At 68.0% G+C, this 220,502-nt stretch carries 220 protein-coding genes, 2 tRNA genes and 2 pseudogenes (1 of these 224 running past the window's edge); 102 read left to right on the top strand and 122 right to left on the bottom strand.

Going from position 1 to position 220,502, the window contains the following annotated elements; all coding sequences use genetic code 11:
* Positions 1-17, bottom strand: partial view of a MarR family winged helix-turn-helix transcriptional regulator gene (locus AACL56_RS23570; RefSeq protein ID WP_339092215.1) — the beginning only. 535 nt of this gene lie to the left of the window's left edge; the window shows 17 of its 552 coding nt (coding positions 1-17); it begins with the start codon at positions 15-17; its stop codon lies beyond the left edge, outside the window.
* A gap of 216 nt (positions 18-233) precedes the next feature.
* Between AACL56_RS23570 and AACL56_RS23565 the strand changes: the two genes are divergently transcribed.
* Entirely contained in the window at positions 234-1,223 is a 990-nt protein-coding gene (locus AACL56_RS23565; protein WP_339092214.1) for a tripartite tricarboxylate transporter substrate-binding protein, read from the top strand.
* Positions 1,224-1,443: 220 nt separating this feature from the next.
* Here the strand turns inward: AACL56_RS23565 and AACL56_RS23560 are convergent, their stop codons facing one another.
* Positions 1,444-2,610: a mandelate racemase/muconate lactonizing enzyme family protein gene (locus tag AACL56_RS23560; protein WP_339092213.1), complete on the bottom strand. Its 1,167-nt coding sequence runs from the start codon at positions 2,608-2,610 to the stop codon at positions 1,444-1,446.
* Positions 2,611-2,763: 153 nt separating this feature from the next.
* Here AACL56_RS23560 and AACL56_RS23555 point away from each other — a divergent pair, with 153 nt between their 5' ends.
* A complete protein-coding gene (locus AACL56_RS23555) occupies positions 2,764-3,717 on the top strand; it encodes a LysR family transcriptional regulator (protein WP_339092212.1) in 954 nt (317 codons plus the stop codon).
* Here the strand turns inward: AACL56_RS23555 and AACL56_RS23550 are convergent.
* The 4 genes from AACL56_RS23550 to AACL56_RS23535 are packed head-to-tail and all read right to left on the bottom strand — an operon-like array spanning position 3,708 to position 8,683.
* Entirely contained in the window at positions 3,708-6,074 is a 2,367-nt protein-coding gene (locus tag AACL56_RS23550) for an LPS-assembly protein LptD (RefSeq protein ID WP_339092211.1), read from the bottom strand. The genes AACL56_RS23555 and AACL56_RS23550 overlap by 10 nt on opposite strands.
* Positions 6,075-6,108: 34 nt before the next feature.
* Complete coding sequence (locus AACL56_RS23545; protein ID WP_339092210.1) at positions 6,109-6,801, bottom strand: response regulator transcription factor; 693 nt, start codon at positions 6,799-6,801, stop codon at positions 6,109-6,111.
* Positions 6,802-6,805: 4 nt separating this feature from the next.
* On the bottom strand, positions 6,806-7,594 hold the full coding sequence (locus AACL56_RS23540; RefSeq protein WP_339092209.1) for a nuclease-related domain-containing protein: 789 nt from the start codon (positions 7,592-7,594) through the stop codon (positions 6,806-6,808).
* An 18-nt stretch (positions 7,595-7,612) separates the two neighbouring features.
* Complete coding sequence (locus AACL56_RS23535) at positions 7,613-8,683, bottom strand: hypothetical protein (protein WP_339092208.1); 1,071 nt, start codon at positions 8,681-8,683, stop codon at positions 7,613-7,615.
* Between the two features lie 230 nt (positions 8,684-8,913).
* Between AACL56_RS23535 and AACL56_RS23530 the strand changes: the two genes are divergently transcribed.
* A complete protein-coding gene (locus AACL56_RS23530; protein ID WP_339092207.1) occupies positions 8,914-10,071 on the top strand; it encodes a porin in 1,158 nt (385 codons plus the stop codon).
* 179 nt (positions 10,072-10,250) lie between these two features.
* Positions 10,251-10,484: pseudogene (locus AACL56_RS23525) on the top strand (type IV pilus secretin PilQ); the annotation flags it as partial.
* A 94-nt stretch (positions 10,485-10,578) separates the two neighbouring features.
* On the opposite strand, the gene AACL56_RS23520 reads toward AACL56_RS23525, so the two are convergent.
* The 14 genes from AACL56_RS23520 to AACL56_RS23455 form a co-directional block, all read right to left on the bottom strand.
* A complete protein-coding gene (locus AACL56_RS23520) occupies positions 10,579-10,902 on the bottom strand; it encodes a hypothetical protein (protein ID WP_339092206.1) in 324 nt (107 codons plus the stop codon).
* 165 nt (positions 10,903-11,067) lie between these two features.
* Positions 11,068-11,208: a hypothetical protein gene (locus AACL56_RS23515; RefSeq protein WP_339092205.1), complete on the bottom strand. Its 141-nt coding sequence runs from the start codon at positions 11,206-11,208 to the stop codon at positions 11,068-11,070.
* 280 nt (positions 11,209-11,488) lie between these two features.
* Positions 11,489-13,687 carry a TonB-dependent siderophore receptor gene (locus tag AACL56_RS23510; protein WP_425337040.1) on the bottom strand — a complete coding sequence of 733 codons (2,199 nt, stop codon included), beginning with the start codon at positions 13,685-13,687 and terminating at the stop codon, positions 11,489-11,491.
* 112 nt (positions 13,688-13,799) lie between these two features.
* Positions 13,800-14,072 (bottom strand): hypothetical protein, encoded by a 273-nt coding sequence (locus AACL56_RS23505; protein WP_339092204.1) that lies wholly within the window; start codon positions 14,070-14,072, stop codon positions 13,800-13,802.
* A 116-nt stretch (positions 14,073-14,188) separates the two neighbouring features.
* On the bottom strand, positions 14,189-15,619 hold the full coding sequence (locus AACL56_RS23500) for an amidase (RefSeq protein ID WP_339092203.1): 1,431 nt from the start codon (positions 15,617-15,619) through the stop codon (positions 14,189-14,191).
* A gap of 23 nt (positions 15,620-15,642) precedes the next feature.
* Positions 15,643-16,629: a tripartite tricarboxylate transporter substrate-binding protein gene (locus AACL56_RS23495; RefSeq protein WP_339092202.1), complete on the bottom strand. Its 987-nt coding sequence runs from the start codon at positions 16,627-16,629 to the stop codon at positions 15,643-15,645.
* Between the two features lie 33 nt (positions 16,630-16,662).
* Positions 16,663-18,039, bottom strand: a complete 1,377-nt coding sequence (locus AACL56_RS23490; RefSeq protein ID WP_339092201.1) for an amidase — start codon at positions 18,037-18,039, stop codon at positions 16,663-16,665.
* A 22-nt stretch (positions 18,040-18,061) separates the two neighbouring features.
* A complete protein-coding gene (locus tag AACL56_RS23485) occupies positions 18,062-18,814 on the bottom strand; it encodes an SDR family NAD(P)-dependent oxidoreductase (protein WP_339092200.1) in 753 nt (250 codons plus the stop codon).
* Positions 18,815-18,828: 14 nt separating this feature from the next.
* Positions 18,829-19,590: an SDR family NAD(P)-dependent oxidoreductase gene (locus AACL56_RS23480; RefSeq protein ID WP_339092199.1), complete on the bottom strand. Its 762-nt coding sequence runs from the start codon at positions 19,588-19,590 to the stop codon at positions 18,829-18,831.
* Positions 19,587-20,420 carry a polysaccharide deacetylase family protein gene (locus AACL56_RS23475; protein ID WP_339092198.1) on the bottom strand — a complete coding sequence of 278 codons (834 nt, stop codon included), beginning with the start codon at positions 20,418-20,420 and terminating at the stop codon, positions 19,587-19,589. Before AACL56_RS23475 ends, AACL56_RS23480 begins: the two co-directional genes overlap by 4 nt.
* A 40-nt stretch (positions 20,421-20,460) precedes the next feature.
* Positions 20,461-21,252 carry an ABC transporter permease gene (locus AACL56_RS23470; RefSeq protein WP_339092197.1) on the bottom strand — a complete coding sequence of 264 codons (792 nt, stop codon included), beginning with the start codon at positions 21,250-21,252 and terminating at the stop codon, positions 20,461-20,463.
* On the bottom strand, positions 21,249-22,085 hold the full coding sequence (locus AACL56_RS23465; protein ID WP_339092196.1) for an ABC transporter permease: 837 nt from the start codon (positions 22,083-22,085) through the stop codon (positions 21,249-21,251). The genes AACL56_RS23470 and AACL56_RS23465 overlap by 4 nt, the downstream gene beginning before the upstream one ends.
* 11 nt (positions 22,086-22,096) lie before the next feature.
* Positions 22,097-23,185, bottom strand: a complete 1,089-nt coding sequence (locus tag AACL56_RS23460; protein WP_339092195.1) for an ABC transporter ATP-binding protein — start codon at positions 23,183-23,185, stop codon at positions 22,097-22,099.
* A 27-nt stretch (positions 23,186-23,212) separates the two neighbouring features.
* Positions 23,213-24,247, bottom strand: a complete 1,035-nt coding sequence (locus AACL56_RS23455) for an ABC transporter substrate-binding protein (RefSeq protein WP_339092194.1) — start codon at positions 24,245-24,247, stop codon at positions 23,213-23,215.
* A gap of 160 nt (positions 24,248-24,407) precedes the next feature.
* Between AACL56_RS23455 and AACL56_RS23450 the strand changes: the two genes are divergently transcribed.
* From AACL56_RS23450 to AACL56_RS23435, 4 genes are all read left to right on the top strand, one after another.
* Positions 24,408-25,034 (top strand): MarR family winged helix-turn-helix transcriptional regulator, encoded by a 627-nt coding sequence (locus AACL56_RS23450; RefSeq protein WP_339092193.1) that lies wholly within the window; start codon positions 24,408-24,410, stop codon positions 25,032-25,034.
* A gap of 195 nt (positions 25,035-25,229) precedes the next feature.
* Entirely contained in the window at positions 25,230-25,757 is a 528-nt protein-coding gene (locus tag AACL56_RS23445; protein WP_339092191.1) for a sigma-70 family RNA polymerase sigma factor, read from the top strand.
* A gap of 2 nt (positions 25,758-25,759) precedes the next feature.
* A complete protein-coding gene (locus AACL56_RS23440; RefSeq protein ID WP_339092190.1) occupies positions 25,760-26,767 on the top strand; it encodes a FecR domain-containing protein in 1,008 nt (335 codons plus the stop codon).
* Positions 26,768-26,889: 122 nt separating this feature from the next.
* Positions 26,890-29,364 carry a TonB-dependent siderophore receptor gene (locus AACL56_RS23435; protein ID WP_339092189.1) on the top strand — a complete coding sequence of 825 codons (2,475 nt, stop codon included), beginning with the start codon at positions 26,890-26,892 and terminating at the stop codon, positions 29,362-29,364.
* On the opposite strand, the gene AACL56_RS23430 is transcribed toward AACL56_RS23435, so the two are convergent.
* On the bottom strand, positions 29,310-30,014 hold the full coding sequence (locus tag AACL56_RS23430) for a hypothetical protein (protein ID WP_339092188.1): 705 nt from the start codon (positions 30,012-30,014) through the stop codon (positions 29,310-29,312). The genes AACL56_RS23435 and AACL56_RS23430 overlap by 55 nt on opposite strands.
* 45 nt (positions 30,015-30,059) lie before the next feature.
* On the opposite strand from AACL56_RS23430, the gene AACL56_RS23425 reads away from it, so the two are divergent.
* The 4 genes from AACL56_RS23425 to AACL56_RS23410 are packed head-to-tail and all read left to right on the top strand — an operon-like array spanning position 30,060 to position 33,034.
* The gene (locus AACL56_RS23425) at positions 30,060-30,356 is read left to right on the top strand and encodes a hypothetical protein (RefSeq protein ID WP_339092187.1); all 297 of its coding nucleotides are present in this window, start codon (positions 30,060-30,062) and stop codon (positions 30,354-30,356) included.
* Between the two features lie 2 nt (positions 30,357-30,358).
* Positions 30,359-31,981, top strand: coding sequence for a PepSY-associated TM helix domain-containing protein (locus AACL56_RS23420; protein ID WP_339092186.1), 1,623 nt, complete (start codon positions 30,359-30,361; stop codon positions 31,979-31,981).
* Positions 31,978-32,340, top strand: coding sequence for a DUF3325 domain-containing protein (locus AACL56_RS23415; protein WP_339092185.1), 363 nt, complete (start codon positions 31,978-31,980; stop codon positions 32,338-32,340). The genes AACL56_RS23420 and AACL56_RS23415 overlap by 4 nt, the downstream gene beginning before the upstream one ends.
* A gap of 52 nt (positions 32,341-32,392) precedes the next feature.
* Positions 32,393-33,034: a hypothetical protein gene (locus tag AACL56_RS23410; RefSeq protein ID WP_339092184.1), complete on the top strand. Its 642-nt coding sequence runs from the start codon at positions 32,393-32,395 to the stop codon at positions 33,032-33,034.
* Positions 33,035-33,055: 21 nt separating this feature from the next.
* Here AACL56_RS23410 and AACL56_RS23405 read toward each other — a convergent pair whose 3' ends face one another.
* From AACL56_RS23405 to yccS, 4 genes are all read right to left on the bottom strand, one after another.
* The gene (locus AACL56_RS23405; protein ID WP_339092183.1) at positions 33,056-33,592 is read right to left on the bottom strand and encodes an Rrf2 family transcriptional regulator; all 537 of its coding nucleotides are present in this window, start codon (positions 33,590-33,592) and stop codon (positions 33,056-33,058) included.
* Between the two features lie 21 nt (positions 33,593-33,613).
* Positions 33,614-34,312 (bottom strand): Bax inhibitor-1/YccA family protein, encoded by a 699-nt coding sequence (locus AACL56_RS23400; protein WP_339092182.1) that lies wholly within the window; start codon positions 34,310-34,312, stop codon positions 33,614-33,616.
* 190 nt (positions 34,313-34,502) lie between these two features.
* Positions 34,503-34,907: a hypothetical protein gene (locus AACL56_RS23395; protein WP_339092181.1), complete on the bottom strand. Its 405-nt coding sequence runs from the start codon at positions 34,905-34,907 to the stop codon at positions 34,503-34,505.
* Between the two features lie 104 nt (positions 34,908-35,011).
* Positions 35,012-37,240: a YccS family putative transporter gene (yccS, locus tag AACL56_RS23390; RefSeq protein WP_339092180.1), complete on the bottom strand. Its 2,229-nt coding sequence runs from the start codon at positions 37,238-37,240 to the stop codon at positions 35,012-35,014.
* Between the two features lie 141 nt (positions 37,241-37,381).
* On the opposite strand from yccS, the gene AACL56_RS23385 reads away from it, so the two are divergent.
* Positions 37,382-38,599 carry an acyl-CoA dehydrogenase family protein gene (locus AACL56_RS23385; RefSeq protein ID WP_339092179.1) on the top strand — a complete coding sequence of 406 codons (1,218 nt, stop codon included), beginning with the start codon at positions 37,382-37,384 and terminating at the stop codon, positions 38,597-38,599.
* A 31-nt stretch (positions 38,600-38,630) separates the two neighbouring features.
* On the opposite strand, the gene AACL56_RS23380 is transcribed toward AACL56_RS23385, so the two are convergent.
* Positions 38,631-39,338 (bottom strand): response regulator, encoded by a 708-nt coding sequence (locus tag AACL56_RS23380; RefSeq protein WP_339092178.1) that lies wholly within the window; start codon positions 39,336-39,338, stop codon positions 38,631-38,633.
* A complete protein-coding gene (locus AACL56_RS23375; protein ID WP_339092177.1) occupies positions 39,335-40,924 on the bottom strand; it encodes an ATP-binding protein in 1,590 nt (529 codons plus the stop codon). The genes AACL56_RS23380 and AACL56_RS23375 overlap by 4 nt, the downstream gene beginning before the upstream one ends.
* A gap of 338 nt (positions 40,925-41,262) precedes the next feature.
* Here AACL56_RS23375 and AACL56_RS23370 point away from each other — a divergent pair, with 338 nt between their 5' ends.
* Both AACL56_RS23370 and AACL56_RS23365 read left to right on the top strand, forming a co-directional pair.
* Positions 41,263-41,385, top strand: coding sequence for a hypothetical protein (locus tag AACL56_RS23370; RefSeq protein WP_339092176.1), 123 nt, complete (start codon positions 41,263-41,265; stop codon positions 41,383-41,385).
* A 43-nt stretch (positions 41,386-41,428) separates the two neighbouring features.
* Positions 41,429-42,133 carry an intradiol ring-cleavage dioxygenase gene (locus tag AACL56_RS23365; RefSeq protein ID WP_339092175.1) on the top strand — a complete coding sequence of 235 codons (705 nt, stop codon included), beginning with the start codon at positions 41,429-41,431 and terminating at the stop codon, positions 42,131-42,133.
* 13 nt (positions 42,134-42,146) lie between these two features.
* Here AACL56_RS23365 and AACL56_RS23360 read toward each other — a convergent pair whose 3' ends face one another.
* The 3 genes from AACL56_RS23360 to AACL56_RS23350 all read right to left on the bottom strand — a co-directional run bounded on the left by AACL56_RS23360 (position 42,147) and on the right by AACL56_RS23350 (position 46,043).
* A complete protein-coding gene (locus AACL56_RS23360; protein WP_339092174.1) occupies positions 42,147-42,869 on the bottom strand; it encodes a winged helix-turn-helix domain-containing protein in 723 nt (240 codons plus the stop codon).
* A gap of 17 nt (positions 42,870-42,886) precedes the next feature.
* Positions 42,887-45,289 (bottom strand): outer membrane protein assembly factor BamA, encoded by a 2,403-nt coding sequence (gene bamA / locus AACL56_RS23355; protein WP_339092173.1) that lies wholly within the window; start codon positions 45,287-45,289, stop codon positions 42,887-42,889.
* 76 nt (positions 45,290-45,365) lie between these two features.
* Positions 45,366-46,043 carry a nuclease-related domain-containing protein gene (locus AACL56_RS23350; RefSeq protein ID WP_339092172.1) on the bottom strand — a complete coding sequence of 226 codons (678 nt, stop codon included), beginning with the start codon at positions 46,041-46,043 and terminating at the stop codon, positions 45,366-45,368.
* A 231-nt stretch (positions 46,044-46,274) separates the two neighbouring features.
* Here AACL56_RS23350 and AACL56_RS23345 point away from each other — a divergent pair, with 231 nt between their 5' ends.
* The 8 genes from AACL56_RS23345 (at position 46,275) to AACL56_RS23310 (ending at position 53,472) form a co-directional block, all read left to right on the top strand.
* Positions 46,275-47,432, top strand: a complete 1,158-nt coding sequence (locus AACL56_RS23345; protein WP_339092171.1) for a porin — start codon at positions 46,275-46,277, stop codon at positions 47,430-47,432.
* Between the two features lie 111 nt (positions 47,433-47,543).
* A complete protein-coding gene (locus tag AACL56_RS23340; protein ID WP_339092170.1) occupies positions 47,544-47,774 on the top strand; it encodes a hypothetical protein in 231 nt (76 codons plus the stop codon).
* Entirely contained in the window at positions 47,774-48,394 is a 621-nt protein-coding gene (locus AACL56_RS23335; RefSeq protein WP_339092169.1) for an ATP-binding protein, read from the top strand. Before AACL56_RS23340 ends, AACL56_RS23335 begins: the two co-directional genes overlap by 1 nt.
* Before the next feature lie 234 nt (positions 48,395-48,628).
* Positions 48,629-49,312, top strand: a complete 684-nt coding sequence (locus tag AACL56_RS23330) for a response regulator transcription factor (RefSeq protein ID WP_339092930.1) — start codon at positions 48,629-48,631, stop codon at positions 49,310-49,312.
* Positions 49,309-50,697, top strand: coding sequence for a sensor histidine kinase (locus AACL56_RS23325; protein ID WP_339092168.1), 1,389 nt, complete (start codon positions 49,309-49,311; stop codon positions 50,695-50,697). The genes AACL56_RS23330 and AACL56_RS23325 overlap by 4 nt, the downstream gene beginning before the upstream one ends.
* A 128-nt stretch (positions 50,698-50,825) precedes the next feature.
* Positions 50,826-51,314, top strand: coding sequence for a tripartite tricarboxylate transporter TctB family protein (locus tag AACL56_RS23320; RefSeq protein WP_339092167.1), 489 nt, complete (start codon positions 50,826-50,828; stop codon positions 51,312-51,314).
* A 25-nt stretch (positions 51,315-51,339) separates the two neighbouring features.
* A complete protein-coding gene (locus AACL56_RS23315; RefSeq protein ID WP_339092166.1) occupies positions 51,340-52,851 on the top strand; it encodes a tripartite tricarboxylate transporter permease in 1,512 nt (503 codons plus the stop codon).
* A gap of 69 nt (positions 52,852-52,920) precedes the next feature.
* The gene (locus tag AACL56_RS23310) at positions 52,921-53,472 is read left to right on the top strand and encodes a hypothetical protein (protein ID WP_339092165.1); all 552 of its coding nucleotides are present in this window, start codon (positions 52,921-52,923) and stop codon (positions 53,470-53,472) included.
* Between the two features lie 74 nt (positions 53,473-53,546).
* Here AACL56_RS23310 and AACL56_RS23305 read toward each other — a convergent pair whose 3' ends face one another.
* Together AACL56_RS23305 and AACL56_RS23300 are read right to left on the bottom strand one after the other, a co-directional pair.
* On the bottom strand, positions 53,547-55,112 hold the full coding sequence (locus tag AACL56_RS23305; RefSeq protein ID WP_339092164.1) for a hybrid sensor histidine kinase/response regulator: 1,566 nt from the start codon (positions 55,110-55,112) through the stop codon (positions 53,547-53,549).
* Positions 55,109-56,590 carry an ATPase domain-containing protein gene (locus AACL56_RS23300; RefSeq protein ID WP_339092163.1) on the bottom strand — a complete coding sequence of 494 codons (1,482 nt, stop codon included), beginning with the start codon at positions 56,588-56,590 and terminating at the stop codon, positions 55,109-55,111. Before AACL56_RS23300 ends, AACL56_RS23305 begins: the two co-directional genes overlap by 4 nt.
* A gap of 215 nt (positions 56,591-56,805) precedes the next feature.
* On the opposite strand from AACL56_RS23300, the gene AACL56_RS23295 reads away from it, so the two are divergent.
* The gene (locus AACL56_RS23295) at positions 56,806-57,003 is read left to right on the top strand and encodes a DUF3606 domain-containing protein (protein ID WP_339092162.1); all 198 of its coding nucleotides are present in this window, start codon (positions 56,806-56,808) and stop codon (positions 57,001-57,003) included.
* Positions 57,004-57,035: 32 nt separating this feature from the next.
* Here AACL56_RS23295 and ureG read toward each other — a convergent pair whose 3' ends face one another.
* The 3 genes from ureG to ureE are packed head-to-tail and all read right to left on the bottom strand — an operon-like array spanning position 57,036 to position 59,032.
* Positions 57,036-57,686 (bottom strand): urease accessory protein UreG, encoded by a 651-nt coding sequence (ureG, locus tag AACL56_RS23290; RefSeq protein WP_339092161.1) that lies wholly within the window; start codon positions 57,684-57,686, stop codon positions 57,036-57,038.
* Between the two features lie 15 nt (positions 57,687-57,701).
* Positions 57,702-58,382: an urease accessory protein UreF gene (locus tag AACL56_RS23285; protein ID WP_339092160.1), complete on the bottom strand. Its 681-nt coding sequence runs from the start codon at positions 58,380-58,382 to the stop codon at positions 57,702-57,704.
* A 29-nt stretch (positions 58,383-58,411) separates the two neighbouring features.
* On the bottom strand, positions 58,412-59,032 hold the full coding sequence (gene ureE, locus AACL56_RS23280) for an urease accessory protein UreE (protein WP_339092159.1): 621 nt from the start codon (positions 59,030-59,032) through the stop codon (positions 58,412-58,414).
* Positions 59,033-59,103: 71 nt separating this feature from the next.
* Here ureE and AACL56_RS23275 point away from each other — a divergent pair, with 71 nt between their 5' ends.
* Together AACL56_RS23275 and AACL56_RS23270 are read left to right on the top strand one after the other, a co-directional pair.
* On the top strand, positions 59,104-59,331 hold the full coding sequence (locus AACL56_RS23275; RefSeq protein ID WP_339092158.1) for an AbrB/MazE/SpoVT family DNA-binding domain-containing protein: 228 nt from the start codon (positions 59,104-59,106) through the stop codon (positions 59,329-59,331).
* Positions 59,328-59,732 (top strand): type II toxin-antitoxin system death-on-curing family toxin, encoded by a 405-nt coding sequence (locus tag AACL56_RS23270; protein WP_339092157.1) that lies wholly within the window; start codon positions 59,328-59,330, stop codon positions 59,730-59,732. The genes AACL56_RS23275 and AACL56_RS23270 overlap by 4 nt, the downstream gene beginning before the upstream one ends.
* A 3-nt stretch (positions 59,733-59,735) precedes the next feature.
* Here the strand turns inward: AACL56_RS23270 and ureC are convergent, their stop codons facing one another.
* From ureC to AACL56_RS23250, 4 genes are read right to left on the bottom strand one after another with little or no spacing between them, the layout of a single operon-like run.
* A complete protein-coding gene (ureC, locus tag AACL56_RS23265) occupies positions 59,736-61,454 on the bottom strand; it encodes an urease subunit alpha (protein WP_339092156.1) in 1,719 nt (572 codons plus the stop codon).
* A gap of 3 nt (positions 61,455-61,457) precedes the next feature.
* Positions 61,458-61,763 (bottom strand): urease subunit beta, encoded by a 306-nt coding sequence (locus tag AACL56_RS23260; protein WP_339092155.1) that lies wholly within the window; start codon positions 61,761-61,763, stop codon positions 61,458-61,460.
* An 11-nt stretch (positions 61,764-61,774) separates the two neighbouring features.
* Positions 61,775-62,371, bottom strand: coding sequence for a HupE/UreJ family protein (locus AACL56_RS23255; RefSeq protein WP_339092154.1), 597 nt, complete (start codon positions 62,369-62,371; stop codon positions 61,775-61,777).
* Between the two features lie 33 nt (positions 62,372-62,404).
* Positions 62,405-62,707 (bottom strand): urease subunit gamma, encoded by a 303-nt coding sequence (locus AACL56_RS23250; protein ID WP_339092153.1) that lies wholly within the window; start codon positions 62,705-62,707, stop codon positions 62,405-62,407.
* A gap of 193 nt (positions 62,708-62,900) precedes the next feature.
* Between AACL56_RS23250 and AACL56_RS23245 the strand changes: the two genes are divergently transcribed.
* The 3 genes from AACL56_RS23245 to AACL56_RS23235 all read left to right on the top strand — a co-directional run bounded on the left by AACL56_RS23245 (position 62,901) and on the right by AACL56_RS23235 (position 68,346).
* Positions 62,901-66,518 carry a hybrid sensor histidine kinase/response regulator gene (locus AACL56_RS23245; RefSeq protein ID WP_339092152.1) on the top strand — a complete coding sequence of 1,206 codons (3,618 nt, stop codon included), beginning with the start codon at positions 62,901-62,903 and terminating at the stop codon, positions 66,516-66,518.
* Positions 66,515-67,525: a response regulator transcription factor gene (locus tag AACL56_RS23240; protein WP_339092151.1), complete on the top strand. Its 1,011-nt coding sequence runs from the start codon at positions 66,515-66,517 to the stop codon at positions 67,523-67,525. Before AACL56_RS23245 ends, AACL56_RS23240 begins: the two co-directional genes overlap by 4 nt.
* A gap of 95 nt (positions 67,526-67,620) precedes the next feature.
* Positions 67,621-68,346 carry a hypothetical protein gene (locus AACL56_RS23235; protein ID WP_339092150.1) on the top strand — a complete coding sequence of 242 codons (726 nt, stop codon included), beginning with the start codon at positions 67,621-67,623 and terminating at the stop codon, positions 68,344-68,346.
* 21 nt (positions 68,347-68,367) lie between these two features.
* Here AACL56_RS23235 and AACL56_RS23230 read toward each other — a convergent pair whose 3' ends face one another.
* The gene (locus AACL56_RS23230; protein WP_339092149.1) at positions 68,368-69,288 is read right to left on the bottom strand and encodes a LysR substrate-binding domain-containing protein; all 921 of its coding nucleotides are present in this window, start codon (positions 69,286-69,288) and stop codon (positions 68,368-68,370) included.
* 94 nt (positions 69,289-69,382) lie between these two features.
* Here AACL56_RS23230 and AACL56_RS23225 point away from each other — a divergent pair, with 94 nt between their 5' ends.
* The gene (locus AACL56_RS23225; protein ID WP_339092148.1) at positions 69,383-70,609 is read left to right on the top strand and encodes a pyridoxal-phosphate dependent enzyme; all 1,227 of its coding nucleotides are present in this window, start codon (positions 69,383-69,385) and stop codon (positions 70,607-70,609) included.
* A 46-nt stretch (positions 70,610-70,655) separates the two neighbouring features.
* Here the strand turns inward: AACL56_RS23225 and AACL56_RS23220 are convergent, their stop codons facing one another.
* Positions 70,656-71,282, bottom strand: a complete 627-nt coding sequence (locus tag AACL56_RS23220; RefSeq protein WP_339092147.1) for a helix-turn-helix transcriptional regulator — start codon at positions 71,280-71,282, stop codon at positions 70,656-70,658.
* Between the two features lie 120 nt (positions 71,283-71,402).
* Between AACL56_RS23220 and AACL56_RS23215 the strand changes: the two genes are divergently transcribed.
* Complete coding sequence (locus tag AACL56_RS23215; RefSeq protein ID WP_339092146.1) at positions 71,403-72,551, top strand: threonine synthase; 1,149 nt, start codon at positions 71,403-71,405, stop codon at positions 72,549-72,551.
* Between the two features lie 6 nt (positions 72,552-72,557).
* On the opposite strand, the gene AACL56_RS23210 is transcribed toward AACL56_RS23215, so the two are convergent.
* Both AACL56_RS23210 and AACL56_RS23205 read right to left on the bottom strand, forming a co-directional pair.
* A complete protein-coding gene (locus tag AACL56_RS23210) occupies positions 72,558-73,544 on the bottom strand; it encodes an ornithine cyclodeaminase family protein (RefSeq protein ID WP_339092145.1) in 987 nt (328 codons plus the stop codon).
* Positions 73,545-73,603: 59 nt separating this feature from the next.
* Entirely contained in the window at positions 73,604-73,912 is a 309-nt protein-coding gene (locus AACL56_RS23205; protein ID WP_339092144.1) for a hypothetical protein, read from the bottom strand.
* Positions 73,913-74,092: 180 nt separating this feature from the next.
* Here AACL56_RS23205 and secA point away from each other — a divergent pair, with 180 nt between their 5' ends.
* From secA to AACL56_RS23175, 6 genes are all read left to right on the top strand, one after another.
* Positions 74,093-76,879: a preprotein translocase subunit SecA gene (gene secA / locus AACL56_RS23200; RefSeq protein WP_339092143.1), complete on the top strand. Its 2,787-nt coding sequence runs from the start codon at positions 74,093-74,095 to the stop codon at positions 76,877-76,879.
* Positions 76,880-77,041: 162 nt separating this feature from the next.
* Positions 77,042-78,271 (top strand): bifunctional glutamate N-acetyltransferase/amino-acid acetyltransferase ArgJ, encoded by a 1,230-nt coding sequence (argJ, locus tag AACL56_RS23195; RefSeq protein ID WP_339092142.1) that lies wholly within the window; start codon positions 77,042-77,044, stop codon positions 78,269-78,271.
* Positions 78,268-79,155, top strand: a complete 888-nt coding sequence (locus AACL56_RS23190) for an ATP-binding protein (protein WP_339092141.1) — start codon at positions 78,268-78,270, stop codon at positions 79,153-79,155. The genes argJ and AACL56_RS23190 overlap by 4 nt, the downstream gene beginning before the upstream one ends.
* Positions 79,152-79,598, top strand: coding sequence for an NUDIX domain-containing protein (locus AACL56_RS23185; protein ID WP_339092140.1), 447 nt, complete (start codon positions 79,152-79,154; stop codon positions 79,596-79,598). Before AACL56_RS23190 ends, AACL56_RS23185 begins: the two co-directional genes overlap by 4 nt.
* A 7-nt stretch (positions 79,599-79,605) precedes the next feature.
* Entirely contained in the window at positions 79,606-81,573 is a 1,968-nt protein-coding gene (locus tag AACL56_RS23180; protein WP_339092139.1) for an acyltransferase family protein, read from the top strand.
* Between the two features lie 15 nt (positions 81,574-81,588).
* On the top strand, positions 81,589-83,556 hold the full coding sequence (locus AACL56_RS23175) for an acyltransferase family protein (protein ID WP_339092138.1): 1,968 nt from the start codon (positions 81,589-81,591) through the stop codon (positions 83,554-83,556).
* A gap of 37 nt (positions 83,557-83,593) precedes the next feature.
* On the opposite strand, the gene AACL56_RS23170 is transcribed toward AACL56_RS23175, so the two are convergent.
* The 10 genes from AACL56_RS23170 to AACL56_RS23125 all read right to left on the bottom strand — a co-directional run bounded on the left by AACL56_RS23170 (position 83,594) and on the right by AACL56_RS23125 (position 93,165).
* Entirely contained in the window at positions 83,594-83,806 is a 213-nt protein-coding gene (locus AACL56_RS23170; protein WP_339092137.1) for a DNA gyrase inhibitor YacG, read from the bottom strand.
* Positions 83,803-84,558 carry a cell division protein ZapD gene (zapD, locus tag AACL56_RS23165; RefSeq protein ID WP_339092136.1) on the bottom strand — a complete coding sequence of 252 codons (756 nt, stop codon included), beginning with the start codon at positions 84,556-84,558 and terminating at the stop codon, positions 83,803-83,805. Before zapD ends, AACL56_RS23170 begins: the two co-directional genes overlap by 4 nt.
* A gap of 39 nt (positions 84,559-84,597) precedes the next feature.
* Positions 84,598-85,632, bottom strand: a complete 1,035-nt coding sequence (locus tag AACL56_RS23160; protein WP_339092135.1) for a hypothetical protein — start codon at positions 85,630-85,632, stop codon at positions 84,598-84,600.
* Between the two features lie 161 nt (positions 85,633-85,793).
* The gene (locus tag AACL56_RS23155; protein ID WP_339092134.1) at positions 85,794-87,287 is read right to left on the bottom strand and encodes an MBOAT family O-acyltransferase; all 1,494 of its coding nucleotides are present in this window, start codon (positions 87,285-87,287) and stop codon (positions 85,794-85,796) included.
* A gap of 69 nt (positions 87,288-87,356) precedes the next feature.
* Positions 87,357-87,965 (bottom strand): dephospho-CoA kinase, encoded by a 609-nt coding sequence (gene coaE / locus AACL56_RS23150; protein WP_339092929.1) that lies wholly within the window; start codon positions 87,963-87,965, stop codon positions 87,357-87,359.
* A gap of 8 nt (positions 87,966-87,973) precedes the next feature.
* Positions 87,974-88,939 carry a prepilin peptidase gene (locus AACL56_RS23145; RefSeq protein ID WP_339092133.1) on the bottom strand — a complete coding sequence of 322 codons (966 nt, stop codon included), beginning with the start codon at positions 88,937-88,939 and terminating at the stop codon, positions 87,974-87,976.
* Positions 88,939-90,168: a type II secretion system F family protein gene (locus AACL56_RS23140; protein WP_339092132.1), complete on the bottom strand. Its 1,230-nt coding sequence runs from the start codon at positions 90,166-90,168 to the stop codon at positions 88,939-88,941. The genes AACL56_RS23145 and AACL56_RS23140 overlap by 1 nt, the downstream gene beginning before the upstream one ends.
* 27 nt (positions 90,169-90,195) lie before the next feature.
* Complete coding sequence (gene pilB / locus AACL56_RS23135) at positions 90,196-91,929, bottom strand: type IV-A pilus assembly ATPase PilB (RefSeq protein WP_339092131.1); 1,734 nt, start codon at positions 91,927-91,929, stop codon at positions 90,196-90,198.
* A gap of 114 nt (positions 91,930-92,043) precedes the next feature.
* Positions 92,044-92,120 (bottom strand) — tRNA-Pro (locus AACL56_RS23130).
* 52 nt (positions 92,121-92,172) lie between these two features.
* Complete coding sequence (locus tag AACL56_RS23125; protein ID WP_339092130.1) at positions 92,173-93,165, bottom strand: polyprenyl synthetase family protein; 993 nt, start codon at positions 93,163-93,165, stop codon at positions 92,173-92,175.
* Positions 93,166-93,356: 191 nt separating this feature from the next.
* Here AACL56_RS23125 and rplU point away from each other — a divergent pair, with 191 nt between their 5' ends.
* The 4 genes from rplU (at position 93,357) to proB (ending at position 96,318) form a co-directional block, all read left to right on the top strand.
* A complete protein-coding gene (gene rplU / locus AACL56_RS23120) occupies positions 93,357-93,668 on the top strand; it encodes a 50S ribosomal protein L21 (protein WP_057592097.1) in 312 nt (103 codons plus the stop codon).
* Between the two features lie 12 nt (positions 93,669-93,680).
* Positions 93,681-93,941, top strand: coding sequence for a 50S ribosomal protein L27 (rpmA, locus tag AACL56_RS23115; RefSeq protein WP_081267930.1), 261 nt, complete (start codon positions 93,681-93,683; stop codon positions 93,939-93,941).
* 71 nt (positions 93,942-94,012) lie between these two features.
* A complete protein-coding gene (gene cgtA / locus AACL56_RS23110) occupies positions 94,013-95,089 on the top strand; it encodes an Obg family GTPase CgtA (RefSeq protein ID WP_339092128.1) in 1,077 nt (358 codons plus the stop codon).
* Between the two features lie 89 nt (positions 95,090-95,178).
* Positions 95,179-96,318, top strand: coding sequence for a glutamate 5-kinase (gene proB / locus AACL56_RS23105; protein ID WP_339092127.1), 1,140 nt, complete (start codon positions 95,179-95,181; stop codon positions 96,316-96,318).
* Between the two features lie 50 nt (positions 96,319-96,368).
* Here proB and AACL56_RS23100 read toward each other — a convergent pair whose 3' ends face one another.
* Entirely contained in the window at positions 96,369-96,962 is a 594-nt protein-coding gene (locus AACL56_RS23100) for a CNP1-like family protein (protein WP_339092126.1), read from the bottom strand.
* Positions 96,910-97,578 (bottom strand): RNA pyrophosphohydrolase, encoded by a 669-nt coding sequence (locus AACL56_RS23095; protein ID WP_339092928.1) that lies wholly within the window; start codon positions 97,576-97,578, stop codon positions 96,910-96,912. Before AACL56_RS23095 ends, AACL56_RS23100 begins: the two co-directional genes overlap by 53 nt.
* A 147-nt stretch (positions 97,579-97,725) precedes the next feature.
* Between AACL56_RS23095 and AACL56_RS23090 the strand changes: the two genes are divergently transcribed.
* A complete protein-coding gene (locus AACL56_RS23090) occupies positions 97,726-99,471 on the top strand; it encodes a proline--tRNA ligase (protein WP_339092125.1) in 1,746 nt (581 codons plus the stop codon).
* Positions 99,468-100,154, top strand: coding sequence for a lytic transglycosylase domain-containing protein (locus AACL56_RS23085; RefSeq protein WP_339092124.1), 687 nt, complete (start codon positions 99,468-99,470; stop codon positions 100,152-100,154). Before AACL56_RS23090 ends, AACL56_RS23085 begins: the two co-directional genes overlap by 4 nt.
* Before the next feature lie 13 nt (positions 100,155-100,167).
* Here the strand turns inward: AACL56_RS23085 and AACL56_RS23080 are convergent, their stop codons facing one another.
* From AACL56_RS23080 to hemA, 6 genes are all read right to left on the bottom strand, one after another.
* Positions 100,168-101,478, bottom strand: coding sequence for a hemolysin family protein (locus AACL56_RS23080; RefSeq protein ID WP_339092123.1), 1,311 nt, complete (start codon positions 101,476-101,478; stop codon positions 100,168-100,170).
* 140 nt (positions 101,479-101,618) lie between these two features.
* Positions 101,619-102,146, bottom strand: a complete 528-nt coding sequence (locus AACL56_RS23075) for a cupin domain-containing protein (protein WP_339092122.1) — start codon at positions 102,144-102,146, stop codon at positions 101,619-101,621.
* Positions 102,147-102,162: 16 nt separating this feature from the next.
* Entirely contained in the window at positions 102,163-102,492 is a 330-nt protein-coding gene (gene grxD / locus AACL56_RS23070; RefSeq protein WP_339092121.1) for a Grx4 family monothiol glutaredoxin, read from the bottom strand.
* A gap of 29 nt (positions 102,493-102,521) precedes the next feature.
* Positions 102,522-103,379, bottom strand: coding sequence for a N5-glutamine methyltransferase family protein (gene prmC / locus AACL56_RS23065; protein WP_425337039.1), 858 nt, complete (start codon positions 103,377-103,379; stop codon positions 102,522-102,524).
* The gene (gene prfA / locus AACL56_RS23060; RefSeq protein ID WP_339092120.1) at positions 103,376-104,464 is read right to left on the bottom strand and encodes a peptide chain release factor 1; all 1,089 of its coding nucleotides are present in this window, start codon (positions 104,462-104,464) and stop codon (positions 103,376-103,378) included. The genes prmC and prfA overlap by 4 nt, the downstream gene beginning before the upstream one ends.
* A gap of 100 nt (positions 104,465-104,564) precedes the next feature.
* Entirely contained in the window at positions 104,565-105,836 is a 1,272-nt protein-coding gene (hemA, locus tag AACL56_RS23055; RefSeq protein ID WP_339092119.1) for a glutamyl-tRNA reductase, read from the bottom strand.
* A gap of 112 nt (positions 105,837-105,948) precedes the next feature.
* Here hemA and AACL56_RS23050 point away from each other — a divergent pair, with 112 nt between their 5' ends.
* Positions 105,949-106,218: a hypothetical protein gene (locus AACL56_RS23050; protein ID WP_339092118.1), complete on the top strand. Its 270-nt coding sequence runs from the start codon at positions 105,949-105,951 to the stop codon at positions 106,216-106,218.
* A gap of 16 nt (positions 106,219-106,234) precedes the next feature.
* On the opposite strand, the gene AACL56_RS23045 is transcribed toward AACL56_RS23050, so the two are convergent.
* From AACL56_RS23045 to AACL56_RS23030, 4 genes are all read right to left on the bottom strand, one after another.
* Entirely contained in the window at positions 106,235-106,750 is a 516-nt protein-coding gene (locus AACL56_RS23045; protein WP_339092117.1) for a GNAT family N-acetyltransferase, read from the bottom strand.
* Positions 106,750-107,544 carry an ABC transporter ATP-binding protein gene (locus AACL56_RS23040; RefSeq protein ID WP_339092116.1) on the bottom strand — a complete coding sequence of 265 codons (795 nt, stop codon included), beginning with the start codon at positions 107,542-107,544 and terminating at the stop codon, positions 106,750-106,752. Before AACL56_RS23040 ends, AACL56_RS23045 begins: the two co-directional genes overlap by 1 nt.
* Positions 107,544-108,440, bottom strand: coding sequence for an ABC transporter permease (locus tag AACL56_RS23035; protein WP_339092115.1), 897 nt, complete (start codon positions 108,438-108,440; stop codon positions 107,544-107,546). The genes AACL56_RS23040 and AACL56_RS23035 overlap by 1 nt, the downstream gene beginning before the upstream one ends.
* 76 nt (positions 108,441-108,516) lie before the next feature.
* Positions 108,517-109,443, bottom strand: a complete 927-nt coding sequence (locus tag AACL56_RS23030; RefSeq protein ID WP_339092926.1) for an ABC transporter substrate-binding protein — start codon at positions 109,441-109,443, stop codon at positions 108,517-108,519.
* Between the two features lie 267 nt (positions 109,444-109,710).
* Between AACL56_RS23030 and AACL56_RS23025 the strand changes: the two genes are divergently transcribed.
* Positions 109,711-110,181: an Lrp/AsnC family transcriptional regulator gene (locus AACL56_RS23025; protein ID WP_339092114.1), complete on the top strand. Its 471-nt coding sequence runs from the start codon at positions 109,711-109,713 to the stop codon at positions 110,179-110,181.
* Between the two features lie 15 nt (positions 110,182-110,196).
* On the opposite strand, the gene AACL56_RS23020 is transcribed toward AACL56_RS23025, so the two are convergent.
* The 6 genes from AACL56_RS23020 to ugpB form a co-directional block, all read right to left on the bottom strand.
* Positions 110,197-112,674 carry a DUF3772 domain-containing protein gene (locus AACL56_RS23020; protein WP_339092113.1) on the bottom strand — a complete coding sequence of 826 codons (2,478 nt, stop codon included), beginning with the start codon at positions 112,672-112,674 and terminating at the stop codon, positions 110,197-110,199.
* 75 nt (positions 112,675-112,749) lie between these two features.
* Positions 112,750-113,493, bottom strand: coding sequence for a glycerophosphodiester phosphodiesterase (ugpQ, locus tag AACL56_RS23015; protein ID WP_339092112.1), 744 nt, complete (start codon positions 113,491-113,493; stop codon positions 112,750-112,752).
* Positions 113,494-113,617: 124 nt separating this feature from the next.
* Entirely contained in the window at positions 113,618-114,625 is a 1,008-nt protein-coding gene (gene ugpC / locus AACL56_RS23010) for a sn-glycerol-3-phosphate ABC transporter ATP-binding protein UgpC (protein ID WP_339092111.1), read from the bottom strand.
* A gap of 15 nt (positions 114,626-114,640) precedes the next feature.
* A complete protein-coding gene (ugpE, locus tag AACL56_RS23005; protein WP_339092110.1) occupies positions 114,641-115,489 on the bottom strand; it encodes a sn-glycerol-3-phosphate ABC transporter permease UgpE in 849 nt (282 codons plus the stop codon).
* Between the two features lie 54 nt (positions 115,490-115,543).
* Positions 115,544-116,425 carry a sn-glycerol-3-phosphate ABC transporter permease UgpA gene (gene ugpA / locus AACL56_RS23000; protein ID WP_339092109.1) on the bottom strand — a complete coding sequence of 294 codons (882 nt, stop codon included), beginning with the start codon at positions 116,423-116,425 and terminating at the stop codon, positions 115,544-115,546.
* 129 nt (positions 116,426-116,554) lie between these two features.
* Positions 116,555-117,868, bottom strand: coding sequence for a sn-glycerol-3-phosphate ABC transporter substrate-binding protein UgpB (gene ugpB, locus AACL56_RS22995; protein WP_339092108.1), 1,314 nt, complete (start codon positions 117,866-117,868; stop codon positions 116,555-116,557).
* A 226-nt stretch (positions 117,869-118,094) separates the two neighbouring features.
* Here ugpB and serA point away from each other — a divergent pair, with 226 nt between their 5' ends.
* The 20 genes from serA to AACL56_RS22895 all read left to right on the top strand — a co-directional run bounded on the left by serA (position 118,095) and on the right by AACL56_RS22895 (position 137,949).
* Complete coding sequence (gene serA / locus AACL56_RS22990) at positions 118,095-119,327, top strand: phosphoglycerate dehydrogenase (RefSeq protein WP_339092107.1); 1,233 nt, start codon at positions 118,095-118,097, stop codon at positions 119,325-119,327.
* Between the two features lie 142 nt (positions 119,328-119,469).
* Complete coding sequence (locus AACL56_RS22985) at positions 119,470-123,348, top strand: FAD/FMN-binding oxidoreductase (protein WP_339092106.1); 3,879 nt, start codon at positions 119,470-119,472, stop codon at positions 123,346-123,348.
* The gene (locus tag AACL56_RS22980) at positions 123,345-123,785 is read left to right on the top strand and encodes an HIT family protein (RefSeq protein ID WP_339092105.1); all 441 of its coding nucleotides are present in this window, start codon (positions 123,345-123,347) and stop codon (positions 123,783-123,785) included. Before AACL56_RS22985 ends, AACL56_RS22980 begins: the two co-directional genes overlap by 4 nt.
* On the top strand, positions 123,785-124,198 hold the full coding sequence (locus AACL56_RS22975; protein ID WP_339092104.1) for a DUF971 domain-containing protein: 414 nt from the start codon (positions 123,785-123,787) through the stop codon (positions 124,196-124,198). Before AACL56_RS22980 ends, AACL56_RS22975 begins: the two co-directional genes overlap by 1 nt.
* A gap of 149 nt (positions 124,199-124,347) precedes the next feature.
* Positions 124,348-125,079, top strand: coding sequence for a bifunctional demethylmenaquinone methyltransferase/2-methoxy-6-polyprenyl-1,4-benzoquinol methylase UbiE (gene ubiE, locus AACL56_RS22970; RefSeq protein WP_339092103.1), 732 nt, complete (start codon positions 124,348-124,350; stop codon positions 125,077-125,079).
* Positions 125,080-125,111: 32 nt separating this feature from the next.
* On the top strand, positions 125,112-126,137 hold the full coding sequence (locus AACL56_RS22965) for a Tim44 domain-containing protein (protein ID WP_339092102.1): 1,026 nt from the start codon (positions 125,112-125,114) through the stop codon (positions 126,135-126,137).
* Between the two features lie 53 nt (positions 126,138-126,190).
* A complete protein-coding gene (locus tag AACL56_RS22960; protein WP_339092101.1) occupies positions 126,191-126,751 on the top strand; it encodes a ubiquinone biosynthesis accessory factor UbiJ in 561 nt (186 codons plus the stop codon).
* The gene (gene ubiB, locus AACL56_RS22955; protein WP_339092100.1) at positions 126,748-128,313 is read left to right on the top strand and encodes a ubiquinone biosynthesis regulatory protein kinase UbiB; all 1,566 of its coding nucleotides are present in this window, start codon (positions 126,748-126,750) and stop codon (positions 128,311-128,313) included. Before AACL56_RS22960 ends, ubiB begins: the two co-directional genes overlap by 4 nt.
* 13 nt (positions 128,314-128,326) lie before the next feature.
* Positions 128,327-129,775 (top strand): sodium:solute symporter family protein, encoded by a 1,449-nt coding sequence (locus AACL56_RS22950; protein ID WP_339092099.1) that lies wholly within the window; start codon positions 128,327-128,329, stop codon positions 129,773-129,775.
* Positions 129,776-129,878: 103 nt separating this feature from the next.
* On the top strand, positions 129,879-130,214 hold the full coding sequence (locus AACL56_RS22945; protein WP_339092098.1) for an FmdB family zinc ribbon protein: 336 nt from the start codon (positions 129,879-129,881) through the stop codon (positions 130,212-130,214).
* Between the two features lie 12 nt (positions 130,215-130,226).
* Positions 130,227-130,859, top strand: coding sequence for a DUF502 domain-containing protein (locus AACL56_RS22940; RefSeq protein ID WP_339092097.1), 633 nt, complete (start codon positions 130,227-130,229; stop codon positions 130,857-130,859).
* 39 nt (positions 130,860-130,898) lie between these two features.
* On the top strand, positions 130,899-132,704 hold the full coding sequence (gene aspS, locus AACL56_RS22935) for an aspartate--tRNA ligase (protein WP_339092096.1): 1,806 nt from the start codon (positions 130,899-130,901) through the stop codon (positions 132,702-132,704).
* Positions 132,705-132,711: 7 nt separating this feature from the next.
* Entirely contained in the window at positions 132,712-133,188 is a 477-nt protein-coding gene (nudB, locus tag AACL56_RS22930) for a dihydroneopterin triphosphate diphosphatase (RefSeq protein WP_339092095.1), read from the top strand.
* A complete protein-coding gene (locus AACL56_RS22925; RefSeq protein ID WP_339092094.1) occupies positions 133,185-133,964 on the top strand; it encodes an endonuclease/exonuclease/phosphatase family protein in 780 nt (259 codons plus the stop codon). Before nudB ends, AACL56_RS22925 begins: the two co-directional genes overlap by 4 nt.
* Positions 133,965-134,037: 73 nt before the next feature.
* Positions 134,038-134,769, top strand: coding sequence for a GTP cyclohydrolase I (folE, locus tag AACL56_RS22920; protein WP_339092093.1), 732 nt, complete (start codon positions 134,038-134,040; stop codon positions 134,767-134,769).
* Between the two features lie 3 nt (positions 134,770-134,772).
* Positions 134,773-135,195: a BLUF domain-containing protein gene (locus AACL56_RS22915; RefSeq protein WP_339092092.1), complete on the top strand. Its 423-nt coding sequence runs from the start codon at positions 134,773-134,775 to the stop codon at positions 135,193-135,195.
* A gap of 102 nt (positions 135,196-135,297) precedes the next feature.
* Complete coding sequence (locus AACL56_RS22910) at positions 135,298-136,179, top strand: DMT family transporter (protein ID WP_339092091.1); 882 nt, start codon at positions 135,298-135,300, stop codon at positions 136,177-136,179.
* A 3-nt stretch (positions 136,180-136,182) separates the two neighbouring features.
* Positions 136,183-137,007 (top strand): DUF429 domain-containing protein, encoded by an 825-nt coding sequence (locus AACL56_RS22905; RefSeq protein WP_339092090.1) that lies wholly within the window; start codon positions 136,183-136,185, stop codon positions 137,005-137,007.
* Positions 137,008-137,128: 121 nt separating this feature from the next.
* A complete protein-coding gene (locus AACL56_RS22900; protein WP_339092089.1) occupies positions 137,129-137,326 on the top strand; it encodes a CsbD family protein in 198 nt (65 codons plus the stop codon).
* A 92-nt stretch (positions 137,327-137,418) separates the two neighbouring features.
* Positions 137,419-137,949 (top strand): BON domain-containing protein, encoded by a 531-nt coding sequence (locus tag AACL56_RS22895; RefSeq protein ID WP_339092088.1) that lies wholly within the window; start codon positions 137,419-137,421, stop codon positions 137,947-137,949.
* Positions 137,950-138,044: 95 nt separating this feature from the next.
* Here AACL56_RS22895 and AACL56_RS22890 read toward each other — a convergent pair whose 3' ends face one another.
* The 6 genes from AACL56_RS22890 to AACL56_RS22865 all read right to left on the bottom strand — a co-directional run bounded on the left by AACL56_RS22890 (position 138,045) and on the right by AACL56_RS22865 (position 141,666).
* Positions 138,045-138,602 (bottom strand): ferritin-like domain-containing protein, encoded by a 558-nt coding sequence (locus AACL56_RS22890; RefSeq protein ID WP_339092087.1) that lies wholly within the window; start codon positions 138,600-138,602, stop codon positions 138,045-138,047.
* Positions 138,599-139,117 (bottom strand): hypothetical protein, encoded by a 519-nt coding sequence (locus AACL56_RS22885; protein WP_339092086.1) that lies wholly within the window; start codon positions 139,115-139,117, stop codon positions 138,599-138,601. Before AACL56_RS22885 ends, AACL56_RS22890 begins: the two co-directional genes overlap by 4 nt.
* The gene (locus tag AACL56_RS22880) at positions 139,107-139,487 is read right to left on the bottom strand and encodes a phage holin family protein (RefSeq protein ID WP_339092085.1); all 381 of its coding nucleotides are present in this window, start codon (positions 139,485-139,487) and stop codon (positions 139,107-139,109) included. The genes AACL56_RS22885 and AACL56_RS22880 overlap by 11 nt, the downstream gene beginning before the upstream one ends.
* Positions 139,488-139,525: 38 nt before the next feature.
* Positions 139,526-139,900, bottom strand: a complete 375-nt coding sequence (locus tag AACL56_RS22875; protein ID WP_339092084.1) for a hypothetical protein — start codon at positions 139,898-139,900, stop codon at positions 139,526-139,528.
* Between the two features lie 54 nt (positions 139,901-139,954).
* Entirely contained in the window at positions 139,955-140,119 is a 165-nt protein-coding gene (locus AACL56_RS22870; RefSeq protein ID WP_093133218.1) for a DUF1328 domain-containing protein, read from the bottom strand.
* A gap of 224 nt (positions 140,120-140,343) precedes the next feature.
* On the bottom strand, positions 140,344-141,666 hold the full coding sequence (locus AACL56_RS22865; protein ID WP_339092925.1) for a CHASE3 domain-containing protein: 1,323 nt from the start codon (positions 141,664-141,666) through the stop codon (positions 140,344-140,346).
* Between the two features lie 131 nt (positions 141,667-141,797).
* On the opposite strand from AACL56_RS22865, the gene AACL56_RS22860 reads away from it, so the two are divergent.
* Positions 141,798-142,430 (top strand): response regulator, encoded by a 633-nt coding sequence (locus AACL56_RS22860; RefSeq protein WP_007837167.1) that lies wholly within the window; start codon positions 141,798-141,800, stop codon positions 142,428-142,430.
* Positions 142,431-142,470: 40 nt separating this feature from the next.
* On the opposite strand, the gene AACL56_RS22855 is transcribed toward AACL56_RS22860, so the two are convergent.
* Positions 142,471-142,875 carry a response regulator gene (locus AACL56_RS22855; RefSeq protein ID WP_339092083.1) on the bottom strand — a complete coding sequence of 135 codons (405 nt, stop codon included), beginning with the start codon at positions 142,873-142,875 and terminating at the stop codon, positions 142,471-142,473.
* 237 nt (positions 142,876-143,112) lie between these two features.
* Between AACL56_RS22855 and AACL56_RS22850 the strand changes: the two genes are divergently transcribed.
* The gene (locus tag AACL56_RS22850) at positions 143,113-145,134 is read left to right on the top strand and encodes an AsmA family protein (protein WP_339092082.1); all 2,022 of its coding nucleotides are present in this window, start codon (positions 143,113-143,115) and stop codon (positions 145,132-145,134) included.
* Between the two features lie 5 nt (positions 145,135-145,139).
* Here the strand turns inward: AACL56_RS22850 and AACL56_RS22845 are convergent, their stop codons facing one another.
* The 3 genes from AACL56_RS22845 to gpmA form a co-directional block, all read right to left on the bottom strand.
* A complete protein-coding gene (locus AACL56_RS22845) occupies positions 145,140-145,919 on the bottom strand; it encodes a HesA/MoeB/ThiF family protein (RefSeq protein WP_339092081.1) in 780 nt (259 codons plus the stop codon).
* A gap of 11 nt (positions 145,920-145,930) precedes the next feature.
* A complete protein-coding gene (locus AACL56_RS22840) occupies positions 145,931-147,373 on the bottom strand; it encodes a S41 family peptidase (protein WP_339092924.1) in 1,443 nt (480 codons plus the stop codon).
* Positions 147,374-147,476: 103 nt separating this feature from the next.
* A complete protein-coding gene (gene gpmA / locus AACL56_RS22835) occupies positions 147,477-148,220 on the bottom strand; it encodes a 2,3-diphosphoglycerate-dependent phosphoglycerate mutase (protein WP_339092080.1) in 744 nt (247 codons plus the stop codon).
* Between the two features lie 106 nt (positions 148,221-148,326).
* Here gpmA and AACL56_RS22830 point away from each other — a divergent pair, with 106 nt between their 5' ends.
* The 4 genes from AACL56_RS22830 (at position 148,327) to AACL56_RS22815 (ending at position 150,649) form a co-directional block, all read left to right on the top strand.
* Positions 148,327-148,710 carry a rhodanese-like domain-containing protein gene (locus AACL56_RS22830; protein ID WP_425337075.1) on the top strand — a complete coding sequence of 128 codons (384 nt, stop codon included), beginning with the start codon at positions 148,327-148,329 and terminating at the stop codon, positions 148,708-148,710.
* Positions 148,711-148,731: 21 nt separating this feature from the next.
* Positions 148,732-148,992 carry a glutaredoxin 3 gene (grxC, locus tag AACL56_RS22825; protein WP_339092079.1) on the top strand — a complete coding sequence of 87 codons (261 nt, stop codon included), beginning with the start codon at positions 148,732-148,734 and terminating at the stop codon, positions 148,990-148,992.
* 127 nt (positions 148,993-149,119) lie between these two features.
* Complete coding sequence (secB, locus tag AACL56_RS22820; protein ID WP_339092078.1) at positions 149,120-149,584, top strand: protein-export chaperone SecB; 465 nt, start codon at positions 149,120-149,122, stop codon at positions 149,582-149,584.
* A gap of 24 nt (positions 149,585-149,608) precedes the next feature.
* Positions 149,609-150,649, top strand: a complete 1,041-nt coding sequence (locus AACL56_RS22815) for an NAD(P)H-dependent glycerol-3-phosphate dehydrogenase (RefSeq protein ID WP_339092077.1) — start codon at positions 149,609-149,611, stop codon at positions 150,647-150,649.
* A 61-nt stretch (positions 150,650-150,710) separates the two neighbouring features.
* On the opposite strand, the gene AACL56_RS22810 is transcribed toward AACL56_RS22815, so the two are convergent.
* From AACL56_RS22810 to AACL56_RS22795, 4 genes are all read right to left on the bottom strand, one after another.
* On the bottom strand, positions 150,711-151,073 hold the full coding sequence (locus AACL56_RS22810; protein ID WP_339092076.1) for a 6-carboxytetrahydropterin synthase: 363 nt from the start codon (positions 151,071-151,073) through the stop codon (positions 150,711-150,713).
* Positions 151,074-151,104: 31 nt separating this feature from the next.
* Positions 151,105-151,752 (bottom strand): 7-carboxy-7-deazaguanine synthase, encoded by a 648-nt coding sequence (gene queE, locus AACL56_RS22805; protein ID WP_339092075.1) that lies wholly within the window; start codon positions 151,750-151,752, stop codon positions 151,105-151,107.
* 220 nt (positions 151,753-151,972) lie between these two features.
* A complete protein-coding gene (locus AACL56_RS22800; protein WP_339092074.1) occupies positions 151,973-152,809 on the bottom strand; it encodes a segregation and condensation protein A in 837 nt (278 codons plus the stop codon).
* 77 nt (positions 152,810-152,886) lie between these two features.
* The gene (locus AACL56_RS22795) at positions 152,887-153,093 is read right to left on the bottom strand and encodes a DUF3460 family protein (RefSeq protein WP_339092073.1); all 207 of its coding nucleotides are present in this window, start codon (positions 153,091-153,093) and stop codon (positions 152,887-152,889) included.
* Positions 153,094-153,162: 69 nt separating this feature from the next.
* On the opposite strand from AACL56_RS22795, the gene AACL56_RS22790 reads away from it, so the two are divergent.
* A complete protein-coding gene (locus AACL56_RS22790; RefSeq protein ID WP_339092072.1) occupies positions 153,163-153,639 on the top strand; it encodes an outer membrane protein assembly factor BamE in 477 nt (158 codons plus the stop codon).
* Between the two features lie 18 nt (positions 153,640-153,657).
* Here the strand turns inward: AACL56_RS22790 and AACL56_RS22785 are convergent, their stop codons facing one another.
* Both AACL56_RS22785 and metG read right to left on the bottom strand, forming a co-directional pair.
* Positions 153,658-153,867, bottom strand: a complete 210-nt coding sequence (locus tag AACL56_RS22785) for a hypothetical protein (RefSeq protein WP_339092071.1) — start codon at positions 153,865-153,867, stop codon at positions 153,658-153,660.
* 17 nt (positions 153,868-153,884) lie between these two features.
* A complete protein-coding gene (gene metG / locus AACL56_RS22780; RefSeq protein ID WP_339092069.1) occupies positions 153,885-155,981 on the bottom strand; it encodes a methionine--tRNA ligase in 2,097 nt (698 codons plus the stop codon).
* Between the two features lie 89 nt (positions 155,982-156,070).
* Between metG and AACL56_RS22775 the strand changes: the two genes are divergently transcribed.
* The 5 genes from AACL56_RS22775 to AACL56_RS22755 all read left to right on the top strand — a co-directional run bounded on the left by AACL56_RS22775 (position 156,071) and on the right by AACL56_RS22755 (position 159,674).
* Entirely contained in the window at positions 156,071-156,709 is a 639-nt protein-coding gene (locus AACL56_RS22775) for an LpxA family transferase (RefSeq protein ID WP_339092068.1), read from the top strand.
* A 96-nt stretch (positions 156,710-156,805) separates the two neighbouring features.
* On the top strand, positions 156,806-157,837 hold the full coding sequence (locus tag AACL56_RS22770; RefSeq protein WP_339092067.1) for an isocitrate/isopropylmalate dehydrogenase family protein: 1,032 nt from the start codon (positions 156,806-156,808) through the stop codon (positions 157,835-157,837).
* 101 nt (positions 157,838-157,938) lie between these two features.
* Positions 157,939-158,628, top strand: coding sequence for a YceH family protein (locus AACL56_RS22765; protein ID WP_339092066.1), 690 nt, complete (start codon positions 157,939-157,941; stop codon positions 158,626-158,628).
* 56 nt (positions 158,629-158,684) lie between these two features.
* Complete coding sequence (locus AACL56_RS22760) at positions 158,685-159,044, top strand: hypothetical protein (protein WP_339092065.1); 360 nt, start codon at positions 158,685-158,687, stop codon at positions 159,042-159,044.
* Between the two features lie 123 nt (positions 159,045-159,167).
* Positions 159,168-159,674: a hypothetical protein gene (locus AACL56_RS22755; RefSeq protein ID WP_339092064.1), complete on the top strand. Its 507-nt coding sequence runs from the start codon at positions 159,168-159,170 to the stop codon at positions 159,672-159,674.
* Here the strand turns inward: AACL56_RS22755 and AACL56_RS22750 are convergent.
* Positions 159,643-160,113: an Lrp/AsnC family transcriptional regulator gene (locus AACL56_RS22750; RefSeq protein ID WP_339092063.1), complete on the bottom strand. Its 471-nt coding sequence runs from the start codon at positions 160,111-160,113 to the stop codon at positions 159,643-159,645. The two genes, AACL56_RS22755 and AACL56_RS22750, sit on opposite strands and share 32 nt — an antisense overlap.
* Before the next feature lie 100 nt (positions 160,114-160,213).
* Between AACL56_RS22750 and AACL56_RS22745 the strand changes: the two genes are divergently transcribed.
* From AACL56_RS22745 to AACL56_RS22730, 4 genes and pseudogenes are all read left to right on the top strand, one after another.
* Entirely contained in the window at positions 160,214-161,401 is a 1,188-nt protein-coding gene (locus tag AACL56_RS22745) for a M20 aminoacylase family protein (RefSeq protein WP_339092062.1), read from the top strand.
* Positions 161,402-161,406: 5 nt separating this feature from the next.
* A pseudogene (locus AACL56_RS22740) lies at positions 161,407-162,639 on the top strand (diaminopropionate ammonia-lyase); the annotation flags it as partial.
* Entirely contained in the window at positions 162,613-163,857 is a 1,245-nt protein-coding gene (locus tag AACL56_RS22735) for a M20 family metallo-hydrolase (protein ID WP_339092922.1), read from the top strand. The pseudogene AACL56_RS22740 and the gene AACL56_RS22735, both read left to right, overlap by 27 nt.
* A 44-nt stretch (positions 163,858-163,901) precedes the next feature.
* The gene (locus AACL56_RS22730; protein WP_339092061.1) at positions 163,902-165,701 is read left to right on the top strand and encodes an ATP-binding response regulator; all 1,800 of its coding nucleotides are present in this window, start codon (positions 163,902-163,904) and stop codon (positions 165,699-165,701) included.
* Between the two features lie 7 nt (positions 165,702-165,708).
* On the opposite strand, the gene AACL56_RS22725 is transcribed toward AACL56_RS22730, so the two are convergent.
* The gene (locus tag AACL56_RS22725) at positions 165,709-166,905 is read right to left on the bottom strand and encodes a patatin-like phospholipase family protein (protein ID WP_339092060.1); all 1,197 of its coding nucleotides are present in this window, start codon (positions 166,903-166,905) and stop codon (positions 165,709-165,711) included.
* Positions 166,906-167,006: 101 nt separating this feature from the next.
* Here AACL56_RS22725 and apbC point away from each other — a divergent pair, with 101 nt between their 5' ends.
* The 3 genes from apbC to AACL56_RS22710 all read left to right on the top strand — a co-directional run bounded on the left by apbC (position 167,007) and on the right by AACL56_RS22710 (position 170,893).
* Entirely contained in the window at positions 167,007-168,098 is a 1,092-nt protein-coding gene (apbC, locus tag AACL56_RS22720) for an iron-sulfur cluster carrier protein ApbC (RefSeq protein WP_339092059.1), read from the top strand.
* A gap of 12 nt (positions 168,099-168,110) precedes the next feature.
* Positions 168,111-169,055, top strand: a complete 945-nt coding sequence (locus tag AACL56_RS22715) for a LysR substrate-binding domain-containing protein (RefSeq protein ID WP_339092058.1) — start codon at positions 168,111-168,113, stop codon at positions 169,053-169,055.
* 140 nt (positions 169,056-169,195) lie between these two features.
* Positions 169,196-170,893 carry an OFA family MFS transporter gene (locus AACL56_RS22710; protein ID WP_339092057.1) on the top strand — a complete coding sequence of 566 codons (1,698 nt, stop codon included), beginning with the start codon at positions 169,196-169,198 and terminating at the stop codon, positions 170,891-170,893.
* 27 nt (positions 170,894-170,920) lie between these two features.
* Here AACL56_RS22710 and AACL56_RS22705 read toward each other — a convergent pair whose 3' ends face one another.
* Positions 170,921-171,490: a molybdopterin-dependent oxidoreductase gene (locus AACL56_RS22705; RefSeq protein WP_339092056.1), complete on the bottom strand. Its 570-nt coding sequence runs from the start codon at positions 171,488-171,490 to the stop codon at positions 170,921-170,923.
* Positions 171,491-171,602: 112 nt separating this feature from the next.
* On the opposite strand from AACL56_RS22705, the gene AACL56_RS22700 reads away from it, so the two are divergent.
* Together AACL56_RS22700 and tsaA are read left to right on the top strand one after the other, a co-directional pair.
* Positions 171,603-171,950, top strand: coding sequence for a winged helix-turn-helix domain-containing protein (locus AACL56_RS22700; protein WP_339092055.1), 348 nt, complete (start codon positions 171,603-171,605; stop codon positions 171,948-171,950).
* Positions 171,947-172,462, top strand: a complete 516-nt coding sequence (gene tsaA / locus AACL56_RS22695; protein ID WP_339092054.1) for a tRNA (N6-threonylcarbamoyladenosine(37)-N6)-methyltransferase TrmO — start codon at positions 171,947-171,949, stop codon at positions 172,460-172,462. The genes AACL56_RS22700 and tsaA overlap by 4 nt, the downstream gene beginning before the upstream one ends.
* On the opposite strand, the gene AACL56_RS22690 is transcribed toward tsaA, so the two are convergent.
* Together AACL56_RS22690 and AACL56_RS22685 are read right to left on the bottom strand one after the other, a co-directional pair.
* A complete protein-coding gene (locus AACL56_RS22690; protein WP_339092053.1) occupies positions 172,423-173,085 on the bottom strand; it encodes a nitroreductase family protein in 663 nt (220 codons plus the stop codon). The genes tsaA and AACL56_RS22690 overlap by 40 nt on opposite strands.
* 5 nt (positions 173,086-173,090) lie before the next feature.
* Positions 173,091-173,330, bottom strand: coding sequence for a hypothetical protein (locus AACL56_RS22685; protein ID WP_339092052.1), 240 nt, complete (start codon positions 173,328-173,330; stop codon positions 173,091-173,093).
* A gap of 108 nt (positions 173,331-173,438) precedes the next feature.
* On the opposite strand from AACL56_RS22685, the gene modB reads away from it, so the two are divergent.
* The 3 genes from modB to AACL56_RS22670 all read left to right on the top strand — a co-directional run bounded on the left by modB (position 173,439) and on the right by AACL56_RS22670 (position 175,825).
* The gene (modB, locus tag AACL56_RS22680; RefSeq protein WP_339092051.1) at positions 173,439-174,122 is read left to right on the top strand and encodes a molybdate ABC transporter permease subunit; all 684 of its coding nucleotides are present in this window, start codon (positions 173,439-173,441) and stop codon (positions 174,120-174,122) included.
* A 156-nt stretch (positions 174,123-174,278) separates the two neighbouring features.
* Complete coding sequence (modA, locus tag AACL56_RS22675; RefSeq protein WP_339092050.1) at positions 174,279-175,037, top strand: molybdate ABC transporter substrate-binding protein; 759 nt, start codon at positions 174,279-174,281, stop codon at positions 175,035-175,037.
* A complete protein-coding gene (locus AACL56_RS22670) occupies positions 175,034-175,825 on the top strand; it encodes an ABC transporter ATP-binding protein (protein ID WP_339092049.1) in 792 nt (263 codons plus the stop codon). Before modA ends, AACL56_RS22670 begins: the two co-directional genes overlap by 4 nt.
* Positions 175,826-175,835: 10 nt before the next feature.
* On the opposite strand, the gene AACL56_RS22665 is transcribed toward AACL56_RS22670, so the two are convergent.
* Positions 175,836-176,426 carry a sugar O-acetyltransferase gene (locus tag AACL56_RS22665; protein WP_339092048.1) on the bottom strand — a complete coding sequence of 197 codons (591 nt, stop codon included), beginning with the start codon at positions 176,424-176,426 and terminating at the stop codon, positions 175,836-175,838.
* Between the two features lie 126 nt (positions 176,427-176,552).
* On the opposite strand from AACL56_RS22665, the gene AACL56_RS22660 reads away from it, so the two are divergent.
* The 3 genes from AACL56_RS22660 to fdhD are packed head-to-tail and all read left to right on the top strand — an operon-like array spanning position 176,553 to position 180,128.
* Positions 176,553-178,901 (top strand): FdhF/YdeP family oxidoreductase, encoded by a 2,349-nt coding sequence (locus tag AACL56_RS22660; RefSeq protein ID WP_339092047.1) that lies wholly within the window; start codon positions 176,553-176,555, stop codon positions 178,899-178,901.
* Positions 178,898-179,188, top strand: coding sequence for a hypothetical protein (locus tag AACL56_RS22655; protein WP_339092046.1), 291 nt, complete (start codon positions 178,898-178,900; stop codon positions 179,186-179,188). Before AACL56_RS22660 ends, AACL56_RS22655 begins: the two co-directional genes overlap by 4 nt.
* A 19-nt stretch (positions 179,189-179,207) precedes the next feature.
* Positions 179,208-180,128, top strand: coding sequence for a formate dehydrogenase accessory sulfurtransferase FdhD (gene fdhD, locus AACL56_RS22650; protein ID WP_339092044.1), 921 nt, complete (start codon positions 179,208-179,210; stop codon positions 180,126-180,128).
* Here fdhD and mnmH read toward each other — a convergent pair.
* From mnmH to AACL56_RS22625, 5 genes are all read right to left on the bottom strand, one after another.
* Positions 180,062-181,132, bottom strand: coding sequence for a tRNA 2-selenouridine(34) synthase MnmH (gene mnmH, locus AACL56_RS22645; protein ID WP_339092043.1), 1,071 nt, complete (start codon positions 181,130-181,132; stop codon positions 180,062-180,064). The two genes, fdhD and mnmH, sit on opposite strands and share 67 nt — an antisense overlap.
* Positions 181,133-181,165: 33 nt before the next feature.
* Complete coding sequence (gene phnE / locus AACL56_RS22640) at positions 181,166-181,975, bottom strand: phosphonate ABC transporter, permease protein PhnE (RefSeq protein WP_339092042.1); 810 nt, start codon at positions 181,973-181,975, stop codon at positions 181,166-181,168.
* Positions 181,972-182,802 (bottom strand): ABC transporter permease, encoded by an 831-nt coding sequence (locus AACL56_RS22635; protein WP_339092041.1) that lies wholly within the window; start codon positions 182,800-182,802, stop codon positions 181,972-181,974. Before AACL56_RS22635 ends, phnE begins: the two co-directional genes overlap by 4 nt.
* A complete protein-coding gene (locus AACL56_RS22630; RefSeq protein WP_339092040.1) occupies positions 182,799-183,611 on the bottom strand; it encodes a phosphonate ABC transporter ATP-binding protein in 813 nt (270 codons plus the stop codon). Before AACL56_RS22630 ends, AACL56_RS22635 begins: the two co-directional genes overlap by 4 nt.
* Positions 183,612-183,765: 154 nt before the next feature.
* Positions 183,766-184,623, bottom strand: coding sequence for a putative selenate ABC transporter substrate-binding protein (locus tag AACL56_RS22625; RefSeq protein WP_339092039.1), 858 nt, complete (start codon positions 184,621-184,623; stop codon positions 183,766-183,768).
* Positions 184,624-184,698: 75 nt separating this feature from the next.
* Here AACL56_RS22625 and selD point away from each other — a divergent pair, with 75 nt between their 5' ends.
* On the top strand, positions 184,699-185,763 hold the full coding sequence (gene selD, locus AACL56_RS22620) for a selenide, water dikinase SelD (protein ID WP_339092038.1): 1,065 nt from the start codon (positions 184,699-184,701) through the stop codon (positions 185,761-185,763).
* 150 nt (positions 185,764-185,913) lie between these two features.
* On the opposite strand, the gene AACL56_RS22615 is transcribed toward selD, so the two are convergent.
* From AACL56_RS22615 to AACL56_RS22580, 8 genes are all read right to left on the bottom strand, one after another.
* A tRNA-Sec gene (locus tag AACL56_RS22615) sits at positions 185,914-186,009 on the bottom strand.
* Between the two features lie 17 nt (positions 186,010-186,026).
* Positions 186,027-187,934, bottom strand: coding sequence for a selenocysteine-specific translation elongation factor (gene selB / locus AACL56_RS22610; RefSeq protein WP_339092037.1), 1,908 nt, complete (start codon positions 187,932-187,934; stop codon positions 186,027-186,029).
* Between the two features lie 147 nt (positions 187,935-188,081).
* Positions 188,082-189,530 carry an L-seryl-tRNA(Sec) selenium transferase gene (selA, locus tag AACL56_RS22605; protein WP_339092921.1) on the bottom strand — a complete coding sequence of 483 codons (1,449 nt, stop codon included), beginning with the start codon at positions 189,528-189,530 and terminating at the stop codon, positions 188,082-188,084.
* A 322-nt stretch (positions 189,531-189,852) separates the two neighbouring features.
* Positions 189,853-190,851: a formate dehydrogenase accessory protein FdhE gene (gene fdhE, locus AACL56_RS22600; RefSeq protein WP_339092036.1), complete on the bottom strand. Its 999-nt coding sequence runs from the start codon at positions 190,849-190,851 to the stop codon at positions 189,853-189,855.
* Positions 190,852-191,012: 161 nt separating this feature from the next.
* The gene (locus AACL56_RS22595; protein ID WP_339092035.1) at positions 191,013-191,636 is read right to left on the bottom strand and encodes a formate dehydrogenase subunit gamma; all 624 of its coding nucleotides are present in this window, start codon (positions 191,634-191,636) and stop codon (positions 191,013-191,015) included.
* Between the two features lie 10 nt (positions 191,637-191,646).
* Positions 191,647-192,609 (bottom strand): formate dehydrogenase subunit beta, encoded by a 963-nt coding sequence (fdxH, locus tag AACL56_RS22590; RefSeq protein WP_339092034.1) that lies wholly within the window; start codon positions 192,607-192,609, stop codon positions 191,647-191,649.
* 174 nt (positions 192,610-192,783) lie between these two features.
* On the bottom strand, positions 192,784-195,861 hold the full coding sequence (gene fdnG, locus AACL56_RS22585; protein ID WP_339092033.1) for a formate dehydrogenase-N subunit alpha: 3,078 nt from the start codon (positions 195,859-195,861) through the stop codon (positions 192,784-192,786).
* Between the two features lie 82 nt (positions 195,862-195,943).
* A complete protein-coding gene (locus tag AACL56_RS22580; protein ID WP_339092032.1) occupies positions 195,944-196,249 on the bottom strand; it encodes a hypothetical protein in 306 nt (101 codons plus the stop codon).
* Between the two features lie 200 nt (positions 196,250-196,449).
* Between AACL56_RS22580 and AACL56_RS22575 the strand changes: the two genes are divergently transcribed.
* Together AACL56_RS22575 and AACL56_RS22570 are read left to right on the top strand one after the other, a co-directional pair.
* Positions 196,450-198,966: an ABC transporter permease gene (locus AACL56_RS22575; protein WP_339092031.1), complete on the top strand. Its 2,517-nt coding sequence runs from the start codon at positions 196,450-196,452 to the stop codon at positions 198,964-198,966.
* Positions 198,967-199,053: 87 nt separating this feature from the next.
* On the top strand, positions 199,054-200,568 hold the full coding sequence (locus AACL56_RS22570; protein ID WP_339092030.1) for an ATP-dependent nuclease: 1,515 nt from the start codon (positions 199,054-199,056) through the stop codon (positions 200,566-200,568).
* A 42-nt stretch (positions 200,569-200,610) separates the two neighbouring features.
* On the opposite strand, the gene AACL56_RS22565 is transcribed toward AACL56_RS22570, so the two are convergent.
* From AACL56_RS22565 to AACL56_RS22555, 3 genes are all read right to left on the bottom strand, one after another.
* Positions 200,611-200,925 carry a type II toxin-antitoxin system RelE/ParE family toxin gene (locus tag AACL56_RS22565; RefSeq protein ID WP_339092920.1) on the bottom strand — a complete coding sequence of 105 codons (315 nt, stop codon included), beginning with the start codon at positions 200,923-200,925 and terminating at the stop codon, positions 200,611-200,613.
* Between the two features lie 5 nt (positions 200,926-200,930).
* On the bottom strand, positions 200,931-201,203 hold the full coding sequence (locus AACL56_RS22560; protein ID WP_339092919.1) for a type II toxin-antitoxin system Phd/YefM family antitoxin: 273 nt from the start codon (positions 201,201-201,203) through the stop codon (positions 200,931-200,933).
* A 65-nt stretch (positions 201,204-201,268) separates the two neighbouring features.
* On the bottom strand, positions 201,269-202,162 hold the full coding sequence (locus tag AACL56_RS22555) for a LysR family transcriptional regulator (protein ID WP_339092029.1): 894 nt from the start codon (positions 202,160-202,162) through the stop codon (positions 201,269-201,271).
* Positions 202,163-202,273: 111 nt separating this feature from the next.
* Between AACL56_RS22555 and AACL56_RS22550 the strand changes: the two genes are divergently transcribed.
* A complete protein-coding gene (locus AACL56_RS22550) occupies positions 202,274-203,788 on the top strand; it encodes an MFS transporter (RefSeq protein ID WP_339092028.1) in 1,515 nt (504 codons plus the stop codon).
* Between the two features lie 24 nt (positions 203,789-203,812).
* Here the strand turns inward: AACL56_RS22550 and AACL56_RS22545 are convergent, their stop codons facing one another.
* Positions 203,813-204,706, bottom strand: a complete 894-nt coding sequence (locus tag AACL56_RS22545) for a LysR family transcriptional regulator (RefSeq protein WP_339092027.1) — start codon at positions 204,704-204,706, stop codon at positions 203,813-203,815.
* 130 nt (positions 204,707-204,836) lie between these two features.
* Between AACL56_RS22545 and AACL56_RS22540 the strand changes: the two genes are divergently transcribed.
* The 3 genes from AACL56_RS22540 to AACL56_RS22530 are packed head-to-tail and all read left to right on the top strand — an operon-like array spanning position 204,837 to position 206,790.
* A complete protein-coding gene (locus AACL56_RS22540) occupies positions 204,837-205,580 on the top strand; it encodes an SDR family oxidoreductase (protein ID WP_339092026.1) in 744 nt (247 codons plus the stop codon).
* 38 nt (positions 205,581-205,618) lie between these two features.
* Complete coding sequence (locus AACL56_RS22535) at positions 205,619-206,515, top strand: SDR family NAD(P)-dependent oxidoreductase (protein WP_339092025.1); 897 nt, start codon at positions 205,619-205,621, stop codon at positions 206,513-206,515.
* A 47-nt stretch (positions 206,516-206,562) separates the two neighbouring features.
* The gene (locus AACL56_RS22530; protein ID WP_339092024.1) at positions 206,563-206,790 is read left to right on the top strand and encodes a SlyX family protein; all 228 of its coding nucleotides are present in this window, start codon (positions 206,563-206,565) and stop codon (positions 206,788-206,790) included.
* A 274-nt stretch (positions 206,791-207,064) separates the two neighbouring features.
* On the opposite strand, the gene trhA is transcribed toward AACL56_RS22530, so the two are convergent.
* The 8 genes from trhA to cyoA all read right to left on the bottom strand — a co-directional run bounded on the left by trhA (position 207,065) and on the right by cyoA (position 214,627).
* On the bottom strand, positions 207,065-207,751 hold the full coding sequence (trhA, locus tag AACL56_RS22525) for a PAQR family membrane homeostasis protein TrhA (protein WP_339092023.1): 687 nt from the start codon (positions 207,749-207,751) through the stop codon (positions 207,065-207,067).
* Between the two features lie 69 nt (positions 207,752-207,820).
* Positions 207,821-208,366 (bottom strand): response regulator transcription factor, encoded by a 546-nt coding sequence (locus AACL56_RS22520; RefSeq protein ID WP_339092022.1) that lies wholly within the window; start codon positions 208,364-208,366, stop codon positions 207,821-207,823.
* Complete coding sequence (locus AACL56_RS22515) at positions 208,347-209,771, bottom strand: ATP-binding protein (protein WP_339092918.1); 1,425 nt, start codon at positions 209,769-209,771, stop codon at positions 208,347-208,349. Before AACL56_RS22515 ends, AACL56_RS22520 begins: the two co-directional genes overlap by 20 nt.
* Positions 209,755-210,546, bottom strand: coding sequence for an SURF1 family protein (locus AACL56_RS22510; protein ID WP_339092021.1), 792 nt, complete (start codon positions 210,544-210,546; stop codon positions 209,755-209,757). The genes AACL56_RS22515 and AACL56_RS22510 overlap by 17 nt, the downstream gene beginning before the upstream one ends.
* Positions 210,546-210,947 carry a cytochrome o ubiquinol oxidase subunit IV gene (gene cyoD, locus AACL56_RS22505; protein WP_339092020.1) on the bottom strand — a complete coding sequence of 134 codons (402 nt, stop codon included), beginning with the start codon at positions 210,945-210,947 and terminating at the stop codon, positions 210,546-210,548. Before cyoD ends, AACL56_RS22510 begins: the two co-directional genes overlap by 1 nt.
* Complete coding sequence (gene cyoC / locus AACL56_RS22500; protein ID WP_339092019.1) at positions 210,944-211,603, bottom strand: cytochrome o ubiquinol oxidase subunit III; 660 nt, start codon at positions 211,601-211,603, stop codon at positions 210,944-210,946. The genes cyoD and cyoC overlap by 4 nt, the downstream gene beginning before the upstream one ends.
* The gene (gene cyoB, locus AACL56_RS22495) at positions 211,596-213,599 is read right to left on the bottom strand and encodes a cytochrome o ubiquinol oxidase subunit I (RefSeq protein ID WP_339092018.1); all 2,004 of its coding nucleotides are present in this window, start codon (positions 213,597-213,599) and stop codon (positions 211,596-211,598) included. The genes cyoC and cyoB overlap by 8 nt, the downstream gene beginning before the upstream one ends.
* Before the next feature lie 2 nt (positions 213,600-213,601).
* Positions 213,602-214,627, bottom strand: a complete 1,026-nt coding sequence (gene cyoA, locus AACL56_RS22490; RefSeq protein WP_339092017.1) for a ubiquinol oxidase subunit II — start codon at positions 214,625-214,627, stop codon at positions 213,602-213,604.
* A gap of 180 nt (positions 214,628-214,807) precedes the next feature.
* On the opposite strand from cyoA, the gene AACL56_RS22485 reads away from it, so the two are divergent.
* From AACL56_RS22485 to AACL56_RS22475, 3 genes are all read left to right on the top strand, one after another.
* Entirely contained in the window at positions 214,808-216,145 is a 1,338-nt protein-coding gene (locus tag AACL56_RS22485) for an MFS transporter (RefSeq protein WP_339092016.1), read from the top strand.
* A gap of 73 nt (positions 216,146-216,218) precedes the next feature.
* Positions 216,219-216,908, top strand: coding sequence for an HAD family hydrolase (locus tag AACL56_RS22480; protein ID WP_339092015.1), 690 nt, complete (start codon positions 216,219-216,221; stop codon positions 216,906-216,908).
* A complete protein-coding gene (locus AACL56_RS22475) occupies positions 216,905-217,243 on the top strand; it encodes a hypothetical protein (RefSeq protein ID WP_339092014.1) in 339 nt (112 codons plus the stop codon). The genes AACL56_RS22480 and AACL56_RS22475 overlap by 4 nt, the downstream gene beginning before the upstream one ends.
* Here the strand turns inward: AACL56_RS22475 and AACL56_RS22470 are convergent.
* The 4 genes from AACL56_RS22470 to AACL56_RS22455 form a co-directional block, all read right to left on the bottom strand.
* On the bottom strand, positions 217,186-218,187 hold the full coding sequence (locus AACL56_RS22470) for an isopenicillin N synthase family dioxygenase (protein WP_339092013.1): 1,002 nt from the start codon (positions 218,185-218,187) through the stop codon (positions 217,186-217,188). The two genes, AACL56_RS22475 and AACL56_RS22470, sit on opposite strands and share 58 nt — an antisense overlap.
* Complete coding sequence (locus AACL56_RS22465) at positions 218,184-218,927, bottom strand: amino acid ABC transporter ATP-binding protein (RefSeq protein ID WP_339092012.1); 744 nt, start codon at positions 218,925-218,927, stop codon at positions 218,184-218,186. Before AACL56_RS22465 ends, AACL56_RS22470 begins: the two co-directional genes overlap by 4 nt.
* Positions 218,924-219,634 (bottom strand): amino acid ABC transporter permease, encoded by a 711-nt coding sequence (locus tag AACL56_RS22460; RefSeq protein ID WP_339092011.1) that lies wholly within the window; start codon positions 219,632-219,634, stop codon positions 218,924-218,926. Before AACL56_RS22460 ends, AACL56_RS22465 begins: the two co-directional genes overlap by 4 nt.
* Before the next feature lie 157 nt (positions 219,635-219,791).
* Complete coding sequence (locus tag AACL56_RS22455; protein ID WP_339092010.1) at positions 219,792-220,487, bottom strand: amino acid ABC transporter permease; 696 nt, start codon at positions 220,485-220,487, stop codon at positions 219,792-219,794.
* Positions 220,488-220,502: the final 15 nt, after the last annotated feature.

Here is a 220,502-nt window from a genome sequence, read left to right as displayed (position 1 = left end):
GCTTGCGGGGCTTGCATACGGATGGCTTAAGAGGTGCGGCGAATGTGGCTCGTTCGCCTCGGCGCACAGGTGATGGATTAGATCAACTGTTTGCCCGGTACGTATAACTCGGTCACAAATTTGAACGAACAGCAACAACTGGTGGCTGCTGATTTTCGCTGCCCGCGAGCCGCGACTTTGCACGACCTCGCGCGCCTCGTCGCCACCGCCCATCACTGTCCGCAGGAGACTCCATGTCCGCATTCTTTTCAAGGCGCAAGCTCATGGCATGGGGCATTGCCCTGGCCGCCGGCGCCCCGCTCATGCACGGCACCGCGCACGCGCAGTCGCCCGCACTCGACGGGCCGCTGGCGCTCGTGGTCGGCTACGCGCCCGGCGGCAGCACGGACCGCATGGCGCGCCTGATCGCCGAACGGCTCGCGCCGAAGCTCGGCGTGAAGGTCACGGTGGAGAACCGTCCCGGCGAGGGCGGCCGGCTCGCGGCGAAGGAGGTCAAGCGCACGCCTGCGGGCCAGAACGCGCTGATGCTCGGCAACCCCGCCGTGATGGTGGTGGCGCCGCTGGTGTTCAAGGACGCGGGCTACGACCCCGACAAGGACTTCGTGCCCGTCTCGCAGGTCAGCAGCTACGACTTCGCGCTGGCCGTGGGCAACAAGCTGCAGCTCGACCGTGCGATGTTCCTGGTGGGGCGGCTCTGGGCGCATCCCGAGGAGGCCGTGTTCGGTGTGCCCGCCACCGGCAGCCTGCCTCACTTCTTCGGCCTGATGGTGGGCGATGCACTGAGCGTGCAGCCGCAGATCAAAAGCTACGGCGGTTCCGCACCGTTGTCGGCCGACCTGATCGGCGGCAGCCTGCCGATCGCCATCGACACGCTCGACTCGGTCTATCCGCAGCACGTGGCGGGCAAGATCCGCATCCTGGCCGTGTCGGGCAAGAAGCGCGCGAGCTTCGCGCCGAACATCCCGACCTTCCGCGAGGCCGGCATGAAGATCGATGCCGATGGCTGGAACACCTTCTTCGCGCCCAGCACCATGGCACCGGCCAAGGTGCAGCTGCTGTCCGGCGCGATCCACGACGTGATGAAAGACCCGGGCCTGCAGAAGGCGGCCGACGCGCTTTACATCACGCCGGTGGTGAGCACCGCGGCGGAGACCGCGCAGATGCTCAAGACCTATCGCCAGCAGTGGGAGCCGGTGGTGCGCCGCTCCGGCTTCCAGCCTTGACTCGCCCCCAGGCTTCGCGCACTTCGTGTCGCTTCTCCTTCCCCCTGCCGGGGGCGACACCTGCGGCCCGGCGGAGCCGGTTCCGCGGTGTCCTTGACTCGCTCCCAGGCTCGCGCACTTCGTGTCGCTTCTCCAACCCCCTACCGGGGGCGACACCAGCGGCCCGGCGAAGCCGGTTCCGCGGTGTCCCGCTAAGGGGGCGTGACAGTGCGTGGCGGCCTCAGGCGGCCAGCGCACGCATCTCGGCGATGAGGTCGGCCTTGCCCTCGAAGCCGATGCCGGGCAGCGGCGGCAGGGTGACGTAGCCGTTGTCGACCTTCACGCCGTCGGGGAAGCCGCCGTAGGGCTGGAACAGGTCGGGGTAGCTCTCGTTGCCGCCCAGGCCCAGGCCCGCCGCGATGGCCAGCGACATCTGGTGGCCGCCGTGCGGAATGCAGCGCGAGGGCGACCAGCCGTGGGCCTTGAGCATGTCGAGCGTGCGCAGGTACTCGACGAGGCCGTAGCTCAGTGCGCAGTCGAACTGCAGCCAGTCGCGGTCGGGCCGCATGCCGCCGTGTCGGATGAGGTTGCGTGCGTCCTGCATCGAGAACAGGTTCTCGCCCGTGGCCATGGGGCCGGTGTACACCTCGCCGAGCCTGGCCTGCAGTTCGTAGTCCAGCGGGTCGCCGGCTTCCTCGTACCAGAAGAGCGGGTACTGCGACAGCGCGCGGCCGTAGTCGACGGCGGTCTGCAGGTCGAAGCGGCCGTTGGCGTCCACCGCCAGCTGCTGGCCGGGGCCGAGGATCTTCAGCACCGACTCGATGCGCTCGCAGTCCTCGGCCAGCGTGGCGCCGCCGATCTTCATCTTCACCACCGAGTAGCCGCGCTCCAGGTAGCTGGTCATCTCGCGCTGCAGGCCTTCCACGCCCTTGCCGGGGTAGTAGTAGCCGCCCGCGGCGTACACGAACACGCGCGGGTCGGGCGTGCCGGTGCCGTAGCGCTCGGCCAGCAGCTGGTAGAGGGGCTTGCCGGCGATCTTGGCGGTGGCGTCCCACACGGCCATGTCGATGGTGCCCACGGCCACCGAGCGCTCGCCATGGCCGCCGGGCTTCTCGTTGATCATCATGCGCGCCCAGATCCTGTGCGGGTCGAGGTTCTCGCCGGTCTCGTCGAGCAGCGACGCGGCTTCGGCCTCGAGCAGGCGCGGCAGGAAGCGCTCGCGGATCAGGCCGCCCTGGCCGTAGCGCCCGTTGGAGTTGAAGCCGTAGCCGATCACCGGTTTGCCGTCGCGGATCACGTCGGTGACCACGGCCACCAGGCTCAGGGTCATCTTCGAGAAGTCGATGTAGGCGTTGCGGATGTCCGACTTGATGGGACGCGTGGACTCGAGGATGTTGACGATTTTCATGGCCGGTTTCGGGTTGGGTTCGGGTGACAAGGCCTTGCGGGAGCGGTCTCGCGATAATTTCCCGCACAGGACGTGGCCGGATCTTCTGCCGGCAGGGCCGGCACCGTCCAATACTCGAATCGCATACAACTATTCAAGGCAAAGGCGCAGCACATGGGCCCCGGCAACCGACCCCTGGACCTCGAGTGGCTGGAAGACTTCCAGGCCCTGGCCGACACCGGCAACTTTTCGCGTGCCGCCAAAGCCCGCGCGATCGCGCAGCCGGCCTTCAGCCGCCACATCCGTTCGCTCGAGGAGTGGGTGGGCGTCGACCTGTTCGACCGCAGCGCGCATCCCACCACGCTCACGGCCGCGGGCAAGCGCTTCCAGCCGCTGCTGCAGGACGTGCTCGCGGGACTTCAGAACGCACGCGCCGAGGCCCGCGCCGCGCACGACCTCGACGCCGCCAGCCTGAGCTTCGCCGCCACGCATGCGCTGTCGCTGACTTTCTTTCCGCGCTGGCTGGGCAGCGTGGAGTCGCGCCTGAGCACCGGGCCGATCCAGACCGTTTCCGACAGCTCCCACGCCTGCGAAGACCTGCTGCTGCAGCGCCGCGTGCAGTTCGTGCTGTGCCACGGCCACGTGGGAGCGCCGGGCCGGCTCGACGAGGCGCAGTACCCCGTGCAGCGCCTGAGCGAGGACGTGCTGGTGCCGGTGTCCGCGCCCGGTGCCAGGGGCGTGCCGCTTCATGCGCTCGGCACGGCCGCGGCGCCCGCCGTGCTGGCTTACAGCGAGGCCTCGGGGCTGGGACGCATCATGCGGGCCATGCAGGACAAGGACCGCCAGTTCGGCAAGGACTTCGCCACGTCGCTGTCGGTCGTCTTCACGGCCCACCATGCGGCGCTGCTGCGCACCATGGCCATCGAAGGCCGAGGCCTCGCCTGGCTGCCGATGAGCCTCGTGGCCGACGACCTGCGCAGCGGCGCGCTGGTGGATGCCGGTGCGGGCGGCTGGCGCGTGCCGGTGGACATCCGTCTCTATCGCCAGCAGGCCCCGATGGCAACGGTGGCCGAGGCGCTGTGGGCGCTGGTCACCGAAGGCACCGCCGGCGCCGATGCTCAGTCGTAGTTGGTGAACCGGCTCGGCGAGGCCGCCGGCTGGTTCAGCGGCTGGTAGCCCTGGATGTTCTGCAGCAGGGTGCTGGTCGGGTTCGAGCCGATGTTCTGGAACATCAGCCGCGTGTCGGGCGTGGCACGACCCGACACCAGCCGCTCGAGCACCACGCGGCCGACCCAGCAGCAGGCGTTGTATTCCGCGCCGATCAGGCTGTCGGACATCGCGCGGTCGTGCAGGCTGTAGCTCAGCCGGCCCACCGCATACCAGCGTCCCGGATCGGTGGGCGACCTGCCGCCGAACACCCCGCGCGTGAGTTCGCTCAGCGGCCACTGCCAGTTGAAGTCGACCGTCTTCGTGCCGTCGTTCGCCGTGGTGGTGCTGTCGGCCTGGTAGCGGAATGCGGCGGTGAGCGTGTGGTAGCGCTCGGGCGTGTAGCGCAACGTGAGCGCGTCGCGCGTGGTCTTGCCGCTGTCCATGTTGTATTGCGCCAGTCCGTCGATGCTCCACTTCGGGCTCCAGTGCACCTGCCCGCCGAAGATGAAGTCGCCCGAGCGGTCGGTCACGGCGGTGCCACCCGGCAGCGTCACGTTCTGGTCGCTGAAGCGAAAGCGCTGCGCGATGCCGAAGCGTGCCGATTCCGCGCCGGTCAGGGGGTCGATCAGCCGCGTGGTCACGCCGGTGGTCAGCGTGTCGGTGTCCGACACGCGGTCGTTGCCCGAGAACGCGTTCTCGGTATAGAGCGTGGCAAAGCTCACGTCGTTCGCAGCCGTGTCGTACACCGGCAGCCGGCTCTGGTCGCGGTACGGCGTGTGCACGTAGAAGGCGCGCGGTTCCAGCGTCTGGCGCCAGGCGCGGCCGAACAGGCTGGCATCGCGCTCGAACACCAGGCCGCTGTCCAGGCTCACGGTCGGCACCGCGCTGGTGATGCCGGTGCGCCCGTCGGCCAGCGGCGACGCCAGCTGGTAGGAGGCCGTGTGCAGCAGCAGCTTCGGGATGAAGAAGCCGCCCGGCGACACCCAGGGACGGCTGATCTGCAGGTTGCCCACCAGCCGTTCGCCATCGGGCTGGGCGATGCCGTTGAGCGTGGGCGCGTAGGCCGGGTCGACCTGGAAGCGCGTGTAGTCCAGCGTGCCCGACACGTCGAAGCCGTGCCAGTCGTAGGTGTTGTAGTTGGCCGTGACCTGCGGCACGCGGTTGTACGACGGCGTGATCGGCGACGCGGCGTACTGCAGCGTCTGGTAGGAGAGCGTGCGCGCCTGCCCGCTCCAGTCGCCCCGGGTCCAGTTGAGGTCGGCCTCGTTGGTGAGCTGGCGGGAGGTCAGCGTCGGGGTGTGCGAGAAGTCGCGCCAGTAGTCGTCGTCGCTCACGCGGTTGATGTTGAACGCTGTGCTCAGCGAATCGAGCCCGAAGGGCTTCGCGTCGAGCTGCTGCGTGTGCGAGGCCCACAGGCCCCAGCGGCTGCGGTCGCGCAGCGAATCGCTGGGCATGGTGTCGATGCGCACCTGGCCGCTGTAGCCCTTCTCGAGGTAGCGGAACTCGGTGCCCAGGTTCACGCCGCGGTTGCTCATGATCTCCGGGTACAGCGTGGCGTCCCTGTTCGGCGCGATGTTCCAGTAGTACGGCTGCAGGTACTCGAAGCCGTTGGTGCTGTCGAAGCCGATCACCGGCGGCAGCAGCCCGCTCAGCCGCGCGTTGCTGAGCGGGAAGCTCACCGACGGAAGCGCCGGCGTGGTCGCGCCCAGGAAGCTGATGCGCGCATCGGTCGCGGTGGCCAGGTTGGCCCCGGTGTCGGTGGTCATGGTCGCGGCGCTCAGCATCCACGCCGGCACCCAGCCTGCGTAGTTCTCGCGCAAGCAGGTGGTGTAGGTGACGTGGCGCGCCACAGACACCTGGGGATCGACGAAGTCGATGCGCTCGGCCTCGCCATGCGCGCCCGTCGCCAGCAGGGTGTAGCGCACGTGCTCGAAGAAGCCTTCGAAGCTCTCCACCTTCAGTTGCACCTCGGGCCCTTCGTACACGTTGCCGGCCTGGTTCAGGTGCACGTTGCCGGTGGCCGTGGCAAGGTCGCCGGGCGACTGGTATTCGAGCCGGTCGGCGTTGATGCGGGTGTCGCCGCGCCGCAGCGACGCGTCGCCTTGCACCACCACCTCCAGATCGGGCCGGCCCGAGAGCCGGTTGCCGTCGACCAGGCTGGGCCGCGCACCGCGCTCGCCGGGCGCGATCGTCTCGGCCAGCTGCGGCGTGCGCCGCAGCACCATCGGCGCTTCGGTCCATGCGTCCTGCGCCGGCGCGATGCCTGCGCGCAGCAGCAACAGCCACAGGAAGAACGCCGCCGGCGGCAACGGCCGGCCGCGCCGGCGTGATGTCATGGGCAAAGGGAAATTCCTGGCAGCCGGGAGCGGGTCAGGCGTCGCGCCCGGTCCGCGACTCCCACGCAAAACCCACGCCGTAGACCGAACGGATCCAGTCGTGCGCCGCCGGGACGGCAGCGAGCTTCCTGCGCAGGTTCTTGATGTGCGTGTCGACCGCGCGCTCGTTCACGTCGAGTGCTTCCGGAAACGCCGCCTCCAGCAGCTTCGAGCGCGTGAGCACGCGCCCCGGCTCCTGCGACAGTGCGCGAAGCAGCAGCGACTCGCGCCGTGTCAGCGGCAGGTGGTGCCCGTCGAGCGTCGCGCAGCCGCGCACCGCACCGAAGGTGATCGGCGTTTGCGGCCACGTTGCGCGCGTGCGATGTGCACAGCGGCGCAGCACCACGTGGATGCGTACGGCCACCTCCCTCGGCGAGCAGGGCTTGCCCACGTAGTCGTCCGCGCCCAGTTCGAAACCGCGCAGCCGGTCGGCCTCGCCGTCGCGTGCGGTCAGCATGATGATCGGGTGATCGCTGCGCGCGCGGACCTTCTCCAGGATCTGCAGCCCGCTCACGTGCGGCAGCGCGACGTCGAGCAGCGTGAGCGCCGGCGGTGCGGTGAGGATGCGGTGCAGCGCGACCGCGCCGTCGTCGATGTGCTCGATCTCGTGGCCGGCGCGCTGCAGTTCGTCCTGCAGCGCCGGCGCAGCAGCGTCGCGCGCGTCCTCCACCCACAGGATCCGGCTCATCGCTTCATTGCAGCTTCAGTACGCCGCGGTGCACGGGGCCGCGGGGTGCATGGCCCTTCGCTGCGTTGCGTTCGCTCATGCCGCGGCTGTTGCGCAGGTGGTCGTCGATCGTCAGGTCGCCCTGCAGGTCGGCAAGCAGCTGCAGCGTGCGGTCGATCGCGGCATCGTCCAGCAGCGGATAGCCGTGCTCGCTGCGGCCGTTGCTGCGCGCCACGCGCGCGATGTAGGGCAGGTCCTGCGGCGTGATCACCGCGGTCGGCATCACGCCCTGGAGCTCGACGCCTTCGAACGGCAGCAGCACGAAGTACTGCACGCGCAGGTCCGGCGGCAGCAGGCTGCGCAGGTGCGTGGTCTTGCGCCCGCACTGCCATGCGGGGTCCTTCACCTCGCGCGCCAACGAATGGTCGCGCTGCCGCAGGAACCAGCGCGGCAGTGCCTGCGACGTCTTCCGGTACACCACCGCATTGCGCCAGCCCTTCACCTCGAACAGGTACACGCCGGCTTCGCACACCAGCGCCACGTCGAAGCGGGCGGTGGGCACGGCGCTGCCTTCGTACATCGGAATGATCAGGTTCTGCAGCACGTGCAGGCGACCGAACGCAGGCTTGAATGCCTGCTCGAGCTGGCGGATGCCGACCGTCGTGGCGGTGGTGGTGGCCTGCTCGCCGTCGAGCGGGAACGGATGCCGCGCGAGCGATGCAGCGGCGTCGGGCTGGGCGTGCGGGTGTGCCTGTGTGAGGCCGCGCAGCGAGAGCACGGGGCGGCCGGAAACTTTGTGCAGGGCAGTGGTCATGGAAGGCTCCTTCGAGCTTCAAGGATTGCGCAACTTTCGGGAGACTTTGTGCAGAAAGGGCATCGGCGTGGCCGATGAATCCGCCACCGCATCGATCGGGGTGCCGTTGCCGATGCTTCCCATGAAGACGACCCACGCGAGCGCGAGTTCGCCGTTCGCGGCGGCCAGCACGTGGAGGTCGAGCAGCAGCCCCTGGAAGTCCTCCATGAGCTGCACTTCGGAGATCTCCGCGCGGTCGCGGCGGGCCTTCGACTGTTCGAAGCCGGCGCGTGCGCTCACCACGCGCGCGTAGGCGGCCTGCGCGATGTCGCTGTGCATCTGCAGCCGCTGAAGTGCAGCGGCAACCTGGTCGCGCGCCTGTGCGACTGCCTGCGCATAGAGAGGAGAGCCGGGCATGTCGATGGCCTGCGCTTCCCCGCTGGCGTCGATCGCGCCGGCGGGCCATGCATCGGCATCCGGAGTGGCATCCACGCCGTAGAGCGCGGCGGCCAGGTGGATGTCGGTGCGGTTCGAGAGCACCGACATCGGCAGTTCGCGCGGCACCTCGGCCGCGAAGCGTGGCAGCGACTTGTCCTGCAGCGCGTCGGCCAGCAACGCATTCATTGCCGCCTCGCTCATGTGGCATTGCGTTGCGAGGTAGCCGATGTAGCTGGCGCGTTGCGCACGCAGCTTCTCGATGCTGGCACTTGCGGCGGCTTTTCGCACGTCGAGCTGCTTCGCGAAGTCATCGCGTGGCGGCGCGCTGCCGCGAAGGAGCGAAGACTGCCGCTGCACCGCATCGCGCGTGTTCTCGAGGTAGACCAGCTCGAGCGTCTTCACCTTCAGCGCGATGCAGGCCGCGGCCACGCCGGAGTCGGCACGGCCTTGCGATGCAGCCATCAGCCGGCTCATTGCCGGGTCCTCGAAGCCGCTCCACCACGGCTGCGCATTCAACTGTGCCTTTGCCTGTGCCGGTACGCGCACCTTGTGGCCGGCGAACATGCCCGCGGCCTCCATCGACGTGGCGTGGACCATCGCGATGCTCGTGCCTGCACACGCGATGGCCAGTGCCCCGCACAGCCCCATCAGGAGTGTTCTCGATCGCTTCACCTTGGAGTTCCGTGCTTCGTCATGCATGGATCTTTTCAGGTGAATTGGGAGAAATTTGAAGGAGCGTCGAAGAGGCCTTCATGCAATGCACGAAGGTGTGTGACGCGCGCACACAACAGTCGATGACGCAGAAAACGGATCTACCAAATTCCTCCAGATTTGGACGAAACCATGCGTACAGCCGGTCGATACCGAGCGGCCGCATCAGACCTGAAACTGGAGAAACCTGAATGAAGAAAACCCTCACGGCATTCGCTGCCCTGGCCGTCTGCGGGCTGGCCTCTGCCCAATCGTCCGTCACGCTGTTCGGTGTCGTCGACGCCGGCGTAACCTACCAGTCGGCCACCGCACGCGACGCGATCACGGGCGCGTCGGTCAAGCAAAGCAAGACAAGCCTGGGCAACTCCGGCTACAACTCCAGCCGCCTGGGCTTCCGCGGCACCGAGGACCTCGGAGGCGGCCTGGCCGCGAGCTTCTGGCTCGAAGCGCCCATCACCAACGACGACGGCGCCACCGGCGTGAGCACCTTCAACCGGCGCTCCACCGTGAGCCTGTCGGGCGGCTTCGGCGAGCTGCGCCTGGGCCGCGACTACACCGCCACGTTCTGGAACGACACCGTGTTCGACCCGTTCGGCACCAACGGCTCGGGCACCAACCTGATCAGCACCGTCAGCGGCAACACCACCATCAACAACGCCAACTACGTGCGCGCGAGCAACATGGTGGGCTACTTCCTGCCGCCGAACCTGGGCGGCTTCTACGGGCAGCTGCAGTACAGCTTCCACGAGAACACCAGCACGGACGCGACCACCACCACCGCGGCCACGAGCAGCAGCGCCGGGCGCTACGTCGGCGGACGCTTCGGCTACGCCAACGGCCCGCTGGACGTCGCGCTGGCCGTGGGCCAGAACGTCGCGGTGGACACCGCCGCGCTGGAGCGCAAGGTGCAGACCGTCAACCTCGGCGCGTCGTACGACTTCGGTCCGGTGAAGCTGTTCGGTGAGCTCTCGAACGTGAAGAACAAGTTCGACACGGCGCTGGCGAACACGCACGACAGCTACAACGGCTACCTGATCGGTGCGACCGTGCCGGTGGGTGCGGGCCTGATCCGCGCGTCGTACTCGGTGGTGCGCTACAACGAAGGCGCGGCAGGCATCACGGGCGAGGACCCGCGCGCGCAGAAGCTGGCCATCGGCTACGTGCACAACCTGTCCAGGCGCACGGCGTTGTACGCGACGGTGGCGCGGGTGAACAACCGCAACGACGCCAACTACACGGGCAGCCTGGTGTCGGCCAGCACGGCGGGCTACGGCAGCGCGGTGGTGGGCTTCAGCGGCGTGCCGCGCTCCTCCACCGGCTACGACTTCGGCATCCGCCACGCGTTCTGACGACCCGACGCAGCAGCGCGGCTGAGGGGCTGCGCTGCGCGTAACGGCCCCGGCACCGTGCCTTGCGCGGTGCCGGGGTTCGCGCTGCGCTCATGAGGGGGCTCGAAGCAGCGAGGAGGTGAAGCCGCAGTTTCAAGGCAGGTGAAATGAACAGACAGATATTCGCGGTCCCGCGCTATGCCATCAACACCAAGCACATCCAGACCGAGGTGCTGGTGGAGAACGGCGGCACCGTGGTGATCGGCGGCGTGTTCGACCTGAAGGACACCAGCTCGGAATCGCGCGTGCCGGTGCTGAGCGAACTGCCGGTGGTCGGCGCGGGGTTCCGCACGCGCAGCCGGGTCAACAGCAAGACCGAGATGCTGATCTTCATCAGCCCGAAGATGATCGGCGACCGCAACGCAGCGCGTTGAAGCGCGGGCCGGGCGGTTCGGTATCGACGGCCTCGGAGAGGAAAGACGGCGGGCCTCGCCGTCCTCTCTTTCTCCTGCTCCTTCGACGGCGCTGTCAGGGCGCCGCTCCTGCATGCGCGATTCGGCTTGCCTTGCGCTTGTGCCTGCAGCCGCCGGCACGCCGTGCGGCAGGCGCCGCGCCGGTGCTCGCGTCGATGTTCGCGTCGGTGAGGGCCGAGAGCGTCGACAGGTCGTAGTTGCCCGCGCTGGCGCTTTCGTGCGCGTCGCAGGTGTCGCTGACGGCCGTGAAGACGCCGAGCGCCAGCGTGCAGAAGGCCAGCACGCCCGCGAAGCGCTGCAGCCGCGAGCTTCCTCCGGGCCTGCGCGTTTGCGCGCGGGCAGGGGCTGCGGCCAGCGAGGAGTTCCATCGCGCCTGCATGGTCGGCCCTGGCCCTGGCCGTGGGCGCTGTGCGCTGGCGGAGGTGAGCAGGCCGTTGAAGCGGAGCGCTTGCGAGGCGCCGTGTGTGTGGCGATGCCATGGGCTTTTCATGACCACGATGGTGAACCTCAATACGGGAGGAAATTCGGACGAAGACCGTTGTGTTCAACGGTTGATGCGGCGTGCGTCGCGCGGCCAGCCGTCGCCCAGCAGCAGGCCCAGTCCGCTGGCGCGCAAGGCGGCCGATACGGGGTCGACGAAGAAGCCGCCGACATAGGTTCGCGAGGCGGGAAACGCATCCCGCATGCGCATCCCGCGCCTTCGGCTCAGGCATGGGTGGCGGTGCGCTCGCGGCATCGGGCACCGCGATCCATGCACCCGGCGGCGCCATCGACAGCGCCATGCACTCGGCGCCGTCGAGTTCGTAGACCAGGACGTACTTGCCGCCGGGCAGCCAGGTGCTCGACACCACGCGCGCGTGTGCAGCATCGCTTGCATCGGCATGCGCGGCGACACATGAGAGGCACAGGCACAAGGTGCTTGCGGCCGATGCGATCCGGCGGTGCATGAAGGCCATGGCGTCCGGCTAGAAGTCGATCTTCGCGCTCAGGCTGAAGGTACGCGGGTCGCCGGGCTTGATGTAGCTGTCGTACTGGTATTCCCAGTAGCGGCGGTTCGCCACGTTGTTGATGGCTGCGCGGAAGGTGGTGTTGTGCCCGCCGAGGCGCGTGGCGTAGCTCGCACCGATGTTCGCGACCGTGTAGCCCGGCAGGCTCAGCTGGTTCGATGCATCGAGCATGGTGCCGCCGGTGTACTTCATGTCGGCCGACAGCTTCAGACCCGGCACCTGCGCCACGTCGTACGACACCTGCGCGGTGGCCACCATCTTCGGCGCACCTGCCACGCGGTTGCCCACGTAATTGCTGCCGCGCCGGTAGCCGGCATCGAGCAGCATCAGGTTGCCGCCCACCTGCCACTGCGAGCCCAGCCGCGTGGACGCGCCGAGCTCCAGGCCCTGGTAGATCGACTGGCCGTCCTGCACCAGCACGTTGGCGCTGTTGGCGTACTCGGCGCCGCGCTCGATGCGGAACAGCGCCGCCGTGGCGCTCCAGCGGTCGCGCTCGGTCTTCAGGCCCAGTTCGTACTGGCGGCTCTTCAGCGGGTTCAGCAAGGCCCCGTCGTTCGCGTAGAGGCTGCTCACGGTGCTGCCGGGCTCCAGCGATTCGACGTAGCTGGTGTACAGCGTGGTGTCGGGCGCGGGCTTGAACATCAGCGCCAGCGTCGGCGTGATCACGCCGTTCTTGCGGTAGCTGGAACTCTGCACGCCGGTGGTGCCGTAGGCGTTCTGCTCGTAGTCGGTGCTGCGCAGGCCGGCCAGCACCGACCACCGGTCGGACAGCTTCAGTGTGTCGCTCGCGAACACCGCGCGCTGCGTGATGTCGCTCGGGCGGTAGCGCGCGAAGGCGGTGGTGCTTTCGTAGCCGTTGCCGTTCTGCGCGAAGAGGCTGCCCGTGCCGATGAACTGGTAGATGCTGTTGGCGCTGTAGTCGTTCACCTGCTTCTGCCACGAGGCGCCCAGCGTCACCTGGTGCTCGAAGGCGCCGGTGCGCAGCTTGCCCGTGGCCATGGCCTGCCACTGGTTGAAGCGGTGGCCCTCGGCGCCGTCGTACCGGTAGTCGTCGTAGCTGCCGCCCGCGTCCTGCAGGTAGGCGATGCTTTCGTTGCGGCTGCGCGAGGCGCTGCTGTGGCTGTAGGTGGTGGCGAGCGTCCAGTCGGGCGACAGCTGGTATTGCAGCCCGGTCGAGAACAGCCTGAAATCGGTGGCCAGGTGCTGGCCCGGGCCGACGAGGTTCGCGTTGTCGGCGGCGATGGTCGATGGCAGCACGGTGCCCGTGTAGCTGCCGGTGTAGATCGACGGCGTCTGGCCGGTGGCGGTGCGCTTCTGGTAGAGCGAATCGAAGGTCCAGGTGAGCCTGTCGGTGAGCTTCGCATCGAGTGCGAGCGAGACCGAATCGCGCCGCACGTTGCCGTCGTTGTAGGTCTTGCCTTCCTCGTGCGTGGCGTTGAGCCGGTAGCCGAAGCGGTCGTCCGCGCCGAAGCGCCCGCCCAGGTCGACGTGCTCGCTCCAGATGCCGGCCGTCTTGTAGCCGAACTCGATGCTGCGCACCGGGGTGTCGGCCGGCTTCTTCGTCACGTAGTTGACGATGCCGCCCGGCGTGCCGAAGCCGTACATGAACCCCGACGAGCCCTTGAGCAACTCGATCTGCTCGAACTGTTCGTAGGGCAGCGTGATGGCGTAGCTGAGGAAGGGCTGGCCGTTGATGCGGTAGCCGTTCTGCCAGTCCAGCGGCAGGCCGCGCACCGAGACATAGCTGGCCCAGCTGTTGTAGGCGCCGCTGTTGTCGGACACCGAGGCGTCGAGCGCGAACACGTCGCCGAGCTTGGAGACCTGGCGCTCGGCCATGTCCTCCGAGCGCACCACGGTGGTGGAGAAGGGCGTGTCGAGCTGCGAGCGCGCACCGAGCGCGCCGCTGCTCACCCTGGCGTCGAGGTGTTGCGGCGTGTCGTCGGGCGTGTCGGCGGTGACCGTGACGGTCGGCAGCACGCTGCCGCCGGGCGCGGTGTCCTGCGCCTGGGCGCGGGCACCCTGGGCACAGGCCCAGAGCAGCAGGAGCGTGGCGCGGGCGGGCGGGCCGAATGCGCTGCGGCGGAACGAAGCGGGAGAGGTCGGGGCGGAGGAGGTGGCCGTATCGGCAACCAGGCGGATGGAGCGGCTTGGATTCAACGCAGACTCGTGCAGTGGATAAGAACGGCTCTCATCCTCAAGTCGCATTTCGGAGGAATTTGGGAAGCCGGCCCTCCTGCCCGCGGCGTCTTTCGGGCGGCCCCCTGCGCCCTCAGTGGCCCGCGCCCGGCGACGGCGCCAGGCCGCGCTGCTTCAGGAAGTCGTAGAGGCTGACGGCGAGCACCTGCGCGATGGGAATCGGCAGGACCACCCGCAACGCCGCGACGCGATTGACGGGGCAGTGCTCGGCGCTGTGATCGACGCGGCTCGCATCCAGCGTGATGTGGACGCAGCCCGCGCTGACCCAGTAACCCGAGACGTCGTCCGCGAAGACCTGCGGGGCGTGCAGGTCGTCGACATAGGTGGCTTTTTGCGGTGGGGACATGGGGCTCCGGGTGGCTCTGGAAGTGCAGGAGCCCCGATGATCGGAACCAATCTGGTAGAAAAATCCAGGAAACCGGGCAGGACGCCCGATGCGCCGGCGCGTCGCACCGGTGCCGCTCAGAGGGCCGGCGGACGCCGCGCGGTGAAGTTCGCCGCCGCTTCGAACTGGCTGGCCACCTGCAGCAGCGCGGCATCGCCGTGGAAGCGGCCGACCAGCTGCAGTCCGAGCGGCATCGCGTCGCGGCCGAAGCCCGAGGGCACGCTGACGGCAGGATGACCGGTCATGTTGAACAGCATGGTCCACGGATACCAGTGCGCGCGCACGTTCTCGAAATGCTGGCCGTCGATGTCGATGGTGCCGAACAGGTCCTGCCCGAGCGCGACGGCCGAACGCGTGAGCGTGGGCATCGCCAGCACGTCGGCCTTCTCCAGCAGCCCCTGCACGCGCCTGAAGAGCGCGGAACGCGCGAACATGGCTTCCTGGTACTCGACGCCGCTTACATGCGCGGCCGACGCGACCTGGCGCCTGAAGGTCTCGCTGAAGCTCTCGGGATGCTTCTCGACCAGCGGCGCGAAGCGCGCGCGCCAGACAGTGTGGTTGATGGCGCGCCAGATGGGTTCCACGTCGAAGCCGCTGCCGTCGAAAGGCTCGAGCGTCGCGCCCAGCGCCGCGAGGGTCTGCAGCGCCGAAGCGAAGCTCTCGGACACGTCCCTCGACACCGGCCGGCCCGACGGCGTGAGGCAGTACAGCACATGCTTGCCGCGCAGGTCGCCCTGCGGCCTGGCTGCCTCGATGTAGTCGTGCGCGCGCAGGCCGAGCGACCACGGGTCGACCGGCGATGGCCCGGCCATCGCCTGCAGCATCAGCGCGGTGTCGGCCACGGTGCGCGTCATCGGCGTCACGTAGGTCTGGTTGCCGAACAGGTCTTGCGCCTGGCTGTGCGGGATCACGCCGTTCGACTGCTTCAGGCCCACCACGCCGTTGCAGGCGGCCGGTATGCGCGTGGAGCCGCCACCGTCGGTGGCGATGGCCAGCGGCGCGATGCCCGCCGCAGTCGCTGCCGCGGCGCCGCCGCTCGAGCCGCCGCTGGTGCGCTCCAGGTTCCACGGGTTGCGCGTGCTGCCGAAGAGCGGCGAGTTCGTCATCGGGCCGGAGCCGAACTCGGGCGTGGTCGTCTTGCCGATCAGGATGGCACCTTCGGCACGCAGCCGCGCCACGCTCACGGCGTCTTCTGTGGGCACGTTGTCGCGGTGCACGACCGCGCCGAAGGTCGTTGCCACGCCTTCGGTATTGACGAGGTCCTTCACGGTGAACGGAATGCCGTGCAGCCTGCCGAGGGGGCGGCCCGCGGCGATGTCGGCTTCGGCGCGGTGCGCCTCGGCCAGCGCACGCTCGGGCGTGAGCGTGATGAAGCAATTCAGCGTCGGCTGCAGGCGCTCGGCGCGCGCGAGCACCGCCGTCACCAGTTCGACCGGGGAGAGCCGGCGCGAGCGCACGAGGCCGATGAGTTCGGTCGCGGGCGTGAAGAAGAGCGAGTCGTCGGTCATGGCAAGTTGTGTTGCTCGGTGGTTCATTCGTCGACCACGATGCCGGCCGCCTTGACGATCGGCTCCCAGTTCCTGCGCTCGCGTTGGGCGCGCTGCGCCAGCTCCGCGCGGCCTTCGGCGTGGGCCACGAGGCCGGCGGCCTCGAGGCTGCGTGCGAGTTCGGGCTTGGCTGCCGCCGCGAGGAAGCTGCGCTCCAGCGCGGCCAATGCGGCCGGTGGCGTGGCGGCAGGCGCATACACGGCGTACCAGCTGGTCGCCGCGACGAACTCCGAAAAGCCCTGCTCCTTCGCCGTCGGCACATCGGGCAATGCCGGCAGCCGCTTGTCGCCGCTCAGGCCGAGGAACTTGATCTTTCCGCCCTTGTAGAGCGGCATCATGCTCGCGGCCGCATCCCAGCCCATCGACAGTTCGCCGCCGACCACGTCGACCAGCATCGGCGATGCGCCGCGGTACGCCACCGGCGTCACGTCGAAGCCCTGCGCCTTGGCCAGTGCGAACGCGCCGAGGTGCCCCGAGCTGCCGATGGTCGCGAGGCCCAGCGTGGCCCTGGACGGGTTCTTCTTCGCCCATTCGACGTATTGCTTCATCGAGCTGTAAGGCTGCGATGCGCCGGTGACCACGGCGGTCGGGATCTCCACCAGCAGCGCGACCGGCACGAGGTCCTTCTCGGCGTCGTAGCCGGGTGTCTTGTAGGTCAGCGGCAGGATGGTGAGCAGCGGCGAAGGCGCCAGGTACAGCGTGAGGCCGTCGGCCTTCGACTTCTTCACCACGTCCCATGCGAGCCGCGCCGATGCGCCGGGCTTGTTGTCGACCAGGACGCTGCCGAAGCCGGCATCCTTCAGCTGCTCGGCATACAGGCGCGCGACGGTGTCGGCCGCGCCGCCCGCCGCATAGCCGACGACGATCTTCAGGTTGCCGCCTGCGAGGCCGGGCGGCAGTTCGGCATGGGCGGCCTGGAGCGCGGCCAGCGAGAAGGCTGCGGCAAGGATGTGACGGGCGATCGCATGCATGGGGAACCTCTGGATGAAGGGGAAAGGAAGGGATCAGCCGAGCGCGCGCTCGACCAGTGACGCGATGCCCAGCAGGCGGTCGTCGTCGTACCAACGCCCTGCCAGCTGCAGCCCGATGGGCAGGCCGTTCGCGCTCCTGCCGCAAGGCATCGAGAGCGCGGGGTGGCCGGTGAGGTTCATCGGATAGGTGTACGGATACCAGGCGCCGCGGATCGTGCCTGCGTGCCTGCCGCCGATCTCGATCTCGCCGCTCACGTCCATGTCGATGGGCAGCGGCGGCGCCGAGACGGTGGGCGACACCAGCACGTCGAAGCGCTCGAACAGCGCCTGCAGCTCGGCGAAGCAGCGCGTCTTGGCGAAGGTGGCCTCGTGCAAGTCCACCGCGCTGTGGGCCCGGCCCTTGCGCACCGCGTCGATCAGCGACGGGTCGAGCCGATCGCCGAAGCGCTCGAGGTTGGCGCCCACGCGGGCGGCCAGCATCGACTGCAGCACCACGAGGAAGTGACGTTCGAGCGAGACGAAGTCGAGCTGCACCGTCTCCACGACGGCGCCCTCGCGTTCCATCGCGCGCACGGCGGCGGTGGTCACAGTCTCGACTTCGGGGTCGACCGGGTTGCCGGCCGAGGGCAGCCAAGCCACGCGCAGGCCGCGCAGCGAAGCGGGCGCCGCGCGCTGCGGCAAGGCGGTGCCCAGGCCGTACGGGTCGCGCGCGTCGAAGCCCTTGATGGCGTCGAACAGCAGCTGCGTGTCGCCCACGTCGCGCGCCATCGGCCCGGTGAAGGAGTTGGCCGAGTAGAGGTCGGGCGCCTGCAGGTTGGGCACCACGCCCAGCGTGGCTTTGAGCCCGACGATGCCGCAGCACGACGCCGGGATGCGGATGGAGCCGCCGCCGTCGGTGCCGAGCGCGAGCGAACCCAGGCCCGCCGCCACCGCCACGGCCGCGCCGCTGCTTGACGCGCCGGGCGTGTAGCGCGCATCGATCGGGTTCAGCGTGCGCCCGAAGATCGGCGCGGTCGCGACCTGCTTGTGGCCGAACTCGGGGGTGGTCGTCTTGCCGATGAGGATGGCGCCCGCTGCCTTGGCGCGTGCCACGGCCACCGCGTCGTCCTTCGGCACGAAGTGCTCGTAGATGGCCGAGCCCATGGTGGTGCGCACGCCGGCCGTCAGCGTGAGGTCCTTCACCGAGTACGGCACGCCGTGCAGCGGGCCGAGCGCCTCGCCGGCCATCACGGCGGCCTCGGCGTGGCGCGCGGCTTCCAGCGCCTGTTCGCCCGTGACCGTGATGAAGGCATTGAGTTCGCGCCGCGCCTCGATGCGCGCGAGCGCCGCGCGCACCGCTTCCACCGGCGAGGCTTCCTTGTTGCGGATCAGCGCGGCGAGCGCGCGCGCGCTGTGGTCCATCAGGTCCATGGTCGTGTCCTTGGGAGAAGGGTCAGAGCATCCAGCGGCCGCCATCGATCAGCAGCGTCTGGCCGGTGATGAAGCGCGCCTCGTCGCTGGCGAGAAAGCGCACGGTGGCGGCCACGTCTTCCGGCGTGCCGATGAAGCCGGCGGGGGTGTCGGCGACGATCTTCCGGAGCACCTCGGGGTGCAGCCTGTCGTGCGCGCGCGTGCGGATGGCGCCGGGGCATACCGCATTCACCGTGACGCCGTGCGGTGCGAGTTCGCGTGCGAGCGAACGCGTGAAGCCGACCACGCCCATCTTGGCGGCGGCGTAGTCTGCCAGCCCTACATCGCCGGCGAAGGCCGCGTCGGTGCTCATGTTGACGATGCGACCGAAGCCGCGCGCCTTCATGCCGGGTGCGATGCGGCGCGACGCGCGCATGGCGGTCAGCAGCGAGACCTCGATCACGAAGCGCCACACGGCCTCGTCGGATTCGGTGAAGAGGCTGCCGCGTTCGCGCGCGCTCTGGCCCACGTTGTTGAACAGGATGTCGACGGCGCCCATGTCCTTCTCGACACAGTCGAAGAAGGATGCGACCACAGTGGCATCGGTGCAGTCGCCGGCGATGCACAGGCAGCGTGCCGCCGCGTCCGGGTTGCCTGCGAGCTGCTGGAAGAGCGGCGTGCAGTCGAGGTCGAGCACGGCCACACGCGCGCCCTGTTCGAGGAAGTCGAGCGCGGTGGCGGCGCCGATGCCCTGGCCGCCGCCGGTGACGACGGCGATGCGTTGCTCGAAGCCCATGGCCTGTGCGTCCCTCAGTGGAAGGTGCGCCCGCCGTCGACGGCGAGCGCGGTGCCGGTGATGTAGCTGGCGCCGGGGCCGCTCAGGTAGAGCACGGCCTCGGCCACCTCCTCGGGTGCGGCGACGCGGCCGAGCGCGTAGCGCTGGCGGATCTCGTCGAGCGTGCGCTCCGGGTCGTCGCTGTGCTCGTAGCTGGTGCGGAACAGCGGCGTGTCGATCGCGCCGGGGCAGACCGCGTTGACGCGGATGTTGTCGGCCGCCGCCTCGATCGACAGCGCCTTGCCGAACATGATCACCGCGGCCTTGGTGGCGCAGTACGCGGTGCGGTGGGGCAGGGGGCGCAGGCCCGCGCCCGACGCGATGTTGACGATGCTGCCGCCGCCGGCCGAGCGCAGGTGCGGCATCGCGGCGCGGCACGTCAGCATCGGGCCGGTGAGGTTGACGGCGAGCGTGTGCGCCCATTCGTCGTCGCCGGTCTCCTCGAGCGGCTTGAGCGAATCGACGCCCGCCGAATTGACCAGCGCGTCGAGGCCGCCGAGCCACTCGGCGGCGTGGTTCACCGCCGCCTTCACCGACGGGGCGTCGGTGACGTCGCACACCAGCGGCAGCGCAGCGTCGCCGAGCACGCCCGCGCCGTACTGAAGGCGCTTCGCGTCGCGGTCGAGCAGCACCACGCGCGCGCCGCGCTCCACCGCCATGCGCGCCACCGCGAAGCCGATGCCGCTGGCGCCGCCGCTCACGATGAAGCGAAGGGGGGCGGAAGATACGGGCGTCATGCCGCCGCGGCCATGGTGGCCGCCTTCAGGCGCGGGCGCATGTCGTCGGAGATGCGGTCGCAGCGGTCGATCCACACCCCGGAGTGCGCCAGCGCATGTTCGATGAGGCCCTCGAGCACCTTGAGCCGCGAGGGCTGCCCGATGATCTGCGGGTGCATGCCGACCATCATCATGCGGTCTTCGGCACGCAGCATGTCGAACTCGCTGGTCCATGCCTCGAGCACGGCCGAAGGCGCCTGCAGCGTGCGGCCGGGCAGGGTGATCGAGTACTGGAAGAAGGGTGCGTCGTCGAGCACCCAGCGGAACGGCAGCTCGACGATGTCGGTGCGCTCGCCGCCGATCTCGAGCAGGTACGGCGAGTCGTCGTCGAAGAAGTTCGAGGAGTAGTCGAAGCCGTATTCCTTGAGCAGGTCGAGCGTGATGCTGCTGAACTCCGCCGCCGGCGAACGCCAGCCGCGCGGGCGGGTGCCGGCCAGGCGCGTGAGGCTTTCCATGCCGCGCGCCATTTCGTCGCGCTCCTCGGCGGGGCTGAGGTTCACGATCCAGCGGTGGCTGTAGCTGTGGTGCGCCACCTCGTGGCCCTTGTCGACCACCTCGCGGACCAGGTCGGGGTGCTTGTCGGCCACCTCGCCGGGAATGAAGAAGGTGGCGCTGATGCCATAGCGCGCCAGCAGCGCGAGGATGCGCGGCATGCCCACCTTCCAGCCGTAGGCGCCCTGCGACATGAGGATGGGACGCTGCGCGTTGGCGGGGTCGCGCCCGGTCCACATGGTCTCCGCGTCGAGATCGAAGGTCAGCATGAGCGGAAAGCCTTTGCTCGTGGTCGGCATCGGGGAACTCCTTGGCGAATGGGGTGGGAAAGAGGAGGGCTCAGACGTGCTTGTGGAAGCCCGTCCATCGCTCGGCCAGCAGCAGCACGACGCCGGTGGTCACGATCAGCAGGGTGGAGACCGCGGCCACGCTCGGGTCCACGCCCTGCTCGACCGAGGTGAAGATCTTCACGGGCAGCGTGGTCTGGCTGGCCGACAGCAGGAACACCGACACCGGCACGTTGTCCAGCGAGGTGATGAAGGCGAAGAGGCCGCCTGCCACGAGGCCGGGCTTCACCAGCGGCAGCGTGACCAGGCGGAAGCTGGTGAAGCCGTCGGCGCCCAGCACGCGCGCCGCGTCCTCCAGCGATTCGTCCACCGCCGACAGGCTGCCCAGGCTCGCGCGCACCACGTAGGGCACGGTGATGACCACGTGCGCAAGCCACAGGCCCAGCGAGTTGCCGCGCAGCCCGGTCATGGTGTAGTACTGCAGCAGCGCCACGCCGAGCACCACCGAAGGCAGGATCAGCGGCGCCATGAAGAGCGAGGTGAGCGCGCCCGCGGCGGGCACCATGCGGCGATGGATCGCGTAGGCCGCGACCAGGCCCAGCACCAGCGCGGCGGCGGTCGATGCGGCGGCGAGCCACAGGCTGGTCCAAGCGGCGCCGAGGTACTCGGGATCGCGCAGCACCACCTCGAACCAGTGGAGGGTCAGGCCCTTCGGCGGGATCGTGAGGTAGGCCGTCTTGCTGAAGGCCGCCAGCACCACCACCAGCACCGGGATCTGAAGGAACACCACCACCGCGATGGCGGTGGCCGCGAGCAGCGGCGTCTTCCTGCCTTCGGTGCTCATGCGTGGCCTCCCCAGCGTCTGAGCACGCGGCTCGAAAGGCCGATGACCAGCAGCGTGAGCGCGGTGAGCGCGAAGGACATGGCCGCACCCGCGGGCCAGTCGAGCGTCTGCAGGAAGTCGTCGTAGATCAGCGTGGCCATCACCTTGTAGGTGGGCCCGCCCAGCATGCGCGGCGTGACCAGCGCGCTGATGGTCAGCACGAACACCAGGATGGAGCCCGACAGGATGCCCGGCGCGCTCATCGGCAGCGTGATCGACCAGAACACGCGCAGCCGGCTCGCGGCCAGCGTGTATGCGGCGGCCTGCACGTCCTTCGAGATCGCCTGGATGGCCGGCACCAGCATCAGGACCATGAACGGCAGGAAGATGTGCGACATGCCCACCAGCAGGCCGAACAGGTTGAACATCATCTTGATGGGCCGCTCGATCAGTCCGACGTCCATCAGAAGGTTGTTCACCAGGCCGCGGTTGGCGAGCAGCGCGATCCACCCGAAGGAACGCACCACCAGGTTCAGCAGCATCGGGAAGATGACCAGCATGGTGAGCGCCAGCCGCATCTTCGGCCCCGCGTTGGCGATGTAGTACGCCAGCGGGTAGCCCATCAGCAGGCAGATGGCGGTCACGCCGAAGCCCAGCACCAGCGTGCGAACCACGACCTCGCGGTAGTACTCGTCGGTGAAGATGCTGGTGTAGTTGGCCAGCGTCCAGCCGGCCGAGATGCCGGTGCCCGGCTCGTACGGATGCAGGCTCAGCGGCACCATCAGCAGCACCGGTGCCACGAAGGCCAGCAGCAGGAGCAGCAGCAGCGGGGACGCCAGCAGCGCGCCTGTCATCCGGCGCGGCGTCATGCAGCCGCCCGGTGTGCTGCCGGCGTCACGTAGACATGCTGCGGCTCGACCGCCACGCGCACCGGTGCGTCGACCTCCAGGCCCGCGTGCGGGCCGTTGGTGAGGGCTTCGGCAATCAGTTCGGTGCCGCCGAAAGCCAGGAGGTATTGCACGCGCGAACCCACGAAGGAGCGCATGGCGACCCGGCCCGCGAGCGTGGCGGCGTGGGGCGTCGACGCGTCGGCGAAGCGGATGTCTTCCTGGCGCACCACCACGTCGACCGCCGCGCCCTGCGCCATGCCTTCGGCGCCGCTGGCCGTCAGTACCGGGCCGTTGTCCAGGTGAACCGCCGCCGCGCCTTCGGGCGAGCGCACCACACGGCCCGCAAGCCGGTTAGGCCTGCCGATGAAGCTCGCGACGAAGCCGGTGGCGGGGCGGTGGTAGATGGCCTCGGGCGTGTCGAATTGCTGCACCACGCCGTGCGCGAGCACGCACACGCGGTCGGACATCGACATCGCCTCGCCCTGGTCGTGCGTGACGAACAGCGTGGTGATGCCGACCTCGCGCTGAAGGCGCTTGAGCTCGATCTGCATCTCGTCACGCAGCGATGCGTCCAGGTTGGAAAGAGGTTCGTCGAACAGCAGGATGCTGGGACGCGGCGCGATCGAGCGCGCCACCGCCACGCGCTGCTGCTGGCCGCCCGAGAGCTGCCGCGGCATGCGTTCGCCGAGCGCCGACAGCCGCACGCTGGCCAGCGCCTGGTCGACGCGCTGCTTCAGGTCGGTGCCCTGCACGCCCTGGCGGCGCAGCCCGAAGGCGACGTTCTCGAACACGTTCATGTGCGGAAACAGCGCGTACGACTGGAATACCAGGCCGATGTTGCGCCTGTTGGTGGGCAGCGCCGTGACGTCGCGGCCGTCGACCAGGATGCGCCCGCTCGTGGGCTCGATCAGGCCGGCCACCATGCGCAGCACCGTGGTCTTGCCGCAGCCCGAGGGGCCGAGAAGCGAGATGAACTCGCCGTCGCGCACCGACAGCGAGACCGACGATGCGGCCGTGTGGCCGGGGTAGCGTTTCTCGAGGCGGTCGAGCGTGAGTGCCGGCATGTCGGTCTGTCCTGTCGGCGGTGCGGGTCAGCGGGCCACTTCGCGCTGCCAGCGCCTGGTCCAGTCGGGCAGCGCCTTCGCGACGGCCTCGGGCTCCGGCAGCCAGAGGTTGTCGAAGGTCTCCTTGTAGGGAACGATCTTCGCGGCCTTGTCGCTGAGCTTGACCTGCGTGTTGACCGGGCCCGCGTACTTGCGCTCGGCGAAGCAGGTCTGGCCTTCCTTGGACAGTACCTCGTCGATGTACTTGAGCGCGAGCGCCGGCGACTTCGCGCCCTTCGGGATCACCAGCGCCGGCAGGATGCCGACCGCGCCTTCCTTCGGATAGACGATGGCCAGCGGCAGGCCCTTGTCGATGGCGGAGCCCGCGCGGTCGGGATACCAGACGGCGGCGGCGATCTCCTGCCGCTCGAACAGCGAGACGATCTGGTCGGCCTGCGTGTAGAGCGTGACGGACGACTTGGCGATCGGCTTGATGGCCGCGAAGCCCGCGTCCATGTTGGCGAGCGTGCCGCCCTTCATGCGATTGAGCGCCATCAGGAACTGCGAGCCCGAGGTGCCGCTGATGTCGCCGATGGCGAGCTTGCCGTCGTACTCGGGCCTGGCGAGATCGGCCCATGAGGTGGGCGGCGTCTTGACCTGCCTGGTGTCGTACACGATGACGGTGGCGCCGGTCATGAACACCACGTACTGGCCGTCCTTGTCGAGCGCGCGGGGCGATATCTCCGACGCGTTCGCGAGCTTGGCCTTGTCGATGGTCTCGAGCAGTTTCTCGTTCTTGAGCTGCGCGGCGAGCGAGTTGTCGATGTAGACCACGTCGAAGTCCGACTTGCCGCCGGTCGCGCGGATCGACGCAGCGAACTGCGAGGAACTGCCGAGCTTGAGCGCCACCTTGGCACCGGTCTTCTTCTCGAACGACGCGATGTGGCAGGTCTTGGAGTCGTCGGCGAACGATCCGCCGAAGATGCCGACCACCAGCTCCTCGGCCTGCGCGGCGCCTGCCAGCAGCATGGCCAACGCGGCAATGGAGCCGGAAACGAGACTGCGCGGGAACATGGTTTTCATGACGAACTCCTGTGTGGCGAAGGGCCGGGTGGCTGCGTTGCAATTCACTTTATCTTTCGAAAAAGATAAATGCAAGGCATTTAAGATAGGGACCAACCCGCGCCGCCGCGCTGCACCACAATGGCGGCACTAAGGCATCCCCTTTGATGGAAAGCACGTCATGCCGCACAGGAAAGAAGCATCGAATCGACGTCCGCCCCAAGGCGATGCGCCCGAACCCGTCGCGCCGGCGGACGGCGCGCCCACCGCATGCGGTGCCGACCTGGTCGAACGCGGCATCCAGCAATGGAAGTGCGAGCGGTCCGACATCGACAGCAGCGGCAAGGCCGTGGTCGGGCGCCTGTTGCGGCTCGAGGAAGTGGTGCTGCGCACGCTGAACCAGGTGCTGGAGCCCTTCGGCATGAAGTACCAGGAGTACGCCGTGCTCGCCACCCTGCGCGTGGCAGGCGCGCCCTACCGGCTTTCGCCTTCGCGTCTCCAGAGCACGCTGCTCTTCACTTCGGGTGGCCTGTCGAACCTGTTGAAGCGGCTCGAGAAGGGGGGCTGGATCAAGCGGTCGATCGACCCGAACGACGGCCGCGGCGTGCTGGTGAAGCTCACCGCCAAGGGCGTCCGCCTGGCCGACGAAGCAATGCCGAGGCACGCGGCCGCCGAACTGCATCTGCTTCGCATGTTCGACGCGTCGCAGCGCGATGTGCTCGCCGGCCTGCTGAGCCAGATGATGACCGCCAACGCGCCCGAAACCGGTCCCGAGCCCGGCGACGCGCTGCGCAAGCCGCGCGACTGACTGCCGCTGTCGACGCACGGGCTGCCACGCTGGAAGCTCTGCGCTCACCGCCCGCGCAGACGACGCCATGCTGATGCGCGCTCGCGATGGGCGCGGCAGCGACCGGTTCCCGGCCTGCGCGGCGGTCCGGTGCAGCAGTTGTAAAATGAGAACAATTCTTATTAAGGCGGCTGCAGCCGTCGCGCAATGCCCGCCATGGCCGCCGAATCCGTTCTTCACCATCCGCATGTCCAGGCCCTCTACAGCGACCATCACGGCTGGCTGCAGGGCTGGCTGCGCAAGAAGCTCGGCAATGCCTTCGACGCGGCCGACCTCGCGCAGGACACCTTCGTGCGCATCCTGGCCGCGCCCGACGACATGCCAGAAAAGCAGGGCGACTGGCAATTGCGCGAGCCGCGCGCATACCTCACGGTCGTCGCGAGGCGGCTGCTGGCCAACCTCTACCGCCGGCGCTCGCTCGAGCAGGCATACCTCGACGCGCTGAGCACGGTGCCCGAGCCGCATGCGCCATCGCCCGAGCAGCAGTCCATCATTCTCGAGACGCTGCAGGAGATCGACGCCATGCTCGACGGGTTGGCCGCCCCGGTGCGCCAGGCCTTCCTGATGGCACAGCTCGAAGGGCTCGGGTACGCCGAGATCGCATCCAGGCTGTCGGTCAGTGAGCGCACCGTCAAGCGCTACATGGCTGACGCAATGGCGCGCTGCATCCTGCTGGTTGCCTGAGCTTGAGCGCGCAGCAGCAGCCATCCGCCGGCGTGGACGAGCGTGTCGCCACGCAGGCCGCGCAGTGGTTCTTCCTGATCCAGTCGGGCGAGGCCACGCCGGCCGAGCGCAAACGCTGGACGCGCTGGCGCGAGTCCGATCCTTCGCACGAGGCCGCGTGGCAGCGCGCCGAACTGGTGAGCCGCAAGTTCGGCATGCTGCCGGGCGGCCTCGCGATGCCGGTGCTGGGCCGCGCCGTTCGTGCCGATCGCCGCGCCGCCGTCAAGGCGCTCGCCGTGCTGTTGACCGCCGCGCCCGCGGCTTGGCTCGCCTGGCGTGCGTCGCCCGCGCGCGAATGGCTGGCCGATCACCGCACCGCGACCGGCGAGCGCCGCGAGGTGCGGCTGCCGGACGGCACGCGCATCCAGCTCAACACGGCGACGGCCATCGACGTGGCCTACGGTTCCACGCAGCGCCTGGTGCGCCTGCGTGCGGGCGAGATCCTCATCGACACCGCGCCCGACAGCGTGGCTTCCGCCGACCCGGCCTACCGGCCTTTCATCGTCGAGACCGGTCAGGGGCTGCTGCGCGCGCTGGGCACGCGCTTCGTGGTGCGGCAGCATGAAGACCGGCGCAGCCACGTCGCGGTGCTCGAAGGCGCGGTGGAGGTTCGCCCCGGCGGCGGCGGCGGCGGCGCGCAAGGCCAGGCCGTGGTGTTGCGTGCGGGCGAGCAGGCCGGCTTCTCGGCGTCGTCGGTCGGCGAGGTCTCGGCCGTGGGTCCCGAAGCCGACGACTGGTCGCGCGGCGTGCTGCGCGCGAAGAACATGCGGCTGCACGACTTCCTGGCCGAACTGGGTCGCTACCGGCCCGGCGTGCTGCGTTGCGACCCGGCGGTGGCCGACCTGCGCGTGTCGGGCGTGTTCCAGCTTGCCGATACCGGCCCGGTGCTCGACAGCCTGCCGAAGGCCCTGCCGGTCGACGTGCTCTTGCGCACCCGCTACTGGGTGACCGTCGTGCCGCCCGGCGGTTGAGGTCTTCGGCCGGGCCGGCGATGGCTGCCGAAAAATTCCTGCCGTGTCGTGTCCCTTTCCGTTTTCTCGCGTGTGAAGCCTTGAGGAACAGCAACTTCACACCCTTTTCGAGAGAACACTCCATGGCACGTCGCCAACCGCTTCCCTTCGACTCCCAGATCGCGCGCGCAGTGCATGGCGCACTCCTGGCCATGGCCTGCGCCGCCGGTGCGGCGCAGGCCCAGGCGCCTGCCGCCGACACAACGGCTGCGCAGATCGGTGCGCGCAAGGCCTACAGCATCGCGCCGGGCCCGCTGGACGAGACGCTGTCGAGCTTCGCCGCCGCCGCGGGTGTGAGCATCACGATGCCGCCGGCGCTGGTGCAGGGCCGCCGGTCGCCGGGGCTGCAGGGCAGCCACGCGGTGCGCGACGGCTTCGCTCGCCTGCTGGCCGGCTCGGGGCTCGAGGCGGCCGGTGGCGCGGGCGGCGCCTATGCATTGCGTCCGTCCACGGTCGGCGGCGAGAGCGTTGCCGACAGCACCGTGCTCGCGCCCGTCACGGTGATGGCCGATGCCGAGCGCAGCGCCACCACCGAAGGCTCGCGCTCGTACACCGCACAGGCGGTCACCCTCGGCAAGGGCGAGCAGGCGTTGAAGGACATTCCGCAATCCGTCAGCGTGCTCACGCGCCAGCGCCTCGACGACCAGGGCCTGGTCGACCTGCGCGACGCGGCCAACATCGTCACAGGCCTGGTGGGTGTGAAGGGCGTGGGGCCCGGCACTGTGCTGTCGTCGCGCGGCTTCCAGATCGACGCCTGGCAGTACGACGGCGTGCCGGTGCCGCGCAACTGGTATTCGCTCGGCAACTGGGCCACCGAGAACCTGGTGATCTACGACCGGCTCGAAGTGCTGCGCGGCGCCGCGGGCTTGCTGCAAGGGTCGGGCAGCCCCGGCGGCGCGGTCAACCTGGTGCGCAAGCGCGGCCAGGCGGAGAAGACGCTCACGCTGACCGGCAAGGCCGGCTCATGGGACCACTACGGGGTGCAGCTCGATGCAGGCGGTCCGCTCAACGCCGAAGGCACGCTGCGCGGCCGCGTGGTGATCGACGAAGACCGCAGCCATTCGTTCACCGACTTCGTGTGGGGCAGGACGCGCACGCTGTACGGCGCGATCGACTACGACATCTCGCCCGACACGACAGTCGGCTTCGGCGTGAGCCGCGTGGAAGGGCGCGGACGGCCCATGCTGCGCGGCTTCCCGCGCTTTCCGGACGGCACCGACATCGGCCTGCCGCGCTCGGTGTACACGGGTGCATGGTGGAACCGCCACGAGAGCGACCAGACCACGGTGTATGCCGACCTGGAGCACCGCTTCAACGAAAGCTGGAAGCTCAAGGCCTCGGTGCTGGGCATGAACGAGAAGAACACCTCGCAGCACCAGCGCATGCACGGCGACGTGCAGCCCGACGGCAGCGGCCTGAGCTTCGCCGACTGGGACAACCTGTTCGATTCGAAGAAGGCGGGGCTCGACGTGTACCTGAACGGGCGCTTCGAGGCGCTGTCGATGACGCACGACGTGACCGTGGGCGCCAACTACTCGAAGTACACCTCGACCGACCGCTTCGGTCGCCGCTTCACCGGCGGCGGGAACATCTTCGCGATCGACCACTACCGTCCGGCGCAGAGCTACGAGACCATCCTTGCGGCCGGGGGCACCAGCAGCCACACCGCCTACGACATCAGCCAGTCGGGCCTGTACGGCAGCTGGCGCGCCAGGCTCGCGGAGCCGCTGACGGCCATCGTCGGCGCGCGCGCGAGCTGGTACGACTACCTCTACGCGGACCGCACGAACGACACCCGCAGCACCGTGACCACCAACGGCAAGATCACGCCCTATGTCGGCCTGGTGTTCGCGCTGAACAAGCAGTGGTCGGCCTATGGCAGCGTGACCGAGGTGTTCGAGCCGCAGACCGAGATGGCGTTGAACAACGAGCCGCTCAAGCCGATCACCGGGCGCAACTTCGAACTCGGGCTGAAGGGCGAGCTGATGGACGGCCGCCTGAACGCGTCCATGGCCGTGTTCCGCTACGACCACAAGAACCGCGCCGTGACCGACTACGACAACGGTTATGCCTGCGCCGACTGGTACTGCTACAAGTCGTCGGGCAAGGTGCGCAGCGAAGGCTTCGAGGCCGAGCTCACGGGCGAGGTCGCTCCGCGCCTGCAGCTTACGGCCGGCTATACCTACAACACCACCCGGTTCCTCGACGACCCCGACAACAAGGGCCAGGTCTTCAGCCAGTGGACGCCGAAGCACATGCTGCGCGTGTGGACCAGCTATCAGCTGCCGGGCAGCTGGAGCCGGCTCAGCGTGGGCGGCGGCTTCACGGTGCAGAGCCATACGCTGGGCTACGACCGTTCGTTCAAGGTGCCGGGCTTCACGGTGTGGGGTGCGCGCCTGGCCTGGCAGGCGACACCGGAAGTGAGCCTGGCGGTGAACATCAACAACATCTTCGACAAGCGCTACTACATCCCTGCGTTCAACGAGACCAACGGCAACAACAACTACGGCGATCCGCGCAACGTGATGTTCACGCTGAAGTACACGCCGAAGCTCTGAGCGAGGCAGGGCAGGAAGGGGGCGGAAGGTGGACTGCAAAGGGCGAGGCGTTCCCCGCCGCGTGCCTGCCGCTCACAGACACACTCGAGCCGTCGTGGGCGGCCCCCAGGTTGGCTGGCGTTCGGCCCGTCTCGCGGCCGGCGACCGCACGCGCGCCGCCACGAGGTGTTCACGCCCTGCGTGGGACTGGTGTGCCACCTGAGCGACAGTCGGGCGAACTGGCCGAGCGCTGGCAGCTGAACGCGGGCATCGCGCGCAAGCCGGGCCGCGAAGGCAACGGCGACCGCATCCATCCCGCCATGCCGACCGCCCAGGCCATGCTGTTCGCCACTTCGGTTGCCGGACCGTTGGCAGCGGAACGCGTGTACTGCCCGTGCGCCATCGGCGGCGTCGACCTTTTGCTGAACCCTAGGCTCGCGCGCCGTGGTGAGGCTGACGGCGCGCTGCGCGTTCACGCCCAGACTGTCGCTGCAGCTGAACATCGAAAACCTGTTGAGCAAGATGTACGACAGATGCATCGACCGGCAAGCCCTCTTCGGCACGCCGCGCAACGCGGCGGCGACGTTGAACTGCAAGTCCTGACAAAAAATTGGCGCGGCGGGCACTTTTTGCGCGCCGGCCGTGACCCTTTTTTCGTTCTCGTCGGTCATTGAGGGGGAGAGGGCGCGTTTTCGCGCCCTGTTTTCCTTTCCCCGATGAACCTCCGTTCCTTCGCTTCGCTTGCAGCTTTGCTGCTCCTGAGCCGCGTCGCGGCCGCCGTGATTGGCGGCTATGCGCTGGCAGCCGCCTTTGCCGTCTTCCTGGCCGCGGTGCTGCCGGCGGGCCGCGCCGAGGCCGTGATCGGCGGCATGCAGCTCAGCTTCGTGGTCTACCTCGCCGCGGTGACATGGGCGTTCTCTCCGGTGCCGCTGCTGCGGGCGTGGATCGGCCTGCTGCTGCCGGCAGCAGCGCTCGCCGCGCTGGGCTGGGCCCTGCGCGGGGCGGGGGCCTGAGCATGGCCACAGCGGAAAGGAAAGGCACCGCGCAAGGCGGCTTTCGCCAGGCGCAGGCATGGCTGCACACCTGGTGCGGACTGTGGTTCTCGTGGCTCCTGTTCGCGGTCTTTCTCACCGGCACGCTGGCGGTGTTCGACGACCCGATCACCCACTGGATGACGCCGGAGCACCACGCCGAGGAGGCCGCCGCCGAAGCCGCGGCAAAGGCCGCGCCCGGCGCCACCCGCGCACAGCGCCTGGCCTGGGGCATGGCCTACATGGCCGAGCACCACCCCGGCGCGCAGATGTGGGAGCTGTGGCCGTCCGACGCGAACGGCGGCGGGGAACTCAAGGTGTACTGGTTCGACGCGGACAACCGGTACGCCGAGGCCTCGCTCGACCCGGCGACCGGCCGGCCCCTGTCCAAGCCCGACGGCCATGCCGCGCGCGCCACGCTGGGCGGCCATCACTTCGTGGACTTCCACTACGAGCTGCACGCCGGCACCATCGGCCTGTGGATCGTGGGCATCGCCGCGATGGCGATGCTCGTGGCGCTGGTCTCGGGCGTGATCACGCACAAGCGCATCTTCAAGGACTTCTTCACCTTCCGTCCGAAGAAGGGCCAGCGCAGCTGGCTCGACGCGCACAACGCGGTGGCGGTGCTGACGCTGCCTTTCCAGTTCATGATCGCCTACACCGGCATCGTGATCTCGGGCACCACCTTCATGCCGGCCGGCAAGATCCTCCACTTCGGCACGGGTCCGGCGGCGCAGGCGCAGTTCGTTTCCGAGCTCGGCGAAGGCGGCAAGCCGCCGCGCACTGGCCGTCCGATGGAGGTGCCGGCACTCGAGCCGTTCGCTGCGCGCGGCGAGGCACTCATCGGGCAGGCGGTGCGCGCCGTCGTCATCGACCACCCGGGCGACGCGGGCGCGCGCATCGGCGTGTACGGCTGGAACAGCGGCGACGAATCGATGCGCCGTCTCAGCCCGACCACCGGCATGGCGATGTTCTCCGCCGCTACCGGCAAGGTGCAGCGCGTGCGCCTGCCGGGCGAGGCGGACGGCGGCGCGGCCATGCTCGCGCAGTCGGCCATGGGCGGGCTGCACATGGTCACGTACGGCGGCTGGGGCATGAAGTGGCTGTACTTCCTGTGCGGGCTCGCCGGCACCGCCATGATGGGTTCGGGCGCGGTGCTGTTCATCGTCAAGCGCCGGCACAAGCACCTGGGCGAATTCGGCGGTGCCACCGCGCGGGTCTACCGGCTGGTGGAGGCGCTCAACGTCGCGGCCATCGCGGGGCTCGCCGTGGCCTGCGTGGGCTACCTGTGGGCCAACCGGCTGCTGCCGGTGGGCATCGAGCAGCGGGCAGCGCGCGAGCTGCAGGTGTTCTTCGCGCTGTGGGGAATGGCGCTGCTGCACGCCTTCCTTCGCCAGCCTGCGCGGGCATGGCGCGAGCAGTTCGGCGCGCTGGCCGCGCTGTGCCTGCTGCTGCCCGTGCTCAACCTGCTGACCACCGGCGACCACCTGCCGGCGCAGCTGCTGCGCGGCGACTGGGAAAGCGCGGGCGTCGAGCTGGGCGCCGTGGCATTCGGGCTCGCGGCAATCGGCGCACTGCGCCATCTGCAAAGGAGGACCGCCAGATGACGACCTCACACGCCGCCATGCTCGGCCTCGCTCTGGCCTACGCCGGCATGGCTGCCTTGAGCTTTGCCATGGACCGGCACCACGAACAGCTCACCCGCCGGCGCGAGGTGCCCGTGCGCCTGCGCGTATCGCTGCGGATGGGCGGCACGGTGTTGCTGGCTGCCGCCGCCGTTCCTTGCGTGTCCGCGTGGGGCGCCACGGTGGGCACGGTCGCGTGGCTGGGCCTGCTGTCGGCCGGCGCGTTGCCTGTCGCGCTGCTGTTACCTTACCGCCCACGCGGCGTGGCATGGCTTGCCGCCTTCGCGGCCGTTGCGAGCTGTATCGGGCTTGCCCTGGCATTTGCCGGATCGCTGCGCTGAGCGGTGTCCCTCTTCACTCTTTGTCTTCAACGACTCTCATCGGTCTTCGCACATGCCTTCTTCGCTCCGCCTTCGTTCGCTGTCCTTCGCCGCCGCCTGCCTTGCCGCCGCCGGTGGCGCCCAGGCCGACTATCTCTGGCTGTCGCGCGACAGCGCCCATGCGGGTTCGGCTGTCGTGCGCGTGGGCGAGCTCGACAAGACGGCGTTGCCGCTGGCGAGCGTGGTTGCGCCGCGCGCCTTCCTGGCCGAGGGCAAGGACCTGCCGCTGACCGCCGAGTCCGATCGCGCAGTGGTTGCAGCGGCGGCCGGCGCCGACCTGCGCGCCACGGCCAGCCGCCCCGGCATCGAAGGCGACAAGGCCACGCTGACCCGGTTCCAGGCGCGCTTCGGCCGCAGTGAAACCAAGGCCGTGAACGACCTCGAACTGGTGCCCACCGAACCCGATGGAAACACCTTCAAGCTGGTCTGGAAGGGCAATGCGGTGCCCGCCACGCAGGTCAACGTCGAAACCTCGGAAGGCTGGCGTCGCATGCTCAAGCCCGCGAAGGACGGCACCGTGTCGCTTGCGACGCCGTTCCCGGGACTCTATGTGCTGGAGGTGACGGCCCGCGTGAACGGCGCCGTCACCATCGATGGCAAGAAATACGACGAAGTGCGCCACACCGCGACGCTGAGCTTCGAAGTGCCGCGCTGAGCGCGGCATCGGGGCAAGCGATCAGCTCGCGCCCTGCTGGCGCCGCCCCAGCGCAAACACCGAGTTCGGCGCGTCGACGATGAAGGGCTTGCGTGCAGGCGCGCCAGGGGCGGCACGCCGCGGCTCGTGGCGCGTGGCGGCCTGCACGCCCTTCGCCTTCTGTTCGTCGACCAGGCTCTGCAGCGAGATCGACTTCAGGAACTCGACCGCGCGCAGGTTGACGGTGGCCCACAGGTCGTCGATCTGGCAGCGGCCGGTGTCGCCCGGCTCGCCGGCGTCGCGGCGGCGCGCGTCGGTGTCGTGCTCTTCGATCGACAGCACGATGTCGGCCACCGAGATGTCGGCGGCCTTGCGGCTGAGCGAATAGCCGCCGCCCGGGCCGCGGGTCGATTCGACCAGGTCGGCGCGGCGCAGCTTGCCGAACAGCAGTTCGAGATAGGACAGCGACACGCGCTGGCGCAGGCTGATCGAAGCCAGCGTGACGGGGCCCGAGCGGCCGTGCAGGGCGATGTCAATCATCGCGGTGACCGCAAAGCGGCCTTTGGTGGTGAGGCGCATGGAAATATTCCTTTGTGGGGATTACTCGTCGCGGCCGCCGGCGATGCCCAGCAGGGCCAGCAGCGACTGGAACACGTTGTAGATGCTGAGGTAGACACCCAGCGTGGCGGAGATGTAGTTGGTTTCGAGGCCGTCCTTCACGCGCTTGAGGTCGTGCAGGATGAAGGCCGAGAAGATGCCGATGGCGGCAACCGACAGCGTCATCATCAGCGCGCTCGACTGGATGAAGAAGTTGGCGATGCCCGCCACGAGCAGCAGGATGGCGCCGATGAAGAGCCACTTGCCCATGGCGGACAGGTCGCGCTTGATCACCGACGACAGGGTGGCCATGCCGAGGAAGATCGCGCCGGTGCCGGCGAACGCCGTCATGATCAGGTTGGCGCCGTTGGCCAGGCCGAGCACGGAGCCGACCAGGCGCGACAGCATCAGGCCCATGAAGAAGGTGAAGGCCAGCAGCACGGGAACGCCGGCGGCCGACTCCTTGGTCTTCTCGATGGCGTACATGAAGCCGAAGGCGCCGCCGAGGAAGACCATGAGGCCGATGCCGGGCGACATGGCGCGCGAGAAGCCGGTCGCCACGCCGATCCAGGCGCCCAGCACGGTGGGCACCATCGACAGCGCGAGCAGCCAGTAGGTGTTGCGCAGCACGCGGTTGCGCTCTTCGACCGACGCGAGCGGCGCCTCGAAGCTGGGGTGATAAGCGGTAGGGCTGTTGTTCATTTGATGTTTCCTTGAGGGGTTGCCGGTGCCGCACGGGACGGGTCGACGCGTTCTGAACGCGATGGGTGCCCGAAGCGGCCCGGGAAAAAAGAGGTGTCGTCGTGCCGATGCGGGTGCGGCCGGATGGCCGGGGCCCGGATCGGAAGGTCGGGGGCCGTGGCGGCCCCCGCTCGCGCAGGCGCGGGTGCGCCTACGCGAGGAGCGCGGCGCGGGGCGGGCGCTTGGGCCGCTCGAGGAACGGCGAGACGGTGGTGGTCAGGCCGAGTTTCGGCGGCTGTTCTGTGAATCGCAGCAGCGCGGGGGCGCCGTTGCGAGCGTCGACCAGCTCGGCGTGTTCGGAGCCGGCTTCGTCAACGGAGAGGGAATCGTCGGAGGCGGAATCGGAGGCCGGCGCGCCGGCCTCGTGACGGTCGACCGCGGCATCTGCCGGCGAGACGCTGGCTGCCAGCATTTCGGCGGCCTGCACGGTCTGCGTGACCTGGGCGTCTTCGCGATGGTTCACGTGGCCGCCAGCGAGCATGTTGTGCGCAAGCACGGCAAAGCCGTAGCAGGACAACATGATGGCGAGGACGGTAGCGGTAAACCAGCGGGACATGTAGGGTTAATTTTAGCCGGAGCGCGACGGTCCGTCCGTGCGCGCGCCAACAACCTTTTTTCCGACCGACCGGATCGGGCCCGAAGGCGTTCCGGAAGCCCCGCTCAGGCCGGCGCGGTCGGGGTGTCGCCGGCGGCGGGTTGCAGCCACTCGCGTGCGTGGGAGCGCAACGCATCGATCTGCAGCCATATCAGACCGAGTTCGGTATGAAAAGTTCGCGCCTGCGGGTCACCGTCGGCGCCGGCTCCGGCAATCGCCTGCACGAGCGCGGCGCGCGCGGCGGTTTCGGCGTCTAGGTCGCCGGGATCGCTCACGGTGCCCTTTTCCAGCCCTGCGGCCAGCGCCTCCAGTGCCGCGATGGCATCCTCGGCCGCCGTGCGCAGCACCGCCATCTGGGCCGAATCGGGCAGCGCGGCGCGATGGGCGCCCAGCGCCGAGAGGTAGCTCAGCAGCGTGTGCGAGCGGATCAGGAAGCGCAGCGCCACGCCTGCGCGGGGCCGCACGTAGCCCGGTTCGCGAAACATGTCCGACACCGCCGTGGACAGCGCAGCGTCGGCGTTGTGGTCGTTGCGCCGCGCCAGCCGGTACTCGAGGTGGTCGCGCGCACCCGTGCGGTATTGGCCGACGATCTGCCGCAGGTACCCGGCGTGGCCGCGCATGGCGGTGGCGGCCAGTTCGTTGATGCGCCGCGCCTGCCAGTGCGGCAGCACCAGCAGCACCGCCAGCCCGGCGATCGCGCTGCCGATGGCGGTGTCGACCAGCCGCGGCACCAGCAGCACGCCGCTGTCACCGACCTGGTTGAAGCACATCAGCACCAGCAGCGTCATCGATGCGGTGGCGAGCAGGTAGCGCGTGGTGCGCGTGGCGAAGAACAGCACGCCCGCCACCACGGCGATCACGGATTGCACCAGCGGCTGCGGAAAGAGCTGCAGCAGGGCCCAGCCCGCCACCACCCCGAGCGCGGTGCCGGCGATGCGCTGCCCCATGCGCGCGATGGTGTCGCCATAGGTCTGCTGGCACACGAACAGCGTGGTCAGCAGGATCCAGTAGCCCTGTGCCGGATGGATCGCCTGCATGACCCCGTAGCCCGCCACCAGCGCGATCGACAGCCGCAATGCGTGCCGGAACAGCGGCGAGCGCACCGCGAGCTGGCGCCGAACGCGCTCCACCGCGTCGCGCCAGGAGCGGGGCGAACGGTCGAACAGGCCCATTTCCGTGCGGCCCGCGCGGGCCGACGGCTCGCTGGCGCCCACCAGCTGCCCGTCGAGCAGCGCCAGGTTGCGCGCCAAAGCCTCGACCGAGGCGAGCAGCAGCATCCGCTCGGGCGTGGCCGCCCGCGTGCGTTCGTGAGCTATCGCGCTGCGCAGGTCGGCCAGCGCCTGCACGGTCTCCGTGCCCGTGTCGAAGGGCTCGCGCCGCGCGATCGAGTCGGCCAGCCGCTGGCAGGCCAGCCCCTGCAGGCCCAGCAGGCGCTGGCAGCGGTACAGCAGATCGCTGTGGAAAAAGGCGTCGGCCAGCGCGTTGTAGTCGTCGTGCGAGGAGCTCGCGCGCTCGTGCACGTCCTGCGCGATCAGGTAGAGCCCGCGGTAGCGCGAGATGCGCCCCGTGGGCGCCCGCGCGCCGATGCGCCGGAAGATGCTCTCCTTCGCTGCGTTCAGTTCCGTCACCACCTCGGCGTTGAGCTGCGCCAGCGCGAGCCGCTTGCGTTCGATGTCGATGCCGCGCAGCGGCTCGAACAGCGACGCCTTGTAGCGCACGAAGTTGCCCAGCACCGTGAAGAGCACCACCAGCCGCGCCTGCACCGGCTGCGCGGGAAAGATCGCGCACCACAGCACCGAGAACACGCCATACCAGGCCGCACCGGCCACCAGCAGCAGCGGCTCGCGGCCGCGCGCCGCCGCAACGGCGCCGGCGTGCGAGTTCATGTTCTCGATGCCGAGCGTGGTGTACATCGCGAGGATCAGCGTCGCGTACGCAATGGCCTTGTAGCGCGCCTCGATCGCGCCCAGCATCGTGAGCGAGAAGGCCGCCAGGGCGAGCCCGGCGATGAACACGACCGGCAGGCCGAATGCCGCTTCCACGGCGATCGCGATGGCCGCGAAGCAGGCCAGCGTGACCAGCTGCGCGCGCAGCCGCCCGCGCCAGCTGTCGTCGGTCTCGGCGAGCGCACTGGCGATGGCGCCGAGAAACAGGGGAATCACCGCGTCGGCATGGCCGGTGGCGCCGCACAGCGCCATCAGGCTGCCCAGCGTCAGAAGGATGCGCACGGGCTGCGCGCGGGAGGCGAAGGACCGCAGCCGCTGGCGCAGCGCGTCGGAAGACAGGGGAAGCATGGGTCGATCTTGCACGATGCGTGCCACGGCCGGTGGGGGCACTGCCTGCCGGGCCGCTGTCGCGCGAACGACCGTCGCGGAGCGCGTCGCGACTTATCTTCGACAGCACATTGGCAAGCACACAGGAAGAAGGACGAGACGATGCATTTCGAATTCACACCCCGGGTGACCGCGCTGCGCGACGAGCTGCTCAAGTTCATGGACGAACACGTCTACCCGAACGAAAAGCGCCGTGAGGAAGAGCTGGCCGCCAATGCGCGCGCCGGCCGCCCCTACGCCGAGCTGCCGATGATGGCCGGCCTGAAGGCCAAGGCGCGCGAGCGCGGGCTGTGGAACCTGTTCCTGCCCGAGGCGGAGCACGGCCCCGGCCTCACCAACGTCGAATACGCACCGCTGTGCGAGATCATGGGCCGGCGCTACTGGTGCGCCGAGATCTTCAATTGCTCCGCGCCCGACACCGGCAACATGGAAGTGCTGGCGCGCTACGGTACCAAGGCGCAGCAGGAGCGCTGGCTCACGCCGCTGCTGGCCGGCGAGATCCGCTCCTCGTTCGCCATGACCGAGCCCGAGGTCGCCTCGAGCGACGCCACCAACATCCGCTGCAGCATCCGCCGCGAGGGCGACGAGTACGTCATCAACGGGCGCAAGTGGTACATCACCGGCGCGATGCACGAGCGCTGCGAGATCTTCGTGCTGATGGGCAAGACCGACCCGGACAACGCCGACCGCCACAGGCAGCAGTCGATGATCCTCGTGCCGAAGAACACGCCCGGCGTGACCATCGTGCGCGACATGCAGCTGCTGGGCATGTACGACCCGCCGTTCGGCCACCCCGAGATCGTGTTCGACAACGTGCGCGTGCCGGTCGAAAACATCCTCCTGGGCGAAGGCCGCGGCTTCGAGATCGCGCAGGGCCGCCTCGGCCCGGGGCGCATCCACCATTGCATGCGCGCCATCGGCATGGCCGAGTCGGCGCTGGAAATGATGTGCCAGCGCCTGGTGTCGCGCACCGCGTTCCACAAGCCGCTGTCGGAGCAGGGTGTGTGGCGCGAGCGCATTGCCGAGTCGCGCATGCTCATCGAGCAGTCGCGCTGGATGGTGCTCAATGCGGCCTACCGCATGGACACCGTGGGCAACAAGGTCGCCGCGAAGGAGATCGCGATGATCAAGGTGCTCACGCCCAACAACTGTGTGAAGGTGATCGACTGGGCGATGCAGGCGTTCGGCGCCATGGGCCTGAGCCAGGACACGCTGCTGACGCACTTCTACGCCTACGAGCGCCACCTGCGGGTGGCCGACGGCCCGGACGAAGTGCACCGCAACGCGATCGCGAAGCAGGAACTCGCTGCCTACCAGTAGAGGACAAGAGGAGAAGGGGCGGAAAGGCCGCTCAGCGCCCGCCTTCGAGCGGCGCTTCCCATGCGAAGCCCACGCCGTACACCGACCGGATCCAGTCGTGTTCCGGCGTCACTGCGCCCAGCTTGCGGCGCAGGTTCTTCACATGGCTGTCGATGGCGCGCTCGGTCACGTCCACCGTGTCGTCGTAGGCCAGCTCGAGCAGGCGCGCGCGAGAGAAGATCCGTCCCGGGTGGCGCGACAGCACCTGCAGCAGCCCGAACTCGCGCCGCGTCAGGTTCAGCGGCGTGCCTTCGAGCGAGGCGCGCCAGTGAACGTCGTCCAGCACCAGGCCGGGCGCATCGTCGCGCGCCGCCGCATCCGGGCCATCCGGCGCGGTGCCGGCGGTGCGGCGCAGCACGGCGCGCACGCGTGCCACCAGTTCGCGCGGCGAGAAGGGCTTGCACACGTAGTCGTCCGCGCCCAGTTCCAGGCCGAGCAAGCGGTCGACTTCCTCGATGCGCGCGGTGAGCATGATGATCGGGTGCACCGTGTGCTCGCGCGCGCGGCGCAGCACCTCGATGCCGTCGAGCCGCGGCAGCATGATGTCCAGCAACGTGAGGTCGGGCGGCTCGGCCACGATGCTGTCGAGCGCGCTCTGCCCGTCGGTGAAGTGGGTGGTCTCGTAGCCCGCATGGCGCAGGTAGTCCTGCACCACCGAGGCGATGTCGATCTCGTCTTCGACGATGACGATGCGTGTCATGACTGTGCAGCCAGCGGAAGGGTGATGGTCACGCGCAGCCCGCCCAGCGGCGAGGCCGATGCGTCGATGGTGCCGCCGTGCGCCTCGATGGTGGCGCGGCAGATCGACAGGCCCAGCCCCGAGCCGCCGTGCTCGCGGCTGCGCGAGCCTTCGCCGCGGAACAGGCGGTCGAACAGGCGCGGCAGTTCGTGCTCGGGCACGCCGGGCGTGCTGTCCTCGAACAGCAGCGTGAGGCAGTTGCCGGTCCACGGACCCTCGACCGTGACGTCGATGCGCACCGCGCCGCCTTCGTCGGTGTAGGCCAGCGTGTTCTCCAGCAGGTTCATGAACACCTGGTGCAGCCGGTGGGCGTCGCCCTCGACGGTGGGCTGCGACAGCGTGTCGATGCGGTCGACGGCAATGCGGTCCACCGAGATGCCGCGCCTGGCGAAGCGGTCGCGCGTGTGGTCCAGCGCCTCCTTGAGCAGCGACAGCGGGTAGACGGTGGCGGCCAGCGGGTCGCTCTGCGGCTCGCGCATGCTGCTGCGCAGGTCGTCCACCAGTTGGCCCAGGCGGATCACCTGGCGGTGCAGCCGCAGTGCGGTGCGTTCGTCGAAGGTGCGCACGCCGTCCTGCAGCGCCTCGATCTCGGCGCGCATCGCGGCCAGCGGCGTGCGCAGCTCGTGCGCCGCATCGGCCAGCCAGGCGCGGCGCGAGGCCTCGACGGTGTCCAGCCGCTGCGCCATGTCGTTGAAGGTCTTGCCCAGCAGTGCGAGTTCGTCGGAGCCCTGCACCGCCACGCGGGTGGAAAGCCGGCCGCGCGCCACGTCCTGGGCGGCCTGCGTGAGCTCGTCGATCGGGCGGAACCAGCGCCGCGCGAGCAGCCACGACAGCACCAGCGCGAAGCCCAGGCCGCACAGGCCGGTGAGCACGATCACGCCCGACTGCTGCGCGACGAAGGCGCGGTCGGCCTCGCTCTCGAGACCTTGCATGGGGGCGAGCGCCAGGTAGCCGATCACCGACTTGTTGTGGCGGATCGGCAGGCGTGCCGCATTCGGCAGGTCGATGTCGGCGCCCACCACGCGTGCGCCATGGACGTCGAGCACGGCCAGCCGCTGGAAGATGGAGTCGTGCATGCCGCGCGGGTCGGGGAACACCCAGGGCGGCGGCATGCCCGGCATGCCGGCCGCGCGGCGCGGCAGCAGGTCGAGTTGCGCGGAAGAGGGCGGCATGCCGGGCATGGGGCCGCCATCGGGTGCGTCCGGCGGGGGCGCGGCGCGCATCGCGCGGTATTCGTACCACGGCGGCAACCGCCGTTCGTCGCCGTTGGCGGCCGCGCTGTCGAGCACGCTGGCGAAGCGGCCCATCTGCAGGCGCTGCCAGGCATCCTCGTTGTCGCGCAGGTTCTTCCAGTCGCCGTTAGCCACGTAGTTCTTGAGCACCAGCTGCGAGAGCCAGTCCATCCGGCGGATCTCGATCTCGGCCACGTAGGCGCCCAGGCCGCGCTGCAGCGCAATGATCGACAGGCCCGCGAAGCTGATGAGCAGCACGATCAGCAAGGCGGCCAGCGCCAGGAAGATCTTGCGGGAAAGGGTCAGTTGCGGCATGGGCACGGGGAAGGCTTGGCCGCATTCTGCGGCAAGCATGGCGGTCGGACGGAAGGCGGCGAAGCGGCTGTTCGGAGGCGAAAAACCGATGATGTCGCCCGAATGTGGAGGAAATTGGGAGGATTCCGGGCGCCCCTGCGCAGGGCGCCTCCATCTTTTCTCCCGGATGCAGCGCCAGCATGGCGCCATGAAACCGACGCTGAGCTTCGCGCTGCTGGGGGCGATCACCGTGTTCTTCTGGCTCGTCGCTCAGGCCTGGGCGCTGCTGGTCCTCTGGGCCGAAGGCTGCGCCACCCGCCCGCCAGCGCCCCGCCCGACCCCCAGGACGAAGGAAAACCATGACCGATCGAGACACCGCGCCCATCGGCCGCCGCGGCCTGCTGGCCACCCTGGGCGCCGCGGCGCTGGGCGCGGCGGCCGGAGCCCGCCCGGCCGGCGCCGCCCCGCCAGCCTGCCGCTGACGGCGCAGACCACGGAGGGCCTTACTACCTCGACGTCGGAAAGATGCGCGCCGACATCACCGAAGGCCTCGAAGGCGTGCCGCTCGACGTGCGCTTCACCGTCCGCGACACCGCCGGCAAGCCGCTGCCGAAGCTTCGCGTCGACCTGTGGCATTGCGACGCGCAGGGCCGCTACTCGGGATTCGGCGGGCAGGGCGACGACCGTGCCGGCGGGTTCGAGGGCAAGACCTTCCTGCGCGGCAGCCAGATCACCGGCCGCGACGGCACGGCCGGGTTCACAACCGTCTACCCGGGCTGGTACGCGGGGCGCACCACGCACATCCACATGAAGGTGTTCAACGGCACGCGCGCGGTGCTCACCTCGCAGTTCTTCCTGCCCGATGCGCTGAGCGAGTTCCTCTACACGCAGGTCGCGCTATACCAGCGCGCCCGCGTGCGCGACACGCTCAACAGCGTCGACGGCATCGCGCTGAAGGCCGGCGACACGGTGCTCGGCGCGGTGCGCGAGGAGCGCCAGCGCTATGTGGCAACGCTCGCATTGGTGGTCGACCCCGCCGCCAGTCCGGTGGTCGACCGGCCGCCGCGCCCGGGCGAGCTGCCTTCGCCCGAAGGCATCCGGGGAGGCCCGGGAATGGCTTCGGGCCTGCAAGGCATGCAGTCGCCGGGCGGCGCAGGGCCGATGCGTCCGCGCGCGCCGGAAGGCGCGGCCCGCGTCAAGGCGCTGGTGCCGCCCCGCACCGCCGGCTGAGGCGGCGCCCCGCTCAGCCGGCCTGGCGCTCCGCGAAGCTGAAGCCCACGCCGTAGACCGAGCGGATCCACTCGTGTGCCGGTGCGGCCGCCGCGAGCTTCCTGCGCAGGTTCTTGATGTGGCCGTCGACCGCGCGTTCGTTGACGTCCAGCGCTTCGGGAAACGCCGCCTCCAGCAGCTTCGATCGCGTAAGCACCCGTCCCGGCGCACGCGACAGCGCGCGCAGCAGCAGCAACTCGCGCCGCGTGAGCGTCAGCGGCCGTCCTTCCAGGCTCGCGTTGCCGCGGGCATCCGAGAACGCCACCACGGCCGACGGCTGCCCGGCGGCCCCGCGCTGCGCGTGCCGGCGCAGCACCGTGTTCACGCGCGCGACCACCTCGCGCGGCGAGAAGGGCTTGCACACGTAGTCGTCGGCGCCCATGTCCAGCGCACGCAGCCGGTCGTCCTCGTGGACGCGCGCTGTCAACATGATGATCGGGTGATTGCTGTGCAGGCGCACCCGGCCCAGCACGTCGATGCCGTCGCGCACCGGGTCGCGCTGCCGGCCTTGCTCGCCGTCGCGCCCGCGCGGCAGCACGATCTCCAGCAGCGTGAGCGCTGGCGGCGACGTCAGGATGCGCTCGAGCGCCGCCTCGGCGTCCCCGATCTGCTCGACCTCGTGCCCTGCGCCGTGCAGGTGCGCGCCCAGCAGGGCGGCGCTGTCGCGCCCGTCTTCCACCAGCAGGATCCGGCCCATGGCTGTGCTCCCTGCGGTCAGAAAGACGTTCCGATCTGGAACTGGAAGCGCTGCGTGCGGTCGGCCGCGATGCTGTTGGCCGTGTCCTCCTTCTGGTAGAGCAGCGGCACCGCATACGCCAGCCGCAGCGGCCCGAGCGGCGAGATCCAGCTGATGCCGATGCCGGCCGACGCGCGCAGCCTGTTCTGCGCCTTCCACTGCGCGTCGGTCATGCTGGCCGTGCGGTCGGTGAACACGTTACCGGCGTCCAGGAAGGTGTACATGCGCAGCGTCTTGTCGTTGCCCGCGCCGGGAAAGGGCGTGCTGAACTCCATGTTGAAGATCGCCTTGCGCGTGCCGCCGAGCGCGCCGCCCGTCACCGCGTCGGTCGGGCCCAGCGAGTTCTGCTCGAAGCCGCGGATCGAACCCAGGCCGCCCGCATAGAAGTTCTTGAAGATCGGGTACGTGCTGTTGCCCAGCGCCCGCGCATAGCCGAGCTGGCCGTTGACGGCCAGCGTGTACTGCTTGGACAGCGGAAAGTACTGCTGGTACTGGTAATTCGACTTCATGTAGCGCAGTTCGCTGCCCACGCCCACCTCGAGGTTGGCGCTCTGCAGCACGCCGCGCGTGGGCACCAGCGCGCTGTCGCGGTCGTCGCGCGACCAGCCCAGGGTGGCCGGGATGCCCACGATGCTCGAGTTGGCGCAGCTCACGCTCGGCACCGTGCCCGTGCACTTGAAGTATTCGAGGTAGGCCTGCGGCGTGGCCGTGTACACGTACGAGCCGTCGACCAGGGTGTAGGTGCCGTTGGTGCCGGGCGTGAACGAATAGCGCTCCACGCCGATGCCCAGGTACACCGTGTCCTGCTCGCCCACCGGGAAGCCGAAGCGCACCGACCCGCCGTCGCTCGCGAGCTTGTAGTTGCCGTCGGCCTCGTAGTAGGGCCGCGTGGTGGTGTGGAACACGTTCAGCGTGCGCGAGATGCCGTCCCTGGTGAAGTACGGGTCGGTGGCGGTGAGCGAGATGGTGCGGTTGTACGAGCTGGTGTTCACGTTCAGCCCCAGGTAGTTGCCGGTGCCGAACACGTTCTCCTGCGTGATGCCGAAGCTCAGCGACACCTTGTCGGTGGACGAGTAGCCCGCGCCCAGCTGCAGCGAGCCGGTCGGCTTCTCGGTCACGTTCACCGCCAGGTCGACCTGGTCGGGCGAGCCGGGCACGTCGACGGTGTCGACGTTCACGTCGGTGAAGAAACCCAGCCGGTCGATGCGGTCGCGCGACGCGCGGATCTTGTTGCCGTCGTACCAGGCGCCTTCGTACTGGCGGAACTCGCGGCGGATCACCTCGTCGCGCGTCCTGGCGTTGCCGCCGATGTCGATGCGCCGCACGTAGGCGCGCCGCGAGGCCTCGGCCTTGAGCACCAGGGTGACGCGGTTGTTGAGGCGGTCGATCTCGGGCTCTGCCTTCACGCGCGCGAAGGCGTAGCCGAAGGTGCCGAAGTAGTCGGTGAAGGCCTTGGTGGTGGCCGCCACCGCCTCGCCGTTGTAGGGCGCGCCGGGGCGGATGGTGACCAGCGTCCTGAACTCGTCGTCGCGGCCCATGTAGTCGCCCGCGAGCTTCACGCCGGCCACCACGAACTTCTCGCCTTCGGAGATGTTGATGGTGAGCGTCAGCGTCTGCCGGTCGGGAGAGATGGCCACCTGCGTCGAGTCGATGCGGAACTCCAGGTAGCCGCGCGTGATGTAGTAGGAGCGCAGCGTCTCCAGGTCGCCGTTGAACCTGGTGCGCGAGTACTGGTTCGACTTGGTGTACCAGGCCAGCCAGCCGCCGCTGTCCTGGTCGAACAGGTCGAGCAGCGTGCTCTCGCTGAAGGCCTTGTTGCCGACCACGTGCACTTCCTTGATGCGCGCGGGTTCGCCCTCGGTCACGGTGAAGGTCAGGTTCACGCGGTTGTTCTCCAGCGGCGTGACGGTGGTGACCACCTGGGCGTTGTAGAGGCTGCGGCCGATGTACTGCCGCTTGAGTTCCTGTTCGGCGCGGTCGGCCAGTGCCTTGTCGTAGGCCTGTCCGTCGGCCAGGCCGATCTCGCGCAGCGCCTTCTGCAATGCGGCCTTGTCGAACTCCTTGGCGCCGACGAAGTCGACGTCGGCGACGGTGGGGCGCTCCTGCACCGCCACCACGAGCACGTTGCCGTTCACGTCGATGCGCACGTCCTTGAACAGCCCGAGCTTGAACAGTTCGCGGATCGCGTTGCTGCCGCGCTCGTCGCTGTAGGTGTCGCCGGGCTTCAGGCCGATGGTGGCGAAAACGGTGCCGGGCTCGACGCGCTGCAGGCCTTCGAGGCGGATGTCCTTCACGGTGAAGGGATCGGTGGCCCAGGCGGGAATGGAGGCCAGCGAGGCAAGCAGCGCTGCGGCTGCTGCGAGGGACTTCGTCAGATGCATCGCCGCATGGTCATTGCCAATGTCGGAGAAATGTGGGACTTCCCCGGCATCGGCGGGGCTGTAGCGTGTCTTTACGTTACTGCAACCCCATGGCGTTTGCGCCTGTCCAGCGCGAAGGCGTGCCGGTGCTGGCCGATGATGCTGCGAAGCCGCTTCGCTCGCGGCAGTTCTGCAGGTGGTCCTCGAGCGACAGGTCGCCCTGGATCTCGAGCAGCCGCTCCACGGTGCGGTCGATGGCCTGCGCGTCGAGCAGCCGGTAGGTGCGCGCGGTGCGGCCGTTGTTGCGCACCAGCCGTGCGATGTAGGGCAGGTCCTGCTGCGTGATGACGGCCGCCGGCATCACGCCTTCGAGCTCGATGCCCTCGCACGGCAGCAGGACGAAGTACTGCAGCCGCAGGTCGTCGGGCAGCAGGCCGCGCAGCTGCGCCGTCTTGCGGCCGCCCTGCCAAGCGGGGTCCTTCACCTCGCGCGCGTTCTGGCAGCCGTTGAGCCGCAGGAACCAGCGCGGCGGCGACTGGTCCGACTTCTTGCGGTAGACGAAGGCGTTGCGCCACGCCTTGATCTCGAACAGGTAGACGCCGGTCTCGCACACCAGCACCGCGTCTATGCGCGCGGTGCGCACCGCATGCCCCTCGGGCATCGGAATGACGAGGTTGCGAAGAATCCGCAGGTGCGAAAAGGCCGGGCTGAAAGCGCTGGCGAGCTGCTGCGCGCCCAGCGACGAGGCGATGCCGCCTTGCAATGCAATGGTCATGTGTGACTCCTTCGGCCGCCGAGCATCGCGCGGCTTTTGGGAGACTTTTCGTACGAGATGTGTCCGCCAGTCGCGCGGGGCGCGTGCGGGCATGTGCCGGCATGCGCGAGCAGCGTGCCCGCAAGCAACATTCCGTGCAAAGACGCGGCATTCACAAGATTCCTCCGAATTTGGACGGGACCATGCGTGCCGGCTGCTCGATGGCGGGCCGCCGGAACCGGAGAAACCTGAATGAAGAAAACCCTCACGGCATTCGCTGTCCTGGCCGTCTGCGGGCTGGCCTCTGCCCAATCGTCCGTCACGCTGTTCGGTGTCGTCGACGCCGGCGTGACCTACCAGTCGGCCACCGCACGCGATGCGATCACGGGCGCGTCGGTCAAGCAAAGCAAGACAAGCCTGGGCAACTCCGGCTACAACTCCAGCCGCCTGGGCTTTCGCGGCACCGAGGACCTCGGAGGCGGCCTGGCCGCGAGCTTCTGGCTCGAAGCGCCCATCACCAACGACGACGGCGCCACCGGCGTGAGCACCTTCAACCGGCGCTCCACCGTGAGCCTGTCGGGTGGCTTCGGCGAGCTGCGCCTGGGCCGCGACTACACCGCCACGTTCTGGAACGACACCGTGTTCGACCCGTTCGGCACCAACGGCTCGGGCACCAACCTGATCAGCACGGTGGGCGGCAACACCACCATCAACAACGCCAACTACGTGCGCGCGAGCAACATGGTGGGCTACTTCCTGCCGCCGAACCTGGGCGGCTTCTACGGGCAGCTGCAGTACAGCTTCCACGAGAACACCAGCACGGACGCGACCACCACCACCGCGGCCACGAGCAGCAGCGCCGGGCGCTACGTCGGCGGACGCTTCGGCTATGCCAACGGCCCGCTGGACGTCGCGCTGGCCGTGGGCCAGAACGTCGCGGTGGACACCGCCGCGCTGGAGCGCAAGGTGCAGACCGTCAACCTCGGCGCGTCGTACGACTTCGGTCCGGTGAAGCTGTTCGGTGAGCTCTCGAACGTGAAGAACAAGTTCGACACCGCGCTGGCGAACACGCACGACAGCTACGACGGCTACCTGATCGGTGCGACCGTGCCGGTGGGTGCGGGCCTGATCCGCGCGTCGTACTCGGTGGTGCGCTACAACGAAGGCGCGGCCGGCATCACGGGCGAGGACCCGCGCGCGCAGAAGCTGGCCATCGGCTACGTGCACAACCTGTCCAGGCGCACGGCGTTGTACGCCACGGTGGCGCGGGTGAACAACCGCAACGACGCCAACTACACGGGCAGCCTGGTGTCGGCCAGCACGGCGGGCTACGGCAGCGCGGTGGTGGGCTTCAGCGGCGTGCCGCGCTCCTCCACCGGCTACGACTTCGGCATCCGCCACGCGTTCTGACGCGTGGTCCGCATCGCGCGGAAGCGATGCGTCGCAAGCGCAAAGGGCGCACGCCCTTTGCCCGCCGCGTCGCTTCCCGCGCGGCCTCCTTCTTCCAGCAGTGAGTTGTCAATGAACCGAATCAGGCTCTTCGCCGGCGCCCTCGCGGCTGCCGGTCTCACGGGTTGCATCATGCTGCCCCCGCCGCCACCGATGTTCCACCGCCCGCCGCCGCATGGCTTCCGCGCCGAAGGCGGTCCGATGCCCTTCGGCGACGCACGCAGGCCACCGCCCGCGCGCGAGATGTGCGACGCACGCTGCACGCCGGGCGAACCCGACGCGCAGGCGCCGGGGGCGCGCTGATGGCTTCGGCACAGCTGCAGTCCGGCAATCTCGGCGCGGTCATCGCGAGCGTGGTGCTTCTCGGCCTGGGCGGCGTGCTCTTCCTGATGGGGGCGCTGTTCGTTGCCGGTGCCCGGCAAGGCGCCAAGGCCCGCGAACTCGCCGAGCAGGCCAGGAACGATGTGCGTCGGCGCCAGGACGCCAGCCGCGTGCAGGACCTTCGCCCGCTGCTCGACGCCGCCGCGGGCGGCGCTGGATGCCAGGCCATTCGACTGGACGTCCAGCTGCCGCCGGACGCCGTGCCCGTGCTCGGGATCGAAGCCGAACTGCGCGAACTGCTCGCCAAGGTCACGGCCTACGCGGCGAGCGTGATGCGCGCCGGCGCCACGCTGCAGGTGTCCGCGCGGGTGCAGGGCGCGCAGGCGGTGATCCACTGGCGCGACCTCGAGGCCGACGATGCACGGCCGGCGCTCGCGAAGTTCTTCGACGGCACGCACGCCGCGGCGGCGGGTGCCGCGCGCGCCTGCGAGCGCATCGCGAGCCATCACGGCGGGCGCATCTATTCCGCGCCCCATGCGGGCGGCGTGCTCGGCCTCACGCTGCGACTGCCGCTGCAGGCCTGGGGCGTGAACACGCTCTAACCCGCCACGGGCCGAACATGGACAAACGGTAATGAAGCGGCCGTGCCCCTCCTGTTCCAATCGCGGCTAGGATGGCCGGCGGCGGCGCCCGGACGGGTGGCGGCCGCCAGACTCCTTCGCCATGAGCTCCAGCACGCAGTCCTTCGCCGAATCGCCTTCTTCGTTCCCGGCCCGCTTCGCGGCCCAGTGCACCCCTCGCGCGGGTGTGGCACCGAAGTGCTAGGTCCCACCGCCATCTGGCGCTGCCTCATCGTCGAGGACGACGCCGACAACGCGCGCTACATCGCGGACGGCTTCCGCGCGCTCGGCCATGTGGCCGTGATCAGCCGCGACGGTGCCGACGCACTCGCGCGCGCGACGGGCGAGACATGGGACCTGGTCATCCTCGACCGCATGCTGCCCAACGAGGTCGACGGCCTGTCGATCCTCTCGACGATGCGCGCGCTCGGAAGGAAGACGCCGGTGCTGGTGCTCAGCGCGCTGAGCGCGCTCGACGAGCGCGTGCGCGGCCTCAAGGCCGGCGGCGACGACTACCTGGCCAAGCCCTTCGCCTTCTCCGAACTGGCGGCGCGCGCCGAGGCGCTGGTGCGCCGTTCGCGCACCGGCCCCGAGATCCGCACGCTGCAGGTGGCCGACCTCACGCTCGACCTCGCGCGCCGGCAGGTCGAGCGCGGCGGCCGGCCCATCGCGCTGCAGCCGCGCGAGTTCCGGCTGCTGGCCTACCTCATGATGCATCCGGGGCAGGTGGTCACGCGCACGATGCTGCTCGAGGCCGTGTGGGACTACCAGTTCGACCCGCAGACCAACGTGATCGATGTGCAGGTCAGCCGCCTGCGCAGCAAGCTCGATGCCGGCGGCGCGCCCACGCTGATCCACACCGTGCGCGGCGTGGGCTACACGCTGGCGCCGCCGCAATGATCCGCACCCTGCGCCAGCTCTGGCGCTCGGTCGGCTTCCGGCTCGCCTTCTACTACGGGCTGCTGGTGGCCATCACCATGCTCGCGGCGCTCGCCATCGTCTACATGCAGACGGTGGGTGTGCTGCAGCAGCGCATGGTGCGGCAGGTGGCCGCGAGCACGCAGCAGCTCATGGTGCGCTACGACGCGCGCGGCGCCGACGGCGTGGCCGGAGAGATCGCCAACGCGCTGTCGGATGGCCGCAATTCCGACAACGAGATCTACCTGCTGACGGACCGCGAGGGCCGCAAGCTCGCGGGCAATCTCGACCAGGTGCCGTCGCAGTCGCCCGACGCGGGCGATGGCGTCCACCGGCGAGTGGTGCGCGCGGGGCAGACCGTCATCGCCTACCTGGTGATGCGGCCGCTGCCCGACGGCGGGCAGCTCGTGGTGGGCCACGACCTGCGCGACCAGGAGTCGATCGAATCGCTGGTGGCCAGCGCCAGCGCGGCGGCGGGCATCGTCGCGGTGCTGCTGCTGATCGGCGGCACCTTCGTGTTCCGGCAGGAGCTGGAACGCAGCGTGGGCGCGGTGCGGCGCACGGCCGCGCGCATCGCGGCGGGCGAGCTGCAGGAACGCGTGGCGCGCTCCGGCCAGCAGGGCCAGGAAGACGAGTTCGCCCTGCTGGAGCACGACATCAACGCGATGCTCGACCGCATCCAGTCGCTGATGGACGGCGTGCGGCACGTGTCGAACACCATCGCGCACAACCTGCGCACGCCGCTCACGCGCGTGCTGGTGCGGCTGCGCTCGGCGGAAACCGGCCTGGCGGCGGACGACCCGCAGCGCGAGGCCGTGGCCACCGCCATCCGCGAACTCGAGGAACTGGCCGTGGTGTTCGAGAAGTTGCTGCAGATCGCGGAGGTCGAGGCCGGCGCGCGGCGGCAGCAGTTCGCGCCGGTAGCACTGCACGTGATCGCCGACGACGTGGCGGAACTGTACGAGGCGGTGGCCGAGATGCAGGGCATCACGCTGCTGCGCGAGCCGGCCGACATGGCCCTGGCGCTGGGCGACCGCGACCTGCTCGCGGGCGCCGCGGCCAACCTGCTCGACAACGCGCTGAAGTACGCCGCCAACGGCCGCACCGGCGCCACGGTGCGCATCGGCACGCACACGGTGGACGGGCGCGCGCAGCTCTTCGTGCAGGACGACGGGCCCGGCATTCCGCCGGCCGAGTACGAGCGCATCGGCGTGCGCTTCCACCGGCTCGACCGCCGCACGCCGGGCCACGGCCTGGGGCTGGCGAGCGTGAAGGCGGTGGTCGCGCTGCACGGCGGCCGGCTGGCGTTCGGCGACGCGCGCCCCGGCCTGCGCGCATGCATCGACCTGCCGACGGCGGACGACTGAGCGCCACGCGCGCGCCCGCCACATTGCCGAACGGCAATGTTTTGTTCATACACAGGAAAGCCTTGAATTCCTAGGATCGCTCGGCGCACAACCCGTGCCAATCAACGCAGTTCCAGGAGACATCAACGGTGAGAATCAAGAGTCAGAGAGACTTCTGCTCGGGCGTGCTTTTCAGCGCCTTCGGCGTGGCCTTCGCATGGGGCGCCACGACCTACAACGTCGGCTCCGGCGCCCGCATGGGGCCCGGCTACTTTCCCCTGATCGTGGGCGTCCTCATTGCCCTCATGGGCGTGGCGATCACGCTCAAGGCGCTCAGCGTCGAGACGGAAGACGGCGAGCCCATCGGGCGCATCGCATGGAAACCGCTGGTGTTCATCATCGGCGCCAACCTCACGTTCGGCGTGCTGCTCGGCGGCCTGCCCAGCATCGGGCTGCCGTCGATGGGCCTCATCGTGGCGATCTACGCGCTGACCTTCATCGCCAGCCTGGCGGGGGACAACTTCGGCTGGAAGGGCGTGACCGCGCTCGCGACCATCCTCGCGCTCGGCAGCTACCTGGCCTTCGTGGTCGCGCTGAAGCTGCAGTTCCAGGTGTGGCCGACTTTCATCGCAGGCTGATTCGCAGAAGAACAAGACAAGACACATGGACCTGATTACCAACCTCTCGATCGGCTTCGGCGTCGCCTTCACGGCGCAGAACCTCGTCTATGCCTTCGTGGGCTGCCTGCTGGGCACGCTGATCGGCGTGCTCCCGGGCATCGGCCCGGTCGCGACCATCGCGATGCTGCTTCCAGCCACGTATGCGCTGCCGCCCGTGTCGGCGCTCATCATGCTGGCCGGCATCTACTACGGCGCGCAGTACGGCGGCTCCACCACCGCGATTCTGGTGAACCTGCCCGGCGAGTCCTCGTCGGTGGTGACCGTGATCGACGGCTACCAGATGGCGCGCAAGGGGAGGGCGGGACCGGCGCTCGCCGCTGCCGGCCTGGGCTCGTTCTTCGCGGGTTGCGTGGGCACGCTGATCCTGGCCGCCTTCGCGCCGCCGCTGACCGAACTGGCCTTCAAGTTCGGCCCTGCCGAATACTTCTCGCTGATGATCCTGGGCCTGATCGGCGCCGTGGTGCTGGCCTCGGGCTCGCTGCTCAAGGCCATCACGATGATCCTGTTCGGCCTGGCGCTGGGCCTGGTGGGCACCGACGTGAACTCGGGCGTGGCGCGCTACAGCTTCGACATTCCGGAGCTCACCGACGGCATCGGCTTCATCGCGATCGCCATGGGCGTGTTCGGCTACGGTGAGATCATTGCCAACCTGGCCGTGCCGGAACATGAGCGCGAGGTGTTCACCGCGAAGGTGAAGGGCCTGTGGCCCACCAAGCAGGACTTCAAGGACATGACGCCCGCGGTGCTGCGCGGCACGGCGCTGGGTTCGGCACTGGGCATCCTGCCCGGCGGCGGCGCGCTGCTGTCGGCCTTCGCGGCCTACACGATCGAGAAGAAGATGAAGCTGAAGAAGGGCGAAGTGCCCTTCGGCAAGGGCAACATCCGCGGCGTGGCCGGCCCCGAGTCGGCCAACAACGCCGGCGCGCAGACCTCTTTCATCCCGCTGCTGACACTGGGCATTCCGCCCAATGCGGTGATGGCGCTGATGGTCGGTGCCATGACGATCCACAACATCCAGCCGGGTCCGCAGGTCATGACCAGCAACCCCGAACTGTTCTGGGGCCTGATCGCCTCGATGTGGATCGGCAACCTGATGCTGATCGTGCTGAACCTGCCGATGATCGGCATCTGGATCAAGCTGCTGACCATTCCCTACAAGTGGCTCTTCCCGTCGATCGTGCTGTTCTGCGCGGTGGGCGTGTATTCGGAGAACAACAACACCTTCGACGTGTGGATGGTCGCGATCTTCGGCATCGTGGGCTACCTGTTCCTGAAGCTGAAGTGCGAGCCGGCCCCACTGCTGCTGGGCTTCATCCTCGGGCCGATGATGGAAGAGAACCTGCGGCGCGCGCTGCTGCTGTCGCGCGGCGACTGGAGCGTGTTCGTCATGCGGCCGCTCTCGGCGGGCCTGCTGGCCGCCGCCGCGCTGCTGCTCGTGGTGGTGCTGCTGCCTTCGGTCAAGGCCAAGCGCGAAGAAGCCTTCGTCGAGGACTGAAGCGAACCGGCAAGCCCTTGAAATGGGGGAAGGGCGGCGAACGGAACTCCGCGTCATACTCGCGGTCCCATGGTTCCGCTGCCTTCTTCCCCGATGCCGAACGTGCGCCTCCCTGCCTCCCTGACCCTTCTTCGTTCCTTCGCCGCCAGTGGCGCGGTCCTTGTCGCCGGTGCGCTGCATGCACAGGCGCTGCCGCCGGGCGTGCATCTCGGCATGTCGGCGGAGGAACTGCAGGCCGCGCTGCCTGCCGCCGAGCGCGTGCAGCGGCCGCAACGCCTGAGCGGCGGGCTGGTCGGCAACTGGCGCGCGGCGCCCGTCGAGATGGCCGGGCTGCTGTTCGAACCCACCTTCTTCTTCGCCGCTTCGCAGCTGCGCCGCGTCGAGTACGTGGCTGCGGCGCAGTCCACGCCCGACAGCGGCGCCTCGGCCTTTGCGGCCCTGGTGCAGTGGGGCCGCGGTGCGTTCGGCACAGAACTCGCTTCGCGCGACCCTGGCAGCGCCTACGCAGCATGGGTCAGCAGCGACACCGACGTGTACGTGCAGCAGGTCAGCGATCCGCGCCGTGCCAGCGTGCGCCTGGTCTACAAGGCCCGGCAGCTGCGCGACGGCAGCGAGCTCTGAGCTGCGCAAACCCTCTGGCTCGCAGAGGCGCGCGATAGCGGAAGAAAGGCTGCCGCCGGCCTCGGGCAGCGGCCTCAGGCGATGCCGTGCCCGTCGAGCCGGTGCAGCGCGACCGCCAGCTCGTTCACGTCGACGGGCTTCAGCAGGTGATGGTCGAAGCCGGCGCGCGCGATGCGCAGCCGGTCATCGGGCTGGCCCCAGCCCGTGAGCGCGATCAGCCCGATGCCGTGCAGCTGCGGATGCGCCCGCAGGCGCCGCGCCAGCTCGCAGCCGTCCATTCCCGGCATGCCGATGTCCAGGATGGCGACCGAGGGCTGGAAGTGCTCGGCCTTCGCCAGTGCTTCCGTGCCGCTGAACGCCACGGCCGCCTGCGCGCCCAGCAGGCCCAGCAGCGCCGCGAGCGACTCCGCGGCGTCGCGGTTGTCGTCCACCACCAGGATGCGGTGCTGCGCCGCCATCGTGTCTTCCGGGGGGGCGGCCATCGCGCCGGCCCGTACGCCATGGTCGAGCAGCGGCAGCGACACCGTGAATTCGCTGCCCCGGTTGGCGCCCTCGCTCGCCGCGCCGACCGTGCCGCCGTGCAGTTCCACCAGGCTCTTGACCAGCGTGAGCCCGATGCCCAGGCCACCCTGCGCGGCGCGCGCGGTGCCGCTGACCTGCATGAACATGTCGAAGATCGCTTCGAGCATGGCGGCCGGAATGCCCGCGCCGCTGTCCTTCACCCGCACCACCGCGTGGCCGAGCCCATCCTGCTCGACGAACACGTCGATGCGCCCGCCCTCGGGCGTGTACTTGGCCGCATTGTTCAGCAGGTTGGCGAACACCTGTGTGAGCCGCACGTTGTCGCCCTTCACGGCGAGCGCCTCGTCGGCGATGTGCACCTCGAGCGTGTGGCGGCCGGCGTCCATCAGCGGGCGGCTGAGCTCGACCGCGCCGCGGATCACCTGGTCGAGCGCGAGATCGTCCAGCTGCAGCTCGATCTTGCCGCGCGTGATGCGCGAGACCTCCATCAGGTCGCTCACGAGGCGCACCATGTGGTCGAGCTGGCGGCCCATCAGCTCGTAGTAGGGCTGCGCGGTTTCCGGGGTGAGCGGCTTGCGCTTGAGAATGGCCAGCGCGGTGCTCAGCGGCGCCATCGGGTTGCGCAGCTCGTGCGCCAGCGTGGCGAGGAATTCGGTCTTGCGCCGGTCGGCCTCGTTGAGGTCCTCCAGAATGCGGCGCAGCTCGTACTGCCGCCGCCGGGCGCGCAGCGCGCTGCGCAGCGCACTCACCAGCGAGGCCACGCGGATGGGGCGCTCCAGCACGGTGACATTGGCCATGCCTTCCATGGCGGTGGTGATGGCGCGCGAGTCGGCGCCCTGGCGCGCGAGGATCAGCACCGGCAGGTCGGACCACGGGGGCTGGTCCGCCACCGCGGCGGCAAGTTCAGCGGCGCCGCTGCCCGCGAGCATTTCTTCGGACACCAGCAGCGCGCCGGCGCCGTGGCCGATTTCGTCCAGCAGCTCGGACAAGCCGCTGCATACCCGCGTCTGGATGCCCGACTGCGCGAGCACGGCGGACGCCATCGTGGCGTCCTTCACGGTGGCCGTTCGCATCAGGACGCGCAGCTGCGGATCCTGGACCGTGGGAGTGTCCGTCACCGTGCAGGCGTGGCGAAGCCGTCGATCGGCACCGGCACGCCGGTCAGGATGCCTCTGAAATGGCGCAGCGGCTCGCCCACGTTGAGCCCGCGCTCGTCCATCGAGAAGGCCCGTATGGAGCGCTCGTGCGCACCGCCGCGCTTCTTGAGCACCGAGATCGCCTGGCGCACTTCGCCGTCGGCCTCGTAGTAGCGCAGGAGCACCACCGCGTCGGCGAGATAGCTGGCGTCCACCGGCGTCTGCATCTGCATGCCGATGAGCCCGTGCTGCGCGCCGACCAGCAGCGTGGCCACGCCGGACTGCCCGAGGTAGGTGAGAAGCTCGTGCAGTTGCACGATCAGAAAGCGCTCGTCGGGCATCGCGTTGAGGTACCCGTTCAGGCTGTCGATGACGATCACCTTCGCCCCGTGCTGCGTCACCGCCACGCGGATCTCGTGCACCAGCTCGCCCGGCGAAAGCTCGGCCGGGTCAACCTGCTTGATGCGGATGCGGCCCGACTGCAGGTGGGGCTCCAGCGTCATGCCCAGGCCGACACTGCGTGTGCGCAAGGTGTTGACGCTCTCGTCGAAGATGAAGAGCGCGGCCGCTTCGCCGCGCTCGGCCGCCGCGATGGCGAACTGCGCCGCCACCGACGACTTGCCCGTGCCCGGCGCGCCGACGAGCAGGGTGCTCGTGCCTTTTTCGAGGCCGCCGCCCAGCAGCGCATCGAGCGCCTCGATGCCGCTGGGCAGCTTGGTCTGTGCGGTGTCGTTGACATGCTCGGCCGCCACCAGGCGCGGAAACACCTGCAGGCCGCCGCGGTGGATCTTGTAGTCGTGGTAGCCGCCCCGGAACGGCTGGCCGCGGTACTTCACCACGAGCAGGCGGCGGCGCGCGGCGCCGTAGTCGGAGTTCGACTGCTCCAGCCGCACGACGGCGTGCGCGATGCTCTGCACCTGCAGGTCGTGCTCGGTGGCGGTCATGTCGTCCAGCAGCAGCACGGTGCACTGGCGCCCGGCGAAGAACTGCTTGAGCGCCAGGATCTGCCGGCGGTAGCGCAGCGAGGTGCCCGACAGCAGCCGCAGCTCGGACAGCGAATCGAACACGATGCGCGAAGGCTTGATGACTTCCACGTCGCTCAGGATGCGCAGCGTGGTTTCGCTCAGTTCCACCTCCGAGGGGTGGAACATGGTGTATTGCTCCTCGGGCTGCAGGCTGTCCTGCGTGGGCAGCATCTCGCGCACATGGACGCTGCCGATGTCCCAGCCGTGCGAGGCTGCCACGCCGCGCAGCTCCTGCTCGGTTTCGGACAGCGTGACGTACAGTACCGATTCCCCGCGCGCGGCGCCCTCGAGCAGGAACTGCATCGCGATGGTCGTCTTGCCCGCGCCGGGCGTGCCTTCGAGCAGGTAGAGCCGGTTGGGTTCGAGGCCGCCGCCGAGTACGTCGTTCAGCCCCGGCACGCCCACGCTCAGCAACCGCTGGTGGTCAGGCTCCATGGTTCGTCTCCGTGAAAGAAGGGTTCTTGGCCGAATTCAAGCACCGAAGCCACCGTGCCGCGTGCAGGACGGCGCCGCATGGCGGGCAGATGGGGCGATGTCCTGCACGGCGCGTCGGAGTCGTCCGGCTGGACGGTCGGGGCCGACGTGGAAACTGCCTTTCCTGCCGGTTCGCACCCCCCTTCAACACCCCCTCAAGCCTTCAGGAGCAGACGATGCGCGAAGAGAACGACATGAGCCCGACGAGCGAGATCCGCATTCCCCAGGACGACGAACGCATCGACGTCACCGATCTCAAGGAGGTCGACTACTGGACGCAGTGGTTCGGCGTGAGCGAGGAGCGGCTTCGCACCGCGGTGGCCTCGGCGGGCACGGTCAAGGACGACCTGCGCATCTACCTCGGCCTGCCCTGAGGCGCGGCCGAGGCGCCGGGCGTGCGCGTCGATCAGCCCGCGGCCAGCATGCCGCGTTCCTCGATGAACGCCACGACCTCGGCGACGCCCGCGAGCGTCTTGAGGTTCGTCATCACGTAGGGACGCTGGCGCCGCATGCGCTGCGTGTCCTGCTCCATCACATCGAGGTTGGCGCCCACGTAGGGTGCGAGGTCGGTCTTGTTGATCACGAAGAGGTCGCTCTTGGTGATGCCCGGGCCGCCCTTGCGCGGGATCTTCTCGCCGGCCGCCACGTCGATCACGTAAATCGTCAGGTCCGACAGCTCGGGGCTGAACGTGGCCGCGAGGTTGTCGCCGCCCGACTCGACGAACACCACGTCGGCATCCGGAAAGTCTTCGAGCATCCGGTCGATCGCCTCGAGATTGATCGACGCGTCCTCGCGGATCGCGGTGTGCGGGCAGCCGCCCGTTTCCACACCCATGATGCGTTCGGCCGGCAGCGCACCGGCCACGGTCAGCAGACGCTGGTCTTCCTTCGTGTAGATGTCGTTGGTGATGGCGATCAGGTCGTATTTGTCGCGCATCGCCTTGCAGAGCATCTCGAGCAGGGTGGTCTTGCCCGAACCCACCGGACCGCCGATGCCCACGCGCAGCGGCGGCAGTTTCTTGGTGCGATGGGGAATGTGGTGCAGGGCGGAGGTCATGGCAGGTAGTTTGGTTCAGCTTCGGAAGAGGCGGGAGTATTGGGTTTCGTGGCGCGCCGACAGCACCGCCAGCAGCGGGGTGAAGGCCTGGCGTTCTTCGTCGGAGAGGCCCGTGGCGCGGGTCACCGCATCGGGGATCTCCTGGGCGAGCCGGCCCAGGATGCGTTGCCCCGCGCTCTGGCCCAGCGGCACCGCCTTGACGGCCGCCCCCACCATGTTCTCGGCCCAGCCGAAGGCGAAGGCCAGGCAGCAGTCGTGCACCGGGGCGCTGGTGCGGCTTGCCGCAAAGGCGAACGCCACGGGATAGCTCGCGGGCAGGCCGGCGAACACCTCGGCGGTGTCGGCGTGGTGCAGCTTGAGCCACTCGACGAAGGAGCGGCCCATCTGCTCGGTCTGCAGCAGGAACTCGGCCGATTCGCGCGTCGTCATCACCCATTCGTTGAGCGCCTGGATGCGCAGCCTGTCGCTCGCGCGCCAGGCGGTGACAGCCTGCGCGAAGAGCGCAAGGTCGCTGCGCGCGAAGCCCAGGTGGAGCTGGTCGGACAGCCATTCGGCCGCGCGCGATTCGGAATCGATGCCGGCCCATTCCACCGCGGCCTCGACGCCCTCGGAGTACGAGAAGCCGCCGACCGGCAGCGCGGGCGAGGCGAGCCAGATGAGCTGCAGGAGGCTCGAGGCCGCAGCCGGGTCAGGCATGGGTGCTTTCAGCCTGTGCGCGCTTCATCTCAGTGCGAGTGCCCGTCGTGGTGGCCGTGGCCATGGTCGTGGCCATGCGAATGGCCGTGATCGTCCAGCAGCTCCGGTGCCAGCACGAGCGGCTTCGGCCCCTTGCCGCTGCTTCCGTGCGAATGCCCATGGTCATGGCCGTGGCCGCCGCCGTGCGAATGCTCGTGCGACCCGTAGGCGCCGCCCTCGGGTTCGAAGGCTTCCTCGACCGCCACGACGATCAGGTGCATCGATCGCAGCATGTCGGCCAGCACATGGTCGGGCTCGATCTTCAGGTGGTCGGGCCTGAGCTCGATCGGCACATGCCGGTTGCCCAGGTGATAGGCCGCGCGCGTCAGGTCGAAGGGCGTGCCGTGCGCGGTGCAGTGCGTGATGCGCAGCACGGGCTGCGGCGCCGCGATCACGCGCACCAGGGAGCCGTCCTCGGCCACCAGCACGTCGCCCCCGCGCACGGGCGTGCCGCGCGGCAGGAACACGCCGATCTGGCGACCCTGCGAGTCGGTGGCGTCGAAGCGGCTCTTCTGGCGGATGTCCCAGTCGAGTTCGATGGTGGCGGCGCGCTTGAGAAGAACAGGCGCGAGACCGCGGCCCTGGGGCATGAGTTTGTTGGCGGTGAGCATGTCGGGTTGCGGCTCCAAATGAGGCGGGCTAATATAACGCTCGTTATAACTTCTGTTCCACGGAGCGCCCCATGTCCGCCCTCAAACTGACCCAGATCGGCAACTCCGTGGGCGTCATCCTGCCCAAGGAAGTTCTGGCGAACATGAACGTCGGCAAGGGCGACACCGTCTACCTCACCCAGGCCGCCAACGGCGGCGTCACCATCACGCCGTACGACGATGAATTCGAGCGGCAGATGGAAGCGGCGCGCCGCGTCATGAAGAAGCGGCGCAACGTGCTGCGCGAGCTCGCCAAGTGAGCGCGGCCAACCAGCCGTGGGTCTGGCTGAGCCTGGAAGTGATGCACCTCGTGCACGAAGAACAACTCGCCGAACATGGCGGCCCCGGTGGCGTGCGTGACGAGGGAATGCTGGCATCCGCCATGGGCCGGCCTCAGAACCGGGCCACGTACGAGTCGCCCGATGCGGCGACGCTGGCCGCGAGCTACGCATTCGGCATCGCCCGCAACCACCCGTTCGTGGATGGCAACAAGCGAACCGCGTTCGTCGCGATGGAAACCTTCCTGGCGCTCAACGGGTTCGACCTTCTCGCGTCCGATGAAGCGTGCGTGATGAAGACGCTCGGCCTCGCGGCCGGGGAGATCGACGAGGCGTCCTTTGCCCAGTGGATTCGCCATCATCTCGCGCCGCGCAGCAGCTGACATTCAGAACAGGAAGTAGCGCTGCGCCATCGGCAGCAGCTTCGCCGGCTCGCAGGTCAGCAGATGCCCGTCGGCGCGCACCGCGTAGGTCTGGGCGTCGATCTCCATCTTCGGCGCGTAGCCGTTGTGGATCAGGTCTTTCTTTCGCACGTTGCGGATGTTCTTCACCGCGCTCAGGTGCTTGGCCAGACCGTAGCGCTCCTTGATGCCCGAGGCCAGCCCGGCCTGCGAGACGAAGGTGAGCGAGCTCTTCGCGAGCGAGCCGCCGTAGGCGCCGAACATCGGGCGGAAGTGCACCGGCTGCGGCGTGGGAATCGACGCGCTCGGGTCGCCCATGGCGGCCATGGCGATGGTGCCGCCCTTCAGGATGGTGAAGGGCTTCACGCCGAAGAACGCCGGCTTCCAGATCACGATGTCGGCCCACTTGCCGACTTCCAGCGAGCCCACCTCGTGCGCGATGCCATGGGCGATCGCGGGGTTGATCGTGTACTTCGCCACGTAGCGCTTCGCGCGGAAGTTGTCGTTGCGCTCGCTGTCCTCGGGCAGGGTGCCGCGCTGCAGCTTCATCTTGTGCGCGGTCTGCCAGGTGCGGATGATGACCTCGCCCACGCGGCCCATGGCCTGGCTGTCGGAGCTGAACATGCTGATCGCGCCGAGGTCGTGCAGCACGTCCTCGGCGGCGATGGTTTCCTTGCGGATGCGCGACTCGGCGAAGGCCAGGTCCTCCGCGATGCCGGCGTCGAGGTGGTGGCACACCATGAGCATGTCGACGTGCTCGTCGAGCGTGTTCACGGTGTAGGGCATCGTCGGGTTGGTCGACGAGGGCAGGAAGTTGGCCTCGCCCACCACGCGCAGGATGTCGGGCGCATGGCCGCCGCCCGCGCCTTCGGTGTGGAATGCGCAGATGGCGCGCCCGCCCACGGCGGCGATGGTGTTCTCCACGAAGCCCGATTCGTTGAGCGTGTCGCTGTGGATGGCCACCTGCGTGTCGGTGGCGTCGGCCACGTCCAGGCAGTTGCTGATGGCCGCGGGCGTGGTGCCCCAGTCTTCATGCAGCTTCAGGCCGATGACGCCGGCCTCGATCTGCTCGTGCAGCGCGTCGGGCAGGCTGGCGTTGCCCTTGCCGAGGAAGCCGAGGTTCATCGGGAAGGCGTCGGCCGCCTGCAGCATGCGCTCGATGTGCCACGGGCCGGGCGTGGAGGTGGTGGCGAAGGTGCCGGTGGCGGGGCCGGTGCCGCCACCGAGCATGGTGGTCACGCCGGAGGACAGTGCCTCCTCGATCTGCTGCGGGCAGATGAAGTGGATGTGGCTGTCGATGCCGCCGGCGGTGACGATGTTGCCTTCGCAGCTGATGATCTCGGTGCCGGGGCCGATGACGATGTCCACGCCCGGCTGCACGTCGGGATTGCCGGCCTTGCCGATGGCGGCGATGCGGCCGTCCTTCAGGCCGATGTCGGCCTTGACGATGCCCCAGTGGTCGAGGATGAGCGCGTTGGTCAGCACGGTGTCGACGGCACCCTGCGCCCTGGTGCGCTGCGACTGTGCCATGCCGTCGCGGATGGTCTTGCCGCCGCCGAACTTCACCTCTTCGCCGTAGCCGCCGGCGCGAAGGGTGTAGTCGGCCTCGACCTCGATCAGCAGTTCGGTGTCCGCAAGACGGACACGGTCGCCGACGGTGGGGCCGAAGATTTCCGCATAGGCGCGTCGCCCGATGGTGGCCATGTTTCAGAGCTTCCCTTGAACGAGGCCGCGAAAGCCGTAGACGATGCGATCGCCGGAAAAGTCGACCAGCTCGACCGTGCGCTGCTGCCCCGGCTCGAAGCGCACCGCGGCGCCCGAGGCGATATTCAGCCGCATGCCGTGCGCGGCCTCGCGGTCGAAGCCGAGCGCGCCGTTGGTCTCGGCGAAGTGATAGTGCGAGCCGACCTGTATCGGGCGGTCGGCGGTGTTCTGCACCACCAGGGTCAGGGTGCGGCGGCCGGGGTTGAGCGTGTGCTCGCCGTCGCCGGTGAGGAGTTCGCCGGGAATCATCGTGGCCGGCCTCAGATGGCTTGCGCCAGCAGCGTCGCGCCGAGGCCGAGCACGGCGGCGCCTGCGATGCGCGGCAGCCAAGCGTTGGCGTGGCGCAGCGCCCAGCCGAGCGCGATGCCGGCGGCGTGCAGCAGCACGGTGGCGCAGACCATGCCGGCCAGCGTGAGGGCGGCGCCTTCTTCGCTCGCCAGCTCGTAGCCGTGCGCCACGCCGTGGAACACGGCGAACGCGCCGACCACCGCCATCGCGGCAACAGCCGGCAGGTGAACGCGCGTGACGACCAGCAGCCCCAGCACCAGCAGCGAAGCCGCGATCATCGGTTCGACTGCGGGCAGCTGCACGCCGGCCAGGCCCATCAGAGCGCCCGCCAGCAGCATGCCGGCGAAGGCCAGCGGCGCCCACAGCAGGTCGGGCCAGGCGCGGCGCGCGGCCAGGGCGCTCCAGAAGCCCACCGCGACCATGGCCGCGAGGTGGTCGGCACCGGTCAGCGGGTGCAGGAAGCCGGTGGCGAAGCCGTGGTGCATGCCGCCGTCGACGCCGACGTGGGCGCTGGCGGCCAGCGGCAGCAGCAGGGTGGCAAGGAGGGGGAGGGTCTTCGCGATGCGCATGAAAGTTCTTTCTTTCTTGTTCTGGAATCGGGTTCAGACGATGGGCTGGTGCACGGTCACGAGCTTCGTGCCGTCGGGGAAGGTAGCCTCGACCTGGATGTCCGGGATCATCTCGGCGATGCCGTCCATCACGTCGGCGCGGGTGAGCACGGCACGGCCGTCGCTCATGAGCTCGGCCACGCTCCTGCCGTCGCGTGCGCCTTCCATCACGGCGGCGGAAATCAGCGCGACGGCCTCGGGGTAGTTGAGCTTCAGCCCGCGCACCTTGCGGCGTTCGGCCAGCAGCGCCGCGGTGAAGATCAGCAGCTTGTCTTTTTCGCGCGGGGTCAGTTCCATGGGAGCGGCATCGGGTGGCGGGAGGAGTCGGCCATTATGGGCAGGCTGGCTTCTTTGCAACAGTCGTGCCGTTCTGTTCAAGGGGCCTGCCGCGCACGGCCGCCCGAAGCGGCCGGCCCGCCCCGGTCGGGGGAAGGAGAAGCGGCACGAAGTGCACGCAGCCTGGGGGCGAGCCAGAGACCAGGCATGAAAGATGCACCTTTTCGGTGTGAATCCCGACGCCCCGCCCCTGCCTCCCGACGACGCCCCCCAGCGCATCGTCAAGGTCCGGCGCGACTACAACAGCTGGGTCGCGAGCGAAACGCTCGAAGACTATGCGCTGCGCTACACGCCGCAGCGCTTTCGCAAGTGGTCCGAATGGCGGGTGGCCAACACCGCGTTCGGTGCGGCTTCGTTCCTGATCCTGGAGGCGGTCGGCGCCACGCTGCTGGTGCAGTACGGCTTTGCCAACGCCTTCTGGGCGATCCTGGCGACCGGGCTCATCATCTTCCTGGCGGGCCTGCCGATCAGCGTGTACGCCGCGCGCTACGGCGTCGACATGGACCTGCTCACGCGCGGCGCGGGCTTCGGCTACATCGGCTCCACGCTCACCTCGCTGATCTACGCGAGTTTCACCTTCATCTTCTTCGCGCTCGAGGCGGCGGTGATGGCCTACGCGCTCGAGCTCGCGCTGGGCATTCCGCCGGTCTGGGGCTACCTGGTGTGCGCGCTGGTGGTGATTCCGCTGGTCACGCACGGGGTGTCGGCCATCAGCCGGTTGCAGCTGTGGACGCAGCCGCTGTGGCTGCTGATGCTGGTGGTGCCTTTCGGCTACGTGCTGGTGCGCGATCCTGGTGCGTTCGCAGGCATCGTGCACTACAACGGTGTGCGTCCCGGCACGCAAGGCTTCAATCTGCACCTGTTTGGCGCGGCGCTCACGGTCGGCATCGCGCTGATCACGCAGATGGGCGAGCAGGCCGACTACCTGCGCTTCATGCCCGCGCGCACCGCCGGCACGGCACGCCGCTGGTGGGCCGGGGTGCTGGCGGGCGGGCCGGGCTGGGTGGTGCTGGGCGTGTGCAAGATGCTCGGCGGCGCGCTGCTGGCCTACCTCGCGCTCACGCACATGGTGCCGGCCGACCGCGCGGTCGACCCCAACCAGATGTACCTGGCGGCCTACGAATACGTGTTTCCGAACTACGGCTGGGCGGTGGCCGCCACGGCGCTGTTCGTGGTGATCTCGCAGCTCAAGATCAACGTGACCAACGCCTATGCCGGCTCGCTGGCCTGGAGCAACTTCTTCTCGCGCGTGGCGCACAGCCACCCGGGGCGCGTGGTGTGGGTGGTGTTCAACGCGCTCATCGCCTTCATGCTGATGGAGATGAACGTGTTCGAGGCGCTGGGCGACGTACTCGGCCTGTTCGCCAACATCGCCATCGCCTGGATGATGGCAGTGGTGGCCGACCTCGTCATCAACAAGCCGCTGGGGCTCTCGCCGCCGGGCATCGAGTTCAAGCGCGCGCACCTGTGGGACATCAACCCGGTGGGCGTGGGCGCGATGGCGCTGGCCTCGGTCCTGTCGATCACTGCGCACCTGGGTGTGTTCGGGCCGCTGGCGCAGGCGTTCTCGGCACTCATCGCGCTCGGTACTGCGCTCGTGGCCTCGCCGCTGCTGGCCTGGGCCACCGGCGGCAAGTACTACCTGGCGCGCGGCTCCGACGAGGCCCGTGGCGCGTTGGCCTTCGCACCCGCCGAAGGGCCTCGCGCAGTGCGCTGGGCGCGCGTGGAGCCGCATGAGGAAAGCGGCAGCTACCAGCGCCTGAAGGCGCAGCACTGCGTGATCTGCGAGCGCGAGTACGAAGGGCCGGACATGGCGCATTGCCCGGCCTACCAGGGCGCGATCTGCTCGCTGTGCTGCACGCTCGACGCGCGTTGCGGCGACCTGTGCAAGCCGCATGCGAGCCTGTCCGCGCAATGGTCGGCCGTGCTGCGCTGGCTGCTGCCGCGGCGCAGCTGGCGCTACCTCGACACCGGCCTGGGTCACTTCCTGCTGCTGATGCTGGTGATCGTGCCGCTGCTGGCCGTGGTGTTCGGCGTGCTGTACCAGCAGGAGCTGCGTGCCTTCGGCGAAGGCGCGCTCGAGCTGGCGTCGGAGACCGACGTGGCCGCGGCGCTGGCGGGCGTGCAGAAGCTGTCGCTGCGCTCGGGCTTTCTCAAGGCCTACATGGCGCTGCTGGTCATCGCGGGCATCGTCGCGTGGTGGCTGGTGCTGGCGCACCAGAGCCGCAAGGTGGCGCAGGAGGAATCGAACCGCCAGACCCATCTGCTGGTGCGCGAGATCGAACTGCACCGCGAGACCGACCGTGCGCTGCAGGCCGCCAAGCAGGCCGCCGACGAGGCGCGCGAAACCGCGGAACAGGCCAAGCTCGCTGCCGAGCACGCCAGGCAGGCGGCCGACCAGGCCAACCAGGCCAAGAGCCGCTACATCAGCGCCATCAGCCACGAGCTGCGCACGCCGCTCAACAGCATCCTGGGGTATGCGCAGCTGATGGGCGAAGACCACTCGGTGCCGCCACACCGCCAGCAGGCGGTGGCGGTCATCAAGCGCGGCGGCGAGCACCTGCTGTCGCTCATCGAGGGCACGCTGGCCATCGCGCACATCGAGGCCGGCAAGCTCACGCTGCATGCGCAACCGATGCGCTTTGCCGACACGCTGCGCGAGCTGGCCGACATGTTCGAGCTGCAGGCGGCCGAGAAAGGCCTGCAGTTCCGCTTCGAGGCTGCCGGCGTCTTGCCCGAGGTGGTGCGCGCGGACGAGAAGCGCGTGCTGCAGATCCTCATCAACCTGCTGGGCAACGCCATCAAGTTCACCGCGGCGGGGCAGGTCACGCTGCGGCTGGCCTATGCGCGCGAGTTCGCCTCCGTGGAGATCGAGGACACCGGCCCCGGCATGCCGGCCAGCGAGATCGAGCGGATCTTCGAACCGTTCGCGCGCGGCAACACGGCCGGTGCGTCGGCGGCGCCCGGCGCCGGTCTCGGGTTGACCATCGCCAAGATGCTGACCGACCTGATGGGCGGCGAGATGAAGGTGAGCAGCACGCCGGGCGTGGGCTCGCTGTTCTGCGTGCGGCTGTTCCTGCCGCGCGTGCACGAGGCGGCGGGCGGCGCGAGCCGGCCGGCGCCGGTGCAGCGCGCACGGCGCGGCTACGAGGGCGAGCGCCGCAGGTTGCTGGTGGTCGACAACGAGGAGGCCGACCGCGACCTGCTCGGCCACGTGCTCGCGCCGCTGGGCTTCGAGCTGCGCAGCGCGGCCAGCGGGCACGACGCGCTGGACCTGATCGCCGCCGGCTACCGGCCCGACGCGATGTTCGTCGACCTGGCCATGCCGGGCATCGATGGCTGGGAGACCATCCGCCGCGCGCGCAAGTTGGGGTTGACCGAAGCGGCGGTGGCGATCGTTTCGGCCAACGCCTTCGACAAGGGGCTGGACAACGACGTGGGCATTGCGCCCGAGGACTTCTTCGTCAAGCCGGTGCGCCACAGCGAGTTGCTCGACTGGCTCGAGCGGCGGCTCGGCCTCAGGTGGACCGACACCGCCGCCGCAGCACCCCCGCCCGCCGCGCCGAAGACGATGAAGGCGCCTTCCCGCGAGCGCCTCTGCGCACTCGACGAAGCGGTGAGCCTGGGCTACTTCCGCGGCATCATGAACCAGCTCGACGACATCGACACCGAACAACCGGAGTGCATGGCATGGACCGAGGCGCAGCGCGCGCTGGCGCGCCGGTTCCAGTTCGAGGCGATGGCGCGGGCGTTGGCGGAGGTGACCCGATGAGCAACACCCCGGCCCCCCTGGCACGCACCCTGCGCGGGAACGGCGCCAACAGCGACCTCGTGCTGATCGTCGACGACGTGCCCGACAACCTTGCGGTGCTGCACGACGCGCTCGACGAATCGGGCTACACCGTGCTCATCGCCACCAGCGGCGAGCAGGCGCTGCAGCGTGCCGCGCAGGCGCGGCCCGACATCGTGCTGCTCGACGCGATGATGCCGGGCATCGATGGCTTCGAGGTGGCGCGCCGTCTCAAGGCCGACGCGGCCACGGCGCACATCCCGATCGTCTTCATGACCGGGCTCACCGAGACCGAACATCTGGTGGCTGCGCTGGAGGCCGGCGGGGTCGATTACGTCACCAAGCCCATCAAGCCCAAGGAAGTGCTGGCGCGCATGAACGTGCACCTGCAGGGCGCGCGCCGCGCACGGCAGGACGCGCGCCAGGCCGGTCAGGCGCGCAACGCGCTCGATGCCTTCGGCTACGCGAGCATCACGGTGCGGCTGCCCGAAGGCCGGCTGATCTGGCAGACGGCGCTCGCGCGCGACCTGCTGCAACGCTACTGCGACACCCGCGCGCCCGAGACGCCACCGGCGGTGCTCGAATGGCTGCGCAGCCATACGCCGGACGCGCGGCAGCGCGGCATCGAGCCGCCGGCGCTGTCGATCGCGCTGGGTGCCAGCAGTCTCACCTTGCGGCTGCACCAGCAGACCAGCAGCGACGACGACGGCGACGAGTGGATGATCATCATGCGCGAGGTGTCCGGCACCGCGGTGATCGAGGCCATGAGCCTGAGCCTGAAGCTCACGGCGCGCGAGGCCGAGGTCCTGTATTGGGTGGTCAAGGGCAAGACCAACAAGGACATCGGCGAGATCCTGGGCAGCAGTCCGGCCACGGCCAAGAAGCACCTGGAGCGGGTGTACGTGAAGCTCGGCGTGGAGACGCGCACCGCTGCGGCCGGCGTGGCCATCAAGCGCATCCGCGAATTGCAGCCGCAGTTCGAGATCTGACGCAGGCGCACGCGCAGACACAGGCGCAGGCCTCGCGTCATGGCGCCGACTTTCCGCGTCCCTAGAATGCGCCGCGGGCTGCGGAGATGTGCGCGATGAAGAACGAAGACCACGAACGAACAATGCCGGCCCGGCCGCCACTCGCCGGCCGGGTGCTTGCGGCTTCCATGCTGTTCGCGGCCTGGTGCGCAGCCCCGGCGGCGCATGCCGCCGGGCATTTCGACGTCGACGACGCCGGCACGCTCGATCCGGGCCAATGCCAGTACGAGACCTGGTGGGGCCGTTCGGGCGTGGAGCCGGCCACGGTCTTTCACATCGGGCCCGCATGCCGCGTCGGCCCGGTCGAACTGGGGCTGAACCTCGACCGCACTTCGGTGGCGGGTGTGCACGCGGTCACCGGCGGCCCGCAGCTCAAGTGGAACTTCTATGGGCCGGCCGCCGACGCGCCGTTGAGCGCGGCGGTGTCGATGGGCGCGGTGTTCGACCTGAAGCGCGGCGGCCGCGCCGGCGGGCAGTTCGTGGTGCCGGTCACCTGGCGGCCCCTGGAGAGCCTGCAGCTGCATGCCAACTTCGGCGCCGACTGGGCCAGCGGCACCGGCGCGCGCACCTCGCGCGTGGGCGCGGCGGCCGAATGGGCGCTGAACGACACCGTGTCCTTCATCGCCGAGCGCAACCGCGCCTCGACCGTGTGGACCTCGCGCATCGGCGGGCGCTTCAGCTTCACGCCGCTCATCAGCCTGGACGTGAGCGCATCGCGCACCGGGCCGCGGCATGTGCGCGGCGTCGCGGTCGGCCTGAACCACGAGTTCACCTGGAAGTAGGGTGCCGCCGGGATGCCGCCGTCAGCACAGGTGGCGCTGGATGCGCTGCTCGTCCTCGTCCAGTTGCTGGCGCATGAGCGAGATGAAGTCCCGCGCGGTGGCCGACAGCGCCTTGCCCGCGGGCAGCGCCAGCAGGCAGGTGAAGTACACGTCGACCGAGAACCTGCGCACCACCAGCCCGCGCTCCGCGTAGTCGAGCGCGGTGACCGGATTGACCAGCCCGACGCCCAGGCCGCGCAGGGCCATCTCGCACACGCTGGCGGCATACGGCGTCTGCACCAGCACGCGCAGCGCCACGCCGTGCGGTGCCAGCGCGGCCTCGAGCCGCTGGTGCGTGGGATCGTCGGGGTTGAGCGACAGGAAGGGCGCCTCGGCCAATTGCTCGGGCCGGATCGTCTTGAAGCGCGCCAGCGCGTGGCCCGGCGGCATGACCACCACGCCGGGAAAGCACGAGAAGGTCGAATGATCGATGCCTTCGAGCGAGATTTCGTCGGCCATCAATCCGAAGTCGGAGGCGCCGCGGGCCACGCGATCGCGCACGTCCGTCGAATTCAGTACCTGCAGCGACACCTGCGGCCAGGGGCTCGCGCCGCGGTGCGCCTTGAGCCGCGCCAGCGCGCGCGGCATGAAGCCCAGACCGTAGGCCGGGAAGCAGCTGAGCTCGAGCTGGCTGACGCCGAAGTCGCGCAGGCTGCGCACGCGGTGCTCGATGGCGTCCATGCCGATGAAGACCCGTTCCACCTCCACCCACAGCGCATGCGCCTCGGGCGTGGGCACCAGCCGTCCGCCTGTGCGCTGGAACAGCAGCATGCCGGCCTGCACCTCGAGGCGCTTGAGCGACTGGCTGATGGCGGGCTGTGTCACCCGCAACAGGGCCGCCGCCTTGCGGGTGGAGCCGCCGCGCATCAGGGCCCGGAACGTTTCGATCTCTGCGAAGCGCATCGATAAGTCTTGTTATCGGTTGAGTTGGTTCGGCTGCGCCATATTATTTCCATTTGCATAAGATTTGGGCATCGCATCCCCCGGCCACCCCGTGATGACATCGCCCGTCCTGGACTTCAAGTTCGCCATTCCGCCCATGGATTCCCCCGTCCATCCCTCCGGGACTCCTCTGGGCATGGTGCGCGACCGCACGCCCCGACCCGTGCGCAACACGCGGCTGCACGGGCTGCGGTGCCTGCGCTGCGATGCGCTCTATCCGGTCACGCAGACGCACGACGGTTGCCCGGCCTGCCGCAAGGCCGGCTTCCACGTGGCGTTGCGCGCGAGCTACCTGCCGAACGGCGCCGAGGCCATGCCGCTGCCCTACGGCCCCGGCTTCACGCTCGGCGAGGGCCGAACGCCGCTGCAGGACATGCCGGAGCTGGCCGCGCAACTGGGCGTGGCGCGGCTGGACATCAAGGACGAGTCGTGCAACCCGACCGGCTCGCACAAGGACCGCATGACCGCCATGGGCGTGGCGCAGGCGCTCGACGTCGACGCCCACACGCTGGTGCTGGCCTCTTCGGGCAACGCGGCGGTGTCGGCGGCGCACTACGCATGGGCTGCCGGCCTCGGCTGCGAAGTGGCGACCTACGAGGGCATGCCGGCCACCTATGCGCGGCAGCTCGATGCGCTGGGCGCGCGGCGCTACATGTTCGCCGACAACGCGGGCCGCTGGGCCTTCGTGCGCGAGCGCTCGCAGCACCCCGGCTACTTCGCCCTGACCAACTACCACCTGCCCGCACTGGGCAGCGCGCCGCTGGCCATCGAGGGCTACAAGCCGATCGCGCTCGAATGCCTGAACGACGGGGGTCTGCCGGACCACGTGGTGATTCCGACTGCGCGCGGCGATCTTGCCTGGGGGATCTACGCGGGCTTTCGCGACCTGCTGGCCGCAGGGCGCATCGCGCGCATTCCCAGGCTGTGGCTGGTCGAGCCGTTTCCCCGGCTGTCGCGCGTGCTCGCGGGCGGTGCGATGAACGGAAGCTACCCTGGCCACACTGCGCAGCTCTCCACCGCGGGCGCCACCGTCACCTACCTGCAGTGGCAGGCGGCCACGGCCTCCGGCGGCGGCGCGGTGGTGGTCGACGACGAGGAAGCCCGCGCGGCGCGTCGGCTGCTCACCGCGGCCGGCGTGAGTGCCGAACTCTGCGCCGCCGCCGGCTTGGCCGCGCTGCGGCAGTTGCGCGACAGCCGTGCCGTGGCGCCCGATGCGCACGTGGTGCTGATGCTGACCGCCAACGCGTCGAGCGATCCGAGCTGGCCCGACAGGCCGGCCTGACACCCCGGATCAAGGCAATCCGTCAGGCCGGCGATGCATCGCCGGCTTATTTCGAGTCACTGTAGACCGTGGCGCGCGACACGCCCATGTGCGCCGCTGCAATCTCCGCGCCGCGGCGCACCTCGAGCAGACCGGCCTTCTTCAGTTCCTGCACCAGCTGGCGGCGGTCCGCCGGCTTCAGCGAGCGCGAGGTCGTGGCGCGCGCGGCCGCGAAGTCGTCGATGCGCGCGTGGATGCGGTCCGAGTGCGCGCCGCCCGTTTCCAGCCGCTCGTGCACCTCCTTGTCGTCGATGCGCGTGAACTGCGAGATTGCGCCCTGGAAGCTCTGGAACAGGGTGAGGTCGACGTTCAGGCACAGCGCGGCCACGTACTCGCCGCTGTCGTCCTTGATGCCGATCGACGTGCTCTTGACCTTTCGCCCGTCGGGGAAGGTGTTGGCGTAGTTGGCGATCACCGCAGGGAATTCGGGGTCGCGGATGCGCGCCAGGCCCAGCTCGGTGACCGACTGGCCGACTTCGCGGCCGCTCAGGCCGTTCTCGATCGAGTAGATCGCGTTTTTCGGATTGCTCAGGTCGTGCACCACCACTTCGCAGAACGGCGCAAAGGTCTGGCCGAGCCCCTCGGCCATGTTGCGCAGCATCTCCAGGACCTGCTTGTTCGACTTCTTCTTCATGGCGGCAATGTATTCCAGCCCTGGACGAAGAATCCAGGATATACAAAAATTCCAGTGTTGGATGTATTATCCAGAAAATTGAGATTTTTCCAGTTCTGTCCCCATGACCAGGAGCCGCGAATGACCGCACCCGAACGCGCACGCTATGTCGATCCCCGTACCGGCAGATACCACGAGCTTTCCGAGCGCCGCTGGCGTTCGGACGACGGCAACCCGATGCTGGTCACGCCGCTGCCGGGCATCGGGCGCGACGACATCGATTCGCGCACGCGCTCGCTGTGGCGCTACCGCGCGGCGCTGCCGGTGGAGATCGCGCAGCCCGCGAGCATGGGCGAGGGCTGCACGCCGCTCGTGCAGAAGCGCTGGGGCGACCATGCGCCGTACTTCAAGCTCGAGTGGTTCAACCCGACCTGCAGCTTCAAGGACCGCGGCGCGGCGGTGATGATGTCGTTCCTCCGCCAGATCGGCGTCGACGCCGTTCTGGAAGACAGCTCGGGCAACGGCGGTGCGGCCATCGCCGCCGCCGGCGCAGCGGCCGGCATGCGCGTGAAGGTGCTCGCGCCCAGCTACACGCCCGCGCCGAAGGTGGCGCAGATCAGGGCCTTCGGCGCCGAGGTGCAGCTGGTTCCGGGTCCGCGCGAGGAATCCGAATACGAGGCGGTACGGCAGTCGGAATCGATCTTCTATGCGAGCCACAACTGGCATCCGTTCTTTCTCCAGGGCACGAAGACGCTGGCTTACGAGCTGTGGGAAGACCTGGGCTTCAGGGCGCCCGACAACGTGGTGATACCCACCGGTGCGGGCAGCAACGTGCTGGGCTGCTGGATCGGCTTCGGGGAGTTGCTCGCGGCAGGGCAGATCGCAAGGCTGCCGCGCATCTTCGTCGCGCAGCCGCTGAACTGCTCGCCGATCGACGCGAGCTTCATGGCAGGCGCCGATACGCTGGTGGAGCGCCCCGTGCAGCCGACGATTGCCGAAGGCACGGCGATCAAGCGGCCGGTGCGGCTGCCGGAAATCCTGCAGGCGCTGCGCGAGACGAACGGCAGGACGGTGGCGCTGACCGAAGATCAGATCGCCGCCGCAGTGCGCCGGCTCGCGGCCAGCGGGCTCTACACGGAGCCGACTTCCGCCTCCGCCGCGGCCGCCATCGACGTCCTGGCGCAGCGCGGCGACATCAGGCCGGGCGAGACCACGGTCGCGCTGCTGACCGGCACCGGGTTGAAGTCGACGCAATTCATGACCGAGCTGTTCGGCGCCGCGGCTGCCTGATCCGCGTTACCAGGGCCACGCGATGCGTGTGCCCGTGCCGGTCTCGGCCGCGCGCGCATGCAGCAGGCGCGCGACGGTCAGGTCCTGCAGGGCGAGGCCGGTCATGTCGAACACGGTGATATCGCCGGCGGCGCGCTCGAAGGCCGCCTTTCCGGTCAGCAGGTCGCCGAGCTCCACGCAGTCGGTGCCGGGCGCCCATTGCATCTCGCCGATCTGGCCGGCCTGGACACGATCGTCCACCACGAGACGTGCGCGCGCCAGCAGGCCCTCGGGAAGTTCGCGCTTGCCGCGGGTGTCGGCGCCCACGCAGTTCAGGTGCGTGCCGGGTTTCACCGCCTCCAGGTCGAAAAGCGCGCCCCCGCCGGGCGTGGCGGTAATGACGATGTCGCTTGCGGCCACCGCGGCGTTGCGGTCGGACGCCGGAGCGATCCGGCAGCGGCCGGCGAAATGGGCCTCGAAGGCCGCGTTGGGCTTTCCGCTTGCGCTCACATAGAGAACCTCGCGCAGGGAGGGAGCCACCCGCAGCGCGAAGTCGAGCTGGATGCGCGCCTGCACGCCGGTCCCGAAGAGGCACAGCCGAACGCTGCCGCGCCGCGCCAGCCGTTGCAGGCCGAGCCCGCCGGCCGCGCCGGTGCGCACGGTGGTGACCGCATTGCCGTCGACGACGCACAGCGGCCGGCCGGTGGCGGGGTCGATCAGCAGGATGGTGGCCTGGTGCGGTTCACCGCCGCGCTGCCGGTTGGCCGGCCAGAAGCCGGCGGCCTTGAAGCCGAGCAAGCCCTGCGACTGGACGTCGCCGGACTTGATGCCGAACACGCCACCGGTGTCGAGCCGCTCGCGCACCACCGGAAACACGCGGCCCGCGTGCTCGCTGTGCAGCACGAAGGCCTCGCGCACGGCGCGCTGCACGTCATCGAGGTGGAGAAGGTCGTCGACCTGGTGCTTGTCGAGCAGCAGGAGCTGGGCTTGTGCGGGCGCGGTGGGGCTTGTCATCTGGAAATATTATCCATCTCCAGACAAAAAATCAAAAACGGGGAGGCTGCCGCCAGGTTTCAGCGGCCGGTATGCACCTTGATGCGGATGGTCGAGACCTCCCAGCCCCGGTTCTTCAACCGCGTGACCAGCATCGGCGACAGCTGGCGAAGCTTGGCGGCTGCGGCGCTGCCCTTGACCAGGAGGCACCAGACGTCGCCCTCGGCCGGGCCGGCCTGGATGGCGGCGCGCATGGCCGGCGGAATCAGGCCCTCCACGGCTTTGAGCCGCTCGGTGGTGTCCCGCGCCCGCGCCATCAGGCTCCCCAGGGTGGGGGCGCCTTCCGCAGCTTGCTGCAGTGAAATGGCGGGGGGGAGTCGGCGATACATGGGTAATCCAGGGGTTAGAAACAAGACAGCTAAAATGCCCGGTTTGCCGGCGTTCGCGCCGGAAAAAAGGCCGCTTGCTTTAATGGGAAGCGCGCCCAACTGCTTTCACCATATCTTAGGGAATCCGGTCGAAGTGCCCGCCGACTGTCCAAGGTCAAAGGCGCCCGCCCATCTCCACCCATGGCAACCAACTTCCTGACCCAGATTTTCGGCAGTCGCAACGATCGGCTCCTCAAGCAGTATCGCAAGACGGTGGAACGCATCAATGCGCTCGAACCCGAGTTCGAAAAGCTCAGCGACGACGGGCTGCGCGCCAAGACGCAGGAATTCAAGGACCGCATCGCCAAGGGCGAGACCCTCGACGCCCTGTTGCCGGAAGCCTTCGCCACGGTGCGCGAAGGCTCCAAGCGCATCATGAAGATGCGGCACTTCGACGTGCAGCTGCTGGGCGGGATGGCACTGCACAACGGCAAGATCTCCGAAATGCGCACCGGCGAAGGCAAGACGCTGACCGCCACGCTGCCGGTGTACCTGAACGCGCTGTCCGGCAAGGGTGTGCACGTGGTCACGGTGAACGACTACCTCGCCAACCGCGACGCGACCTGGATGGGCCGCCTCTACAACTTCCTGGGCCTCACCGTCGGCATCAACCTGCCGCAGATGCCGCGCGAGGAAAAGCAGGCTGCCTACGGCAGCGACATCACGTACGGCACGAACAACGAGTACGGCTTCGACTACCTGCGCGACAACATGGTCTACGAGCCGGGCGACCGGGTACAGCGCGTGCTGAACTACGCGATCGTCGACGAAGTGGACTCGATCCTGATCGACGAGGCCCGCACGCCGCTGATCATCAGCGGCCAGGCCGAAGACCACACCGATCTCTATCTCGCCATCAACAAGGTCGTGCCGTTGCTGACCAAGCAGGAAGGCGAGGCCGACCCGCGCACCGGCGAAGGCGTCACGGTGCCCGGCGACTTCACGGTCGACGAGAAGACGCACCAGGTGTTCCTGACCGAGGACGGACACGAGAACGCCGAGCGGCTGCTGAGCGAATTCAAGCTGCTGCCCGAAGGCGCGTCGCTCTACGACCCGGCCAATATCACGCTGATGCATCACCTGAATGCCGCGCTGCGTGCCCGCCACCTGTACCACCGCGACCAGCACTACGTGGTGCAGCAGGGCGAGGTGGTGATCGTCGACGAGTTCACCGGCCGCCTCATGACCGGCCGCCGCTGGAGCGACGGCCTGCACCAGGCCGTGGAAGCCAAGGAAGGCGTGGAGATCCAGGCCGAGAACCAGACGCTGGCCTCGATCACTTTCCAGAACTATTTCCGCCTGTACGGCAAGCTGGCCGGCATGACCGGCACGGCCGACACCGAGGCCTACGAGTTCCAGGAAATCTATGGTCTCGAGACCATGATCATTCCGCCGAACCGCGTGAGCAAGCGCGAGGACCAGCTCGACCGCGTCTACAAGACGACGCGCGAGAAGTACGAGGCGGCCATCCAGGACATCCGCGAGTGCTACGAGCGCGGCCAGCCGGTGCTGGTGGGCACCTCGTCCATCGAGAACTCCGAGATCATCGACAACCTGCTGACCCAGGCGGGCCTGCCGCACCAGGTGCTGAATGCCAAGCAGCATGCCCGTGAAGCCGACATCGTGGCGCAGGCCGGTCGCACGAAGATGATCACCATCGCGACCAACATGGCCGGCCGCGGCACCGACATCGTGCTGGGCGGCAACATCGAGAAGATGATCGAGGCCGTCGAGAACGACGAAGGCCGCGACGCCGCCGCCAAGGAAGCGGACATCGCGCACATCCGCGCCGAATGGAGCAAGGACCACGAGTTCGTGAAGTCGCTGGGCGGCCTGCGGATCATCGCCACCGAGCGCCACGAATCGCGCCGCATCGACAACCAGCTGCGCGGCCGTTCGGGCCGCCAGGGCGACCCGGGCTCCTCGCGTTTCTACCTGAGCCTGGACGATCCGCTGATGCGCATCTTCGCGGGCGACCGCGTGAAGGCGATCATGGACCGCTTGAAGATGCCCGACGGCGAAGCCATCGAAGCCGGCATCGTGACGCGCAGCATCGAAAGCGCGCAGCGCAAGGTCGAGGCGCGCAACTTCGACATCCGCAAGCAGCTGCTCGAATACGACGACGTGTCGAACGACCAGCGCAAGGTGATCTACCAGCAGCGCAACGACATCCTCGACGCGGCCGACCTCACGGCACAGATCGGCGCGCTGCGCGAAGGCTGCTTCACCGATCTCGTGCGCCAGTACGTGCCCAGCGAGTCGGTCGAGGAGCAGTGGGACCTGGCCGCGCTCGAGAAGAGCCTGTTCAACGAATGGGGCATCGACATGCCCCTGCAGAAGGACGTGGAAGCTTCCGAAGCCGTGTCCGACGAGGACATCGTCGAGAAGGTCCTGGCGAACGCCAACGAGACCTTCGACGCCAAGGTCGCACTGATCGGCCAGGACAACTTCACGCAGTTCGAGCGCATGGTGCTGCTGCAGAGCATCGACACCCACTGGCGCGAGCACTTGGCGTCGCTCGACTACCTGCGCCAGGGCATCCACCTGCGCGGTTATGCGCAGAAGCAGCCCAAGCAGGAATACAAGCGCGAAGCCTTCGAACTCTTCGGCCAGTTGCTCGACTCGGTCAAGAACGAAGTCACCCGCCAGCTGATGACGGTGCGCGTGCAATCGGGCGAACAGCTCGAGGAAGCCGCCGAAGCGCTCGAAAGCCGTGGCGAGAACGTCGCCAACATCACCTACAGCGCACCGACCGAAACCGGCGAAGTCGAGGTGCGTGTGGACGAGGAAAGCCAGCGCCGCGCGGCATTCGCCGGTGCGGGCGCGATCAGCGCCGAGGCTGCGGCCTTCGGCCGCGTCGGCCGCAACGACCCGTGCCCCTGCGGCAGCGGCAAGAAGTTCAAGCAGTGCCACGGCAAGCTGAATTAATCACGTACTCCCCCAGGCTTGCCCACTCCGTGTGGCCGCCGACCCCCTCGCCGGGGGCGATACCGGCGGCCCGGCAGAGCCGGTTCCGCGGTATCCCTGGCGTCGGAAAGTGAGCATTGTTGGTACCGATGAAAAATTGATGCGCAAGAAGGAATAGATGCCATGCCCGTGAACCTGTCCGCTCCCGATCCTGCCGCCTTGTTCGCGGTGCCCGGCGTCCGTATCGGCGTGGCCGAAGCGGGCGTGCGCAAGGCCAACCGCAAGGACCTGACCGTCGTGCTGATCGACGAAGGTTCCGCGGTCGGCGGCGTGTTCACCCAGAACCGCTTCTGCGCCGCGCCGGTGCAGGTCTGCCGCGACCATCTCGCGCTGGACCACGGCATCCGCGCGATGGTGATCAACACCGGCAACGCCAATGCGGGCACCGGCGAAGACGGCCTGATGCGCACGCGCGCCACCTGCATCGCGCTGGCACGCCACCTGGAAATCGCGCCCGAGCAGATCCTGCCGTTTTCCACCGGCGTGATCATGGAGCCGCTGCCCGTCGACCGCATCGAGGCAGGCCTTCCCGCCGCGCTGGCCGATGCCTCGCAGGACCACTGGGCCCGGGCCGCCGAAGGCATCATGACCACCGACACGATCCCCAAGGCGTTCAGCCAGCGGGTGCAGGTCGGCGGCGCCACGGTCACGATCACCGGCATCAGCAAGGGTGCCGGCATGATCCGCCCGAACATGGCGACCATGCTGGGCTTCATGGCAACCGACGCGAAGATCGACGCCTCGCTGATCCAGCCGCTCGCCAGGCTTCTGGCCGATGCGTCTTTCAACCGCGTGACCATCGACGGCGACACCTCGACCAACGACTCGTTCGTGGTCATCGCCACGCAGAAGGCCTCGCACGCCACCATCACCTCGCTGGACTCGCCGGAAGGCCAGGCGCTCGTGGCGGCCATGCAGGACGTGGCACGCCAGTTGGCGCAGGCGATCGTGCGCGACGGCGAGGGCGCGACGAAGTTCATCACCGTGCAGGTCGACGGCGGCAAGGACGCCGCTGAGTGCAAGCAGGTGGCGTATGCCGTGGCGCACTCGCCGCTGGTGAAGACGGCCTTCTATGCCAGCGACCCGAACCTGGGCCGCATCCTGGCGGCCGTGGGCTATGCGGGCATCGCCGACCTCGACCAGACCGGCATCGACCTGTTCCTGGACGACGTGCACGTGGCGGTCAAGGGTGGGCGCAACCCGTCCTACCGCGAGGAAGACGGCCAGCGCGTGATGAAGCAGAGCGAGATCACGGTGCGCATCGGCCTGGGCCGCGGCAATGCCAGCGAAACCGTCTGGACCTGCGACTTCAGCCACGAGTACGTGACCATCAACGCTGACTACAGGTCATGAACGAGCAGTTCCAGAAGCTGATCGAGCGCGCCGAGCAGCTCATCGGCCGCATCGAATCGATCCTCCCGCAGCCGCTCGCAGCGCCCGCCGACTGGAACGCCTCCATCGCCTGGCGCTACCGCCGCCGCAACTCCGGCCACGGCGTGCTCGAGCCGGTGAAGCACGTGGCGGCGATGTCGCTCGACTCGCTGAAGGAAATCGACGTCCAGAAGGAAAAGATCGCGCGCAACACGCAGCAGTTCGTCGAGGGCAAGCCGGCCAACAACGTGCTCTTGACGGGCGCGCGCGGCACCGGCAAGTCATCGCTCATTCGGGCCTGCCTGCAGACCTATGCGCCGCAGGGCTTGCGCCTGATCGAGGTGGACAAGGCCGAGCTCACCGACCTGCCCGACATCGTCGAGGTGGTTTCGCAGCGTCCCGAGAAATTCATCGTGTTCAGCGACGACCTGAGCTTCGACGAGGGCGAGCCGGGCTACAAGGCGCTGAAGTCGATCCTCGATGGCTCGATCGCCGCGTCGACGCCCAATGTGCTGATCTATGCGACCAGCAACCGGCGCCACCTGCTGCCCGAGTACATGAAGGACAACCTCTCGTACACCCACACCGAGGACGGCGAAGTCCATCCCGGCGAGGTGATCGAGGAAAAGATCTCGCTGTCGGAACGCTTCGGCCTCTGGGTGAGCTTCTATCCGTTCAGCCAGAACGAATACCTGACGATCGTGGCCCAGTGGCTGTCTTCGTTCGGTGTGGCGCCTGCCGCCATCGAAGCCGCGCGGCCCGAGGCGCTCGTCTGGGCGCTGGAGCGCGGTTCGCGCAGTGGTCGCGTGGCCTACCAGTTCGCGCGCGACTACGCAGGCCGGGACGCAGGGCAGGGCGGCGCGTGAGCGAGTCTCGCAAGCACACCGAAGTTGCGGTCGGCGTCCTGATCCGCCGGTCTGACGACGCGCTGCTGCTGTCGACGCGCCCCGAAGGCAAGGCCTACGCGGGCTTCTGGGAGTTCCCCGGCGGCAAGATCGAAGCGGGTGAGACCGTCGAGCAGGCGTTGCGGCGCGAGCTGCAGGAAGAGCTTGGCATCACCATCGACGGCGCCGAGGTCTGGAAGGTCACCGAACACGACTACCCGCATGCGCTGGTGCGCCTGCACTGGTGCAAGGTCACGGCCTGGAGCGGCGAATTCGAGATGCGGGAAGGCCAGCAGATGGCCTGGCAGCAGTTGCCGCTGGACGTGACGCCGGTGCTGCCGGGCGCGTTCCCGGTGCTGCAGTGGCTGTCGGAAGAGCGCGGCCTGCCGTTCGTGCCGCCGGCGGTGGTCGCGCCGGCCAACTGATCGCTTGATGCATCCCAAGTACCGTCCGGACATCGACGGCCTGCGTGCAATCGCCGTGGGCTCCGTGCTGGTGTATCACGCGTTCCCGACGGCGCTGATGGGCGGCTTCGTCGGGGTCGACATCTTCTTCGTGATCTCGGGCTTCCTGATCACGACCATCATCCTGCAGAGCCTCGCGGCCGGCGACTTCACCTACCGCGATTTCTACGCGCGGCGCGTCCGCCGGATCTTCCCGGCGCTGACGGTGGTGCTGCTGGTCACGCTGCTCGCCGGCTGGTACCTGCTGCTGTCCGACGAGTTCGCGGAACTGGGCAAGCAGACCGTGGGGGGCTCGGCGTTCGTCGCCAACCTGGTGTTCTGGAGCGAGTCGGGCTACTTCGACACAGCGGCCGAAACCAAGCCGCTGCTGCATTTGTGGTCGCTGGGCATCGAAGAGCAGTTCTACATTTTCTGGCCGCTGCTGCTGGGGCTTGCCTGGCGCAAGGGCTGGCCGATCGTGCGCGTGGTGCTGGCTGTGGCGGTGGTCTCGTTCGTGGTGAACGTGGCCACGGTGCATCCGCTGCCTGCGGCGTCGTTCTATTCGCCGGCTTCCCGCTTCTGGGAGCTGATGGTGGGCGGCATCCTGGCCTGCATGCGGCTGAAGCCGCCAACGCCGAGCGCCTGGCGCAGCCATGTGCAGTCGGTGGTGGGCGTGGGGCTGATCGTGCTCGGGCTGGTGATGATCCGCAGCAACAAGGCCTTCCCGGGCTGGTGGGCGCTGCTGCCCACGCTGGGCGCCGTCAGCTGCATCGCCGCGGGGCCGAACGGCGTGCTCAACAAGTACCTGCTGTCGAACCGGGTGATGGTGTGGATCGGGCTCATCAGCTATCCGCTGTACCTGTGGCACTGGCCGCTGCTGGCGTTCGTGCGCATCGTGGAAGCGGACCCGCTGCACCCTTCGCCGGTGTACCGCGCCGGCGCGATGGTGGCGAGCGTGCTGCTGGCGTGGGGCACCTATCGCTTCGTGGAGCGCTACGCGCGCAACCGTCCGGGCACCGGCACGCTCAAGGTGCTGGGTGCAGGCATGGCGTTGATCGCGGTCGTGGGCGCGGCGGTGTTCTTCGGCGTGCCCGAGCCGCGCAACAACAGCGCGCGGCTGCAGGTCGTGGCCAACGCCACGCTGGATGCCGATTACTACGAGGGCTTCAAGCTCGACCAGATCGGCGAGCAGCTGATCTACAAGGTGGGCGGCGGGCCCAAGCGCGTGCTGTTCATCGGCGACAGCCATGTGCAGCAATACGCCCCGCGCGTGATGGAACTGGCCCGCTCGCTGTCGATGGAAGACAAGTCGGCCTGGTTCGCGACGCAGGGCGCCTGCCCCGCGGTGCCCGGCGTGCACGCGGACAAGAACATCGGCTGCGCCGAGCGGCGTGATGCCATGCTGAGCTATGCGATGGGCCCGGAGGTCGACTCGGTGGTGATCGGCGGCTGCTGGAACTGCTACTTCGTCGGCCACGGCGCGCTCGAGTACTACTTCCGCGATGCCGACAACAAGGTTCATTCGTTCCAGAACGGCGACGGCATCGAGCGCTCGCTGGCCTCGCTGGAGTTCACGCTGCGCGAACTCTCGCGGCACAAGAAGGTCTACCTGCTGCTCGACAACCCCGGCGGCCCCGAATTCACGCCCAAGCGCCTGATCGAGGGCAGCCGCCTGACGCACATGGAGGCCATGAGCTCGAACCCGACCACGCCGCTGCCGGCCGACCAGAAGCAGCTCAATGACCGGTTGCGCGCGATTGCGCTGGCAAGCGGCGCGGAACCGATCGATGCCATGGCAGCGCTCTGCAGGGACGGCCAGTGCCTGCTCACGCTGCCCGACGGTGCGCCGGCCTACAAGGACGCCGACCACCTGCGTCCGCGCTACACACGCGAAGAGGCGAGCTACTTCGACCGCACGGTGCGCACCGCCCCCGCCGCGCCGCAGCCCTCGCGCTGAACGCGCTCGCGACCGATGCATCCCAAGTACCGCCCGGACATCGACGGACTGCGCGCCATCGCAGTGGGCTCCGTGCTGGTCTACCACGCGTTCCCGAGCCTGCTTCCCGGCGGCTTCATCGGCGTCGACATCTTCTTCGTGATCTCGGGCTTCCTGATCACGACCATCCTTCGGCAGAGCCTCGCGGCGGGCGACTTCACCTACCGCGACTTCTATGCGCGGCGCATCCGCCGCATCTTTCCGGCGCTGGTGCTGGTGCTGCTCGCAACGCTGGCCTTCGGCTGGTATGTGCTGCTGCCAGGCGAGTTCTCGCAGCTCGGCAAGCAGACCACGGGCGGCGCGGCGTTCTTCGCCAACCTGGTGTTCCTCGGCGAAGCGGGCTACTTCGACGCCACCGCCGAGACGAAGCCGTTGCTGCATCTCTGGTCGCTGGGCATCGAGGAGCAGTTCTACATCTTCTGGCCCCTGCTGCTGGGACTGGCCTGGCGCAAGCGCTGGCCGATCCTGAGGGTGACGCTGGCGGTGGCCATCGTTTCCTTCCTGGTCAATGTGCTCACGGTGCAGCCGCACCGCGCGGCGGCGTTCTATTCGCCGCTGTCGCGCGCGTGGGAGCTGATGGCCGGCGGCCTGCTTGCCGTCATGCGCCTGCAGCCGGCGCCCGCTTCGTCGGACTCGCGGCCGATGCTGAAGCACGCACAGTCCATCGCCGGTGTGGCGCTGATCGTGCTGGGCCTTTTCGTGACGCGCAGCACCAAGGCGTTTCCGGGCTGGTGGGCATTGCTGCCGGTGCTGGGCGCGGTGAGCTGCATTGCCGCGGGGCCGAACGGCGTGCTGAACAAGTACGTGCTGTCGAACCGGGTCATGGTGTGGATCGGGCTCATCAGCTATCCGCTGTACCTCTGGCACTGGCCGCTGCTTTCGTATGCGCGCATCGTCGCGGGCGGGGAGCCTTCGCTGCCGGTGCGCATTGCGATGGTGGTGGCCGCGATCGTGCTGGCATGGGCCACGTACCGCTTCCTCGAGCGATTTGTCAAATTGCACCTTTCGCAGGGCATGCTGCGAGGCCTCGCCGGTGGCGGCGCAGCGCTGGCGCTGGCCGGGGTGCTGGTGTGCCTGGGCACGCCGCTGCCACGCAACGACAGCCAGGCGCTGCAGGCGGTGGCCGATGCGACGCGCGAGGACAACTACTACGACGGTTTCGAGGAGGCCGCGCTGGGCGGCCAGTTCGTCTACCGCGCCGGCAGCGGAAAGCACAACGTGCTGCTGATCGGCGACAGCCACGTCGAGCAGTACGCGCCGCGCGCGCTCGAGTTGATCCGCGCGCAGCCCGCGAAGGCCCGCACCGCCTATTTCGCGACCAAGGGCTCATGCCCGCCCATACCCGGCTTGTTCAGCAGCGCGGACACGTCCTGCGACGAGCGGCGGGCGGCGGTGCTCGACCTGGCGCTCAAGCCCGAGGTGGATACGGTCGTCATCGGCGCCTGCTGGAGCTGCTATTTCACCGGCGCCGGACCCACGGTGAACTACTTCCTGGACGACAGGAAAGGTGTACACCCGTTCATTGGCGGCGACGGCATCGACCTGTCCCTCAAGTCGCTGGGCGAGGTGCTCAGGCGCCTGTCAGCGCACAAGAAGGTCTATCTGGTGTTGGGCAACCCTGTCGGGATGGCGTTCGATCCGCTGCAGCAGATCGAGGGCAGCCGGCTCGGTGGCATGACCGCTGCCAGTGGCCAGCTCAAGGCACCGATGCCGGAAGACCAGGCGCAGTTCAACGCGAGGCTGCAGCAGGTCGCCGAAGCCAGCGGCGCGGCGGTGATAGCGCCGTCCGCCAGTCTGTGCGCCGATGGTCAGTGCATCCGGAGCATGCCCGACGATGGCTCGCCCGCGTACAAGGACATCGGCCATCTCCGGCCGCGGTATGCGCGCAGCTTCGCGAGCTACATGGATCCGGCGTTGCTGGACGAGGACGCGGGCGGCAAGTGAGTCCGTCAGGCCGGCAACAGGCCGCCGGATGGTCGTCTTATTGGTGGGTCTTGGGATCGCCGAACGGCTCGTCGTCGGGCGGGGCCTCGGCCGGCATGCGGAACTCTTCGCTCGCCCACGCGCCCAGGTCGATGCCCTTGCAGCGCGCACTGCAGAACGGCCGGTACGCATTGCTCGGCGCGTAGACGCTGTCGCCGCCGCACGAGGGGCAACGCACGATGCGCTCGCCCTTGTCGTTCACCATGGTCATGCGCAGAGGGTCAGCTCGAAAGGCGCGTCGTCCGAGCTTTGATGCAGCCGGTCGTCCTTGTCGTGGCGCATCAAGCGCACGGACACCATGAGACGGTTGCCGCTGATTTCAGGGATCAACCCCAGCTTGGGGTCGATGCGCAGGCGCAGCAGCTGGAAGCTGCGGCCCTGTGGCAGGTTCTGCTGGAACTGGCCGTGGCTGGCAAGCACCTTGTAGGGCACGTCGGCATCGCGCAGCAGCTTGAGCAGCAGGTAGATTGACGAAGCCAGTGGGGAAAGGGTGTTCGACCACCGCTCGAGGTCGGCGCGGCGGTTCGGCGCGGGGCGGTGCTGCCAGGCGTAGTAGGCGGGCAGATCGAATTCGCAGGTGCCGCCCGGAATGCCGGCACGGCTGCGGATGCTCATGAGCCACTCGTTCTCCGTCAACGCCTGGCCGGCCTTGCCGGACACGCCGTTGAGCGTGGTGAAGTTGCGCTCGAGCTGGCCGACGACCTGGTCGAGCACCGCTTCGGCAATGGCCGGATTGCCCCGGTAGCTGTTGAAGACGTTCTTGTGCTTGTCGAGATCGCGCAGCACATCGGCCTTGAGGTCGGCGCGCGCGGCGACGTCCATGATCTCGAAGATCGTGATCAGGGCGTAGTGGTGGGACAGGGGCGATTCGGAGGGCACCAGTTCACCGAGGCGGCGAAACAGGTGCTCCAGCCGCAGGTAGGTGCGGATGCGCTCGTTGAAGGGGTACTCGTAAAGGATCACGCGTATCGGTTTTTCACGTCGGGTTCGAGCTCATGGCGCTCATTGTGATTTCGCAGCCGGGGGCGGCAGCACCTGGCGCACAGCCTCCAGCATACGCTGACCGAAAAGAATGTAACCCCGGGTCGAGACGTGTGTCTCGTTGGCGGGGAAGAGATCCATCATCTTGAAGCGGTTCTGCTCGGCAAGTTCGAACAGGTCCGGCCCGATATTCTGCGGGTTGAACACGGCCCGGAACTCGTCGGCATGGTTTTGTTGCAAATAGACCGTGCTCTTGTTGGGCACCACCATCCACACCACCTTGTAGGGTGCCGCAGTGTTCTCGAAGCTCTTCATGTAGCGCGCCGACTTGGCCGACAGCGCGGCGTTGACGCGGTCCTCGGCCGTCATCAGCAGCTTGTCGCAGGCGCGGTGGCTGAATTGCTTGCAGCCGTCCGGTACGACGCGCGCATCGATCAGCGGACCCCAGCGCTCGGGCGTGTTGGTCCAGCTGTCGGAGCGCAGGATGGCCTTGGTGTTGTGGTATGTGAACCAGCCGCTCAGCAGCTGGGCGTCCCAGTTGAGCTGGAAGCCTGGCGCCGGCTTCGACGGGTTCTCGAAGGGGGGCGGCGTCGGCTTGAAGGCGTGCTTCATCGTCTTGCAGGCCTCCGACTTTTCCATGCGGTCCTCGAGCAGGCGCTCGATGCTCTCGACGATCACCACCTTGCCCTTGAAGCCGGACTTCTCGAGCCAGCTCGAGAAGTCCCCGCACAGCGTGCCACCCAGGTTGTCCCAGTGGGTGGTCGTCATCTTGTAGCCGGCGCCCACGAGGGAAGCCTGCCATGCGTAGCGCACGGAGAAGCTGTCGCCGATCACCAGCACGTCGGATTCGTTGATCGGCCAGGTCTTGACGTCGGCGTCGGGAATGGGCGGCGGCGGCGTGTGCCAGCCGAACTCGCGCTCCGAAATGCGGCCGATGCGGGTCAGATCGCCGTAGGGAATCGGCGTGAAGAGGCTGACCACCAGGAGCGCGCAGCACACCAGGTAGCCCGCGGCGAAGATGCGAAGCCAGGTCCTGGCCGATTTCGTGTCTTCCATTTCAGCCCTCCACCGCGCTCCGCATGGTGTCCAGTGCATGAACCGCGCACGCTCCGTTCGCGGGGCGCCGTGGAACCGGCTTTGCCGGGCCACCGGCGTCGCCCCCGGCGAGGGGGGAGGAGAAGCGACACGAAGTGCGCGAAGCCTGGGGGAGTTTCATTTCAGAACTGGAAATAGAGGAACGGGCTGTAGCTGCCGAACTTCGACACGCACAGGCCAAAAAGATAGATGCAGCCCAGGCCCGTGACCCAGGTTGCCAGCCGCTGCAGGCGAGGCCTGCCGGCGAGGCCCGCGACGCTCGGGATCCAGCGGTCGAGCGTGATGGTCGGCGGCAGCGCCAGGCAGATCACCAGGCCCACGAGGATGGTCTGGAAGAACTCGGGCTTGCGGAAAGGCACGCGGAATTCGCCGAAGGCGGACACGGGCGCGCCGTGCAGGCCCAGCATGCCCTTGTAGATCTCGATGGCGGCCGACATGCTGTCGGCGCGGAACACGACCCAGGCGATCATCACGCACAGGAAGGTGATGAACCAGCCGATGACGCGGCCGTACCACGTGGTTTTCGTGCTGCCGCGGCGGACCTTGGCGTTCCAGAAGTGGTTGACCATCAGGTAGGCGCCGTGCAGCGCGCCCCATAGCACGAAGGTCCAGGCGGCGCCGTGCCACAGGCCACCGAGCAGCATCGTCAGGAACAGGTTGATGTAGCGGCGCGCCGGGCCCTTGCGGTTGCCGCCGAGCGGCACATAGAGGTAGTCGCGCAGGAACGTCGACAGCGAGATGTGCCAGCGCCGCCAGAACTCGATCATGTTGGTCGACTTGTAGGGCGAGCGGAAGTTGAGCGGCAGCTGCACGCCCAGGCACAGCGACAGGCCGACCGCCATGTCGGAGTAACCCGAGAAGTCGAAATAGATCTGGAGCGTGTAGGCCAGCACACCGAACCACGCGGTATATAGCGACGGCAGCACGCCTTCGTGGACGCCCTTGAACATCATGTCCGCGTACTGGCCCAGTGGATCAGCGATCAGCATCTTCTTGGCCAGCCCGAAGACGAAGATGCCCAGGCCCAGAGCCACGCTGTTGGCGTTGACCCGATAGGTGGCCGGGCTGTTGAACTGCGGCATCATCTGCGCGTGATGCAGCACGGGCCCGGCGATCAGGTGCGGGAAGTACGTGACGAACAGCACGTAGTGGATGAAGCTGCGCTCGTGCACCTTGCCTTGCCAGCAGTCGACAAGGAACGCGATCTGCGTGAAGGTGTAGAACGAGATCCCGATCGGCAGCACGATGTGCACGAGGTCGATCTGCGCAAAGCCTGCCGCGGCCAGGCCGGCGTCGATGTTCTCGAGGAAGAAGTTGGCGTACTTAAAGACCGCCAGCACGCCGAGGTTGATCACGAGCGCAATGATCAGCAGCGCCTTGCGGTGCTTGTCCTCACGGCCGGGGGACGGCGTGAGGCGAAGTCCGAACCAGTAGTTGATGCAGATCGAGCCCAGCAGCAGGGGCAGCGCCTTGACGCTCCACCATCCGTAGAAGAAAAGGGAGGCAAGAGCCAGGAAACCCGCCGCCGACCGGGGACTGCGTGCGCCGATCAGGAAGAAGCCGATCAGGACCAGCGGGAAGAAGACGAAGATGAAGGGATACGAATTGAAAAGCATCGTGAGGGGCGCTGAGGCGTGCGCCGTTTGACGTGATCGTCGTGCAGCCGTCGCGGCGTCAACCCCAAATTATCGCGTGCCGGGCTCGACCCACCGTTTCCAGAGACCCCACACCTGGGCACCGAGTTCCTCCAGGCTAAGAGAGTCGTTGTAGATGACGGCGTCTGCCGCCGCTCGTCGTGCCTTGCGAGAGGCCTGCTGGGAAATGACCGTCCGGACCGCTTCCGGCGCCCAGCCCGAGCGCGCCACGACGCGCTGCAGCTGCGTCGCCTCGGTGGCGTCGACCACCAACACCCGGTCCACGAGGGCACGCCAGCGGCCGGACTCGACAAGCAGCGGCACGTCGAAGACGACCACCGCATCGTTGCCGGCAGCCGCGGCCTGTCGCTGGGTTTCCTCTCCGATCAACGGGTGGAGGATGGCTTCGAGGCGCTGCTTGGCGCTGGCGTCGGCGAACACGATCTGCCGCATCGCAGCGCGATCGAGGCCGCCGTCCGGCGCAATCACGCCAGGGCCGAAGGATGCTTCCAGCGCCGGCACTGCGATGCCGCCAGGTTGTGCGATCGCGCGTGCGATGGCGTCGGTGTCCACCAGCACGGCGCCTTGCCGCACCAGCAGCCCGGCCACTGTGCTCTTGCCACTGCCGATGCCGCCCGTGAGGCCGATGCGTCGCACCATGATGTCCGTCAATGGATCAGTGCGCCCAGTGGAAAGGCGAACGGAATCCACTGCTTCACGACCTGCGGGCCCGCCACGAGGCAGATCAACCCCGCTCCCGCCAGGAAGGGGCCGAAGGCGATGGGGATGTCCCGATGCGCCAGCTTGCCGGCCACGCGCAGCGTGACGCCGATCACTGCGCCCACCAGCGAGGACACGAGAATGATTGCGATAAGGTAGTCGGCGCCGAGCCAGACGCCCAATGCGGCGAGAAGCTTGAAGTCTCCGTAGCCCATGCCCTCCTTGCCCGTGACGAGGCGGAAGGCATGGTAGACAAGCCAGAGGCTCAGGTAGCCGAACACGGCGCCCCATACCGCCGAACTCAGGGAAACGCCGGTCCAGCCCATGGCCGCGCCGATCAGCCCCAGCCAGAGCAGAGGGTAGTTGAGCGAGTCGGGCAGGAACTGGGTGTCGAAGTCGATCAGGAACTGGCAGACCAGCAAAGCGCCGAACGCTGCCCACAGTGCCCCAGACGGCGTGATGCCGAAGCGCCAGGCGCAAAGCGCGAAGAGGCCGCCGGTGATCAGTTCAACCAGCGGGTAGCGCAGGCTGATGGCGGTCTTGCACGCGCCGCAGCGCCCGCGCAGCGCGGCATAGCTCAGCACGGGGATGTTCTCGTACCAGCGGATCTTGTGGCCGCAGGCGCCACAGCGCGACGCCGGGCGCGCCAGGTCGAACGGGGGCTGTGCCTCGAGCACTTTGGCGGCCTTGTCCGCTGCGGCTTCGAGGCCTGCAGGCGCCATGACCTTCGGGTCGAAGGCCATCGACCACAGCGAGGGCACGTCCTTCGACGACATGAGGTTGGCAACCGCCTCGGCCAGCCACTCGCGGTACATCATCACCGGAATGCGATAGATGACAACGTTGAGGAAACTGCCGATCAATAGCCCAAGCACACCGGCGAACGCGGTGTCGAACTCCCTCGAAACGAGCATCAAACGACCTGGCCGAGCTTGAAGATGGGCAGGTACATCGACACCACGATGCCGCCGATGATGGTGCCCAGGAAGACGATGATGATGGGTTCCATCAGGCTCGACAAGCCAGCGACCATGTCGTCGACTTCGGACTCGTAGAAATCGGCCGCCTTTCCCAGCATGTGGTCGATCGAGCCCGACTCCTCGCCGATGGCGGTCATCTGGATCACCATCGATGGGAAGAGATTGGCATTTGTCATTGCCGCGGTGAGGCTGGTGCCCGTGGAGACCTCCTGCTGGATCTTCGCAGTGGCGTCGCCGTAGACGGTGTTGCCCGAAGCGCCACCCACCGAATCGAGGGCTTCGACCAGCGGCACGCCCGCAGCGAACATGGTGGCGAGCGTGCGAGTCCAGCGCGCAACGCAGGACTTTTCGATCAGCGATCCGAAAATCGGGATTCGCAGCAGGACGCGATCCATCACTCGCTGGAAGCGTTCATTGCGCTTCCAGGCTTGAAGGAAGAAATAGACGCCGCCGCCGATCCCACCGAAGATGAGCCACCAGTAGGAGACGAAGAATTCGCTCATTCCCATCACGAACAGGGTCGGCGCCGGCAGGTCGGCGCCGAACGAGGTGAATACCTGCTTGAATGCCGGGATCACGAAGATCATGATGATGGCCACCACCACGAACGCCACGACAACGACGGACGTGGGGTACATGAGGGCCGACTTGATTTTCGATTTGATCGCTTCGGTCTTCTCCATGTACGTGGCAAGACGGTCCAGCAGATCTTCCAGGATACCGGCCGCTTCACCCGCTTCCACCAAGTTGCAGTAGAGGTTGTCGAAGTACTTCGGGTACTTTCGGAAAGCGGCTGACAGTGAAGTGCCGGTTTCCACATCGGTACGTATGTCGTTGAGCAACTTCGCCACGCTTGCATTCGCATTGCCGCGCCCGACGATATCGAAGGACTGCATCAAAGGCACGCCGGCCTTCATCATCGTCGCGAGTTGGCGCGTGAAGATGGCGATGTCCTTGGGTTTGATCGCCTTGCCGGAGCGCGTGCGGCGCTTCTTGATCTTCGAGGCCAGCACGCCCTGGCGGCGTAGGGCGGCCTGCACCTGGTTCTCGCCGGCGGCGCGAAGCTCGCCGCGCACGAGCTTGCCGTTACGGTCCTTGCCCTCCCACTCGAAGACAAACTCCTTGTGCGTGGGCCGCGAGCGGTTGGATGCCACTGTTGCCATTCGATCTCCGGTTTCTCGGTGTGTTCGTTATAAGTTGGTGCAGGCCACCACTTCTTCGAGCGAAGTGAGGCCTTGCATGACCTTGCGCAGGCCGGACTGCCGTAGCGAGCGCACGCCTTCGGCTTCCGATTGCGTGGCGATGTCGAGGGCGCTGCCGTCGCGCAGGATGATTTCCTGGATGGCCTCGGAAATCGGCATCACTTGGTAAATGCCGACGCGGCCCTTGTAGCCGCCGCTGCATGCTGCGCAGCCGACCGGGCGATATGGCTTCCAGCTACCGTCGAGCATTTCTTCTTGGAAGCCCGCCTCCAGCAGGGCTTCCCGCGGTATGTCGGTGGGAGCCTTGCACGTCGTGCACAGGCGCCGTGCGAGCCGTTGCGCCGTGATCAGGATGACGCTCGATGCGATGTTGAACGGTGCGATCCCCATGTTGCGCATCCGCGTGAGCGTCGTGGGGGCGTCGTTGGTGTGCAGCGTGGACAGGACCAGGTGACCGGTCTGGGCAGCCTTGATCGAGATGTCGGCGGTTTCCAGATCGCGGATTTCGCCGACCATGATGATGTCGGGATCCTGGCGCAGGAAGGCGCGCAGCGCGGCGGCAAAGGTCAGTCCTGCCTTCTCGTTGACGTTGACCTGGTTCACGCCGGGCAAGTTGATTTCGGACGGGTCTTCCGCCGTCGCGATATTCACGCCCGGTTGGTTCAGAAGGTTCAGGCAGGTGTACAGCGACACCGTCTTGCCCGAGCCCGTTGGGCCGGTAACAAGCACCATGCCATATGGACGGCCGATCGCATGAAGCAGCCGCTCCTTTTCGTCCGCGTCGTAGCCCAGCGCGTCAATGCCCAGGCGTGCACTGCTGGGGTCGAGAATACGAATGACGATCTTCTCGCCGAACAACGTCGGTAAAGTGCTTACACGGAAGTCGATGACGCGGTCGGGCCCGATCTTGAGCTTCATGCGGCCGTCTTGCGGGACGCGCTTTTCCGAAATATCGAGACGTGAAATCACCTTGATGCGTGATGCCAGCTTGTCCTTGATGACCGTGGGCGGGCTCGCGATTTCACGCAGTTCTCCGTCGATCCGGAAACGCACGCGGTACTGGTGTTCGTAAGGCTCGAAGTGGATGTCCGAGGCCCGCATGCTGATCGCGTCGAGCAGCATCTTGTGCAGGAAGCGTACGACCGGTGCATCTTCGACTTCCGCGATTGCCTGTTCACTGGATTCGCTCGCGGTGTCTGCAGAAACGTCGTCGAACTCGAACTCGCTGCCGACGATGCTGTTGATGGTCTCCGCCGCACTCGCCGCGGTGGCCTCGATCATGCGCGACAGCTTGTCGTACTCCGCGATGACCCAGTCAACGCCCATCTGAGACGCAAACTTGATCTTCTCTGCCGCCTGCTGGTCGGAAGGGTCAGCTGTCGCAACAATGAGACGGTTGTTGCGCTTGCTGAGCACAACGATGCGGTATGCATGGCACAGCTTGGCGTCGAGAAGATCCTTGGGTAGGCGCTGCGGGTCAATCGCGTCGAGATCGAGCAGCGGGGCGCCGAAGGCTGTCGACAGCGTGTGCGCAAGATCGGCGGCCGACACGGCGCCGGAACCCGTCAGTTCGGCGATGAAACTGGTACGGCCGCTCAGCGACTTCTGATAGATGTCCTCCGCGGACTTGGCAGGAAGTTTGCCGGCCGAAACCAGGGCGCGCGCTAGCCCGGGAAGGGCAATCTGCGTGGGTTCTTTGACGGGAAGTTCGGCAGCGGCCATTCAGCGAATGCAAAAGATGTGAAAAAGTGCTTCACGATCATCGCTGAACACTCCTGTGCTGTAAATCGCTACACAGCAACAGGCATGGCCATTTATTTACGCCAGCCGAAAGGCTGGTCGGGGTGAGAGGATTCGAACCTCCGGCCTCTACGTCCCGAACGTAGCGCTCTACCAGGCTAAGCTACACCCCGATGGTTGCAAGAAAAAAAGTAATCGTCCTAGATGCCAACTCAGGAGAGGTGTTCAGGCACGTCGCTCAAGCAACTGAGCCGCCAATTGTAGCAAACCTGAAGCGTGCAAATTGGACGGAAATCCTTTTAATGCATGAATTGCACGCTGGGCTTCGGTTGCTGCAGCAGCACGAGACGCATCCAAGGCCCCGGTTTCGCGAACGATTTCGACGATCTTGCCTAGTTGCGTGGTGTCTCCCGCCTCGATGGCCTCTCGTATCAACTCGCGTTGCGCGGGTGTGCCTCGCTGCATAGCGAAGATGAGCGGCAAGGTCGTCTTGCCTTCGCGCAGATCGTCGCCGACATTCTTGCCGGTTTCCAGTGCATCACCTGCGTAGTCGAGGACATCGTCGATCACCTGGAACGCGGTCCCGAGCGCTTGTCCATAAGTGGCGCAGGCTTCCTCGACCTCGGGGGCGGCGCCTGCCAATACCGCAGCAAGACGCGTGCTGGCTTCGAACAACTTGGCGGTCTTCGAGCGAATCACGCGCAGGTACGCGGCTTCGTCCAGCGATGCGTCGTGCATGTTCATCAACTGAAGCACTTCGCCCTCGGCAATCACGTTCGTCGCTTCGGCCAGAATTTGCATTACACGCATGTTGTTTGCATCCAACATCATCTGGAATGCGCGTGAATACAGAAAGTCGCCTACCAGCACGCTGGCCGGATTGCCGAACGATTCATTTGCGGTGGCGCGACCACGGCGCAGGGTCGATTCATCGACCACGTCATCGTGCAACAGCGTGGCCGTATGAATGAACTCCACCACGGCGGCCAGGTTAAAGCGTTGTTCGCCGGTGTGGCCGAGCGCGCCCGACATCAGAAGCAGCAGCGCCGGCCGCAGGCGTTTGCCGCCAGCGGAGATGATGTATCTGGAAACCTGGCTGACCAGCGGCACGCCCGTGTCGAGGCGTCGGGCAATTACACGGTCGACTTCGACCATGTCGCCGGCAATCAGGTCCAGCACTGTGGCGGTGGGGGAGGTGTCGGCGGCGGGAACTGGCAAGGCGTGGGCGCAGGGCGCTGCTGGGAGGGATGGCGGCCCAAGTCAAGAGAGAGCCGGAAGCGTGAAATTATAGGGAGCCGCTGCAGCCTTTCGGTCGTAAGCAGGGCAGGGGGTAGTGAGTGATCATGAACCGCGATATAATCTTGGGCTCTGCGGAATTCGCCGCGGAGACTCATTTCTAAGAGGTTTACATGTACGCGGTCATAAAAACCGGCGGCAAGCAGTATCGCGTTGCTTCCGGCGAGAAAATCAAAGTAGAACAGATTGCTGCGGACGTAGGCCAGGAAATCGTGATCGACCAGGTTCTGGCCGTCGGAAACGGCGCTGAAATCAAGGTTGGCACGCCCCTGGTGTCCGGCGCAACGGTGACAGTCACGGTACTGTCGCACGGCAAGCACGACAAGGTTCGCATCTTCAAGATGCGCCGTCGCAAGCACTATCAGAAACGTCAAGGCCATCGCCAGCAGTTCACCGAACTGCAAATCGGCGCGATCGCCGGCTAAGGAGAATATTCCATGGCACAGAAAAAAGGCGGCGGCTCAACGCGAAACGGGCGCGATTCCAAGCCCAAGATGCTCGGCGTGAAGGCTTTCGGCGGCGAGTTGATCAGCGCGGGCTCGATCATCGTGCGTCAGCGCGGCACCCAGTTCCACCCCGGCGTGAACGTCGGTGTGGGCAAGGACCACACGCTCTTCGCTCTGGTCGACGGCCACGTGTCGTTCGGTCAAAAGGGTGCTCTGAACAAGCACACGGTCAACGTGACCCCCGCGGCTTAAGCCCCGAAGTCACTTCGATCACCCGAGGCCCCGCATTGCCGGGGCTTCTTCATTTGTAAACTGGACATCCCATGAAGTTCGTCGACGAAGCCTTCATCGACATCGCCGCCGGCGATGGCGGCAACGGCTGCGTGTCGTTCCGTCATGAGAAGTACAAGGAATTCGGCGGCCCCAATGGCGGCGACGGCGGCCGAGGCGGCCACGTGTTCGCGGTGGCCGATTCCAACCTCAACACGCTCGTCGACTTCCGCTACTCCCGCCGCCATGAGGCCAAGCGCGGCGAGCACGGCATGGGCTCCGACATGTTCGGTGCCGCGGGCGACGACATCACGCTCAAGATGCCGGTCGGCACGATCATCTCCGATGCCGAAACCGGCGAGGTGCTGTTTGAACTGCTGAAGGAAGGCGAAGTCATCACCATCGCGAAAGGTGGCGATGGCGGCTTCGGCAACATGCGGTTCAAGAGTGCGATCAACCGCGCCCCGCGCCAGAAGACGCCAGGCTGGCCCGGCGAGAAACGCAGCGTCAAGCTCGAGTTGAAGGTGCTTGCCGATGTGGGCCTGCTCGGAATGCCGAATGCCGGCAAGTCGACACTGATCAGCGCCATTTCCAACGCGCGTCCACGCATTGCGGACTACCCGTTCACCACGCTGCACCCGAACCTTGGTGTGGTACGCGTGGGTCCGGAGCAGAGCTTCGTGGTGGCAGACCTGCCGGGGCTGATCGAGGGCGCCGCCGAAGGGGCCGGCCTGGGGCACCTCTTCCTGCGTCACCTCCAGCGCACACGCTTGCTGCTGCATGTGGTCGACATGGCGCCGTTCGACGACGCCGTCGATCCGGTCGCTCAGGCCAAGGCCATCGTGGGCGAACTCAAGAAGTACGACGCTGCGCTCTACGAGAAGCCACGCTGGCTCGTGCTCAACAAGCTCGACATGGTGCCAGCCGAAGAGCGCGCAGCGCGTGTCAAGGACTTCGTGAAGCGCCTGCGCTTCAAGGGGCCTGTATTCGAGATCTCGGCGCTCACCCGCGAAGGCTGCGAGCATCTGGTGCAGGCGATCTACCAGCAGGTCAAGGCCGAGCAGGTCGCCGAGCACGCGCCGGTGGTTGTCGATCCGCGCTTTGCGCCGCTGCCGCCCGAGGGCGCCTGAGCAATACCGCGGCGCCCCCGGCCGGTAGGCGCCTTCAACAGACAGACAGATAGCAACCCTCGCAGCCCTCACGACAGCATCGCCCGACAATGACCTCGAACTCCGGATCCACTGCCTTGCGGGATGCCCGCCGAATCGTCGTCAAGGTGGGCTCCAGCCTCGTGACCAACGAGGGCCGCGGTCTCGACGAGGCAGCCATCGGCGAATGGTGCAGGCAACTCGCTGCGCTGGTGCGTGATGGCCGCGAGGTCGTCATGGTGTCGAGCGGCGCGATCGCCGAGGGCATGAAGCGACTCGGCTGGCGCACCCGTCCGCACGAAATCAACGAACTGCAGGCAGCGGCTGCCGTCGGCCAGATGGGCCTGGCCCAGATGTACGAAACCAAGCTGCGCGAAAACGAGATCGGCAGCGCACAGGTGCTCCTCACGCATGCCGACCTGGCCGACCGTGAGCGGTATCTGAACGCGCGTTCGACGCTGGTCACCTTGCTCAAGCTGGGCGTGGTGCCTGTCATCAATGAAAATGACACGGTCGTCAATGACGAGATCAAGTTCGGCGACAACGACACGCTCGGCGCGCTCGTGGCCAACCTGGTCGAGGCCGATGCTTTGGTCATCCTGACCGACCAGAAGGGCCTGTACACCGCCGATCCGCGCAAGGATCCCGATGCCCGGTTCGTCCATGAGGCCGCCGCCGGAGACCCTGCGCTGGAAGCCATGGCCGGCGGCGCCGGGTCCAGCATCGGTCGCGGTGGAATGATCACCAAGATTCTCGCGGCCAAGCGTGCGGCCGGCTCGGGCGCCTCCACCGTCATCGCCTGGGGCCGCGAGCCCGAAGCCCTGTTGCGCCTTACGCGCGGCGAAGCCATCGGCACCTTGCTGGTGGCACAGACTGCCAAGCACCAGGCCCGCAAGCGCTGGATGGCCGATCACCTGCAACTGCGTGGCGCGGTGGTCGTCGATGCGGGGGCCGCCGCCAAGGTGCGCGCGGAAGGCAAGAGCTTGTTGCCGATCGGCATGACCGGCGTGTCGGGCGAATTCTCGCGCGGCGATGTCATTGCAGTGCGCGATGCCGACGGTGTCGAATTGGCCCGCGGCCTGGCCAACTACTCGAGCGTGGAGGCGCGGTTGCTGTGCCGCAAGCCATCGACCGAATTCGAGCGGCTGCTGGGCTATGTGGCGGAACCCGAAATGGTCCACCGCGACAACATGGTGTTGATGCCAGGCTGATCAAAAAACAACGGGGCTCAAGGCCCCGTTCTTGTTTGACCCGGTGCAGGCTACTGCACTTCCCGAATCGGATTGCGGATGTTCTGGACCATGTCGCCGACCGACGCACGCGGCGCATTGCCGCGGCACAGTGCCTGCGTTGCCAGCGCCCGGGTATAGCTCGAATTCATGTCGTTCAGACGCTTCCACTCGGGCTTGGGCGAATCCTGCCAGGCGCCATTGTTGTAGCGGGCATAGCTTTTCATTTCCGCAGTCGAGCAACGGACGCCTTCGTAGAAGGCATTGAGTGCGCCGCCGCTCTTGTTGTGCGCCACGACCACATAGCGCACGATGCCGTCGCCGGTGATGGCGATCGTCTTCGGGTCCAGGCCGAACTGGAGGCTCATGTATGAGGGCATCTGGATCGGCAGCAACCGGCTTTCGCTGAAGGCCGGAGGTGGCGGTGTGGCAGTTTCCTCCCATTCCTTGTCCGTTTCGTAGCGCTTGGGCGGCGGCGGCAAACCCGATTGAGCCCAGTCGGCGTTGTCGGTGTCGTGCGTGCCCGAGGCGCAGCCTGCCAGCACGCCGAAGCACAGAAGCAGAAGGGCGCGCTCAGCGTTGCGTCGGAAGGAAGGGCGCTTTGTTGTGGGGAAGGGAAGGTTCATCGCTCGCTGAAGGAATGTCGGGATGCGGATCGAAGCTCCCGCCGGGCGGCAGGTCGAGTCCGGGAGGGGCTCCGGCGTCCAGCGGGTGGCGCTCGAACTCGCGAGCGCGCACGTTGCTGCGCAGGAAGCGGTTGCGGAAATCCTGCCGCGGCAGGTAGCGAGCAAGCTCGGTGAGCGCCATCTCGTAGACGCCGCGCTTGAACTCGACGACCACGTCGAGCGGCACCCAGTAGTCGTGCCAGCGCCAAGCGTCGAATTCGGGATGGTCGGTGGCACGCAGGTTGAGATCCCAGTCGTGGCCGACGAGTTGCAGCAGATACCAGATTTGTTTCTGGCCCTTGTAGTGGCCCCGTGCGTCACGGCGGATGAACCGATCCGGCACCTCGTAGCGCAACCAGTCGCGGGTACGGGCCACGATGCGCACGTGCTCCGGGTGGAGCCCCACTTCCTCGTGCAGTTCCCGGAACATGGCCTGTTCGGGACTTTCGCCGCGATCTATGCCGCCTTGCGGAAACTGCCAGGAATGTGTGCGTATGCGCTTGCCCCAGAAAACCTGGTTTCTCTGGTTGAGCAGGATGATGCCGACGTTGGGCCTGAAGCCGTCCCGGTCGAGCATAATCAAACCCCAATTTTTGAACTGAGTCGATTATGCATGCCGGGGTGCCCTCGGCAAGCTGCCGATGCCAGGCTCTCAGGGTCTCTCCGGGGGAGCAGTCCCCCACTTCCCAACTTCGAATCCCGCGACTCCATCACTGCCATCCCGATGAAAGCTTCCCGATTTTTTGTCTCCACCCTCAAGGAAGCGCCCGCTGACGCAGAGGTCGCGAGCCACCGGCTCATGATGCGTGCCGGCATGATCAAGAAGCTCGGCACGGGCATCTACACCTACATGCCCATGGGCCTGCGCGTGATCCGCAAGGTCGAGGCGATCGTGCGCGAGGAGATGAACCGCGCCGGTGCTGTCGAGATGACGATGCCCGTGGTGCAGCCCGCCGAGTTCTGGCAGGAAACCGGCCGTTTCGAGAAGATGGGCCCCGAGCTGCTGCGCATCAAGGACCGCCACGATCGCGACTTCGTGATCCAGCCGACCAGCGAAGAGGTCGTGACAGACATCGCGCGCCAGGAAATCCGCAGCTACAAGCAGCTGCCGAAGAACTTCTACCAGATCCAGACCAAGTTCCGTGACGAGCGCCGTCCGCGCTTCGGCCTGATGCGCGGGCGCGAATTCATCATGAAGGACGCCTACAGCTTCGACCGCGACCTCGACGCCGCCAAGGCCAGCTACCAGGTCATGGCGCAGGCCTATCGCACCATCTTCGACCGCTTCGGCCTGCGCTACCGTGCCGTGGCGGCCGACAGCGGCGCCATCGGCGGCGACCTGAGCGAAGAGTTCCAGGTGATTGCCGCCACCGGCGAAGACGCCATCGTCTACTGCCCCGACAGCAGCTACGCCGCGAACATGGAAAAGGCGGAAGCCCTGGCGCCATCGGGCCCGCGTCCCGCTGCCGCCAAGGCGCTCGAGAAGACGCCGACGCCCGGCAAGGCCACCTGCGAAGACGTGGCGGTGCTGCTTGGCGTGCCGCTGTCGACCACCGTCAAGTCGCTCGTGCTGGCCACCGACATCGTCGACGCCGCCGGAAATCCCAAGGGCTCGCAAGTCTGGCTGCTGCTGCTGCGCGGCGACCATGAAATGAACGAGATCAAGGTGAGCAAGCTGCCAGGCCTCGACAAGGGCTTCCGGTTCGCCACCCTGGCCGAGATCGACGAGCACTTCGGCTGCAAGCCGGGCTACCTCGGTCCGCTGAACCTGAAGAAGCCTGTGAAGATGGTGGCCGACCGCGAAGTGGCCGTCATGGCCGACTGGATCACCGGCGCCAACGAGGCCGACTTCCACATGACCGGCGTCAACTGGGGCCGCGACCTGCCCGAGCCCGACCTCGTCGCCGACCTGCGCAACGTGGTCGCCGGCGACGCCTCGCCGGACGGCAAGGGCGTGCTGGCCATCGAGCGCGGCATCGAGGTGGGCCACGTCTTCGTGCTGGGCACCAAGTACAGCAAGGACATGAATGCCACCTACCTCGACGAAGGCGGCAAGCCGCAGTTCCTCGAGATGGGCTGCTACGGCATCGGCATCACGCGACTGCCGGCCGCAGCCATCGAACAGAACCACGACGAGCGCGGCATCATCTGGCCCGACGCGATCGCGCCGTTCACCGTCGTTGTCTGCCCGATCGGCATGGACCGCAGTGCCGAGGTCAAGACCGCGGCCGAGGCGCTCTACGAAGAACTGCTCGCCAAGGGCGTCGACGTGCTGCTCGACGATCGCGGCGAACGCCCCGGCGCGATGTTCGCCGACTGGGAGCTGATCGGCGTGCCGCACCGCGTGGTCATCTCCGACCGTGGCCTCAAGGAAGGCCAGCTCGAATACCAGCATCGCCGCGACACCGCGGCCACCAAGGTCCCTGTGGCCGGCATTGCCGACTTCATCGCCGGCAAGCTCTCGGCATGAGCCTGGAGGGCGGCCTCTCGCGGCGCCAGTGCCTCGGCGGCGCCCTGACGACGGGCGCCCTTGGGCTGCTGTCGTTGTCGCGAGCCGCCCATGCAGGCGCGCAGATCGAGGAGCCGCTGATCGACTCGGTGCGCACCGCGCTGAGTTCGGCCATCCACAACAAGGCACCGCCGGTGCCGCAGTTCCCGAGCACGGAGACGCGCCTCGCCTACCTGCGCTGGCTCGGGGAGATGAGCGAGCGCCTGAAAAAGAAGATTGCCGACGCGCCGTCGCGCATCGAATTCCTGCAGACCGTCTGGTACGAGGCCAAGCGCTCGGGGCTGGAGGTGAGCCTGGTGCTGGGGCTGGTGCAGGTCGAGAGCAACTTCCGCAAGTTCGCCGTCTCGAGCGCCGGCGCGCGAGGCTACATGCAGGTCATGCCGTTCTGGACGCGCGTGATCGGCGACAGCGACCCGGCCAAGCTCTTCCACATGCAGACCAACCTGCGCTTCGGCTGCGTGATCCTGCGTCACTACCTCGACCGCGAGAACGGCGACCTGTACATGACGCTCGGGCGCTACAACGGCAGCCGCGGCAAGTCGCCGTACCCCAATGCCGTGTTTGCCAACCAGCGGCTCTGGGTGTTCAACGACAGGCCGCAGGAACGCGAGAAGGACAAGGACCGCGCCTCCGCGGCGGGCTGAGGGCCGAGCGCCGTCAGTTAGCCGGAGCCTTCGCGGTGCCCGAACCCTTCGTGACCATCACCTGGTCGATGCGGTAGCTGTCGACGTCCATCACCTCGAAGGTGTAGCCGCCCCAGGTCACGTTGTCGGTGCGCTTCGGCACGCGGCGCAGCATCACCATCAGGAAGCCCGCCAGCGTCTCGTATTCCTCCGAGTGCGGCAGCTCGTCGATGTGCAGTGCGCGCTGCACGTCCTGGATCGGCGTGACGCCGTCGATCAGCCACGAGTTCTCGTCGCGCTGCACGATCTGCTCTTCGTCGGGCGTCGACACGAGGTCGCCCATCACCGTGCTCATCACGTCGTTGAGCGTGATCACGCCCACCACCAGGCTGTATTCGTTGACGATGATCGCGAAGTCCTCGTGGGCCTGCTGGAACTGCTCGAGCACCTCGGTGAGGGAAAGCCGGTCGGGGATGACCAGCGCCTTGTGCAGCGGCAGGCCCTGGTCGAAGGCCAGCGGCTGCCCGCTGAGCACGCGCTGGAACATGTCCTTGGCGTCCACGTAGCCGAGCACATGGTCGATGTCGCCGTCGCACACCGGATAGGCCGAGAAGGGCTCGGCCACGATGCGCGCCCGCAGCACCGTCTCGGGGTCGTCGTGCAGGAACCATGCGATGTTGTCGCGCACGGTCATCACGCTGCTGACGAGGCGCGTGTCGAGCTCGAAAACGTTGGCGATCACCTGCTGCTCGCGCACCGCCAGCACGCCGGCCCGCGCGCCGGCCTCCGTCATCGCGAGGATGTCGGCCGAGGTGATCTTGTCGTCGCGCGCCATGGGCATGCCGAGCATCTTGAACAGCAGGTCGGTGCAGCGCGTGAAGAACCACACCAGCGGCTTGAAGGTGGTGATGAGGAACTGCATCGGCCCGACCATGCGCACCGCCAGCTGCTCGGGGTTGCTCATGCCGAGCCGTTTGGGGAAGAGATCGGCGAACACCAGGAACACGGCGATCACGATCACGAACGAGCACAGGAAAGCCACGTTGGCCGAGGCTTCCACGCTCAGCCATCTCTCGAAGAACACCGCGAAGTACGGACTGAGCGATCCTTCGCCGACCACGCCGCCGAGGATGGCCACTGCGTTGAGCCCGATCTGCACGACGGTGAAGTAGTGGCCCGGCTGCTCCTGCACGCGCAGCACCTTCTCCGCGCGCGGGTCGCCCTCGTCGGCCATCTGGCGCAGGCGCAGGCGGCGCGAGGCAGCCAGGGTGATTTCGGCAAGCGAGAAGAACGCGCTCATCGCGATCAGCAAGGCGATGATGAGCAGGCTTTGGGTCAGAGTCATGGTGGCACGTCGAAGGTTGCCATGGTGCCATGACTGGAGCGCATTCAGCGGCACCGCGGAACCGGCTTTGCCGGGCCGCCGGTGTGCCCCCGGAAAGGGGTGGCGTGGCGACACGAAGTGCGCAACGCCTGGGGGCGAGACTAAGTTCCGCCGTGAGGGTGGGTCGGATCGACCCAGAGCACCGATTCCGGCTTCTCGACCGGCTCGATGTCGAGGTTCACGGCCACCGCTTCACCGTCGCTGCGGCAGAGCACGCATTCGAGCGTTTCGGTGGGGCTGGCGTTGATCTCTTGGTGCGGCACATAGGGCGGCACGTAGATGAAGTCGCCCGGCCCGGCCTCCGCGGTGAACTCGAGCTTCTCGCCCCAGCGCATGCGGGCCCGCCCGCGCACCACGTAGATCACCGATTCGAGGTGGCCGTGGTGGTGGGCGCCGGTCTTGGCATCGGCGTGGATGGTCACGGTGCCGGCCCACAGCTTCTGTGCGCCGACGCGCGCGAAGTTGATGGCCGCCGCCCTGTTCATGCCCGGTGTCTGGGCGGTGTTGACATCGAGCTGCCCGGCGCCGATGACGCGCACGCCGTCGTGCTTCCAGGCTGGCGCGGCGGCATCGCTGCCTTCTTCGTCGTGCGAATGGCCGTGACCGGCATCGCCGTGATCGTGGCTCATTCCAGAGCCCTCGGTATCAGGCCGCCGCGCCGCCGCCGACGACCTGCTGCAGTTCGCCCGACTCGTACATCTCCATCATGATGTCCGAGCCGCCGATGAACTCGCCCTTGACGTAGAGCTGCGGAATGGTGGGCCAGTTGCTGTATTCCTTGATGCCCTGGCGGATGCCGTCGTCCTCGAGCACGTTGACGGTCTTGAGCGACTTGGTGTCGACACCGATCGCCTTGAGGATCTGGATCGCGCGGCCGGAGAAACCGCACATCGGGAAACTGGCGTTGCCCTTCATGAAGAGCACGAGTTCGTTGGTCTTGACGAGATCGTCGATGCGTTGTTGAGCGTCGGACATGGGGACTCCTGAAAAGTGGGCTGGAGGGATTATTTCACCGCGCGCCAGATTCCGCCGGAACAGCGCTGGATGCCGGCGAGGTCTTCGCGGCTTTGCACTTCGGCGAAACCGCGTTCGGCGAGCAGTTGCCGCACGGCGTGGGCCTGGTCGTGGCCGTGCTCGAGGAGCAGCCAGCCTCCATCGGCGAGATGGGCGGGCGACTGCCGGACGATCTGGCGGATGTCGTCGAGGCCATCGATGCCTGCCTCCAGCGCGGACGTCGGCTCGTGTCGCAAAGCGGGCAGATGGGGATCGCCGGCGGCGATATACGGCGGATTGCTGGCGATGACCGTGTAGCCGGTGCCGGCGTCCTCGAGCCAGTTCGCCTGGGCGAAGCGCACCGGCAGGCCGAGGCGCCGGGCATTTGCCTCTGCGACTTCGAGGGCATCGGCGCTGGCGTCGACCGCGTCGACTTGCGCATCGGCGCGGGCGTGCTGCAGGGCCAGCGCGATCGCGCCGCTGCCCGTGCCGAGGTCCAGCACGCGCGGTGCGGCCCGGCCTTCCAGGCACTGCAGCGCCCATTCGACCAGCGTCTCGGTGTCAGGACGCGGCACCAGCACGCGGGCATCGACATGCAGGTCGAGCCCGCGGAATTCCTTGCTGCCGAGCAGGTAGGCGACCGGCTCGCCGGCAAGGCGGCGCGACAGGTGCGCTGCCAGCACCGACCATGCCGCCTCGGGCATCGTGTCGGTGTCGTGCGCCAGCAGCCAGGCCCGGTCGTGTGGCGCGCGGCCGAGCGCATGCAGCAGCAGCAGCTGTGCGTCGAGCCGTTCCACGCCCAGCGCCACGGCCGCGGCCAGTGCCTGCGCCACGGTCGAGGGCAGCGGGTTTTCGGTGCTGTCCATCATGCCGGCAGGCTCGATTCGAGCTCGGCCAGTTGTTCGGCTTCGCGCGCCGCGCGCAGGGCCTCGAGCACGTCGCCCAGGTCGCCCTCCATGATGGCCAGCAGCTTGTAGAGCGTGAGGTTGATGCGGTGGTCGGTCAGCCGGCCTTGCGGAAAGTTGTACGTGCGGATGCGGTCCGAGCGGTCGCCGCTGCCGATCAGGCCCTTGCGCATCGCCGCGTCCTTGGCGGCGCGCTCGTTGCGGTCCTTTTCCTGGATGCGCGCCGACAGCACCTGCAGCGCCTTGGCCTTGTTGCGGTGCTGGCTGCGGTCGTCCTGGCACTCGGCCACGATGCCGGTCGGGATGTGCGTGATGCGAACGGCCGAATCGGTCTTGTTGATGTGCTGGCCGCCGGCGCCGCTCGCGCGGTAGGTGTCGATGCGCAGGTCGGCCGGGTTGATCTGCACCGCCACGGCTTCGTCGGGCTCGGCCAGCACGGCGACCGTGCAGGCACTGGTGTGGATGCGGCCCTGCGTCTCGGTCGCCGGCACGCGCTGTACACGGTGGCCGCCCGACTCGAAGCGCAGGTGCCCGAACACATCGTCGCCGACGACGCGGATCACCACTTCCTTGTAGCCACCGAGTTCGCTCTCGCTCTCGCTCACGATCTCGCAGCGCCATCCGGCGCGCTCGCAGTAGCGCGTGTACATGCGCAGCAGGTCGCCCGCGAAAAGGGCCGATTCGTCGCCGCCGGTGCCGGCGCGGATTTCGAGGAAGGCGTTGCGCGCGTCGTCCGGGTCCTTCGGCAGCAGCAGGCGCTGCAGCTCTTCCTCGAGCTGCACCAGCTCGGCCTCGGCGCTGGCGATCTCTTCCTTCGCCATCTCGGCCATGTCGGGGTCGTCGAGCATCTCCTTGGCGCCTGCGATGTCCGATTCGCGCTGCCTGTAGCGCTCGTAGCGGCCGGCGATCTGCGTCACTTCGGCGTGCTCGCGCGAGATGGTGCGGTACTGCGCCATGTCGCTCATGATGTCTTCGCGCGAGAGCAGGAAGTCGAGTTCGCCCAGGCGCTGGGCATAGCGTTCGAGTTGATGGCGCAGAAAGGGTTTCACGGCGGAAGAGGCTCGACAAGATGAAAGGAAGATGCCGCTGCAGCGGCACGGCGCCTGCAGGCCGCGGCACCCAGGCCGGGCCGGTCGCTGACCAGCGTCGCTAACGCTCTTTGCGCAGGAACAGGCGCGAGATGGCCTGCGCGGTCTGCTCGCGCGAGGCGGCGTCGCCCGCGTGCAGCTCGGCCATGGCGCCGTGCATCATCTTCTGCGTGAGCCCGCGAGACATGGCTTCGAGCACGGCCTCGACCGATTCGCCCTTGGCCAGCAGCTTGCGGGCGCGCGCCATTTCGGCGGCGCGCCATTCGTCGGCCTGCGCATTGAGCTGCTGGATCAGCGGCACGGTGCCGCGCTGGCCCAGCCAGTGCATGAAGCTTTGCACGCCCGCATCGATGATGACTTCGGCCTGCGCCACGGCGGCCTGGCGGTTGGCTTGGCCTTGCTGCACCACCTGGGCGAGGTCGTCGACGGTGTAGAGGTAGATGTCCTCGAGCGCCTTCACTTCGGGCTCGATGTCGCGCGGTACGGCCAGGTCGACCATGAACATCGGGCGGTGCTTGCGCGCCTTGAGCGCGCGTTCCACGGCGCCGAGACCGATGATCGGCAGCGTGCTGGCGGTGCAGCTCACGACGATGTCGAATTCCGCCAATCGCGAGGGGAGGTCCGCCAGGCGCATGGCTTCGCCGCCGAAGCGGGAGGCGAGCTTTTCGCCGCGCTCGAGCGTGCGATTGGCAATGGCGATCGACTTGGGGTCCTTGGCAGCGAAGTGCGTGGCCGCGAGGTCGATCATTTCGCCCGCGCCGACGAACAGCACGCGCGTGGTGCGCAGGTCTTCGAACAGCTGGCCGGCCAGGCGCACCGCCGCGGCGGCCATGCTGATGGAATGCGCGCCGATCTCGGTGGCGGTGCGCACTTCCTTGGCCACGGCGAACGAGCGCTGGAACAGCTGGTTGAGCGTGCTGCCGAGCGCGCCGGCGGTTTCCGCCGCGCGCACGGCGTCCTTCATCTGGCCGAGGATCTGCGCCTCGCCGAGCACCATCGAGTCGAGCCCGCTGGCCACGCGGAAGGCGTGGCGCGCGGCTTCGTCATCGTGCAGCGTGTAGGCATGCGAGCGCAGCAGCGCCGGCGCCACGCCGCCGCTTTGCGCCAGCCAGCCGAAGGTGTGGTCCAGCGCGGCGTGTTCCGAGGCGCAATAGATCTCGGTGCGGTTGCAGGTGGAAATGATCGCGGCCTCGACCTGGGGGTGGCGGCCGGAAGCGAAGGAACTGCGAAGGCTCTGCAGCGTGGGGGCGATCTGGTCGAGCGCGAACGCGAAACGACCGCGCAGATCGAGCGGCGCGGTCGTGTGGTTCAAGCCGAGAGCCCAGACTGACATGCGCGTGATTATAAAATCAGCAGCCGCACCAGGCTTGCAAAGGGACAAATGGCTTTCCCTATGACAGCCATAACCCTGGCCGCATGACCTGCCGCATGCGGCGCCCCTCCCGATGGACCTGCTGGCCCTCCTGAATCACCTGCTCAATTTCGTGGCACCCGCGGCCTTCCTGGCCCTGGTGCTGGTTGTTGCCGGACGCTTCCTGGGTGGCCGGCGCGCGGGGGTGCCGCGCTGGTGGGTGCAATGCGGGATGACCTTCCTGGCCGGCGTCGCGGTGCTGGTGGTCGGCCTCCTGGCTTCCGGTCGCGACGGGATGATGGTGACCTACGCCGCGCTGGTGGTGGTCTGCGGCGTCGTCCAGTGGCTGGCGATGCGCGGCTAGCGCCGCTGAAAGCGACTCAGCCCAGCCGGCGGCTCATGTAGACCGAGTCGCCCGGGTACGTGGCGAGCCGGGCCTGCTGGCCGGCATTCGCGGGCTGCGCCGGCGCATAACCCTGGCGTTCCCAGAACCCGACCGATGATTGCACCGACACCAGCGTGGAATGCAGCCAGCCGGCGCCTGCCGCGTATGCCCAGGCATGGCGAACCAGCCGCGGCCCGAGGCCGAGCCCCGAGGCATCGGGGTGCACGGCCAGGTCATGCAGATACAGCGAATCGGCTTCGGCAGCCACCTCGAACTCGCCGTGCAAGGGCGTGAGCTTGCCCACCGTCGACGGATAGCCCACCAGGTAGGCCTGCACGCGGCCCTTGTATTCCACTACCCAGCCGGTGTGCGGCGCGGCCGCGAGGCGCCGCGCGATCAGCCCGCCGTCCTCCACGAACCCCGCGCCGTAGCAGGCGAGCTGCACCGCCAGCACGGCGTCGAGATCGTCTGCGCGCATGGCGCGCACGGCCATGGCGTCCGGCTGCGTCATCAGGCCAGCAGCAGCTTGTCGTCGTCGAGCTTCTCGCCGCGCGTCTGCTCGAACATGCGCAGCAGGTCGGGCACGTCCAGCCCCGCGCGCTGCGGCCCGGCCACGTCGAGGATCACCTGGCCCTCGTGCAGCATCACCGTGCGCGAACCATAGTCCAGCGCCTGGCGCATGCTGTGCGTCACCATCATCGCGGTGAGCTGGCCGGCCTCGACGATCTTGGCCGTCAGCTCCAGCACGAAGGCCGCGGTCTTCGGATCGAGTGCCGCGGTGTGCTCGTCCAGCAGCAGGATGCGCGACGGCTTCAGCGATGCCATCAGCAGGCTCACCGCCTGGCGCTGGCCGCCCGACAGCAGGCCGATGCGATCGGCCAGCCGGTTCTCGAGCCCCAGTTTCAGGATCGACAGCTTCTCTCGGAACAGCTCGCGCAGGCCGCGGTTGAGCGCAAAGCCGAAGGCCCGGCGCTCGCCGCGCTTCCAGGCCAGCGCCATGTTCTCCTCGATGGTCAGCGCCTCGCAGGTGCCCGCCATCGGGTCCTGGAACACGCGGGCCACCATGCCCGAGCGCTGCCAGGCGTTCATGCGCGTCACTTCCTTGCCGTCGATCTCGATGCGGCCCTTGTCGACGATCAGGTCGCCGCTCACCGCATTGAGGAAGGTCGACTTGCCCGCGCCGTTCGAGCCGATCACGGTGACGAACTGGCCGGTGGGAATCTCCAGGCTCAGGCCGCGCAGCACGCGGTTCTCGATCGGCGTGCCCGGGTTGAAGGTCATCTCGAGTTGTTGGGCGCGCAGCATCAGTTCTTCCCCTTGAAAAGCCCGCCCAGCTTGCGCTTGTAGGCCGGCACCAGCAGTGCGCAGGCCACCAGCACGGCGGTCACCAGGTTCAGGTCCTGCGCCTGGAGACCCATGAAGTCGGTGTTCAGCGCCATGGCGATGAAGAAGCGGTACAGCAGCGCGCCCAGGATGCACGCCAGCGTGGTGATCACCATGCTGCGCGCGGGCAGCAGGGTTTCGCCGATGATCACCGCGGCCAGGCCAATCACGATGGTGCCGACGCCCATCGAGATGTCGGCCGTGCCCTGGCTCTGCGCGAACAGTGCGCCGGCCAGCGCCACCAGCGCGTTCGACAGCGCCAGGCCCGCCATGGTGTGGAAGTCGGTGGAAATGCCCTGGGCCCGCGCCATGCGCGCGTTGCCGCCCGTGGCGCGCATCGCCAGGCCGGCTTCCGAGGCGAAGAACATGTCGACCACGATCTTCGCGGCGATCACGACGAGCAGCAGCAGCAGCGGCTTGGCCCACTGCTCGGGCATGCCGCCGAAGCTGGCCATGCTGAACACCGTGGGCTCGGTGATGAGCGCCACGTTGGGCTTGCCCATCACGCGCAGGTTGATGGAGTACAGCGCGATCATCACCAGGATGCTCGCGAGCAGCTGCATGATCTTCAGCTTCACGTTGAGCCAGGCCGTGACCCAGCCCGAGATGGCGCCGGCCACGCAGGCCACCGCGGTGGCGGCCACCGGGTTCCAGCCGGCGACGATCAGCGTCGCGGCCACGGCGGCGCCGAGCGGAAAGCTGCCGTCCACCGTGAGGTCGGGAAAATTGATGATGCGGAACGACATGAAGACGCCCAGCGCGACCAGTCCGAATATCAGACCGATCTCGATGGCGCCCAGCGAGGCGATGAGGGACATGAGGAAGAAGCTCCCGGCGAAGACGAAAGGACGGGCCGCCCGCAGGACGGCCCGTCGGGGGCGATGAGCGCGGGACTTACTTGGTGTTCACGACCTTGGCGGTCTTCAGCAGTTCTTCCGACAGCGTCACGCCCTGCAGCTTGGCTGCGCCCGGGTTCACCACCAGCTCGAAGTTGGTGCTGGTCTGCGAGGCGATGGCGCCGGGCTTCTCGCCCTTCAGGATGCGCACCACGATCTTGCCGGTCTGGCGGCCGATGTCGCTGTAGTTCAGGCCCAGGGCGGCCACCGCGCCGCGTTCCACGGTGGCCGTGTCGGCCGCCACCACCGGGAGCTTGGCCTGTTGCGCCACTTTCACGATGCCCTCGAAAGCCGAGACCACGTTGTTGTCGGTGGGCGTGTAGATCACGTCGGCCTTGCCGACCAGGCTCTGGGCGGCGGTCGGCACGTCCACCGTGCGGGCGGCGGCGGCCTCGACCACCGTCATGCCCGCGTCGGCAGCGGCCTTCTTCAGCGAGGCCACGATGGCCACCGAGTTGGCTTCGCCCGGGCTGTAGATCACGCCGACGCGCTTGGCGGCGGGCACCACCTGCTTGATGAGCGCAATGTGCTTCTCGAGCGGCGACAGGTCCGACACACCCGTGACGTTGGTGCCGGACGCTTCCCAGTTCTTCACCAGCCTGGCGGCCACCGGGTCGGTGATGGCCGAATAGACCACCGGAATCGTCTTGGTGGCCGCCACCACGGCCTGCGCCGACGGCGTGGCAATGGCGACGATCGCATCGGGCTGGTCGCCCACGTACTTGCGCGCGATCTGGGCGGCCGTGCCGACATTGCCTTGCGCGCTCTGGTAGGTGAACTTGAGGTTCTTGCCTTCTTCGTAGCCGGCGGCCTTCAGTTCCGCCTTCACGCCGTCGCGCACCGCGTCCAGCGCCGGATGCTCGACGATGGCCGTCACGGCCACCGACTTGGTGTCCGCCGCGAAGGACGCAGTGGTCGCCAGCATGCCGAAGGCCAGGGTGGCTGCGTTGAGGGAAGTGCGAAGCAAAGCGTTTTTCACGAAAAGGGATCTCCGGAGGTAGGGAATGGAATGCGTCTGAAGCCGCCGATGAAGGCTGGCGGCGAAGGATTCAGCGGCCCTGGATCGCGGCACGCGGCTCCAGGGCGCTCGAAGTCTAGATCGTACTTTGCACAATTAAGGTGCATGAAAGGCCCGGGCTTACCCCGCTTTGCGCCATAAGATTGCATTACTTTGGTGCATCAGGAGAGAAAATTGCATGACATCGCCTTGGACCGGATCGACCGCAAGATCCTCGAGCACCTGCAGGTGAACGGCCGGGTGTCGAACCTGGAGCTTGCCGACGTGGCCAATCTCTCGCCAGCGCAATGCCTGCGGCGCCACCGGCGCCTGGAGGAGCTGGGCCTGATCCACGGCTACGCGGCGCGGCTGAATGCACGGCGCATCGGGCTTGGCGTGACGGCCTTCATCCACGTGACCATGGCGCGCGGCCATGTCGACGAGCTGCCCAAGTTCCAGGACCTGATCGCCGACATGAAGCAGATCCTGGAGTGCTATTCGGTCACCGGCGATTTCGACTACGTCCTCAAGGTGGTCGCGCACGACCTGGAGTCGCTCTCGCAGTTCCTCATGCACACGCTGATGCACATGCCCGGTGTGTCGGCGGTGCGTTCGAGCGTGTGCCTCAACGAGGTCAAGTTCACCACGGCCCCGCCGCTGGAGTAGGCCCGCGGGCCGCGCTCAGCTCTGCACGCCCGGAATCGGCGATGCGGGCGACGAAGGCACGATCGGCGTGGCGAGAGGCTCCGGCGCGGTGGAGGCTGCCATCACCATCGTGGGCACCGCCAGCGGCAGCGAGGCCTTCTTCAGCTCGTCGAGGATCACGAACAGCAGGTCGCTGCGCACGCCGCCCGCCAGGCGGGGGCTCGGCACGTAGGCAATGGCCTGGAAGATCAGCAGCCCGTTCTCGATGCCTTCGAGCGTGAGCGACGGCGCCGGCGTCTCCAGCACGCCTTCGTGCGCCTTGCAGGCGCCCAGGATCAGCTCGCGCACGCGCTGCGCGTCGGTGGTCAGCGGCATCGGCAGGCGGATCAGCACGCGGCCTTCGGCGTTGGCCAGCGTCATGTTGCGCACGGTCTTGGTGATGAACTCGGAATTCGGGACGATCAGCGTGGAACGGTCGCCCAGCTGGATCTCGGTGGCGCGCACGTTGATGCGCCGCACGTCGCCCTCGGCCGTGCCCAGCACCACCCAGTCGCCGACCTTCACCGGCTGCTCGGCGAGCAATATCAGCCCCGAGATGAAGTTCTGCACGATCGCCTGCAGGCCGAAGCCGATGCCCACCGACAGCGCGCTCGCGACCCACGCGATGCGCTCGATGCCGATGCCCAGTGCCGACAGCGAAAAGGCGATCACGAGGATGCCGCCCACATAACCCAGCAATGTGGTGATCGAGCTCTGCATGCCCGGCTCGAACTGCGTGTTCGGCAGGTAGCTGCGCGTCAGCCACCGTTTGAACACGCGCAGCACGATGAAGCCGACGACCGCCACCGCGATCGCGCTCAGGATCGCGCCCGGCACCAGCTGGAACTCGCCCACCTTCACGCCCGTGCCGAGCTTGCCGCTGCGCTGGAACACCTCGCCCGGCGTGGTGCCGAGCGGCGCGGCGAGCGCGATCAGCATGTAGACGAACAGCGCCACGCGGCTGATGCCCGACAGCACCGTGGCCGACTGGTCCAGCGTCTGCGGCGCGAGCCCGAAGCTCTTCTGCAGCTTCTGGCCGAAGGCGCTGCGCGACGCCACGGTGGCCATGAACACGTCGTCCGCGAACTTGAACAGCACGTAGAAGGCCGCGGCCACGATGCCGCTCCAGGTCAGCTGCGACGCGAGGAAGCTGCCGAGCGCCACGTAGCCCAGCCCCACCAGCACCCAGATCGCGATCATCAGCATGCCGATCAGCGCGACCAGCAGGCCGACCCACATCGGCCGCTCGGGCAGGCCGGCCTCCGGAGCGTCGGCGCGCAGCGCCTTGAGCCGGTAGATCACGGTGCCCACCAGCGCCGTGAGCACCAGCGCCGTGAGCACGTGCGTGGCCACCACGGCCGCGAAGCTGGCGTCGACGAGCGCGTTGATCTCCGCCGGCGTCCAGGCCAGCGCCGCGACCAGCGCCACCAGCCACGGCAGCACGGCGAGCTTGCTGGCCGTGGCGTCGGGGATGGGCGGCAGCCGCCACGATGGCCGCGCGGTGGCCAGCAGCGCGCGGCCCAGGCCGATGACGAAAGCCATGAAGGTCAGCGCCTGCGCGGCCGACTGCAGCGCCTTGCGTGCCTGCGAGTCCCAGGTGGCGTAGGTCTTGAGCACTTCCACGAAGCCGTGCGCGGCCACGGCCACCAGCAGCACGTGGGTTGCGACGATGGCGATCACCAGCAGCGAGCGGCGCAGCCGCCCGGCCGGCAGCACGCGCATGGCCAGGCGCGCCAGCAGGCGTTCGGCGCCCCAGACGCCGGCGAAGGCCAGCAGCAACGCGCCGATCAGCGCGGCGATCACCGGTGTGCGCGACGCGCTCGCCAGCGCCTGGTCGAAGCCGTCGCCCAGTGCCGTCACCATGGCCTGCAGCCGTTCGAGGTCGTCGGGCCACGCTTCCTGCAGGTCGTTCCAGAAGGCTTCGCTCAACGGGGAGGGGGCGCGCTCGGTGAGCTGCGCCTCGAACAGCGCTCGACGCTGCGTCACGAGGTCGGCGCCGCGCTGGCGGACGTCGATCGACAGCAGCTTGGCGAGCCGGATATCGGCATCGAGCGCGTTGCGCTCCTTGGTCAGGCTCGCGCGCTGCCGCGTGATGTCGGGGTCTTCGGTGGTGCCGGCGGCGGGCGGATTGCCGAGCTCGCCGAGCCGGGCGTTGAGGTCGGCCAGCTCGCCGGTGCGCGCGGCGACGAACTTGTCTGCCTGCGCGCCGATGTCGTTGATCTGCCCGAGCTGCCTGCGAGGGTCTTCGTCGGCGTTCGCGCCGGTGCCTGCGCTGGCGGCGATCTTGTTGAACTGTGCGCGCAGCTCGGCGACCGTGGGCGCCGGTGCCGACGCCGTGGCGGTATTGGCGCTGTTGTTGGGGTTGCCGATGCCGGCGTTCATGCTGGCATCGGGCTGTGCCAGCGCGGCGCCGCACAGCGACAGGGCCAGCAGGATGGCGAGGCCGAGGCCTGCCAGGCGAGAGGTCCGATTCATGGCCGCATCATAGAAGCGGCCATGGCGTAAGCGCCTGTAAGAAGCGTGCACCCCGGCCCGTGAGGCTGCTGCGCTTCAGCCGGCCGGGCTGAACAGGTCGACCCGGTCGGTGATGATGCCGTCGGTGCCCAGGTCGATCAGGCGCTGCGCGGCCCAGTCGTCGTTCACTGTGTAGCTCAGCGCACGCATGCCGGCGTCGTGCGCCAGCGCCACGGTGGCGGCGTCCCACAGCGCGTGGTTGCACACGATGGCGACACAGCCGAGCCGCTTCGCGGCCTCGAGCCAACCGTCCCACAGCTTGTCGAGCAGCAGGCCGCACGGCAGGTCGGGCTGCACGGCGTGCGCGCCTTCGAGCGAGGCGACCTGGAACGACGTGAGCAGCGGCGGCACGGCCGCGCCCTGCCACAGGCGCGCGGCCTCGCGGGCCACCGCTTCGCCGGTCTCGCGCTCGACGCCCGGCGTGGGCTTGATCTCGATGTTCAGCAGGTAGCCGTTGGCCAGGCAGAAGCGCGCGATGTTTTCCAGCGTGGGCAGCGGCTCGCCCGCATGGCTGCGCGAATGCCAGCTGCCCGCATCGAGCTGCGCCAGCGCGCTCCATGGCTGTTCGCCGCCGATGCCGCGGCCGCTGGTGGTGCGGTCGAGCCTGGCGTCGTGCATCAGGAAGGGCACGCCGTCGGCGCTGAGTTTCGCGTCGCACTCGAACATGCGGTAGCCGTGCGCGGCACCCAGCTTGAAGGCGGCCAGCGTGTTCTCGGGCGCCAGCTTGCCGGCGCCGCGGTGAGCGACCCAGCGGGGGTAGGGCCAGGGATTCATGATCATTCCTTGAGTGGGGCCCGGCTTCGTCGTGGGGGCCTGCGAAACCGGCCTTGCCGGGCCGCCGGTGCCGCCCCCGGGCAGCGGGCTGGCGACGCGATACGAAGTGCGCGCAGCCTGGGGGCGAGTGTCAGTCGGCTCTCTTGCCGGAACCGGCGTCGAACCAGTGCAGCTTGTCCTCGCGCGCGGCGATCTTCACCGTGTCGCCGGCCACTGGCGGATGGTCGCCTTCGTCGGTGCGCATGATGATCTGCTCGTCGCCGATCCGGCCGTACACCAGGCGCTCCGCGCCCAGCAGTTCGACCTGCTCGACCTGTACCGTCCAGCCGCTCTCGTCGAGCTTCATGTGCTCGGGGCGGATGCCCAGGATCTGGCCCGGACGCACGCCCGGCGCGTGCCTGAGCAGGTTCATCGGCGGCGAGCCGATGAAGCTGGCCACGAAGGTGGTCGCGGGGCGGTTGTAGACCTCTTCCGGCGTGGCGAACTGGTCCATCACGCCGCCGTTCATCACGATGATGCGCTGCGCCAGCGTCATGGCCTCGACCTGGTCGTGCGTGACGAACAGCGAGGTGATGCCCAGTTCGCGGTGCAGCTTCTGGATCTCGAGGCGCGTCTGCGCGCGCAGCTTGGCGTCGAGGTTCGACAGCGGCTCGTCGAACAGGAACACCTGCGGCTGGCGCACGATGGCGCGGCCCATGGCCACGCGCTGGCGCTGGCCGCCGGAGAGCTCGCGCGGCTTGCGCTCGAGCAGGTGGCCGAGTTCGAGGATCTTGGCGGCCTTGTCGACGCGCGCCTTGATCTCGGGCGCCGGCACCTTGAGGATCTTCAGGCCATAGGCCATGTTCGCGAACACGGTCATGTGCGGATAGAGCGCGTAGTTCTGGAACACCATCGCGATATCGCGCTCGGAGGGTTCGAGGTTGTTCACCACGCGGTCGCCGATGCGGATCTCGCCGGCCGAGATTTCCTCGAGGCCGGCCACCATGCGCAGCAGCGTCGACTTGCCGCAGCCCGACGGGCCGACGATGACGATGAATTCGTGGTCGGAGATCTCGGCGCTCACGCCGTGGATGACCTGGTTGGCTTTCGGCCCGTGGCCGTAGCGCTTGATGACGTTGCGTAGGGAAAGAGCAGCCATTTTTCGTTCAGCGTTTTATTTGTCGGTGTCGACCAGGCCCTTGACGAACCATTTCTGCATGAGAACCACCACCACGGCGGGCGGCAGCATGGCCAGCACGGCCGTGGCCATCACCACGTTCCAGTCGACCGGCGATTCGCCGTTGCCGGTCATCGCCTTGATGCCGACCACGATCGGGTACATGTTCTCGCTGGTGGCGGCGATCAGCGGCCACAGGTACTGGTTCCAGCCGTAGATGAACTGGATCACGAACAGCGCCGCGATGCTGGTCTTCGACAGCGGCAGCAGGATGTCCTTGAAGAAGCGCATCGCGCCCGCGCCGTCCACGCGCGCGGCTTCCACCAGCTCGTCGGGCACGGTCAGGAAGAACTGGCGGAACAGGAAGGTGGCGGTGGCCGAGGCGATCAGCGGCACCGAGAGCCCGGCGAAGGTGTTGATCATGCCGAGGCTGGCCACCACCTGGTAGGTCGGGCCGATGCGCACTTCCACCGGCAGCATCAGCGTGATGAAGATCAGCCAGAAGCACAGGCTGCGCAGCGGGAAGCGGAAGTACACCACCGCGAAGGCCGACAGCAGCGAGATGCTGATCTTGCCGAAGGTGATGATGAACGTGATCACCGTGCTCACCCAGATCATGCGCGCCACGGAAACGTTGGTGCTGGTGTGGCCGCCGCCGGTCAGCGCGGCCTTGTAGCTTTCCCAGAAGTTGCCGCCGGGCAGGATCGGCATCGGCGCCTGCATGATTTCCTGCGGCGTGTGCGTCGATGCGACGAAGGCCAGGTAGATGGGGAACACCACCAGCAGCACGCCGAAGATCATGATGGCGTGCGCGAGGATGCCGAGGGAAGGCCGGCGCTCAACCATGACGGGCCTCCGTGGAGGGAATGGGAGTGGGAAGGAGTTGCATCGGGGTGGCCATCAGTACTGGACCTTCTTCTCGACGTATCGGAACTGCAGCACCGTCAGCCCGATGACGATGGCCATGAGCACCACCGACTGGGCCGCGGCACCGCCGAAGTCCATGCCGCGGAAGCCGTCGAAGTACACGCGGTAGACCAGCGTGGCGGTGTCCTTGCCGGGGCCGCCCTGGGTGGTGGCGTCGATGATCGCGAAGGTGTCGAAGAAGGCGTACACCATGTTGATCACCAGCAGGAAGAAGGTGGTGGGCGTGAGCAGCGGGAACTGGATGGTCCAGAAGCGTCGCATCGGGCGCGCGCCGTCGATGGCGGCGGCCTCGATCAGCGACTTCGGGATCGACTGCAGGCCCGCCAGGAAGAACAGGAAGTTGTACGAAATCTGCTTCCAGACGGCGGCCATCACGACCAGCGCCATGGCGTCGTTGCCGTTGAGCAGGTGGTTCCAGCTGAAGCCCATCTTCTTGAGCCAGTAGGCCACGATGCCGATGGACGAGGAGAACATGAAAGACCACAGCAGGCCGGTGACCACCGGCGCCACGGCGTACGGCAGGATCAGCACGCTGCGGTAGAAGCGCGAGCCGCGCACCACGCGGTCTGCGAACACCGCCAGCACCAGCGCGATGCTCAGGCCCAGCACCGTCACCAGCACCGAGAAGATGATGGTGGTGTGGAACGAGGCCATGTAGGTGCTGTCGTCCCACAGCGCCTTGAAGTTGTCCAGGCCGACCCAGGTCACCGAGTTGCCGAACGCGTCCTGCTGCTGCAGGGATTGCACCAGCGCCTGGCCGGCCGGCCAGAAGAAGAAGACGCCGACGATGATCAGCTGCGGCGCGAGAAGCGCCCAGGGCAGCCAGCTCGAACGGAAGAGGACGCGTTTTTCCATGGGTGAGGAGCGTTCAGGTCACGGACACACTAAATAAGCAAACAGCCAGCACTGCACGGCGGCAGCCTGGCTATCGGAGGATAAACGAACCGAAACGAACATTCGTTCGCGCCGGTCCGGGTGCAGAGCTTACTTGTTTGCGGACTGGAATTTCACCAAAAGTTCGTTTCCGCGCTTTACGGCGCTGTCGAGCGCTTCCTTCGGGGTCTTCTTGCCGGTCCAGATCAGTTCGGTTTCCTCGTCTTCGATGGCGCGGATCTGGGGCAGGTTGCCCAGGCGCACGCCACGCGACTTGTCGGTGGTCTTCTTGATCATCTGGTTCACGGCCACGTCGGTGCCCGGGTTTTCCTTGTAGAAGCCGGTCTTCTCTGTCAGCTCATAGGCAGCCGTGGTGATCGGCAGATAGCCGGTGCGCATGTGGCTGTCCGACTGCACCTTCGGGCTCGACAGGAAGGTGAAGAACGCGGCCACGCCCTTGTAGTTGGCGGCGGGCTTGCCCGACATCACCCACAGGCTGGCGCCGCCGACGATCGTGTTCTGCGGCGCGCCCTGCACGTCCGGGTAGTACGGCAGTGCCGATTCCGCGAACTTGAACTTGGCGTCGCGCTTCACGCTGGCGTAGCTGCCCGACGAACCGATGAACATCGCGCATTCACCCGAGGTGAACGAGGTGATCGGCTTGCTGGCGCGGCCCTTGTAGACGAACAGGCCCTGCTTGGACATGTTGGCCAGGTTCTCGAAGTGGCGCACGTGCAGCGGCGAGTTGAACTCTAGGCGTGCATCGAGGCCGCCGAAACCGTTGTTCTTGGTCGCGTACGAGGTGTTGTGCCAGGCCGAGAAGCTCTCGAGCTGGGCCCAGCTCATCCATGACGTGGTGAACGGGCACTGGTTGCCGCTGGCCTTCAGCTTGGCAGCGGCCGAAACCACTTCGGGCCAGGTGGCGGGCGCCTTTTCGGGGTCGAGGCCGGCGTTCTTGAAAGCGTCCTTGTTGTAATAGAACACCGTGGTCGAGCTGTTGAACGGGAACGACAGCATCTGGCCGTTGGGCGCCGTGTAGTAGCCGGCCACGGCGGGGATGTAGGCCTTCGGGTCGAACTTCTGGCCGCCTTCCTTCATGACGTCGGCCACGGGCTTGATGGCGCCCTTGGAATACATCATGGTGGCGGTGCCCACTTCGAACACCTGCAGGATGTCGGGCGCGTTGCCCGAGCGGAAGGCGGCGATGCCGGCGGCCATCGACTGGTCGTACTCGCCCTTGTAGGTCGGCACGACCTTGTATTCCTTCTGGCTCTCGTTGAACTGCTTGGCGAGGTCGTTGACCCAGTCGTTCAGTGCGCCGTCCATCGAGTGCCACCACTGGATCTCGGTCTGGGCTTGTGCAATGGCTGGCGCGGCCAGCAATGTGGCCAGCGCCGAGGCGATGGCAAGCGTCTTGATGCGCATAGGACTCCTGTAGAGAAAAAGTAAACCGGCGATGTTAGGTTACATACGTGACGGTTCTGCGGCGTTTGTCGCACGGAGTCCACAGCCCACGAAACCCGGGTAAACCCCCTTGGCCGTAGTGGCGCGCACGCATGGAGAACCAGCTTGTTGCGCCGCACCATGCTAGCATCGCCCTCCCTTTTTTGGCCTAGCTTGTCGCCATGGCCGGGGCTTTCGCGAGACCGCCATGAGCAGCAAAACCTCCCTCGACAAAAGCAGGATCAAGTTCCTCTTGCTCGAAGGCATCCACCCATCGGCCGTGGAGGTGCTGCGCGCCGCCGGCTACACCAACATCGAGTCGCTGCCGGGCGCATTGCCCGACGCAGAACTGAAGGCGAAGATCGCCGACGTGCATTTCCTGGGCATCCGCTCGCGCACCCAGCTCACGGCCGAGGTGTTCGCCGCTGCCCACAAGCTGGTGGCCGCCGGCTGCTTCTGCATCGGCACCAACCAGGTCGACCTGGAGGCCGCCCGCGAACACGGCGTGGCCGTGTTCAACGCTCCCTATTCCAATACCCGCTCGGTGGCCGAGCTGGTGCTGGCCGAGGCCATCCTGCTGCTGCGCGGCGTGCCGGAGAAGAGCGCGGTGGCGCACCGCGGCGGCTGGCTCAAGTCGGCCGACAACGCGTACGAGATCCGTGGCAAGACGCTGGGCATCGTGGGCTACGGCTCGATCGGCGCGCAGCTCTCGGTGCTCGCCGAGGCGCTGGGCATGCAGGTGGCTTTCTACGACGTGGTCACCAAGCTGCCGCTGGGCAACGCGCGCCAGGTGCGCGACCTGCACCAGCTGCTGGCGCAGAGCGACATCGTGACCCTGCACGTGCCCGAGACGCAGGCCACGCAATGGATGATCGGCGCGGCCGAGATCGCGGCGATGAAGCCCGGCGCGATCCTCATCAATGCCTCTCGCGGCACGGTGGTCGAGATCGAGCCGCTGGCTGAGGCGCTCAAGGCGCGCAAGCTGCTGGGTGCCGCCATCGACGTCTTCCCGGTGGAGCCGCGCAGCAACAAGGACGAGTTCCTGTCGCCCCTGCGCGGGCTCGACAACGTCATCCTCACGCCGCACATCGGCGGCTCGACCATGGAGGCGCAGGCCAACATCGGTCTCGAAGTGGCCGAGAAGCTGGTGAAGTACAGCGACAACGGCACCTCGACCTCGTCGGTCAACTTCCCCGAGGTGGCGCTGCCGGCGCACCCGGGCAAGCACCGCCTGCTGCACGTCCACCGCAACGTGCCGGGCGTGCTGTCGGAGATCAACAAGATCTTCTCGGACAACCACATCAACATCTCTTCGCAGTTCCTGCAGACGAACGAGAAGATCGGCTACGTGGTGATGGACGTCGACGCCGCCTCGTCCGACCTGGCACTGGAAAAGCTGGCGAAGGTCGCCGGCACGATCCGCAGCCGCGTCCTGTTCTGAGTTCGCATGGGGGCGGGGATGCCCCCGGTTGCCGCGCCTAGCACAAGCCGCGGTAACCGCCACGAGGCAAGACCCCGAGGGCTGGCCTAAAATCCCCAGCCCGGCTATGGGCGCGCAGCGCCCGGCCGAGGCGCCCCACCCGATGAATGCTCCGACCGCGTTGAACACGCTGTTGGCACAGGCCGCAGAGCCTGTCCGACTGCGCGAGATCCCGTACAACTACACCAGCTTCTCCGATCGCGAGATCGTGATTCGCCTGCTGGGCGAACGGGGCTGGCAACTGCTGCAGACCCTGCGCGCCGAGCGCCGCACCGGCCGGTCGGCGCGCATGCTCTACGAGGTGCTGGGCGACATCTGGGTGGTCCAGCGCAACCCGTACCTGGTCGACGACCTGCTCGACAACCCGCGCCGCCGCGGGCAACTCGTCGATGCGCTGAGGCATCGCCTGGCCGAAGTCCAGAAGCGCCGCACCCCCGACAACGACCTGCCGCGCGACCAGCTCGTGGGCGAACTCACCGCGCTGGTGGGCGATGCGGTGGCCGCCTTCGACACCACCTTCCGCGAAGTCGCCGCCCTGCGCCGCAAGGCCACCCGGGTGCTGCGCCGGCTCACCGCCAAGGACAACATCAAGTTCGACGGCCTTTCGCGCGTGTCGCACGTGACCGATGCCACCGACTGGCGCGTCGAATACCCGTTCGTCGTGCTGTGCCCCGACACCGAAGCCGAGATGGCGCTCCTGGTGAAGGGCTGCATCGAGCTCGGCCTGACCATCATTCCACGCGGAGGCGGCACCGGCTACACCGGCGGCGCGATCCCGCTGACCTGGAAGAGCGTGGTCATCAACACCGAGAAGCTCGAAGCGATGACCGAGGTCGAGCACGTCGCGCTGCCCGGGCTCGACGCCCAGGTGCCCACGATCTGGACCGAAGCCGGCGTGGTCACGCAGCGCGTGGCCGACGCGGCCGAGCGCGCGGGCTTCGTCTTCGCGGTCGACCCGACCTCGGCCGAAGCCTCCTGCGTCGGCGGCAACGTCGCCATGAACGCGGGCGGCAAGAAGGCCGTGCTGTGGGGCACGGCGCTCGACAACCTCGCCTCGTGGCGCATGGTGACGCCGCAGGCCGAATGGCTCGAGGTGACGCGCGTCGGCCACAACCTCGGCAAAATCCACGACGCCGAGAGCGCCGTGTTCGAGCTGCAGTACTACGCCGCCGACGGCAGGACGAAACTGCGCACCGAGCGCCTCGACATCCCGGGCCGCACTTTCCGCAAGGAGGGCCTCGGCAAGGACGTGACCGACAAGTTCCTCTCGGGCCTGCCGGGCATCCAGAAAGAGGGCTGCGACGGTCTGATCACCAGCTGCCGCTGGGTGGTGCACAAGATGCCGTCGCACACCCGCACCGTGTGCCTGGAATTCTTCGGCAACGCGAAGGATGCAGTGCCCAGCATCGTCGAGATCAAGGACTTCATGTTCGCCGAGCAGAAGCGCTCGGGCGTGCTGCTGGCCGGCCTCGAGCACCTCGACGACCGCTACCTGAAGGCGGTGGGCTACGCCACCAAGTCGAAGAAGCATGGCGGGCTGCCGAAGATGGTGCTGTTCGGCGACATCGCCGGCGACGACGCCGACGACGTGGCGCGCGTCACTTCCGAAGTGGTGCGCATCGCCAACTCGCGCAGCGGCGAAGGCTTCATTGCCATCAGCCCCGAGGCGCGCAAGAAGTTCTGGCTCGACCGCAAGCGCACGGCCGCCATCAGCAAGCACACGAACGCCTTCAAGATCAACGAAGACGTCGTGATCCCGCTGCCGCGCATGGCCGAGTACAGCGACGGCATCGAGCGCATCAACATCGAGCTGTCGCTGCAGAACAAGCTCGCGCTTACCGACGAGCTCGAGGCCTTCCTCGTGCGCGGCAACCTGCCGCTGGGCAAGACCGACGACGCGCACGAGATTCCTGCGGCCGAGCTGCTGGAAGACCGCGTGGCGCAGGCCGTGGCGCTGGTGCAGGACGTGCGCGCGCTGTGGGCCGGCTGGCTGCAGAACGTCGACACGCTCTTCCCGCAGCTGCAGGACCACAGCCTGCGCGCGAGCTGGAAGACCCAGTTGCGCCAGCCGCTGCAGGCCATCTTCGCGGGCGCCGAGTTCGCGCCGATCCTGGCCGAATGCACGGCCATCCACAAGCGCGTGCTCAAGGGCCGCGTGTGGGTCGCGCTGCACATGCACGCGGGCGACGGCAACGTGCACACCAACATCCCCGTCAACAGCGACAACTACGACATGCTGCAGACCGCGCATGCCGCGGTGGTGCGCATCATGGCGCTGGCGCGCAGCCTCGACGGCGTGATCTCGGGCGAGCACGGCATCGGCATCACCAAGCTCGAGTTCCTGAGCGACGAGGAACTGCGCCCCTTCACCGAGTACAAGGCCAAGGTCGATCCGGAAGGGCGCTTCAACAAGGGCAAGCTGCTGCGTGCGCCGGCCGGCCAGGCCGAGACGCTGCATGCCGACCTGACCAACGCCTACACGCCGAGCTTCGGCCTGATGGGGCACGAGTCGCTCATCATGCAGCAGAGCGACATCGGCGCGATTGCCGACAGCGTGAAGGACTGCCTGCGCTGCGGCAAGTGCAAGCCGGTGTGCGCCACGCACGTGCCGCGAGCCAACCTGCTGTACAGCCCGCGCAACAAGATCCTTGCGACCTCGCTGCTGGTGGAGGCCTTCCTCTACGAGGAGCAGACGCGCCGCGGCGTGAGCATCAAGCACTGGGAAGAGTTCGAGGACGTGGCCGACCATTGCACCGTGTGCCACAAGTGCCTCACGCCGTGCCCGGTGAAGATCGACTTCGGCGACGTGTCGATGAACATGCGCAACCTGCTGCGCAAGATGGGCCAGAAGAGCTTCCGTCCCGGCAATGCGGCCGCCATGTTCTTCCTCAACGCCACCAGCCCGCAAACCATCAAGACGGTGCGCGCGGGCATGGTGGGCGTGGGCTTCAAGGCGCAGCGCCTGGCCAACGACCTGCTGCGCGGTCTCGCGAAGAAGCAGACATCGGCACCGCCGGCGTCGCTCGGCGCGGCGCCGGTCAAGGAACAGGTGATCCACTTCATCAACAAGAAGATGCCGGGCAACCTGCCAAAGCAGACCGCGCGTGCACTGCTCGACATCGAAGACGCCGACTACGTGCCGATCATCCGCAACCCGAAGGCGACCACGTCGGAGACCGAAGCGGTCTTCTACTTCCCGGGGTGCGGCTCGGAGCGCCTGTTCTCGCAGGTGGGGCTCGCCACGCAGGCCATGCTCTGGCATGCGGGCGTGCAGACCGTGCTGCCGCCGGGTTACCTGTGCTGCGGCTATCCGCAGCGCGGCAGCGGGCAGTTCGACAAGGCCGAGAAGATGATCACGGACAACCGCGTGCTCTTCCACCGCGTGGCCAACACGCTGAACTACCTCGACATCAAGACCGTGGTGGTGAGCTGCGGCACCTGCTACGACCAGCTGCAGGGCTACCAGTTCGACAAGATCTTCCCGGGCTGCCGGATCATCGACATCCACGAATACCTGCTCGAGAAGGGCATCACCCTGGCCGATGCGGGCGGTGGCGGCTACCTGTACCACGACCCCTGCCATTCGCCGATGAAGCAGCAGGATCCGATGAAGACGGTGAAGGCGCTGGTGGGCGACAACGTGCTCAAGAACGACCGCTGCTGCGGCGAGTCGGGCACGCTGGGTGTGTCGCGGCCGGACATCTCCACGCAGATCCGATTCCGCAAGGAAGAAGAGCTGAAGAAGGGTGAAGCGGCGCTGCGCGAGGCCGGCAAGGTCGGCGAGAGCGACAACGTGAAGATCCTCACGAGCTGCCCGAGCTGCCTGCAGGGCCTCTCGCGCTACGGCAACGACCTGAACAACGGCCTGCTCGAAGCCGACTACATCGTCGTCGAGATGGCCAACAAGATCCTCGGCAAGGACTGGATGCCTGCCTACGTCGCGGCTGCCAACCAGGGCGGGATCGAGCGGGTGCTGGTGTGACGGCAGTGCAGGGCTGCGTGCTGTGCGAGGGGCCGGGCGGGCGCCTCGTGTTCGAAGGCGCGAAGCTGCGCGTCATCCATGCCCAGGAGGCGGGTTTCCCGGGCTTCTATCGCGTGGTGTGGCGCGACCATGCGGCCGAGTTCTCCGACCTCGATGCAGCGGACCGCGCGCTCTGCATGGAGGCCGTGGTCGTGGTGGAGCGGTGCCTTCGCGAGCATCTGAAGCCAGCCAAGATCAACCTCGCCGCGCTCGGCAACATGGTGGCGCACCTGCACTGGCACGTGATCGCGCGATTCGCCGAAGACAGCCACTTCCCTGGCGCCGTGTGGGCGACTGCGCAACGCGATCGCAATGCCGCACACGAGGCGGATATCGCCGCGCGGTTGCCCGCCGCCGAGGCTGCGATGATCGAGCACTTGGGCAACAGGAGCTTCTGATGGCAGGCTTGAAACCGGGCGCACCGACGCCGCAGTCGATCACCGTGCACGGGCAGTCGCGCGTGCTCGAGGTAGGTTTCTCGGACGGCGCGACTTTCCGCATTCCTTTCGAGCTGATGCGCATCTGCTCGCCCTCGGCCGAAGTGCAGGGGCACGGCCCCGGCCAGGAGGTCCTGCAGACGGGCAAGCGCGACGTGGAGCTCGTCGACCTCGAGGCCGTCGGCAACTACGCCGTGCAGCCGACCTTCAGCGACGGTCACAACACCGGCATCTATTCGTGGGACCTGCTCTATGAGCTCGGCGCCAAACAGGCCGAGCTGTGGGCAGCCTACGAGCAGCGTCTGGCCGACGCCGGCGTCGATCGCGACGCGCCGATGATCGACAAGAACGGCCACGCCTGCGGCAGTCATTGAGGCGTCGTGCAAGCGTCCGAGCTCCGGGCGTTGCTATCGAAAAGATAGCCCTACGCCCAGGAAGGGCGGGACGGAAAAAGCAACAAATGCCCGCCGTACGCGCGGGGTCGTCGGCTTGATGTGAAGGCTTCCGGCCTAACATCGGTCGCATGAGTACCACACACTTCGGCTTCGAAACAGTCGACGAAAGCGAGAAGGCCCGCCGCGTTCGCGGTGTCTTCGATTCGGTCGCATCGCGCTACGACATCATGAACGACCTGATGTCGGCCGGCCTGCACCGCGCCTGGAAGGCGTACACCGTCATGGTCGCGAACGTGGGCGAAGGCTCGCGCGTCCTCGACATCGCAGGCGGCACCGGCGACCTCGCCCTGGCCTTCGCGAAGAAGGTCGGCGCCACCGGCCAGGTGGTTCACACCGACATCAACGAGGCCATGCTGCGCACCGGCCGCGATCGCCTGCTCGACGCCGGCGTGGTGCTGCCCACCATGGTCTGCGACGCTGAGAAGCTGCCCTTTCCCGACAACCACTTCGACGTTGTCACGGTGGCCTTCGGCCTGCGCAACATGACGCACAAGGACGCCGCCCTCAAGGAGATGAACCGCGTCATCAAGCCGCGCGGCAAGCTGCTCGTGCTCGAGTTCTCGAAGGTTGCCAAGCCGCTGGCCAAAGCCTACGACTGGTACTCCTTCAACGTGCTGCCGCGACTGGGCAAGCTCGTGGCCGGCGACGACGCTAGCTATCGCTACCTGGCCGAATCGATCCGGATGCATCCCTCGCAGGAGGAGCTCAAGACCCTCATGAAAGAAGGCGGCTTCGGACATGTGGACTATCACAACATGACTGGGGGAATTGCCGCCCTCCATGTTGGAATCAAGTGTTGATGACGCGAATCTTTCGCTCGAGAGGAGACGACATGAAGAGTTTGGGTTCTTTGTTTCTGGCGGCTGCATTGGTGCTGGTGAGTGTCCAGGCCGAAGCAGCGCGCATGGGCGGCGGCAAGTCGTTCGGCCGCCAGTCGTCCAACGTGACGCAACGCCAGGCGACGCCGCCTGCAGCGCCCGGCGCACCTGCGCAGCAGAACGCGACCAACGCCGCAGCTGCCAAGCCGGCAACGCCCGCACCTGCTGCCGCTGCACCGAAGCGTCCGTGGGGCGCGATGCTCGGCGGCCTGGCCGCCGGCCTCGGCCTCGCATGGCTCGCGCATTCGCTGGGCCTCGGTGCCGGCTTCGGCAACATCCTGTTGATCGGCCTGCTGGTGCTTGCTGCCGTGGTGGTGTGGCGCATGATCAAGTCGCGCTCGCAACCTGCCGGCAACCGCCAGGGCGGCTTTGCCTTCCAGGGTGCCGGTCCGGGCAACCCCAGCGCTCCGGCGCAGTACAGCCCCGCGAACGTGGGCAACGATGCATCGGCACGTCCGTGGGAGCGCAACAACGCGGCATTCGATGCCTCGCCTTCGAGCGACGTGCCGCACGGCAGCAGCCTCTCTGCAGCGGGTGCCGCGGCCGGCGGCAGCATGATCGGTTCGGCGCTCGGCGGTTCGCAGTCCTGGGGTATTCCTGCGGGCTTCGATGTCGACGGTTTCCTCGGCGCTGCGAAGCGCAACTTCGTGACGCTGCAGGACGCATGGGACCGCGCCGACGTGTCGACGCTTCGTTCGATGATGACCGACAGCATGATCGACGAGATCCGCGTGCAACTGGCAGACCGCGCCAGCCACACGGGCGGTGCCTCGAACAAAACCGAGGTCGTGATGCTCGACGCCAAGCTGCTCGGGATCGAGGAGCTTCCTGACGCCTACATGGCCAGCGTGGAGTTCTCCGGCATGATCCGCGAAGACGCCTCGACGGGCCCGGGTCCGTTCCGCGAAGTGTGGAACATGACCAAGCCGACCAGCGGCAACGGTGGCTGGCTGGTGGCAGGCGTGCAGGCGCTGCAGTAAAAAGCCGGAACACAGCCCTCGCGGGGCTGTGGCACAGACGGGATAATGGGGACATGGCCACACCATCGTCCCCATTTTCTTTTCTCGGCGACCTCTTCAACCGCATCGGCGAGCGCCTCCAGCCGCCGGACTGGGCCGTCCACGAGATCCAGCACCGCGCGGTGCTGTTCCTGAACCATGTGCTGCAGCAGGAGCCCGAGGCCCAGCAGCGGCTGCTGCGCCAGCAGGGCAGGGTGGTGCGCTTCCAGTGGCGGTTCGTCACGATGGAGCTGGTGGCCACGCCGGCCGGTCTGCTCGACCTGGCCCCTGCCGGCTCGGTGCCCGAACTCACGCTCACTGTCACCGAGGATTCGCCCTTCGACATCGCTCGCGCCACGCTGCGCGGCGACAAGCCTTCTGTGCAGATCATCGGCGACGTGCAGTTGGCCGCCGAAGTCAATTGGCTCGTCGACCATGTGCGATGGGACATCGAGGACGACCTCGCTCGCGTGATCGGCGATGTGCCCGCGCATACGCTGGGCAATGCCGTGCGCCGGGTGGTGGGCGCGCTGCGCCAGTTCGTCGGTGACCGCACGGCCAGCAAGGCCGGCGGTTCGACGGGCACGCTGGAATGAGGCGCTTCTATCGCGGCCTGTTCATCGTCTGGGTCGCGCTGCGCTACGGCCTCGATGAGCTCGTGCTCACGAGCTTCCAGAAGCCCTGGCTGCGCGTGGTGGCGCGCGTCGTGTCCTTCGGGCGCAACCTCGATGCGCCGCGCGGCCAGCGGCTGCGCGAGGCGCTCGAACGGCTCGGTCCCATCTTCGTGAAGTTCGGACAGGTGCTGTCGACCCGGCGCGACCTGCTGCCGCCCGACATCGCCGACGAACTGGCCTACCTGCAGGACCGTGTGCCGCCGTTCCCATCGGCCGTGGCGATCGCCACCATCGAGCGCGCGTTCCGTCGCCCGGTGGGCGACGTGTTCATCCAGTTCGACGAAACACCCATCGCCAGCGCGTCGATCGCGCAGGTCCACTTCGCCACCATCCGCACCAGCCAGGGCGATGTGCGCGAGGTGGCGGTGAAGGTGCTGCGTCCGAACATGCGCGGCGTGATCGAGAAGGATCTGGCGCTCATGGCCATGATGGCCGGCTGGATCGAAGGCCTCTCGGCCGACGGCAAGCGCCTGAAACCGCGCGAGGTGGTCGGCGAGTTCGACAAGTACCTGCATGACGAGCTCGACCTGGTGCGCGAGGCCGCCAACGCGGCCCAGTTGCGCCGCAACATGGCCGCGCTCGACCTGGTGCTGATTCCCGAGATGTTCTGGGACTTCTGCCATCCCGAGGTCATCGTGATGGAGCGCATGAAAGGCGTGCCCATCGCGCAGATGGACCGCCTGCGCGCAGCCGGTGTCGACATCCCGAAGCTGGCGCGCGATGGCGTCACCATCTTCTTCACGCAGGTGTTTCGCGACGGCTTCTTCCACGCCGACATGCACCCCGGCAACATCCAGGTGAGCCTGGAGCCCGAATCCTTCGGGCGCTACATCTCGCTGGATTTCGGGATCATCGGCACGCTGACCGAGTCGGACAAGGAATACCTTGCACAGAACTTCGTGGCCTTCTTCCGGCGCGACTACAAGCGCGTGGCCGAACTGCACCTCGAGAGCGGGTGGGTGCCGGTGGGCACGCGCATCGACGAACTCGAGGCGGCGATCCGCACCGTGTGCGAGCCTTACTTCGACCGGCCGCTGAAGGAGATCTCGCTCGGCATGGTGCTGATGCGGCTGTTCCAGACCTCGCGCCGCTTCCACGTCGAGATCCAGCCGCAGCTCGTGCTGCTGCAGAAGACGCTGCTCAATATCGAGGGCCTGGGCCGCAACATCGACCCCGAACTCGACCTGTGGGCCACGGCCAAGCCCTTCCTCGAGAAGTGGATGGTCGACCAGATCGGCCCGAAGAAGCTCCTGCAGCAACTGAAGGCCGAGGCGCCGCGCTACGCCAAGTTGCTGCCGCAATTGCCGCGGCTCCTGCACGATTTCCTGGAGAATCGCCCCGCCGACAACCGGCGCGAACTGCTCGAGCTGCTGGCCGAGCAGAAGCGCACCAACAGGTTGCTCCAGACCATCGTCTACGGTGGCATAGGTTTTGTATTGGGGTTGCTCGCCATGCAATTGCTGGTGCGCGTGAGCATTTTCTAGAGGAGTTTCCGCCGTGCTGTTGACGCTGGTCATCGTCTATCTGCTGGTCACCATCGCCATCGGCCTCTATGCCGCCAAGCGGGTGAAGAACACCACCGACTTCGCCATTGCCGGGCGGCACCTGCCGCTGTTCATGATCGTCACGACGACCTTTGCGACATGGTTCGGCTCCGAGACGGTGCTCGGCATCCCGGCCAAGTTCATCGAGGGCGGGCTGAACGGCGTGGTCGAGGACCCGTTCGGCGCAGGCACTTGCCTGATCCTGGTGGGCCTGTTCTTCGCCGGCAAGCTCTACCGCATGACGCTGCTGACCATCAGCGACTACTACCGCGAGCGCTACGGCCGCACGGTGGAAGTGGCCTGCTCGCTCATCATCATGCTGAGCTACCTGGGCTGGGTCTCGGCGCAGGTAACGGCGCTGGGACTGGTGTTCAACCTGCTGTCGGCTGGCGCCATCAGCATTCCGATGGGCATGGTGATCGGGGTGATCTCGATCCTGGCGTACACGCTGTTCGGCGGCATGTGGTCGGTGGCCGTCACCGACTTCATCCAGATGATCATCCTGGTGGCCGGCCTTGCCGTGATCGCGATGTTCGCGGGCAGCATGGCCGGCGGTCCCGAGAAGGTGGTGGCTTTCGCGGTGAGCAAGGACCTCTTCAAGTTCTGGCCCGAGCCGAGCTGGCACGACATGGTGTTCTTCTTCGCCGCGGCCATCACGATGATGCTGGGCTCGATTCCACAGCAGGACGTGTTCCAGCGCGTCATGTCGGCCAACAGCGTGAAGGCGGCGCAGCGCGGCCCGGTGATCGGCGGCGTGGCGTACATCCTGTTCGCCTTCGTGCCGATGTTCCTGGTGGCCAGCGCGCTGCTCATCATGCCGGAGCAGACCGCCACGCTGCTCAAGGAAGATCCGCAGAAGGTGCTGCCGACGCTGGTGCTCGAGAAGATGCCCTTCGTGATGCAGGTGCTGTTCTTCGGCGCGCTGCTCTCGGCCATCAAGTCGACCGCCTCGGCCACCTTGCTGGCGCCCAGCGTCACCTTCACCGAGAACATCTGGCGGCAGTTCCGCCCGGCCGGCACCGACCGCCAGAACCTCATGACGATGCGCATCACGGTGCTGCTGTTCAGCGCCGCGGTGCTGGCCTATGCCATCCGCATGCAGGGCACGCCGATCTACGAGCTGGTCTCGGGCGCCTACCAGGTGCCGTTGGTGGGTGCCTTCGTGCCGCTGGTGAGCGGGCTCTACTGGCGCCGTGCCACCACGCAGGGCGCCATCGCGTCGATCGTGCTGGGCATCGGCGTGTGGCTGCTGTTCCTGTGGATGCCCTGGGGCAATGCGTTCCCCGCGCAACTGGCCGGCGTGCTGTGCTCGTTCGCCGGCATGGTGGCCGGCTCGCTGCTGCCGCAATGGTTGGCGAACACTCACACGCCGCACCGACCGCTGGCCACCGAGCCCGCCTGAAGCAGGGGCTCGGCGCCACGGGCGCGGGCCCTGCGGCGGGTGCGGCCCTATAATCGAGGGCTTTGCGAGCGGCAGCTGCGCCGCTTTTTTGACCCCATTTCCCATGCCCATCTACGCCTACAAGTGCAGCGCCTGCGGCTTTGCCAAGGACGCTTTGCAGAAGATGTCCGACGCGCCCCTCACGGTGTGTCCGAACTGTGGCGCGAGTGCGTTCGAAAAACAGGTCACCGCCGCCGGCTTCCAGCTCAAGGGCTCGGGCTGGTACGTGACCGATTTCCGCGACAGCGGCGGCAAGAAGTCCGAACCCGCCACGGCGCCCGCGTCGAGCGACACCGCCAAATCCGGCGAATCGTCTTCCACCGCCGCTGCGCCGAGCCCGGCGCCTGCGCCCCCTGCCCCGGCTCCCGCGCCGGCCCCTGCCGCCAAGAGCGGCGACTGACACCGCGCTGCCATGCTCGCCCTGCGCAAATGGTTGTTCTCCGGCCTGCTGGTGATCGTTCCGCTGTTCATCACCCTCGCGGTGCTGAAGTGGATCATCGACACGCTCGACCAGACGCTCTGGGTGCTGCCCGGTGCCTGGCAGCACTGGCTCTACGAGAACAACATCCGTGGCCTCGGCGTGCTGCTCACGCTGGCGATCCTGCTCGTGGTGGGCGCCATCGCCAGCAATTTCGTGGGCAAGCGCCTGCTGGGCTGGGGCGACGCCGTGGTGCGGCGCATCCCGGTCGTGCGCTCGATCTATTCGAGCGTCAAGCAGGTGTCGGACACGCTGTTCTCGGAGAACGGCAACGCGTTCCGCACCGCGGTGCTGGTGCAGTGGCCGCGTGAAGGGGTCTGGACCATCGCTTTCGTCACCGGCACGCCCGGCGCCGACGTGGTCGAGCACCTGGGCGGCGGCGACTACCTCGGTGTCTACGTGCCCACCACGCCCAATCCCACGGGCGGTTACTTCGTGATGCTCAAGCGCAGCGACTGCATCGAACTGAAGATGAGCGTGGACGAAGCGCTCAAGTACATCGTCTCGATGGGGGTGGTCGTTCCAGGCGGCCCTTCCGCGGTGGCGGTGAAGTCTTCCAACTCATAAAAGAACGAACGCGCCCACAAGGCGCCGGATTGGATTCCTATGGCCATGCGTACTCACTATTGCGGTCTTGTGACCGAAGCCCTGTTGGGCCAGACCGTCACCCTGTGCGGCTGGGTCAACCGTCGCCGCGACCACGGCGGCGTGATCTTCGTCGACGTGCGCGACCGCGAAGGCTACGTGCAGGTGGTGTGCGACCCCGATCGCGCCTCGACCTTCGGCGTGGCCGAGAACCTGCGCAACGAGTTCTGCGTTCAGATCACCGGTCTCGTGCGCTCGCGCCCCGAAGGCACGACCAACGACCAGCTCAAGAGCGGCAAGATCGAAGTGCTGTGCCACGAGCTCAAGGTGCTCAACCCCTCGGTCACGCCCCCGTTCCTGCTGGACGACGACAACCTGTCGGAAACCACGCGCCTCACGCACCGCGTGCTCGACCTGCGCCGTCCGGCCATGCAGCGCAACATGATGCTGCGCTACAAGGTGACGATGGAGACGCGCAAGTTCCTCGACGCCAACGGCTTCATCGACATCGAGACCCCGATGCTCGGCAAGTCCACGCCCGAAGGCGCGCGCGACTACCTCGTGCCCAGCCGCGTGCACGACGGCAGCTTCTTCGCGCTGCCGCAGTCGCCCCAGCTGTTCAAGCAACTGCTGATGGTGGCCGGCTACGACCGCTACTACCAGATCGTCAAGTGCTTCCGCGACGAAGACCTGCGCGCCGACCGCCAGCCCGAATTCACGCAGATCGACATCGAGACCTCCTTCCTTGCCGAAGAAGAGATCCGCGAGATGTTCGAAGGCATGATCCGCAACGTGTTCCGCAACGCCGCGGACATCGACCTGCCGGTGTTCCCGACCATGACGTACGCGGACGCGATGTTCAAGTACGGTTCGGACAAGCCCGACCTGCGCGTGAAGCTCGAGTTCACGGAACTCACCGAGCTGATGAAGCGCGTGGAATTCAAGGTGTTCTCCAACGCCGCCACCATGGCCGGCGGCCGCGTGGTCGCGCTGCGCGTGCCCGGCGGCGGTGCCGAGGGCGGCCTGTCGCGCGGTGAAATCGACGCATACCAGGAATTCGTCAAGATCTACGGCGCCAAGGGCCTGGCCTACATCAAGGTCAATGACGCCGCCGCCGGTCGCGAAGGCCTGCAGAGCCCGATCGTGAAGAACCTCGACGACAACGCGCTGGCCGAGATCATCGCCCGCACGGGTGCGCGCAACGGCGACATCCTGTTCTTCGGCGCCGACAAGGAAAAGGTCGTCAACGACGCCATCGGCGCGCTGCGCATCAAGATCGGCCACAGCGCCTTCGGCAAGAAGAGCGGCCTGTTCGACGACCGCTGGGCACCGCTGTGGGTGGTCGATTTCCCGATGTTCGAGTTCGACGAGGAAGGCCAGCGCTGGAGCGCCGTGCACCACCCGTTCACCGCACCGAAGGACGGCCATGAAGACCTCATGGACACCGCGCCCGAGAAGTGCATCGCCAAGGCCTACGACATGGTGCTCAACGGCATCGAGATGGGCGGCGGCTCGGTGCGTATCCACCGCGAGGAAGTGCAGAGCAAGGTGTTCCGCGCGCTGAAGATCAGCGCGGAAGACGCGCAGCTCAAGTTCGGCTTCCTGCTGGACGCGCTGCAGTACGGCGCGCCTCCGCACGGCGGCATCGCCATCGGCCTGGACCGCCTGGTCATGCTGATGACCGGCGCCGAGTCGATCCGCGACGTGATCGCCTTCCCCAAGACCCAGCGCGCGCAGGACCTTCTGACGCAGGCGCCGAGCCCGGTCGACGAGAAGCAGCTGCGCGAACTGCACATCAAGCTGCGCAACAACCCCCAGGCCGCCTGACAGCGCCATGACGACCGGTCCCCGGCCCTGGAAGATTCCGGAGTCGGTGCTGGTCGTGATCCACACGCCGGCGCTCGATGTGCTGCTGATCCGGCGTGCGGATGCCGAGACCGACTTCTGGCAGTCGGTCACCGGCAGCAAGGACGCCATCGACGAGCCGCTCGCGCTCACCGCGGCCCGCGAGGTCGGCGAGGAAACCGGCATCCAGTGCGGCGAGGGCACCGGCCTGGCCGCCCAGCTCGTCGACTGGCAGCTGCGCAATGTCTACGAGATCTATCCGCGTTGGCGGGCCCGCTACGCGCCCGGCGTGACCCGCAACACCGAACATCTGTTTGGCCTGTGCGTACCCGATCGCCTCACGCCCGTTCTCGACCCGCGCGAGCACACCGACTGGCGATGGCTGCCATACCGCGAGGCGGCCGATGCCTGTTTTTCCCCATCGAACGCCGAAGCCATCCTGTTGCTGCCAGAATTTGTGCGATGAACCAGCCGGCAACCGCAGCAGCATCCTCGGCAGCGCAGCATCTGCGTGTGGCCACCTACAACATCCACAAGGGCGTGCAGGGCATCGGGCCCGCGCGGCGCCTGGAGATCCACAACCTCGGCCACGCCATCGAGCAGCTCGACGCGGACATCGTCTGCCTCCAGGAGGTGCGCAAGATGAACCGGCAGGCCGCGGCGCGCTTCGCCCGCTGGCCCGAACTGCCGCAGGCCGATTTCCTCGCACCCGAGGGCTACACCGCCGTCTACGAGACCAATGCCGTCACGCGGCACGGCGAACACGGCAACGCCCTGCTTACGCGCTGGCCGGTGATCCGGACCAGCCACCAGGACATTTCCGACCACCGCTTCGAGCAGCGCGGGCTGCTGCACGTGGTGATCGACGTCGAGGGCCAGCCGGTGCACGCCATCGTGGTGCACCTGGGGCTCATCAAGGGAAGCCGGGTGCGGCAGATCGCCCGCCTGCGCGAGTTCATCGACCGCGAGGTGCCGCCGGACGAAGCCGTGGTGGTCGCGGGCGACTTCAACGACTGGGGCGCGCGCATGCGCTACGCCATGAATGCCATGGGCCTGCGCGATACCAGCGACCTGCGCGGTGCGCGCACGCTCACGTACCCGTCGCGCCTGCCGGTGGCGCAGCTGGACTTCGTCTACGGACGCAGGCTGCAGCCGATGGCGTGCGCGGTTCCGCGCGGTCCCATCTGGGCCCGCATGTCCGACCACCTGCCGTTGGTCGCCGATTTCACGCTACTCAATTGATAGCAACACTCCAAGAAGGGGCGGGCGCTAGCGGCCCGAATGCCCTGGAGTCATTCACTGGTACGATCCCGCCATGCTGAGGAAAACCGACGTCGAACCGCGCCCCGATCGAAACGACGATGACGAGGGTACGCCCGTCTCCGTGAAGATCCGCGAGCGCATCACCGCCGCGCGCAAGCGCTTCAATGCCAACGACAACATTGCCGAGTTCATCGAGCCCGGCGAGCTCGAGGCGCTGCTCGACGAGGTCGAAGTCAAGATGAAGGGCGTGCTCGAAAGCCTGGTCATCGACGTCGAGAACGACCACAACACCGACAACACCGCGCGCCGCGTCGCCAAGATGTACGTCAACGAGGTGTTCCGCGGCCGCTACGTCACCGGCCCCTCGCTCACCGAATTCCCCAACGCCGAGCACCTGAACGAGCTGATGATCGTCGGCCCGATCACGGTGCGCAGCGCCTGCTCGCACCATTTCTGCCCGATCATCGGCAAGCTCTGGATCGGCGTGATGCCCAACGAGCACACCAACGTGATCGGCCTGTCGAAGTACGCGCGCCTGGCCGAATGGGTCATGGGTCGTCCGCAGATCCAGGAAGAAGCCGTGGTGCAGCTGGCCGACCTGATCCAGGAAAAGACGCAGCCCGACGGGCTCGCGCTGGTCATGGAAGCCGAGCATTTCTGCATGGCCTGGCGCGGCGTGAAGGAAATGGACAGCAAGATGATCAATTCCGTGATGCGCGGCGTGTTCCTCAAGGACCCGAGCCTGCGCCGCGAATTCCTTTCTCTCCTTCCCCGAAAGAGCTGAGCCATGCTGGTCCGACTTCTCTACGCCAGCCGCGCCGTCGACACCAGCCCGCAGGCCATCGAAGCGATCCTTTCGCAATCGCGCACGCACAACACCGCGTGCGGCATCACCGGCATCCTCTGCTATGGCGCCGGCACCTTCCTGCAGGCCATCGAAGGCGGCCGCATGGCGATCAGCGAGCTCTACGGCCATATCCAGCGTGACGCGCGCCACAAGGACGTGGTGCTGCTGCACTACGAAGAGATCTCCGAACGCCGCTTCGGCGGCTGGACCATGGGGCAGGTCAACCTGTCGAAGCTCAACGCCTCGACGCTGCTGAAGTACTCCGAGAAGCCCGAGCTCAACCCGTACGCGGTATCGGGCAAGGTCTCGCTGGCGCTGCTGGAAGAACTGATGGCCACCGCCGCCATCGTCGGGCGCCACTAGAACGTGGCTTTCACGCCCGGCATTTCGTCTCGTCCGCGCTTCCCGAAGGGGCCGCTCGCGCATCCGGGCACTCCGGTGGCGCACGGCCTCGCATAGCCCGAGGTGCCGCTCTCCGCGTTCGCCCTGATCCTGCTGGCCGGGATCATCCACGCCGCCTGGAACATCGCCGCCAAGAAGGCGAACGGCGATGCGCGCTTCAGTTTTCAGACCAGCGTGTTCAACATGCTCGTCTGGGCGCCCGTGGGCATCACCCTGGGGTGGAACGTGGTGCCGGGCTGGGGGCTCAACGAGTGGGGCTTCGTGGTGCTCAGCGCCGTGCTCCACATCTTCTATTTCATCGTGCTGCTGCGCGGCTACCGCAAGTCCGACCTCACGGTGGTCTATCCGCTGGCGCGCGGCTCGGGGCCGCTGCTGTCGTCGCTGGTGGCCGTGCTTTTCCTCGGCGAGAAGATCAGCCTCGTCGGCGTGGCAGGCATCCTGGGCGTGGTGGGGGGCGTGTTCCTCGTGGCCGGCGGGCCGAAGCTGTGGCGCAAGGCGCACGACCCGGCGCAGCGCGAGCGCGTGCACAAGGGCATCCGCTACGGGGTTCTCACCGGCGGCTTCATTGCGGCATATACGGTGGCTGACAGCTACGCGGTCAAGTTCCTCGCGATGTCGCCCATCCTGCTCGACTATTTCGGCAACCTCGTGCGCATGGTGCTCCTGGCGCCCGTCGCGCTGAAGGACCGTGCGACCACCGTGCGCATGTGGCGCGCGCAATGGAAGTACGCGCTGCTGGTGGCGACGGTGAGTCCCGTGTCGTATGTGCTGGTGCTGTATGCGGTGCAGCAGGCGCCGATCTCGCATGTCGCACCGGCGCGCGAGGTCTCGATGCTGTTCGCTGCGCTGATTGGCGGCCACCTGCTGCGCGAGGGCGACCGGCTGCTGCGCGTGCTGGGCGCGCTGTTCATCGCAGCGGGCGTGGTGGCGCTGGCCCTGGGCTGAGCCATGCTGCTGTTCGGCTGCGACTTCTCGAGCGCGCCGACGCGGCGCAAGCCCATCGTGGTGGCGACCGGCGAGATGGCCGACGCCGGCCGTGTGCGGCTGACTGGCCTGAAGCGGTTCAACACGCTCGATGAATGGGGCGAATGGCTGTGCACCACGCCCGAATGGGTCGCCGGTTTCGACTTTCCTTTCGGGCTGCCGCGCGAACTGGTCGAGCACCTGGGCTGGCCTTCGGCGTGGGAGCCGCTGATGGCGCACTATGCCGGCCTGAGCCGCGCCGAAATCCGAACCACCTTCGCCGCCTTCTGCGCGGCCCGCCCCGTCGGCGGCAAGTTCGCACACCGCGCGGCGGACCTTCCGGCGGGCTCCAGCCCGTCGATGAAATGGGTCAATCCGCCGGTGGCCTACATGCTCCACGCGGGCGTGCCGCGGCTGCTGGCCGCCGGCGCGCGCATTCCGGGGCTGCACGAAGGCGCTCAGGCCGGGCGCGTGGCACTGGAGGCCTACCCGGGTCTGCTGGCGCGCGACCTGGTCGGACGCCGCAGCTACAAGAGCGATGACCTCGCGAAACAGACACCCGAGCGGCTGCTCGCCCGCACCGACCTGCTGGCTGCACTTGAAGCCGGCTCCGGACGCCTGGGCCTCGCGCTGGACACCACCGCGGCGCAGCGCGCGGAGCTGTGTGCAGATGGGCGCGGCGACGACATCGATGCCGTGCTGTGCCTGCTGCAGGCCGCGTGGGGCTTGCTGCGGGCGGACAGTCCCGGCCCCGGGTTCGGGCTGCCGAAAGCCGTCGATCCGCTTGAAGGATGGATCGTCACTGCCTGAGCCTTGTTGTCCTACATCGCTTCGGGCTTCCGGCGGCGTTCCCGTTTTCCGGCCAGCGCCTAGATTGAAACCGGTGGCTCATTCCGGGTCCACGCATTTCACTCAAAGGAAGGAAAGCATCATGAACAAGGATCAAGTCGCAGGCCGTGTCGAGGAAGCCAAGGGCAAGGTCAAGGAAGCCGCCGGCAAGGTCGTCGGCAATGAAAAGCTGCAGGGCGAAGGTCTGGCCGACCAGGCCGCCGGCAAGGTCCAGAAGACCTACGGCGACGTGAAGGAGAAGACCAAGGACGCCATCAAGGACGGCGCCGACAAGCTGTGATCCGGCAAAGGGGGCTGCGCGCGCCCGCTTCGGGCGTCCGCAGCCCCTTTTTCATGGGTTGACCGACAGACATGCGTCGACAGGAGGTTTCCATGCGCAAGACACAAGACACTCGCATTCCGTTTGCCGCCATGCCGCGTTCGCGTGCCTGGTTGGCCGTTGTTGCCGCCGGCGCCGTGCTGGCGCTGGCCGGCTGCGACAAGTCCGACAACCGCACCGCCGGCGAGAAGCTCGACAGCGCGGTCGCCAAGACCGAACAGGCCGCACAGACCGCCGCTGCCAAGACCGGCGAAGCCATGAAAGAAGCCAAGGCGAAGGTCGATGCCTCGGGCACCACGACCGAAGTGAAGGAAGGCATGGCCAACGTCAAGGAGGCCGCCAAGGACGCCGGTGCCGCAGTGAGCGCCACCGTTGACGACGCGGCCATCACGGCCTCCGTCTCTGCAGGCCTGGCCAAGGACCCCGACCTCAGCGCGATCAAGATCAATGTCGACACCAAGGCAGGTGCCGTGAGTCTGAAGGGACCGGCTCCCACGGCTGCAGCCAAGGCCCGTGCCGAAGAGATCGCCAAGGGCGTGCAGGGCGTGACCTCGGTAGACAACCAGCTCGAAGTGAAGGGCTGAGCTCCGGCGGCGACAGGATCGTTCGGTCGCCGCAGTGGCCCGACCCACAAAAAAGCCCGGGATGTCCCGGGCTTTTTCATTGGAGGCTGGCCTCGTCAGTGGCCCAGCCAGTCCTTCAGTTCGTCGGCATGCTCTTCCTCGTCGGAAAGAATGTCCTCGAGCATGCGGCGCGTGGTCGGGTCCTTGTCGCCGATCAGGTTGATCATCTGGCGGTACGACTCCACGGCGATGCGTTCGGCGATCAGGTTGGCGCGCACCATCGACTGCAGGTCGGTCGACTCGTCGTACGAAGCGTGGCTGCGCTGTTGCAGGTGATCGGGCGCGAAGTCGGGTTCGCCGCCCAGTTGCACGATGCGTTCCGCGATGCGGTCGGCGTGGGCGGACTCTTCGTTGGCGTGCACCAGGAATTCGTCGGCAATGGCCGGCGACTCGACGCCGTTGGCCGTGAAGTAGTGGCGCTTGTAGCGCAGCACGCAGACCAGCTCGGTGGCCAGCGCGTCGTTCAGCAGCTTGACTACGTCGTCGCGCCAGGGACCGTAGCTTGGCGTGACGGCACCTTCGTCGAGGCTGTTGCGCGCGGCATCGAGGCCGCGCTGGTCCAGTTCCAGGTGCTTGTGCGCCTGGTCCTTGGATGATGAAACATCGGCTTTCATGGTGGATCCTTTCGTGGGGGGCTTGTGGTTTTCTGCATCAACGTGGTCACGATGTCCGCCACGTCGGATGTCTTGAGTACCGCTGCCAGCACTGCCGTGACCGACAGCAGCCGCCACGGCTTGACGAGCACCACTACCGCACCGGTGGCCGCGGCGATCGCCATGAGCTTGGCAGGCTGCTTGCGCGCGTAGTTCTCGAGCAGCGGGCGAGCCAGCTGTCCAGCGGCATGCGCGGGATGGCGCTGCCACCATCGCTCGGCCAGGCTGCGGCCGACGGAGAACCAGACGTTCCCGCCGAGACCACCGCGACGGCCGGTCCGGGGGGTTGCGTCTGCCGGGTCATGGTGTTCGTACTCGAGGTCGTCGCCTCCGTCATCCTGCAGGAGGCCGGACGGCGCCGGCTGGCGAACGTGTTCGCGAGGTGCGTCTGCGCCTCCGTGCAGCTGCCGCACGAATGCGCGGCGCGAAAGCGCCAAGCGCTGCTGCGGCGTGAGGGGCAGGCGCTCAACGCTCACGACGCGCTCCGGCTTCGTGCAAGGCCTGCAGGTCTGCGTCGAGTTGCGCGCGCAGGTCGTCGAAGCCGTGGCCGGGGCTCGGCCGCGCCGCGTACCAGCCGCAGATAGCGGCGATCAGCACGGCCATGCCGGGAACGATCACCAGCACCCAATGGAAGCTGCCGTGAAGCACACCGAGCAGCACGGCCACGCCGATGAGCCCCAAGGCCAGCATGGCGCTGGCCGCCGCCAGGACGCCCGCTACGACTCGGGCGACGATGCCGCGCCCGGCTTGCGCAGTTTCCTGGCGGACGAGGGCGGCGTAGTTGGCGAGGTGGTCAGCGACGAGTTCCGGATGCCCGAGCACCGTGGAAAAAATCGGATGAAGCATGGTGCCGGGAATCGGTGGAACGACAGGGACTCAGCGGATCAGTAGTCGTCCCGGCTGCGGCGGCTGGCCAGCACGATGAGTGCGGTGATGGCGGCACCGGCGGCAGCCGCGATGAGCACGGAGCGCACCGGCTGGTCGGAGATGTAGCGGCCGGTCACGTCGGCGGCAGCCTCCAAGCGGCGCTGTGCGCGTGCGCTGGTGGTGGACGCGGCGTCCAGGCCGCGCTGCACGGCCTGCTGCACGCGGGCTGCGAGTTGCTCGACGGCCGGCTCTGCGTCGCGACGCAGTTCGCGGACCTTTTCGCCCGCCGCATTCACCGCGTTCTGTGCATAGGCGCGCGTCGATTCCACCGCGTCGTTGGCGGTCTGGCGTGCGTCGTCGGCGAGTTGCGAGGGGGTCTTGGTCGTGTTCATGTGAAAGTCCTTTCCGGGAAGATGAAATGCGGAAGCCTGTTGATCGTAACGACGCTACTTGCGTCGGAGCAAGCCGGCAAGGAAGCTGGCAATCGCGAGGATGGCGAAGATCACGAACAGGATCTTCGCGATGCCCACCGCGCTGGCGGCGATGCCGCTGAAGCCGAGCAAGGCGGCGATCAGCGCAATGACCAGAAACACCACTGCGTAATGCAACATGCGGAACTCCTTCGAGGCTGGCCTCGTTGTTGTCTTGAATTAAAGCCCCGTCCGCCACCCCCTTACGGGGAGAAACGGATGGCACAGGAGCAACATTAAGTGGGGGTGCCGGCCGGACCTGTCAGCGGTCGGGGGCGGGGTGCGTAGGAGATGGCCGAGTCACCCGGCGAGGCAGCCGCGAAGCGTGCCGCGGCCCGCATACCAGCCCGGTTCTGCGGGCCGGATCACGCCGCCGGCTTGACCACCGGCAGCATCGCGCTGAGGCGTGTTCCCTCGCCGGGCGTCGAGGCGATCGTGAGCTTGCCGCGCGCCGCCTCCACCCGGTGCCGCATGCCGGCCAGCCCGTGGGTGGACGGCCGCACGCGCTGCGTGTCGAAGCCCTTGCCGTTGTCCGCCACCTCGACGATCACGTGGTTCTCGTAGTTCTTCATCACGATGGTGGCCTCGCTCGCATCGGCGTACTTGCCGATGTTGGTCAGGCTTTCCTGAACCATGCGATAGATGGTGAGCTGGCGCGACTCGTCCATGGTCACCGGTTCCAGCGCCATCTCGATCTCCAGGCCCGAGCGCTCGGCAAACTCCCGGCCCAGGATCTCCAGCGAAGCCACCAGCCCGAGGTTGGACAGCGACGACGGCCGCAGGTCCTCGATGATGCGGCGCTTCAGGGCGATGCCGCTGTTGAGCAGCTCGGTCAGATGCTGCAGCCGCTGGATCGCATCGGGCGTATCGGCCAGGCGCGACTTCAGGCGCGCCACGTCGAGCTTGGCGGCGGTCAGCAGCGAGCCCAGTTCGTCGTGCAGCTCGCGGGCGAGATAGCCGCGCTCGGTCTCGCGGACGTCCTGCAGGTGGGTCGCCAGCTCGGCCAGCGAGGCGGTGCGCTCGCGCACTTCGCCCTCCAGTGCATTGCGCTCGCGTTGCAGCGCCTCCTGCTGGCGTTCGCCGATGGAGCGAAGCGCATGGGTCTGCCGCAGGTACAGGAAGAATGCGATCAGCGCAGCCAGGGCGACGATGGCGGTACCGATGCGCGCCAGCCGCAGCGAGCGCAGCACCTGGTCCTGACGCTGGTGCAGCGTGGTGTTGCTGATGCGGACCAGCTCGCCGGCCGTCGTGCGGATGGCATCCATTTCCTCGCGGCCGACGTCGGTGGTGATGACGAACTTCCACGCGTCTTCCTTGCCGTCCTGGCGCAGCCGCACGCTCATGTCCATCTCGGCCACCTTGCGCAGCACGTGCTTGGAGAGCTCGGTGAGCTGCGTGAGTTCGGCGGATCGGCCGGCGTAGAGGCGGCGCAGGGTGGCCAGGTGGCCGTCGACCTCCTTGACTGCGTTGTCGTAGGGTTGTCTGTAGCTGGCCTCGCCGGTCAGCAGGTAGCCTCTCTGTCCGGTCTCGGCGTCCAGCATGTTCTGCAGGATCTGGTTGAGCGTGCTGCGCACCTGCTGCGCCTCTTCGATGTCGGCAAGCGCACGGCTCGACTGCCGGTAGCCGGCCTCGTTGATGCCGACGAGCGCCAGCGCGGCCAGCGCCGCGAGCAGCAGGCTCACGGCCATTTTTGGAGGGGCTAGCCAGTGCATGAAACTTTCAGGGATGCTTGCAGTGCAAGATCGTGAATAATTGACAACATTCAGGGACCCGGCATGTTGCGACCCGCAAGTCCGCAACACAACGACGAAAGTAACAGATGATCAAAATTGGAATTGTGGACGACCACGCCATCGTGCGATCTGGCCTCCGGCAGTTCTTCTCCGAGCACGTGGACCTGCGCGTGGCGGGTGAGGCGGCCAGCGGGCGCGAAGCCATCGAACTGGTGCGCACCACGGAGCTGGACGTGCTGGTCATGGACCTTTCGATGCCCGGGCAAAGCGGTATCGACGCGCTCGCCATGATCCGCGCCAAGGCGCCGGACGTGGGCATCCTCATCCTGAGCGGCTACCCCGAGGAGCACTACGCGATGAACCTGATCCGTCAGGGCGCGAGCGGCTACCTCAACAAGGAGTGCGATCCGATCGAGATCGTCAATGCCATTCGCACCATTTCGCTTGGCCGGCGCTACATCACCCCCGCCGTGGCCGAACTGCTGGCCCGCCAGCTTGACCGCAAGGACGATGCCGCCCCGCACGAACAACTGTCGGAACGCGAGTTCCAGGTGTTCCTGAAGCTGGCCAAGGGCGAAACGGCCGGCGATATCGCCAAGACCTTGTCGCTGTCGGTGAAGACGGTGAGCACCTACCGCACACGTCTGATGGAGAAGATGAACCTCTCTTCCAACAGCGACCTCACCTACTACGCGCTGAAGAACAAGCTGATCGACTGAGGGCGCCACGGCGGCAGCAGGGACAACCCCGCCTTCCGCCTCAGTCCGCCCCTGGGGCCGGGCGCAAGGCCCGCGCCTGCACCAGGCAAAAATCGACAAGCGCGTCGATTTCGTTCGACTTGTCGAACACTGCGTCGACGCCGAATTCGGCGCAGCGCCGACGGATGTCGGGCGTCGCGTAATTGCTGAGCACCACCACCTTCTGGACCGGCCTGCGTTGCTGGCAGGCCTGCAGGATGCCAAGGCCGCTCCCCTGCTTGAGGAACAGGTCGACGATGACCAGGTCCCACTCGCCGTCGTGGGTTCCAAGCCATGTGCGCGCGTCGTTCTCCGTCTCGGCAAAGCCGACGACGGTGGTACAGGTGAGCTCTTCCAGAGTGCCAATGAGGTTTTCACGGATCGTGAGGTTGTCTTCGACGACGTATGTCTGCAATCTGGAATCCATGCCGAACCGCGCTTCCTATGTCGTTGGCAGTTGCGTTCGCAGCGTCCCGCTGATCGGAATGCCTGACCAGGGAGGGTGGAAGCATGCCGTCACGCATCATGCAAGCTTCGTGGACCGCATGCTGTAGGCGGGTTCCGACGCATTCGCAATCCCGCCGATTTCCGTAGGCGATACCTCACGGTCCGTGCGGTGCATGGCCGACCCGGGGCGTCGCTCGGGCGGGTTAACAAGCACAACATGGCAACGAACACCCTTCGCACCCGGCGTTTCTCCTGGCCGCTCTGGCAGAAGTTGCTGGCGTCGGTCGTGCTGCTGTTAGCGGCGCTGGTCCTCGTGGTCATCTTTTTCCCATGGGACGTTCTGCGCGAGCCGCTGAACCGTTACGTCAGCGAGAAGACGGGGCGCAAGTTCGAGATCACCCGGCGCCTCGATGTCGGCGTGGGCTGGCGGCAGGCCACGGTGAAGTTCGACGGCATCGAGTTCGCCAACCCGTCGTGGGCGCGCGATCCCTATCTGGTAAAGGCCGACCGGGCCGAATTCGACATCCGCATCTGGCCGCTCATCTCGAGCAAGATCGTGATACCGCGGCTTTCGCTGTCTTCTCCGACAGTGGGCCTGCAGATGGAAGCCGACGGGCGCCGCACCTGGGCGTTCGGCAAGGACACATCCGACGGCGGTACCGTGCCCGACATCGGCACGATCCAGGTCGACACCGGCGCTGTCGACTTCCTCGCCAAGCACCTGGGCGTCGATGTCCATGCCGACCTGAGCTACGACACCTCGCGCGGTGAGTTGCCGCTGGACTACCGCATCAAGGGCCGCTACAAGGGGCAGCCGCTGACCGCCAACGGGCGCACCGGCAATGTTCTGCAGATCAATGCCGCTGGCGCGCCGCCGTTTCCGATAGAGATCAACGCTGCCGCCGGGCAGACCCAGCTCAAGGCCGCAGGCACCGTGGCTGCGCTGTCCGATCTCGACGGCATCGACGCCACCTTCCAGATCAAGGGCCAGACGCTGGGTGCGCTGTTCCCGCTGCTGGGCATCGCACTGCCGCAGACCTCCCCGTACGCGCTGAGCGGCAAGCTGGGCAAGCGCGGCAAGCTCTGGGAGGCCAACGCCCTGAAAGGCAAGCTGGGCCTCTCCGACATTTCCGGCGACATGAAATTCGACCAAGCCGGCAAGCTGCCGCACCTCACGGGCGACCTGCGTTCGCGCGTCATGGACATGGACGACCTCGGTCCGCTGATCGGTTTGCCGCCGACGGCGCGCACGGCGAGCACGGTCGAGGGCGTGGCCCCGCCACCGACCGTGACGCAGGTCAAGCGCCCCGGCGGCAAGGTGCTGCCCACCGCGCCACTGGACTTCGAGCGTCTGCGCGCCATGAATGCCGATGTGAAGTACACGGCGGACAGGATCCAGAACGTGCGCGACATCCCGCTCGACCGCGGCAGCGTGCAGGTCAAGCTCGACAACGGCGTTCTCACGCTCGATCCGCTCGACCTTGGCGTGGCGGGCGGCAAGCTGGCCGGCGCGATCCGCATCGACGCCTCGAAGAATCCGGCGGACATCCGCGCTTCGCTCGACGTGCGCGCCATGCAGCTGGCGCGCCTGATTCCCAAGCTCGAAACCACAGGCAACAGCGTCGGCCGGCTGGATGGCCGGATCAATCTGTCGGGCTCCGGCAGCACCGTGGCGAACTGGCTGGGCGGCGTGTCGGGCGACGTGGCGATCATTTCGGGACGCGGGCAGTTCGGCAACCTGCTGCCGGTGTTCGCTACGCTGGTGGGCGGCGACATCATCAAGTTCCTGCTGCGCGGCGACCGCAATGTGGAACTGCGCTGCGCTGCCATCGCATTCGACGTGAGCAAGGGCCTGATGAACAGCCGCACCGTGGTGCTGGACACCACCAACGCGGTGTTCACCGCCGCCGGCCAGGCCAATCTCGCCACCGAGTCGCTGGACTTCGTGGTCCGCCCGGAGCCGAAGAGCAAGAACATCCTGTCGATCCGTACGCCCCTGGTGGTGAGCGGCACCTTCGGCAATCCGCGCGGGGGCCTGCAGGTCGCTCCGCTGGCCGAACGGGGCCTGGCGGCGCTGGCGCTGGGGGCGATCAATCCGCTGCTGGCGCTCGCCGCGACCATCGAGAACGGTCCGGGGGAGGACGCCGATTGCAAGAGCGTGCTGGCCGACGCGAACAAGCCCACGGCAGGCGCGGCCGCCAATGGCGCCGCGCGCGCCAAGAGCGCGAAGCAGCCCTGAGGGGGTTAGGCGACGGCGGGTGGGTGCGCCGCGGCAGGGCGCTGTGCGCAAACGCTGCAGCCGGGGTCGCGTGCGACGCGCAGCGTGTCGAACGAGGTGCTTCGCCCGTCGAACATCAGCAGCTTGCCCGCCAGCGACGGGCCGATGCCGGCCAGCAGCTTGAGCGCCTCGCTCGCCTGCAGCGTGCCGATGGTGCCCACCACCGGGCCGAAGACGCCCAGCACAGCACACCTCGTTTCCTCGAAGGCCGCGTCGGGCGGGAACAGGCAGGCGTAGCAGGGTGAGGAAGGATCGCGCGTGTCGTAGACGCTCAGCTGCCCGTCGAAGCGGATTGCCGCACCGGCGACCAGTGGCCTGGCGTGCATCACACAGGCCCGGTTGACGGCCTGCCGGGTGGCGAAGTTGTCGCAGCAATCGACCACCACGTCGGACTCCGCGACCAGGCGCGACAACAGCGCCTCGTCCGCGCGCAGCGCGTGGGTGGCGATGGAAATGTCCGGATTGATGTCGCGCATGGCCTGCGCAGCGGATTCGACCTTGGCCAGCCCGACGCGCGCCTGCGTGTGGGCCACCTGGCGCTGGAGATTGGTGAGATCGACCTCGTCGTCGTCGACCAGCGCGATGTGGCCGACGCCTGCTGCCGCGAGATACAACGCCACCGGCGAGCCCAGCCCGCCGGCGCCGATGACGAGAACCTTCGAGGCACTGACGCGCTCTTGCCCGTCGATGCCGAATTCCTCGAGAAGGATGTGGCGCGAGTAGCGCAGCAGCTCGCTATCTTCCATGCGCCACCGGATCAGTTTTCCTTCTTCTCTTCCTTGTTGTCGACGATCACCTGCGTCTTGCTGACCAGCACCGGCTGGCCCTTCAGGCGGTTGAGCGCCTGAACCAGCGGGAAGTCCTTGTCGGTGCCGAACTCGGGCACCTTGCGGTCCTGCGGCGGCTTCTTGGCTTCTTCCTCGAGGCGCTTGCGGGCTTCGTCGCGGGCCTTCTCGCGTTCCGGGTCCTTGACTTCGGGGCCCTGGCCGCTGGCCAGGTGCTTCTCGAGGTCGGCCTCGCGCATGCGCAGGGCCGCGAACGGGCTGCCTTCGGCGCTTTCGTCGACCAGCACGTTGGGCACGATGCCCTTGGCCTGGATCGAGGTGCCGCTCGGCGTGTAGTAGCGCGCCGTGGTGATCTTCAGGCCGGTGTCGGGGCCGAGCGGGCGAACCGTCTGCACCGAGCCCTTGCCGAAGGTCTGGCTGCCCATGATGGTGGCGCGCTTGTGGTCCTGCAGCGCACCGGCCACGATCTCGCTGGCCGAAGCGGAACCCTCGTTCACCAGCACCACCAGGGGCACGTTCTTCAGCGCGGCCGGCAGGCTGCGCAGAGGGTCGCTGCCCGAACGGCGCTGGTAGAACTCCGGCGCCGCCTTGTAGACCGACTTGCTTTCCGCGAGCTGGCCGTCCGTGGTGACCACCGTGACGTTCTCGGGCAGGAAGGCCGACGACACCGCCACCGCTGCGTCGAGCAGGCCGCCCGGGTCGTTGCGCAGGTCGAGCACCAAGCCCTTGAGGTTCGGGTCTTCCTTGTACAGCTCGTCGATCTTCTTGACGAAGTCATCGACGGTGCGTTCCTGGAACTGCGACAGGCGGATCCAGCCGTAGCCGGGTTCGATCATCTTGCCGCGGACCGATTGCGTGCGGATCTCTTCGCGCGTGATCGTCACCGGGAAGGTGCGGCTCTCGTCCTTGCGGAAGATGGTCAGCAGCACCTTGGTGTTGGCTTCGCCGCGCATGCGCTTGACCGCCTCGTTCAGCGACAGGCCGCGCACCGCGGTGTCGTCGATCTTGGTGATCAGGTCGTTCGGCTTCAGGCCGGCGCGGAACGCCGGGGAGCCCTCGATGGGCGAGACGACCTTGATCAGGCCGTCTTCCTGGGAAATCTCGATGCCCACGCCGACGAACCGGCCGGTGGTGCCTTCCCTGAATTCCTTGAAGGACTTCTTGTCGAAGTACTGGGAGTGCGGGTCGAGCCCGGCAACCATGCCGGAAATGGCGTCGGAGATGAGCTTCTTCTCATCGACCGGCTCCACGTAATCGCTCTTGACCATGCCGAAGACGGCAGCGAGTTGCTGGAGCTCCTCGAGCGGCAGCGGCGCAAGCGATCCGCGTGCGACTGTCTGCAGCGAAACGGTGGTCAGGACGCCGGCAACGGCGCCGGCGGCGACCCAGCCGGTGATCTTCAGTTTGTGGCCCATCATGAGTGCTTGTCCTTGTCGGCGGCTGTCGAACCAATATACACAGCTTGGAAGCAAATTGCCTGCCGGGGTTCCACGAAGTGGCCGGCAGGCTGGGGTTTCTTCAGCCCTTGCCCTGCGAAGCGACTGCAGCGGCGGCCTGTTCGGCGGCGGCGGCGTCGCCCAGGTAGTAGTGGCGCAGGGGCTTGAGGTCGTCGTCGAGCTCGTAGACCAGCGGAATGCCGTTCGGGATGTTCAGGCCGACGATGGCGTCGTCCGAGATGCCGTCGAGGTACTTCACCAGGGCGCGGATCGAGTTGCCGTGGGCCGCCACCACCAGCCGGCGGCCGGTGCGGATGGCCGGGGCCATCGACTCGTTCCAGAAGGGCAGCACCCGCGCGACCGTGTCCTTCAGGCATTCCGTGAGGGGGATCTGCTCGGGCGACAGCTTGGCGTAGCGCACGTCGCCGCGCTCGCTGCGCGGGTCGTCGGCTTCCAGCGGCGGGGGCGGGGTGCCGTAGCTGCGCCGCCACACCAGCACCTGGTCGTCGCCGTACTTCTTGGCGGTTTCGGCCTTGTTCAGGCCTTGCAGGCCGCCGTAGTGGCGCTCGTTCAGGCGCCAGGAATGCACCACGGGCAGCCAGGTGCGGTCAAGCTCGTCGAGCGTGTGCCACAGGGTGCGGGTGGCGCGCTTGAGCACGCTCGTGTAGGCGACGTCGAAATCGTAACCTTCAGCCTTGAGCAGCCGGCCGGCCTGCTTGGCCTGCTCCACGCCGGTCTCGGTCAGGTCGACGTCGGTCCAGCCGGTGAAGCGGTTTTCGAGATTCCAGGTCGATTCGCCATGGCGGATCAATACCAGTTTGTGCATGTGGGAGGCCTTTGGCTGCGCTTGCGGAAACCTCGCATTCTAAAATCCCCGGTTTGCCATTCAAGGAACCCCCGTGAAATTGATCGAATTCGTCACCGCGAACTGGATGCTGATCCTGATCGCGCTCAGCTCGGGAGCCATGCTGGCCTGGCCGCTGGTGCGCGGGGCAGGCGGCGGAACGCTCACGGCGCAGGGTGCCGTCCAGCTCATCAACCGCGAGCGCGCAGTGCTCGTCGACGTGCGCGAGCCCGAGGAGTTCGCCACCGGCCACATGATCGGCGCGAAGAACGTGCCGCTCAACCAGCTCGAGGAAAAGCTCGCAGCCGCCGTCAAGAACAAGAACGTGCCGCTGCTCCTGGTCTGTGCCACCGGGGCCCGCGCCCAGCGCGCCGTGGCCATCGCCAAAAAGCTCGGTTACGAGCAGGCCCAAGCCGTGTCCGGCGGGCTCAAGGCCTGGAAAGACGCTAACCTGCCGGTTGAAAAAGCTTAGGGTCTTCCCAAGGTAGAGAGCATGCAAGCCGTCAAGATGTACACCACCGCCGTCTGCCCCTATTGCATCCGTGCAAAGCAGATCCTGAAGTCCAAGGGTGTCGAGCAGATCGAAGAAATCCGCATCGACAGCGACCCCCAGGCCCGCGCCACGATGATGGAAATCACCCAGCGCCGCACGGTGCCGCAGATCTTCATCGGCGAGACGCACGTCGGCGGCTGCGACGACCTGATGGCCCTCGACAGCCGCGGCGGCCTCGTCCCTCTTCTGCAGGGCGCCTGAAACACAAAGCAACCGGCGTCACGAAGGTGGCCCGGTCGTGGGGCGATAATCGTTCGCTCATCCATCTGCAGCCCGCTGCGGGAACCTCTCCCCGGCGGGCATTGTTTTGATCCTCGAAAGTTCAGCCATGGCCGACCAGCAAGCCCAAGATCCCGTTTTCCAGATCCAGCGCGTCTACCTCAAGGACCTGTCGCTCGAGCAGCCCAATTCGCCCGCGATCCTGCTGGAGCAGGAGCAGCCCACCGTCGACATCCAGCTCGGCGTGGACGCCCAGCCCGTGGCTGACGGCATCTTCGAGATCACCGTGTCGGCCACCGTGCAGACCAAGATCCAGGACAAGACCGTGTTCCTGGTCGAAGCCAAGCAGGCTGGCATCTTCGAGATCCGCAACCTGCCGGAAGAGCAGATGGGTGCCATCCTCGGCATCGCCTGCCCGCAGATCGTGTACCCCTATCTGCGCGGCAACGTGGCCGACGTGATCCAGCGCGGCGGCTTCCCACCCGTGCACCTGGCCGAAATCAACTTCCAGGCGATGTACGAACAGCAGCAGGCTCAGGCCGCCGGCCAGGCCGCTCCGACCCTGGCCCAGTAAACCGGCCCGACGACGCCAACGCCGATGAAGATCTGCGTTCATGGCGCCGGTGCCTGGGGCACGGCCGTCGCGGTCAATGCGGCCGCCCGCCACGAGGTCACGCTCTGGGCGCGCGATGCCGCCCAGGCCGACGCCATGTCGGCCGCGCGTGAAAACACCCGCTACCTGCCCGGGCTGGCCCTGCCAGCCTCGCTGGCCGTGCGCGCCGGCGACATCGCCCAAGCGCAGGCTGGCGCCGACCTCGTCATCGTGGCCACGCCCATGGCCGCCCTGCGCGAACAGCTCGTTGCCCTGCGCGGCACTGCGGCGCAGGTGGCCTGGCTGTGCAAGGGCGTCGAGCCCGCGCTCGACACGTCTCCAACATCGGTCGGCCTGCTTGCCCACGAGATCTGGACCCAGGTCGCTCCTGATTTGAGAGCGGGCGTGCTTAGCGGCCCCAGCTTTGCGCAGGAGGTCGCCGAAGGCCGTCCGACCGCGCTGGTGGCTGCCAGCCCGCACGCCGGCGTGCGCGATGCACTGGTCGACGCTTTCCACGGTCCCGCGCTGCGCGTCTATGCCAACGAGGACATCGTCGGCGTGGAAGTGGGCGGCGCGGTCAAGAACGTGCTCGCCATCGCCACGGGCCTGTGCGACGGGCTTGCACTGGGCCTGAACGCGCGAGCGGCGCTCATCACCCGCGGCCTGGCCGAGATGACCCGCTTCGGCCTCGCGCTGGGCGCTCGCGCCGAGACATTCATGGGTCTCTCGGGCCTGGGCGATCTGGTGCTGACCGCCACTGGCGACCTTTCGCGCAATCGCAAGGTCGGCTTGCTGCTGGCCCAGGGCCGCACACTGGCCCAGGCCGTCGATTCGCTCGGCCATGTCGCCGAAGGCGTGTATTGCGCCCGTACCGTGGTGCAGCGCGCGCGCGGCCTCGGCATCGAGATGCCCATCGCCGAGGGCGTGGTCGCCTTGCTCGACGGTCGCGTGAGCCCGCAGGACGCTGTGGCCGCGCTCACCGGCCGCGATCCGGTGCCGGAGTCGGTCCAGGCGGCCGGGCCTGCGGTTCCTCGTCAACTCCCTTGAAGCCGAGCCTTCTTCGCGGGCCTCCTGTCGCTCGCGGGAAGGGTGCAGGACCGCGTTCTGCCTAAAACTCGACGCTGCAGGAGTCCCCCAGCGCCTCGCGCCAGACTTTCACCCGCGCCAGCGACGCCCTCAGGTCGGGCAGCGCCTGCGCGATGAACACGCACAGGTTCTCCAGCGTCGGCGGGTGCAAACCCGGCACGTCGTCCAGCAGATGATGGTCGAGCTGCCCGCGGACGTCTTCCAGGCGCCGCCGCAGCAATCCCAGGTCCACCACCATGCCGGTCGCGGGATCCCGTTCTCCGGCGAGCCAGACCTCGGCGTGGTACGTGTGGCCGTGGATACGGCGGCTGCCTTCCACTTCGATCTCGCGCTTCAGCGTGTGGGCGGCGTCGAAGAAAAAGCGTTGGCTGATGGTGAATCGCATCGTCGGAAAGTCCAGGAAAAAGGCGGCCGCTTCAGCGGATGCCGGTGATCTTGTGCGTCTGCACGCTCAGGCGCCATGCGGGCTGCCGCATGCATTGCGCAATGCACAGCTCGGTGTTCGCGGCCCGTTCGGGTCCGTCCATCGGCTGCAGGAAGCGATGGGTGAATTCGCCGGCGCGCGCCATCGCGTCGAGGTCGAACCCGGGTTGCGGCCACACCAGCTTCAGTTCCTGTCCGCACTGCTGCACCCACGGCGCGCCGGCCTTGGGGCTGATGCACAGCCAGTCGATGCCCGCGGGCGCCTCGACCGTGCCGTTGCTCTCCACCGCGATGCGGAAGCGCCGCGCATGCAGCGCATCGACCAGCGCCGTGTCGACCTGCAGCAGCGGCTCTCCGCCGGTCAGCACCACCAGGCGATGGCCGGCGCTCATCGGGTCATCGGCCGGCCACTGCGCGGCGATGGTGTCGGCCAGCAGCTCGGCGGTCCTGAACTTGCCGCCCAGCGTTCCGTCGGTGCCGACGAAGTCGGTGTCGCAGAACCGGCACACGGCGGTGTCGCGATCGGCCTCGCGGCCGCTCCAGAGGTTGCAGCCGGCGAAGCGGCAGAACACGGCCGGCATGCCGGCCTGTCCGCCTTCGCCCTGCAGGGTGTAGAAGATTTCCTTGACGCTGTAGCTCATGATGGTTGGGTCTTTCCCTGCGGGCGTCGGTGGCCGGGCATCCTGGAAAGAAAAACGGAAAGGGTGAGGGAGGGCGATCAGCCGGCCGGCGGCGCCGGCACCGCGGTTGCGGCCGGCTCGGCAGGCGGCGAACGATCAGGGCCGCAATGCGTGCGGCCGCTGGTAATGGAAGCGTCGAGGTCGCGCACGGCGGACGTCATGGAAATCAGCCGGCGAACGGTCAGGCGGGCGAGTAGGCCAGCCGCACGTAGATGGGAGCGAAGGCTTCCGCCTGCGTGATGTCGATCAGCGTCTCCTTCGCGAGTTCGAGCATCGCGATGAAGGTGACGATCAGGACCGGCGTGCCGCGCGACACGTCGAACAGTTTCTCGAATTCGACGAAGCGCTGGCCCTGCAAGTGGCGCAGCACGATGCTCATGTGCTCGCGCACGTTGAGTTCTTCGCGCGAGATCTTGTGGTGCTGCACAAGCTTGGCGCGCTTCATGATGTCGGCCCACGCATCGCGCAGCTCGACCACGTCGACCTCCGGGAAGCGCGGCTTGAGCGACTGCTCGATGTAGACCTGCGCCTTCCAGAAGTCGCGCCCGTAGGTCGGCATGGCACTGATGGCGGCCGCCTGCAGCTTGGTCTGCTCGTATTCGAGCAGGCGGCGCACGAGTTCGGCGCGCGGGTCTTCTGCTTCTTCGCCGTCGGCCACCTTCTTGGGTGGCAGCAGCATGCGCGACTTGATCTCGATGAGCATCGCGGCCATCAGCAGGTACTCGGCCGCGAGCTCGAGGTTCGTCTGGCGGATCTCGTCGACGTAGCTCAGGTACTGCCGCGTGAGCCCCGCCATCGGGATGTCGAGGATGTTGAAGTTCTGCTTGCGGATCAGGTAGAGCAGCAGGTCCAGCGGGCCTTCGAAGGCCTCGAGGAACACCTGCAGCGCCTCGGGCGGGATGTACAGGTCCTTCGGCATCGCGAAGAGCGGCTCGCCATAGAGCCTCGCGAGCGCGACCTGGTCCACCACGTCGGGCATGGCGACCACCAGCGTGCCGTTGTCCTCGTCGCCGTTCATCGGATGCTTGCTATTGATTCAATAGCGAGACACGCAGGAAGGATGGACGTTTGCTGCCAATTCGGCATTGGCGCGGGTTACTTCGTCTGGGTCTGGTAGACGTAGGGCTGCTGGGGCACGCGGGCTTCGCTGTATTCCTCGAGCAGGCTGCGGTCGAGGTGCTTGTCCCAGAGCAGGGCGCGGCCGGCGCGCTGTTCGGCTTCGAGCGTGGGCTTCTTTTCCTTCATCTCCTCGATGAAGTTGGTGATCTCGGAAGAGTAGTGGGGGCGACGGAAGATGGACATAGACTGGACCTTTATGGCGCGAATTTTACCGGGGTCGGCATGACGCAACGGCGAGGATGGCAGATCGGCATGGCAACGGCGTTCCTGGCGGCTGTCGCCGGCCTTGCCGCATGCGACACGAACAACATCAGCGAGCTTGAGGAAGGCGTCTCCACCGAGGCCGACGTGCGCGCCCGTTTCGGGCAGCCCGAGAACGTCTGGGACGCGCCCGCCGGTGCCCGCGTGTTCGAGTACAACCGCCAGCCCGCGGGCCAGAAGAACTACATGATCACCATCGGCGCCGACGGAAAGATGAGCGCGCTGCGCCAGGTGCTCACGCCGGAGAACTTCGCCCGCGTGCAGCCCGGCCTGATGATGGAAGACCTGCGCAAGCTGCTCGGCAAGCCCGCCAAGGTCACGCCCTATGCGCTCAAGCGCGAGACCGAATGGGAATGGCGCTGGGTGCAGCCGCCGAACTCCCCCATGGTCTTCACCGCCACGCTGAACGACGACCAGCGCGTCGTGCGCAGCGGCTCTTCGCCCGACCGGGGCACCGAAGCCCCCTGATCCGGCGGGGCCTGTGGTTCACTGGCCGTCGGGAATCACCGCATCGGCCGCGGCGCCCACGGCCTTGCCGGTGATGCGCGCGGTGCCGATCGCCGCATCGGCCGCGAGGCCGACCGCGCCGGCACCCACGCTCACCGCGGTACTCGCCACCGACACGACCGCGCAGCCGCTCAACGCGGCGCAGAGCGACAGCAGCAGGAGGGCGCGGCGCAGCAGCGTGGTGGTCATGGTGTGGTCCTCGCAGTTCAGCGAACGCGCATGCCCGGCGTGGCGCCCGGCCAGGGTTCGAGCACGTGGATGCCCGGGTGGGCCTTTTCGTCGCCGTGGCTGGCCGCCAGCACCATGCCTTCGCTCACGCCGAACTTCATCTTGCGCGGCGCGAGGTTGGCGACCAGCACCGTGAGCTTGCCTACCAGCTGCTCGGGCTGGTAGGCCGACGCGATGCCGCTGAAGACGTTGCGGGTCTTGCCTTCGCCGGCGTCGAGCGTCAGGCGCAGCAGCTTGGTCGAGCCCTCGACCTTCTCGCAGGCCACGATCTTCGCGATGCGCAGGTCGATCTTCGCGAAGTCGTCGATGGTGATGGTAGGAGCGATGGCCTCGCCGCCCGGCAGCGTCTGCGTGTCCACCGCGGCGGACGCGGCGGCGGGAGCTTCGGGCGCGTCGAACAGCTTGTCGACCTGCTTCGCGTCGGCGCGCTGCATCAGGTGCTTGTAGTCGCCGATGGCGTGGCCGGCAGGCAGCGCCTGCGCGGCGTCCGGCCAGGCCAGCGGAGCGATCTTCAGGAAGGCCTCGACGTTCACCGCCAGCGCCGGCAGCACCGGCTTCAGGTACAGCGTGAGCAGCCGGAAGGCTTCGATGCAGACGGTGCACACATCGTGCAGCCGCGCCTCGGCGCCTTCCTTCTTGGCCAGCTCCCAGGGCTTGTTCTGGTCGACGTACTCGTTCACCTTGTCGGCCAGCGCCATCACCTCGCGCAGCGCGCGGGCGTAGTCGCGGCCGTCGTAGAGCGAATGGATCTGGCCGGCCGCCTCGCGCAGCGCGAACAGCAGTGCGTCGCCGTCGGCCGACACCTCGCCCAGCTTGCCCTCGAAGCGCTTGCCGATGAAGCCCGCCGCGCGGCTGGCGATGTTGATGTACTTGCCCACCAGGTCGCTGTTGACGCGGGCGACGAAGTCCTCGGGGTTGAAGTCAATGTCCTCGTTGCGGCCGTTGAGCTTGGCCGCGATGTAGTAGCGCAGCCATTCGGGGTCGAGGCCGATCGAGAGGTACTTGAGCGGGTCGATGCCGGTGCCGCGGCTCTTGCTCATCTTCTCGCCGCTCACCGTGAGGTGGCCGTGCACATACACCGCGTCGGGCGCCTTGCGGCCGCTGAAGTGCAGCATCGCGGGCCAGAACAGCGTGTGGAAGGTGATGATGTCCTTGCCGATGAAGTGCACCTGCTCCAGGTCGGGGTCGGCCATGTACTCGGTGTACGAGATGCCGTCGCCGCCGAGCTCGATGCAGCGCTTGTCCAGCAGGTTCTTCAGCGATGCCAGGTAGCCCACGGGCGCATCGAGCCACACGTAGAAGTACTTGCCCGGCGCATCGGGAATCTCGATGCCGAAGTAGGGCGCGTCGCGGCTGATGTCCCAGTCGCCGAGGCCGCCCTTGCCTTCGTCGTCCTTGTAGAGCCACTCGCGGATCTTGTTCTGCACTTCGCTCTGCACATGGCCGGGCGCGGCGGTCCATTCCTTGAGGTAGGCCTCGCAGCGCGGGTCGGACAGCTTGAAGAAGAAGTGCTCCGAGCTGCGCAGCTCGGGCTTGGCGCCCGACAGTGCCGAGTAGGGGTTGATCAGCTCGGTCGGCGCGTACACGGCGCCGCACACCTCGCAGTTGTCGCCGTACTGGTCCTTGGCGTGGCAGTTGGGGCACTCGCCCTTGATGAAGCGGTCGGCCAGGAACATGCCCTTTTCGGGGTCGTAGAACTGCTCGACGCTCTTCGTGCTGATCAGGCCGTTGGCGCGCAGGTCGCGGTAGATGTCCTGGGCCAGCTGGTGGTTCTCGGGCGCGTCGGTCGAGTGCCAGTTGTCAAAGGAGATGTGGTAGCCGTCCAGGTAGGGCTTGCGGCCCGCGGCGATCTCGGCCACGAAGGCCTGCGGCGTCACGCCGGCCTTGTCGGCCGCGATGGTGATGGCCGCGCCGTGTGCGTCGTCGGCGCACACGAAGTTGACCTCGGCACCGTTCATCCGCTGGTTCCGCACCCAGATGTCGGCCTGGATGTACTCCATCATGTGGCCGATGTGGAACTTGCCGTTGGCGTACGGCAGGGCGGTGGTGACGAAGAGCTTGCGCGGGGCGGACATCGGGAGGGCGCTTTCGGGAGTGGTACGGACGGAACCGGGCATTTTAGGTGGCCCGGTCGCCGCGCGGGTTTGATGGCAGCATCGCCCTCATGCCGCATGCCATCGACCTCCGCGCCCATGTTGCCGGAATCTCCTCGTCGCCGCTCGCGCCGTGGGCCGCCTCGCTGCCATGGGAGCTGACGTCGCAGGCGCCGGAGATCGTGCGCGAGCTGCTCGCCGCGCTGCCGCCGGGCGAGTACGCCATCGACGGCGAAGTGGCCATCCACCGCAGCGCCCGCGTCGAGCCCGGGGCGGTGCTCAAGGGGCCGCTGATCCTCGGGCCCGGCTGTTTCGTCGCCGCCGGTGCTTACCTGCGCAGCGGCAACTGGGTGGATGCGCGCTGCAGCATCGGCCCCGGCGTGGAGCTGAAATCGTCCTTCGTGTTCGCGGGCACGGCGCTCGCGCACTTCAACTTCGTGGGCGATTCGGTGCTGGGCGCGGGCGTCAACATGGAGGCCGGCAGCATCGTCTGCAACCACCGCAACGAGCGCGCGGACAAGCGGATCTTCGTGCGCAGCGGGGAGGGGGGCGCCTTGCAATCCGCCAGCTGCGAGAAATTCGGCGCTTTGATGGGCGACGGCGTACGCATCGGTGCCAACGCGGTGATCGCGCCCGGCGCGCTGCTGGCGCCGGGCCGCGTCGTGGGCCGCACGGCGCTGCTCGACCAGGAGCTGCCCGGCCGCGAATGACGAGCCGGCGGCGGCAGTGACCCACGTGAGCGCAGGGTGTCTTGTGCGCGACGTATGCTCCAGCCCCCAACACACCACACCACGCGAGACCAGCCGATGACCACTTCCATTCCCGCAACCCTGATCCCCGGCGATGGCATCGGCCCGGAAATCGTCGACGCCACGCTGGCCGCGCTCGACGCGCTGAAAGCGCCCTTCGTGTGGGACCGCCAGATCGCCGGCCTCGGCGGCGTGGTGGCAGCTGGCGACCCGCTGCCCGTCGCCACGCTCGACAGCATCCGCCGCACCCGGCTGGCGCTGAAGGGCCCGCTGGAAACGCCTTCGGGTGGAGGCTACCGCTCGTCGAACGTGCGGCTGCGCGAGGAGTTCCAGCTGTACGCCAACCTGCGCCCCGCGCGCACCATCATTCCGGGCGGACGCTTCGACAAGATCGACCTGGTGGTCGTGCGCGAGAACCTCGAGGGCCTGTACATCGGCCACGAGCACTACGTGCCGATCGACGGCGACCCGCACGCCGTGGCGATGGCCACCGGCATCAACACCCGCCAGGGCAGCCGCCGCCTGCTGGAGTACGCCTTCCAGACCGCCGTGGCCACGGGCCGCAAGAAGGTCACCCTCGTGCACAAGGCCAACATCATGAAGGCGCTCACGGGCATCTTCCTCGAGACCGGCCTGGACCTCTACGAGAAGAAGTACAAGGGCCAGTTCGAGCTCGACACCGTCATCATCGACGCCTGCGCGATGAAGCTGGTGCTCAACCCCTGGCAGTTCGACATGCTGGTCACCACCAACCTGTTCGGCGACATCCTGTCCGACCTGGTGGCCGGCCTGGTCGGCGGCCTGGGCATGGCGCCGGGCGCCAACATCGGCGCCGACGCGGCGATCTTCGAGGCCGTGCACGGCTCCGCGCCCGACATCGCGGGCAAGGGCATCGCCAATCCCACCGCATTGCTGCTGGCTGCCGCGCTCATGCTCGACCACGTGAGGCTGCCCGAACTGGCCACGCGCCTGCGCACGGCCATCGACGAGACGCTGAACATCGACAAGGTGCGCACGGGCGACCTCGGCGGCACGGCGGGCACGCAGGCGTTCACCAAGGCGCTGGTCAGCCGCATCAACGGCGGCTGAGCGCAGCGGGCGCCCGAACGCCATCGATGGCCCCGGGCCATCGCCGAACACGTGTACGCTGCCGGGGCCATGCTCCGGTGGCGTTTCTTTTGTGAGCAGTCATGTCCTCGACGTCCCTTCCCGTCCTGTCCCTCCTCGAAACCCGCGTGCTCGGCGTGCTTGCCGAGAAGCAGCGCACCGTGCCGGACAGCTATCCGCTGACGCTCAACTCGCTGGTGTCGGGCTGCAACCAGAAGACCAGCCGCAACCCGGTGCTCGAGCTCACCGAGTCGCAGGTGCAGGCCACGGTCGACAGCCTGAAGGGCTACAGCCTCGTCGCCGAGACCAGCGGCGGGCGCGCCTTCCGCTACGAGCACAACATCGACCGCGTGCTGCGCATCCCTTCGCAGTCGGTCATCCTGCTCACGGTGCTCATGCTGCGCGGGCCGCAGACGGCCGGCGAGCTGCGCATTGCCTGCGACCGCATGCACAACTTCGCGGACATCTCGTCGGTCGAGGGCTTCCTGAACGAACTCGCCGAGCGGCCGGCCGGCGCGCTGGTGGCCAAGCTGGCCCGGTTGCCGGGCGCCCGGGAGAGCCGCTGGGCCCACCTGCTGAGCGGCACGCCGGCCGAAGAGGTCGCCGCGCCGGGCGCCGCATCGTCCGACGCCTTCCATGCGGCGAGCGACGTTTCGCTGGGCGAAGTGGCCGCGCTGAAGGCCAACGTGGCACGGCTCGAGGCCGAGGTGGCGTCGTTGAAGGCGCTGCTGGGTCGCGTGTGTTCGGAGCTCGGGATATCGGCGGAAGGCTGAACTCCCCGTTGCGGCCATTGCCAGCCGCACCCGCGCTGCGGTATCTTGCGCGGCACATGACGCACACCTGCCCGCGCTGCAACCGCCCCGGCATCGGCGCCCTCGCCAAGCGCTGGTCCAGCCGCGCTGCGCCGGCCGAGTGCACGGTCTGCGGCGGCCTGTCGCATGTGCTGGCCAGCACCGACAGCGGCATCTGGGCCGCGGGCGTCGTGATCCTGCTGGTGTCGCTGATCGGCGCGCTCGGGCTGCATTCGGCGCTCTTCTTCGCCAGCGGCCTGGTGCTGGCGGTGGCGCTGAACATCTGGGCCTGGAGGCGCGCGAAGATGTATCCGATCTCGGCCGAGGCCGCCTCGCTCGCCGGCAAGGTGCACTGGACGCTGGCCGGCATCTACGCTTTCCTGGCGCTGTTCCAGTAGCCGCCGCCGGGCATGCCGGCATGCGCGCGCCGGCATCTGTTCACACCATTTCACGCGGTCTTCACGCTCACCGCACATTGCGTCCCTAACGTCGGCCTCCTTTGCGAACACTTGGAGCCCTGCATGGACAACGGACACACCGCCGCGTGGCGGGACCACACGCCCTTCGACGACGTCACCCGCCGTGCGCTCGCGTGCCTTGCCGTGCTGGCCGGCATCGCGAGCCTGTACGCCTTCTTCTGGTGGGCCGCGTCGGCCACCGGCTTCTTCCTGTTCGACGGCTATCGCCACACCTGGCAAGGCCTTGGCACGGCGATCGCGTTCCGCGACCTGGGCACCGTGTACTACCTGTCGAGCTGGATCGCCTCGGTGTTCGGCGGTCTCTACGGCTGGGCCGCGCTCATCGGGTTCGCGGCCACGCACCGCCGCGGCTGGGACGCGGTGGCGCCGTGGGTCAAGACCGGCTGCGCCGTCGGCATCGCCGCCGGGCTGGCCTTCGAGCCCGGCCGGCTGCTGGCGCTCGCACCCATCGTCTGCGTGATGGCGCTGCTGCTGCGTTCGATGCTGATGCCGTGCGCGCAGGCGCGGGGCGCGGCGTTCAGCCCCCGGACACCGGCACGTCGAGGCTGAGCTTCACCGGGTCCATGGTGACCAGCGTGCGGAAGCGCCTGACGTTGTTGCTCTGGAAGAAGAGCTGCCGCGTCAGCGCCGTGTACTGCGCCATGTCGCGCACCACGAGGACCAGGATGAAGTCCCACTCGCCGGTCACGTAGTAGCACTGCTGCACCTGCGGGCAGGCCCTGAAGCTGCGTTTCATCGCATCGAGCAGCTCGATCTGCTCGCTCTCCGCTTCCACTTCGGCCACGATGGTCAGCGGATGGCCCAGCGCCGCGGGCGACAGCACCGCGCCGTAGCGCTGGATCACGCCTTCGTCGCGCATGCGTTTGAGGCGCCGGTTCACCGCCGCTGTCGAGAGGTGTACCCGTTCGCCGAGTTCGCTCTGCGGCACGCGGCTGTCGGCCTGGATCAGCTCCAGCAGGCGAAGGTCGAGGGCATCGAGAGGAGTCATGCAGCGAAGACGAAATAATGGCCATGTGCACGCAAAAACGTTGCGTCGAGGACGCGGATTTTGCGCACCTGTCCCGCGCCATTGTCAATAGCATCTCGCCATGCACCCGACCGATGCCACCCTGCGCGACACATTGACCCACTGGCGCCGCCAGCTGCACGCCATTCCCGAGACCGGCTTCGAGGAGGCGAAGACCTCTGCCTTCGTCGTGCGCGTGCTCAGGGCGCTCGGCCTCGAGGTGCACACCGGCATCGGCGGCACCGGCCTCGTGGCCAACCTCAAGGTGGGCGAAGGCACGGGCGTGATCGGCCTGCGCGCCGAGATGGACGCGCTGAACATCACCGAGCTGCCGGCCGATCGCCCCTACGCCTCCGCGACGCCCGGCAAGATGCACGCCTGCGGCCACGACGGCCACATGTCGATCGTGCTCGGTGCCGCGCGGCTGCTGCGCGAGCGGCAGGACTTCGACGGCACCGTGCGCTTCATCTTCCAGCCGGCCGAGGAGCATGGCCGCGGCGCGAAGGCGATGATGGACGACGGCCTGTTCGAACGCTTCCCGGTCGACGAGATCTACGGGCTGCACAACATGCCCGGCATGCGCGCGGGCACGTTCGCCACGCGCATCGGCGGCCTGATGGCGAGCGAGGACAACTTCGTGATCCATGTGAAGGGCCGCGGCACGCATGCCGCGCGGCCGCACATGGGCATCGACCCGATCGTGATCGGCGCACAGATCGTGCTGGCGCTGCAGACCGTGGTGTCGCGCACGCTCGACCCCGGCGCGCAGGCGGTGGTGTCGTGCACCGAGTTCATCACCGACGGCATCCGCAACGCGATCCCTTCGAACGTGGTCATCAAGGGCGACACGCGCAGCTACGACCCGGCCGTGCAGCGCATGCTGGGCGGGCGCATGCGCGAGATCAGCGAGGGCATCTGCCGCATGCACGGCGCGGGCTGCGAGTTCAGCTACACGCACGAGTTCGCGCCCACCGTGAACTGGGCCGAATGCGTGCCCACCGCGCTGGCGGCCGCCACGACGGTGGTGGGCGCCGGCAACGTCGATGCCGACGTGGCGCCGATGATGATCTCGGAGGACTTCGGCGCATTCCTCGAGGCCGTGCCCGGCGCCTTCGTGTTCCTCGGCAACGGCGCCGATGGCGAGCCCGGCGGAACGCCGCTGCACAACGGGAGCTACGACTTCAACGACGCGGTGCTCGACACGGGCGCGCGTTACTTCGCGGAAATCGTCCGACTGCGCCTGCCCCGGCGCACCGACCACGGGAACTGACGGGCATGCTGTTCACCAATCCACACGCGCAGCGGCGCGCCTATGACCCCTCGTTGAGCGAGGTGATGAACATCGCGCGCGGCCAGGAGAGCCGGCGCTGGCTCTCGGGCTGGAGCCGGCTGGCGCCGCACGCCACGCCCGCATGGCCGTTGCCCCGGCTGGCGGCGCGGCTCGGCGTGGCGCAGGTCGTGGTCAAGGACGAATCGAAGCGCTCCACGCTCGGCAGCTTCAAGGTGCTGGGCGCGCCGGTGGCGCTGCTGCGGCTGGTGCTGCGCCGCTGGCCGCAGCGCGGCTGGACGCCCGCAGACCTGCTCGCGGGCAGGCATGCGGACGCGTTGCGCGGCTTCGTGGTGGTCAGCGCCACCGACGGCAACCATGGCCGCGCGCTGGCGGCGGCCGCGCAGAGCATCGGCTGCCGCTGCGTGATCGTGCTGCATGCGCAGGTCAGCGAGGAGCGCGAGGCGCCCATCGCCGCACTGGGCGCGGAGATCGTGCGCATCCGCGGCAACTACGACGAGTCGGTGGCGGAGGCCGCGCGGCTGGCGCGGGCCAACGGCTGGGAGGTGGTGTCGGACACCTCGTACGAAGGCTACGAGGACGTGCCGCGCGACGTGATGCAGGGCTACGGCATCCTGGCCGACGAACTGCTCGAAAACTCGCCCGCGGGCGCGCCGTGTCCGTTCACGCACGTCATCGTGCAGGGAGGCGTGGGCGGGCTGGCCGCGGGCGTGGTCAGCCATTTCTGGGAGCGCTACGGCGCGGCGCGCCCCACGTTCATCGTGGTGGAGCCCGAGCAGGCCGACTGCCTGCTGCAGAGCGCGCGCAGCGGCCGGCCCGACCGGGCGACAGGCTCGGTCGATTCGGTGATGGCGGGACTGGCCTGCGGCGACACCTCGCCGCTCGCGTGGCGCTTCCTGCAGCCGGCCGTCGACGTGTTCATGACGGTGACCGACGCGCAGGCCGAGCACGCGGTGCGCACGCTGGCCGGCGGGGACGCCGGCGACGTGCCGGTGCTCAGCGGCGAATCGGGCGCGGCCGGGCTGGCGGCACTGCAGGCGCTCGCGGCCGACCCCGGGGCGCGGCATGCGGCCGGCCTCGGTGCCGAGGCGCGCGTGCTGCTCCTGAGCACCGAAGGCGCGACCGCGCCCGGCGTCTATCGGGCGATTGCAGGGCGCAGCGGTGAAGAGGTCGTTGCCGCGCAAGCCGAGTGGCTGCGGCGCGAAGGCATCGCCGGGCGCGACCTGATGGCGCGCATCGAAACCCACGCCGCCATCGGCGCGATCGAGGGCGGCGGCGTCTGCCGGATCGCGCTGACCGACGCCGACCGCCAGGGCCGCGACCAGCTGGTGCGGTGGATGAGGGAACTCGGCCTCGAGGTGCGTGTCGACCGCCTGGGCAACATCTTCGGCATCCGCGCCGGCACCACCGACGCTGCGCCCGTGATGACGGGCTCCCACATCGACACCGTGGCCACGGGCGGCCGCTACGACGGCAACTATGGCGTGATGGCCGGCCTGGAGGTGATCCGCTGGCTCGACGCGCGCCAGCGCCGCACGCTGCGCCCGATCGTGGTCGCGGCCTTCACCAACGAGGAGGGCGTGCGCTTCATGCCCGACATGATGGGTTCGCTGGTGCATGCCGGCGGCTACCCGCTCGACGCGGCGCTCGACACCACCGGCACCGACGGCGCGCGGCTGGGCGACGAACTCGCGCGCATCGGCTACGCCGGCGACATGGAATGCGGCAGCATCGTGCCGCATGCCTTCGTCGAACTGCACATCGAGCAGGGGCCGGTGCTCGAGGCGGAAGGCCTCGCCATCGGCGCGGTGCAGGACCTGCAGGGCATCTCGTGGCAGGAGCTGTCGATCGCCGGGCAGTCGAACCACGCCGGCACCACCCCGATGCGGATGCGGCACGACGCCGGCTACTGCGCCGCGGCCGTCGCGGTGTTCGTGCGCGAACTGGCGAAGCGCTACGGCGGCAGCCAGGTCGCGACCGTGGGGGCCATCGGGCTGCATCCCAACCTCATCAACGTGATCGCGGCGCGCGCCACGCTCACGGTCGACCTGCGCAACACGGACGAAGCGCTGCTGAAGCAGGCCGAGGCCGAGCTGGACGCCTTCCTGCGCGCGCTCGAACAGCAGGAAGGCGTGGCCATCGAGGCCCGCCGGCTGGCCCGCTTCGAGCCCGTGAAGTTCGACGAACGCCTGGTGCGCCGGATCGAGGCATCCGCCCACGCGCGCGGGCTGCCCGTCCGGCGCATGACCTCGGGCGCGGGGCACGACGCGCAGATGATGGCCCGCATCTGCCCGGCGGCCATGGTTTTCGTGCCGAGCGTGCGCGGCATCAGCCACAACCCGAAGGAACACACTGCGCCGGCGGACCTGTTGCAGGGCGCCAATGTGCTGCTCGACGTGCTGCTGGCGCTGGCGGACGAGCCCCCGCGGGGGCCATGACCAATGGCACTGTCGCCGCAGCGGGTCGCCGATAGCATCGGCGCATGACCCCGGCGGCAGGCGAACCCTTCATCCACAGCGATCTCGACCAGCGCGTGCTGCGCGAGCACGTGGCCTCGGTGTATGCCTCGCGGCGGGTCTCCATCAGCGCGCATCTGTGCTTCGCCTGGGCGCTGGGCGTCGCGTTCTACTGGCAGTACGGCACGCAGTGGGCGCTGTTCTGGCTGGCGCTGATCACGATGGTCGACCTGTACGCCCTGTTCACGCTGGGCTGGCACGCCGGCATCGCCGCGGCCGACAGCCGGCACTGGGCGCGCAAGTACACGCGGCTGGTCACCATGGTGAGCTGTGCCACGGCACCGGCGCCGATGTTCGTGATCTCGAACGACAACCTGCCCATCACCGCGCTGCTGGTGGTGGTCATCATGAGCAGCTGGACCCGTGCCATGCAGGCGCTGTGGCCGCTGAAGCCGGCGCTGTTCGGCTACGGGCTGCCCATGATGCTGGGCCTGATCGCGGCGCTGGCCTGGCAGCGCGATGCGCTGCACGTCTTTCTTGCGGCCTTCGGCGCGGCCCACCTGGGCCTGACCCTGCGCACCGGCATCAAGCAGAACCGCATCCTCACCGACGCGCTGATCCTGCGCTTCGAGCACGAGGCCCTCGCGGCACGGCTGGGCGAGCAGATCGCCGCCACCGAGCGCGCCAGCGCCGAGAAGACCCGCTTCCTGGGCACCGCCAGCCATGACCTGCGGCAGCCGCTGCACGCCATCGCGCTGTTCGGTGCGGCGCTGCGCAACGAGCTGAGCGACCGGCCCGAGGGCCGCAACGCCGAGCGGCTGATGCGCGCCGTCGATGCGCTGGGCATGTCGCTGGACACCATGCTCGACGTGTCGCGCCTCGATGCCGGCGTGGTCACGCCCGTCGTGCGTCCGGTGCAGCTCGACGCGCTGTTCCTGCGGATGAACTTCACCTTCGGGCCGTCGGCCGAGCAGAAGGCGCTGCAGCTGCGTGTGCGTGCGAGCCGCCTGTGGGTGCGCAGCGATCCCGAGCTGCTGCACCGCATGCTGTCGAACCTGGTCGACAACGCGCTGAAGTACACCGCGCGCGGCGGTGTCACGGTCATGGCGCGCGAGCGCGGCGACGCGGTGTGGATCGAGGTGCGCGACAGTGGCATGGGCATCGCGCCGGAACAGTCGGGCCGGATCTTCGAAGAGTTCTACCAAGTGGGGAATCCGGGGCGCGACCGCACGCGCGGGCTGGGCATCGGGCTGTCGATCGTGCAGCGGCTGTCGCGCCTGCTGGGCCATCCGGTGGAGCTGCATTCGCGCTTCGGCCGCGGCACGCATTTCCGCGTGGTGGTGCCGCGCGCCGAAGCGCCGCTGGGCGTGGCGGCGAGCGTGCCGAGCGAAGCGGCCTCGCAGTCGCCGCCCGCCGGCGTGCCGGCGGCCTTGCCGCGCCGGGTGCTGCTGGTCGACGACGAAGCCGACATCCGCGCCGCCATGGCGGGCCTGCTGCACTTCCATGCGATCGACGTGTGCACCGTGGCCGACGAAGCCGGCGCGGAGGAAGAACTGGCGCGCGCCGAGGCCGAGCGCCAGCCCTTCGACATGCTGCTGTGCGACTACCGGCTGGCCGACGGCGCGGACGGACTCGATGCCGGGCTGCGGCTGCAGCAGCGGCTCGACGGCCGGGTGCCGCTGCTGCTCGTGACCGGCGAGACGGCGCCGCACCGGCTGCAGCGCGTGCGCGAGTCGGGCGTGCCGGTGCTGTTCAAGCCGGTGGCGGCCGAGAAGCTGCTGCAGACGATGTCGTCGCTGGTGTCCGCGTGGCCCGCAGCCCGCTGAGGCGCGGTCAGGCCGGCGCCCAGCCGAAGAAGCGCAGCACCTCGTCGCGCTGCTTCATGGCGTCGGTGCGCCCGAGCGCCATCAGGTCGCGCGTGTAGGCCGCCTCGAACAGCAGGTAGCTGGCCAGCGCGCCGCCTTTCACGTCGGCCGCCACCTTCGAGCCGCCCAGCAGGTGCCGCACCGCGCCGGGCAGGGCGTCGACATGGCGCGCCGCGATCACGTCGAGCCGCTCCGACGGCGAGATCACCAGCAGGTCGAGCGGACGCAGCGAGCTCGACGCGCGCACCTCCTCGGGAATCAGCCCCAGCGTGTGGTTGATGCGGCGCAGGCGCTCGATGTCGACCGCGAGCGCGTCCAGGAAGATGCTCGACAGCGCATGGCCCGCGATCTGCGCCATGGTCGGGTAGCCGCTGTGGGTGTTGGGGGCGGCCGTGTCGCGCGGCTCGTGCATGCGGCCCGCGCCGATCACCAGGATGCGCTGCGCGCCCAGGTGGATGGCCGCGGCAATGGGCGCCGACTGCCGCATCGAGCCGTCGCCGAAGTATTCGGTGTGGCCCTGCATCGGCAGGGCGGTGGCCGGGAACACGAAGGGAATGGCCGACGAGGCCAGCAGGTGGTGGTGCGTGATGCGGTCGCGCACCGACAGCCGCTGCGAGCGCACCCAGGGCTCCATCGGCACGGCCGCCTCGAAGAAGGTCACGTGCTCGCCGGAGCTGTAGCTCGAGGCCGTCACGGCCAGCGCATGCACGTGGCCCTGTTCCATGAGCCTGGGCAGGCGGTCCAGCGGCACCATTCGCTGCAGCAGCTCGGCCAGCGGCCGGTTGTCGAGCAGCGACTTCGGCTTGATGCGCATCCAGTTCGCCGCGAAGCGCCCGAGGCCGAGCAGCATGCGCCAGCGCGCGCCGCTGCCGATGACGGACAGCGAATCGGCGCGGTACACCTGCTCGGCGCGGAACTGGCCCCACACCTCGGCGATGTGCGCCACCACGCGGTCGAAGTTGTCGCTGCCGCAGGCCAGCGCCGCTGCATTGATGGCGCCGGCGGAGGTGCCGGTGATCACGTGGAAGGGGTTGGCGGTGCCGGTGACCCTGGCGCCGGCGCTGCGCCGGATCTCGGCGATGGCCTGCAGCACGCCGACCTGGTAGGCGGCCCGTGCGCCGCCTCCGGTGAGCAGCAGTCCGGTGACGGGGCTTGTCTCTGTCATTCTCATTCTTGTTGGTTGGCGGGCTTGTCGGGCTATTGCGCAGCCATCGGATGCGGCCCTGGAGAGCCCCTTAGACTACCGGCCATTCAGGAGTTTGATCAATGGCACTCACCCCAGAAGGGCTCATGGACGCGCTCAAGGCCGTCACGGACCCCAACACCGGCAAGGAATTCGTGGCGAGCCGGTCGCTCAGGAACCTGCAGGTCGCCGAGGGTGACGTCTCGTTCGACCTCGAGCTCGGCTACCCCGCCCGCAGCCAGCACGCGGCCATCCGCAAGTCGCTGGTGGCGGCCGCCAAGGCGGTGCCCGGCGTGCAGAACGTGTCGGTCAACATCGTCACCAAGGTCATCAGCCACGCGGTGCAGCGCGGCGTGCAGCTGATGCCCAACGTGAAGAACATCATCGCGGTGGCCTCGGGCAAGGGCGGCGTGGGCAAGAGCACCACGGCCGCCAACCTCGCGCTGGCGCTGGCGTCGGAAGGCGCCACCGTGGGCCTGCTGGACGCCGACATCTACGGCCCGAGCCAGCCCATGATGATGGGCATCGAGGGCCGCCCCGACAGCGCCGACGGCAAGACCATGGAGCCGATGGAGCGCCACGGCGTGCAGGTGATGTCGATCGGCTTCCTGGTCGATGCCGACCAGGCCATGATCTGGCGCGGCCCGATGGCCACGCAGGCGCTGGAGCAGCTGCTGCGCCAGACCAACTGGAAGGACCTCGACTACCTGATCGTCGACATGCCACCGGGCACCGGCGACATCCAGCTCACGCTGAGCCAGCGCGTGCCGATGACGGGCGCGGTGATCGTCACCACGCCGCAGGACATCGCGCTGCTCGATGCGAAGAAGGGCATCAAGATGTTCGAGAAGGTCGGCGTGCCGATCCTGGGCATCGTGGAGAACATGGCGGTGCACATCTGCTCGAACTGCGGCCATGCCGAGCACATCTTCGGCGCCGACGGCGGCAGGAAGATGGCGGCCGAATACGGCATGGAATACCTCGGCGCGCTGCCGCTGGACATCAGGATCCGACTGCAGGCCGACAGCGGCGCACCCACCGTGGTGTCCGATCCCGAGGGCGACGTGGCCGGCATCTACAGGGAAGTGGCGCGCCGCGTGGCGGTGGGCATCGCCGAGAAGGCGAAGGACTTCTCCTCGAAGTTCCCGACCATCTCGATCAGCAAGAACACCTGAAGTGCGAGCGGAATGAACCTGCTCGCCTCGATGCGCTACCTGGTGGCGCTGAACGAGCACAAGCACTTCGGCCGCGCGGCTCAGGCCTGCCACATCACGCAGCCGGCGCTGTCGAACGCGCTGCGCGCGCTGGAGAGCGAATTCGGCGTGGTCATCGTGAAGCGGGCTCGCGTATACGTCGGCCTCACGCACGAGGGCGAGCGCGTGCTCGCCACCGCGCAGCGCATGCTGCGCGACAACGAGGTGCTGCTGCAGGAACTGCGCAGCGAGGAGGGCGACCCGCACGGGCGCCTGCGCATGGCGGCCGTGCCCACGGCCATCCCCATGCTCTCGCGCTTCGCCGCCATGCTGCAGGAACGGCATCCGGGCATCGTTCCGGCCGTGCTGTCGATGAGCTCGCAGGACCTCGAGATGGGGCTCGAGAGCCTGTCGATCGACCTCGCGCTGGGCTACACGGAGCGCATGCACCTGCCCGGCATCAAGCTCACGGCGTGGCCGCAGAGCATCGAGCACTACTTCCTGCTGCGGCGCGCGAAGAAGTCTTCGGCCGACCAGTTGCGCATCGGCAAGCCCATGACCTGGGCCGAGGCCGGCGCGCTGCCGCTGTGCCTGCTCACGCCCGACATGCACAACCGCGCCATCGTCGACCAGGCACTGCGCGAAGCCGGCGTGCCGGCGATGCCGGCCATCGAGACCAACTCGGTGCTCGCACTGGCGCTGGCCGTGAGCGTGGGCACCGTCAGCAGCGTGCTGCCCGGCGGCATGGTGGCCGCTGTGCGCAGCCACCGCGAATTGGAGGCGCTGCCGCTGGTGGCGCCCGAGGTGCGGACCCCCATCGGCTTCATGACGCAGGACGGCGTGCGCGCTTCGCGCGCGCTCGACGCCGCGCTGGCGTTCATGAGCACGCCCGAATGGCAGGCGCAGGTGCAGCAGCACAGCGGGACCCTCGGAGAGTGAAGCACCGCCCTGCCAAGGGCTCCATTTAGTTATTGAATCGGGTCATGCGTTGATCGAATTTGACGCGGCATGAAGCGCTCACTCACACTCCGCGGCCCGGATTCAGCAAAAAGTTACACATCCGGTATTCAAGGAGAAATATGGCAGGCTCATCTGCAGGCGTTCTCGAGGGAGATCGCATCAACGGAAGCGGATTGCAGCAGCAACCCGGCTTTCTCGACAAGGAACGCATCATCGCGGGCCCCGGCTTCAACCGCTGGCTGGTTCCCCCGGCCGCGCTGGCGATCCATCTTTGCATCGGCATGGCCTACGGCTTCTCGGTGTTCTGGCTGCCGCTGTCGAAGGCGCTCGGCACCGCCGGCACCGGCGCACAGGCGTGCGCCAAGGACATGAGCTTCTTCGCCGAGCTCTTCGCCACCAACTGCGACTGGCGCGTGGCCACGCTCGGCTGGATGTACACGCTGTTCTTCGTGTTCCTCGGCTGCTCGGCGGCCCTGTGGGGCGGCTGGCTCGAACGCGCCGGCCCGCGCAAGGCCGGCGTGGTGTCGGCGCTGTGCTGGTGCGGCGGCATGATGCTGTCGGCGCTGGGCATCCACCTGCACCAGTTCTGGCTGATGATCCTCGGCTCGGGCGTGATCGGCGGCATCGGCCTGGGGCTGGGCTACATCTCGCCGGTGAGCACGCTGATCAAGTGGTTCCCCGACCGCCGCGGCATGGCCACCGGCATGGCCATCATGGGCTTCGGCGGCGGCGCGATGATCGGCTCGCCGCTGGCCGTGGACCTCATGAAGCGCTTCAGCACGGCCACCGACGTCGGCGTGATGCAGACCTTCGTGGTCATGGCCATCGGCTACTTCGTGTTCATGATGGCCGGCGCGCTCGGCTACCGCGTGCCGCCCTCGGGCTGGAAGCCGGAAGGCTGGACGCCGCCGCCGGCGCAGGTCACCAACACCATGATCACGCAGCGCCACGTGCATGTGAAGAAGGTCTGGGGCATTCCGCAGTTCTGGCTGGTGTGGCTGGTGCTGTGCATGAACGTGAGCGCCGGCATCGGCGTGATCGGCATGGCTTCGCCGATGCTGCAGGAAGTGTTCGGCGGCGCGCTGATCGACCTGCCGGCCAGGTACGGCGAGCTCGACAAGGCGCAGCTCGCGGCCATCGCGGTGGTGGCGGGCGGCTTCACCGCGCTGCTGTCGCTGTTCAACATCGGCGGGCGCTTCGTGTGGGCCAGCCTGTCGGACAAGCTGGGCCGCAAGATGACCTACACGGTGTTCTTCGTGCTCGGCGCGGTGCTGTACGCGAGCATTCCGTCCTCGGCCGGCGCGGGCAGCAAGCTGCTGTTCGTGGGCGCGTGCTGCGTCATCGTGTCGATGTACGGCGGCGGCTTCGCCACCGTGCCGGCCTACCTGGCCGACCTGTTCGGCACGCAGTTCGTGGGCGCCATCCATGGCCGCCTGCTGACAGCATGGGCCACGGCCGGCATCCTGGGCCCGGTGGTGGTGAACTACATGCGCGAATACCAGCTGGGCCTGGGCCTGCCGCGCGAGCAGGTCTACAACCAGACCATGTACATCCTGGTGGGCATGCTGGTGATCGGCTTCATCGCCAACCTGCTGGTGCGCCCCGTGGCCGACAAGCACTTCATGACCGACGCCGAACTGGCCGTCGAGAAGAAGCTGGCGCACGAGAAGGCCTCGGCGGCCGAAGTGGGCAGCGGCTCGGGCCGCGCCGACACGGTGAGCCCGATGGTGGTGGTGCTGGCCTGGGTGGCGGTGGGCATCCCGCTGGCCTGGGGCGTCTACAAGACACTCGTGAGCGCGGCGAAGTTCTTCAACTGATCCGCCGGCAACCGGTCGCGTGAGCGATCAGCGGCCCGAAGGCTGCGCCGCGAAGATCTCGATCGCGGCCAGCCGGGCCACCGAACGGCCCGGCTTCATGTCGCCGGCCATCACCAGCCGCGCCATGCCGTTGCGACCCAGCGGCGCGCCGTTCAGGCTGTAGGCAACCAGCGCCACGCGGTTGCCGGACTCGGGTGCGATCTCCGCCAGCGAGACCACCGCACGGTAGCCGTCGCTGCCCACCAGCACCGCATACATCGACAGCACCGGATTGCGCACTGCCGCGTCGGGCCTGAGGCCGACCGAGGCGTCGTTCAGCAGCGTCCACAGGTTCACGCCGGTGTAGCTGTTGCTGCCGACCGTCTGCGTGGCCGCGGGCAGGGCCTGCAGCGCGGCGAGGTCGAAGGTGGCGCGCCTGCCGACGGCACCCGAGACTGTGAAGGACGGCGAAACGGCGTTGTCCGCCACCGTTGCCGTGCGCGCCGCATGCGCCGGCATGCCGGTTGACGGCGGGCTGTTGGCGCAGCCCGCGAGCAGCATCGACGCCGCAACGGCCAGGGCCGCGCCGACGGGCGGGAAGAGGGTGCGGTAGGTCACAGGAACTCCTCGTTTCCCCGGAGCGGGGCACGTCGTATTCATTCTTGCATAGCGATGCAGGGCACCGCGGGCGGACAATGACGGCCCGCATTGGTTTACGCTTCGCGCCAACATGAAATCCAAAGCCCAGTTCCGCTTGCGCATCTATCGGGACGACATCATCGCCATCGGCCCCGGAAAGATCGCGGTGCTCGAGGCCGTGGCCGAGACCGGCTCGATTTCCGCGGCCGCCCGGCTGCTCGGCATGTCCTACCGGCGTGCATGGATGCTGATCGACGAGATGAACCAGACGCTGGCTTCTCCCGCAGTGAACACCGCCGCCGGCGGCTCGCGCGGGGGCGGCACTGCGCTCACGCCGGTGGGCGAGGAGATCGTGAAGCACTACCGTGCCATCGAGAACGCCGCGCGGCTGGCCGCTTCGGCCGACATTCGTGCGCTCACGCGCCTGCTTGCACCATGACGGCCGCGAACATGCCCGGCCCTGGCGAGGTCGCCAACGTGGTGTGCCGCCCGGTCGGCGTCGTGCGCAGCCGCTTCACGGAGGCCACCGGCATGCCGATCCAGACGGCCGGCGCACCGGAAGAAAAGGGCCTCCTCGAAGTGTTCGCCGAGTTCGCGCCGGGTCTGCGCGACATCGAGGGCTTCGACTACCTGATCCTCGTCACCCACCTGCACCTCTGCCCGCACGAGCGGCTCGAGGTCGTGCCCTTTCTCGACGAAACCTCGCACGGCGCGTTCGCCACGCGCGCGCCCGCACGGCCGAACCGGCTGGGCCTGTCGATCGTCCGGCTGGAATCGGTCGAAGGCACGACGCTGCATTTCAGCGGCAACGACATGATGGACGGCACCCCCGTGCTCGACATCAAGCCCTACGTGCCGAAATTCGATGTGCGCGAGACCGACCGCGTGGGCTGGTTCGGCGCGCGGCTCGATCAGCTGCCCCGCACGCGCTCCGACGGCAGGATGGGCTGAGCCTCGGGCAGGGCAGCGGCGTCCGGGTCTTTCCACCCCTGCCAGCACGACCACACGCTCTGCGACAGCAGCTCGCGCGGTGGGGGCGGTGCCTCCTTCACGCTGCCCATGCTGATGAATCCCACCAGGTGCTCGCCCGGCAGCACGCCCACCTGGCGTGCCAGTGTCTCGTCGAAGCAGCGCTCGCCGCTCAGCACGATGGCGCCGTAGCCCAGCTGGTGCGAAGCGCTCAGCAGGTTGCCGAGCGCAGCGCCGGCGCTCAGCCATTGCTCGCGTGCCGGGATCTTGCTGCGCTCGCGCGGCGACACCACGAAGCCCAGCAGCAGGGGCGGGCGCGTGGCATGTTCGCGCGCGCGCTTCAGGTCGGCGGGGCCGGCCAGGGGGTCGCGCCGCAGTTTTTCCTGTTCGAAGCACCATGCCAGCGCTTCGCGGTTCTGCGGACGGAACTCGATGACGCGCCACGGGTGCAGCCCGCCATGGTCGGGCGCACGCAGGCCGGCCTGCAGGATCGCGTCGAGCTCGTCGGGATTGGGGCCGGGATGCTGCAGCCGCCGCGGCGACACCGAGCGCCGCGTCAGCAGGACTTCGAGGATGCGCTGCGCACCCGTCATGTGCCGCCACATGCGTGTCACTGTTCCCGGTGATCGACCCACGCCGACTGGCGGCGCAGCACCTCGCCGATGTCGTCCGCGTCGGCCTGCCCGACGAAGAACGACTGGCTGGCGCCGTCGGGTGCTGTGATGGAGAGCACGAAGCCTTCGGAATCCATCGACCGCTCGATGCGCCATTCGTGCACCTGCGTCACGCGCCGGCGTTCCGGCCTGCCGGAAATCGAGCGGACAACGGTGTCGAGGGCGGTGGGGCGCATGGGCGGGATGTCTCCTACGCTGTATCCCGCAGTATATGGAGACTCCCTCGTTTGCGCATCCCCGTGAGAACCTTGAGCCTCATCGTGTAACAATCCCGCCGTATTTTCATGAACACGACGAAATCGCTCATCGCCTCCACCGACTGGTTTCCCCTGGTGCTGTCGCTCAAGGTCGCTGCCGTGGCGACCGTGCTGGCACTGATCGTCGGCGTGGCGCTGGGCTGGGTGTTCGCGCGCAAGCGCTTCTTCGGCCGCAGCGTGCTCGAGGCCGTGTTCATGCTGCCGCTGGTGCTGCCGCCCACCGTGATCGGCTACGCCATCCTGGTGGCGGCCGGACGCCGCAGCCCGCTGGGCGCGTGGCTGCGCGAGCACCTGGACTACACCATCATCTTCAGCTGGCACGGCGCCGTGGTGGCCTCGGCCGTGGTGGCGCTGCCGCTGGTGCTCAAGTCGGCGAGCGCCGCGTTCTCGAATGTCGACCGATCGCTCGAGGCCGCGGCCAGCACGCTGAGGCAGTCGCCGTTCTCGGTGTTCCTGCGCGTCACGCTGCCCCTGGCCTGGCCGGGCATCCTGGCGGGCACGCTGCTCGCGTTCGCGCGCGCCATGGGCGAGTTCGGCGCGTCGCTGATGGTGGCGGGCTCCATTCCCAAGCAGACGCAGACGCTGTCGATGGCGATCTACGATGCGGTGCAGGCCGGGCACGACGACCTCGCGCTGCTGCTGGTCATCGTGACCTCGGTGCTGTCGATCACCGTGCTCGTGGTGTCGAACCGTTTCTTCTCGTTGAAATGAGTACACCCCCCAGTCTTCGCGCACTTCGTGTCGCTTCGCCAACCCCCTTGCAGGGGGCAACGCCTGCGGCCCGGCAAAGCCGGTTCCGCGGTGGTCCCCGACGGCGCCGCTGACGTTTTCGGTTTCCGGTCCTTCAATAATTTCCAGGAGAGTTCCATGCGCCCGTTCCGCCTCTTGTTCCTTGCTTCCGCCGTGGTGGCCCTTGCCCTGCCGCTGGCCGCCACTGCGCAGCAGATCACCGTGTCCGCCGCCGCCAGCCTGACCGATGCCTTCAAGGAAATCGGTCCCAAGTTCGAGGCAGCGAAGTCGGGCGCCACGGTGCGCTTCAACTTCGCCGCCTCGGGTGTGCTGCTGCAGCAGATCGGCCAGGGCGCGCCGGTGGATGTGTTCGCCAGCGCCGATCAGGACACCATGAACCGCGGCGTCGAGCAGAAGGTGATCGACACCGCCACCCGCAAGGACTTCGTCACCAACAGCCTGGTGCTCGTCGAGCCGGCGAAGGATGCCGTCGGCGTGAAGACGCTGCAGGACCTGAGCGGCGCCAGCGTCAAGAAGATCGCCGTGGGCAAGGTCGCCACCGTGCCGGTCGGCCGCTACACCAAGCAGGTGCTCGACAACGCCAACCTCTGGACCACGCTCGAGCCGAAGTTCGTTCAGGCCGACAGCGTGCGCCAGGTGCTCGACTACGTGAGCCGCGGCGAGGTCGAGGCCGGCTTCGTCTACCGCACCGATGCGGCCGTGGCCGGCGACAAGGTCAAGATCGCCTTCACGCCCACCGGCCACACGCCCGTGACCTACCCGATCGCCGTGGTGGCTGACAGCAAGCAGAAGGCGCTGGCCGGCGATTTCATCAACTTCCTGTCGACGCCTGCCGCGCAGGAAGTGCTCACGCGCTACGGTTTCGGCAAGCCATGATCGACGTCGATCTGAAGCTCTCGGTGAAGGACGGGGCGCGCCGCTTCGACCTGGCCGTGCGCTTTCAGACCGACGTGCCGTTCGCCGCGCTCTACGGCCCGTCGGGCGCGGGCAAGTCGCTGACCTTGCAGGCCATTGCCGGACTGCTGCATCCCGCATCGGGCCACGTCAGGCTCGACGGCCGCACCCTGTACGACTCGGCGCAGGGCATCGACGTGCCTGCGCCGGCGCGTCGCGTCGGCTACCTGTTCCAGGACTACGCGCTGTTCCCGCACCTGAGCGTGCGCGAGAATGTCTCGTTCGGGTTGACCGCCTGGCACCGCCGCAAGCCGCCCGCGAAGGACGCCGAACGCGTGCAGGCGCTGCTCGAGAGCTTCGGTCTCGCCGCGCTCGCCGACAGCCGGCCTCAGAACCTCTCGGGCGGCCAGCAGCAGCGCGTGGCGCTGGCACGGGCGCTCGCCTGCGAGCCGCAGGTGCTGCTGCTCGACGAGCCCTTCGCCGCGCTCAACCCGATGCTGCGCACCGAGCTGCGCAACGAACTCGCCCAGGTGCGCAGGCAGTGGGGCATCCCGGTGCTGATGATCACGCACGACATCGAGGACGTGCTCGCGCTGGCTGATGTGGCCTTCGTCTACAAGGACGGCCAGGTGGTGCGCGAGATCGACCTGCACAACGCGCAGAGCCGCGACTTCGCCTTGCGCGACATTGCCGGCGTGCAGGCGGTCGAGGACACGCCGCTTCGCAGCAGGTTGCGCAGCCTGCTGATGCAGGACGCGCGCGGCGGCTGAAGCTGCCGCGTCAGCCGCGGAAACCCGTGCGGTCTTCCGCGGTGATCTCCCGCAGCACCCGGCACGGCACGCCCGCCGCCAGCATGTTCGCCGGCACGTCCTTCGTCACCACGCTGCCCGAGCCGATCACCGCGTGGTCGCCGATGGTCACGCCCGGGTTGATGTGCACCCCGGCGCCCACCCACACGCGGTGGCCGATGCGCACCGGCCTGGCCTGGCAGGCGCCCGCGGCGCGCTCGGCCGCGTCCAGTGCGTGGTTGGTGGTGTAGATGCCCACGCGTGGGCCGAACAGCACCTGGTCGCCGATGTCGATGCCGCCGCCGTCGAGCATCACGCAGTCGAAGTTGGCATAGAAGCCCCGGCCCACCGAGATGTTGAAGCCGAATTCGCAGCGGAAGGCGGGCTCGAAGTGCGCACCGTCGCCCACCTGCCGGAGCAGCCGGCGCAGCAGCGCGATGCGTTCCTGCGCCGGGCGGCCGAAGCTGCGGTTGTATTCGTCGGTGCGCAGCACGGCGGCTTCGCGGGCGGCCAGCAGTTCCGGGGTCAGGTCGTCGTAGACGGCGCCGCGGAGGATGAGGGCGCGTTGTTCTTCCAGGGTCATCCGGTCCACTGTACAGAGCACGGCGCATCGCGCGGCAGAGACCCCGTGGCCCTTCATTTCCATTTTGAATCAAGGCATGTGCCGATCCAATTTGACGTGCGCCCCTCGCGCGCGAACACTCCCGGCATGAGCGAGCAGAAGATCGAGTTTTACAAGGGCCCCGCCGGCGGCTGGGGTGCGTTGCGCAGCGTCACCCAGGCGCTGCTTCGGCAGGACATTCCCATCAAGGGCGCCAAGACGCTCCTCTCGGCGAACCAGCCCGACGGCTTCGACTGCCCCGGCTGCGCCTGGCCCGATCGCAACCATGCCTCGACCTTCGAGTTCTGCGAGAACGGCGTGAAGGCCGTGGCCGCCGAGGCCACCGCGCGCCGCGCGGGCCCGGAGCTGTTCGCCAGGTACACGGTGGCCGAACTGGCCCAGCAGAGCGACTTCTGGCTCGAGGACCAGGGCCGCCTCACGCACCCCATGGCCTACGACGCGGCGAGCGACCGCTACGTGCCCATCGAATGGGACGCCGCCTTCGATCGCATCGCGCTGCACCTCAATGCATTGCCCGATCCGAACCAGGCCATCTTCTATACCTCGGGCCGCGCCAGCAACGAGGCCGCATTCCTGTACCAGCTGTTCGTGCGCGAATACGGCACCAACAACTTCCCCGACTGTTCCAACATGTGCCACGAGCCCAGCGGCAGCGGCATGCGCCCGCAGCTGGGCGTGGGCAAGGGCACGGTCACGCTCGACGACTTCGAGAAGGCCGACGCCATCTTCATCTTCGGCCAGAACCCCGGCACCAACCACCCGCGCATGCTCGGCGAGCTGCGTGCCGCCTCCAAGCGCGGCGCGCGCATCGTGAGCTTCAACCCGCTGCGCGAGCGCGGCCTGGAGCGCTTCGCCGATCCGCAGGACAAGCTCGAGATGGCCACCATGGGCTCCACGCCCATCAGCACGCACTACTTCCAGCTGCGCGTGGGCGGCGACTTCTCCGCCATCAAGGGGATGATGAAGCACGTCATCGAACGCGAGGACGAAGCGGTGGCGCGCGGCGAACCCGCGGTGCTCGACCATGCGTTCATCGCCGAGCACACCATCGGCTTCGAGCCGCTCGCGGCCGACCTGCGCGCCGAGTCGTGGGACATCCTGGTGCAGGAGTCGGGCCTGAGCGAAGCGCAGATCCGCGCCGCGGCCGATGTGTACCTGGGCGCCAGGCGCGTCATCGCCTGCTGGGGCATGGGCATCACGCAGCACCAGCATTCGGTCGCCACCATCCAGATGATCGGCAACTGGCTCATGATGTGCGGCCACATGGGCCGCGAAGGCGCGGGTGCCTGCCCGGTGCGCGGCCACAGCAACGTGCAGGGCGACCGCACCATGGGCATCTGGGAGAAGCCGCCCGCGGCGCTGCTCGACCGCCTGCAGAAGGTGTTCGGCTTCGAGCCGCCGCGCCAGAACGGCGTGGACACCGTCGAGGCCATCCGGGCGATGCTCGACGGCAAGGGCAAGGTGTTCTTCGCGCTCGGCGGCAACTTCGCGGCCGCCACGCCCGACACCTACCAGACCTGGAAGGGCCTGCAGAACTGCGACCTCACGGTGCACGTGACCACCAAGCTCAACCGCAGCCACGTCATCCACGGGCGCGAAGCCATCATCCTGCCGTGCCTCGGCCGCACCGAGATCGACATGCAGGCCAACGGCCCGCAGGGCGTGACGGTGGAGGACTCGATGAGCATGGTGCACATCTCGATGGGCATCAACCCGCCGGCCTCCGAGCACCTGCTGTCCGAGCCCGCCATCGTGGCGCGCCTGGCGGCCGCCACCATCGGCGCGCGCAGCAGCACGCCGTGGCTCTGGCTGGTCGAGGACTACGCGCGCATCCGCGACAAGATCGAAGCCGTGTTCGACGACTTCAAGGACTTCAACACCCGCGTGGCGCACCCCGGCGGCTTCCGCCTGCGCAACACCGCGAGCGAGCGCGTGTGGAACACCGCCTCGAAGAAGGCCGTGTTCTTCACCCATGCCGTGCCGCTGGACACCCACTCGCACCGCGCGCGGGCGCGCTTCGCGAAGCAGACCGACACCGTGGTCTTCACGCTGCTCACCACGCGTTCGCACGACCAGTACAACACCACCATCTACGGCATGGACGACCGCTATCGCGGCGTGTTCGGCCAGCGCCGCGTGGTGTTCATCAACAAGGAAGACATCCGCCACCTGGGCATGAAGGACGGTGACTGGGTCGACATCCAGACGGTGTGGAACGACGGGCAGGAGCGCCGCGCCGACCGCTTCAAGCTGGTGGCCTACGACATCCCGCGCGGCAACCTCGCGGCCTACTACCCCGAGACCAACCCGCTGGTGCCGCTGTCCTCGGTGGCCGAGAACGCGGGCACGCCGACCTCGAAGTCCATTCCCGTGGTGCTGTCGCTGCACGCGGCGCCCGCACCCGCCCCGGCAGACGCTGATACTGTGGCGGCATGACCGCTGCCGCCTTCCACGCCGATTCCTTTTCCATCGCCATCTTGCGCGCGCTCGCCGAGGCGCCGGGCGAGGGCGGCATGTCGCTGCCGCGCCTGGGCAAGCGGCTGGGGCAGGGCGCGAGCGTGGTCATGCGCCACCTCACGCTGATGGGCGATGCCGCCATCGGCGGCGTGCGCGGGCCGGGCTGGGTGCGCGTGGTGCAGCTGGACGACCGCTGGGTCGCGCACCTCACCGATGCGGGCCGTGCCTGGGTCGAAGCCCTGCCGGCTGACGAGAACACCGGCTGAGCGGACAATGGCCGCGGCCATGCAACACCCCAGCATCTCCCCACCAGACGACGACACGCTGTCGCCCCTGTCGCGGCACGCGGTGCATGTGTTCGGCGAGCGCGGCGTCGCGCCCGAGGGCGTCGTGCGCGACGACACGCTGGCGTCCGAGGTGCCGGTGGCGCTGGTGTTCAACGGCGTCTCGCATGCCGTGATGATGGCAACGCCGAGGGACGTCGAAGCCTTCGCACTGGGCTTCGCGCTGAGCGAAGGCATCCTCGACAGCGCGGCCGATTGCCGCGGCATCGATGTGCAGGCGGTCGATGCGTCGGACGCAGGACTGCCCGAAGGCATGCCCGGCATCGAGGTGCAGCTCGAGATTTCCACGCGCAGCTTCGAACGCCTGAAGGACCGCCGCCGCAGCCTCGCGGGCCGCACCGGCTGCGGCGTGTGCGGTGTCGAGAGCTTCGCGGGGCTCGACCTCACGCCGCAGCGCGTGCCGCCGCGCGAGTGGATCGAACGCATCGACCTCGCGACCGTGCTGCGCGCCTTCGCGGCCATGGCGCCGCGCCAGGTGCTCAACGCCGAGGCCGGCGCGATCCATGCGGCGGCATGGGCCACGGTCGACGGCGAGCTCACCGACCTGATGGAAGACGTCGGCCGCCACAACGCGCTCGACAAGCTGCTCGGTGCTCTCGCAACGGCAGGCCGGCTCGCAGAGCCCGGCTTCGTGCTGATGTCCAGCCGCGGCAGCCACGAGCTGGTGCGCAAGTGCGCACGCCTGGGCATCGCGGCGATGGCCACCATCTCGGCGCCCACCGCGATGGGCGTGCGCATGGCCGAGCTCAGCGGCCTGCGCTTCTGGGGCCTGTGCCGCGCGCCGCGCGGCGTGCTCTATGCCGACGGACTCGGCGGCGCGCCGAGCGCCAGCACCGCGTCGGTGACCGCCTCGATGCCCTGATCCGACAGGTCGGGCGCCGCCACGCGCTGGCGGTCCGGCCACTTGCGGAAGTGCAGTGCCTGCGACTTCTCGTAGTGCGGGTCGTAGTGCAACGACATGAGTTCCGCGAACAGGTGCGGCAGGTCGGCCTCGTGCGCCCATTGCTGCCAGCGCGCCACGGTCTCCTTGCCCTGCAGTTCCTTCAGCGCGCCCATCTTGTCGGCGAGCGCGTCGCGGTCGTCGCCCAGGTAGGCGTAGTCGCGCAGCAGGTAGGCCAGGCGCGCCTCGGGCGTGGCCGACACCTCGATGCACGAGGCCGCGCGCATCTGCGCCACCAGCGGCAAGGGCAGCGAGAGCCGCCCGATGCGGATGCTCTCGCCTTCGACATACAACGGGCGCGAAACGTCGACAGTCTCGAGCACGGACGCGATGCGGGTCTCGAAATGCTTCTGCGAGGGCTGCGCCACACCCGGCAGCGAACCGAGCAGCGAGCCCTTGTGGTTGGCGAAATCCTCCAGGTCGAGCACCTGCGCGCCGCGCGCGGCCAGCGCATGCAGCACGCGCGTCTTCGCGCTGCCGGTGGCGCCGCAGATCACGCGCAGGTCGAGCTTCGGCGTGAGCGAGTCGATCTGCGAGATGACGTGGCGGCGAAAGCTCTTGTAGCCGCCCGCGAGCTGCTGCGCGTCCCAGCCCACGAGGCGCAGCCAGGTCACCATCGAGCCGCTGCGCATGCCGCCGCGCCAGCAGTAGACCAGCGGCTTCCAGTGCTCGGGCCGGTCGGCCAGGGTGTCGCGCAGGTGCCGCGCGATGTTGGCCGCGACCATCGCGCCGCCGATGCGCCGTGCTTCGAAGGCGCCCGTCTGCACGTAGGTCGTGCCCACGATGTGCCGCTCCTCGTCGTCGAGCACCGGGCAGTTGATGGCGCCGGGAATATGGTCGAGCGCGAACTCGGCCGGCGAGCGTGCGTCGATCAGCGTATCGAAGGCGTGGCGGTCCGCCACCCGCACGGGCTGGCGATGACTCATGGAAGAAACCTCATGCCCCCGATTGTCCGCCCGTCAGGCGTAGGCCGGCCCGAGACCCTTGCGCAGGCGAGCGCTCGCAAGGTCGACGGCGACGACCAGCGCGAACATCGCGATCAGCACCGTCATGGCCTGCTGCTGCTGGAAGATCGAGAGGTGGAAGTACAGCAGCTGCCCGAGCCCGCCGCCGCCCACGAAGCCCAGCACGGCCGCCATGCGGATGTTCATTTCCCAGCGGTAGAGCGTGTAGGCCACCCACTGCGGCAGCACGATCGGCAGGCTGGCGTAGCTGAAGGCAGCCACCGGGCCGGCGCCCGAGAGGGTGAGCGCATGCTCGGGCTCGCGCGGCGCGTTCTCCAGCGCCTCGGCAAAGAGGCGCCCCAGCACGCCGGTGGTGTGCAGCGACAGGGCGAGCGCGCCGGCAAACGGACCGATGCCCGCGGCCAGCACCATCAGCGCCGCCCAGACGAGCTCGGGCACGCTGCGCAGGAAGTTGAGCGCAAAGCGCGCGGCATGGCGCGGCAGCCAGCCCGCGCGTCCCGAGGCGGGCAGGGCGAGCACCGCGCCCGCCAAGGCCGCCAGCACCGTGCCCAGCGCGGACACCGCCAGCGTCTGCAGCGCGCCGTGGCCGACCCTGGCAAGGAAGTCCGGCGACACGTCGGGCGGGAAGAACTCGGCGATGAACTTGCCCATGAGGCGCAGCGACTCCGCCGAGCCGAGCGCGCGGTAGTCGATGCCCAGGTAGACGAAGCTCGCGATCACCGACACGCCGATCAGCAGCAGCGCGATGCGGCAGCGCCAGCACGGCGGCGGACGCGGGGGAAGCGGCGCAGTGTTCGTCGTCATGCGAGCAGCCGGCGCAACGCGTTGCTCAGCAGGTCGGCCAGCAGCACCAGCGCCAGGAACACCAGCAGGATGCTGCTCGCCTCGCCGCCGTTGAGCATCTTCATCGACTGGTCCATCAGCTGGCCCAGCCCGCCAGCGCCCACGAAGCCCATCACCACCGAGGCGCGCACCGCGCATTCCCAGCGGTACACGGTGTACGAGGCCAGCTCCTGCGCGGTGTTCGGCAGCAGGCCGTAGCACAGCGCGGCGAAGCGTCCGCTGCCGCCCTCGAGCAACGCGCGTGCGGGGCGCGTGTCCGTCGACTCCAGGATCTCGGCGTACACCTTGCCCAGCATGCCGCCGTAGGTGATGGCCAGCGCGAGCACGCCCGACGCAGGCCCGAGCCCGAGCGCGCGCACGAACAGCAGCGCCCAGACGATTTCGGGAATCGCGCGCAGCACCATCAGCAGCCAGCGCGCGGCCTGCCGCACAACGCCAGCCTGCACGCGGCCCGGCCCGGGGCCGATGCGCGAGATGGAGAGCGCGCGTGTCGTCACGAAGCCGAGCGGTGCGCCGATCAGCAGCGCCAGCGCGGTGCCGGCCGTGGCCATGGCCAGCGTCTCAAGCGTGGCCTTGAAGAGGAGCGCCATGAAGGCGGGCGAGCCGTCGGGCGGAAAGAAGCCTGCGAGAAAGCCGCCGATCACCGCGAGGTTGCCGCCGTCGAAAAGCGCCCACGGCCTGAACTCGGACAGCGCCAGCATCGGCCACGCAATGACCAGCGCAGCCGTCCATGCAGCGAGCCGGCGTGCCGCGTGGGGATCGCGATGCGGAGCGAGCGCCGCGTTCACGGGCAGTCCGGACGCTGGAAGGCCGGCTCCATCGCTGCGCCGGGCGGAGGATGCTGCGCCGCGATGCCGCCCTCGCTCGCGTACAGCGCGTCGAGCATGGCGGCGGTGACATGCGCGGCGGGCAGGTCGAACACCACCTGCCAGTTGCGCATGCCCACGATGCGCGGAAACCATCGCAGCGCGAGATCCACCGCATGCAGGGACGCCACCAGCGTCGAGCCGGTGGCCTCGCTCTGTGCCACCAGCCGGCCGGCCGCGGCGTCAGACAGCGTGGGGTCGAGCGCGGAGACCGGTTCGTCGGCCAGCAGAAGTGCGGGGCGCTGGTACAGCACGCGCGCGATGCCCACGCGCTGCAGCTGGCCGCCCGAGAGGCGGTCGCAGCGGTCGAACAGGCGGTCTTCCATGCCGAGCCGTGCCAGGGCTTCATGCGCGCCGGCGATGTCGGACGGATGGAACAGCGAGCCCAGGGCGCGCAGCGTCGACCATTGGCCGAGACGGCCCGCAAGCACCGCGGTGACCACGCGCAGGCGCGGTGCGATCGGCGGCGACTGGTGCACGGTGCCGATGCGCGCGCGCAGCTTCTTCAGTGCGCCGGCGGGCAGGTCCCAGGGCTTCTCGCCCAGCACCTCGACCGTGCCCTCGGTGGGGCGAAGGGCCGCACCGAGCACGCGCAGCAGCGTGGTCTTGCCGGCGCCCGAAGGACCGATGACGGCGATGCGTTCGCCGTCGCGCGCGGCGAGCGTCACGCTGTTCAGGGCGCGGTGGCCGTTGGGGTGGACCACGCCGATGGCGTCCAGATGGAAGCTCACGCTGCGCAGCTTTCCCAGGCCGTTCCCTCACCCCAGCCCTCTCCCGCGAGCGGGAGAGGGGGCAAGAATGGGCCGGGCTGTCTGCATTGGCTCTCTCTCCCTCTCTCGCTCGCGGGAGAGGGTTGGAGTGAGGGTGCCCCCGTCTCCCGCCGGATCACTTGATCAGGCCTGCCGACTTCCCCGCCGTCTCGATCCCGTCGTAGTTCGAGGACTTCGTCGGAATGAACTTGCTCGCACGCTGCAGCGCCATGATCTCCTTGTGCGCCGGGTTCGCCGGGTCGAGCTTCAGGAAGGCATCGGTCAGCTTCTTCTGCAGCGCCGGGTCCATGCCGGGGCGCACGGTCCAGTTGTAGTCGTAGTAGGTCGGCGTGGTCGCCAGCACGCGCACCTTGGCGGCGTTGGGGTTCTTGGACTCCACCAGCTTGTCCCACACCGAGGCGTTGAGCACGCCCGCTTCGGCGCGCGACGCGGCCACGAAGGCCACGGTGGCGTCGTGCGCGCCCGAGAACGCAACCGTCTTGAAGTCCTTCTCGGGATTGATGCCGGCCTGCAGCAGGAAGTAGCGCGGCATCAGGCTGCCCGAGGTGGACGACGGCGCGCCGAACGCGAAGGTCTTGCCCTTCAGGTCGGCCAGCGTCTTCGCGGGGCTGTCGATGGGCACGATGAACTTGCTGGTGAACACCTCGTCCTCGGCGCGCTGCACGATCGGCACTGCGCCGCCGTTGGTGCGGATGCGCGCCTGCACGTAGGTGAAGCCACCGAGCCAGGCCAGGTCGATCTTGTTCGTGGCCAGGCCTTCGACCACGGCCGCGTAGTCGGTCACGGGCGTGAACTGCACGTCCATGCCGGTTTCCTTCTTCAGGTAGTCGCCCAGCGGCGTGAACTTGCGCTGCAGCTCGGTGGGGGCCTCGTCGGGAATGGCCGAGACGCGCAGCATCCCTTGCGCGAAGGCGCCGAAGCTCGCGGCGGAAAGGGCCAGCGCGAGCGCCATGCGGGTGAAAGTCTTCTTCATGGATGTGCCTCGGGGACGTGCGGTTGAGGAAAGGACGGGATTGTAGAAAGCGTGGCCGCTTCGATAATCGGGCCCATGAACCCAACGCTCATGAATCCGCTCGCGCCGTTGCGCCTCACGAGTTTTTCGCATGGTGGCGGCTGCGGCTGCAAGATCGCGCCCGGCGTGCTCTCGCAGATCCTGAAGAACCACGCGGGCGGCATGATCCCGCCCGAGCTCATGGTGGGCATCGAGACCGCCGACGACGCGGCGGTCTACCGGCTCAACGACCAGCAGGCGCTGATCGCCACCACCGACTTCTTCATGCCCATCGTGGACGACCCCTACGAGTTCGGCCGCATCGCCGCGACCAACGCGATCAGCGACGTGTACGCGATGGGCGGCCGGCCGATCATGGCGCTGGCGCTCGTGGCCATGCCGATCAACCAGCTGCCGGTGGAGGTCATCGCCGAGGTCGTGCGCGGCGGGCAGGACGTGTGCCGCGCCGCCGGCATTCCCATTGCGGGCGGCCACACCATCGATTCGGTCGAGCCCATCTACGGCCTCGTCGCGATGGGGCTGGTGCATCCGGACCGCGTGCGCCGCAACGCCGACGCGAAGGCGGGCGACGTGCTCGTGCTCGGCAAGCCGCTGGGCGTGGGCGTGCTGTCGGCCGCGCTCAAGAAGGAGCAGCTGTCCGAGACCGGCTACCGCCAGCTCATCGAGAACACGACCCGGCTCAACACACCCGGCATTGCGCTCGCGGCGCTCGACGGCGTGCATGCGCTGACCGACGTGACCGGCTTCGGGCTGGCCGGCCACGCGCTGGAACTCGCGCGCGGCGCCGGGCTGACCGCCGTCGTCGAATGGTCGACGGTGCCGCTGCTCGACAACGTGGTGGCGATGGCGGCCGGCGGCTTCGTCACCGGTGCGTCGGGGCGCAACTGGGCGGGCTATGGCGCCGATGTCGAACTCGCGGCCGGCCTGCCGGCCACCGCGCAGAGCCTGCTGAGCGACCCGCAGACCTCGGGCGGCCTGCTCGTGAGCTGCGCCCCGGAGGCGGTCGACGCCGTGCTGAATATCTTTCGCGACGAAGGCTTTGCCCGCGCGTCGGTCATCGGCCGCGTCGAGGCCGGAAAGCCTGCCCTGCGCGTCATCTGAGATCGGCGCGATGTGCCCATGCCGACTCGTCGATTGGGCCGTCGCCGTCGCGAGCGGTTCGAGCTTGTGCCGAGAAGCGCAGACGTACATGGGTACGTCGAGCATCGCAGGTGCAAGATCGGACCGCGCAGAAGGCGAATGCCCGCTCGATGGCGGAAGGGGGAAGGAGTCGAACCTTCCCGGCGACGACTGGCGCCACCCACCGGGTTTGAAGCCCGGCCGCCCCACCAGGGACGATCCCCTCCCATGATCCGTTGCGTCGTTCACGCGCTCGCTCCGAACAGCGAGGTGTCGGGCCGAAGCAGGTGCGCGTCCTTCACGCGCCGCGTCAGCCCCACGCGGTCGAAGAATTCCAGCAGCTGGATCGCGCGCTTGCGCCCCAGACCCGTCGCGTCGCGAAAGCTCGCGGCCTGCAATCCCTGCGGCCCGTCGAGGCATTCGCGTGCAATGGCCGCGAGCCGCTCGACGGTGGCCAGCGGATAGTACAAGTCCTTCACCACCTGGAAGGCCTCGCCGCGCCGCGCGAGGCTCGCGAGCGTCTGCCGCACCATCGGCTCGCTTGCTGCGCAGTCCTTCGCGAGTTCGCGCACCCACGGCGGATCGAAGCCGCCGTCGGCGAGCCTGGGCAGCAGCTTCTGCGCGAGCTTCTGCTCGGCCTCGCCGAGCCGCGCGGCGTGCGCGGGCAGGTGCAGCCAGGTGCCGCTGCGCACCAGCGCGCCGCGCGCGACCAGCGCATCGAGCGCATGGCGCCAGAGCGCATCGTCGGTGCGCGGCCCCGCGAGGCGCTTGAGCCGGCGCGCATCGGGGCCGACCTCGTCGGGCGCCGTGCGATGGAACTCCGCGAGGCGCGCGGCGATCTGCGTCTCGAGCGCGTCCAGATGCGACCGCGCGATGGCCGTGTGCTCGATGCGCACGGCATCGCCGGGCAACGGCAGCGCGGCTTCGTCCGTCAGGGCGAGTGCGCGCGCCAGCCGGGTGGTGTCGAGACCCAGCGGTGCGCCGTGCAGCAGCGCTGCCGCGCGCGAGGCGGGCTCGTCGGTGGACCATGCGGCGAGCATGTGCAGACGCTCAGGCGTACGCCGGTAGCGCACCGGCGCGAACGGGTCCAGTACGTAGATGCCGGCCGCGGTGCGCGTGGCCGAGGCATCGCGCAGCACGCCGCGGTCGCCATGCCAGGCGCCGATGTCGTCCTTCAACACGAGTTGGGCGAGTGCGGTTTCGCCCGGTGCCAGCACGTCGCGGTCGAGCAGCGCGACCGATGCCATCGTGTCGCTGGCGCCCAGGTGCGCATGCACCGTCGTGCCCGAGCGCATCGGCTTCTCCTCGCCGGGCCACAGCGCGAGCCGAACGTCGATGCGATCCGTCGCGAGTGCGGCAGCCGGTGCGCAGATCCAGTCGCCGCGGTGCACCTCGTCCTTCGTGACGCCGGCCAGCGCCAGGGCGCAGCGCTGGCCTGCGTGGGCCGATTCGGTCTTCGTGTCCTGCGCATGGATGCCGCGCACGCGCACCGTGTGGCCGCGCGGCACGACGCTCAACGCGTCGCCGATGCGCACACTGCCGCTGAAGACCGTGCCAGTGACCACCGTTCCGACGCCGGCCAGCGTGAACGAGCGGTCTGCCGCCAGGCGGAAGGCAAGGCCGTCTTCATGGGCGTGGCCATGCCGCGCCGCGCCGAGCAGCCGTTCACGCAGCGTGTCGATGCCGTCGCCGGTCGCTGCGGATACCGCGAGCACCGGCGCGTCTGCAAGCGGCGTCGGTGCCAGCAGCGCGGCGATGTCCGCGCGCACCTCGGCGAGGCGCGCCGCGCGCGTGGCTTCGTCGATGCGGTCGATCTTGGTGATGGCCACGGTGGCTTGCTGCACGCCCAGCAGCGCCACCACCGCAAGGTGCTCGCGGGTCTGCGGCATCACGCCGTCGTCGGCCGCCACGACCAGCAGCGCATGGTCGATGCCGGTGGCGCCGGCCAGCATGGTGTGCAGCAGGCGCTCGTGGCCCGGCACATCGACGAAGCCGAGCGACACGCCGTCGGACGCGTGCAGGTAGGCGTAGCCGAGTTCGATGGAGATGCCGCGGCGCTTCTCCTCGGGCAACCGGTCGGTGTCGACACCGGTGAGCGCACGCACCAGCGTGGTCTTGCCGTGGTCGATGTGGCCTGCGGTGCCGATGATCATGGCTTGCGGGCCTGCTCGTTCGCCCTTTGGGGAAGGTCGGGACGGGGGCGGGGCGTGTGCGGGCGCCGTGGCTGTCGGGAGGCCGTCGTGCCCCCACCCCGCCCTCCCCAGAGGGGCAGGGAGAAATGCAGGCGGAAAAAGCGGGCGTCATTTCAGCCGCTCCTGCAGCAGCGGCAGTTGCGCGACGAACGCCGTACTGTCTTCCAGGCAGCGCAGGTCGAGCAGCAGGCGGTCCTCCGCGATGCGGCCGATCACCGGCAAGGGCAGGCTGCGCAGTGCGGTCGAAAGCACATCGAGCGCCGTGCCCACGCCCTTCTTCGACGTGCCGGCCGGCGCAAGCGCAAGGCCGGCCGAGGGCAGGCGTTCGACGGGCAGCGAGCCGGAGCCGATCTGCCCGAGAAGCGGCACGACCTCGACCGTGAAGCGCGGCGACACGGAAGCCTGCACCTGGCCTTGCAGCGCCAGGGCCATCTCGCGGATCGCGTCGGCGGGCCTCGTCAGCAGGCGCAGCGTCGGCAGGTCCTTCGCAAGCCGCTCGGGCCGCAGGTACAGCGACAACGTGGCTTCCAGCGCGGCCAGCGGCAGCTTGCTCATGCGCAGCGCGCGCTTCATCGGGAACTTGCGGATGCGGCCCACTGCGGCCTTGCTTCCCACGATCAGGCCCGCCTGCGGACCGCCCAGCAGCTTGTCGCCCGAGAAGGTGACCACGTCGCAGCCGGCGGCCAGCATCTCCTGCGGCAACGGCTCGCGCGGCAGGCCGTAGTGCGCCAGGTCGACCAGCGAGCCACTGCCCAGGTCGGTGGCCAGCGGCACGCCGCGCGCATGCGCGATGCCGGCGAGCGTGGCCTCGTCCACCGCCGCGGTGAAACCCTGCACGGCGTAGTTGCTGGTGTGCACCTTCATCACCAGCGCGGTGTGCGCGTTGATGGCGCGTTCGTAGTCCTGCGGGTGTGTGCGGTTGGTGGTGCCGACCTCGACCATGCGCGCGCCCGCGCTGGCCATCACGTCGGGCATGCGGAACGCGCCGCCGATCTCGACCAGTTCGCCGCGTGACACGATCACCTCGCGCTCGCGTGCCAGCGCCGCGATGGTCAGCAGCACCGCCGCGGCATTGTTGTTGACCACCGTGGCGGCCTCTGCGCCGGTGATGCTGCACAGCAGCTCTTCCACCAGCGAGTCTCGGTCGCCGCGGCTGCCGGTGGCCAGGTCGTACTCGAGGTTGTTCGGCGAGGTCATCACCGCGAGCAGCCGCTGCAGCGCCGCATCGGCCAGCAGCGAGCGGCCGAGGTTGGTGTGGATCACCGTGCCCGTGAGGTTCAGCACGGCGCGCATGCGCGGTGCCAGGCGGGCCTGCACGCGCACGGCGAGCGCATGGCCGAGCGCGTCGTGCTGCACCTCCGAGGCGTCCAGCCGGCCCGTCACGGCCCGTGCGCGCAGGCCTTCCAGCAGTGCGCGCGCTTCCTTCACCACCAGCGTGCGGCCGTGCTCTGCCAGCAAGGCGCCCGGCACCGCGAGGCGCAGCAGTTGATCGACAGAAGGCAGATCCTGGGGCCTTGCCGTCGAGCCGTGGACCACGGACTCTGTCGGCGCGGCCATCAACAGCGCGTCCGATGAGAAAGCCATGAACACCGCGGAACCGGCTTTGCCGGGCCGCCGGTGTTGCCCCCGGTAGGGGGAAGGAGAAGCGGACACGAAGTGCCGCGCAGCCTGGGGGCGAGCCATGAACACCGCGGAACCGGCTTTGCCGGGCCGCCGGTGTTGCCCCCGGTAGGGGGAAGGAGAAGTGGACACGAAGTGCCGCGCATCCTGGGGGCGAGTCCAGAAACACCGAGGAACCGGCTTTGCCGGGCCTCAGGTGTTGCCCCCGGTAGGGGGAAGGAGAAGCGGACACGAAGTGCCGCGCATCCTGGGGGCGAACTCATGACTCTCCGAACAGCAGCATGAGGTTGTGGCCGCTGCGCTGGTGGCCGGCTTCGGACACCAGCAGGTCGAGCGTGACGCTCGCGAGGTCGTCGGCCACCGGCTCGACCTCGGGGTCCTTCTCCATCGCGACCTGCTTGAGGTAGTGGTTGCAGCTGTCGCAGCACTCCGCCTTCACCGCGCCTTCGCGCGCGCCGGTGGCGGGCAGTTCCACGCCGGGCTGCGGCGACAGCGATTCGAAGTGGATGCCCTTGGTGCTCTCGCAGTGCGTGCACTTGATGCGTACGTAGTGCCACTCGGTGCTGCACAGGGAGCAGTGCAGATAGCGGAAGCCGGCTTCGTCGGCGCCGATGCGCGTGATGCTCGCCGTGGGTGCGCTGCCGCAGCAGGGGCATTCGGTGCCGGGGTCGGTGCGCCCGAAGATGTTCTCGCCGTCGCGCTCCGCCACGCTGAGCACGAGCTGCGTCCAGTAGACCTGCAGGCCGGCAGCAATGAGCGGTGCCGCTGCCAGGTCGAGCCCGAACATCACGCGGCGCGAGAGCCGGTCGGCCTGCGCGTCGATCCACGCATCGCTTTCCGCCACCACGCGATCGAGCGTGTCGCGCGCGGCGCCTTCGGGTGCGCGTGCGTGGAAAAGTGCCAGCAGGCGACGCAGCTCGTTCAGCCACACCGGGTCGCGGGTCCAGCCGAAAGCGGGCATCGGCGGCTTCAGCGCCTTGGCGGCGGCTTCGAGCGCTTCGGATCCGGGCAGTGCCACGGCCGCATGGTCCTGCAGCACCCGGTGTTGCGCCTGCGCGAGGTCGGCGATGAAGAGCAGGTACTCGCGCATCGGATGCGAGGCCGCGAGCTGTCGCAGTCGAAGTTGACGGTCGGAGAACACGAGCGAGCGAGCGGGCAGCCGCAGGAACGGCATCTGCCGCCCGGCCTGCATCGCGATCTGCTCCGGATCGAGGACGCGCGTGGTGCGCAGCGGTGATGTGCCGGAAGGGCTGTTCATTGCAACCACTCTACAGCGCCGAGGCCGGGTTTGTCTTGCTCTTTCCCCCTACGGCAGAAGGCCGGGGCGGGGCAGTGCCCGACGCGCGCCATCCGGTGGCCGGGGCTGCCATGCCCCCATTCCCGCTTCCCGGAAGGAGAGAAAGAAAGACGATGCGCGCGCTACTCGCCACGCGTCATCTTCCGGTGCCACAGCGGGTGATTGAGCTTCGCCCATCCTTCCGTGACGGTGCCGCGCGTCATCGCGCGCATCGTGCCCTTGACCCAGATCGCCGCGTAGATGTGCGTGATGACGGAAATGATCAGCACCACGGCCGAGACCGAATGCACGACCACCGCGATGCGGCGCACCAGGATCGGGAAGAAGCCGACGAACCACGGGCTCCAGAACATGAAGCCGGTGAGGAACAGCAGCAGCAGGCTCACACCGAAGGCCCAGAACACCAGCTTCTGCCCGGCGTTGTACTTGCCCACCGGCGGCATGCCCGACTTGTCGCCCTTGAGCATCTTCGGCGCGTTGGCGATCCATTCGCGGTCGACCCGGTCGAACACGTTCTCGCGCCACATCGTGAAGAAAAGGAACACGAAGCCGAACACCATCAGCAGGCCCAGGAACGGGTGCAGGATGCGCGTCCACGGCCCGCCGCCGAACAGCGTGCTCAGGAAGAAGAGGGCGGGGTGGAAGAAGGCCAGTCCCGAGAGCGCGGCCGCGAAGAACATGATCGCCACGAACCAGTGGTTCATGCGCGTGGCATCGCGGTAGCGGCGAAGGTAGTAGCGTGTCATCGCATTCTCCTCATGCACGAGGCGGATGGATCGGCGAAGCGGGCGGCGGCGGCTGCTCGATCACGACCTCGTCGTCGGGCCGGCCGTCGAGGTCGGCGTCGGGGTGGTCGTCCTTCGGCTCGATCGGGCCGGCCTTCATGTAGTGGAAGAAGCTGCCGACCACCGCGCCGATCATCGCGACCATGGCCAGCGGCTTGGCCACGCCCTTCCACAGCGACACCAGCGGGCTGATGTGCGGGTCCTTCGGCAGGCCGGCATACAGGCCGGGACGGTCCGCGTGCTGCAGCACGTACATGACGTGCGTGCCGCCTACCCCCGCGGGGTCGTACACGCCAGCATTGGAGAAGCCGCGGTCCTTCAGGTCGACGATGCGCTCCGAGGCGTACTCGTGCATGTCCTCCTTGGTGCCGAAATGCAGCGCGCCGGTGGGGCAGGCCTTGACGCAGGCCGGCTCCAGGCCCACGCCCACGCGGTCGGAACACAGCGAGCACTTGTAGGCCTTGTTGTCGCCCTTGCTGATGCGCGGCACGTCGAACGGGCAGCCGGTGACGCAGTTGCCGCACCCCACGCAGTGCTCGCTGATGAAGTCGACGATGCCGTTGCTGTACTTGACGATGGCGCCCGGCGAGGGGCACGACTTCAGGCAGCCCGGGTCGTCGCAGTGCATGCAGCCGTCCTTGCGGATCAGCCATTCGAGCTTGCCGGCCTCGGGCTCCACCTCGGAGAACTTCATCACCGTCCACGACGACGGCGTGAGATCGACCGGGTTGTCGTAGGTGCCGTGCGTGGTGCCGACCTCGTCGCGCAGGTCGTTCCATTGCATGCACGCCACCTGGCAGGCCTTGCAGCCGATGCAGGTCGAGACGTCGATCAGCTTGGCCACCTGCTTGACCTGCGGGCGGTGGCGGATGTCGGGCGACGGCGTGGTGGTGGCCGAGCGGGCGGCGATGTCGAGGGTCTGGAGGGAGGACATCAGCGGCTCCGGTTCGGGGTCTTGCTCCTTCCCCTCTGGGGGAAGGCGGGGATGGGGGCAGGCCTTCGATGAGGCGCCGTGTGGTCGTGGAGGCCGTCGTGCCCCCACCCGGCCCTCCCCAGCGGGGGAGGGAGAAAGACCAGGGCATCGAGTGTGTCGAGAAGCTGCTTCATCTCACGCCTTCTCGATGTTCACCGTGAACGACTTGTACTCCGGCGTCTGCGTGTTCGCGTCGCCCACGAACGGCGTGAGCGTGTTCACGAGGTAGCCCGGCTTCGCCACGCCCACGAAACCCCAGTGGTTGGGCAGCCCCACGGTGTGCACCGTGCGTCCGTCCACCTGCAGTCCGACGATGCGCTTGGTGACCAGCGCCACGGCCTTGATGTAGCCACGCTTGCTCGACACCTTCACGATCTCGCCGTTGGCAATGCCCTTCTCCCTGGCCAGTTCCTCGCCGATCTCGACGAACTGCTGCGGCTGGATGATGGCCGAGGTGCGCACGTTCTTGGTCCAGTAATGGAAGTGCTCGGTCAGGCGGTAGCTGGTGGCCACGTACGGGAAGTCCTTCGGCACGCCGAGGCGCTCGAGGTCGCCCTTGAAGATGCGTGCTGCGGGGTTGGCGCGCGCCACGGCGTTGTTCGGGTGCATCAGGTTGTTCGTCAGCGGCGACTCGAACGGCTCGTAATGCTCCGGCAGCGGGCCTTCGGCCATGCCCGTCGGCGCGAACAGCCGGGCCACGCCCTCGGCGGTCATGATGAACGGGCGCACCGCCTCGGCTTCCATCGGGTCGGCGTCGGGACGGATGTCGGGCACGTCCGCGCCGGTCCACTGCTTGCCGTTCCACGCGACGAGGCCGCGCCTGGCGATCCACGGCTTGCCGGTGGCCGGATCGGTCGACGCGCCGTTGTAGAGGATGCGCCGGTTCGCGGGCCACGCCCACGCCCAGTTCTGCACCATGCCGATGCCGTACGGGTCGGCGTTGTCGCGCCGCGCCATCTGGTTGCCGGCCTGCGTCCATGCGCCGGCGTAGATCCAGCAGCCCGAGGCGGTCGAGCCGTCGTCGCGCAGGAGCCCGAAGCCCGAGATCTGTTCGCCGGCCTTCGCAAGCGGCGGCTTGGTCGGGTCCTTCGGGTCGAGCAGGTCGGTGAGCGCGCGGCCGTTGTATTCCATCGCCAGCTCTTGCGCCGAGGGCGAGTGCGGAATCTTGTAGGGCCAGGTGAGCTTGACGATCGGATCGGGAAACGCGCCGCCGTCCTTGATGTAGGCCTGGCGGATGCGGTTGTAGATGCCCGCCACGATCTCGATGTCGCCCTTGGCCTCGCCCGGCGGCTCGGCGCCCTTCCAGTGCCACTGCAGCCAGCGGCTGGAATTGGTGAGCGAGCCGTCTTCTTCCGCGAAGCAGGTCGATGGCAGCCGGAACACCGTGGTCTGGATCTCGGCGGTCTTCACGTCGTTGAACTCGCCGAAGTTGCGCCAGAACTCGCTGGTCTCGGTCACCAGCGGGTCGATGGTGACCAGAAACTTGAGCTTCGACAACCCCTCGACGATCTTGCGCTTGTCGGGGAACGAGCCCACCGGGTTGAAGCCCTGGCAGATGTAGCCGTTGAGCTTGCCCAGGCTCATGAGCTCGAAGGCCTGCAGCACGTCGTAGAGCTTGTCGATCTTGGGCAGGTAGTGGAAGGCCCAGTCGTTCTGCGCCGTGGCCGCATCGCCCCACCAAGACTTCTGCATGCTGACGAAGAACTTCGGGTAGTTCTGCCAGTAGCTCATCTGGTTGGGCCGCAGCGGCTTCAGCGCGCGGGTCTTGTAGTAGTCGTCCAGCGTCTGCTCGCTGTCACGCGCCAGCGACATGTAGCCCGTCAGCGAGTTCGACAGCAACCCCAGGTCGGTCAGGCCCTGGATGTTGCTGTGCCCACGCAGCGCGTTCATGCCGCCGCCCGGCACGCCGATGTTGCCCAGCAGCAGCTGCACGATGGCGCCGGTGCGGATCATCTGCGAGCCCTGGCTGTGCTGCGTCCAGCCCAGCGCGTACATGATGGTCATGGTGCGCGTGGGCACGCTGGTGCTGGCGATGTACTCGCACACCTTCAGGAACTTGTCCTGTGGCGTGCCGGTGATGCGGCTCACCAGTTCGGGCGTGTAGCGCGCGTAGTGGCGCTTCATGACCTGCAGCACGCACTGCGGGTCCTGCATGGTCATGTCGACCTTGGCAAAACCGGCTTCGTCCAGCGCGTAGTTCCACGACTTGGGGTCGTAGTTGCGCTTCTCGGCGTTGTAGCCGCTGAACAGGCCGTCCTCGAACTTGTAGTCAGGCCCGACGATGAAGGTCGCGTTCGTGTAGTTGCGTACGTACTCCGTCTGGATCCTGTCGTTGCTCAGCAGGAAGTTGATGACCCCCGCGAGGAACGCGATGTCCGAGCCCGCGCGCACCGGTGCGTAGTAGTCGGCCATGGCGGCCGAGCGCGTGAAGCGCGGATCCACCACGACAAGGCGCGCCTTGTTCTGCTTCTTGGCCTCGATGACCCACTTGAAGCCGCACGGATGCGCCTCCGCGGCGTTGCCGCCCATGATCAGCACGACATCCGCGTTCTGGATGTCCTGCCAGTGGTTGGTCATCGCGCCTCTGCCGAACGTCGGGGCCAGACTGGCCACCGTGGGTCCGTGTCAGACGCGTGCCTGGTTGTCGAACACCAGCATCCCGGTCGAGCGGAATGCCTTGTGGGTGATGTAGCCCGTTTCGTTGGAGGAAGCCGATGCGCACAGCATGCCGGAGCTGGTCCAGCGGTTGACGGTCTTGCCGTCGGCGTTGGTGGTCTGGAAGTTGGCGTCGCGGTCGGCCTTGAGCAGCTTCGCGATGCGGTCCAGCGCCTCGTCCCAGCCGATGCGCTTCCATTCGGTGCCGCCGGGCTCGCGCACCTCGGGGTACTTCAACCGGTTGGTGCTGTGCACGAAGTCCAACAGCCCCGCGCCCTTGGGACACAGCGTGCCGCGGTTGACCGGGTGGTCGGCGTCGCCCTCGATGTGGAGGATGGCGGGCACCACGTTTTTCGCCTTGTCGCCGAGGCTGTACATGATGAGCCCGCAGCCCACCGAGCAGTAGGGACAGGTGTTGCGGGTTTCTGTGGTGCGCGCGAGCTTGAAGTTGCGGGCCTCGGCCAGCGCGGCGGTCGGCGAGAACCCGAGCGCCACGATGCTGGAGCCGACCAGCCCCGCGCTGCTGACGCGGAAGAATTGCCGGCGGCTTATGTCCATGACATGGCCTCCTGCAGCGGTGAAGTGGTGTGTTTCATCGAAGCTTCTTCTTTGCGTGGGAAAACTGGAGGAGCGGGCTGCGCTACTTCGGCGCCGTGCCATCGCCGCCGCTCGGGGCGGGCGCTGAACTGCCCGAGGTGTTGCCGCCGCCTGGCCCGCTGACGCCGCCGACGGCCGCGCCGCCTTCGGAAGGGCCCTTGTGCGCGGTGGTGGCGTCGACCTTGTCGCCGGAGTCGGCAGGCTTGATGCCGCTCGGACTGGCACCCGATGGTGCCGCGGCGGGAGTGCTGGAGGCCGGGGCCGCGGCGGGCTTCGGGTCGCAGGCACTCAGCAACATGCCGAAGGCCAGGCAAAGGCCCAGGGTCTGCAGGCGCTGGCATCTCGGCATCGACACTCCTTCGGGGAAAGGACCGCCAGACAATGGAATGTTTTTTTGGGCCCTTGCCGCCGCCGGATCGAATGCCCGGTCGCGACGGCAGGACCTTTTGTCGCATCATGCGACAGGGCCTTGGGCCGATCAAGTAGGCCAAAACCGGCAATAACCCTCGAATCCGGCCGAGCGCCGTCCTCTGGGCTATCGTCGCGCCCATGAATGCCTCCCTCCGCCTGGGTTGGCGCACGCTCTGGCGCGACCTGCGCGCCGGTGAACTGCGCCTGTTGATCGTTGCCGTGCTGCTGGCCGTGGCCGCGCTCACGGCTGTCGGCTTCTTCGCCGATCGCCTGCAGGGCGGGCTGAAGCGCGATGCGCGCCAGTTGCTGGGTGGCGACGCCGTGGTGGTCAGCGACAACCCGACGCCCGAGGCCTTCGTGGCGCAGGCAAGGTCGCTGGGGCTGCAAGGCACGGCCACCTATGGCTTTCCGACCATGGCGCGCGCCGAGGACGCGCAGGGCGGCGCCAGCAAGCTGGTGGCGCTGAAGGCCGTCACCGCCGGCTATCCGCTGCGCGGCAGCCTGCAGACCTCCGCCACGCTCGACGGTGCGGGCAGCGTCACGCGCGACATTCCGCCGCCCGGCGAGGCCTGGGTCGATGCCTCGCTGCTCGACTCGCTCGGCCTGAAGGTCGGCGACCCGCTGCTGCTGGGCGACACCAGCCTGCGCGTGGGCCGCGTGATCACGCTGGAACCCGACCGCGGCGCCGGCTTCATGAGCTTCTCGCCGCGCGTGATGCTCAACCAGGCCGACGTGGCGCGCACCGGGCTCGTGCAGCCGGCGAGCCGCGTGGGCTACCGCTATGCGGTGGCCGGCAGCGACGCTGCAGTCAAGCGCTTCACCGACTGGGCCGACGCCGCCATCAAGAAGGGCGACCTGCGCGGCGTGCGGCTCGACTCCTTCGAGGGCGGCCGTCCGGAGATGCGCCAGACCCTCGACCGCGCCGAGAAATTCCTGAGCCTGGTGGCGCTGCTGGCGGCGCTGCTGTCGGCGGTGGCGGTGGCGCTGGCCGCGCGCGGCTTCGCGGCCAGCCACCTCGACGACTGCGCGATGCTGCGCGTGCTCGGCCAGAGCCAGCGCACCATCGCGGTGGCCTATGCCTTCGAGTTCGCGGTGATCGGCATCGTGGCCAGCGGGCTGGGCGTGGTCATCGGTTTCGGGGTGCATTACGTGTTCGTGCTGCTGCTGGCCGGGCTGGTCGAGACCGCATTGCCGGCCGCCACGTTGTGGCCCGTGGCCTTCGGCCTGGGCATGGGGCTCACGCTGCTGTTCGCGTTCGGCCTGCCGCCGGTGCTGCAACTGGCCAAGGTGCCGCCGCTGCGCGTGATCCGCCGCGACGTCGGCGGGCTCAAGCCGGCGTCGCTCGCGGTGCTGGGCATCGGCGTGGCGGGCTTCGCGGCACTGCTGATGGCGGCGAGCAGCGACATCAAGCTGGGCCTGATCGCGGTCGGCGGGTTCGCAGGCGCGGTGGCCGTGTTCGCGCTCCTGAGCTGGCTGGCGGTGAAGGTGCTGCGCCGCAGCGTGAACGAGACCACCGCGCCGCGCTGGCTGGTGCTGGCCACGCGGCAGATCTCGGCGCGGCCGGCCTATGCGGTGGTGCAGGTCAGCGCGCTGTCGGTGGGCCTGTTGGCGCTGGTGCTGCTGGTGCTGCTGCGAACCGACCTCGTGGCCAGCTGGCGCAAGGCCACGCCGCCGGATGCGCCGAACCGCTTCGTCATCAACGTCATGCCCGACCAGAGCGAGGCCTTCCAGAAGTCGCTGCGCGACGCCGGCGTGCGCAAGTTCGACTGGTACCCGATGATCCGCGGCCGGCTCGTGGCCATCAACGACAGGCCGGTGACGCCCGACGACTACACCGAGGACCGTGCCAAGCGGCTGGTAGACCGCGAGTTCAACCTGAGCAACAGCGTCGAGGCGCCCGCGCACAACAGCATCACCGCCGGCAGGTGGACGCCCGACGCCAAGGGCGAGGTCAGCGTGGAAGAAGGCCTGGCCGAGACGCTGGGCCTGAAGCTGGGCGATTCGCTGCGCTTCGACATCGGCGGCATGCAGAACGACGCGCGCATCACGTCGCTGCGCAAGGTCGACTGGGGCTCGCTGCATGCCAACTTCTTCGTGATGTACACCGTGGCTTCGCTGGCCGACGTGCCCACCACTTACATGGGCGCCTTCCGCGCTCCCGAGACGCGCGGCTTCGACAACGCGCTGGTGCGCAGCTACCCCAACGTGACCAACGTGGACATGAGCGCCACCATCAACCAGCTGCAGCGCGTGCTCGACCAGGTGATCCGCGCGGTGGAGTTCCTGTTCGGCTTCACGCTGGCCGCCGGCCTCGTGGTGCTGTTCGCCGCGGTGACCGCCACGCGCGAGGAGCGCGCGCGCGAGTTCGCCGTGATGCGCGCGGTGGGCGCACGCGCCAGCCTGCTGCGCCAGGTACAGCGCGCCGAGCTGGCGGGCGTGGGCCTGCTCGCGGGCTTCCTGGCGAGCATCGTGGCTTCGGCGATCGGCTGGGCGCTGGCGCGCTACGTGTTCGAGTTCACCTGGACCGCGTCGCCGTTGGTGCCCGTTGCCGGCGCGCTGGCGGGCGCGGTGCTGGCGCTGGGCGCGGGATGGTGGGGCCTGCGCGACGTGCTGCGCCGCCCGGTGGTCGATACGCTGAGGCGCGCGGCCGAGTAATCTTTTTCTTCTGCGCAGATCGAGGACGGGGCCGGGGATGCAATACATTCCCCGGCCCCGTATTCATTTCAGAAGAGAAATTCCTGCATGCGCTTGGCGTCATTCCAGATCACCAACTTTCGCTCGATCAACGACAGCGGCCTCATCGATTCCTCTCGGATCACGGCGATCCTTGGTCGGAACGACAGCGGCAAGTCGAACCTGCTGCGCGCACTCCACAGCCTGAACCCGGCCGAAGGCCCGGTCGAAATCAGCCCCATCAAGGACTTTCCGCGCCATCGCCGGCTCGAAGAGTGCACCGGCGACACGCCGGTCGTCTTCACGCGCTGGAGCCTGGACGACAGCGAACAGGCCGCGCTGGCCGCGATCTTTCCGCGTGCGGCCGGCGTGCGCCACGTCACCGCGCGCCGCGGTTATGCCGCCACGCGCACCGGCGGGCTCGAAGGCCTTGCGCCGCTGTCGCTCGATGTCGGCGACATCAAGGGCAAGGTCCGCAAGATCGTGCCGGCCGTGAAGGCCGCCGCGGAGAAGGTGGCCGAGGAGGCGCGCGCCGCGCTCGAGCAGGAGGCCGACACCTTCGACGCCGCGATGATCATGAGTCCCGACCACGTCCGCTGGTCGGCCGGCGCGGTGCAGGCCATGCAGGCGTTGCGCAAGGCACTTGCCGCGGCCGGCGCCGAACTCAGCGACAAGCAGGACCAGATGCTCGCCGAGCTCGAGGAGCTGGCACTCTCCATCGCCGACGACGAACCTGCGCACGCGCGCGCACGCGCCTGGGTGCTCGAGAACCTGCCGCGCTTCGTCTACGTGGACGAGTACCCCGCGCTGCCCGGCCGTCAGAACATCGCCGAATACCTGGGCCGCCAGGGCTGGGGACAGCTCACGCCCGCGCAGCAGAGCTTCGGCAAGCTGTGCAAGGTCGCAGGGCTCGACCCGCAGCAGCTGCACGACCTGCTCGACAGGAACGACCAGGCCACGCGCAACCAGCTGGCGAACCGCGCCGGCGCGGTGGTGACGGCAGAGATCCGCCGCCTGTGGAAGGACCGTCCGCTGAAGGTGCGCTTCAACCTCGACGGCCCCTACCTCGACACGCTGGTGTCCGACCCCGACGGCGCGTACGACGTGGAGGTGAACCTCGACGAGCGCAGCCGCGGCTTCCAGTGGTTCTTCTCGTTCTACATCGCGTTCTTCGCCGACACCCGGGGCGGCCGCGCGGAAGACGCCGTGATGCTGCTCGACGAGCCCGGTCTTCACCTGCACGCGCACTCGCAGGCCGACCTGCTCGCGCACTTCGAACAGGACTTCGGCAACCAGATCATCTACACCACGCACTCGCCGTTCATGGTGCCGGTGCACCGGCCGGACGCGGTGCGCACCGCCAGCCTCGGCGAAACGGCAGGGACGACGGTGAGCAACACGGCGCAGGGAGACGAGCGCACGCTGTTTCCGTTGAAGGCCGCGCTGGCGCTGAGCGGGACGGCTGTGGAGCCTGCGAAGAACGTTGCTGGGGATGCGAACGCAAAGACAAATGCCAGGATGGCTGGAACAACCGCCGGGACAGCCAGCGAGCACGCCGACGCTCGTTTGGCCCCCGTTGTCTGATCGGATGCCGCACGGCGCAGCCAACGGCGGGCACGCGGGACCTTAATCGGCGCCAACCATGCGCCGCATGAGCAGGCTTTTCAAATCTCGTCGCGTGTCGCAGACGACGTGGATGTAGGCGATGTCCATGCGCACCTCGTAGATGAGGCGGTTCCTGCCGGAGATGACTTGCCGGTATTGGGCCGCGTTCAGGTTTTCCAGCTCTTCAGGAACCCGTCCCGCCTGTGGGTGTGCTTCGATCATCGCCACGGACTGCTTGATCTTCTCGTAGCTCACAGTCCAGGTGTCGTTGCCGAAGTTCTTGATGATGTAGCGCCTCAGGTCCTTCAGGTCGGCCTCGGCGGACCGCAGGAACACAACCTTCAATTCGCGTCTTCTTGGTCCAGTTCGGCGAACACGTCTTCCGCGGACCGAAACTGACCCTGGTCGATTTCGCGATTGCCGAGTGCCAGGACTTTCAGCAGAGCGAGAGTGGCTTCGTGTTCCTCGTACGAGCGGACGTCCATCACCACGAGTTTGGCTTCGCCGTTCTGGGTAATGACCAGAGGCTCGCGAGTGTCCGCCAAGGTCTTCACGATATCTGCAGCATGGCTCTTGAGATAACTGATGGGTTTAACTTGAGTGGAGAAATTCATTGCATGTGCTCCCATGTTTCCGTCGACCGAACTTATTATGGTCTGAATTTGGTTCGATTGACGCTTCATGCAGGCGTGTCTTCGTCCCTGAACATGTGCTCCCCCGCGAAGTCCACGAAGGCGCGCACCTTCGGCGAGAGCTGCCGGCTCGACGGCCACAGCGCAGAGAACTGGCCCTGTCGCACCAGGTGCGTGGCCAGCACGCGCTGCAGTTCGCCGCGGCCCAGCGAATCGCGCGCCAGGAAATCGGGCATGTAGGCCACGCCGAGGCCGGCGATGGCTGCGCCGAGCATCGCTTCCATGTTGTTGCACAGCAGGCCGGGCGGCAATTGCTCCGGCAGGCCTGGCAGGTCCCATTCCTCGATCTTGCCCCCCGTCGCGAACTTGTAGCGCAGGCAGGCGTGGTGCACGAGGTCGGCCGGCACATGTGGCACGCCGTGGCGCGCCAGGTAGGCGGGTGAGGCCACCAGCACGAAGCGGAAGGGGCCGAGGCGTCGCGCGACCAGTTGCGAATCGACCAGGTCGCCGCTGCGGATGGCCACGTCGACGCCCTCGGCGATCACGTCGACCAGCCGGTCGTTGAAGTCGAGGTCGAGCTCGATCTCGGGGTAACGGGCCTTGAAGGCTGGAAGGACAGGCAGGAGAAAACGGTAGCCGATGGTCGGCAGGCTCACGCGCAGGCGGCCGCGCGGCGCGGCGATGGCGTCCTGCATCATGGCCCGCGCATCGTCGAGCTCATCGAGGATGCGGCGGCAGCGCTCGTGAAACAGGGCGCCTTCCTGGGTGAGCCGCGTGTGGCGCGTGGTGCGGTTGAAGAGACGCACGCCGAGCTGCTGTTCGAGCCGCGCCACGTTCTTGCCCACTGCCGATGCCGAGATGCCCAGCAACCGGCCGGCCTTGGCGAAGCTCAGCAGGTCCGCCGCGCGCACGAAGGATTCAAGCCCGCTGAAACTGTCCATGGATTGACAACCTTTGGTTGGGAGTGTGCGGATTGGCGCGGCCATTCTCCTTTCATTGAATCCTTTTTATCTTCGTGCTCCCGATTCTTCCTTTTTGCACGCAGGCCTTCGATGTCCCCGACTTCTTCCAAGAACTGGCTGCTCGCCGCCGTCTGCCTGGCCGCTCTGGGCATGCCGCTGAGCTTCACCGGTCCGGCGGTGGTGCTGCCCGCCATCCACGGCGCGCTGGGCGGCAGTCCAGTGCAACTCAACTGGGTGACCAACGCTTTCATGCTGAGCTTCGGCGCCACCTTGATGGCGGCCGGCGCGCTCGCCGACGCCTGCGGGCGCAAGCGCGTGTTCCTGCAGGGCCTGGCGGTGGTGGCCCTGAGCAGCTCGCTGCAGACGCTCGCACCCGGCATCGTCGCCTTCGACCTGGTGCGCGCGCTGCAGGGGCTGGGTTCGGCCGCTGCCTTTGCCGCCGGCACCGCGGCGCTGGCGCAGGTGTTCGATGGGGCGGCGCGCACGCGGGCCTTCAGCCTGATCGGCACCTCCTTCGGTGTGGGGCTGTCGTGCGGCGCCATCCTCTCGGGCTGGCTCGCGGAGCGCTTCGGCTGGCAGGCGGTGATGCTGAGCCCCGGCGCGGTGAGCCTTGTGGCGCTGTGCATCGCGGCGCGTTGCATGCGCGAGTCGCGCAATCCGCATGCGATGGGGCTCGACCTGCCCGGCTGCGCCACCTTCACCGCCGCACTGAGCCTGCTGACACTGGGCGTGCTGCAGGCACCGGAAAGCGGCTGGGGCAGCCCTCGGGTCGCCGGCGCGCTCGCGGCGGCGCTGCTGATGGGCGCGGCCTTCGTCGCCGTCGAGCGGCGCGTGGCGCATCCGATGCTCGACCTGTCGCTGTTCCGCTTTCCGCGCTTCGTCGGCGTGCAGTTGCTGGCCGCCGCGCCGGCCTACGGCTTCGTCGTGCTGCTGGTGCTGCTGCCGATCCGCTTCATCGGGCTGGAAGGGCGCAGCGCGCTCGAGGCGGGCAGCTTCATGTTCGCGCTGTCCGGGCCCATCCTCGTGGTGCCGACGCTCGCTGCCTGGCTGGCCCACAGGTTCTCGGCGGGCGCGATTTCCGCGACGGGCTTGCTGGTGTGCGCCGCAGGCCTGTTCTGGCTCGGCCGCTGTGCGCCGGGCGCGTCCCTGCATGAACTGGCGGGTGCGCTGCTTCTGGTCGGCGCGGGCATCGGCCTGCCCTGGGGCCTCATGGACGGGCTTGCAGTGAGCGTGGTGCCGCGCGAACGCGCGGGCATGGCGTCGGGCATCTTCAACACGGTGCGTGTCGCGGGCGAGGGCATCGCGCTGGCGCTCGTGGGCGCCGGGCTGACTGCGCTGGTGGCCGCGCAACTCGGCCATGCCGCTTTCGCAGCACAGGCGGCACAGCGCCTGACCACCGGCGACCTGTCGCAGGCGCTGGCCCTGCTGCCCGGCATGGACCGCGCGGCGCTGCTGCAAGCCTACGGCGCGGCGTTCGGCACGCTGCTGTGCGTGCTGGCGGCTGTGACGGTGTTGACTGCGGTGGTGGTGTTCGTGTTTCTGCGGGGCGGGATGCGAGCGCACGCCGAGGACGGCGGCGTGGGGCTGGAATCGACCGCCTGCTGAGCGGGCCGGGGCGTTGTCGACGCCTCAGACCCCGGCCGCCTCGAAGATGTCGCGCAGCCACTGGGTGAAGACGCGCACGCGCGAGGACAGCTGCCGGTTCTGCGAATAGAGCACCGACACCGGCATCGGCGGCGGTGCGAACGCGGCCAGCACCACCTGCAGACGGCCGTCGGCCAGTTCGCTGGCCACGCGATAGCGCGGCACCTGCACGAGGCCCAGCCCGGCGACCGCCGAGCCGGTGTAGAGATCGGCGCCGGTGACCGACACGATGCCCCCGAGCTGCACCGTCGTGACGCGGCCTTCGACCGTGAACTCGAGCGGGACCGCCTTGCCGGTGGCGCTCGAGAAGTAGTTGACGGCGCGGTGTGCAGCGAGCGCCTCCATGCTCGCGGGCTCGCCGTGCGCCGCGAGGTAGGCCGGGCTCGCGACCGTCACCTGCGGCAGCAGCGCCACGCGCCGCGCGACCATCGAGGAGTCCTGCAGGTTGCCGGCGCGCAGCACGCAGTCGACGCCTTCGCGCACCAGGTCGACCAGCCGGTCGTCCTCGCCGATGTGCAGTTCGAGGTCGGGATACCGGGCGAGGAACGCGGGCAGCGCCGGCACCACGAAATTGCGCGCCAGCGTGCCTTGAAGGTTCACGCGCAGCAAGCCCTTCGGCGCCTCGTTGCGGAACAGGCCCTCGGCTTCCTCCACGTCGGCGAGTAGCCGCACGCAGCGGCGGTAGTAGGCCTCGCCGTCCTGCGTGAGCCGCACGGTGCGGGTGGTGCGCTCGAGCAGGCGGGTGCCGATGCGCTGCTCGACGCGCTTGATCAGGTTGGTGACGGTGGCGCGCGGAATCTGCAGGTCTTCGGATGCCTGCGTGAAGCTCTGGCGTTCGGCGATGCGCACGAAGGCCTGCATTTCCTGGAAGCGGTCCATGGCGATGGCCTGATTTATTGTTGAAGTAAATGGAATGGTAATGGCGATGTGCGGTTGATTATCTTTGCAGCGGAACGATCGATGATTCGTCTCACCAACCCAGCAACCCACCAATGCAAAGGAAACAGCCATGAACAAGCCCTCGAACTCCCAGGTCGCCATCGTTACCGGCGCCTCTCGCGGCATCGGCGCCGCCGTCGCGCAGCGCCTTGCCAAGGACGGCTTCGCCGTCGCAGTCAACTACGCTGCGAGCCCGGCGCAGGCCGATGCGCTCGTCGCCGAGCTGAAGGCCGGCGGCGCCAGGGCCTTGGCCGTGAAGGCCGACGTGTCGAAGGCCGGCGAAGTGCGCGCCATGTTCGACGCGGTCGAGGCGCAGCTCGGCAAGGTCGACGTGCTGGTCAACAACGCCGGCGTGCTCAAGACGGTGCCGCTGGCCGAGCACACCGACGCGCTCTACGACCAGACCTTCGACATCAACGTGCGCGGCACCTTCAACACGCTGCGCGAAGCCGCCAGGCGGCTGAACGAAGGCGGGCGCATCGTCAACTTCTCGAGCACCACGCTGGCGCTGAACATGCCGGGCTACGCGATCTACAACGCAACCAAGGCGGCCGTCGAGGCATTCACGCATGTGTTCGCCAAGGAACTGCGCGGCCGCAACATCACGGTGAATGCCGTGGCGCCGGGTCCGATCGCCACGTCGCTGTTCCTCGATGGCAAGACCGAGGAGCAGGTCCAGACCTTCGCGAAGATGCCGCCGCTGCAGCGCCTGGGCCAGCCCGAGGACATCGCCTCGGTGGTCTCCTTCCTCGCCAGTCCCGATTCGGGCTGGGTCAACGGCCAGGTCCTGCGCGCCAACGGCGGCATCGCCTGAGCGCGTCATCCGCACCGGCTTCCTACGGAGAAAACACCATGTCCAGGCAGATCATCCTCGTCACCGGTGCGGGCACCGGCATCGGCAAGCTCAGCGCGCAATCGCTGGCGGAAGCGGGCCACATCGTCTACGCGTCGATGCGCGACATCGCCGGGCGCAACGCGGGCCGTGCCGCCGAGTTGCGCACCCTCGCCGCCGCGAAGAGCATCGCGCTGCACCCGCTCGAGCTCGACGTGCTCTCTCAGGCGTCGGCCGACGCAGCCGCCGCGACCATCGTGCGCGAGCAGGGCCACATCGACGTGGTCATGCAGAACGCCGGCCACCTCGTGGTCGGACCCACCGAGGCCTTCACGCCGGAAGAGATCGTGAAGGTGTTCGACACCAACGTTATCGGTGCGCAGCGCGTGAACCGCGCGGTGCTGCCGCATCTGCGCCGCCAGGAGTCGGGGCTGATGCTGTGGATCAGCAGCACCACCACCAGGGGCGGCTTTCCGCCGTTCATGGGCCCGTACGGCGCGGCCAAGGCGGCGATGGATTCGCTGGCCGTCACGCTGGCCTACGAGATCGCGCGCTTCGGCATAGAGACCTCGATCGTCGTGCCCGGCGCCTTCACCAGGGGCACCGACCATTTCCCGAGCGCCGGCAAGCCGGCCGATGCGGCCACCGCCGCCGCCTATGCCCGCTATGACGGCGTGATGGACCAGATCGGCGCGCGCCTGTCGGCGCTCACGCCCGACAACGCCGATCCGCAGGCCGTGGCCGACGAGATCGTGCGCATCGCGGGCCTGCCGGCCGGCGCGCGGCCGATGCGCTCCCTGATCGACTTCGTCGGCGACGGTGCGGCGGAGGTGTTCGAGGTGTCGGAGCGTGTGCGCATCGAATTCGCGAAGCGAATCGGCATGGGCGACCTGCTCGAAGCGGCCGTGCGGCGCTGAGCGCGGCCGTCACGAAAAGCGGGCCAGTCTTCCTGTCCAATAGCGCCATGGAAAACCGACCCGACGACGCCCTGGCCGACCGCGTGACCGAACTCGAGATCAAGTCGAGCTACGCCGAAGACCTGCTCGACCAGCTGAACATGACGATCTACCGCCAGCAACAGCAGATCGACAGGCTCATCCTGCACGTCACGCAGCTCAAGGAACAGAGCCAGAACGCGATGCAGCACGGCTCCGCCTCCAGTCCGCGCGACGAACTCCCCCCGCACTACTGAGCGGGGCCACTGTTCGTGAGACACCGCGGAACCGGCTTCGCCGGGCCGCAGGTGTCGCCCCCGGCGAGGGGGAAGGAGCAGCGACACGAAGTGCGCGAAGCCTGGGGGAGTGCCTATGTCCGCCGGGCCGCAGGTGTCGCCCCCGGCGAGGGGGAAGGAGCAGCGCCACGAAGTGCGCGAAGCCTGGGGGAGTGCCTATGTCCGCCGGGCCGCAGGTGTCGCCCCCGGCGAGGGGGAAGGAGCAGCGACACGAAGTGCGCGAAGCCTGGCGGCGTCACCCATGCGAATGCCAGAGCACCGCGAAGAAGTGGCACGTGCTGCCCGCCAGCACGAACAGGTGCCACACCGAGTGGGCGTAGCGCACCTTGTTGTCGAACAGGAACACCACAGCGCCGGCCGTGTAGAACAGGCCGCCGGCCACGAGCCAGCCCAGGCCTGCGGCCGACATGCGCTCGTAGAGCGGCACGGCGGCCATCAGCGCCATCCAGCCCATGGCCACGTAGAGGCCGGTCGACCACAACGGATGCTGCAGCCGGTTGAACAGCTTGGCGCCCACGCCCAGCACGGCGGCGGCGCAGATGGCGCCGAACAGCGTCCAGCCCAGCGGGCCGCGCAGCACGCCGAACAGGAAGGGCATGTAGCTGCCTGCAATGAAGAGATAGATGGCCGCGTGGTCGAGCCGGTTGAACCAGGCCTTGGCCCGGCCGACGGGCAGGGCGTGGTAAAGCGTGGAGATCAGGTACAGCACGATGGCGGTGCCGGCGAACAGGCAGGCACCGACGATGCCGGCGGCCTGTTCCCGCTGCGCCGCGCTGTAGACGAGGATCGGCAGCGCCGCGATCGCCAGCGCGAGGCCCAGGCCGTGGCTCAGCGCATTGAAGAGCTCTTCCATCGCGGTCTGCTCGCGCACCGCGAGGACGGAAGGGCGCTGGGAGGAGGGCGTCGTTGTACGGGCTGTCATCGGTACCTCATGCAAACGGGGTGGATGGAGAAGGACGCTCACGCAGGAACTGCGCCGGGCTGCCGCGGCCTACTTGACCTGCTGCTTGCCCAGCTTGCGGGCCAGCGTGCGCCGGTGCATGCCGAGCCTGCGCGCGGTCTCCGAGATGTTGAAGCCGGTCTCGGCCAGTGTCTCGTGGATGCGCTCCCATTCGAGCGTCTTGATCGAGGTGGAGCGGTTGGTGAGCTCGACCTCGGTGGTGCCGGTTGCACGGCCGAAGGCGGCCTCGATGTCGTCGGTGTTCGACGGCTTGGCCAGGTAGTGGCAGGCGCCGAGCTTGATGGCTTCCACCGCCGTCGCGATGCTGGCGAAGCCGGTGAGCACCACGATCAGCATCTTGGGGTTGTGGCGATGCAGCATCTGCACGCACGCCAGGCCCGAGGCCTCGCCGTTGAGCTTGAGGTCGACCACGGCGAAACCCGGCGAGGAGGCGGCCAGGTACGCCTCGACCTCGGCGAGGTTGGCGGCCTGCGCCACCGCGTAGCCGCGACGCTCGAACGAGCGGCCCAGCGCGCGCGCGAAGGCGTCGTCGTCCTCGACGATCAGCAACTGGCGCTCAGCTCCGGTGTCCGTCATGGCCTTCCGTTTCGATGGTCCTGTTCGCGTTCTCGAGAACCTTGACGTCTTCGTCCGCTTCGTCGTCTTCCACTTCCTCGTCCTCTTCCAGCACGATCGCCGCGAGGGGCAGCGTGATCTTCACGATGGCCCCGCCCTCCGGCCGGTTGCCGGCCGCCACGCGGCCACCCACGGTGCGCGCCACGTTCACGACAAGGAACAGGCCCAGGCCGCCGCCCGGGCGGCCCTTGCTCGACTGGTAGGGTTTGCCGAACTCCTTCAGGATGCCCGGCAGGAAGCCGGGGCCCGCGTCGGTGACGGTGATCGTCAGTGCGCCGGCGTCGTGCGCCGCTTCCAGGCGCAGCCAGTGCGGCGACGCCTCGAGTGCATTGTCGAGCACGTTGCAGATCATCTGCTTGAGGGCCGAGTCGGAGACCATGGGCAGGTCCCGGCCAAAGCGGTTGTCGTACTCGAAGTCTTCCACCGGGCGCGTGGTGCGCCACTCCTCGATCAGGTCGTCGAGGAAGGTGCTGACGGTGGTTTCCTCGGACGACTCGCCGCGCGCCTCGCCGGCCGACAGCAGGATGCCGCTCACGATGCTCTTGCATCGCTGGATCTGCAGTTCCATCTCGGCCACCTCGGTCAGCAGCTCGGGGTCGGAGTTGAAGTGCGGCAGGCGGCGCCAGTCGCCCAGGATCACCGCCAGCGTGGCCAGCGGCGTGCCCAGTTCGTGGGCTGCGCCCGAGGCCAGCAGGCCCATTCGCACGATGTGCTCTTCCTCGGAGGCCCGCTGGCGCAGGTCGGCCAGCCGCGCGTCGCGCGCGCGCAGGTTGCGGCTGATGCGGGTGATGAAGATCACCAGCAGCGCCGCGTTCAGCGCGAAGCACACCAGCATGCCCTGCACGTAGGGGCTCGACAGGCCGCGATGGTGGTCCAGCGGCAGTTCGAGCGGCCGCGAGAACAGCGCCAGCCCGGCGAAGCAGATGCTGGTGATCACCACCATGGTCCAGGTCGACCAGGCCTTCAGAAGCACCGCGCCCAGCGTCACCTGCAGCAGGAAGAGGAACACGAAGGGGTTGGTCGCGCCGCCGCTCAGGTAGAGCTGGGCGGTGAGCGTGGCCACGTCGACCAGCAGCGCGAGGAACAGTTCGCCGTTGGTCACGCGCCGGTGGCTGCGCGAGCGCAGCAGGCTCACCATGTTGAACATCGCCAGGCAGGCCAGCACCTGCAGCATGTGGTCCAGCGGCAGCCGGATCGCGAGGCCGTAGTGCACCACGAGGATGGTGACCACCTGCCCGACCACCGCGAACCAGCGCAGCTGGATCAGCTGCTGCATGTTCTGGTGGCCGATGGCGTTGTCCAGGCTGGCCACCCCGGCGCGGGGCGCGTGCAGCTCCCCCGCGACCGCCTCAGTGGCGGCGGGCATCTTCGGTGCGGCGAGTGTCGGCATGCGCCGCATTCTCGCTGCGCCGCACGAACCACGCGGCGATGAGCACCATCAGGGCGAGGCCGTACCAGGTCAGCGCGTAGACCAGGTGGCTGTTGGGAAAGGCGATGACCGTCAGCCCGCCGGCGGGCCAGGCGGGTGCCGCCGTGGCATCGGCGGGCTGCCGTGCCGTCGCTTCGGCGTCGATGAAGTAGGGCGCCACGTCCGCCAGCCCGCGGGCCTGCGCGATGGCCTGCACGTCGCGCGAGAACCAGCGGTCGGCGGCAGGGTCGTTGCTGCGCAGGAAACCGCCCTTGGGTTCGGTCAGGCGAAGCAGGCCGGCCACCGCCGTCTCGCCCTGGGGCTCGCCGGCCGTGCGCGCCGAACGCTCGCGCGCCTCGGGCGGCACGAAGCCGCGGTTGACGAGCACCACGCTGCCGTCGGCGGTGCGCAGCGGGGTGAGCACCCAAAAGCCGGCGCCGAGCCGGGTGCTGGCCTGGACCAGGGCTTCCTTGTCGTGGAGGAAAGTGCCGGCAAGGCGGACATGCCGGTATTCGTCATTGGCCGCGTTGACCGTGGGCCATTCGGTTCGCCCGGGCGGTGCGGAGGCCGGGGCGTGCACGCGTTGTTCGACGCGGGCGATGAGGTCCAGCTTCCAGGCCCGGCGCTCGACCTGCCAGGTTCCGAGCGCGACGAAACCTGCGAAGGCGAGGACGGCGCAGACCGCAAGCGCCACCCGCGCGGCGGCTGAGCGCTGGCGGACTGCAGCCGCCATCAGGGCATGTTCTTCATGTCGTGCATGGTCGGCATCATGTTGGTGTTCATGTGATACATGACCCACAACGAGCCGGCCAGCGTGATGACCACGACCACGAGCGTGAAGATCAGCGCCAGCATGTTCCAGCCGCCCTCGGACTTGGCGTCCATGTGCAGGAAGTACACCATGTGGACGACGATCTGCACCACGGCGAAGGCCAGGATCACGAGCGCGGTGGTGTTCGGCTTGTCGAACACCTTCGCCATCACGAGCCAGAAGGGAATGGCGGTGAGGATCACGGCCAGCACGAAGCCGGTCATGTAGCCCTTGAAGGTGCTGTGGCTCACGGGGCCGTCGTCGTGGCCATGGTCGTCATGGCCGTGTGCGCCGTGGCCGGCGGTGTCGATATGCGCGCTCATTGCAGCGATCCCATCAGGTACACGAAGGTGAAGACGCCGATCCAGACCACGTCCAGAAAGTGCCAGAACATCGACAGGCACATCAGGCGGCGGCGGTTGGCGGCGGTGAAGCCGTGCTTGGGCAGCTGGACCATCAGCACGATGAGCCAGATGATGCCGAAGGTCACGTGCAGGCCGTGGGTGCCCACCAGTGCGAAGAACGACGACAGGAACGCGCTGCGTTGCGGGCCGGCGCCTTCGTGGATCAGGTGCGCGAACTCATACAGCTCGAGGCCGATGAAGCCTGCGCCCAGCAGGCCGGTGATGGCCAGCCAGACCAGCACGCCGCCCATGCGGCGGCGCTGCATCTCGAGCATCGCGAAGCCGTACGTGATGGACGACAGCAGCAGCAGCGAGGTGTTGATCGCCACCAGCGGCAGGTCGAACAGGTCGGCGCCCGAGGGGCCGGCCGCATAGCTGCGGCCCAGCACGCCGTACACCGCGAACAGGCACGCGAAGATCAGGCAGTCGCTCATCAGGTAGAGCCAGAACCCCAGCAGGGTCCCGTTCTCCGGATGGTGGTCTTCGTTGCGGACGTTGAACAGCTCGAAGGTGGGCACGCTCGAGGCGTTGCCCACGGTGTTCGTGTGGGAGGGGAGGGCGGTACTGTTAGACATGGGCAGCCAGGAGGCGCGTGCGCGCGTCTTCGGTGCGAACGACTTCATCCGTGGGGATGTGGTAGTCGCGCTTGTAGTTGAAGGTGTGGACGATGATGGCGACGAGCATGGCGACGAAGCCGATGCCGGCCAGCAGCCACATCTGCCAGATCAGGGCGAAGCCGCACACCGCGCTCAGCGCCGCGATGACGAAGCCGGCGGCCGTGTTCTTGGGCATGTGGATCGGGCTGAAGCCTTCCAGCGGACGCTCGTAGCCGCGGGCCTTCATGTCCGACCAGGCGTCGTTGTCGTGGATGCGGGGCGTGAACGCGAAGTTGTAAGCCGGCGGGGGCGACGAGGTCGACCATTCCAGCGTGCGGCCGTCCCACGGGTCGCCCGTGGTGTCGCGCAGCGAATCGCGGCGGATGTAGCTCACCACCAGCTGGATGATGAAGCAGCCGATGCCCAGCGCGATCAGCACGGCGCCGAAGGCGGCGACCTGGAACCAGATCTGCAGCGACATGTCCTGGAAGTGGCTCATGCGGCGGGTGACACCCATCAGGCCGAGCACGTACAGCGGCATGAAGGCGGTCCAGAAGCCGACGATCCAGAACCAGAACGAGCACTTGCCCCAGAACGGGTCGAGCTTGTAGCCGAAGGCCTTCGGGAACCAGTAGGTGATGCCGGCCAGCATGCCGAACAGCACGCCGCCGATGATCACGTTGTGGAAGTGGGCGATCAGGAACAGGCTGTTGTGCAGCACGAAGTCGGCCGGGGGCACCGCCAGCAGCACGCCGGTCATGCCGCCGAACACGAAGGTGATCATGAAGCCGATGGTCCACATCATGGGCAGTTCGAAACGGATCCGGCCGCGGTACATGGTGAAGAGCCAGTTGAAGATCTTCGCCCCCGTGGGGATCGAGATGATCATGGTCGTGATGCCGAAGAACGAGTTCACGCTGGCGCCGGAGCCCATGGTGAAGAAGTGGTGCAGCCACACGAGGTACGACAGGATCGTGATCACGACCGTGGCGTACACCATCGAGGCGTAGCCGAACAGGCGCTTGCCCGAGAAGGTGGAGACCACTTCCGAGAAGATACCGAAGGCCGGCAGGATCAGGATGTACACCTCGGGGTGGCCCCAGATCCAGATCAGGTTCACGTACATCATGGCGTTGCCGCCCATGTCGTTCGTGAAGAAGTTGGTGCCGACGTAGCGGTCGAGCGACAGCAGGGCCAGCACAGCGGTCAGGACCGGGAAGGCGGCCACGATCAGCACGTTGGTGCACAGGGCGGTCCAGGTGAAGACGGGCATCTTCATCATGGTCATGCCGGGTGCGCGCATCTTCACGATGGTGACCAGCAGGTTCACGCCGGACAGCAATGTCCCGACCCCCGCTATCTGCAACGACCAGATGTAGTAGTCCACCCCCACGTCGGGGCTGAAGAGAATGCCCGACAGCGGCGGGTAGGCCAGCCAGCCGGTCTTGGCGAACTCGCCGACGAACAGCGAAGCCATCACGAGGCCGGCGCCGAAAGTGGTCATCCAGAAGCTGAAGTTGTTCAGGAACGGGAAGGCCACGTCGCGCGCGCCGATCTGCAGCGGCACCACGAAGTTCATGAGGCCGGTGACCAGCGGCATCGCCACGAAGAAGATCATGATCACGCCGTGGGCGGTGAAGACCTGGTCGTAGTGGTGCGGCGGCAGGAAGCCGGCGTTGTCGCCGAAGGCGATCGCCTGCTGGGCGCGCATCATGATGGCGTCGGAGAAGCCGCGCAGCAGCATCACCAGGCCCAGGATGATGTACATGATGCCGATCTTCTTGTGGTCGATGCTGGTGATCCAGTCGCGCCACAGCGTGCCCCAGACCTTGAAATAGGTCATGGCGCCGAGCAATGCGAGGCCGCCGAGCGCCACCGCGATGAAGGTGCCGATCAGGATCGGCTCATGGTAAGGAATGGCCTCCCAGGTGAGGCGGCCGAAGACCAGCTTCGTGAGGTCGAGGTGTTCGAGCATCGTTATTCTTCGGTGGTGCACATCGCCGTGACGTACTTGCGCTTGGGCGAATTGATGTTGTCGGGCTGCCAGGATTGCATGGTGGCGACGTTGAACGCGCCGGGCTTGCCCAGTCCGCCTTCGGCATCGATGGCCATCATCTGCTTCATGCACATCTTGCCGCTGTCGACGCAGCGGTTCAGGATGGCGTCATACAGGTCGGGGGCGACGGCGGCGTAGTGGCGCACCGGTTCGCGTTCGCTGGGCACTTCGAGCTTCTGGTAGAGCGCGCGGCTCAACTCGCCGTCCTTGCCGGTCTTGACCTTGGCGATCCACTGGTCGAAGCCCTCGTGGCTCAGGCCGTGGAACTTGAAGCGCATGCCCGAGAAGCCGGCGCCGCTGTAGTTGGCGGAGAAGCCTTCGAACTCGCCCGGCTTGTTGATCACCGCGTTGAGCTTGGTCTGCATGCCCGGCATGGCGTAGATCTGGCCGGCCAGCGCAGGAATGAAGAACGAGTTCATCACCGAGGACGCCGTGATCCTGAATTCGATAGGGCGGTCCACCGGGGCCGCCAGTTCGTTCACCGTGGCGATGCCCTGCTCGGGGTAGATGAAGAGCCACTTCCAGTCGAGTGCCACCACTTCCACCACCAGCGGCTTGGTGTCCGCGGGAATGGGGCGCTGGGCGTCGATGCGGCGCAGCGGCTGGTAGGGGTCGAGGGTGTGGGTGCTGATCCAGGTGATGGCGCCCAGGGCGATGATGATGAGCAGCGGAGCCGCCCAGATCGCCAGTTCGAGCTGGGTCGAGTGGTCCCAGTCGGGGCTGTAGACGGCTTCCTTGTTCGACTGGCGGTAGCGCCAGGCGAAAAGGACGGTCAGGGCGACCACCGGGATGATGATGATCAGCATCAGCACGGTGGAGACGACGATGAGGCGTCCCTGCTGGCTGGCGATGTCGCCGGATGGGTTCATCAACACCGTGTTGCAGCCCGCCAGGAGCATGGCGGGAAGCAGCAGGAGCGATCGGCGAAGGTTCTTGAGGATGTGCATGCCGTGGGGAAAAGAGGTGCGAGGTCGGCGCAAAATGACCCCACAATCTACGCCGTGAGACGGGTTTTGCCTATTGGACGTTTTGTCCTATGGCGGTAAACGTCTTTCAGTGCGACGCTATAGGCTCTCCATGATCTTTTTGTGTCGCGTCCCGGCGTGGCATTCGAATTACAGCAAGCAATGACGACGTCCAGCATCAGTCCGCAAGGCGCCCATCCGCTGCCGAGCTCGCCCGAACGCGATGCCCGGCAGGGTGACGACCACTCGCACATCGCCCCGGGCGAAATCGCCGTCGGCGTGATCATCGGCCGGGCCTCCGAATATTTCGACTTCTTCGTCTACGGCATTGCTTCGGTGCTGGTGTTCCCGGCGGTCTTCTTCCCCTTCGAGCAGCATCTCGAAGGCGTGCTCTATTCGTTCCTGATCTTCTCCTTCGCCTTCATCGCACGTCCGTTCGGAACTGTCATCTCGATGGCCATCCAGCGACGTTTCGGGCGAGAGGCCAAGCTCACCTTGGCGCTTTTCGTGCTTGGCACCTCGACCGCCGGCATTGCCTTCCTGCCGGGCTACGCCAACCTTGGCTTCACGGCCATCGTGCTGCTGTCGGTGTTCCGCTTCGGCCAGGGCCTTGCGCTCGGCGGCTCTTGGGACGGCCTGCCGTCGCTGCTCGCACTCAATGCCCCGGCCAACCGCCGCGGCTGGTACGCCATGCTGGGCCAGCTCGGCGCGCCCATCGGCTTCTTCATTGCCAGCGCGCTGTTCGCTTTCCTGTACTCGAGCCTGCCGTCGGAAGACTTCCTCGACTGGGGCTGGCGCTACAGCTTCTACGTGGCCTTCGCCATCAACGTGGTGGCGCTGTTCGCCCGCCTGCGCCTGGTGGCCACGGACGACTACTCGCGCCTGCTCGAAGAGCGCGAACTGGAGCCCACCAGCGTCACCGACCTGGTCGGCTCGCAGGGCACCAACATCCTGATCGGCGCGTTCGCCGCATTGGCCAGCTATGCGCTGTTCCACCTGATCACCGTGTTCCCGCTGTCGTGGATCACGCTGTATTCCGACCAGTCCGTCACAGAATTCCTAGTAGTGCAGATGATCGGTGCAGTGCTCGGCGCGGCCGGCATCGTGGCCTCAGGCCTGCTGGCCGACCGCATCGGCCGCCGCTTCACGCTGGGCGGCCTGGCCGCCGTGATCGCTGCGTTCAGCGGCTTCGCCCCCACGCTGCTCGACGGCGGCCGGGTCGGGCAGGACATCTTCATTCTGGTCGGCTTCGTGATCCTGGGGCTGTCGTACGGCCAGGCGGCCGGTGCCGTCACCTCCAACTTCGCTCCCAAGTACCGCTATGTCGGCGCGGCGCTGACGGCCGACGTGGCCTGGCTGGTCGGTGCGGCGTTCGCGCCCCTGGTCGCCCTCGGCCTGTCGGCCCACTTCGGCCTGGCCTATGTGAGCGTGTATCTGTTGTCGGGTGCGGTTGCCACGCTGGCCGCGCTGGGCCTGAACCGCGCGCTGGTGCGCGACTGACAACGGCAACAACTGCTGACGTTTCTTTCAAAGGGGCCCACCGGGCCCCTTTTTCATTCTTTAGGATGCCCGCATGTTCGCCGCCGCCATCTTCGACATGGACGGACTGCTGATCGATTCGGAGAGGCCCATCATGGCCGCCTGGATCGAGGCCGCCCGCACGCTCGACATCGAGCTTTCCCATCACCAGTACATGCAGGTGGTGGGGCTGTCCACCATCGAGTCCGAGGTGGTTCTTGCCTCGTTCCTGGGCGGCATCGACGCCTACCGCCATGCGATCGAGCACGTGCGCAGCCAGCTGCAGCTGGAGCGCTCGGACGGCATGCCGCTGTTTCCCATCAAGGCCGGCGCGGCCGAGTTCCTGGAGGCGCTGCAGGCGCGGGGCATCCGCTGCGCCGTGGCGTCCTCGTCCACCCGCAGGCAGATCCAGGTCTGCCTCGGCAGCCTCGACCTACTGCATCACTTCTCGGCCCTCGCGGGCGGCGACGAAGTGGCCCGCGCCAAGCCCGATCCTGCGCTTTACCTGCTCGCGGCCGAGCGGCTGGGCGTGGCCCCGGCGGATTGCATCGCCTTCGAGGACAGCGAGAACGGTGCCAGGGCCGCATTGGCAGCGGGCATGCGCGTGGTGGTGGTGCCCGACCTCAAGCACCCCGCTGCGGCGATCGCCGAGCGCGCCTTCCACGTGTTCGATTCCCTGCATGCGGCAGTGCCTCATCTGCCGACATGGTTTCCCACTGCCGAGGCCACCGGGAAGCTCATGTGATCAAGATCGGCACGCTCTGCCACGTGCTCGACAGCTGCCTGGCGTCGCCGTTCACGGAGCGCGCCGTTGGGCGGATCGTGGAAGTGGTGTCGGCGCCCTACGACGCGCCGAGCGAGCGCTACCTGCCCGGCACGTACTACGACGTGCTGTTCGAGGGCTGGACCTTCTATTGCCGCAGCGACAAGCTCGTGCCCATCTCCGACCCCGATGCACAGGTCGATCGCTGGGAAGACGCGTTCCTCGAAGAACCGTTGGAACCGTTCCCGGCTCCCGCCGTTCAGAGCACTTCGTCGCGCAACTGCGGAAACACCTTCGAGACTTTTGCCAGCAGGTAGTCGCCGTAGCGGCCGCTGAACGCGTGCACATTGGCACGGTCCCAGCGTTCGGAACTGTCGTCCCGCGCTTCCGCGCCCGCCAGCCCTTCGATGCGCTGCACGCGCGCCTCGAAGTTCGGATCGAAGAAGAGCGGAAACGACAGCCGGTCGTGCCCCGAGGTGTTGCGCTTCACGCGATGCGGCGTCGACTTGTAGAGCCCGCCGGTCATGCGGTCGAGCATGTCGCCGATGTTGCAGACGAACGAACCGGCCACCGGCGGCGCGTCGATCCAGCCGCCCGGCGTGTGCACGGCGAGGCCGCCGATGTGGTCCTGGTGCAGGATCGTCAGCAGCCCGTAGTCGGTGTGCTCGCCCACGCCCCATTGCACGTCGAGGCCTTCGGGCACGGACTGCGTCGGGTAGTTGAACAGGCGGAACAGGATCAGCGGGTCGGCCGTGTAGCGCTCGGCGAAGTAGCCGGCCGGCAGGCCAAGGCTCAGCGCGATGCCTTCCATCAGCCGGTGGCCCAGTTGCGTGACGGCTGTCATGTAGTCGAGGATGGTCTCGCGAAAGCCCGGCACGTCCGGGAACAGGTTCGGTCCGTGCACCGGCGTTTTCGCCTGCACCAGCGGATGTGTGGCGGGCAGTTCGGTGCCGAGGTAGAGGCCTTCCTTCCAGTCGGGCCGGCCCGAGGTCAGTTCGCCGCCGAGCGGGAAGTAGCCGCGCCAGGCGCGCCCGCCGAGCGCCATGCGCCACTGCATCTTGGTTTCCTCGGGCAACTCGAAGAAGAAATGGCTCAGGGCTTCGAGCCGCTTCACCAGCGCCGGGGCCACGCCGTGGCCGGTCACGTAGAAGAAGCCGTGCGCACGGCAAGCGGCGCCGATCTGCGCCGCTACGGCGTCGCGCCCGGCCGAGCCCGCCACCAGCGGGGCCACGTCGATCAGGGGGAGGGATGAATCGGTCATGCGTCTCGTGCGAAAGGCGATCGGATGTCGGACAGGAACTGCTGCGCGCGCGGATGCTGCGGCCGGTTGAAGAAGTCGTCGGGCGTGGCGCGCTCGAGCACCTTGCCCTCGTCCATGAACAGCACGCGGTCGGCCACCTCGCGCGCAAAGCCCATCTCGTGCGTCACGCAGACCATGGTCATGCCGTCGCGCGTGAGGTCGCGCATCACCAGCAGCACCTCGCCGACCATCTCGGGGTCGAGCGCGCTGGTGGGCTCGTCGAACAGCATCAGCGGCGGCTGCATGGCCAGCGCGCGCGCAATGGCCACGCGCTGCTGCTGGCCGCCCGACAGCTCGCTGGGCCACGCGTCGGCCTTGTTCGCCAGGCCCACGCGCTGCAGAAGCGCCATCGCGCGCTCGTCGGCCTCCTTGCGCGACAGGCCGCGCAGCTGCATCGGCGCCATCGTGCAGTTCTGCAGCACCGTGAGATGCGGAAACAGGTTGAACTGCTGGAACACGAAGCCGATGCGCGAGCGGAAGGCGTTCACGTCGAGGCCGCTCGCATGGATGTCCTGGCCGTCGACCACGATGCGGCCCGACTGGATCGGCTCCAGGCGATTGAAGGTGCGGATGAGCGTCGACTTGCCCGAGCCCGAGGGCCCGCACACCACGACGACCTCGCCCTTGTGGATGGTCTCGCTGATGTCGACCAGCGCGTGGTAGCTGCCGTACCACTTGTTGACTTTTTCGAGTTCGATCATGCGGACACCTTGGCGCTGGCTGTGGAGATGCCGCGGCGCGCGAGCCGGCGCTCCAGCCAGTAGGCGAAGCGTGACAGGCCGAAGCAGAGAATGAAATACGTGCCACCCAGGATCAGGTAGATCTGCGCGGGCTTGGTGAACACCTGCGTGTTGATCTGCGTCGCGATGAACGACACCTCGGCCAGTCCGATGATGTAGCCCAGCGAGGTCTCCTTGATGGTCGAGACGAACTGGTTCACCAGCGAGGGCAGCATGCTGCGCAGCGCCTGCGGGAGCACCACGAGGCGCATCGCGCGGCCGTAGCCCAGGCCCAGCGCGCGGGCGGTTTCCATCTGCCCGCGCGGCAGGCCCTGAATGCCGGCGCGCACGATCTCGGCGAGGTAGGCTGCGTCGAACACCACCAGCGCGATCAGCATCGTGGTGAACTGGTCGGTCTTCACTCCGGTGACGCTGGGCAGGAAGAAGTAGGCCCAGAAGATCACCATGAGCAGCGGCAGCCCGCGCACCACGAACACGAAACCCGTGACCGGCCAGCGCAGCCAGCGCCACGGGCTGACGCGCGCCAGCCCGAGCACGATGCCCAGCGGCAGCGCCAGTACCAGTCCGCAGGAGGCCAGCAGCAGCGTGAGCACCAGCCCGCCGAGCGGCCCGTTGGGGTACTGCCCGATGAGGAAGTAGACCCAGTAGTCGTTGATGATCTGCAGCATCAGTGCGTCACCCCGTCATCGCATGTCGCGCGACGTAAGAAGCCGCGACGGCCAAGGCCAGGAACACCGCGGAACCGGCTTCGCCGGGCCGCAGGTGTTGCCCCCGGCGAGGAGGAAGGAGAAGCGACACGAAGTGCGCGCAGCCTGGGGGAGAACTTCATACCGTCCGCACCGGATAACGGTGGTGATACCAGGTCGCCAGCCCCGTGATCGCCAGCGACACCGTGAGGTAGGCCGCGCTCGCGAACGCAAAGGACTCGAAGCTGCGGAAGGTCGCGCTCTCGACCTGGCCGGCCTGGTACATCAGCTCCGCCACGCCGATCACCGTGGCGATGGAGGTGTTCTTCCACAGGCTCAGCGTCTGCGAGATGAGCGGCGGGATGGTCACGCGCAGCGCCTGCGGCAGCACCACGCGGCGCATGGTGGCGAGGTAGCTGAAGCCCATCGCGCGGCCCGCTTCGAACTGCACGGCGGGAATCGCGCGGATGCCGCTTCGGATGTCCTCCGCCATGAAGGCCGCCGTGTACAGCGCGAGCGCGATGATCGCGCTGTAGGCCTCGATGTGACCCTCGTAGAGCCACTGCTTGATGCCGTCGGGCAGCAGCTCGGGCGCGCCGAAGTACCAGAACAGCATGTGCGCGAGCAGCGGGATGTTCCGGATCGACTCGACATACGCGAAGCCGAGCCAGCGCAGCGGCGCGAAGGGCGACAGCCGAAGCAGCGCCACCACCAGCGCAATGGGCAGCGCCAGCACCAGCGAAGCCGCGAGCAGCTGCAGCGACAGCAGCAGGCCCGCGACCAGCATGTCGTGGTACTTGCCGGTGAGCAGCAAGGAATAGTCGAACAGGGGCATGGGGGCGACAGTATC

The sequence above is a fragment of the Variovorax paradoxus genome (assembly GCF_902712855.1).
GTDB classification, from domain to species: domain Bacteria; phylum Pseudomonadota; class Gammaproteobacteria; order Burkholderiales; family Burkholderiaceae_C; genus Variovorax; species Variovorax paradoxus_Q.
The sequence above is the reverse complement of the archived record's forward strand: the minus strand, read 5'-3'. Positions and strand labels throughout refer to the sequence as shown.

Excerpts from the sequence above, each read along its gene's own strand:
- AACL56_RS23565 (WP_339092214.1), top strand. The coding sequence starts at position 234 with ATGTCCGCATTCTTTTCAAGGCGCAAGCTCATGGCATGGGGCATTGCC.
- AACL56_RS23560 (WP_339092213.1), bottom strand. The coding sequence starts at position 2,610 with ATGAAAATCGTCAACATCCTCGAGTCCACGCGTCCCATCAAGTCGGAC.
- AACL56_RS23555 (WP_339092212.1), top strand. The coding sequence starts at position 2,764 with ATGGGCCCCGGCAACCGACCCCTGGACCTCGAGTGGCTGGAAGACTTC.
- AACL56_RS23550 (WP_339092211.1), bottom strand. The coding sequence starts at position 6,074 with ATGACATCACGCCGGCGCGGCCGGCCGTTGCCGCCGGCGGCGTTCTTC.
- AACL56_RS23545 (WP_339092210.1), bottom strand. The coding sequence starts at position 6,801 with ATGAGCCGGATCCTGTGGGTGGAGGACGCGCGCGACGCTGCTGCGCCG.
- AACL56_RS23540 (WP_339092209.1), bottom strand. The coding sequence starts at position 7,594 with ATGACCACTGCCCTGCACAAAGTTTCCGGCCGCCCCGTGCTCTCGCTG.
- AACL56_RS23530 (WP_339092207.1), top strand. The coding sequence starts at position 8,914 with ATGAAGAAAACCCTCACGGCATTCGCTGCCCTGGCCGTCTGCGGGCTG.
- AACL56_RS23520 (WP_339092206.1), bottom strand. The coding sequence starts at position 10,902 with ATGCAGGCGCGATGGAACTCCTCGCTGGCCGCAGCCCCTGCCCGCGCG.
- AACL56_RS23515 (WP_339092205.1), bottom strand. The coding sequence starts at position 11,208 with ATGCGGGATGCGTTTCCCGCCTCGCGAACCTATGTCGGCGGCTTCTTC.
- AACL56_RS23505 (WP_339092204.1), bottom strand. The coding sequence starts at position 14,072 with ATGTCCCCACCGCAAAAAGCCACCTATGTCGACGACCTGCACGCCCCG.
- AACL56_RS23500 (WP_339092203.1), bottom strand. The coding sequence starts at position 15,619 with ATGACCGACGACTCGCTCTTCTTCACGCCCGCGACCGAACTCATCGGC.
- AACL56_RS23495 (WP_339092202.1), bottom strand. The coding sequence starts at position 16,629 with ATGCATGCGATCGCCCGTCACATCCTTGCCGCAGCCTTCTCGCTGGCC.
- AACL56_RS23490 (WP_339092201.1), bottom strand. The coding sequence starts at position 18,039 with ATGGACCTGATGGACCACAGCGCGCGCGCGCTCGCCGCGCTGATCCGC.
- AACL56_RS23485 (WP_339092200.1), bottom strand. The coding sequence starts at position 18,814 with ATGGGCTTCGAGCAACGCATCGCCGTCGTCACCGGCGGCGGCCAGGGC.
- AACL56_RS23480 (WP_339092199.1), bottom strand. The coding sequence starts at position 19,590 with ATGACGCCCGTATCTTCCGCCCCCCTTCGCTTCATCGTGAGCGGCGGC.
- AACL56_RS23475 (WP_339092198.1), bottom strand. The coding sequence starts at position 20,420 with ATGCCGACCACGAGCAAAGGCTTTCCGCTCATGCTGACCTTCGATCTC.
- AACL56_RS23470 (WP_339092197.1), bottom strand. The coding sequence starts at position 21,252 with ATGAGCACCGAAGGCAGGAAGACGCCGCTGCTCGCGGCCACCGCCATC.
- AACL56_RS23465 (WP_339092196.1), bottom strand. The coding sequence starts at position 22,085 with ATGACAGGCGCGCTGCTGGCGTCCCCGCTGCTGCTGCTCCTGCTGCTG.
- AACL56_RS23460 (WP_339092195.1), bottom strand. The coding sequence starts at position 23,185 with ATGCCGGCACTCACGCTCGACCGCCTCGAGAAACGCTACCCCGGCCAC.
- AACL56_RS23455 (WP_339092194.1), bottom strand. The coding sequence starts at position 24,247 with ATGAAAACCATGTTCCCGCGCAGTCTCGTTTCCGGCTCCATTGCCGCG.
- AACL56_RS23450 (WP_339092193.1), top strand. The coding sequence starts at position 24,408 with ATGCCGCACAGGAAAGAAGCATCGAATCGACGTCCGCCCCAAGGCGAT.
- AACL56_RS23445 (WP_339092191.1), top strand. The coding sequence starts at position 25,230 with ATGGCCGCCGAATCCGTTCTTCACCATCCGCATGTCCAGGCCCTCTAC.
- AACL56_RS23435 (WP_339092189.1), top strand. The coding sequence starts at position 26,890 with ATGGCACGTCGCCAACCGCTTCCCTTCGACTCCCAGATCGCGCGCGCA.
- AACL56_RS23430 (WP_339092188.1), bottom strand. The coding sequence starts at position 30,014 with ATGACCGACGAGAACGAAAAAAGGGTCACGGCCGGCGCGCAAAAAGTG.
- AACL56_RS23425 (WP_339092187.1), top strand. The coding sequence starts at position 30,060 with ATGAACCTCCGTTCCTTCGCTTCGCTTGCAGCTTTGCTGCTCCTGAGC.
- AACL56_RS23420 (WP_339092186.1), top strand. The coding sequence starts at position 30,359 with ATGGCCACAGCGGAAAGGAAAGGCACCGCGCAAGGCGGCTTTCGCCAG.
- AACL56_RS23415 (WP_339092185.1), top strand. The coding sequence starts at position 31,978 with ATGACGACCTCACACGCCGCCATGCTCGGCCTCGCTCTGGCCTACGCC.
- AACL56_RS23410 (WP_339092184.1), top strand. The coding sequence starts at position 32,393 with ATGCCTTCTTCGCTCCGCCTTCGTTCGCTGTCCTTCGCCGCCGCCTGC.
- AACL56_RS23405 (WP_339092183.1), bottom strand. The coding sequence starts at position 33,592 with ATGCGCCTCACCACCAAAGGCCGCTTTGCGGTCACCGCGATGATTGAC.
- AACL56_RS23400 (WP_339092182.1), bottom strand. The coding sequence starts at position 34,312 with ATGAACAACAGCCCTACCGCTTATCACCCCAGCTTCGAGGCGCCGCTC.
- AACL56_RS23395 (WP_339092181.1), bottom strand. The coding sequence starts at position 34,907 with ATGTCCCGCTGGTTTACCGCTACCGTCCTCGCCATCATGTTGTCCTGC.
- yccS (WP_339092180.1), bottom strand. The coding sequence starts at position 37,240 with ATGCTTCCCCTGTCTTCCGACGCGCTGCGCCAGCGGCTGCGGTCCTTC.
- AACL56_RS23385 (WP_339092179.1), top strand. The coding sequence starts at position 37,382 with ATGCATTTCGAATTCACACCCCGGGTGACCGCGCTGCGCGACGAGCTG.
- AACL56_RS23380 (WP_339092178.1), bottom strand. The coding sequence starts at position 39,338 with ATGACACGCATCGTCATCGTCGAAGACGAGATCGACATCGCCTCGGTG.
- AACL56_RS23375 (WP_339092177.1), bottom strand. The coding sequence starts at position 40,924 with ATGCCGCAACTGACCCTTTCCCGCAAGATCTTCCTGGCGCTGGCCGCC.
- AACL56_RS23370 (WP_339092176.1), top strand. The coding sequence starts at position 41,263 with ATGACCGATCGAGACACCGCGCCCATCGGCCGCCGCGGCCTGCTGGCC.
- AACL56_RS23365 (WP_339092175.1), top strand. The coding sequence starts at position 41,429 with ATGCGCGCCGACATCACCGAAGGCCTCGAAGGCGTGCCGCTCGACGTG.
- AACL56_RS23360 (WP_339092174.1), bottom strand. The coding sequence starts at position 42,869 with ATGGGCCGGATCCTGCTGGTGGAAGACGGGCGCGACAGCGCCGCCCTG.
- bamA (WP_339092173.1), bottom strand. The coding sequence starts at position 45,289 with ATGCATCTGACGAAGTCCCTCGCAGCAGCCGCAGCGCTGCTTGCCTCG.
- AACL56_RS23350 (WP_339092172.1), bottom strand. The coding sequence starts at position 46,043 with ATGACCATTGCATTGCAAGGCGGCATCGCCTCGTCGCTGGGCGCGCAG.
- AACL56_RS23345 (WP_339092171.1), top strand. The coding sequence starts at position 46,275 with ATGAAGAAAACCCTCACGGCATTCGCTGTCCTGGCCGTCTGCGGGCTG.
- AACL56_RS23340 (WP_339092170.1), top strand. The coding sequence starts at position 47,544 with ATGAACCGAATCAGGCTCTTCGCCGGCGCCCTCGCGGCTGCCGGTCTC.
- AACL56_RS23335 (WP_339092169.1), top strand. The coding sequence starts at position 47,774 with ATGGCTTCGGCACAGCTGCAGTCCGGCAATCTCGGCGCGGTCATCGCG.
- AACL56_RS23325 (WP_339092168.1), top strand. The coding sequence starts at position 49,309 with ATGATCCGCACCCTGCGCCAGCTCTGGCGCTCGGTCGGCTTCCGGCTC.
- AACL56_RS23315 (WP_339092166.1), top strand. The coding sequence starts at position 51,340 with ATGGACCTGATTACCAACCTCTCGATCGGCTTCGGCGTCGCCTTCACG.
- AACL56_RS23310 (WP_339092165.1), top strand. The coding sequence starts at position 52,921 with ATGGTTCCGCTGCCTTCTTCCCCGATGCCGAACGTGCGCCTCCCTGCC.
- AACL56_RS23300 (WP_339092163.1), bottom strand. The coding sequence starts at position 56,590 with ATGGAGCCTGACCACCAGCGGTTGCTGAGCGTGGGCGTGCCGGGGCTG.
- AACL56_RS23295 (WP_339092162.1), top strand. The coding sequence starts at position 56,806 with ATGCGCGAAGAGAACGACATGAGCCCGACGAGCGAGATCCGCATTCCC.
- ureG (WP_339092161.1), bottom strand. The coding sequence starts at position 57,686 with ATGACCTCCGCCCTGCACCACATTCCCCATCGCACCAAGAAACTGCCG.
- AACL56_RS23285 (WP_339092160.1), bottom strand. The coding sequence starts at position 58,382 with ATGCCTGACCCGGCTGCGGCCTCGAGCCTCCTGCAGCTCATCTGGCTC.
- ureE (WP_339092159.1), bottom strand. The coding sequence starts at position 59,032 with ATGCTCACCGCCAACAAACTCATGCCCCAGGGCCGCGGTCTCGCGCCT.
- AACL56_RS23275 (WP_339092158.1), top strand. The coding sequence starts at position 59,104 with ATGTCCGCCCTCAAACTGACCCAGATCGGCAACTCCGTGGGCGTCATC.
- ureC (WP_339092156.1), bottom strand. The coding sequence starts at position 61,454 with ATGGCCACCATCGGGCGACGCGCCTATGCGGAAATCTTCGGCCCCACC.
- AACL56_RS23260 (WP_339092155.1), bottom strand. The coding sequence starts at position 61,763 with ATGATTCCCGGCGAACTCCTCACCGGCGACGGCGAGCACACGCTCAAC.
- AACL56_RS23255 (WP_339092154.1), bottom strand. The coding sequence starts at position 62,371 with ATGCGCATCGCGAAGACCCTCCCCCTCCTTGCCACCCTGCTGCTGCCG.
- AACL56_RS23250 (WP_339092153.1), bottom strand. The coding sequence starts at position 62,707 with ATGGAACTGACCCCGCGCGAAAAAGACAAGCTGCTGATCTTCACCGCG.
- AACL56_RS23245 (WP_339092152.1), top strand. The coding sequence starts at position 62,901 with ATGCACCTTTTCGGTGTGAATCCCGACGCCCCGCCCCTGCCTCCCGAC.
- AACL56_RS23240 (WP_339092151.1), top strand. The coding sequence starts at position 66,515 with ATGAGCAACACCCCGGCCCCCCTGGCACGCACCCTGCGCGGGAACGGC.
- AACL56_RS23235 (WP_339092150.1), top strand. The coding sequence starts at position 67,621 with ATGAAGAACGAAGACCACGAACGAACAATGCCGGCCCGGCCGCCACTC.
- AACL56_RS23230 (WP_339092149.1), bottom strand. The coding sequence starts at position 69,288 with ATGCGCTTCGCAGAGATCGAAACGTTCCGGGCCCTGATGCGCGGCGGC.
- AACL56_RS23225 (WP_339092148.1), top strand. The coding sequence starts at position 69,383 with ATGACATCGCCCGTCCTGGACTTCAAGTTCGCCATTCCGCCCATGGAT.
- AACL56_RS23220 (WP_339092147.1), bottom strand. The coding sequence starts at position 71,282 with ATGAAGAAGAAGTCGAACAAGCAGGTCCTGGAGATGCTGCGCAACATG.
- AACL56_RS23215 (WP_339092146.1), top strand. The coding sequence starts at position 71,403 with ATGACCGCACCCGAACGCGCACGCTATGTCGATCCCCGTACCGGCAGA.
- AACL56_RS23210 (WP_339092145.1), bottom strand. The coding sequence starts at position 73,544 with ATGACAAGCCCCACCGCGCCCGCACAAGCCCAGCTCCTGCTGCTCGAC.
- AACL56_RS23205 (WP_339092144.1), bottom strand. The coding sequence starts at position 73,912 with ATGTATCGCCGACTCCCCCCCGCCATTTCACTGCAGCAAGCTGCGGAA.
- secA (WP_339092143.1), top strand. The coding sequence starts at position 74,093 with ATGGCAACCAACTTCCTGACCCAGATTTTCGGCAGTCGCAACGATCGG.
- argJ (WP_339092142.1), top strand. The coding sequence starts at position 77,042 with ATGCCCGTGAACCTGTCCGCTCCCGATCCTGCCGCCTTGTTCGCGGTG.
- AACL56_RS23190 (WP_339092141.1), top strand. The coding sequence starts at position 78,268 with ATGAACGAGCAGTTCCAGAAGCTGATCGAGCGCGCCGAGCAGCTCATC.
- AACL56_RS23180 (WP_339092139.1), top strand. The coding sequence starts at position 79,606 with ATGCATCCCAAGTACCGTCCGGACATCGACGGCCTGCGTGCAATCGCC.
- AACL56_RS23175 (WP_339092138.1), top strand. The coding sequence starts at position 81,589 with ATGCATCCCAAGTACCGCCCGGACATCGACGGACTGCGCGCCATCGCA.
- AACL56_RS23170 (WP_339092137.1), bottom strand. The coding sequence starts at position 83,806 with ATGACCATGGTGAACGACAAGGGCGAGCGCATCGTGCGTTGCCCCTCG.
- AACL56_RS23160 (WP_339092135.1), bottom strand. The coding sequence starts at position 85,632 with ATGGAAGACACGAAATCGGCCAGGACCTGGCTTCGCATCTTCGCCGCG.
- AACL56_RS23155 (WP_339092134.1), bottom strand. The coding sequence starts at position 87,287 with ATGCTTTTCAATTCGTATCCCTTCATCTTCGTCTTCTTCCCGCTGGTC.
- coaE (WP_339092929.1), bottom strand. The coding sequence starts at position 87,965 with ATGGTGCGACGCATCGGCCTCACGGGCGGCATCGGCAGTGGCAAGAGC.
- AACL56_RS23145 (WP_339092133.1), bottom strand. The coding sequence starts at position 88,939 with ATGCTCGTTTCGAGGGAGTTCGACACCGCGTTCGCCGGTGTGCTTGGG.
- AACL56_RS23140 (WP_339092132.1), bottom strand. The coding sequence starts at position 90,168 with ATGGCAACAGTGGCATCCAACCGCTCGCGGCCCACGCACAAGGAGTTT.
- pilB (WP_339092131.1), bottom strand. The coding sequence starts at position 91,929 with ATGGCCGCTGCCGAACTTCCCGTCAAAGAACCCACGCAGATTGCCCTT.
- rplU (WP_057592097.1), top strand. The coding sequence starts at position 93,357 with ATGTACGCGGTCATAAAAACCGGCGGCAAGCAGTATCGCGTTGCTTCC.
- rpmA (WP_081267930.1), top strand. The coding sequence starts at position 93,681 with ATGGCACAGAAAAAAGGCGGCGGCTCAACGCGAAACGGGCGCGATTCC.
- cgtA (WP_339092128.1), top strand. The coding sequence starts at position 94,013 with ATGAAGTTCGTCGACGAAGCCTTCATCGACATCGCCGCCGGCGATGGC.
- proB (WP_339092127.1), top strand. The coding sequence starts at position 95,179 with ATGACCTCGAACTCCGGATCCACTGCCTTGCGGGATGCCCGCCGAATC.
- AACL56_RS23100 (WP_339092126.1), bottom strand. The coding sequence starts at position 96,962 with ATGAACCTTCCCTTCCCCACAACAAAGCGCCCTTCCTTCCGACGCAAC.
- AACL56_RS23095 (WP_339092928.1), bottom strand. The coding sequence starts at position 97,578 with ATGCTCGACCGGGACGGCTTCAGGCCCAACGTCGGCATCATCCTGCTC.
- AACL56_RS23090 (WP_339092125.1), top strand. The coding sequence starts at position 97,726 with ATGAAAGCTTCCCGATTTTTTGTCTCCACCCTCAAGGAAGCGCCCGCT.
- AACL56_RS23085 (WP_339092124.1), top strand. The coding sequence starts at position 99,468 with ATGAGCCTGGAGGGCGGCCTCTCGCGGCGCCAGTGCCTCGGCGGCGCC.
- AACL56_RS23080 (WP_339092123.1), bottom strand. The coding sequence starts at position 101,478 with ATGACTCTGACCCAAAGCCTGCTCATCATCGCCTTGCTGATCGCGATG.
- AACL56_RS23075 (WP_339092122.1), bottom strand. The coding sequence starts at position 102,146 with ATGAGCCACGATCACGGCGATGCCGGTCACGGCCATTCGCACGACGAA.
- grxD (WP_339092121.1), bottom strand. The coding sequence starts at position 102,492 with ATGTCCGACGCTCAACAACGCATCGACGATCTCGTCAAGACCAACGAA.
- prmC (WP_425337039.1), bottom strand. The coding sequence starts at position 103,379 with ATGATGGACAGCACCGAAAACCCGCTGCCCTCGACCGTGGCGCAGGCA.
- hemA (WP_339092119.1), bottom strand. The coding sequence starts at position 105,836 with ATGTCAGTCTGGGCTCTCGGCTTGAACCACACGACCGCGCCGCTCGAT.
- AACL56_RS23050 (WP_339092118.1), top strand. The coding sequence starts at position 105,949 with ATGGACCTGCTGGCCCTCCTGAATCACCTGCTCAATTTCGTGGCACCC.
- AACL56_RS23045 (WP_339092117.1), bottom strand. The coding sequence starts at position 106,750 with ATGACGCAGCCGGACGCCATGGCCGTGCGCGCCATGCGCGCAGACGAT.
- AACL56_RS23040 (WP_339092116.1), bottom strand. The coding sequence starts at position 107,544 with ATGCTGCGCGCCCAACAACTCGAGATGACCTTCAACCCGGGCACGCCG.
- AACL56_RS23035 (WP_339092115.1), bottom strand. The coding sequence starts at position 108,440 with ATGTCCCTCATCGCCTCGCTGGGCGCCATCGAGATCGGTCTGATATTC.
- AACL56_RS23030 (WP_339092926.1), bottom strand. The coding sequence starts at position 109,443 with ATGCTGGCGACCACTGCGTCCTTCGCGGCGGACACCAAGTCGGTGGCC.
- AACL56_RS23020 (WP_339092113.1), bottom strand. The coding sequence starts at position 112,674 with ATGAATCGGACCTCTCGCCTGGCAGGCCTCGGCCTCGCCATCCTGCTG.
- ugpQ (WP_339092112.1), bottom strand. The coding sequence starts at position 113,493 with ATGATCATGAATCCCTGGCCCTACCCCCGCTGGGTCGCTCACCGCGGC.
- ugpC (WP_339092111.1), bottom strand. The coding sequence starts at position 114,625 with ATGGCTGCTCTTTCCCTACGCAACGTCATCAAGCGCTACGGCCACGGG.
- ugpE (WP_339092110.1), bottom strand. The coding sequence starts at position 115,489 with ATGGTTGAGCGCCGGCCTTCCCTCGGCATCCTCGCGCACGCCATCATG.
- ugpA (WP_339092109.1), bottom strand. The coding sequence starts at position 116,425 with ATGGAAAAACGCGTCCTCTTCCGTTCGAGCTGGCTGCCCTGGGCGCTT.
- ugpB (WP_339092108.1), bottom strand. The coding sequence starts at position 117,868 with ATGCGCATCAAGACGCTTGCCATCGCCTCGGCGCTGGCCACATTGCTG.
- serA (WP_339092107.1), top strand. The coding sequence starts at position 118,095 with ATGAGCAGCAAAACCTCCCTCGACAAAAGCAGGATCAAGTTCCTCTTG.
- AACL56_RS22985 (WP_339092106.1), top strand. The coding sequence starts at position 119,470 with ATGAATGCTCCGACCGCGTTGAACACGCTGTTGGCACAGGCCGCAGAG.
- AACL56_RS22975 (WP_339092104.1), top strand. The coding sequence starts at position 123,785 with ATGGCAGGCTTGAAACCGGGCGCACCGACGCCGCAGTCGATCACCGTG.
- ubiE (WP_339092103.1), top strand. The coding sequence starts at position 124,348 with ATGAGTACCACACACTTCGGCTTCGAAACAGTCGACGAAAGCGAGAAG.
- AACL56_RS22965 (WP_339092102.1), top strand. The coding sequence starts at position 125,112 with ATGAAGAGTTTGGGTTCTTTGTTTCTGGCGGCTGCATTGGTGCTGGTG.
- AACL56_RS22960 (WP_339092101.1), top strand. The coding sequence starts at position 126,191 with ATGGCCACACCATCGTCCCCATTTTCTTTTCTCGGCGACCTCTTCAAC.
- ubiB (WP_339092100.1), top strand. The coding sequence starts at position 126,748 with ATGAGGCGCTTCTATCGCGGCCTGTTCATCGTCTGGGTCGCGCTGCGC.
- AACL56_RS22945 (WP_339092098.1), top strand. The coding sequence starts at position 129,879 with ATGCCCATCTACGCCTACAAGTGCAGCGCCTGCGGCTTTGCCAAGGAC.
- AACL56_RS22940 (WP_339092097.1), top strand. The coding sequence starts at position 130,227 with ATGCTCGCCCTGCGCAAATGGTTGTTCTCCGGCCTGCTGGTGATCGTT.
- aspS (WP_339092096.1), top strand. The coding sequence starts at position 130,899 with ATGGCCATGCGTACTCACTATTGCGGTCTTGTGACCGAAGCCCTGTTG.
- nudB (WP_339092095.1), top strand. The coding sequence starts at position 132,712 with ATGACGACCGGTCCCCGGCCCTGGAAGATTCCGGAGTCGGTGCTGGTC.
- AACL56_RS22925 (WP_339092094.1), top strand. The coding sequence starts at position 133,185 with ATGAACCAGCCGGCAACCGCAGCAGCATCCTCGGCAGCGCAGCATCTG.
- folE (WP_339092093.1), top strand. The coding sequence starts at position 134,038 with ATGCTGAGGAAAACCGACGTCGAACCGCGCCCCGATCGAAACGACGAT.
- AACL56_RS22915 (WP_339092092.1), top strand. The coding sequence starts at position 134,773 with ATGCTGGTCCGACTTCTCTACGCCAGCCGCGCCGTCGACACCAGCCCG.
- AACL56_RS22905 (WP_339092090.1), top strand. The coding sequence starts at position 136,183 with ATGCTGCTGTTCGGCTGCGACTTCTCGAGCGCGCCGACGCGGCGCAAG.
- AACL56_RS22900 (WP_339092089.1), top strand. The coding sequence starts at position 137,129 with ATGAACAAGGATCAAGTCGCAGGCCGTGTCGAGGAAGCCAAGGGCAAG.
- AACL56_RS22895 (WP_339092088.1), top strand. The coding sequence starts at position 137,419 with ATGCGCAAGACACAAGACACTCGCATTCCGTTTGCCGCCATGCCGCGT.
- AACL56_RS22890 (WP_339092087.1), bottom strand. The coding sequence starts at position 138,602 with ATGAAAGCCGATGTTTCATCATCCAAGGACCAGGCGCACAAGCACCTG.
- AACL56_RS22880 (WP_339092085.1), bottom strand. The coding sequence starts at position 139,487 with ATGCTTCATCCGATTTTTTCCACGGTGCTCGGGCATCCGGAACTCGTC.
- AACL56_RS22875 (WP_339092084.1), bottom strand. The coding sequence starts at position 139,900 with ATGAACACGACCAAGACCCCCTCGCAACTCGCCGACGACGCACGCCAG.
- AACL56_RS22870 (WP_093133218.1), bottom strand. The coding sequence starts at position 140,119 with ATGTTGCATTACGCAGTGGTGTTTCTGGTCATTGCGCTGATCGCCGCC.
- AACL56_RS22865 (WP_339092925.1), bottom strand. The coding sequence starts at position 141,666 with ATGGCCGTGAGCCTGCTGCTCGCGGCGCTGGCCGCGCTGGCGCTCGTC.
- AACL56_RS22860 (WP_007837167.1), top strand. The coding sequence starts at position 141,798 with ATGATCAAAATTGGAATTGTGGACGACCACGCCATCGTGCGATCTGGC.
- AACL56_RS22855 (WP_339092083.1), bottom strand. The coding sequence starts at position 142,875 with ATGGATTCCAGATTGCAGACATACGTCGTCGAAGACAACCTCACGATC.
- AACL56_RS22850 (WP_339092082.1), top strand. The coding sequence starts at position 143,113 with ATGGCAACGAACACCCTTCGCACCCGGCGTTTCTCCTGGCCGCTCTGG.
- AACL56_RS22845 (WP_339092081.1), bottom strand. The coding sequence starts at position 145,919 with ATGGAAGATAGCGAGCTGCTGCGCTACTCGCGCCACATCCTTCTCGAG.
- AACL56_RS22840 (WP_339092924.1), bottom strand. The coding sequence starts at position 147,373 with ATGGGCCACAAACTGAAGATCACCGGCTGGGTCGCCGCCGGCGCCGTT.
- gpmA (WP_339092080.1), bottom strand. The coding sequence starts at position 148,220 with ATGCACAAACTGGTATTGATCCGCCATGGCGAATCGACCTGGAATCTC.
- AACL56_RS22830 (WP_425337075.1), top strand. The coding sequence starts at position 148,327 with ATGCTGATCCTGATCGCGCTCAGCTCGGGAGCCATGCTGGCCTGGCCG.
- grxC (WP_339092079.1), top strand. The coding sequence starts at position 148,732 with ATGCAAGCCGTCAAGATGTACACCACCGCCGTCTGCCCCTATTGCATC.
- secB (WP_339092078.1), top strand. The coding sequence starts at position 149,120 with ATGGCCGACCAGCAAGCCCAAGATCCCGTTTTCCAGATCCAGCGCGTC.
- AACL56_RS22815 (WP_339092077.1), top strand. The coding sequence starts at position 149,609 with ATGAAGATCTGCGTTCATGGCGCCGGTGCCTGGGGCACGGCCGTCGCG.
- AACL56_RS22810 (WP_339092076.1), bottom strand. The coding sequence starts at position 151,073 with ATGCGATTCACCATCAGCCAACGCTTTTTCTTCGACGCCGCCCACACG.
- queE (WP_339092075.1), bottom strand. The coding sequence starts at position 151,752 with ATGAGCTACAGCGTCAAGGAAATCTTCTACACCCTGCAGGGCGAAGGC.
- AACL56_RS22800 (WP_339092074.1), bottom strand. The coding sequence starts at position 152,809 with ATGAACGGCGACGAGGACAACGGCACGCTGGTGGTCGCCATGCCCGAC.
- AACL56_RS22795 (WP_339092073.1), bottom strand. The coding sequence starts at position 153,093 with ATGTCCATCTTCCGTCGCCCCCACTACTCTTCCGAGATCACCAACTTC.
- AACL56_RS22790 (WP_339092072.1), top strand. The coding sequence starts at position 153,163 with ATGGCAACGGCGTTCCTGGCGGCTGTCGCCGGCCTTGCCGCATGCGAC.
- AACL56_RS22785 (WP_339092071.1), bottom strand. The coding sequence starts at position 153,867 with ATGACCACCACGCTGCTGCGCCGCGCCCTCCTGCTGCTGTCGCTCTGC.
- metG (WP_339092069.1), bottom strand. The coding sequence starts at position 155,981 with ATGTCCGCCCCGCGCAAGCTCTTCGTCACCACCGCCCTGCCGTACGCC.
- AACL56_RS22775 (WP_339092068.1), top strand. The coding sequence starts at position 156,071 with ATGCCGCATGCCATCGACCTCCGCGCCCATGTTGCCGGAATCTCCTCG.
- AACL56_RS22770 (WP_339092067.1), top strand. The coding sequence starts at position 156,806 with ATGACCACTTCCATTCCCGCAACCCTGATCCCCGGCGATGGCATCGGC.
- AACL56_RS22765 (WP_339092066.1), top strand. The coding sequence starts at position 157,939 with ATGTCCTCGACGTCCCTTCCCGTCCTGTCCCTCCTCGAAACCCGCGTG.
- AACL56_RS22760 (WP_339092065.1), top strand. The coding sequence starts at position 158,685 with ATGACGCACACCTGCCCGCGCTGCAACCGCCCCGGCATCGGCGCCCTC.
- AACL56_RS22755 (WP_339092064.1), top strand. The coding sequence starts at position 159,168 with ATGGACAACGGACACACCGCCGCGTGGCGGGACCACACGCCCTTCGAC.
- AACL56_RS22750 (WP_339092063.1), bottom strand. The coding sequence starts at position 160,113 with ATGACTCCTCTCGATGCCCTCGACCTTCGCCTGCTGGAGCTGATCCAG.
- AACL56_RS22745 (WP_339092062.1), top strand. The coding sequence starts at position 160,214 with ATGCACCCGACCGATGCCACCCTGCGCGACACATTGACCCACTGGCGC.
- AACL56_RS22730 (WP_339092061.1), top strand. The coding sequence starts at position 163,902 with ATGACCCCGGCGGCAGGCGAACCCTTCATCCACAGCGATCTCGACCAG.
- AACL56_RS22725 (WP_339092060.1), bottom strand. The coding sequence starts at position 166,905 with ATGACAGAGACAAGCCCCGTCACCGGACTGCTGCTCACCGGAGGCGGC.
- apbC (WP_339092059.1), top strand. The coding sequence starts at position 167,007 with ATGGCACTCACCCCAGAAGGGCTCATGGACGCGCTCAAGGCCGTCACG.
- AACL56_RS22715 (WP_339092058.1), top strand. The coding sequence starts at position 168,111 with ATGAACCTGCTCGCCTCGATGCGCTACCTGGTGGCGCTGAACGAGCAC.
- AACL56_RS22710 (WP_339092057.1), top strand. The coding sequence starts at position 169,196 with ATGGCAGGCTCATCTGCAGGCGTTCTCGAGGGAGATCGCATCAACGGA.
- AACL56_RS22700 (WP_339092055.1), top strand. The coding sequence starts at position 171,603 with ATGAAATCCAAAGCCCAGTTCCGCTTGCGCATCTATCGGGACGACATC.
- tsaA (WP_339092054.1), top strand. The coding sequence starts at position 171,947 with ATGACGGCCGCGAACATGCCCGGCCCTGGCGAGGTCGCCAACGTGGTG.
- AACL56_RS22690 (WP_339092053.1), bottom strand. The coding sequence starts at position 173,085 with ATGTGGCGGCACATGACGGGTGCGCAGCGCATCCTCGAAGTCCTGCTG.
- AACL56_RS22685 (WP_339092052.1), bottom strand. The coding sequence starts at position 173,330 with ATGCGCCCCACCGCCCTCGACACCGTTGTCCGCTCGATTTCCGGCAGG.
- modB (WP_339092051.1), top strand. The coding sequence starts at position 173,439 with ATGAACACGACGAAATCGCTCATCGCCTCCACCGACTGGTTTCCCCTG.
- modA (WP_339092050.1), top strand. The coding sequence starts at position 174,279 with ATGCGCCCGTTCCGCCTCTTGTTCCTTGCTTCCGCCGTGGTGGCCCTT.
- AACL56_RS22670 (WP_339092049.1), top strand. The coding sequence starts at position 175,034 with ATGATCGACGTCGATCTGAAGCTCTCGGTGAAGGACGGGGCGCGCCGC.
- AACL56_RS22665 (WP_339092048.1), bottom strand. The coding sequence starts at position 176,426 with ATGACCCTGGAAGAACAACGCGCCCTCATCCTCCGCGGCGCCGTCTAC.
- AACL56_RS22660 (WP_339092047.1), top strand. The coding sequence starts at position 176,553 with ATGAGCGAGCAGAAGATCGAGTTTTACAAGGGCCCCGCCGGCGGCTGG.
- AACL56_RS22655 (WP_339092046.1), top strand. The coding sequence starts at position 178,898 with ATGACCGCTGCCGCCTTCCACGCCGATTCCTTTTCCATCGCCATCTTG.
- fdhD (WP_339092044.1), top strand. The coding sequence starts at position 179,208 with ATGCAACACCCCAGCATCTCCCCACCAGACGACGACACGCTGTCGCCC.
- mnmH (WP_339092043.1), bottom strand. The coding sequence starts at position 181,132 with ATGAGTCATCGCCAGCCCGTGCGGGTGGCGGACCGCCACGCCTTCGAT.
- phnE (WP_339092042.1), bottom strand. The coding sequence starts at position 181,975 with ATGACGACGAACACTGCGCCGCTTCCCCCGCGTCCGCCGCCGTGCTGG.
- AACL56_RS22625 (WP_339092039.1), bottom strand. The coding sequence starts at position 184,623 with ATGAAGAAGACTTTCACCCGCATGGCGCTCGCGCTGGCCCTTTCCGCC.
- selD (WP_339092038.1), top strand. The coding sequence starts at position 184,699 with ATGAACCCAACGCTCATGAATCCGCTCGCGCCGTTGCGCCTCACGAGT.
- selB (WP_339092037.1), bottom strand. The coding sequence starts at position 187,934 with ATGATCATCGGCACCGCAGGCCACATCGACCACGGCAAGACCACGCTG.
- selA (WP_339092921.1), bottom strand. The coding sequence starts at position 189,530 with ATGGCCGCGCCGACAGAGTCCGTGGTCCACGGCTCGACGGCAAGGCCC.
- fdhE (WP_339092036.1), bottom strand. The coding sequence starts at position 190,851 with ATGAACAGCCCTTCCGGCACATCACCGCTGCGCACCACGCGCGTCCTC.
- AACL56_RS22595 (WP_339092035.1), bottom strand. The coding sequence starts at position 191,636 with ATGACACGCTACTACCTTCGCCGCTACCGCGATGCCACGCGCATGAAC.
- fdxH (WP_339092034.1), bottom strand. The coding sequence starts at position 192,609 with ATGTCCTCCCTCCAGACCCTCGACATCGCCGCCCGCTCGGCCACCACC.
- AACL56_RS22580 (WP_339092032.1), bottom strand. The coding sequence starts at position 196,249 with ATGCCGAGATGCCAGCGCCTGCAGACCCTGGGCCTTTGCCTGGCCTTC.
- AACL56_RS22575 (WP_339092031.1), top strand. The coding sequence starts at position 196,450 with ATGAATGCCTCCCTCCGCCTGGGTTGGCGCACGCTCTGGCGCGACCTG.
- AACL56_RS22570 (WP_339092030.1), top strand. The coding sequence starts at position 199,054 with ATGCGCTTGGCGTCATTCCAGATCACCAACTTTCGCTCGATCAACGAC.
- AACL56_RS22560 (WP_339092919.1), bottom strand. The coding sequence starts at position 201,203 with ATGAATTTCTCCACTCAAGTTAAACCCATCAGTTATCTCAAGAGCCAT.
- AACL56_RS22555 (WP_339092029.1), bottom strand. The coding sequence starts at position 202,162 with ATGGACAGTTTCAGCGGGCTTGAATCCTTCGTGCGCGCGGCGGACCTG.
- AACL56_RS22550 (WP_339092028.1), top strand. The coding sequence starts at position 202,274 with ATGTCCCCGACTTCTTCCAAGAACTGGCTGCTCGCCGCCGTCTGCCTG.
- AACL56_RS22545 (WP_339092027.1), bottom strand. The coding sequence starts at position 204,706 with ATGGACCGCTTCCAGGAAATGCAGGCCTTCGTGCGCATCGCCGAACGC.
- AACL56_RS22540 (WP_339092026.1), top strand. The coding sequence starts at position 204,837 with ATGAACAAGCCCTCGAACTCCCAGGTCGCCATCGTTACCGGCGCCTCT.
- AACL56_RS22535 (WP_339092025.1), top strand. The coding sequence starts at position 205,619 with ATGTCCAGGCAGATCATCCTCGTCACCGGTGCGGGCACCGGCATCGGC.
- AACL56_RS22530 (WP_339092024.1), top strand. The coding sequence starts at position 206,563 with ATGGAAAACCGACCCGACGACGCCCTGGCCGACCGCGTGACCGAACTC.
- trhA (WP_339092023.1), bottom strand. The coding sequence starts at position 207,751 with ATGACAGCCCGTACAACGACGCCCTCCTCCCAGCGCCCTTCCGTCCTC.
- AACL56_RS22520 (WP_339092022.1), bottom strand. The coding sequence starts at position 208,366 with ATGACGGACACCGGAGCTGAGCGCCAGTTGCTGATCGTCGAGGACGAC.
- AACL56_RS22515 (WP_339092918.1), bottom strand. The coding sequence starts at position 209,771 with ATGCCCGCCGCCACTGAGGCGGTCGCGGGGGAGCTGCACGCGCCCCGC.
- AACL56_RS22510 (WP_339092021.1), bottom strand. The coding sequence starts at position 210,546 with ATGGCGGCTGCAGTCCGCCAGCGCTCAGCCGCCGCGCGGGTGGCGCTT.
- cyoD (WP_339092020.1), bottom strand. The coding sequence starts at position 210,947 with ATGAGCGCGCATATCGACACCGCCGGCCACGGCGCACACGGCCATGAC.
- cyoC (WP_339092019.1), bottom strand. The coding sequence starts at position 211,603 with ATGTCTAACAGTACCGCCCTCCCCTCCCACACGAACACCGTGGGCAAC.
- cyoB (WP_339092018.1), bottom strand. The coding sequence starts at position 213,599 with ATGCTCGAACACCTCGACCTCACGAAGCTGGTCTTCGGCCGCCTCACC.
- cyoA (WP_339092017.1), bottom strand. The coding sequence starts at position 214,627 with ATGCACATCCTCAAGAACCTTCGCCGATCGCTCCTGCTGCTTCCCGCC.
- AACL56_RS22485 (WP_339092016.1), top strand. The coding sequence starts at position 214,808 with ATGACGACGTCCAGCATCAGTCCGCAAGGCGCCCATCCGCTGCCGAGC.
- AACL56_RS22480 (WP_339092015.1), top strand. The coding sequence starts at position 216,219 with ATGTTCGCCGCCGCCATCTTCGACATGGACGGACTGCTGATCGATTCG.
- AACL56_RS22470 (WP_339092013.1), bottom strand. The coding sequence starts at position 218,187 with ATGACCGATTCATCCCTCCCCCTGATCGACGTGGCCCCGCTGGTGGCG.
- AACL56_RS22465 (WP_339092012.1), bottom strand. The coding sequence starts at position 218,927 with ATGATCGAACTCGAAAAAGTCAACAAGTGGTACGGCAGCTACCACGCG.
- AACL56_RS22460 (WP_339092011.1), bottom strand. The coding sequence starts at position 219,634 with ATGCTGCAGATCATCAACGACTACTGGGTCTACTTCCTCATCGGGCAG.
- AACL56_RS22455 (WP_339092010.1), bottom strand. The coding sequence starts at position 220,487 with ATGCCCCTGTTCGACTATTCCTTGCTGCTCACCGGCAAGTACCACGAC.